Origin of the sequence: Microbispora bryophytorum (assembly GCF_043197435.1) — a bacterium.
Classification (GTDB): domain Bacteria; phylum Actinomycetota; class Actinomycetes; order Streptosporangiales; family Streptosporangiaceae; genus Microbispora; species Microbispora bryophytorum.
This window is the reverse complement of record NZ_JBICTF010000007.1, coordinates 1-226,853: the sequence shown is the minus strand read 5'-3', so window position 1 is coordinate 226,853 and position 226,853 is coordinate 1. Positions and strand designations below refer to the sequence as shown.

Sequence of the window (226,853 nt, the reverse complement as noted above, 5' to 3'; positions counted from 1 at the left end):
GGGACGCCGGCCGGTGCGCGTCTCGATGAGGTCGATGCAGTGGCCGAGGACGGTCGACTCCTGCTCACGGGTCATCGCGATCGGATTCTCGTGGCTGTAGCCGTGCAGGCCGATCTCGTGTCCGGCGGCCACGACCTGCTCGAACTGCTCGGGAAAGGTCTCGATGGAGTGACCCGGCCAGAACCAGGTCGACGGCAGGTCGTACTTCTTCATCAGGGCGTTGAGCCGCGGCACGCCCACCTCGCCCGCGAACAGACCGCGCGAGATGTCGTCCGGGGAGCCCGCACCGCCGTAGGAGCCGAGCCAGCCGCCGACCGCGTCGACGTCGATCCCGAACCCCACGAAGATTTCCTTGGCCACAGTGCGTCCTCTCTTCCTGGTACCGAGGGGCCGGACATGGGCGGCAAGGGTCTGCCGCGTGACTCTGCCCGCGTGGCTCTGCCGTCTGATGACGCCACCCTCGGACAGCGGCGGCGCCGGTGGCGGCCCGCCTGATGAAGCCATGCCCACTGCCCCGGCCGCGTACGAGGTCCGCCCGCCGCCGTTCCCGTACGGCGCCGGACGGCCCTACGGGGTGGCGGGAAAACCACTCGCTCTCCCCTCACGCACTGCGAGAGCATGGCCACGGCGGGTTGGCGTGCGGGGAGGGCTGATGGCTGCGCTCGGGTCGATCGAGGATGCTGAAAACGGTCCATCCGTGCGCAGGTCGGCGGTTCTGCTGGCGCTGCGCTACTACTGCGGCGAGCTGAGGCGCCAATGGCTGGTCGCGGTGCCCGCGCTGACGTTGCCGGCGCTGGGGAACATCTGCCTGTTCTATCTGGCGCCGCTGGCGGTGGCCGGCCTCGTGGGGCACCTGTCCGGCGGCGGGGACGGCACCGTCGACGCGCTGCTGCCGTACGTGCTCGGCTTCGGCGCGATGCTGCTGGCGGGCGAGGTGCTGTGGCGGCTGGGGCTGCACTTCCTGAACCGCGCCGACGCCCGGGGCATCGAGCGGCTCGGCGTGGTGGGCATGGACGACCTGCTGGCCAAGGACACCGCGTTCTTCCACGACAACTTCGCCGGCTCGCTGACCAAGCGGGTGATCGGCTTCTCCTCCAGGTTCGAGGACTTCGCCGACACGCTCACGTTCTCGATCGTGGCCAAGGTGGTGCCCCTGGCCTTCGCCTCGGTGGTGCTGTGGCGATACCACCCGCTGCTGGTCCTCGTCCTCGTGGGCCTCATCATCGTCACCGGGTTTCTCGTCGCCCCGCTCATCCGCCGCCGCCAGGCGCTGGTGGACCGGCGCGAGGCCGCCAGAGTGCTGGTGTCGGGTCACGTCGCCGACGTGCTGGCCAACATGGACACGGTCCGCGCGTTCGCCGCCGAGGAGCGTGAGGCCGCCGAATATCGGGCGAGGATCGCCGAGCAGCGCAGGTTGTCCCTGCTCTCCTGGGATTACGGCAACCTCAAGGTGGACACCGTCGTCGCCCCGCTGTCGGTGCTCACCAGCTCCGTGGGCCTGCTCCTCGCCGTGGCGCTGCGCGGCGGCCTCGGCGTGGAGGCCATCGTGGTGACGTTCACCTACTACACGAACGCGATCGGCATCATGTTCGAGTTCAACCAGATCTACCGGCGCGTGGAGAGCGTGCTCACCGAGGCGGCCCAGTTCACCGAGCTGCTCCTCGTGCCGCCGACGGTGGTGGATCCGGTCGATCCGCAGCCGCTGCGCCCGGCCGACGCGAGCGTCCGCTTCGAGCGGGTGAGGTTCGGGTACGCCGGGGGCACGCCCCTGTTCGACGGCCTGGACCTCGACATCCCCAGCGGCGCCAAGATCGGGCTGGTCGGCCAGTCCGGCGGCGGCAAGAGCACGCTCACCCGGCTGTTGCTGCGGCTCATGGACGTGAACGGCGGCAGGATCCTGATCGGCGGCCAGGACATCGCCCGGCTGCGTCAGGCCGACCTGCGCAGCCTCATCGCCTACGTCCCTCAGGAACCCGCCATGTTCCACCGGTCCGTGCGCGACAACCTCGCGTTCGCCCGGCCGGGCGCGACCGACGCCGAGATCCTCCGGGCCGCGCGGGCGGCGCACGTCACGGAGTTCGTCGAGTCGCTGCCGGACGGGTTCGACACCCTGGTCGGCGAGCGCGGCGTCAAGCTCTCCGGCGGTCAGCGGCAACGCATCGCGCTCGCGCGCGCCATCCTGCGCGACGCCCCCGTCCTGCTGCTGGACGAGGCGACCAGCGCCCTGGACTCGGAGAGCGAGATCCTCGTGCAGGAGGCCCTGTGGCAGTTGATGCAGGACCGTACGGCACTCGTGGTCGCGCACCGCCTGAGCACCGTCGTCCGGATGGATCGGCTTGTCGTGCTCAACCGGGGACACATCGCGGAGCAGGGCACCCACGGCGAACTGCTCCAGGCCGAAGGCCCCTACGCCCGGCTCTGGCACCACCAGTCCGGAGGCTTCCTCATCGAGGACGACGCCCCGGACGCGCTCCACCGCTGACCGGCCCCCGCTGCTCGCACCCCGGGGGCCGGGCCGGTCACGGGAGCGGCACGGTGGTCGACTCCCGGACGGTCGACTCCCGGACCACGAGCCGGCAGGGATGGGCGTGGCGGCCGGGGGAGGGGGAGCCGTTGATGGCGGCCAGGAGCATCTGCGCCGCCGACCGGCCGAGCCCTTCGAGGTCCAGATCGATACTGGTCAGCGGCGGCTGGCAGGCTTCGGTCATGACGTCCCAGTTGTCGAAGCCGATGAGGGCGACGTCCTGGGGGACCCGGCGGCCGGCGGCCCGCAGTGCGTCGCAGACGCCCCGGGCGATCTGGTCGCTGCCGCAGAAGACGGCGTCGAACTCGGTCCGGCCGGCCAGGAGGATGCCGACGGCTTGACGGCCCCACACCTCACTCCATCCGCCGAACAGAGGCGGAGCGACCAGCGACAGCCCGTCCTCGGCGAGCCGCTCCGTGGCCGCGGCCGCGCGTACCCGGGCGGAGTTGTGGTGCTCGGGTCCCGTGATGTGCGCGATCCGGGTGCGCCCGACGGCCAGGAGGTGCTCGACCGCCTTGCGGGCGCCGCCCGCCTCGTCCGGGACCACTGAGCAGTCGCCGGGGTCGGCCGAGCTGATGAAGGCGTAGACCACGGGCACGGGCAGGTTGGCGCCGATGGGCGCCCGCGCCTCGGTGCGCCGGCCGGTCACGATCATGCCGTCGACCCGGCGGCTGAGGAGGGTCTTGACGTAGTACTGCTCGCGGATGGGATCGTCGCGCCCGTCACAGAGGAAGACCGACATCTCCCCGGCGCCCAGCGCGTCCTCCGCGCCCATCAGCACGGGGATGCTGAACCGCCCTATCGTGTCCGTCGTGATCATGCCGACCGTGTAGGTGCGGCCCGAGTGCAGGCTCCGGGCGCCCGCGTTCGCCTCGAAGCTGAGCTGCCGGGCCGCCTCCCGCACGCGCATGCGGGTCTCCTCCCGCAGCGATCCGCGTCCGTTGAGCGCCTTGGAGGCCGTGCCCACCGACACCCCGGCCAGCGCCGCGACGTCGGCGATCGTGGCATGACGCTCCAGCTTTCCCACGTTTCCTCCACTTTCCTAGGGGGTTGCCTGAGCACCACTCTATAGGCCGTACGTGCGACTCCGAAGCCCCTGTAACAACGTGGAAACGGGCTATTGACGGTCTGGAAGCCGGTTGGATACCGTGACGGCAATCGTTTTCCTAGTTTCCTACTGCAAGCGATCACGCCCCTGGCTTCTCGCTTCGCAGTCACCAGGGTGGTCCGCTTTGACGGGCTTCCCGCGTCCCTCGCCGTGAGCGGGAAATCGTTCGGCGGCGTGAAGGACGTCCGCTGCTCCACGAAAGATGAGGCATGACTGAGCAGAAGTTGTCTGGCACCTCTGCCGCTCCCGGCGCCCGGGCGATGCAGGTGTCGGCCCCGTTCGAGCTCCGCGGTTCCGCGGGGCCGGTCGCACCGGGACCCGGGGCGGTCGCCGCGCTGTGGCCGCTGAACCCGGACCAGGCCCGTCTCGACACGGGAGGTCTGCTGGGGAGGTGGCAGCGGCGCAACGCCGAGGACACCCTGCCGCACTGCGTGGACAACCTGCACCACGCCGGCAACATCGGCAACCTCCAAGCCGCCGCGGGCGAGTCGGACGCGGCGTTCGCCGGCATGTGGTTCGCCGACTCCGACGTCCACAAGACGCTGGAGGCCGCGGCCTGGGAGCTGGGCACCTCGTCCGGCGACGATGCGCTGCGGTCGTTCGTGGAGGACACGGTCGCGCTGCTCGCCCGCGCCCAGCAGGCGGACGGCTACCTCAACTCCTACTTCACCCTCGTCGCGCCGGACGATCGGTGGCGCAAGCCGGACTGGAGCCACGAGCTCTACTGCGCGGGCCATCTCTTCCAGGCGGCGGTGGCCGCGGCCCGCACCGGTGTGAGCCCCGCGCTGCTGGCCGTGGCCCGGCGGTTCGCCGACCTGCTGGTGGAGCGGTTCGGCTCGGACGGTGTCGAGGAGGTCTGCGGGCATCCGGAGATCGAGACCGCGCTCGCCGAGCTCTACCGGCTGACCGGCCACCGCCCCTATCTGGACCTGGCGCGCCGGTTCCTCGACCTGCGCGGGCGGGGGCTGCTCGGGCACGGGCGCTTCGGGCCCGCCTACTACCAGGACCACGTGCCCGTGCGGGAGGCCCGCGAGGTCACCGGCCACGCCGTACGCCAGCTCTACCTGCTGGCCGGGATGGTCGACGTGGGCGTGGAAACGGGCGACCACATGCTGCTGGACGCGGCCGAGCGACTGTGGGAGGACGCCGTCCACCGGCGCTCCTACGTGACCGGCGCGCACGGCTCGCGCCACCGCGACGAGGCGTACGGCGACCCGTACGAGCTGCCGCCCGACCGGGCCTACGCCGAGACCTGCGCGGCGATCGCGAGCGTCCAGGCGAACTGGCGGCTGCTGCTGGCCACCGGCCGGGCCCGCTACGCCGACGAGATGGAGCGGGCGCTGTACAACGCGGTCGCCGCCGCCGTGTCGTCCGACGGCAGGCACTTCTTCTACTCCAACCCCCTGCAACTGCGCACGGGACACACCGGCTCGGGTGAGGAGGCGGCGTCGCGCCGGTTGCCCTGGTATTCGTGCGCCTGCTGCCCGCCCAACATCGCCCGGCTGATGGCCTCGCTGCACGGCTACCTGGCCACCGCCCACGACGACGGCCTGCAGATCCACCTGTACGCCGCGGGCAGCGTGAACGCCGAGGTCGCGGGAGGCGCCGTACAGGTGGACATGCGCACCGAATATCCCTGGCAGGGCCGGGTCGAGCTGACCGTGACCTCCGGGACCACGGCCCCCTGGACGCTCGCGCTGCGCGTGCCGGCCTGGTGCGACGCGTACACGGTCCGCATCGACGGCGGCCCGGTGATGGCCCCCGCACGGGACGGCTACATCCGGCTCACCCGGGCCTGGGCGCCGGGCACGACGGTCGTCCTCGACCTGGAGATGCCGGTCAGGCAGGTGACCGCGCATCCGCGCGTGGACGCGGTGCGAGGCTGCGTCGCCCTGGCGCGTGGTCCGCTCGTCTACTGCCTGGAGCAGGCCGACCTGCCGCCCGGCACGCTCCTGGAGGACGTGCGGCTGGACCTCACCGTCCCCGCGGCCGCCGCTCCGGCCACAGCGGATCACCGGGAGGACCTGGCGGACATTCCCGTCGTGATCAATGTGGGCGGGCTGGTGGCCCAGGGCGGCGACTCGCTGTACGCCACCGGGATGAGGCGGGAGCGGCCGGGTGCGCCGCTCGCGCTCACGGCGGTGCCGTACTTCCTGTGGGGCAACCGGAGCGAAGGCCCGATGCGGGTCTGGATCCCGGTCGCCGCCACGGAATGACCTCGCGGGCCGCAGCATGCGGCCCGCGGCGACAGAAGGGACCGCTCGCGGCGCACGCCGCCGAAATCGGGGCGGGCGGTCCCGGCTTCACCTCCTCTCCACCCCCCACCTGAGCACAGAAAGAGCGAGGTAAGTATGCGCAGACCCCGACGCACGACCTTGTTGTCCGCGTTGGCCGGGTCGCTGACGGTGTCCCTGACCGGGGCACTGACCGGGGCACTCGTCCCACTTGCGCCCGCCGAGGCCGCGGGCGCCACCCTGACGGTGAACGTGGCGCAGCCCTTCCGGCCGGTCACGCACGTCGCGGCCGGCGGCCTGTACGGCCTGGCGGAAAACAGCCGCCCGGCCGACTCCGCGCTGCTGCCGCTGAAGGTCAACTCGCTGACGCAGCCCGCCCCGGGCGTGGGGCAGCGGCCCAACGGCCAGCCGCCCGGCGGTGACTCGCTGCTGGTGGCCCCGCAGGCCACCCGGGTGGGGGCCGGGGAGTACGTCCGGATGCCCGACATCTACCCCAACTTCCCCTACCAGTGGGTGAGCTGGACCGACTGGCTGGCCAAGGTGAACACGATGGTCACCGCCCGCCGCAACGCGACCTCGGTGACCAACGTCATCGGCTGGGAGCTGTGGAACGAGCCCGACGGGACGTGGAACACCTCCGCCGCCGGGTCCTTCAACGACGGCTGGACGCGCACCTTCCGGGCCGTACGGGCGCTGGACACCACGACGCCGATCGTCGGCCCGAGCATCTCCTACTACAACCATTCCTGGTTGTCGTCGTTCCTGAGCAGCGCCAAGGCCGCGGGCACGCTGCCCGACGTCATCTGCTGGCACGAGCTGGGCGGCGACCCCAGTGGCATCGCCGCGCACATCGCCGACTACCGCGCGCTGGAGTCCTCGCTCGGCATCAGCCCCCGCCGCATCTCGATCAACGAGTACGCCGCGCCGAGCGAAGTGGACGTCCCGGGCCGGATCGCCAGCTATGTGGCCAAGTTCGAGCGTGCCGGTGTCGAGACGGCACACAGGGCGTTCTGGTACGAATACGGCACCATGAACGGGCTTGTCGTCAACAACAGCCAGCCCACCGGCACCTGGTGGCTGTACAAGTGGTACGGCGACATGGCCGGCCGCATGGTCACCACCACGCCGTCCACCCAAACCGGGCTGGACGGCTTCGCCTCCTACGACGCCACCCGCAAGATCGTCAACGTGGTCCTGGGCAACGAGTCGGGCACCAACACGGTGCGCGTCACCGGCATCGGCGCGCTGGGCTCCTCGGTCCGGGTGACCTTGCAGTCGACCCCCTCGAACGGCCGGTTCACCGCCGTGACCGCGCCCACGACCATCTCCACGAGCACGTACGCGGTGAGCAACGGGCAGATCAGCGTCCCGGTGCCGAACATGTCGGCGACCAGCGCCTACAACCTGGTGATCCAGCCGACCGGCGGGGTGCCGTCCTACCAGCAGCGCTACGAGGCGGAGAACGCGTCGGTCTTCCGCGCCCAGCGGCTGAGCGGCTCCAGCGCGTCCGAGGGCGGCTACGTCGGGCGCATCGACAACAGCAACGGTGATCACAGCACCGACAGCTACGTCGACTTCGTGGTGAACGTGCCCACCGCCCGGGCGTACACCATGACCATCGGCTACGCCAACGCCACCGGGGCCACCGCCACGCAGGGGCTGGCGTACAACGGCGGCGCCTGGACGACGGTCAGCTATCCGCCCACCGCCGCCTGGGGTCAGTTCGGCGCCACGGTCAGCACCACCGTGAACCTGCGGGCGGGCTACAACGTGATCCGCCTGGCCAAGGGGTCCCCCTACTTCGACGGCGGGACCGGCTATGCCGAGCTGGACTACATCCAGCTCACCTGAGCCCCATCCGAGCCCACAGCGCGGGTTCGCACCCTGACCGTGCGGACCCGCGCCGGTGAACGAGACGACAAGCGGCCGGACGCCGGCCGTCGAAAGGAAGAACGATATGGAAAGCCTCGACAGGGGCCGGCGCGCCGCCGGCCTGGCCCTGGTGGTCCTCGCCGTCGCCGGTGGTCTCACCGCGTGCTCCGGCTCGTCCGGGAGCGACGGCACCGACAGCGCCACGGCGGGCGCGAGCCAGGCCGCCGGGGGCGGGACCTACACGATCTGGGACCCCTACCCGCAGTTCGACGACTCCTCCGACTGGGTGAAGCTGCTCACGCAGTGCGGGACGGAGGCCGGGGTGACCGTCAAGCGGACGGGCTACGACACCACCGACCTGACCAACAAGGCGCTGCTGGCCGCCCAGCAGGGCAACTCCCCGGACGTGCTGATCGTGGACAACCCGGTCGTCTCGACGCTGGCCGAGGCCGGCGTGCTGACCTCGACCGACGAGACGAAGATCGACACCACGACCGTCTCGCCGAACCTGCTCGCGGCGGGCCAGCTCGGCGGCAAGACGTACGGCATCCCGATCGGGGCCAACACGCTCGCCCTCTACTACAACAAGGAGGTGCTGAAGAAGGCCGGGGTGGACGCGGACGCGGTGAAGGACTGGGCGTCGCTGACCGCCGCGCTGGAGAAGGTCAAGGCGGCGGGCAAGAAGGGCATCACGTTCTCGGGCATCGGCACCGAGGAGGGCAGCTTCCAGTTCCTGCCCTGGTTCTGGGGCTCGGGCGCGCAGCTCACGAAGCTCGACTCACCCGAGGGCGTCGCGGCGCTGTCGCTGTGGGCCGACTGGGTGAAGAAGGGCTACGCCCCCACCTCGGTCATCAACAACACCCAGACCACGAGCTGGCAGGAGTTCGCGACCGGGGACTTCGCCTTCGGCGAGAACGGCACCTGGCAGCTCGCCAACGCCAAGAAGACCGGCTTCGACTACGGCATCATCCCGATCCCCGCCAAGGACGGCGGCACCGCCCCCGCCCCGACCGGCGGTGAGTTCGTCACCCTTCCCGTGCAGAAGGACACCGCCCGCTACGTCGCCTCCCAGAAGCTGGTGACGTGCCTGGCCAGCACCGGCAACTCCTACACCACCGACACCACGCTGTCGTACATCGCGCCGACCGAGGAGGTGCAGGCCAAGCAGGTCGAGCAGAACGCCGAGCTCAAGGTGTGGGTGGAGGCGGTCAAGGCCGCGAAGGGCCGCACCAGCGACGACCTCGGCACGAAGTACCCGAAGATCTCCGAGCCCATGTGGAAGGCGATGCAGGCCGCGCTGAGCGGGTCGCAGTCGGCGCAGGAGGCGCTGACGGCGGCTCAGGGCACGGCGGAAAGCGCCGTCCAGTAGCGTCCGGGCCCGGGCGTCGGTCGCCGGGCCCGCCTCTGGCCGTCCAGATGAAGGAAAGCATGAAACACGCAACACAGACGCCGGCCCCGCCGACCGCGGCGGGCCGGCGGGAGCGGGCCCCGGGGCCACAGTCCGGAGGCGATCGCGGCGCACCCGTACGGCGATCGGGTCAGTGGGCGGCGTGGGCGTTCCTCGCCCCGGTGGTGGTCTACCTGCTCGCGTTCTACGTCTATCCGCTGTACCGCAACGTCGACCTGAGCCTGCGGAACTACACGGTGCGGTCGTTCGTGCAGGGCGACGCGCCGTTCACCGGGCTGGCCAACTACGGGAAGGCCGTCCGCGACGCCACGTTCGGGCCGGCGCTGTGGCACACGGTGGTGTTCACCGTGGTGTCGCTGGCCTTCCAGTTCACCATCGGGCTCGCCCTGGCCGTGTTCTTCACCCGGAACTTCCGGCTGTCGGCGACCCTGCGCGCGCTGTTCCTGGTGCCGTGGCTGCTGCCGCTGATCGTGTCGTCCTCGACCTGGTCGTGGATGCTCAACAGCGAGTCGGGCGTGGTCAACGCGGTGCTCGCGGCGGTGGGGATCGACCCGGTCAACTGGCTGACGTCCCCGGACTGGTCGCTGTGGTCGGTGACCATCGCCAACATCTGGATCGGCATCCCGTTCAACCTGGTCGTGCTCTACAGCGGGCTGCAGGCGATCCCCTCCCACATCTACGAGGCGGCGGCCCTGGACGGGGCCAGAGCCTGGCAGCGGTTCTGGCGGGTGACCTTCCCGCTGCTGCGGCCGGTCTCGGCGATCACGCTGCTGCTCGGGCTGGTCTACACGCTCAAGGTGTTCGACATCATCTGGATCATGACCAAGGGCGGGCCGAGCGACGCGTCCACGACGCTGGCCACCTGGTCCTACCGGCTGGGCTTCGGCAACATGCTGCCCTCCTTCGGCCCCGGCGCGGCGGTGGGCAACCTCCTGATCGTGATCGCGCTGGTCTTCGGCCTCGTCTACATCCGCGTGCAGCGACGGCAGGGGGCGGCATGACAACCCGGCGTACCTGGTGGCGGACCGGCCTCGGCGTGGTGTTCACCGCGCTCATGCTGTTCCCGGTCTACTGGATGATCAACGTCTCGTTCACCCGCGACCAGGACATGCGCAAGTCGCCGCCGTACTGGTTCCCCGTCCACGGGACGCTGGAGGGGTATCGCGCGGTGCTGGAGCAGCAGGGGCCCTACCTCGCCACCAGCCTCGTGGTGGGGCTGGGCACCGTGGCCCTGACGGTGGTGATCGCGGCGCCCGCGGCGTACTCGCTGGCCAAGCTGCGCCCGCGCGGCGGCGGGGTGCTGAGCTTCGTGCTGCTGATCGCGCAGATGATCCCCGGTGTGATCATGGCGATGGGGTTCTACGCGATCTACCTGAGCACCGGCGTGCTCAACACCGTGCCGGGGCTGATCGTGGCCGACTCCACGCTGGCGGTGCCGTTCGCGGTGCTGATCTTCACCGCGTTCATGTCCGGCATCCCCGAGGAGCTGATGCAGGCGGCCCGGGTGGACGGCGCCGGCCCGCTGCGCACGTTCTGGTCGGTCGTGCTGCCGGTCAGCCGCAACTCGGTCATCACGGTGTCGCTGTTCGCGTTCCTGTGGGCCTGGTCCGACTTCGTCTTCGCCTCCACCCTCGACCAGGGCGGCGGCCGTCAGCCGATCACGCTGGGCATCTACCACTACATCGGCAACAACAACCAGGAGTGGAACGCCATCATGGCCACCGCCGTGGTCGCCTCCATCCCGGCAACCGTCCTGCTCGTCATCGCCCAGCGGTACGTCGCGGCGGGCGTCACCGCCGGCGCGGTGAAGGACTAGCGGTGAAGGACTAGAGGAAGCGTCCCGCATCCCGGAAGAACGCCACCATCCGGGCTCGCCGCTGATGTTAGCGCTAACACTGGGTCTCGGCGGCATCGCCGGGGCCCTGCGGGACGCCACAAGAAAGGTGAACGTCCTGTCGTTCACACAATGTGAAGGAGTAGCACCCATGTCTCGAACGGCATTTCCCCCGGGAGGTGCTTCAGCCCCGCGCCCTGGCCGCAACCGGCTCCGGCGCGTATCCCGCCACGCCGCGGCCCTGGTGGCCGCGCTCACGAGCGCGGCCGCGGGAGCCGCCCTCTCCGCCGTGCCCGCGTCCGCCGCCGCGAACGCGGCGCCGGTCCCGGCGTCCACGCTCGTGGTGAAGGCCGACCAGCCCTTCCGCCCGGTCACGCATGTCGCGACGGGGTCCCTGTACGGCCTCGCGGACGACGCGACGCCCTCCGACGCCCTGGTCAAGGCCATCAAGCCGAACACCTTCGTCCAGATGGCCGTGGGCGGCAAGCAGCAGGCGAAGGGCGACGTGCTCGTGGTCGCCGACAAGGCGGCCCGAGCGGGTGCGAAGGTCGTGAACCGCCTGTCGGACTACTACGCGGGCTGGCCGTACAAGTTCACCTGGGACTCCTGGCCGGGCGTGGTGGAGCAGCAGGTCAAGGCCGTCCAGGCGTCCGGAGCGACGAACATGGTGGCCTGGGAGCTGTGGAACGAGTCGGACAACACCTGGCTCTCGTCCAACGGCACCTACGAGGACTTCTGGACGAAGACCTTCCGCCAGGTGCGATCGCTCGACCCGACCACGCCGATCCAGGGCCCGAGCTTCTCCGACAACATCAACGACATGGAGAACTTCCTGAGGAACGCGGTCGAGACCGACACGGTTCCCGACATCATCTCCTGGCACGAACTGATCAACTCGGGCAAGATCGTGGGTGACCTCGCCAAGGTCAACGCGATCATGAAGGACCTCGGCATCAGCCCCCGGCCGATCTCCATCGAGGAGTACGCGGCGCCCTCCGAGGTCGGCATCCCCGGCTCGCTGGTGGGATACATCGCGAAGTTCGAGCGATACGGCATCCACGACGCCGAGCTCGCGTTCTGGAACGGCTACGGCGCGCTCGGCGACCTGCTGACCGGCACGGGCGGGAAGCCGAACGGCGCCTACTGGCTCTACAAGTGGTACGCCGACATGAGCGGGGACATGGTCACCACCACCCCGCCCAACGCCACCACCGGCCTCGACGGCGCCGCCGCCGTGACCACCGACAAGAAGCAGGTCAGCGTGGTCTTCGGCGGCGCCGGCGGCGCCACCGCCGTCAAGGTCGACGGGCTGGACAAGCTCGACCTGGGCGACACCGTCCACGCCACGCTCGAGTACACCCCGTCGTACGGGCGCACCAACCCCGTCGCCGGCCCGATCACCATCTCCGACACCGTCTACAAGGTGACCGACGGCTCCATCACCGTGCCCGTGGCGATGAGCTCCGCCGACGCCTACCACCTGGTGGTCAGCGGCGCCGGTACGGCGACCGACCTGGAGAACACCTACCAGATCACCAACCTCAACAGCGGGCTCGCGCTCGACACCCACGATGCGGGGACGTCGGCCGGGACCCTCGTGAACCAGGCCACCGTCGCGGGCGGCGCCACGCAGCGATGGAAGCTGGTCTCCACCGGCTCCGGCCTGGTCAAGGTCGTCAACGCGGCCAGTGGCCTGGTGCTCGGGGTGAAGGACGCCTCGTCCGGCAACGGTGCGTCCGCTGTCGTGGAGACCGACACCGGCGGCAACACCCAGCTCTGGCAGGTCGTCCCCGACGGGAAGGGCCACAACCAGCTCGTGAACTACGACACGGGCCTGGTGCTCGCCGTCGACGGCATGAGCAAGGACTCGGGCGCCCAGGTCGTGCAGTGGAGTGACACCACCGTCACGTCCTCCGGCATCGGCGGCACCCGGGTGACCGGCAAGCTCGGGAAGGCCGTCGCGCTGTCCGGAGCCAGCCAGTACGTCAACGTGCCGCGCGGCGCGGTGAGCGGCGTCACGGGCGACTTCACGGTCTCGACGTGGGTCAACCCGGCCAAGAACACGACGTGGTCGCGCGTGTTCGACTTCGGCACCGGCGCGTCGAACTACATGTTCCTGACGCTCACCAATGGCGCCGGGCTCCGGTTCGCCATCACGACCGGCGGCGCCGGCGGGGAGCAGCTGATCAGCTCCACCACGTCGCTCCCGCTCAACACCTGGTCGCTGGTGACGGTGACCGTGTCCGGCACCACCGGCACCCTCTACGTCAACGACAAGGTCGCGGGCACCAACGCCAACCTCACCCTGCACCCCTCCAGCCTTGGGAACACCACCCAGAACTGGATCGGCCGCTCGCAGTACTCGGGGGACCCCTACCTGGCCGCCGCGGTCGACGACTTCAACGTCTACAGCCGCGCGCTGACCGCGTCCGAAGTGTCCGCCCTCGCGACCGGGCAGGCCGGCGCGGGCGACGTCCTGCGCTACACGTTCGACGAGAGCACGGGAACGGCCGTCGCGGACTCCTCGGGCAACGGACGCAACGCGACCCTCGTCGCCAGCCCGGCGCCCGCGACGGGCGACGGCACCGTCCCCGACCACTTCTGGACCCTCGCGCCCTACCTGGCAATCAAGGGCGTCTCGGTGGCCGACGGCGCCACCGTCTCCGGCACGCCGACCTTCACCGTCGATCTCGGCGGTGCGGCGTCCGACGTGTCCTACACCTACATCGAGCTCAACCGCGACGGTGTCTGGCTGACCGACAACACCAAGGCATCCGGCAGCCACAACGACGGGCTTCACCCCAACCTCGTCGTCGACACCACCGCCTACCCGAACGGCACCTACCAGCTCAAGATCGACGCGGTCGGCACGAACGGGCTGACCACCGAGCAGACCGTCTCCTTCGTCATCGGCAACCCGCCGGCCTGGGCCGCCACCACGGTCTACGACACGGATGACCAGGTGTCCTACCACGGATCGGTCTGGCACGCCTCGTGGTGGACGAAGAACCAGACCCCCGGCGATCCGTACGGCCCGTGGCAGGAGTTCGTGACCACGGCGGACGGCACCGCTGTCTGGACCCCGTCACGGATCTTCGACTCCGGCGACCGGGTGGACTACCAGGGCGTCGCCTACCAGGCGCAATGGTGGACCCGCAACCAGAAGCCGGGCGACCCGAACGGTCCCTGGAAGCGCGTCGGATAAAGGCGGCCGATGTCACCGGGCCGGGCGTCCTCCGGGGCGCCCGGCCTTTCGGGCGTCCGGCCCTTCGACCCGAGGTGCGGCTAATCGTTTCGGGATATTTCCTGACCTTTCCCGGCGGTGTGGCCGGAGACGGATCCCAGCTTGTCGGGGTTGCTGACCACGTAGATGTCGCGCACCTGCTCCCCGTCCGCGTCGAGGTCGAGCACCATCACCGCGAGGGGCGCGTCCTCCGCGAAGACGACCACAGAGGGGTCACCGTTGACCTGACGGTGCCGGACGTCCACGCCGCCGCGCGCGTTGGCCACGACCACCCGGGCGACCTTGTCGCGGCCGCGGATCGGACGCGGCCCGCCCACCGCCGACTTGCCTCCGCCGTCGGGCCACAGGACGACGTCCGGCGCGAGCATCTCCATCAGAGCGGGCAGGTCACCGCCGAACGCCGCCTCGACGAAGCGCTCGGTCACCTCCCGGTGCGTACGCCGGTCGACCCGGGCGCGTGGACGCCGCGCCTGGACGTGTTCGCGGGCCCGGTGGGCGATCTGCCGGATCGCGGGCGGGCTGCGGTCCAGCATGGCGGCGATCTCGTTGTGCTGGTAGGCGAACACCTCGTGCAGGACGAACACGGCCCGCTCCAGCGGGGTGAGCGTCTCCAGGATCACCAGCAGGGCGATCGACACCGACTCCGCGCGTACCGCGGGTTCGGCGGCGTCGGGACCGGTGATCAGCGGTTCCGGCAGCCACGGGCCCAGGTAGGTCTCCTTGCGCCTGCGCAGCGCGCTCTGGTGACCGAGGGCCTGGTTGACCGCGACACGCACCAGGTAGGCGCGGGGGTTGTCGACGCCGGCCACATCCCGTGCCGCCCACGCCAGCCAGGTCTCCTGAAGCACGTCCTCGGCGTCGCCGACCGTGCCGAGCATGTTGTAGACGATGGAGAACAACAACTCACGGTGGCCGGCGAACACCTCGGAAGCGTCGGCCGCGGGGGTTTCACGCATCATGGGGCTCCTTGCCGCTAGGGATACCGGATCAGCGCGTCGCGCACAGCACCAGGGCGGGATCGTGCCGGCATCGAAGCTCATCCGTTCCGGAAGGCGGCGATGTGGCCGGCCACCCAGCCGGCGTACGTCCGTGCCGGACGGCCGCTTCCCCGGCCTCCCTGTTCCGGTCCCCCCGCCATCGGGACGGCTGCAGGTCGAACGGATCGTCGATGATCGCCGACGGGACCACCACCCTGCTCACGCCCCGCTCGGCGGCCAAGGCGAGGAGCCGGTCGGCCGAGTCGCCGAAGATGCGTGAGTCCAGGGTGATGAGGATCATGGGTTTCGCCTTCGTGAGGTCAGCGCGGGCCGGTGGGCAGGAAGTGACGGGCGTTGTCGGCGGCCCATTGGGCGAACGTGCGCGGCGGCCGGCCGACGACCTGCTCGACATCGCCGATGAGCCTGGTGGCGAAGTCGCTGGGCGTGCCGTAGACCCGCAGCAGGCTCTCCACCAGGTCCGTCTCGTCGGCTCTCTCGATTTCCGCGAACGCACGGAAGAGGGCAAGCTGCGGACGCCGGTCCGGCACGCTCCACTCGCGGCGCACCTCGTCGGGGGTGAGCTCCTCGAACCGCAGATCGCGGCCGGTCGCCTCGGCGATGATCGCGACCATCCGCCGTGCGGTCAGCACCTCGGGGCCGGTGAGGTGGTAGGACCTGCCGCCGTGACCGTCCTGCGTCAGCACGGCCGCCGCGACGGCGCCGATGTCGTACTCGTCGACCGGCGGGCTCTGCCGATCTCCGTACGGCTCACGCACCCGCCCGGTGGTCCGCAGCGACTCGCCCCAGTCGTTGAGGAAGTTGGCCATGAACTGCGTCGGCCGCAGGAGGGTCCACTCCAGGCCGCTCGCCCTGACGGCCGGCTCCAGCGTGCCCTCCTGCCAGCCGCCCAGCACGGTGGCCTTGGCGACTCCGGCCCGCTCCGCGAGCGCGACGATGTCGCGTCCGTTGGCGAGAGGCCGGTAGCCGACGCCGAAATTGATCAGGTGGACGGCGGTGACGCCGTCGAAGGCTCCCTCCAGGCCGGCGGCGTCGGTGAGGTCACCGCCCACAGCCTCGACGCCGTACGGCAGGACGGCGCGGCCGGGGTCCCGGGTCAGCGCCCGCACCTTCCGGCCGCGTTCGAGAAGATGGTGGACCACCTGCCGGCCGACGGTCCCGGTGGCTCCGGTGACGAGAATGGTCATGCCGAGTGCTCCTTGTCGCCGTGGGTCACGCCGTCCCGCCCGCTGGGCGCGCACGGGAACGGTCACGCCTCCTAAGAGGACCGGCGGGGAGCGAAGTGTGACGTCGCGGGCGGATTTACCACGCGCTCGACCTGGACACGCTGTTCGAGCTCGACCTGAAGTGCCCGCTGGACGGGATGGCGACGCTTATCGGGCTCAACGAGCGCCGGGCGCGGACCACGCCGACGGCACGCTCACCGGCTCCCTTGGCCTCCCGAAGGCTAACGATCTGATCAATCGGCAGGGAGAGGTAACCCGTCTCGGTGGATCACTCGTCCCGTGATCGTCCAGTTTCACATGACCTCCCGGAGATTCACCGATGACCGAGCAGCCTCCCGGCGGCTATCAGCCGGACCCTCGCCAGTTCCCGCAGCAGCCGTACCCGTACCAGGGGCCTGGGGGTCCGCAGCCTCAGCAGTACGGCCCACCTGCCTACGGTCCTCCACCCGGCTACGGCTACCCGCCTCCGCCGCGGCCGCCCAAGAAGTCGAACACAGGGCTGATCGTCCTTGCGGTGATCGGCGGGATCTGCCTGGGTGCTGTTCGCCGGGTGCGGCGTCCTGGTCGCCCTCACCGGCGATAACACGAACTCCCCCACGGTGGCGACCGTACGACAAGACGAGACGGCCCCGGCCGTCGGCGACGACCAGGAGACAGAGCAGCCCGCGGACGAGTCGGAGGACAAGACCGCGGGGAAGGTCGGCACCCCCGTCAGGGACGGCAAGTTCCAGTTCACCGTGAAGAAGGTGTCCCGCGCCGACAGTGTCGGGTCTGGGTTCACCGAGCAGAAGCCCAAGGGCGAGTTCATCCTGATCGTCATCACCGTGGAGAACATCGGCGACGAAGCCCAGTCGTTCGCCGGGTCCGTGCAGAAGCTGATCGACGCCGACGGCCGTGAGTATGAGGCCGACACCGGGGCGGCACTCTGGCTGAAAGACTCCAAGAGCCTGTATGAGCAGATCAATCCAGGCCTGTCGGTGGATGGGACGGTGGTCTTCGACGTGCCGAAGGGATTGAACCCGGTGGCGATCGAGCTGCATGACTCGCTGTTCTCGGGTGGGGTTCGGGTGTCGCTGAAGTGAGCATGTGAATCTGCCCCGTCTGCCGGGCGTCTCGATGTACGGGCGGCTACGTGGCCGCCAACGACTGACCGACGTCGCCGCCAACCGTGGCCAGGACACTGTGAGGCGATGGTAAGCGCCGCGGGGATGAACGGCTCCGTGGGCGGTCGGCAGGTAGGGCTGTCCGACGAAGGCGAGCGGCGTGCCGAAGCGCGACGGGATCGTGATCGCAATCGCAGCTTGCCTCTGCGGCTCACCGGATGCGTGACCAGCCAAGACGGCAGGAGGTCACGCCTAGGGCAGTTCGCGGCGCGCCAGAGCTTCGGAGAAGGGCTCTCCGGTTCTCCGGGCGTACGTCATTCGCGCGCGCACCTCGCTGAGCGAGCGCGGGCGGTAACCAGGGCCCCCGCAGCAACTCTTGTGAAAGCGGACGCCCGCGTGCAGCAGCACCGAGAGCGTCCGCCAGCCTGCCCTGTCGGTACGGCGCGGTGCCGCGAAGGCGGAGCCGACATGGACAAGCGGCTGCGCGCATCGAGGGCAGAGCCGATCGTCGAGGCCCAGGCCTGGAAACGGCTGCTTGTACGAGGCTCGGCAGGGCAAGCAGACGAAGGAGGTCTTCCCATGGGCCATGCGGGCAGATTAGGCCGATCATTCGGCAAAGGCGACAGGATTCGGGCTGCCTCGCAGGAGCCGTCGTGAGGCCGTTCCACGACATCAGTCGGCAGCGGGAGCCGGTCGATTCCTGGCGGCTTCCCGCCAGGAATCGACCGGGTGAGCGGCGGTTCAGCCCCAGAGGGCTGAGTTGCCGAAGTTGGCGGGTTCGGTCTCGCCCGCTGCCCCGGCCGTGTCGGTGGTCGTGATCGTGATGGTGGCGTCGGGCAGGCCCGAGGACTTCGCCGTGATGGTGGTGGTGCCGGCGTAGTAGGAACGGAACTCGATCGCCATCTTCCCGTCGAAGGCCGAGACGTTCGGCGTGAAGGTGTACGACTTGCCGCCGGGCAGGATTCCCGGGCCGCTGGTGACGGTCAGTGTGACGGCGCGGGTGTCGTTGACCCAGGCGCCGGACGAGTTCCGCATCGTCACCACGAGCTGGGTGTCCGTGGCGCCGTCGTCAGTGATCGTCGTCGGGGAGTACTTCCCGGCTTCCAGCGTCATCCGGGTCGCTGTTCCGCTCGTGGATCGTTCGCGGGCCACGGGCGTGGGGTCGGCGACATTGGTGAGGCCTGTCCACCTCGACTTGTTGGCCCGGTACCAGTACCACTGGTCCTTCGGCAGCCGGTAGTAGTCGATCATGCCCATGCGGGCGAAGGCGGCACTCATGATCGTGCCGTGGTCGAAGCCCGCCCAGATGGCCAGTCCGGCGCTTCCGGTCGTGAGCGTGAACCTGGTGCCGTCGGACGGATCCGCGACGTCGCCGTACGTCGGGTTGTATGTACCGGGCCGGTCGGAGGTGTACGACCCGTACTCCGAGACGACGTTCGGCATCCACGTGTTGGTGATCTTCCCGCCGTCGCCGTTGTAACCGGCGACGTCACTGACCGAGAGCTGGTCGAGCGAGCTGCGTTGCACGCCGCCCAGCCCTGCCTTGCGCGTCGGATCGAGCTGGTGGGAGTAGTCGCGCATCCTGCTCACCAGCGCCCTGGCGTTGTTCAGGGTGGATGAGGAGGTGAAGAACACCTCGTTGCCCATCGACCAGTTGATGATCGAGGGATGGTTGCGGTTGACCCGGATCATGTCGCGCAGGCCGTCCAAGGCGCTCTGCTCGAAGGCCGCCTGGTCGGCCGTCTTCTGCGGATAGCCGTCCGCCTGGTAGTCGTTGACGGTGCCGGTCGGCGTGGGCTCCCTGCCGGCGGTCGCGGTCGCCCAGAAGGTGGCCTCCGACCAGAGCATGACGCCGAGCCTGTCTGTGGAGTCCGCGAAGGACGGGTCGTGGGGATAGTGCGAGCCCCGGATGAAGTTCATCCCGGCCTCACGGATGTAGCGGACGTCGCGGTCGAAGCCCGAGTTGGTGACGGCGTTGCTCCAGCCGCCGTGGTCCTGGTTCGCGTCCGCCCCGACGAGCAGCGTCTTGACACCGTTGAGATAGAAGCCGTCCACCTTCCACTGCGTGCTCCGGAAGCCGAACGTGGTGTCGTAGCTGTCGACGATGACACCGTTGTCGACCGCCCCGTCCGGAGTGCGGTCGATCACCAGAGAGGTGGTCACGGTGTAGAGCGCCGGGTTGTTCGGCGCCCAGAGGTCGAGACCCTGCAGCATGGCGGAGGTGTTCGAGAGAGATCCGCTCAGCGCGTCGAGCGTCGTCGTGGCCGCGGCGCCGAGCGTCCGTACGGGCGAGGTGAACGTCGCCAGCACGCCGGCCGATCCCTGCTTGCGCACCTCCTGGCGCGCGTAGACGTCGACCGCGGCGGAACCGTCGTTGCGGACCTCCGTCTGCGCTCTGACGTTGGAGCGGCGGGCGGTGATGTTCGCGCGCAGGTCGGTCTCGCTCGGATACTGCGACAGATCGATGTTCCTGTAGTACGCCGAGTTGCTCGTGTTCCAGGCCGGGTTGGTGAGCGCGGGGGTGGTGACGAAGGTGCCGTACCAGGTGACGTGGACGTTGTCGGTGACGTTCAGGTAGACGTCACGGTAGAGGCCGCCGCTGAACTGGTGGTCGCCCGTGCGAGGGGCGAGGTCCGGTTGCCAGCGGTTGTCCACGCGCACCGCTATCACGTTGTCGCCGGTCCGGATCGCGCTAGTGATGTCGAAGGCGAATCCCGTGTAGCCGCCCCGATGCGTGCCTGTTTTGGTTCCGTTGACCCAGACATCGGTGATCGAGAACGCGCCCTCGAACTCGAGCTCGACGCGCTTGCCGTCCCAGGACGAGGGAACGGTGAAGTGCTTGCGATACCAGCCCGCACCCACGTGAAAGTTCTGCCCGCCGGTGGAGCCGCCCACGTTGTACGGCGCGTCGAAGTCGTGGGGCAACGCCACGGGGACCCATCTCGAGTCGTCGAAGCCGGCGTTCTGGGCGCCCGTCACATCCGAACGGACGAACCTCCACCCCCGGTCGAAGTTGACCTTCTGCCGTGAGCTCGATCCGGTCGGCGGGCTGCTCGACGGCGACGGCGACGGGGTGGGGGAGGCGGACGGCGTCGGGCTCGGAGTCGGGCTCGGAGTCGGGCTGGGCGTGGGGCTGGGTGTCGGGCTGGGGCTGCCTCCGGCGGTGCTCCACCTCTGGTTGGCCTGTCCGCTGCAGGTCCACAGGATGACCGCGGTCCCGTTGGCCGTGCCGTTGCCGTTCACGTCCAGGCACAGACCCGACTGCCCGCCGGTGATCGACCCGTCGGCGTTCTGCCGCCACTTCTGGTTGTTCTGCCCGTTGCACGACCAGATGACCACTGTCGTGCCCGGCGAGGTCCCCCCGCCGTAGGCGTCCACGCACCTCGTGCCGTTGAACGTCCGCAGCTCACCGGCCGAGGTGAACTCGAACGCCTGGTTGGCCTGCCCGTTGCAGTCCCAGATCTGCAGGGCGGTGCCGGGCGCGTCGGCGTTTCCCGCCACATCCAGACACCGGCCCGAGGCGGTGCTGACCAACGAGGACGCGGCCGCCGCCGCCGGCGCCGCCCATGTCATCGCCGCCGCGACCACCGTCACCATCGCGGCGGCCATCGCGGCGATCCCTGTCTTTCCGCGTACGGGTGGGGGGGAGTGCAACGATCCTCCTGGGGTGCAGGCCTGACCGTGGGGGCGGCCGAGCAGCGTCGTCGCCTCGAAGACTGTGAGCGCTAACATCGGAGCTCCGGGGTGAGCCCCCGTCTCGGGCCGCCCACCCGCGTTCCGGAGTGTCACCGAAATCGAGGCAGATCGTTTCCTGATCGGGAAGCTATTCAGCGCATCCGTCTCCGTCAATAGACCCGATCGGTGCACCGGTGTGGGCCCTGCGACCGCCGCCGCGGGGACAGCAGAACCCGCAGTTGGATCCCCAGGTCGCGCTGTGATTCACGGTGCCGATGGCTCCGCCGGAGGCGGAAAACCTCGGACGTAAAAGTGGGAGAGTTTCAGCCGATGGTCGGCTGTCCGAACGCAGGGCGGCCCCGGACCGGTGGCCTGCCTGGCACGTCCCGGTAGGCCATGGCGCGGTAGAGCTGCTCATGCGCCGGGCCGCGCTGGAAAGACTCAGCGGCTCGCCCGGATGGCAGCGGACCGAACCGGTCCAGATCGCCACTCCCCAGCGCTGCTAGCGCTGCTTGAGGCGCTGTGCTTCCTTGCGCACCTCGGCCTGGACCGACCGCTCGTGCTTCAGCCACTCGGGGTCCTCCGCCTTGATGGCCTCGATCTCGGCCGTGGTGAGCGGTCCGGTGATGCCGGCCCTGGCCAGGCCCGAGTTGGAGATGCCCAGCTTCACGGCGACGACCTGCCTGGGATGCGGACCGTTGCGCCGCAGATCGGCCAGCCACGCCGGCGGATCGGCCTGCAGCCTGTTCAGCTCATCCCTGGAGACGACTCCCTCCTGGAACTCGGCGGGAGTGGCCGAGAGGAGCACACCCAGCTTCTTGGCCGCGGTCGCGGGCTTCATCGTCTGGGTGGTCTTGAGCTTGGTCATGATGTCAAGGGTATGGCGGGAAGCCGCCTCCCCGGACATCGGTACCCTGGGCAGGTGACCGACAGGGAGTTTCGGCTGGCTTACGTGCCTGGGGTGACGCCCGCCAAATGGGTCAACGTATGGGCCGAGCGTGTGCCCGACGTGCCACTCGGCCTGGTCTCCGTCGCCGCCGCCGACGTGGTGCGGCTCCTGCACGAGGGCGGCGCCGACGCCGGGTTCGTGCGGTTGCCCGTGGACCGTGCAGGGCTCAGCGTGATCCCTCTCTACGCCGAGACCACCGTGGTCGTGGTGCCGAAGGATCACGCGGTGGCCGCCGCCGACGAGGTGACCGTTGCCGATCTCGCCGACGACGAGGTGTTCCATCCGATGGACGACACCCTTGAGTGGACGGCCCTGCCGGGGCGGCCGGCTTTCACGCGCCCGGACACGACGGCGGAGGCGATCCAGCTCGTGGCGGCGGGGGCCGGGCTGCTGCTGGTCCCGCAGTCGCTGGCGCGCCTGCATCACCGCAAGGATCTGACCTACCGGCCGGTCGTGGAGACGCCGCAGTCGCAGATCGCGCTGGCCTGGCCCGCGGAGGCGACGACCGAACTGGTAGAGGACTTCATCGGCATCGTCCGGGGGCGTACGGCGAACAGTTCGCGGGGCCGCACCCCCGCACCTGCCCAGGAACCCGCGTCTGCCCAGGAAAAGGCGCGGAAGCAGCCGCGCAGTCCCGCTCCGGGCGGGTCGGGCCGGCGGGGCACGCAAACCGGCCGGGGCAGGAAGGGCCGCCGCCCCCGCTGAACCGGTTCCCGGTCAACAGACGTCGTCGAGTGCTTGACCGCGTACGGGGTCATGCCCGCGGCCGGGATGTACGGCGGTTTCGTAAAGGGGGCCACACGGGCGCGCCTATCGGGTACTGTTTCTAAGAAACAGGTTGTGTCGAAGTCCCAGTTTGCGTAACAGCGCCTGTGGAGCTATGACAGCGGGCGTTACCGTACGGAGCCGAGGCTTTCCCAAGGCGGTCGGTCGCAGCAGCCCGGGGATCACACCCGTGGTCCTCGAGATCGTCTTATCAAGGAGAAAGCAACATGGCTCAGGGAACCGTCAAGTGGTTCAACGCCGAAAAGGGCTTCGGCTTCATCGCTCCCGACGACGGCACTCCGGACGTCTTCGTCCACTACTCTGCCATCGACGCCGGCGGCTACCGCTCGCTGGAGGAGAACCAGCGGGTCGAGTACACCGCGGGCCAGGGCGCCAAGGGCCCGCAGGCCGAGCAGGTTCGCCCGCTCTAAGCGACGCTTCGCCGCCGATGCCGGGCACATAGTGGCCCGTCATCCGACGACATCCGGCCCCGGGCTCCTCACGGAGTCCGGGGCTTTGTCATGCGCCGGTGGATCCGCTCGGGCTCACGCCGCGGCCTTGAGCGCCTGAGCGGAGGAGTCGGCCGCCGATGGCCGGCCGGGCCCCGGCAGTGCCATCCGCAGGACGCGTTTCCATACCGACCCCGCCTGCCGGGCCAGCGACCCGGACGTGTACGGAAGGCCGAACCGCTCGCACAGGGCGCGGACCCGGGGTGCGATCTCCGCGTACCGGTTGCTGGGCAGGTCGGGGAACAGGTGGTGCTCGATCTGGTGGCTGAGGTTGCCGCTCATGATGTGGAGGAGGCGTCCGCCGTCGATGTTGCACGAGCCGAGCAGTTGGCGGAGGTACCACTCGCCACGGGTCTCGTTCTCGAGCCGGTCCTCGGTGAAGATGTGCGCGCCCTCGGGAAAGTGACCGCAGAAGATGATTGTGTGCGCCCACACGTTGCGCGCCATGTTCGCGGTCAGGTTGCCGAGCAGGACGGGCAGGAAGGCCGGACCGGCGAGCAGCGGGAACGCGACGTAGTCCTTGACGATCTGGCGGCGTATCTTGGCCGCCACGGCGCGAGCCTGCGCGAGGGCCTCCTTCGGATCCCTTCTCCCCGACGGGATGCGCTCCAGTTCGAGGTCGTAGATGGCTATGCCGTACTCGAAGAAGAGCGCCAGCAGCGCGTTGTAGAACGGCTGGGCGAGATAGATCGGATGCCATGGCTGCTCCGGGCTGATCCGCATCGCCGAATAGCCGATGTCGCGGTCCTTGCCGAGCACGTTCGTCCAGGTGTGGTGGACGAAGTTATGGGAGTGTTTCCACTGGTTGGCGGGGGAGGCCATGTCCCACTCCCAGGTGGTGGAGTGGATCTTCGGGTCCCGCATCCAGTCCCACTGCCCGTGCAGAACGTTGTGGCCGATCTCCATGTTCTCCAGGATCTTCGCGACGGCCAGCGCCGCCGTCCCGGCGGCCCAGGCGGGAGGCAACCAGGAGGCGAACAACAGCGCCCTCCCGGTCAGCTCCAGCTTGCGCTGGGCCGCGATGACACCCCGGATATAGGCCGCGTCCCGCTCGCCGAGGCTCGCGAGCACCTCGTCGCGGATCTTGTCCAGCTCGCGGCCGAACCCCTCGGTGTCGACAGAGGCCGGTTGTTTGGCAGGCATGCGTGTCCCTTTCACAGTTCGATCTCGACTTTGCCGATCGCCACCGACACGCAGGTCTGGATCATGTCTCCTGCGTCTCCGTGCACCTGGCCGGTCCGTACGTCACGTACCCGGCCCGAGCGCAGGCGCGCGACGCATCCGTAGCAGATGCCCATACGGCAGCCGCTCGGCATGAGCACCCCCGCGCTCTCGCCGACGGCCAGCAACGGTGTGCCGCCGTCGGCCTCGGCTTCTCGCCCGCTCCTGGTGAAGCGGACGTGTCCCCCCGAGCCCGCTGCCGCCGCCGGCGCCAGACTGAAGCGCTCGACATGGATCCCGTCCGCGGGCCCGGTCCAGCGCGCCGCGATGTCGTCGAGCATCGCCGGCGGTCCGCACGCCCATAGGGACCGCTCGGCCCAGTCCGGGCAGAGCCGGGCCAGATCCGCGGGCCGCAGCCGTCCTTCGGTGCGGGTGTGCCGCTCGTGCAGCCGCAGCCGGGGGTATCGCGCAGCCAGGCTCCGGAGTCGCCGGCCGAAGATGACGTCGTCGGGTGTTCGCGCCGAGTGGACCAGCACGATGTCCGGTCCGTCCGCACTGTCCAGACGCAGGCCGTCCAGCATCGCCATCACCGGTGTGATGCCGCTCCCGGCGGTCACGAACAGCAGTCGCGGTGGTGGTGGCTCCGGAAGGACGAACGCCCCCTCGGGCCGTCCCAGCGTGAGCACCGCCCCGGGCATGGTGCTCCGTACCAGGTGGCCGGAGACGAGCCCGCCGCGCACGGCCTTCACCGTGACGGTGATGCGACCATCGGACCTGTCCGGGGCCGACGACAGTGAGAAGGTCCGCCAGTGCCGCCGCCCGTCGATGTCGACGCCGATCCGGACCGATTGACCGGGACGGTGCACCGTCCAGCCCCGACCCGGGCGGATCACCAGAGTCGCCGCGTCGCAGGTTTCCGCGTGCACCGCCTCGACCCGGCCGTACAACTCCTCCACCGCCCAGAGCGGATTGATCAACCTGAGGTAGTCCTCGGGAAGCAGCGGTGACGTCAGCCAGTGCGCGGCTCCCGACAGCCGGTGCAGGAGAGCCGCAGGGGACACGGATGCGCGTGTAAGGATCACAGAGCCTTCCCGAGGCGGTCGAGGAGCCAGGCCACGAAAGGGCCGTCCGTGCTGAGACATACCCGCCGCCCGCGTCCGGCACCTGTGGGCCAGGGCCATGAAGGGAGCAGGAAGCGGTTCAGGACCGGTAAGGCTCGGATAGGCGTTCGGGCCCGTTGGCGGCACGGCTGCAGGGGGAGGTTCGCGGAGTCCGCAGAAAGGGCGATGTGGACGCTACGCCGGGGGTTTTGCGGGGATACCCACGTGGACCCGGTCCCATCCTCACGATGAGGAGCAGCGCATGACCATGGACGCTCCCACCGGGCTGCTCTACTTGCTGAGCGTTGGCAAGGAAAAGGAACTGATTCTCCGCGTGCACGGCGCGACGCCCGCAGTCGACAGACTCGTCGACTGGATGGAGCAGGGCACTGTGGTGTCCCTTCAGATCTCCCATGAGGGCGAGCCGGGCACCTTCACCTATGTGGTCAACTTCAGGCACGTGGTGGCAGCCCGCTTCGCTCCCTACGGGTCGACACGGATCAGCAGCTTCTGAGCCGTCGTATAGGGCGCGATGCGGTGCTGTGCTGTTGTGTGGTGGCGTTGCCCGGTGCTGCCCGGTGCTGCCCGGTGCTGCCCGGTGCTGCCCGGTGCTGCGCGGTGCGGCGCTGTAGGGTGCGGCCGCCCTCGTCCTGCGGGCCACCGACTCCTTCGCGGCCCGCCTCCTGCGCGGCGAGGGCTTCCGCCTTCGCCGCGGCTCATGGGCCCTCCGGCTACGCCGGCATCGGGATGATGCGGTCCAGGCCGGTTACATGAAGTAGCCGGGACAGGTACGGGCGGGCCGCGGTCAGGGAAAGGGTGATCCCCATCGCCTTTGCGCGGCGCTGGATGCCGACCAGAACTCCTAGCCCGCAGGCGTCGCATGCCGCCACACCCGACAGATCGATGACGAGCACGCCACTGCTGTAGCGCAGGACGTCCAGCAGATCCTCACGCAGGCCGGGACTGGTGAAGATGTCGATCTCACCGGACAACCGGATGGTCGTCGGGACCGAAGGGCAGGCTCGGCCGGGTGGCGTGGTGTCACGGACGGCGATGGAACGCGCTGGCCGGCGACGAGACGGGGTCTTTCGCGGCAGGCTTGGCAGGTGGGAGTGCGACCGGCGGCGTCGGCACCCGTCCGGCAGGTCCGCCGGCAGCGTGCTGATGTGCCCGCCGTCGTTCTCCCCGTCCACGCCCCGCGTGGCGCCGCCTTCTTTGCGGGTCGCAGTGGTGAGGAGGCTGACGGGGAGCAGGCCGAGCGTGCCCCGACCGGCGCGCATGAGCGCGGTTCCGGCAGGGCCGTTCGCGGCGTATGCCGGGCCGAGGACGGGAGCCGGCCGTGGCCGGACGTCAGAGCCGACGACGGGGGCCGCGTCGGCAGGGGCGCTGGGCGGTGTGGAACAAGTGAGCAGCGTCGGTGTCATGATCGCCTGGCCTGTCTTGGCCCTCGAAAAGGACCGCGTCCTGATATATCGCCGTGGGCGACGCCGACCTGATTGCCAACGCACGAAAAGTCCTCGGTGTTTGAACATTACCTCGTGTCATCTGGAACGGCGCTGTTCCGGAAGCGAGATGCAGGTTCGATGCGTATCCCAGCCAGCGGATCGTGGGCGATGTCGGAGGCGAACTGGCGCTCTTGGTCCAGAATGTCTCGCGTTGGTGGTGCCGACCGGGCGCGTCCCGCTCCACCTTGACCCGTGGCCCTGGGGGAGACGACGAGCGCCCTCCGGCCTTGGTGCGGATCCGCCATCATGTGCTGACCTGCAGCTACGCGTGTACGGAGACGGGTGTGCGGCGCCGCGCGGAATGCGGCTCATCCCGGCGGATAGCGGCGGGGTGTGCGTATCACGCCTCATGTGTGCTAGGTTGAAGGCAGTTGCAGTTGTGGTACCCATAATAAACTTGTGTGCACCTGACGGATGTAGCCTCAGGTGCATTTTTTTGTTTGCCGGTCTTCTCCGGGTGTGGGCCTATCGCGGCAACGCGGAATTCGTGACAGTGCGGATTTCGGCTACGCCTATCAAGAGGAGATTAAAATGGCTTCTGGCACCGTGAAGTGGTTCAACGCGGAAAAGGGCTTCGGCTTCATCGAGCAGGACGGCGGCGGCGCCGACGTCTTCGCGCACTACTCGAACATCATTTCTCAGGGCGGCTACCGCGAGCTGCGTGAGGGCCAGAAGGTGGCCTTCGACGTCACTCAGGGTCAGAAGGGCCCGCAGGCCGAGAACATCGTTCCCGCCTGACGAACAGCGCCACGTTTCAGGGCTCGCACCTTCACAGGTGCGGGCCCTGATTCGTTTTCTGCTGCTGTATCGCTGCTGCGTGAGAATCGGCGGCAGCGGATGTCGGCCACAGTCGCGCGACTCCTCGACACCGGTGATCGACAGCGGGTGAAACGTCATCAGGCCAGGTAGGAGGCATGAAGCCCCGGAGATGCGAGGCCGGCGGCAGAGAGCAACCACGTCGCCAAGCCGCACAGGCTGGACCTGGTCGGCCTCACGCCGCCGGGTCTTCTCGCCGCCGGTGCCGGCTAGTGTTCGGCCGGGCGCTCGCGCGCGTTGTTGATGCGCAGCGCCTCGGCGAGCTGGTCTTCCAAGATGATGATCCGGCAGGCGGCTTCCACAGGAGTGCCCTGATCGACGAGTTCCCGGGCGCGCGCGGCCAGCCGCAGCTGGTAGCGGGAGTAGCGGCGATGGCCGCCGCTGGAGCGTTTCGGCTCGATCAGTTTCGCGGCGCCCAGAGCCCGCAGGAACGCGGGGCTGACACCGAGCATCTCCGCGGCCGTGCCCATGCTGTAGGCGGGGTAGTCCTCGTCGTCGAACCGATCTTCGAACTGATCTTCTGGCCGATCTTCGGCCCTCGGCCCAGGCCTGGAGCCGGCCGTGTCCGCGGTCCTGCCGTGAGTGAGCGCGTCACCCTTGCCAGCCGAGTGAGGTTGATCCATACGTTCCTTCCATCACGCGCACAGGGGGCCCCGGCACCTGTTGTGCCGGGGCCCCAAAGAGTTCAACACCATCTACCGGCTATCTGGCCGGCGTACTGTTTTCCGCGTCCGCCGTACTGAGCGGCGGTGGTGCGGGGATCGCGGATACGTGACCGTAGACCACCTTCCTATCTGTGGAACTGCGGTACCCTAACGGCGAGACTCAGCCGGCAACGGGCGATCCTGATGGCGTCAACACTCCCTTCAACTCTTTCCGGACCCTGTCCGGCTTCACCTGCGGCAGCGCGTCCACGATCAGGGCCCCAACCACTGCACCGGCCCACCACGTCCGACCTTCTGCCATCGACTTCAGACTTCGAACTTCATCTTGTTCAGGGCAGTCCATCGTGGTGCCGGTACTTCTGCTGCCCTGCCGAACCGTTCCTTGCGATGCGAGAAACACTAGCCCCATCGGGCACGAATGTCTACTGCGGCGAACACAGGTTTTCGTGGTCGGGCGCGACAGGCTTCCGGCGGCGCCGTCGACGAGCGGGAACGCCGCCGGCACCCGACCTCGTTCCTGTCCAGGTCCCAATGACCTCCGGAGATCACATTGACCGAGTGCTCGTGTCCGAGGTCCCCGGGCGAACCGCGTCGGCCGATACATAGGGCCAGACGTCGCGACCGGCGCCTCCGCCCGGCGCCTCGGCGGCTATTCCTCGGTCCGGTCCGGCGCGCCGGGTGAAGGCGGTCGTCGCAGGCGGAGGCAGAAACAGGCCCCCTCGCCCTCGCGGGGCTCATACCAGGCGTCGCCGCCGTTGCCCAGGGCGAAGCTTCGGACGATCCACAGCCCCAAGCCCGTCCCCTCTGTCTCGCGGTCAACCTCCCGCGCACGGCTGAAGCGCTCGAACAACCGGGGCACGAAAGCCTCCGGCACACCTGGCCCACGGTCGCACACCCGGAGAAGGATCCATTCCGGCTGCCCGGTCGCGGACACCTCGACGGGCGGACGCCCATAGGCGAACGCGTTCTCCAGGTAGTTGTCCACCATCGCAGAAAACTCCCTGCGATCGACCAGGGCCTCCAGATGAGGGCTGCAGGACACGTGCACCTGCTGCGATCGTGCGTCCAGCTCGCCGAGTCGTTCAAGGAGCACTTCGAGCACGGGGACGCGTTCCACGCGGGCGGACGCGCCTTTCGCTTCGATGGTCGACGCGGTGAGGAGCTTGCGGACGAGCCCTTGGAGCCGGGCCGTCCGATCGGCGATGCGCTCGATGATCTCGGTTCTTCGCTCCTCGGCGAGCGCGATCAGGCGGTCACGTAGCACGTCCACCAGCACGCTGATGGTGGCCAGAGGATTGTGGAGCTCATGGGCTGCGACGGCGACCGCGACGTTCTGGCGTTCCAGGGCCGCCTCCAGCTCTTGTTCGACGTGCCTGCTTCGTGTGACGTCGCGGAGCGCGGCGACGTACAGGGGCTCACCTTCCAGGGTCGTGGCGGTGACCCGCATCTCGACGACCCGTCTGCCTCCGGCGGGCAGCATCAAGTCGATCTCGGTCGCCGCGCCCGCGGCGATGGGGAAGCCGAACGGTGTGCCGATCAGCTCCTCTGCCGAGCGGGCGAAGAGCTCCGCGGCAGCGGGGTTGCAGAGCCTGATGATTCCTTCCTTGTCGACGGCGACGATCCCGTCCGCCGAAGCCGAAACGATGACCTGGCTGATATCGTCCCGGAATTCGACGTCGTTGGGCCGGCCCGACTCGGAGCCTCCTATGGGGTTTCCGCCAGGCGAGGACCCGCCGCCGGCACTCACCCCGACGGACCCTCTGTCACTTCGGACTCGGGCGCTTCCCACGCGCCGCCGGGACCGATCGCCTCAGTGAAGCCGTGGGGGGCGCCTGTCAGGGGCTCACCGATGTGCATTCCGGTGCGGTCGATCCTGAACTGGCGAATGCTGTGGTCATGGGCGGAGCCGCGCGCCTGGAGCACGGCGATGGCGCGCTGGATCTCGACGGGCCCTGTGACATACCGGAGCTGGATCCAGACGTCGGCAAGGGCGGCGACGTCGGAGGTGATCAGCGGCGCGTTTGCCGAATTGAACCGTTCGGCAGGTGTCCCCGTGAAAAGAGTGGTTATCTCGCGCTGTCGGAGAACCGCCGTCAGCGCGATGATGAAATCGAGTAGGGTCCGCGGCGCGGCCACGCGTTCGAGAGCGGACAACGTGTCGATGACGAGTCGGCCAGGCGCGAACTCCTCAATGGCGTTCCTGAGCTGCAGAAAGTGGTCTTCTGGAGACATCACCTCCGCGTAGCCGCACATGACTCGGAGCAGACCCGCTGCCTGCATCGCCTTGAGATCCAGACCCCAGCTCGCGGCGCTGCGGAAGAGTTGCCCGGGGGTCCCGTCGAAGGTGCACAGCAGGCAGCGCTCACCCGCCTCGACGGCGGCGGCCGCGAAACGCAGACTCGCCATTGTCTTGCCCGCGCCGGTGGGCCCGGTGATCAGGACGATCGCGTCCCGGTAGAAGCCGCCGCCGCACATTTCGTCCAACTCGGGAATCCCTGACGAGACGCGGGCGAGTGACGCGTGGTCGGACGGCGTGAGGAACGCGAGGGGGACCACCACGATGCCGTCCCGTGGATCAATCGTGAACAGCCATTCCCCCGTACGGTGCTGGGCGCCGCGGAACTTGACGATCTCAACCGTCCGGGTTCGCCGACCCTGCCGGAGCACGTTGCGCAGGATGATGACATTGTCGAGGACGAAAGGCTCGACCCCGTAGCGGGTCACACCGTCGTACTCTTCGGGACGCTCCGCGGTGAGCACCGAGGTGACTCCGAGCGCGTTGAGGGCGGAGGCGATCCGGAACAGCTCATGGCGGACGATGCCGCTGTCGGTGAACTGGGTGAAGATCGCGTTGAGCGAGTCGAGCGCGACACGGCGAGCCCCGGTCTGGCGGACCGCGTGCTCGATGCGCGCCACCAGGGCGCCGAAGTCGTAGGCGCCGACGGCGGGCGTGTCCTCGCCGATACTCGCCGAGGCTTCGACGAAGGCCCACTTTCCTTCGTCCTCCCACAGCTGTACGGGGAAGCCCAGTGAGGCTGCGTTACGGCGGATGTCGGTGGATGTCTCCTCGAAGGTGACAAACACCCCGGACTCGTTGAAGCGCATGATTCCGCGGGAGAGGAACTCAACGGCGAACAAGGTCTTACCGCTGCCGGTCGTGCCGCTCACCAGTGTGGATCGGCCCGCGGGCAATCCGCCCAGGGTTACGTGCTCGAAGCCGCTGATCCCCGTGGGGATCCGCTCGATGGTGTTGCTGCCAGTCATCGTCACTGCCCTTCCATGGGCGATGCGTCCGCGGCTGGGAGGCCCAGAGCGATGGCGGCGCGGCCGTGATCGGACAGATCCCCGATCACCCGCCGCTGTGGTGGTGGCGTGAGCCTGACCACGGTGGGGGTGGCCAGGATCCGTCCCTCCTCGGCCAGCTCTGGCCGCGCGACGGTGTCGATGACCTCGACCTCGTACATGCCGGAGAGGTGAGCGTCGCACAGGAACCGCAGGTTCACCTCCGCGGCGTGGGACCGCTCCGAGTTCCCAGCCACGTACAGCCTGAATGAGTAAGTGGTCACGTCAGGAACCGTCTCCAACGTTCGCAGGGCTCCGAGCTGGGGCCTTACGGTCTACCGCTCTTCGTACCCCGAAGACGGGCAGGGACGAGCATCGGAAGAGAAGACGGCACGCGTGGCGGATGGAGGTGCCCTCCCCGCCCGCTTTGCGCACGCGTCACGCATCGCCGCCCCCCGCGTGGAGCGACGATGCAGGTCGATCTGTTTGTGCATCACGGCGCACGCGGGGTAGCGTCATGATGAGTTCACAGGGGCAGGCCACAGTTCATAAGGGCAGGCCACAGGGTCTTCGGCCCGCTCTCGCCAGGGGACGCGCCCCCGTCGGCCGGCTCCCAAGCAACCTTTCTGATCAAGCTGTGCCTCATCCGGGAGACGGGCAGAGCGGGCCCCGGCCGACCGGCGTACGGCGGCGAAACCGCTCATGAAGTGAGCAGCCATGAGCCGAGCAGCGGACAGGGCCACGGCGGGCAGGAGCATCCTGTGATCCGAGTTCTCGTGGTCGAGGATCAGCGGGCGCTCGCCGGCGCTCTTGAGATCGCGATCGACGCCCAGCCCGACCTGAAGTGTGTGGGCGCCGTGGGAACGGTCGAGAACGCCGTCTCGCTCACCACGATGCGGAGTCCCGACGTCGTGCTCATGGACATTCATCTTCCGGACGTCGACGGAATCGAGGGGACGAGGCGGATCAAAGCGTCTCACCCGGATGTCCGCGTCCTCATCTTGACGGGCGATGCCAGCCCAGACCTGTTCGCGGCAGCGGCGGCGGCAGGGGCTTCCGGATTTCTCGCCAAGGACAGTAAATTTCCGGACATTCTCAGAGTGATCCGCGCCCCGGTCGGCAAGAACATCCTTATGGTGGAGGGCGAACCGCTCAAAGCGCTCCTCCAGGACCCCAGCGCACCGCCGCACGGTGGGCGCGAGAGCTGGGCGGGGCTCACCGCGCGCGAGCTGGAAGTCCTGAATCTGATGGGCGAAGGGCTCGATCCCCGTGCGATCGCCGGGCGACTCGTCGTGAGCCTTCACACCGCTCGAGGCCATGTCAAGAACGTCATGATGAAGCTGGGCGCGCACAGCCAGCTCGAAGCGGTTGTCGTGGCGACTCGGACGGGGCTTCTGCCAGGACTGCGAAAACCTGGTTGAGCCCGCGATTCGGCCCATCTGGGGGGTGTCAGATGCACCATATGCGGGTGGCGTGGCGTCTGGCGTCTTCCTAGATTGGTGAACATGCGTGCCACCGCGGGTCACCGCGGATCTTCCCCGAACTACCGCCTCGGCGGGGTTGGGCTCAGGAGCGCCCAGTGCCGGTACCCCGGCAGGCGAAAGCGCCGCTTTGCTGCAGAGGGCACGCCGGCATCGCCGTGCAAGGGTGCCATGAGGCCCTCGTCGTCGCCCCCGAGACATTCCCTCGTCGAGCCCCCCGGCCAAGGGCCGAAGGAGTTCCCGGCCGGCTTCGGAATGCACAGGACTCCTCGTGACTCACGGGGATACGGCAGGCACGCGGGCGATACCCACACACCCCGACCGCTCGGTCGCGGGAAGGAAGAATTGACATGGACATGAGGCACGTTGAGGCTCTGTCCGGCTGTATCGACGGTCTCGACATCCCCGCATCTGTCACACACCTTGACGCGGAGGTTTCCAATCCCCTCGGTGAAGACGAGATCGCCCGGACCACCAGGGCCGTGATCTGCACGTTGCAACGGCTCAACAAGGCACTGCAGCAACAGCGGCGGTTCGCCTCCGACACGTCGCACGAGTTGCGTAACCCCCTCGCTGGGCTGCGCGCAGAGCTTGAGGAGGCTCAGTTGCATCCAGACGATGTTCATCTGCACGAGACCCTCCAACGTGCGCTGAGCGCCGTCGACCGGCTCGAGGCGATCATCGGTGATCTGCTTCTGCTGTCCCGTGTCGAGAGCGTTGTGCCGAACGGGCGGGCGCCCGTCGACCTGGCACAGCTGGTCAAGGCGGAAGTCTCCCGCCGGGCGGACCGGATTCCGGTCCAGTTGTGGCTCGTCCCCGGGGTGTACGTCAAGATCGTCGGTATTCAGATCGGCCGGGTACTCACAAATCTGCTGGACAATGCCCAACGGCACGCCGAACGGGTCGTACGGATCGAGGTCGGCCATAACGGGCGCATCGCGGAACTGGCGGTCTCCGACGACGGCGAAGGGATCGCCGAGGCCGACATCGAGCGGATCTTCGAACGATTCACCAGGCTGGACGCAGGCCGCCGCCGCGACCGCAGCGGCACGGGCCTCGGGTTGTCGATCGCCCGTGAAATCGCTCAGGCGCATGACGGGACCCTCCATGCCGGAGACTCTCCCATCGGCGGTGCACGCTTCACGCTGCGGCTTCCCCTCGCCGCCCTTCCGGACCCTGATGGCGTCAAGAGGCCTGACCGACGGCTGTACTGACGTGGGGGCCGGCTTCGGGCAGGGCGCTGGAAGCGAGTAGGGGCCGGGGAAACCTTGTGGTTCCGCCGGTCAGTTGCCGGTACCGCTCGGGGGGTACCGACCTCGGCACAGCGTCGCAGCCAAGCGGAGTTGGCGTAGCTCCATGCCCGCCACCGCTTCCCGGCCGGGCGGTTCCGATGTGGACCGTCTCGCCTCACCCCAAGAGCGGCTCCTCCACCCGAGGGCGGGACGGGGGTCATCACCGTAAGTGATGAGCCGAGCTCGGATCGCCCTGTTCCCCGCACTCACCGCGTCGATCCACCGGGCATACGTTGGAGTTCCTTCAGGTCCATCCTCCGAACCCTCCTGCCCCCCTCGGCGGATCCGCCGAGGAGACCGCGGCCGGCCTGACGGAAAGAAGGAGAGCAGCCATGCCCGACCTGTCGAAGCCACTCGAGTCCCAGCCGGTCGAAGTGCCCACGGCCGGGCCATCCCGCCGGTTCGTCCTTGCGCGTACGCGTGCGAGCGCGATGTGGGTGGCGACCATCACGGCGGCGTTCATCCTGCTCCTGCTGCTGATCTTCGTGCTGCAGAACGGCCAAGTGATCAGGGTTTCCTTCTTCGGCGCCGACGGAGACCTGCCTCTGGGCGTCGCGCTCCTGCTGGCCATGACCGGCGGCATTCTCGCCGTCGCACTCCCCGGAGTCGGGCGGATCATCCAGCTCCGTCGGCTCGCCCGACGCCGGATGGTATCCACGTCGGCCGATGACGCCTCCGAGCACCACAAGCCGCTATACGAGCCGCCTATCAGGCAGACCGTACGGGACGGGCGTCTTCCGGCGAGCCGCGGTCCCAAGGACCGACTTCGAGCCCTCCTCACGCGTCGATGATTCGAACGCCGACTCTGCCCATGACGGCCGTCGTCCGGCGCCGGCGAATCACCGCGTGTGCCGATCCTCAGGGACTCCGCATCGAAGGCGACCTCGACCGCATCAGTCTGCCCGCTCTGACCCTGGCACTGGCCTCGATGTCGAACAGCGCCGACATCCACGTCGACCTCAGCGGCCTGATGTTCATCGATGTCGGTGGCCTGCGTGCCCTCGTCACGGCTGCTGCGCGGCTGGAGGGTGATCACTCACTGATCTTGCGGTCGGCGCCCCCGCAGACGCGACGCCTGCTCGACCTCACCGGCTGGTGCTCCGCGCCCGGTCTCACCCTTGGCGGCTGAGACAGGGACTGCCGGCCGCAGATCGATCCGCCGCCGGAAAAGGGCGGTGCCGGCTTGCCAGGTCCGGCCGGCGGCGGCGCGTGGCTCACTGCGACGCAGGTCACCGACCGGCAGCAACGGTCTGGTGCTCGGTGACGGACCCGCCTTCGTTCTCCCAGCGGAGCATGCACTCCTGGTCCGCCGGGCCGGCGCCCGGTGCGGTGGGAAGGTGCGCGGAGGCGAGGATGTCGGCCGGAGCGAGGCCCGCCGTCTTCCCGGTGACGAGCGTGAGGACGGCCTCGGCGGGCCCGCTTGCGGTGCCCGGCGGGACGACCAGCAGGACGATCGGCTCGGCGCCCGAGAGGATCAAGGTGATCACGTGGGGGTCGATGTAGCGGAACCAGCCGACTTTCACCTGGCGCTTATGCGCCGGGACACGGCGCGGGATGTGGTCCCACGCGTCCCGGTACACGCCGACCCGCAGCGTGGTCCGGCCGACCCGCTGATCGACGGCGGCGATGAGGCCGGGCAGCTCGGCGGTGGCGTCGCGGGAGTAGGGCCACCACGCCCCGTCCACGGTGGCGCGCCGGTCCAGCACGGGATTCAAGGAGAGCCGGACCGCCGAGTCGATCACGGGAACCTCGGGCGCGGCGGCGCTCAGCGGCTTGGGACGAGAAAGAAGCGCTGGCACCATGACTGCCTGGCCTGTCCGGCTCCTTGCAGGGGCCGAAGCGATGGTTCGCCGGGGGCGACGCCGACCTGACTGCCAACGCACGAAATGTCCTCGGCTCCTTCAGCCTACCTCGCCGGCTTCCGGCCTCCTGCCGCGTCCTCTCCAGCCGCCTGCCACCTGCTGATCGCCGGCGAACGGGAGGCGGCAGGATCGCGGTGAGGTGCCCGTCGGGTGCGGGTGGAGGGCGGACTCGGGTGGTGCCTCGGCGGGCCATCTCAGCCGGAGATGAGCCTGACTCGGAATCGACGTTTCCCCCGCACCCTCGGCCGCGTTGACTTGAGGCAGATGAGCCGGCGCACCTCGCGTCGCTGCGACCGCCGTAAGGGGGCGCGATGACCCTGAACGTGGTGTGCATGAAGGTCCGCGCCCACAGCGGGCCGAACGGACAGGAGCGCCGCTGTGAGCACCTCGACATGCTCCCGGACGTCCGGCACGAGGCTCCCGAATGCCGGCCGTGCCTGGCCCTGGGGCTGCCCTGGTCTCACCTGCTGGTGTGCCTGACCTGCGGGTGGGTCGCCTGCTCCGATGATTCGCCCGGCGGTCACGCGCGGGCGCACTACGAGGAGACCGACCATCCGGTGGTTGCCGCACTGGATTCGGAAACACCCCGGCGATGGTGTTACGTGCACGGACGTGCCGCCCTATAGGACGAGAGGGAAGAGGCTCATGATCACCTCCGAACATATCCTGAAACGCCGGGAGGACTACGACGGCACGTCACCGTTCCCCGGGGCCGCAGAGCAGGTTTCGGCCGGCAGAGCGCAGACAGGACTGACCGCGACGATCGTCGTGCTGCCGTTCGTCGCGCTCGGAACCGGGATCTTGCTGGCATGGGGGCACGGAGTCGTGCTCACCGATCTGCTGCTGGCCGGGGCGCTCTACATGGTGACCGGATTCGGGGTGACCGTCGGATTCCACCGGCTGCTCACTCACGGGTCCTTCACCGCCCGCCCGTGGCTTCGGATCGCGCTGGCGGTCGCCGGGTCGATGAGCTTCCAGGGCAACGTCATCGACTGGGTGGCCGTCCATCGACGCCATCACGCCTTCACCGACCGCCCCGGCGATCCGCACTCTCCTTACCGGTACGGCACCAGCCTGTACGGCCAGCTTCGCGGCCTTGCGCACGCCCATCTGGGCTGGCTGTTCACCGACGATCTGACGCCGGCCTCCCGCTACGCGCCCGACCTGCTCGCCGATCCGGCGATGGTGAGAGTGGCGCGTGCCTTCCCCGCACTGTGCGCCTTGTCGCTGGGGCTGCCGTTCCTGGCCGGCTGGGCGATCAGCGGCAGCCTGTACGGCGGGCTGACCGCGTTCCTGTGGGCCGGGCTGGTTCGCATCGCCCTCCTGCAGCACGTCACCTGGAGCGTCAACTCTCTTTGCCACGTGGTCGGCAGCAGGCCTTTCGCCACTCGCCGTCATGACCGCTCGACCAACCTGTGGCCGCTGGCGGTTCTGTCGTTCGGGGAGAGCTGGCACAACGGTCACCACAGTGAACCCACCTGCGCCGTGCACGGCCTGGACCGGCACCAGATCGACCCTGCCGCCGGGCTGATCCGGCTCTTCGAGCGTCTGGGCTGGGCCACCGGCGTGCGCTGGCCCGATCCCGGCCGTGTCGAGCGCCGTCGGCGCACGGGCCTGTCCGAGGGAGCCCGCACATCCGCCGGGCCCTGAGGGCAGCGGCCTATCGGCACGGAATCCCCGGTCAGCGGTGGGCATGGTGATCGTCCTCCAGTCGATTGTCCGGTTCACGTCGCGGCGGCCTCCTGCGCGAGGACGTAAGGTGGGAAAACGCGGGTCCGCGTCGACGCCGCAGGCCGGAGGGGATGGCCCATGGAGCTACGTCAGCTCCGTTACTTCGTGACCCTGGCCGAGGAGCTGCACTTCGGCCGGGCGGCGCTTCGTGAGCACATCGTGCAGTCCGCGCTGAGCCAACAGGTGCAACGTCTCGAACGCGAACTAGGTGTGCGCTTGCTGAATCGCAGCACCCACCACGTCGAACTGACCCCGGCCGGCACCGCCTTCCTCATCGAGGCCCGGCAGATCCTCGACCATACGGGTAGGGCGGCGCACGCGGCCCGGAACGCCGTCGGTTCTCCGCCCACACTCCGGGTGGGCATCGTCGACGCGGGCTACGACTCCATGCCCCGGATCCTGCAAGCCGTACAGCGACGCCATCCGGAGCTGACGATCCACCAGGTCGAGGCGAGCACTCCCGCGCAGTACCGCAAACTGGCCGACGGGCGCCTGGAGATCGGGATCGGTCTCTCCTCCCAGCTCCCCCCCGACATGGCCTCCGAGCTCATCCGGCTCGATCCGCTGGGCGTGCTGGTTCCTGATACCCACCGCTTCGCTGCGCTGGACGGGGTGCCCGTCGCATCCCTGGCCGAGGAACTCCTCCTGCTCGGCGAGGAGGCCCAGACGCCGGAGTCCAACCAGTTCGTCCGCGAACTGTGCCGCTCAGCCGGCTTCGAGCCCACCGTCTACAAGGGAACCGTCGAGAGCAACCACGCAGCTGAAGATCTCGTCTTCCAGCACCGCTGCGTGCTCTGCGTCCCCTCCTCCGCCCGCACATCCAACCGTCCAGGCACCGTCTGGCGGCCACTGACCGAACCAAACCCCCACTACCCTTGGTCGCTCCTGTGGCGCTCAGGCGACCCGTCTCCATACGTCAACGCCGTCATCGACACCGCCCGGCAAGTTGCCCGCCGGCTCGACTGGCTCGCAGCCCCGCGCTCGCTGAGCCCAAATTCACGGGCTGGTGCGGCATGACCTGAGTGTAGTTAGGTAAGCATGAACATCCAGGAGGACAACGTTTCTGCAGGTCCCTTCTGGGAGGCAGCCGTGACGCGGGAACGCCAACTGACCGACGCGTTCGCCGAGTTGACGGACACCCTTGTCGGAGACTTCGACGTCGTCGATTTGTTACACCAGCTCACCGTGCGCTGCGTGCGACTGCTGGACGTCGACGCGGCGGGGCTGCTGCTGGCCGACCGGCAAGGGCGGTTGCGTCCGATGGCTGCTTCCACTGAGCAGGCCCGCATGCTGAAACTCCTCCAGCTCCAGGACGTGGACGGCCCCGGCCTGGACTGTTACCGCACCGGCGAGCCGGTGACCAGTGCCGATCTGATCGCCGGGGGAGGGCGCTGGCCCCGTTTCGCCGCAGCGGCGCAGCTCGCCGGCTTCGTCGCGGTCCAGGCACTGCCGATGCGTCACCGTGACAGGGTCATCGGCGCACTCACCCTGTTACGGACGGCAGCCGGCCGATTGACCACCGATGAGCTGCACATCGGGCAGGCGCTGGCCAATGTCGCCACCATCAGCATCCTGCACCAGCGCGGGCTGGAGCGATATGAGGCAGCCACAGAGCAGCTACAGACCGCGCTCAACAGTCGCACGCTCACCGAGCAGGCCACGGGGATGCTGGCCGAGCGCCATAACAGCGACATGGACGAGGCCTTCGACTCCTTGTGCGTCTACGCGCGCACGAGCGGCCTGCGCCTGTCGGAGGCGGCGCATGCCATCATCCACGGCGAACACGACATCGATCAACCTCCGGCCGACGATCACAGCCGATGACAGGGCTTGCCGGGATCGGCCTCGCCGGCCGGAGCTCCCTTCCCACCGGCAGTTCCCATCGCTCGTGTTCTGGCGGAGCAGTCGAGTGACGTAAGAGCGGGCGCGGCCGACCTACCGGTTCGGGTCGGAGCGGAAGTACGTAGCATCGGGTCTCGTGATCGTATGGATCAACGGAACCCATGGCGCAGGCAAGACGACGGCCGCTCCGCTCGTCCAGCAACTGATTCCGGACTCACGGGTGTTCGACGCCGAGAAGGTAGGCGCGACGCTCATGGACATCACGCCGGGGCTGCCGGCGACGGACAACTTCCAGCACTGGCCGCCGTGGCGGCCACTCGTCGTCGAGACCGCCCGCCTCGTACTCGACTACACCGGCGGCACTCTGGTGATGCCCATGACTGTCCTGGTCGAGCAGTACTGGCGCGAGATCAGCACGGGCCTCACCCGGCATGCCATTCCGGTACGGCACTTCGTCCTCCACGCTGACCAGGACACTCTCCGCAGGCGCATCGAGGGGGACACTCTTCTTGGCCCCTCCCCCTTCCGTCTCAAATACCTTGAGCCCTACGCCGAGGCGGCCCGCACGTGGCTACATGGCGAGGCCGAGGTCATCGACACCACGCACCTGACACCCGCCCAGGTCGCACGGCAGATCGCAGAGGCCGTCAAAGGTTGAGGTTCGCCCCCACGCGGAAACCGTGTGCGATCCGGCTCCCGGAGAACCTGGTGAAGGCCCTCAAGCAGCACAGGGCCGAGCAGGTCCTCAAGGAGCACAGGGCGAGCAGGTCCTCAAGGAGCCCAGGGCCGAGCAGGCCGCGGAGCGCCTGGCGGCCGGATCAGGCTGGAACAACCCGCACGGCCTGGTCCTCACCACGCACATCGGGACCGCCATCGAGCCGGAGAACCTCTAGCCCGACGCCCGTGAGCCGTTGGTCGGTTCGACATCCACCACGATCACCTTTTCAAATCGGTGAACCACGCGATCAAGGGACCGGCTTCTGGTTGGCCTATGTCGCAGCGGGGGCACAGAACCCCGATGCCGGCACCCCGAACGGTCTCGTTTCGAGCATTGACGAAGTGGTGCGGAACCCGGGCCGAGAGGATGCCTGCCTGGCCGCATCGGCCACACTCGGGTGGCTCTGCTGTCAGAGATGACTTCGACTCGGCTCGGGTCTGGGGTGGAGTTGCTTTTTATGACACTACGAGTGCGTTCGCGCCCAGGAGAACTTTGATGTCTCCGGCGAATGCGCCGTTGTTGATGTTCACCGCGTAGTCGGGGAGCTCCACAACATTGATCTTCCGGTTGAGTCGCTCCACTCGCAGGCGGACGGGGGTTTCCCCTGGGTGTACGGTTAAAATCCGCTTGAGTTCGTGGACGAGTTCCTTGTTGATGCGTTCCTCGCGGAGGGCGATCACGATCGGCTCGCGGCCGTCGTCTTGGATGCCGGAGATGTCGAGGAACGTGATGTCGGTGGCGTTGAAAGAGATGGTGGCTTCGTCACCGTCGCCGCGCGAACGGATCCGGCCGGTGACGGAGACGACCAGGTCGGGAGCGAGGTTGGTGCCGTATAGCTGGTAGGTCTGGGGGAAGCAGGGAACCTCGATCGACGCGTCGTGATCCTCAATCTTGAGGATTGCCCAGACGTCGCCCTTTTTGGTGACCTTCTTGTCGACGCCTGAGATGATGCCGGCGATGCGGACGTTTCCTGCCCCGGCCTGTCCATCAAGAACTTGAGCGATGGTCAGATCCCGGTTGCGTTCCAGAATGCGTTCGGCGCCGTGGAGCGGGTGGTCGGAGACGTAGAGACCAAGCATTTCCCGCTCGAAGGCCAGTTTGGTCTTCTTGTCCCACTCGCCGTCCGGGACGGAGATATGGAAGACATTCCCTGCATCGCCGCCCTCGTCGAGCGCACCGAAGAGTGAGTCCTGGCCCAGTGCTTCCTTGCGCTTGACATCGATCACCGCATCGACGGCCTGCTCGTGAATCTGGATCAGCCCATGCCGGGCATGATCAAGTCCGTCGAACGCTCCGGCTTTGATCAAAGATTCGATTGTGCGCTTGTTGCAGACAACCTGAGGAACCTTGGTCAGGAAGTCGTTGAAGTCGGTGTAGGCGCTCTTCTTGCGACGTGCCGAGATGATGCCCTTGATGGCGTTTTCCCCGACGTTCTGGATCGCGCCCAATCCAAAGCGAACGTCTTCCCCGACGGCCGAGAACCGCAGACCGGATTCGTTGACGTCAGGCGGTAGGACCTTGAGCTTCATGCGTCGGCACTCGGCGAGGTAGAGCGCCATGCGGTCTTTGTTGGTACCGACAGAGGTGAGCAGTGCGGCCATGTACTCGGCCGGGTAGTTGGCCTTGAGGTAGGCGGTCCAGTAGGAGACAAGACCGTACCCGGCGGTGTGGGACTTGTTGAAGCCGTAGGAACTGAACGGTTCCAGTACGTCCCAGACAGCCTTCGCTGCTTCCTCTGTGTAGCCCTTGGTGACCATGCCGGAGGAGAAGGTGGCCCACTGCTTGTCCATCTCCTCTTTCTTCTTCTTGCCCATGGCCCGGCGCAGGATGTCGGCGCCACCGAGGGTGTAGCCGGCCAGCTGCTGGGCGATGGCCATGACCTGCTCCTGGTAGACAACCAGGTGGTAGGTGGTGCCGAGGATCGGCTCAAGGGCTTCCTTGAGCGAAGGATGGATCGGGGTGATCTCCTGCTGGCCGGCCTTGCGCAGCGCATAGTTGACGTGGGCGTTCGCCCCCATGGGGCCGGGACGGCCCAAGGCCAGGATGGACGAGATGTCTTCGAATCGGGCCGGGGCGATCAGCTTGGTGAGGTCCCGCATCATCGAGCTGTCGAGCTGGAACACGCCGAGCGTCTCGCCGCGGGCCAGCAGCTCATAGGTCTTCTTGTCATCCAGCGGAAGGCTGAGCATGTCCAGGTCGACGCCGCGGTTGTCCTTCACGTTCTGCACCGCGTCACCGATGACGGTGAGGTTGCGCAGGCCCAGGAAGTCCATCTTCAGGGCGCCCATGGACTCGGAACTGGGTCCGTCGAAGCCGGTGATGCGGGCACCGTCGTCAGGGCGCATGAAGATCGGCATGACGTCGATCAACGGCTGAGAGGAAAGGATGACACCCGCGGCGTGAACGCCGGTGCCCCGGGTCAGCCCTTCAAGGCCGAGCGCGGTGTCGATGACCTGCTTGACGTCTTGGTCTTCTGCGTAGAGCTTCCGCAGTTCGGTCGCCTCGGCGAACCGGGGGTGCTTCTCGTCGAAGATGCCGGTGAGCGGGATTTCCTTACCCATGACGGCCGGCGGGAAGGCCTTGGTGATCTTCTCACCGACGGGGAAGGGGTAGCCGAGGACGCGGGCCGCGTCCTTGACCGCCGCCTTCGACTTGATCGTCATATAGGTGATGATCAGCGAGACGTTGTCCTCGCCGTACTTCTCCGTGACGTAACGGATCATGTCGCCGCGCCGACGCTCGTCGAAGTCGAGGTCGACATCGGGCATGGAGATGCGTTCCGGGTTCAGGAACCGCTCGAACAGCAGTGAATGCTCGATGGGATCGAGTTCGGTGATGCCGGTGACGTAGGCGACCATGGAGCCGGTAGCGGATCCTCGGCCCGGGCCCAGCCAGATGCCGTTCTCCCGCGCGTAGCGGCAGATGTCGGCGACGACGAGGAAGTAGCCGGGGAAACCCATGCCCTCGATGACGCCGAGCTCGTACTCGATCCGCTCCACGACCTCGGCCGGTACGGGAGCGCCGTAACGTCGTTCCGCGCCACGCTGGGCCTCCTTGCGGAGCCAGCTCATCTCGGTCTCCCCCTCGGGGACCGGGAACTTGGCGGCGAGGTCACGATGAGCGAACACCTCGTCGTACGGCTCGACCCGCTCAGCGATCAGCAGGGTGTTCTTGCAGCCCTCGGCCCACATATCGGAGCTGGGGTTGAGAGCCCACATCTCCTCGGCGGTGCGTACGTAGTAGCCGTTGCCGGAGAAGCGGAACCGGCTGGGGTCGCTGAGCAGGGAGTTGGTGCCGACGCAGAGCAACGCGTCATGGGCGGTGGCCTGGTCTTCGGTCACGTAGTGGGAGTCGTTGGTGACCAGGGGCGGGATGCCGAGGGCCTTGCCGATCCGCAGCAGATCCTCGCGCACTCCCGTCTCGATGGGGATCCCGCCGTGGTCCATGATCTCCAGGAAGTAATTGTCCCGCCCGAAGATCTCCTGGTATTTGGCGGCGTGTTCCAGCGCCTTGTCGTACTGCCCGAGCCGGAGCCGGGTCTGTACTGCTCCGGACGGGCAGCCGGTGGTGGCGACGATCCCTTCGTGGTACTCCGCGAACAGCTCGTCGTCCATGCGCGGGTACTTCTTCATGTGGCCTTGAAGGGAGGCCAGCGACGAGATCCTGAACAGGTTCCGCAGGCCCTGCGCGTTGACCGCCCACATGGTCTTGTGAAGGTAGGTGCCGCTGGCCGACACGTCACCGCCAAGACCGGTGCGCTCGTCGGACTTGCGCTGGTGGGGCTCTCCCCAGAACACCGGCTGCTTGTAGTGGCGGGATTCCGGGCTGACGTAACCCTCGATGCCGATGATGGGCTTGACCCCGGCGGCCTTCATCCTCGACTGGAACTCGTAGGCGCCGAACATGTTGCCGTGGTCGCTCATGGCGATCGCGGGCATGCCCAGCGCGGCTGCCCGCTCGGCCAGTTTGCCGATCTTCGCCGCTCCGTCCAGCATGGAGTATTCGGTGTGAACATGCAGGTGAACGAACGAATCAGCCACTGGTGATCTCTGGCCTTTCGTGGTGGGGCGAGCGGAGACTCAACTCTATCGAGAGCCCGAAGTGGCCGTCGTGGCTCAGATGGAAACAGGTGTTCGCCGGTGCGCGAGAGCCCTCCGATCACACGAGAGGTCACTTGTGGTGCGGCTGCCGGCCTGGACAGGTAGGCGCAGGTCGCGGCATCGAGGTCGTCGCCGTCCAGGCGGGCCGCCAGGGCGGAGGCGGGCCGCCGATCACTCCACCGCGATGAAGTACTTCGACGCGGCTTCGAGCGTCAGCCAGTCGCCCACGAAGCCCTTCGGCACGACGAAGCCTTCGCCGGCGCCGAACTCCAGCCGCCCGCCCGCCTGGTCTACCACCGCGACCCGGCCGGTGAGGATGGAGCAGATCTCCGTGTAGGGCCACGGATCCAGCCGCACGCTGCCCGGCTCACCGGTCCAGTAGCCTGCCCGCACCGATGCCGCAGTGGTCTCGAGGCCGGTGAACTCCGCCTCGGTCCACGACGGCGACGATGCGGCGTAGTCGCTCAGCGGTGGCACGTAAGGGGCACGGCCGGCCGCGCCGAGCACCGTTACCGCGGAGATGTCCATCTTGTCCTCCAGATCGAAGTCAGCGGGATGAGAGAGGGCGGGCGCCCAGTGCCAGCAGCGACACCAGCTCGTAGGCGACGTTCGCGGCCGCGAGGCCGGTGATCTCGGCGTGGTCGTAGGACGGTGAGACCTCGACGACGTCGGCGCCCACGATTTCCAGGCCGGCCAGCCCGCGCAGCATTACGAGCAGTTCGCGGGAGCTCAGGCCGCCGATCTCCGGCGTGCCGGTGCCGGGGGCGTGCGCGGGATCCAGCACGTCGATGTCGACCGACACGTAGACGGGCCCGCCGTCGAGGCGCGCGCGGACGTCCTGTGACACCGCCGCGGCGCCCCGCGCCTCGATGTCGTCGCTCGTGAAGACCCGGAAGCCGAGCTTGGCGTCCCGGACCAGGTCGAGCGGGCTGTACAGCGGGCCGCGGATTCCCACGTGCGCGCAGCGCGTCTCGTCGAGCAGTCCTTCCTCGGCGGCGCGGCGGAACGGGGTGCCGTGCGTGTACGGCTCCCCGAAGTAGGTCTCCCACGTGTCCAGATGGGCGTCGAAGTGCAGGACCGCGATGGCCCCGTGCCGCCGCGACAGGGCGCGGAGGACCGGCAGCGTGATCGTGTGGTCGCCGCCCAGCGTCACCACCTTGGTGCCGCGGTCCAGCAGCTCGCTCACCGCCGAGTCGACGGACTCGACCGCCGCCCCGATATCGAAGGGATTGCACACCACGTCGCCCGCGTCCACGACCTGCTGCTCGGCGAACGGCTCCACGCCCAGCGCGGGGTTGAACGGGCGCAGCAGCCGCGACGACTGCCGGATGTGCCCCGGCCCGAAACGCGCGCCGGGGCGGTAGCTGACCCCGCTGTCGAACGGCACGCCGAGAAGCGCGACGTCGGCGTGCGGCACCTGGTCGAGGCGCGGCAGCCGGGCGAAGGTCGCCTCGCCGCCGTAACGCGGTACCACCGACGCGTCGACCGGGCCGATCGGCGCGCGTTCAGGTTGCTTGGGCATCGTCACGGATTTCCTTCGATCGGGCGGGGCTGGGACGGCGGCATCGGATGTCGCATCCCCTATCCGCCCAGCCGGTCGAGTGCGTTGCGAGTGATCTTCTCGGTGAAGAAGTCGCGGGCGACGAGGCCGTTGACCCACTCGGTGGTCCCGGTGTTGACGACCGTGCCCCCGTTGCGGGTGAACACGGCCATCATGCCGGAGCCGTACTGCCAGTCGGGGGCGTCGTCGCCGGTGGCCCGGCCGGTGAGCTCGCGCAGGCCCTGGCTCTCTCCCGGGCCGCCGCTGCCCAGCGGCACCGTGCCCGCCCAGCGGTCCTCCTCCGACGCCACGGCCGGGCACATGGCAAGGATCTCCAGGTTCTCCGGCGCGCCGTCCTCGAAGGTCGGATAGGGCTGCCCGCGCCGGAAGGTGTACTCCACGGAGTCGAGCTCGAATGCGGCGATGCCGATCGGCGCGGCGCCGATGACGTCGCCGTAGTACAGGTCGGTCCCCTCGAACAGCCAGTGGCCGGGACGGTAGACGGTGTACCCGCCGGAGGCGCGCGGCGCCGCGCAGCCGTAGCGAACGTATACGCCGGACGAACCGGTCAGCCCCATCGACTCCGCGGCCGGGCGGCCGATCGGCGGGTAGTCCCAGGCGGTGGTGACCAGGTGCGCGTCGTCGGTGCCCGTCACCGGGTCGGCGGCGGGATCGCGGTAGCAGATCTGCGTGCCGCCGTCGTCGGTGATGCGCACCTGCCAGAAGAAGTTGCCGCCGAATCGCGCGATGTTGCCGCCGCCGTCGACGAACCGGTCCACGGCGTCCCGCATCCGCCACGACCAGTACTCGTCATGGCCGACGACGATCGCGCAGGCGTGCCCGGCGAGCACGCCGGGATCGGCGTCGAGGTCGTGCTGGGTGAGATAGTCCAGCTCATAGCCGGCCTCCTCGGCCCACACCACGAACGGACGCTCATAGGTCGCCCAGAACGCGTCGGCGTGATGGCGGGAGTACCCGTTGTACCTCGCCCACTCGTACGCCTCGTACCGCGGCTCCCAGAAGGGCGGCGGCGTGAACATGTTCGACTCCCGCGGCGCGCCCGGCGGCTTGCGCAGCATGCCCCGTGCGATCGGCCGCCGCGCTGAGACCTCGGGGGCGCCGATGTCGTTGCGCGGATCGTCACCGATGCCGCGGTACTGGTTCGCGCCGCCCCAATCGTTGTACGCCATCATCGTGCTGGTCGAAAGGACCAGCACCAGAGGCCGCTTGGGCCCGTCGGCGTCCGGCTTGACGACGAAGAAGTGCTCACGCTCGAACACCGTGCCGTCGGCGCGGGTGACCCGTACGAGCACGAGGTAGAAGCCGCTCGGCCACGAGGCGTCCACCTCGAAGGTGGCCAGCACCGGCCAATCGCATCCGGTGATGTAGCAGTCCCGCGCGGTCGGGGTGTGCTTCCCGGCGACCTCCTGGAGCAGCAGCATGGAGCGGGGCCGGGCGCCGTCTCGGACGATCTCGACCTCGAAGCTCTCGGCGGTCGTCGAGGCGTGCAGCCGTACCTGGTCTCCCCGGTGGTAGCTGAACCGGTCGGTGTAGCACCACACCTCGGCGTGGGCGGGGTCGTCGTTCGGGAACTCCGACGGCCAGCCGGTGGGCGACCAGGCGTATTCGGGCCGAAGCTGGGTCATCGCACTTACTTCCTGTTCTCGGTCGAGGGATCGCTCGGCGCGGCCTGGCGCAGGACGCGCCGGGCGATCTCCGAGGCGCCCCGCTGGCAGGCGTCGAGCTCTTCCGGTTTCGTTAGGTACATCCGGGTGAGTAATCGGCTGGCCTGCCAGGCCTTTCTTTCGGGGCGCTGCCGGGCCACCCCGCCGTGGATCCGGATGATCGCGATGGTCCCTCCGGTCAGTGTCCACTGGGCGAACTCCGGCTCGACCGGGACGAACTCGCGTTCTTCGACGGCGCTGCGCACCAGGTGGCGGATGCCGCGGTGCACCTCGTCGAGCTTGGCGCGCCACCGCCCGAAGTCGCCGAGCAGCACGTCGTCCGCGTGCAGCCCGAGCAGGTTGTAGGGGCAGCTCAGGATGTGCCGGGCGTCCAGGAACAGGTGGGCCATGAGCCGCTGCGCCGGTGAGCCCTCGGTACGGACCAGTTCCTTCAGGTTGCACGCTGTGGCTTCGATGCTGACGCGCAAGAGGTTGTCGAGGATCTCCTGCTTGGAACCGAAATGGTGGAACAAGGACGGCTGCTGCACGCCCACGGCCGCGGCGATCTCCCGCGTCGTCGTGGCGGCGTACCCCTTCTCGGCGAACAGATTGGCGGCCTCACGGAGGATCCGGTGCCGGGTCTCGCTCTGCTCCTCCGCGCGGGCGGACTCGTTCCTAGCCATTCGCGGCCACCCCCGCGAACGCCTCGGGGTCGAGGAACCGGTCGATGACATTGCGGGTGATCGTCGAGATGTCGTTGCGGTAGCCGTTGTGCGACAGGGCGCCGCACCAGGCCATCGACCCGGCGGAGAAGACGCAGCCGGCCCCCTTGAACAGCAGCACCACGTCGCCGTGGTAGTCCGGCTTGCTCGCGCCGAACAGCGGCGGCACGAGCGAGTGGTCGCGGCTCGAGCCGAGCACCACGTGACCCGGTGCCGGGACGTGCCCGGCGGCGTTGTCCCACTCCTGGCCGATCGCCCCTCCGCCGAGAGCCCCGTAGTCGCCGATCACCTCGGAGTCGACGCCCGCGAACACGAACTCCGCCGCGGGAGTGCGGGACCGGTCGTCACGCACGATCGGATAGGAGCGGTCGAAGCCCATGGTGGCCGACTCGACGCCGACGGCGGCCATCGCGCTCCGCCCGATCGCGCCGAGCCTGCCACCGCGCAGTCCGTCGGTGGAGTTGTACGACTCGGCGCGCTGCGTCTCCTCATCACGTTCCCACAGGTCGACACGGCGGTTCTCCATCACCCACGGTCGCCGCGGGTCGAAGTTGACGTTCATGAAGAAGCCGTTCCCTCCCAGGTAGAGCAGCCGGCCACCGCCCAGCGTGTAGCCGTCGAAGGCGTCGAAGATCCGCGCGGACATGTACTCGGGATGGGTCCCGGTGAGCACCACCGGGTATCGGGCCAGCAGGTCCGCGCCCTCGCGGTGCACATCTTCGTCGGTGACGACGTCGAACTCGTAGCCCTCGTGCTCCAGCCAGTCGACGAGGTAGAGGTCGCAGGTGTAGCCCTCGGCCCGCACATGCCCTGGACGCATGTTCAGGTTCGGCCGCAACCGCGAGACGTAGCACACGTCGGTGCCGTCGAGATGGCAGTCGTAGCTGGACAGGCCGAGCTCCGAGTGCGTGAGCAGGTACTGCTCCTCGGGACCGAGCTCGACCAGCCGGTCCTGCACGGCTTCCTGGATCGGGCTCTCCCACCAGAAGCGGCTGTTGCCGTAGGCGCCGTACGTCGCGGTCGGGGCGACCAGCAGCACGGACGCCCGCCGCGAGGTCGCGGCCGGCCGGACGAAGAACGGCACGAACTCCTCGTCCTGCCCGCTCGACAGCCGCGCGGCGTAGAACCCGCTGGGCGTGCCGGGCGGCACGGTGACGGTGAAGTCCACCGGCCAGCGGCAGTCCTCGATCGCGTCGGCGAGGAAGTGCACGGCGGCGTACTCGTCAGGGGCCTGACGCCAGTCGGTCGTGCCCCGCTGCCAGTGCGTCCCGCGAACCGCGCGCTGGGGCAGGTTGTGCAGGGTGCCGTGCAGCGCGGACGGGCCGGCGTCACGGATGTCCCAGGACGAGATGTCCTCGGCGAAGTCCCACGCGGCGATGAGGTCGCCCGCGTCGCGCAGCACCGCGCGGTCCCCGAGCAGCAGCTCCTCGGCGCGTGCCATGCCGGGCTCCCGGGCCAGCAGCGGGCGCTCCAGGCGTCCGGTGAAGGGGTGCCGGGGGGCCGTCCCGCCGCCGAGCTCCGCGCCGAACACGACGGTCCACGCGCCGCCCGCCCCGGGCCCGGTTCCGCCGGCCGGCCCCGGGGAGGCCGGGTCGAGGGGGGCTTCGGCGGTGGTGCGTTCGGCTGAATCGGCGGCGCCGTAGGCGAGCCGCACGCGACCCGCCCGCCGGTCGACCACCGCGACGAGCACGTGCCAGCGCGACACCGTCAGCGGGGTCTCGCCGCGCACGACCTGCCGCCCGTCGACGTGCACCGCAGGGCGCAGCAGCTCGTCCAGCAGCAGCGTGACCGACGCGCCGCCGGCTTTCTCGCCGGCCTCCCCGGCGGACTTCTCGGCGGCTTTCTCGGCGGCGAGGAGCACCTGCCGCCGCCCGGCGGCGAGCGTGGGCAGCGCCAGGACCGCCGGTGTCAGCACCTCCTGATCGAGGGCGTCGCCGGCCGGCGCGACGCCGTACGACCCGGCCACGGTGGTGCGGGTGTGCCCCGGGAAGACGCCGACGGGCAGGACCGGGGTGTGGCGCAGGCCGACGGCCCCCGCGCGAGGGTCGCCGCTGTGCATGCGCACGATCGTCGCCTCGTAGGAGTCGACCGGCGGCTCGCAGCTCACATGGAACGCTATGGTCTGCCCGGGTAGCACGCTGATCTCGTCGCCGTACCCCACGATCCGCTTGGCGCCCACCGGGCCGGCCGCGGTCATCGCGCGGCCTCGGCGGTGTCCGTGGGGTCGCCTCCCAGCGCCGCCCAGCGCAGCCGGAAGGCGAAGCGCTCGGCGTCGGCCCGGCTGTCGAACACGGCGCCCGGCAGCGGCCGGGCCGGCTCACCGCGCCTTGCGGGCGCTTCGGCGAGGGCCCACGGGCCGTCCGGGTCGTTGACCAGCAGGACCAGCCGGGGGACGTCGGTGCTGGTGCGCAGCAGGCCCAGGAGCAGGGCGAGGTCGTCACCGTGCCAGGCGTGAGGATCGGCCTCGAACTCCGCCACGAGGTCGGTCCTGGCCGGGTCGACCCGTGTGGGCAGCGCGTACCGGCCGGTGCCCACCCGTTCAATGAGTTCCATCGTCGATGCCTTTCAGCGGGAGAAGTACCAGTTCTCGGGGTCGAGGTTGAGCAGCGGGCTCTGGCTCACCCCGCCCAGATCGGATTTGATCACCGAGACCTGGTTGTCGGCGTTGGGGAGCCAGATCACCGGGAGCTGCTGCGCGAGGTAGTCCTCGTACGTCAGGAACGCCTGGCCGCCGGAGGACGTCTGCACCGCCTTGATGTTGGCGTCGTTGACCGGGTCGCTGTAGCTGCCGGCGTTGACCCCCGCTCCGGTGGCGAAGATGGACTCACCGCTCGGGTAGGGCGAGCTCCAGATCCACGACGGCGACCCCCATTGGGCAAGCTGCCACGTGCAGTGGGCGCCGGAGCAGGCGCTCGCGTTGGACACCACCTCGCTCGCGGACGCCTGCCCGAGGTCGAGGACCACCCCGATCCGCGACAGGGCCGACTTGTAGGCCTTCATCTCCTGATCGAGGTACTGCACGCCGTTGATGTACTGGAGGCTGAAGCGCAGCGGGGCGCCGGCGGCGATCCCGGCACCGCACTGCCCGGCACCGGTCCCCGGTTTGGCACATGTGCTCACACCGTCCGGCGTGACCGTCCAGCCGTGGTCGCTCAGCAGCTTCGCGGCGCCGGCGGGGTCGTAGGGGTAGACGCCGCTCTTCACCAGAGGGCTCAGGAAGGCGCTCGCCGGCTGCGCGGGCACGGGCCCGTTGGTCACCGTGCCGGCGTTCTTGAGGAACGTCCGCACGTAGCCGGGCTGGTCGACGAGCTTCTGCAGCGCCTGACGTACGTAGAGCTGCTTGAGGATCGCCCCGTTCTCGGCGTTGTTGAAGTTGAGCACGATGTAGGAGATCGACCAGGACGGCCACGCCCGCACCGTGTACCCGAGCGCCTCCAGGGCCTTCGTCTGGCTGATGTCCGACAGCGGCAGATACCCGTAGGTGAGGTCGCCGGAGCGCAGCACGTTGAACTCGGCGGCGTCGGAGGTGAACGGCTGCATCACGAACTTGTCGATCCGCGGCTTGTTCGTCCCGCCGTACCCGGGGTTCGGCACCAGCTCGGCGTACCCGTCCGGGCGGAACTTCGACAGCTGCCAGGCGCCGTCCACGACCTTCCACAGCGGGTTGGCCGCGTAGCCCGCGAGGTCTCTGGACTGCGCGTCGAGGAACTTGTACACCGCCTTGGCGCCGGCCGTCGTGGTGTCGTGGTCCCCGACCGCGCCGCCCGCCGACGTCTTGTCCCACACGTGCTGCGGCACCGGGTAGATCTGGGAGAGCTGCGTCTGCGAGAACCACGTCTGCGAGTACGCCTTGTCCAGTTTCAGGCGGACGGTGTGGTCGTCAGGGGTGCTGACCTCGGTCACGTTGCGCGGGAAGCTGCCCGGGATGGCCAGCGCCCACGAGTCGATGTTCGCCCGCAGCAGGTTGATCCAGAACACGACGTCCCGGGCCGTGACCGGGGTCCCGTCCGACCAGCTCGCCTTCCGCAGGTGGATGGTGACCTCCTTGTCGCCGGCGGAGTAGACGGGCGGGTCGGCGAAGGAGCGCGCGTCGTCGAGTTCGACGCCGCCCTTGTTCCCGTACGTGTACAGCGGGGGGTACATCAGGCCCTGGAACTGGATGTTGGTCGGGAGGTCGTACGCGAGCGACACCAGCGGGAAGATGTAGTTGACCGGGCCGGACGCCTGGTTCTCCGCGAACGTGACCGTCCCCCCGGTGACCGGCGTCCCGGTCGACTTGGCCGGGGTGGCGGGCGCGGGCCCGCCGGTGCAGCTCGCCAGGGTCCATACGGCCGCGAGGGTGAGGACGATGCCGAGCCAGTGCCTTCGTCGGTGCCGCATGGGGATGTCTCCCTTGATTTCAGGCATGTCAGCGGGGGGTCAGCGGGAAGTGGCAGGCCACGCGCCGCGCGTCCGGCCCGAGCTGGGCCAGCGGCGGCTCGGTGGTGGCACAGATGTCCGCGGCGATGGGACACCGGGTGCGGAACCGGCAGCCGCTCGGCGGGTTGGTCGCGCTGGCGATCTCCCCGTGCAGGACGTTCGCCCGCCTGGTCCGCTCGATCGGCGGATCCGCGACCGGCACGGTGTCGATCAGCGCCTTGGTGTACGGGTGGGCGGGGCTCTCGTACACGGTGGCCGCGGGGCCGACCTCGACCAGCTTGCCCAGGTACATCACGCCGATGACATCGGAGATGTAGCGGACCACCGACAGGTCGTGAGAGATCACCACGTAGCTGATGCCCGCGTCGCGCTGGAGGTCGCGCATCAGGTTCAGGATCTGCGCCTGGATGGACACGTCCAGCGCGGACACCGGCTCGTCGGCCACCACCAGCTCGGGCCGCAGCGCGAGCGCGCGGGCCAGCCCGAGCCGCTGCCGCTGCCCGCCGGAGAACTCGTGCGGATAGCGCCGCGCCGCCGCCCGCGCCATGCCGACCTGGTCCAGCAGTTCCTCCACCCGCGCCTGCCGTGCCGCGCGATCCGCGGACCGCTGGACGCGCATGGGCTCGGCGAGCACCGATCCCGCCCGCATCCGGGGGTCCATCGCCGCCGCCGAGTCCTGGAACATGAACTGGATCCCGCGCAGCTTGCGCTTACGCTCCGCCCCGCGCAGCCCGGCGAGGTCGTCACCGTGGTACAGCACCTGTCCGGACGTCGGCCGCTCCAGACCGGCCAGGATCCGGCCGATCGTGGTCTTTCCACAGCCGGACTCGCCCACCAGCCCGAACGTCTCACCCGCCCGGATGCTCAGGCTGACCCCGGCGACGGCGCTGACCGTTCCCACCTGGCGTTGCAGCACGCCCCGGTTCAGCGGGAACTCCTTGTACAGGTCGACGAGCTCCACCACGACCGGCGCGTCCCGCTCGGAGACCGCCGGCGGGGCCACCGCGGGCCCGGCCGACGCGCCCGGAGCCGCGGCGACGTGCTCGATCGGGACGAAGCAGTGGTAGACGTGACCGGTTCCCTCGACGGACGCCGGTGGATACTCCGCGCGGCATCGATCGGTCACGTGGGCGCAGCGCGGGGCGAACGGGCACGCGATGATCGGCGCGGACAGGTCCGGAGGCTGCCCCGGGATGCTGCGCAACGGCTCCCCGGCGTTCACGGCCCGCTCGGGCAGCGCGTCGAACAGGGCGGTGGTGTACGGATGGCGTTCCTGCCCGTAGAGCTCGTCGGTGGTGGCCGTCTCCACGACCCGCCCGGCGTACATGACCGCGACCCGGTCCGCGTACCCGGCCACGACGCCGAGATCATGGGTGACCAGGATCACGCCCATGTCCAGCTCGCGCCGCAGCCGGTCGATGACCCCGAGGATCTGCTTCTGGATCGTCACGTCCAGTGCCGTCGTCGGCTCGTCGGCGATGAGCAGCTTCGGCTCGCAGGCCAGCGCCATCGCGATCATGACGCGCTGCCGCATGCCGCCGGACAGGTGATGCGGGTAGTCGTGGATCCGCCGCGCCGCCGCCGGCAGGCCGACCTGGTCGAGCACCTCGACCGCCCTGAGGACCGCCTGCTTCTTGGAGACCCGCCGGTGCAGCCGTACCGCCTCGGCGACCTGGTCACCGATGGTCATGGTCGGGTTGAGCGAGGAGAGCGGGTCCTGGAAGACCATGCCGACCTCCGCGCCCCGGACGTGGCGCAGCGCCTTCTCCTCCATCGGGACGAGGTCGCGGCCGTCCAGCAGGATCCGTCCCCCCGCGACCCGCCCGCCATGGGGGAGCAGGCGCATCACCGACAGGGCGGTCAGCGTCTTGCCGCTGCCGGACTCGCCCACGATGCCGAGCACCTCACCGCGGTCGACGTGCAGGTCGACGCCGTTGACGGCGTGCACCGTCACGTCGCCGGAGCGGATGTGGGTGTGCAGGTTCTCGATACGCAGCAACGGGTTCGCCGTCATTCCGCTCAGCCCCTTACCGTCCGCAGCCGGGACTCGAACGAGTCGCGTACGGCGTCGCCGATGAAGTTGAAGGCCACCACCGTGAGCACGATCGCCACACCGGGCGGATAGATCAGCCACCAGTAGCCGGAGTAGCTGTAGTTGACGCCGTCGGAGAGCATCCCGCCCCAGTCGGCGTCCGGGGGCGGCACGCCAAGCCCGAGGTAGCTCATCGCGGCGATCGCGAGGATCGCGTCGGCGATCTGGAAGGTCACGTTCACGGCGATGGTGCCGATCGCGTTCGGCAGCACGTGCTGGAACAGGTTGTAGAGGCCGCCGCCGCCCATGCCGCGTGCGGCCTGCACATACTCCCTGACCTTGAGGGTGAGTGTCTCCCCGCGGATGAGCCGGGCCGGGATCAGCCAGGACACCACCGCGATCACGATGATGAGCACGGGCTTGGACGGCCGGAAGATCGTGGCCATCAGCAGCAGGAAGAACAGCGTCGGGATGGAGAGCAGCACGTCGGTGACGCGCATCATCAGGCCGTCGAGCAGTCCCCCTGCGTACCCGGCGATCGCCCCCCACACGCTGCCGAACAGGGTGGCGATGACGGCCGCGGCCAGGCCGACCTCCAGGGACGTCTGTCCGCCCACCATCAGCCGGCCGAGCTCGTCGTAGCCCACGCTGTCGGTGCCGAGCGGATGCCCTGAGCCCGGCGCCATCGTCACCTGGTCGAGATTCGTGTGCACCTGGTCGGTGTGGTAGACCAGCGGCCCGACGAAGGAGAACACGACGATCAGCACGACCAGCGCGAGGCCGACGACCGCCAGCCTGTTCTGCACGAAGACCTTCAGCGCCGACCGGAACGGCGAGTCGTGCGCGCCTCGCGAGGCGGCCGGAACCTCGGGTGGTGGGGGTGTCTGCGCCTCGATGAGGGTCATCTGTCTCTCCTCGTGCCGTTCATCGCGCTGCGCGGATGCGGGGGTCGACGACCGCGTACAGCAGGTCGGCGAGTAGCGACCCGAGCGCGGTGGCCACGCCGACCACCACGGTGGTGCCGAGCAGGATGGGGTAGTCCTGGGTCTGCGCCGCGTTCCAGAACAGCAGGCCCATGCCGGGATAGTTGAAGACCGATTCGACGACCAGCGCGCCGCTCACCACGACCGGGAGCGTCAGGCCGATCATCGTGATGATCGGCAGCAGCGAGTTGCGGAGCACATGGCGGAGCACCACGATCGTCGTGGAGGCGCCCTTGGCGCGTGCGGTGCGCACGTGGTCCTGGGTGAGCGTCTCGATCGCCGATGAGCGCGTGTACCGGGTGAACAGCGCCACCGTGACCAGCGTCAGGGTGAGCACCGGCAGCACCAGCCCGCCCGGGTGGGCGAGCACGTCACCGAAGCCGCCCTGGGGGGCCTGCGGCGGGAACATCCCGAGGTCGATCGAGAAGAAGATCACCAGCAGGATCGACAGCCAGAACAGCGGCATCGAGTAGAAGACGAACGCGACGCCGGTGACGGTGTAGTCGGTGAGCCGGTTGCGCTGCACAGCCTGGAGCAGGCCGAGCGGCACGGCGATCACGAGGGCGATCAGGTTCGCGGCGCCGACGAGCAGGAGCGTCTTCGGCAGCCGGTCGGCGATCAGGCTCGACACGGTCTGGTTCTGCTTGTAGGAGTAGCCGACGTCCCCGGTGACCAGGTGCGTCAGCCACACCCAGTACTGCGTTACCAGCGGCTTGTCGTAGCCGTTCGCGTGGTCGAACGCCATGATCGCGGCAGGTGTGGCGCGCGGTCCGAGGATCGCGCGCGCCGGGCCGCCCGGCAGCAGCCGGGTGAAGACGAACACCACGATCGTCACGCCGAGGACGACGAGCACGCTCTGCCCGAGGCGCCGGAGGGTGAACCTGGTCATGTCGTCATCCCTGCTCGGTGAAGTACCACTTCTCCGGCGTGAGCGACAGGCCGGCGGACGGCTGCGGGATCGCGCCGCCGAGGTCGCTCTTGATCGCGGAGACCTGGTTGGCTTCGGTGGGCATGAACAGCATCGGCACCTGCTCGGCGGTGTAGGCCTCCCAGTCGGTGAACGCGGCCGGGTCGCTGTCGGTGGTCGTGGCCGCGACCTTCGCGTCCATGGTCTTGTCGCTGTAGCTGCCCCAGTTGCCGACCGCGCCGGTGGAGAAGGCGACCTCGCCGCTCGGGTAGAAGTCGGGCGCGAACTGCCAGCCGGTGCCCCAGTACGCCATCTGCCAGCCGCAGGACGCGTCCGACGGCTTGCACGGCGTGATCACGCCGAAGATGTCGTTGGAGGGGGCCTGGGAGAGGTTGAGCTCGATGCCGGCCTGGCTCAGCGCCGACTTGAACGCGCGCATCTCCTGGTCGACCTCCGGGACGCCGGAGGAGTAGACGAGGTCGAAGCTGAGCTTCTGGCCTGCGGCGATGCCCTCGCCGCAGTGCCCGGCGCCGGTGCCCGGGGAGGTGCAGGTCGTCACGCCGCCGGGGGTGACCGTCCAGCCGTTGGCCGTGAGCAGCTCGGTGGCGTGCTTCGGGTCGTAGGGGTATTGCGGTGTCCTGCCCGCGGCGCCGAGATAGAGCGAGTCCGGCTTCGTGGGCACCGGGCCGTTGTCCGGGGCGCCGTTGCCGTGCAGGATCGCGGAGATGTACTGCGGCTGGTTGATCAGGCTCTGCATGGCCTGGCGGATGTAGAGCTGGGAGAACACCTTCCCGACCTTGGGATTGTTGTAGTTGATGGGGAGAATGTTCATCGACCAGAGGTACCAGGGGTCCACGGTGTATCCCAGGGCGGTGAGGGCCTTCGCCTGGCCCATGCTCGTCTGAGGGATGTAGCCGTAGGTGATCTGTCCGGCGCGCAGCGCGTTGAACTCGGCGGCGGCGGAGGTGAAGGGCTGCTCGACGAACTTGGCCAGGTGGGGCTTGTCGGTGCCCGAGTACGCGGTGTTCGGGACGAACTCGGCGTACCCGTCAGGCCGGAACTCCGACAGCTTCCACGGCCCGTCGACCACCTGCCAGAGCGGGTCGTCGGCGTAGCTCTGCAGTTTGCGCGCCTGGCCGTCGAGGAACTTGTAGACGTCCTTGGCCGAGGCGGCCTTCAGGTCGTGGTCGCCGATGGGCCCGTCGGCCGACGTCTTGTCCCAGGCGTGCTGGGGCATGGGGGTGATCTGGCTGAGCTCGTTGAACGTGAACCAGGTCGGGTTGACCGGGGCGTCCAGGGTCAGGACGATCTCGGTGTCGCTCGGCGTCGCGACCTTCTTCACGTCGTCGGGGAAGAACCCCGGGACGTACTGGCCGTAGTCGGCCGAGTTGGCCCGGAGCATGTTGATCCAGAACGTGACGTCCCTGCTGGTGATCGGCTTGCCGTCCGACCAGTTGCCGGGCTTGAGCGTGATGTCCACGACGGTGTTGCCCGCGCTGTACTTCGGCGGCTCGGCCAGGCTCAGGTCCTCGTTTAAGACGATCTTGTCGCCGTCGCCGAACCAGTAGAGCGGCCGCCACATCAGGTACTGGAACTCGTTGATGTTCGAGGTGTTGAAGTACGCCAGGCTGTCCATCGGAAAGATGTAGTTCGGCGCGGTGCCGGGTGCCTCGGCGAACGTCGCCGTGCCGCCTTCGCGCGGTACGCCGGTCGCCGATCCGGTGGGCCGACCGGGCGAGGCGCCGCCGCCGGTGCAGGCGGCGAGCAGCCAGCTCAGAACGAGCACGGATCCGACCGCCGCCAGACGCCGGCGCGGAGCCGTCCGTAGTGACGGCAAGTTAACGCCCATGGGGACCACCTCATGTCTTGCAGGCAGGGTCGTTCGAAGATCGCGGAGCAGAGTCGACATACCTCCACCCGGGGTCGTGGAGGAGAGGCTAGCCCTATCGCTTGATAGGCACAATAGGCCGGAGAACGTTACTTTTAGAAGCCAAATATATGTATGAGCTGGGACTTTGCCCTCACCAAGCGCGTCAGGCCCGCGTGACGAAAACCTTAATGATCTTGGCTGGGCTGTTCACCTCGGCCCGCGGCCTACGGCGAACCGGCCTGAGATCACGCTCGACCGTCCGGCCTTCTCCGGTGACGGTACGGTGATCAGGCTGGCCGGTCGCCTCGACGACGGTCAGATCGCCGGCACGGCCGTCGCCTGGCTGAGCCATGGCTCGCTCACGCTGCACTTCGTCGGAACCCAGCCCGAGTATCGCCGGCGCGGCATCGGCGCCGCCATGATCCGCACCGTGGGCACCTTCGAGTTGATGCCGTTCTGAGCCAGGCCCGGCTGGGTCACCTCTCCGCTATCCGCATCCTGGGCGCAGGCGACGGCCTTCACAGCATCGTAAATGTGGCCGGTGCGCGCACTGGGTGTCGTAGCGGACGCGCCGGAAAGGCGGCATGGCCCGCACGTCTCCACCGAAAAATTGCGGGTCAGATGGGGATGTGGAGTGGTGGACCTTCCCAAGCGATTCTCAAACACCCGTCCGGCGTTGCGAACCCTGATTTCCCGTGTTCTCACGGGGGCGGCGTCCGCGAGCGCGGGTGTCTGAGGTGAAAAGCGCGCGGTGGCACGATCGCCCTGAGCCACCAGGTGATCGAGGAGTTCTTCGACGCCGGGGACGTTACGCCCCGGCCATCGCTCGCTGGGAACGCATCGTTGGAAGACCCGCACCAGCGCCAGCCATCCTGAACGACGCGGCACAACCTCGGCCGGCGCCGGTCTTCGTGAAATGGCTAATGGGGCTCGATGAGGGATGGGTGACCCACTCGCTGATCGGGCTTACGCAGACCCGGCAGCTCACCGCGCTCGGCAACGGGGTTGTTCCGCTCCAGGCGTTACACAGGCTCAAAACGCTGCGGCGTGGGCTTGGCCGATTTCATCAAGTCTGATCGTCGATGTTGGTATCCGTCCTTATCTGCCCGTGACCGTCACATTCGGCGCTGAGCTGCGTAGGCGCGCATGAACGTCCGTACGCCCTCTGTCATGGTGCGGCGAACGCTCTTTAGGTCAAGATTGATGGGATCGGGCTGGCTGTTGTTGACCAGAAGCGTCGTCAATGCGTTGAGCTGATCCGCCGCGAGACGAGAGTCGGGGGCATTGAGGAGGCCTCTCTCGTGAAAGTGCGCCAGACGCTCTCCGATCGGGTCCTCCAACATGGCGGAAAGGAGCAGAGGACTTTCCAACTCGGGGAGTTGAACGCGCTGCTCTCCCATGAGGGTGAACACGGTGGCGTAATCGGCCGACGCAATCACGTTTTCGCCAAGGTCGATGGCGAATGCCGTCAATGCGCTCTCAAGTTCCTGGGCTGTGCCGATGGGGGGATCATCGGAGAGGTGCTCGGCCAGAGCTTTGCGTAAGGAACGCACAAGCGATTCCGCGGCGTCCTCAACGACACCTTGCAAGAGCCGCCGCTTGTCGCCGTAGTAGTCGTAAACGGTGCGTTTGGAGACCTTTGCCTGCGCCGCCACGGCGTCCATGCTGGTGCGCTCGAAGCCATCGCGCAAAAACAGGTCTCGCGCCGCTGCCAGGATTGCGGCGCGCTTGACGAGGGAGCCCTCGCGCACAGGCTTGTCGATCGCGGTCACAACTCACCCACCCTTCCGGACACCATCCTACACTCGGGAGTTTACCAGCTACACTGCACGGTGTAGTGTGAGTGCATGACTTCCGCTCCACATTCCGAGAGCGCGACTGCGCCTCGGCTCACCGCGGTCACGTTGGTGCTCGTCCTTGGTGTCATCACCACCCTCCTGGACACCACCATCGTGAACATCGCCTTGGACCATCTGCATACCTCCTTTCATGCCTCCATCGCTGATACCCAGTGGGTCGTGACCGCGTACCTGTTGGCCTACGTCGCCGTCATCCCGGTGTCAGGCTGGGCCTCGGAACGCTTTGGCACCCGCAGGGTTTGGATGTTCTCCGTCGCCGCGTTCCTCCTCGGATCGCTGCTCTGCGGGATCGCTCCTTCGCTCGGCTCACTCGTCGGATTCCGCATCTTGCAGGGCATCGGTGGCGGAATGGTCATGCCGGTGACGATCACGATCCTCACCCGTGCGGCCGGCAGAGAGCGCATCGGTCAGGCGATCGCGACGCTCGGATTCATCGGTCAGATTGCACCGATCCTCGGCCCGCTCATCGGCGGCTCGATTATCGACTCGATCGGCTGGCGTTGGCTGTTCTTCGTCAACCTCCCGATCTGCGTAACCGCCCTCGTCCTCGCGCCGCTATTCCTGCCGGTCGGTCATGCAGACTCCACGCATTCACTCGACATCCTGGGGTTCCTACTCCTGACCACAGGAGTGGTCGGCGTCGCCTACGGGGTAAGCCAAGCGGCCGGGATAAAGGGATTCGCTGCCACAGGGTCGTGGCTGCCGCTGGCCGTCGGCGCCGCCTTCATCGGTGCCTATACGGCGTACTCGCTGCGCGCCAAGCGACCTGCTCTCCTCGACGTGCGGGTCTTCGCCCGGCGCAGCTTCGGGCTCAGCAGCGTAATCACCTTCGTTAGCGGCTTCTCCCTGTACGCCATGATGTTCCTGCTGCCGCTCTTCTACCAACAGCTACGAGGCAACTCCGTCTTCGCCACCGGTCTCCTCTTGATTCCACAAGGACTTGGAACGATGTGCTTCATCCTGGTCAACAAGCGGCTCGCCGGGCGCATCGACACCCGACTCGTCATCGCTGGCGGCGTCATCCTGGCCATGATCGGAACCCTGCCGTTCGCCCTCAGCGGCTCGACCGGGGGCGGGGCGCTTCTCTTGGCAGGGCAGTTTCTCCAAGGCTTCGGCAATAGCGCAGTCTCTCTTCCCGTCATGACTCTCGCCTTTACCGGCCTTAGCCACGCCGAAACGCCTCGCGGTAGTGCGGCTTTCAGCGTCGTCCAACGAGTCGGTGCCCCTTTCGGTGTCACCGTCATCGCCGTGATCCTTCAGAGCTACCTGAGCGGCTCGAACGGATCACCGGAAGCGTTAGGAAGCGCCTACAGCACAACGTTCTGGCGGGTGCTCATCCTCAGCGCCATCCCACTGCTGCTTGCCTTCTTCATCAAGACGTCGAGAACAACACCAACGGCATAGGCGGATGGCGAACTTGCATCCCATCAGCTCAGCCGGCGCAGACCTCGACAGCGCAGGACCACGCACAGGCCAGGGCCGTAAACGCTGGGTCACCCGCTGGAAGGCCGCCCTCAACGCCTTCGCCATCACCTTCGAAGGCCGGCTGTCCCCGGCCTCCCGATAGAAGAAATCATCCACGAGTTACACCGTCGACTGACTGGACGGACCCCGATGTGGGTCTGGCGACGTTGCCGTCAACGGTTGCCGTCAGCTCCCGCGCCTCCGGGCCTGGTCACTCGGGCTCGTCGTGCTCTTCCGGGGCTGTGACGAGGCTGCCCATGCCGGGCTCGGTGTGGATCAGGCCGTCTGCCCTGAGTGCTCGCATGACCTTCTGGCCGGTGGCGTTCGCGATGCCGAACTCTTCGATCAGGGCGACGAGTGATGGGATGCGCTCGCCAGGCTTGTACTCGCCGGAGCCGATACGAGCCTTGATGATCTCGTGTACCTGCCGCCACCTGGGCTGATTGGCCTTGAACTCCACCACGCGAGCAACGGTAGGAAGCCATTGCACGCCGTGGCGATGGACAGCACGCTATAGCTTGACCATGAGCACCTACGCCCGCGTGTTGCCTGAGCACCAGGCGACCGCACTGGACAAGCTGGAAAAGGCGCTCGGGGGACTCGCGTAGGACGTTGCCGTCAACCGTAGCCGCCAACAGCCCCTTACGATCACGCTCGCAGGACTGTTTTCGCAGGTGGGGCGCCAGGGACTCGAACCCTGAACCGACGGATTAAAAGCGCCCTTGATCAGTGTCGCGCGGTATTGTACCGCGCCCTTTCGCGCCGTTTCATCCGCGATCCTCCCTGTCGCTCTGCCGGGTAATGACACCGCGTTCCATGCTGTGTCGGGGTCAGGCGAGCAACCAGCGAGCGAACAGGGATCGCTTGACGATCGCCGGGGTACTCGCGCACCCCACGCAGGGTGGTCGCCGCAGTCGGCCACGGCACCCAGCATGACGTTTTGACGAGTTGGTCAAGCGATCGCGGCGATATCACCGTCATCGAAGTAGATCGACTGGTGGAGTCGGCCTCCGAGAGCGGCTGCGTAGCGGGCCAGGATGTCCAGGCCAGAGATCTTGCCCTGCTCGATCTGAGAGACGCGCCCCTTGGTGACCCCCATGCGCTCGGCCACCTGCTGCTGAGTCAGGCCACGGCTGCGGCGGATCTCCGCCAGCCGATGCCCCTGGACCTCGGCCAGAAGCTCCCGCTTACCGGCTTCGACCGCTTCCTCCCCGCCGGCCCGCTCGACATGCTCCGCCCGGATATCCTTCCAGCGAACGTACCCGCTCATCTGCCCTCCTCCTGCTGAGCGCGCTCCTTCAGGTAGACCTCAAACCGGTGCTCGGCCAGCGGAATGGCCTCCTCGTACCAGCTTTTCCATCGCCCGGCCTTGTCACCGGTGACCAGCAGGATGCTGGAGCGCCACGGGTCGAAGGCGAACAGGATGCGTACGGTCCCGGGCCGGAGTTCCTTGAGGTTCTGAATGGACGACCCACTGATCGTATCCACCAGCGGCCGTCCCAGCCCGGGGCCGCCTTCGGCGAGCGCGTCGATTGCCTGCACCACTCTGGTGTGGGTGGCGTCGTCGAGCTGCTCGATCCATTCGCGGACCTCGGTCACGACGTAGACGTCCCATTCCGCTCCGGCCACCTATGAAGTATAGCAATAGGTATACCTAGGGGGTCCATGAGGTCGTGTCCTGTCTTTGCCGTCAGCAGGCCGGGTGGCTCCGGCCATCGTTCTGGCGGCTCCCGGCACCAGCGCGGGCTTGAGCACACCACCTGCGGTGACCGCACGTCCGCTCCCCACCCACGATGCCAGAGTGCGAGCGGGCGGCGAACACGGCACAATCAATCGGCCCCGGACGGCTGGCCGCTGTGGGTATCCGAGGTCCGCCCCGGCCGCGAGCACGACATGACCTGCGCCCGCCGCCACGGCATCATCACCGCCCTTGCCGCCATCCGCACCGACCTGCCGGCCCTGGCCGATCTGGGCTATGAAGGCGCCGCCGACGTCGTCCGCGTCCCGCTCAAGAAGAAGCGCCACCAGCGCCGGCTCAGCGATGACCAGCACACCTACAACAAACTGCTGCGCGGCCTGCGCGGCGTCGGCGAACGCGCGAATACTCTGCTCACGGTCACCTTCAAGGCTCTACGCCGGGTCAGCCTCGATCCCTGGCGCATCGGCAAAATCATCCAGGCAGCGCTCGTCCTGCTTCATCACGAGCATGACTGGACCATGTCGCCATCACACAACGTGATCTTCAGTTACTGAGAACAGCTCATTGACCTGACCGCCTATCAGGAGAACGACCTGGCCTCCCACCAGGAATTCCGGTGACCATACCAGGAATTCTGTTGGCCACCCATCTGGAGAAATCTGGCCACTCAACTAGAGAACGGCGTGTCCGCTAGCACAGGACCTAGTCGACTGGGTCACGCGCATGGCATCCCGCCACACACTATGAGGGGAAGTTCAGCGGGCGTAGGCCACCATTTCAGCCAGACGGGCGCGCTGACGCTGCGCGATCGCCGTGGGCCCTTGCCTTAGGGCGCCTCGCCTGTCCCGGGCGAGCTGCCGCATCGGGACGATACAGCCCACCCCCGGACCCCGTCTTACGCGCAACCGACGGCGCTGAGTGGAGCGTAAAAGGCAGACGACATTTTCCTGATTCTGGTCAAACTCTCTCATGAACCCGCAGAACATTAGGCAAATCTGAAGGAAAGGTATGCCCGGATCGGGCAGAATTGTACTAGAGAGAGCGGGGGAGGATGAAGCTGGTCATGAATGTCGCCGACCGCGAGGACCTCACCCTTCTCGAGCGGGCCCACGAACGTTTCTGCGCCGGCGAACCCGTCGAGAGCGGCGTTCGGCCCTGGGTGCTGACCTCATGGGAGCGCAGCCGGCACTTGGGTGTCGCGTCCTACCATATGCCCCCCGTGTACGACTCCGACGTCGACCTGCACGGCAGGCTCGCGCAGGCGGCCACGCCCGTGCTCGACGAGCTCGAAGCCCGCCTTTCCGGCATCAAGGTGGCCGTGGTCCTCGGTGACGAGCACGCCCGGGTGCTGCAGCGCCGGGTCGGCGAGCCGGCGCTCCTGCGGGGGCTCGACGACAACCAGGTGCTACCCGGCTTCGAATTCTCCGAGCAGGCCATCGGCACGAACGGCCTGGGCACCGCACTGGCCGAACGGCGTCCCGTCCTCGTCTGGGGCCGGGAACACTACCCGGACTCCATGAGCGGGCTGGTGTGCGCGGGCTCGCCCATTCGCGACCCGATCAGTGGCCGCGTCGAGGGCGTGCTCAACCTGGCGTGCCTGGACAAGTTCGCCGACCCGGCGATGCTCGGCGTCGCCGTGAACGCGACCGACCGCATTGAGGAATGCCTGCTCGAACAGATCTCGCAGCGGGAGCAGGCGATGCTGCGCGCGTTCCTGGAGGCCCGGCGCCGGGGCGGCGAAGTGGCCGCCGTCACCGCCCAGCCGATCGACCGGGCCGGCCCGATCCTTTCGCACGACCGGCTACGCCTGCTGGAGAAGGCCACGGAGCTGATCTCCGCCGACCAGGCGATCGTCGCGGTGGTGCCGTTGTCGGGGGGCCGCACCGCCACCCTGGTCAGTCGCGTGATCGAGAATCCCGCCGGAACGCGCGGCATCGCCGTGGAGGCCATCTTGACCGACGGCTCATTCTGGCACGTGACCTCCGGCTCCCGTGGGGATCACGGTGGCGCATCGACGACGCGCCGAGGACCACTCGCCCGAGCGGCCACACCTGTGCCCGTCCACCAGCCCCCCACCGCCGAACCCGCCATCGCCGCTGGTCCGGCAGCCACTGGTCCGGCATCCACTGGTCCGGCCCCGCACGTCCCGGAATCTCCCCTGACAGCTGCTCCTCTCCCGGGCGCCCCTGTTTCCGACACCGCGGCCGATCGGTGGTTGCTCGCCGTGGGCGAGCCCGGTGTCGGGCGGCTCGCCGTCAAGGCGCGCGAACGGCTCAGCCTGATCTGGGAGGCCGGCTCCCGCGTCGGTACCAGCCTGGAGGTCACGCGGACGGCTCAGGAACTGGCCGAGGTCGCCGTGCCCCGCTTCGCCGACTTCGTCGCCGTCGACCTGCCCGACCCCGTGCTACGTGGCGACGAGCCCGGCGTGCTCGACGCCGGGCTGCGCCGCATCGCCCTCGCCACCACCCTGCGGAACTTCGACCTGGCAGACGTCGGCGCGCTCACCCACCCGCCGCCGACCACGCCGCAGGGCCGTTGCCTGGCTGACGGGCGGTCGGTGCTCGAAGCTGAGCTGGATACCACGTTCTGGTGGACGCCGCAGGACCCGGAACGCGGCCGGAGAGTGCGTGAACAGGGCATTCACTCGCTCATGGTGGTGCCGATGCGGGCCCGGGACGTCACGCTCGGCGTGGCGAGCTTCTACCGTTCCCGGCGCATGGGCGCGTTCGAGGAGGATGACCTGGCCCTGGCAGAGGAACTGGTCGGCCGTGCTGCGGTGTGCATCGACAACGCCCGCCGGTTCACCCGGGAGCACATCATGGCGGTGACGCTGCAGCGCAGCCTGCTACCCCGGAGGTTGCCAGAGCAGGACGCGCTGGACGTGGCCTGGCGGTACCTCCCGGCGGAGGCCGGGGTGGGCGGGGACTGGTTCGACGTCATCCCGCTACCCGGCGCCCGCGTCGCCCTCGTTGTAGGCGACGTGGTCGGCCACGGCCTCCACGCCGCCGCCACCATGGGCCGGCTGCGCACCGCGGTCCTCAACTTCTCCGTTCTCGACCTGCCGCCGGACGAGCTTCTGGCCCACCTGGACGACCTGGTTACTCGCATCGACAACGAGGAGAGCACCCGTGACGGCCCGGAGACCCACGAGTGCGAGGCGGTGACCGGGGCGACCTGCCTGTACGCCATCTACGATCCGGTGACCGGGGCGTGCACGATGGCCCGGGCCGGCCATGTGGGCCCCGCGGTGGTCCATCCAGATGGCACCGTCACATATCCGGACGTGCCGGTCTCCCCTCCGCTCGGCTTGGGCGGCCACCCCTTCGAAACCACCGAGCTGCGCCTGCCCGAGAGCTCCCAACTGGTGCTGTACACCGACGGACTGATCGAGGACCGGCACCGGGACCTCCAGGCCGGGCTGGATGAGCTGCAAGGGGCGTTGGAGGGGGCCGCGGGGCGCACCCCGGAGGAGACGTGTCAGGCGGTGATCGACACGACACTGCCGCCACACCCCTCCGACGACATCGCGCTGCTGGTGGCGCGTACCCGGAAGCTTTCGCCATCAAAGGTGGCGCACTGGGATGTGCTACCAGACCCGGCGGCGGTGGCCTCGGTGCGTACCGAGTGCGGGGCGCAATTGCAGGCGTGGGGATTGGAGGACATCGGGTACACCACGGAACTGATCCTCAGCGAGCTGATCACCAACGCGATCAAATACGGGACGCCACCGATCACAGTACGGCTGCTGCACAGCCGCAGTTTGACCTGCGAGGTGTCCGATGGCAGCAGCACCTCGCCACATCTACGCCGAGCGGCCACCACCGACGAAGGCGGCCGCGGCCTGTTCCTGGTCGCCCAGTTCGCCCAACGCTGGGGCACCCGCTACAACCCCCGCGGCAAAGTCATCTGGGCCGAACAACCCCTCCACGACGGCGCCGCTGCCGCCACCATGGACGACACACCTGCCGACACCCTCCTCGCCCAGTTCGACGACCTCACCCTCTAACTTGTCTTTTGACGTGCGCCACGAGCGCGGCGGAAGGTGAGGTTCGACTGGATCCGCGTCGCTCGCCTGTCCAGTGCCAGAACTGCAGATCTCCGGATAGGCAAAACGCCTGCCCGTGAACGGGCCGGCCGCCCTTGCTCACCGGCCGACCGGCTCGGGGAGTTCGCCGCCCAACGTGTCCGGCGCGCTGAAGGTGCCCTGCCGGTTGATCGTGTGCCAGCGCAGTCGTACACCGAGGATGGCCGTGGCCACCGACTGGATCACCACGAGGTACCTAGAGACTGGGACTGACTGTTTCCCGCTCTGGAAGCGAGACACAACAGCGGTTCCTTCTATCGCAAAGGACCAGGTCGTGCCGCATCCGATCGTCCCTCACCGTCATCCGACCTCTTCGGTTGGAAGGCTGCAGTCGTGGGACCAAGGTGGTCCGCCCTGCTGGACGAACGACTTCAGGCCAGGGCGAGGCCTGATGGTCCTGCGGCCCTGTGCCGCCCCGCTGGCGCGGGCGCAGAGGATATGCAGACGATCCTTGACGGCTGGGATGCCAAGTGGGAGGTCCGAGAGGTCTTCTGTTGACCGTCTTTGGGGTCTGGCCTGACGGAGGGCATCTAACGATCTACCGTGTCGCCCGGTCCGTGCCCGCGAGCGAACAACGAGCGACCAAACGAGATCAACTGCTCGCCGCAAGGTCCATCTTGACCGAGAAATCACAGGTCAGATGGGGTGTGGAGTGGTGGGGCGCCAGGGACTCGAACCCTGAACCGACGGATTAAAAGATCGATCTTGCGCCGTTCCGGGTAGTTCAATGCAGGTCAGGACGGGTGTGCGGTCTCTCCTGAACGCTCTCGGACGGCATGGAACTGCAACTGAAACTGCAACTGTGGACCTTGTGATCACGGCGCCCAGGAGCGCAGTGCCGACGGTTTCACAGGGGGTCGAGGACTTACATTGGCCATGGCCACTGACCTGGTATCTAGCCATAGCTCAGGCACCTTCCAGGCTTGATCATTCCGAACATGCTCCGGATCTCGAACGTGGCCTTACGCGACTCTCCCCCGCTTCTACGGGATGCGGTGTCTCACGTGAATGCTCGCCACCTGGCCTAGCGGTGGCTGCTCTGGTCCCGTACGGCATGAGCCATGATCCCCGGTGAGCCAGGGTGAGGAACGAACCCTGGATCTTCGATCGCCCCCGACCACGATGAACCTGGACCACCCCGTGGCGATCGTCGTCCTGCATTGGGACACTGCCTGACCTGACGAGCGGAAGTGCAAGCCTGGATGTGAATCCTGACTCCCGGTGCGATCATGGACTTTTCTGTGGCTACGTCAGCGAAGAGGTACGCGGTGTCGCATCTACGGATCCGCCAGGCAGCACCAGGGAGAGACGCTGCCTTGCTCGCTGAGATGAATCGTCACGTACATGACATCCACGTAGAGCATCGGCCGGACATCTACACGACCCCTTCGCTCGAGGATCTGACAGAGATGTTCGGAGACCGGCTCGATCAGGAGACGGTGCGAATCTTCGTCGCGGAACTCGATGGCGAATGCGTTGGCTATGCATGTGCGTCCCTGCGTCAGCCTGGCCCTACCCTTCTCACACACGCCGACTCGTTTATCGCTTTGGACCAACTGGCCGTGGCCCCGCTGGGGAGGCGTCATGGGGTTGCGACTGCGTTGCTGGAGGCTGTTCGGGATGCGGGACGGGAGGCGGGATGCCGACGCCTCCTTACGGAGGTCTGGGACTTTAACGAGGACGCATTTTCGTTCTACGAGGCGGCCGGGTTCGTGCCGATGAAGCGTTCCCTGGAGCAATCGCTGTAAGCGTCCTTATCGGCGAGTGAGGTCAGCTGCGTCGGTGCTCTACGGCAGGCGGCCCGAGGCGCCAGCGGCCGGGACCGGCCTCCGGAACGCATATCCCGCCGGAGGCCCTTCGATCGCCCCCAAGCACGATGTGCTCCCGGCCACGATGGAGGGTCTGCCCAGTTCATCAAGGGTGGGGCGCCAGGACTCGAACAGTGAACCGACGGATTAAAAGCTGGCCGACGCCCTGGGCACATGGTCTCTGAACTGGGGCCAAGCGTCCAGGGGAGTCCAGCCGCGCCCGGAGGCGTCTGGCGACGTTGCCGTCAACGGTTGCCGTCAGCGCACGCGCCTCCGGGCCTGGTCACTCGGCCTTGTCCCGATCTTCAGGAGCGGTGACGAAGCTGCCCATGCCGGGCTCGGTGTGGATCAGACCGTCTGCCCTGAGTGCCCGCATGACCTTCTGGCCGGTGGCGTTCGCGATGCCGAACTCTTCGATCAGGGCGACGAGTGATGGGATGCGCTCGCCAGGCTTGTACTCGCCGGAGGCGATACGAGTCTTGATGATCTCGTACACCTGCCGCCACCTGGGCTGATTGGCCTTGAACTCCACCACGCGAGCAACGGTAGGAAGCCACTGCACGCCGTGGCGATGGACAGCACGCTATAGCGTGCCATAGTTTTCTTTGCCAGGATGCAGCTCATAGGCCTGTGGGAGGAGAGCGAAGTGAGCAGCGAGAAGGCGGCGAGTGTCCCTGCCCTGACCGTCAGCGGACTGCGGGAGGCGTTCCCCGGCTGGAGCATCTGGCGAAGTTCGGCAGGACGCCTGTGGGCCACGCGCAACGGTCGCCTGACGAACGAGGACTACGACCGCGGCCTGTGCCAGACCATCGACGGCGATGACGTCGGCCAACTGGCCGAGGAGCTTCACCGGCAAGCCGCGCTGTCTGGTGATCTGTCCGACGGGAAAGCGCGGTGCTCTATCCCTCTGGACGCCTCGCGCTAAGCGGCATCGCGTGGACGTGAAACTGCGGGGCTTCCTCCATGACCCGGCGGACGTGAGGGAGGAGTCCCGATTGTCCAGGCTTCTCGCCGCATCTTCGGTGCGCTGTACCGGAGCCGGAGAAGCTGCTCTGGGTCTCTCAGCCTCGAGGGCCATACCGGGTCGTGGACTACCCTGCGACTGCGAGGCCGTGTTCTACGAGGCGATCTCCTGTGGCGGTATCCACCAGATTCACAAGGTGGTGCAGTCGGAACCGCCCAAGCATTGCTACGCGGGCGGCCGGCGGTTTGGCGAGGCTCGTCTCTGGTGGCATTCGGTCCTGCTGGGCAGGCTGTCACCGGGAAGGTCCGCCGGGTTCAGCTTTCTGCGGCCTGGGCCCGTGCTCGGGCCAGTGGGCAGGGAGCGTGTAGCACCACCCCTCTTTCCACCTGAAGGGGGCGTCAACCAAGTCTTCGATCGCGACTCCCGTCAGCAGACAGTCGAGCGCCCATTTGTTGGCCGAGTGGGCGATTACCAGAACGCGCGAGCCGTCCCAGTCGGCCGCCAGTTCGCGAAGGAAGTCACAGGTGGCATGGATGACCTGGCGGTAGCTCTGACCGCCGGGGAAGGGATCGTCGATATGACGCGCGCGCTGGGCCGCGAGTACGGTGACCGGGGAGCCGTTGAGCTCGCCGTAGTTACATTCGCGCAGTCGCGGGTCTTGGCGGATGGGGATCATTGTCTCGGCAAAGGCGATCTGCGCGGTTTCGACCGCCCGGTGCAGATCGGAGACGAAGACAGCGGCCAGGTCTGTGTCGCGACGACGGGCGCCGAGCTCGACTGCGAATCGCCGTCCCTGGTCAGAGAGCCTGCCCGGCAGCCAGCCGGTTGCGATGCCCTTCTCGTTGTCCTCGGTCAGCGAATGGGTCTCGTACACGATCTCGACTGCCATGTCGGCTCCACTCGATGGGTCGTGGCTTAGGCCGCCAGTGGGTAGCGTCCACCTCACATCGGACCGCCATGACCCACTAACCCGGCGAACCTTCCCGGTCGCAACACTAGTGATCGCCTCGTACGCCGTCGTCCCACCGCAAAGCGGCCGACGATCCTGCTCGCGCAGGGAGTGGACACCCGGACCATCATGGAGATCCTCGGCCACAGCACGATTGTGCTGACCATGAGCACCTACGCCCACGTGTTGCCCGAGCACCAGGCGACGGCACTCGCCAAGCTGGAGAAGGCGCTCGGGGGACTCGGGTAGGACGTCGCCGTCAACCGTAGCCGTCAGCAGCCCTTAACGATCATGATTGCAGAGCTGTTTTCGCAGGTGGGGCGCCAGGGACTCGAACCCTGAACCGACGGATTAAAAGTCCGCAGCTCTGCCATTGAGCTAGCACCCCTTGGTCGTGCCCCGCGGACCGGCCCGTGTCGCGCTGTGATCCGTGGAACACTCCCCATGATGCAGGGTACAGAGAGTACCGCGTCTTCGGCGACGCGATTGTCCCTGATCGCGGTGAACAGCGGCGTCAGTGGAAGGCGTCGAGGCCCGTGAGCGCCTTGCCCAGAGTGAGTAGATGCACTTCCTGGGTGCCCTCGTACGTGAGCACGGACTCCAGGTTGTTCATGTGCCTGATGACCGGATACTCCAACGTGACCCCGTTGGCGCCGAGCACCGTACGCGCCTCGCGGGCGACGTCGAGCGCGGCCCGGACGTTGGCCAGCTTGCCGAAGCTGACCTGGGTCGGCTTCAGCTTCCCGGCGTCCTTGAGCCGGCCGAGGTGAAGGGCGGTGAGCCCGGCCTGGCCGAGCGCGACGGCCATCCAGGCCAGCTTCTCCTGGGTGAGCTGGAACGCGCCGATCGGCTTGCCGAACTGCACCCGCGTGGTGGCGTAGTCCACGGCCGCCTCCAGGCAGGCCCGGCCGGCCCCGACCACGCCCCACAAGATGCCGTACCGCGCCTCGGTGAGGCACGACAGCGGGCCCTTCAGCCCTCTGACGCCGGGCAGCACCGCGGAGGCGGGCAGCCGTACGTCGTCGAAGTACAGGGAGGAGGTGACCGAGGCCCTCAGGGACAGCTTCCGGTGGATCTCAGGGGCGGAGAAGCCGGGGGTCGAGGTGGGGACGACGAACCCCCGGATGCCCTCGTCGGTCTGCGCCCACACCACGGCCACGTCGGCGATCGAGCCGTTGGTGATCCACATCTTGGCGCCGTTCAGGATCCAGTCGCCGGACGGGTCCTGCTTGGCGGTGGTGCGCATGCCGGCGGGGTCAGACCCGTGGTCGGGCTCGGTCAGGCCGAAGCACCCGATGGCCTCCCCTGACGCCATCCGGGGCAGCCACTCCTCCTTCTGCTCGTCCGAGCCGTACTTCCAGATGGGGAACATCGCCAGCGACCCCTGCACGGACACGAACGACCGCAGCCCCGAGTCGCCCGCCTCGAGCTCGCGGCAGGCCACGCCGTACGAGACGGCGTCGAGCCCGGCGCAGCCGTACCCCTGGAGGTGCATGCCGAGGAGGCCGAGCGATCCCAGGGCCGGGGCGAGTTCGCGGGCGGGGAACGTGCCCTGCTCGAACCACTCGCCGACATGGGGAAGGACCTTGCCGGAGACGAGTTCCCTTACGGAGTCCCTGACCATGCGGTGCTCAGGGTCGAGCTGGTCGTCGAGCGCGAGGAGGTCGTCCATGGCGTCAGGGTATCCGGGCGCTCTCGGGGTAGGGCCAGGGGGAATCCCGATGTGCGCCCATCCCCCGGAGAGGCACTGTGGAGGTATGAACGAGATGAACACCAACGGTTCGGTCAAGCAGCTCCGCCGCACTCGGAACGGCAGGATCGTCGCCGGGGTGTGCTCGGGCGTCTCCGAGTACACCGGCATCGACGCCAACATCCTGCGCCTCGGGCTCGCCGTCGCGAGCTTCTTCGGCGGCCTCGGCGTCGGCGTCTACGCCGTCGCCTGGCTTCTCCTCCCCGAGGAGGGCAAGAACACCTCCATCGTCCAGGACCTCATCGACAAGAACAAGGACGGCCACGTCTGGCAGGACGCCAAGGCCAAGTGGGACAACGTCCAGCAGGGCTGGAACCAGGGCGGCCGCCCCACCGGCACTCCCTACCCGCCGCAGGCCCCTCAGGCCCCGCAGGCCTCCGGCTACGAGCAGCACCCGTACGGCCGGCCCTCCGACGGCGACTCCCAGAACCAGGGTCCGCAGGCCTGACTCAGGTGGTGGCGGCCCGGACCTTGGCGATGATCTCCCTGCGCGACTCGGTCCAGAGCATGGCGAGCACGGCCGCGGCGCACAGCCCGGCCACTCCCGCCAGTGTCACGACAGCCTCTGGGCCGAGCCGCTGGGCGGCGGCGCCTCCGACGAGGATGCCGACGCCCTGGACGGCCAGCAGGCCCGACTGCACCAGCCCGAACGCCGCGGCCCGCCCCGACGCCGGAACGCACTGGACGAAGGCCGCGTTGGCCGCGAGCTGGTAGGCCGCGCCGACGCCGGACAGCACCCACAGGGCGAGCACACCCTCCAGCGGTGGCCGCATCACGCACAGCACGAGCGGCGCGCAGGTCAGCATGGCCAGCCAGCCCATGCTCCGCAGCCGTCCGGACGGTGTGACGAACCGTCCGAAGAAGAACGCGCCGATAACCATGCCCATCGGCATCGCCGCCATCAGCAGGCCCGTGATCACCGGGACGGGCAGCCTCCCGTCGGCGAGCGCCGCGGCGTACGGAACCGCGAGGCCCTCGGGGATCACATAGAACCCGCACAGCCAGGCGAACAGCACGAGCGTGCGCAGCCGCCGCTCGCCGAACACCAGGCGTGTGCCGGACAGCGTCATCCGCCAGATGGACGGACGCTCGCCGTCCTCCCGCAATGGCGCGGGGCGGTGCCGCACCCCCGCGACGATCACCAGGGCCGATCCGAGGAACGTCGCGCAGTCCAGCGCCAGCGCCCGATAGGGCCCGAGCACCGCGATCGCCGCGCCCCCGGCGGCGAACCCGAGCATCTGCACGGCCTGGTTGGTCACGTTCTGCAGGGCCGACCCCACGACGTACCGATCGCGTTCAAGGACCTCCGGCAGCAGCGCCGCGCGGGCGGCCGAGAACGGCGCGCCGAGCAGCACCACGCAGAAGACCAGCGCGCACAGCACGGGGAACGGTGTGGCGGGCAGGGCCATCGCGGCGAGCATCAGGGCGCGCAGCACGTCGCACCAGAGCATGACCCGCCTGCGCGGGTACCGGTCGGCGAGCCCGGCCAGCAGGGGCCCGCCGAGGATGGGCGGCAGGTAGGTCAGCGCGTAGACGGCGGCCGTCGCCAGCGGCGACGCGGTCCGGCTGTAGACCAGCACCGCGAGCGCCACCTGGGCGAGCTGGTCGCCGAGCAGTGACATGCCCTGTCCGAGCCACAGGGCCCGGAACTCGGGGATCGCGGCGACCTCCCGATAGGTGGTCCGCACCTCTGGGGAACGGCGGTGCCGGCCGGACAGCCTGCCGGGCTTGGTGGCCGCCATCTCACTCCGCAGTGGTCGCTCCGCCGGCCATGTCCGCCGGTGTACGCCGCGGCGACTGGATCTGACAATCCGTGGTCAACATGTCACTTACAGTGCCCGCCGGATGCGAGTTTTGCAACCCGCTGACGGTCCCATTTCGCGGCCCGTGAACGTGTATCGCCGTCCTGACGAGGGGAAACACCGACGAGGGGAAAACGCGGACGAGGGAAACGTCGACGAGGGGAGACGTCGACGAGTGGAGGCGCCAGGAGACACGGCCGTCACCAGCCGAGCTCGTGCAGTCGTTCGTCGTCGATGCCGAAGTGGTGCGCGATCTCGTGGACGACGGTGACGCGGACCTCCTCGACCACGTCGTCCTCGGTCTCGCAGATCTCCAGCGTGGGGTTTCGGTAGATCTCGATGCGATCCGGGAGAACCCCTGCATACCAGTCGCCCCGCTCGGTCAGCGGAATGCCGGTGTAGAGCCCCAGCAGACCGGGCTCGGGCGGGTCGTCCACCACCACGAGCACGACGTTGTCCATGACCTTGGCCAGATCCGGGGGGATCGTGTCGAGCGCCTCGGCCACGAGCTCTTCGAACCTCTTCAGCGGGACGTCGATCACCGTCTCATCGTGTCATCGCGAGGCGGCCGTGCGGTAGCGCCGTACGGCGAGCGGTGCGAACACGGCGATGATCAGCAGCGACCAGCACAGCGCCGCCGTCACCGGGTGCTGGAGAGGCCAGGAGGCGGCGGCCGAGCCGGGGTTGCCGAACAGCTCCCGGGCGGCCGAGACGACGGCGCTCATCGGGTTCCAGTCCGCGATCGCCCGCAGCCACCCGGGCAGGCCCTCCAGTGGCACGAACGCGTTGGCCAGGAAGGTCATCGGGAACAGCCAGCCGAACGTCGCGGCGTCCGCCTGCGCGCCGTTCTTCACGAACAGCCCGATGTACGTGCCCAGCCAGATCATCGCGTACCCGAACAGGGCGAGCAGCGCGAAGCCGGCGAGTGTCCCCAGAGGGGTGCCGTGCGGACGCCATCCCGCGATCAGCAGGCCGCACACGCTCATGGTGGCGAGCGACAGCCAGTCCTTGGACAGGTCCGCCAAGCTCCGCCCGGCCAGTACGGCGGCGCGCGCGATGGGCTGGGCGCGGAAGCGGTCGATGATGCCGCGCGCCATGTCCTCGGCGACCGACGTGGCGGCGGCGACCGCGGACAGTGCCATGACCTGCATGAAGATTCCGGGCATCAGGTAGTTCCGGTAGTCGCCCCCGCCGGGCAGGCGGATCGCGCTGCCGAAGACGTATCCGAACAGGATGGTCATGATGACCGGAGCGACCAGCTCGGCGGCGATCTGGCCGGGCTGGGTGCGCAGCTGGGAGTAGCTGCGGCCCGCGATGACGAACGTGTCGCTCAGGGCCCAGCGCAGCCGTTGCGCCCTCGTCGCGGGGGGTTCCAGGGTGATCATGCGGCCTCCTTCTCCTTGGTGGGCTCTTTGGCGGGCGCGTCCGTGAGCGCCAGGAACACCTCGTCCAGCGTCGGCCGGCGCAGCCCCAGGTCCTCCACGCCGACCCCGGCGGCGCCGAGGGCCGCGGCGACCCTGACCAGAGAGGCGGCGCCGTCCGAGACGGGCACGACGAGTCGCCGCTCGGCGGCGTCGATCTCGGGCTCGCCCGGGAGCACTCCGCGCACGGCCTCGACGCCGGGAGCCAGGTCCGCGGCGTCGCGGAAGGCGATGCTCACCCGGTCGCCCCCCACCTTCGCCTTGAGTGCGGACGGCGACCCGGCCGCGACCACCCGCCCGGCGTCCATGACGGCGATGCGGTCGGCCAGGTGGTCGGCCTCGTCGAGGTACTGCGTGGTGAGCAGCAGGGTCGTTCCCTCGGCGACGAGCGCGCGCAGCTCGTCCCACAGCGCGAGACGGCTGCGGGGGTCGAGGCCGGTGGTCGGCTCGTCCATGAACAGCACCGGCGGGGAGACGATCAGGCTGGCGGCCAGGTCGAGCCTGCGCCGCATGCCGCCGGAATACGTCCGCACCGGACGGTTCGCCGCCTCGGTCAGGCCGAACCGGTCCAGCAGCTCCTCGGCCCTGCGGCGGGCCGTACGGCGGGGCAGGTGGTAGAGCCGGCCGAACAGCTCCAGGTTGCGGCGCCCGGTAAGCAGCTCGTCCAGCGCCGCGTGCTGTCCGGCGAGGCCGATGCGGTAGCGGAGCCGTTCTGCGTCCCCGACCACGTCGCAGCCGGCCACCCGGGCCGAGCCGCTGTCGGGGCGCAGCAGCGTCGTCAGGACGCGCACCATCGTCGTCTTGCCTGCGCCGTTGGGCCCGAGCAGGCCGCACACCGAGCCGCGCGGCACGTCGAGGTCGACGCCCCGCAGCGCCTCGGTCGTGCCGAACCGCTTGCGTACTCCTTCCGCATGGATCACGGCATCTCCTTAACGGGGTTAAATTTAACAACGTTAAGGATGCATTGAACGGCGTTAAGCTGTCAACCGTGGCACTGGAACGGGACACGATCGTCAGGACCGCCATCCGGCTCCTGGACGAGGTGGGGCTGGAGAAGCTGACCCTGCGCAGACTCGCGACCGAGCTGGGCGTGCAGGCCCCCGCCCTCTATTGGCACTTCAAGAACAAGCAGGAACTGCTGGACGAGATGGCCGAGGCGATCTCCGTACAGGAGCCGTTGCGGCCGCTCGCCGAGGGGGAGTCATGGGAGGAGTGGCTGGCGGAGTGGTGCAGGGGCCAGCGCCGCGCGTTCAAGTCGCACCGCGACACCGCGCGCCTCGCCGCCGGCACCCACCCCGGCACGGCCACGCTGCAGACCGTCGAGACCATCCTGGAATCGCTGCTGCGGGCCGGATTCCCCCGTACGGACGCGATGTGGGGTCTCGGCACGCTCGCGAGCTTCCTCGGCGGATTCGTCCTTGAGGAGCAGTCCGACCAGGAGCGGGGAACGAGCGACCCGGCCCTGTTCGAGGAGGCGCTGGAGAGCCTCGCGCCGTACCCGAACGTGCGCGCGGTCATGGCCGAGACCAAAGGCCCGCAGACGGACGCGTCCTTCGAGCACGGTTTAGCGCTGATTTTGTCCGGAATGCGGGCACGTCTGGAGGCCCAGCCCGACGGCTGGTAACCGGAACACCGGGTGCCGGTAACCACAGAGGTCGCATCTTCGGGTAGTCAGGAAGGGATGGAGAACTCGCGGTTGAGGACGTTCGCCCATAGGACGGTCGGCAGTCGGCCCGCCCGTCTGTCCGCTCGCGTGCTCGCGGTCGTGCTGGCGGCGGGGGTCGGCGGATGGCTCGGGATGGCATTCGGCGCCCAGGTGGAGACGCCGGTCGGGCCAGCCGACATCGGGATGTCCCTGGCCCCGTCCTGGAGCGGGGAGACCGTCATCGACGTACGGCCCCTCGGGACGCTCAGCTTCGACAGCCACCACGGCCCGCTGCGGCTCGACATGACGATCGAGGCGGTCCACCCGGAGGTCGCCGAGGAGATACTCAAGAACCCCCGGTGGGCCGACCGGCTGCCGACGACCATCGAGGCCGACGTCATCACCGGGCTGCGGAATCTCGCCCTGCGCGCGGCGCTGTTCGCCGTCGTCGCCGGGTTCCTCACCGGCCTGGTCGCCTTCCGGCGGCTGTCACGGGCGGCCTGGACCGCGGCGGGCTCGCTGGCGATGGTCGTCGTCCTCGGCGGCGTCTCCGCGCTGACGTTCAACCCCCGTTCGATCGCCGAGCCCCGGTACACCGGCCTGCTCACGGGCGTGCCGTCCCTGGTCGGCAGCGCGCAGTCGATCGTGACCAAGTTCTCCGAATATCGCGGTCAGCTCGCCAAGCTGGTGACCAATGTGTCGCAGCTGTACGAGGCGGGGTCCAGCCTGCCGATCTTCGACCCGGATCCGGGCACCATCCGCGTGCTGCACGTCTCCGACCTGCACATCAACCCGCTGGGCTGGAACGTGATCAAGTCGCTGAAGGATCAGTTCAAGGTCGACTTCATCATCGACACCGGCGACATCAGCGACCATGGGACGAAGGCCGAGAACGAGTTCGTCAAGGAGATCGGCTCGCTCGACGTGCCGTACGTCTACGTGCGCGGCAACCACGACTCCCTGACGACCCAGCGAGCGGTCGGGAAGCAGAAGAACGCGGTCGTGCTGGACGGCGCCGCCGCCACGGTCAAGGGGCTGAGCATCTACGGCATCGGCGACCCGAGGTTCACCCCCGACAAATCCGTGCAGGCGGAGGGCGACGAGAGCAAGAGCCTCCTCGACCTCGGCCGGGCCAACGCGGCCAGGCTGACGCCGCGCGAGTGGCCCAGGTCCGCCTCCACCTCGGCCCCGGACAAGATCGCTGCTGACATCGTGGCCGTCCACGACCCGACCGTCGGCCGGGGCCTGTCCGGGTATGCGCCGCTGGTGCTGAGCGGGCACGTCCACGCGCGGTCCACCGAGCTGCTGCCCTCTGGCACCCGCCTGATGATCCAGGGGTCCACCGGAGGCGCCGGCCTGCGCGGCCTGGAACACGACGAGCCGACCCCGCTGACCGCCTCGGTGCTCTACTTCGGCAAGAGCAGCCACCGCCTGGAGGCCTGGGACGACATCACCGTCGGCGGCCTCGGCGAACAGTGGATCCAGTGTGAGCGTCATATCGAGCCGGACCCTGGCCGTACAATTTTTCCCGAGTCGCCGCTGGCGCCGTCGCCGACGGCAACCGGCAGCGGCTCGCCGTCGCCGGTCGCTTTGGCATCAGGGGCAAACGTCCCCTATGCTTCAGAGGTCTCCGACGGAAGGCGTCACGGAACAGGGCGAAAGCCTTGAGCCCCCATCGTCTAGCGGCCTAGGACACCGCCCTTTCAAGGCGGCGGCACGGGTTCGAATCCCGTTGGGGGCACGTGGAGCGCGTCGAGCGCACCGGATGACGGAAGGTCGAAGACCTCCCGGAAGCTGGTAAGCTAGGCAAGCCGAACAACACGGGGAGCGAAAGCCCCTCGGACATAAAGGTCCTGTAGAGCAGTTTGGAGTGCTCGCCACCCTGTCAAGGTGGAGGTCGCGGGTTCAAGTCCCGTCAGGACCGCGTACGGCGGCAGCCGCCGAGGTCAGGTAGCTCAGTTGGTACGAGCGTCCGCCTGAAAAGCGGAAGGTCGGCAGTTCGACCCTGCCCCTGACCACCATCATTGAACAGACCAAACGCCCCGAGCGATTATGCTCCGGGGCGTTTTCGTTGTTCTGACGACAGCGATGACGACAATGCGCCGTCCAACGGTGAGCCATCTGTGAGGTCAAGGCGTGGACGAGTACGTGTGGCCGCACATCGGACCAGAGGCGGCTAAGAAGATCCAGGAGGCCTGGCCTGCCACGTGCCAGGTACTCCCGGTAGGTAAGCGCATCACCGCGACGGTCATCGGCCGGCAACCGTTCGGCATCTTCGTGAGGATCTACGGCGTCCGTGATGCTGTGGGCCTGGCGGAGGTGGTCGGCATGCCTCAGGATTTCGAGCTTCCGCAGCTTGGCGCGCAGGTGGAAGGTCATGTCGCCGACCATGTTGAGCGCAACCACCAGGTGCGGATAACACTCGACGGATGGACGCCTCCATGGAACGACAGCAGCGCCTCAAGGCTGCAGCTGCTCCCCGAGAGACAGGCCCTGTCCGGCGTACTGCCAGTGGGCGATGACGAGGACGGCGTCCTCCTGAGGAGCGGGAGTCGTCAAGAGCGGGAGTCGTCCGGTGGTGATCTATTCGGTGCGCATGTGTTCTTCGCGGGCGGCGCGGAGGGCGCCGCGGGTGGTGGAGTAGCGGCGGCTTTTGGTGGAGAAGTGGCCCGCGGAAGCCGAGCATGTGGGCCCATGGGATGAGCCGGGATCGGCCAGGTCGGGATCGTTGCCCAGGCGCATGCAGGCGGCGATCAGTCGGCGGGCGTGCTCGCGGATGGGCAGGATTTGTGCCGGGCCGTTGCTCAGCCGTGGGCGGGGCCGAGGTCGTGGATCGTCTGGGCGAGTGCTCGGATCAGGTCGGTTTCGGCCTCGGTCTGCCATATCAGGGCGTAGGTCAGGCGTGGCATGTCCGGCATGGGTAGCCACTGCAGGTGCGCCATCGCCCAATATCGGGTGACGTGGGCGGGGAAGTTGTGGACGATCTCGCCGGTGCTGACCAGGTTGATCAGCTCGTCGGGGTTGGTGATGGGTTCGATCCGTTCGATGGTCTGGCCACGCGGGGTGTGGAAGGGGAGGTAGCTGTTCTCCCAGTAGTCCGGCATGTGGGGGGCGGTGGCGTGTCGGAAGCCGCCGAGCGCTTCCAGGGGTACGGAGGACCGGCCGGCCAATTCATGCTCGGCGGAGACGGCGAGGACTCGTGGGTCGGTGAACAGGATCGGGCCCACGGTGAGATCGGGTTCTTCCACGGGTAGCCAGGCGATCAGTACGTCCATGTCGCCGTTGCGGAGCCCGGCGAACGGGTCGATGAAGGGGGTTCGGCGCAACTGCAGTTCCCATTGCGGGTGCCGGTCGCGGAATGCCCGCCAGTAGGGATGGAGGTCGTGGACGTTGAAGGGCAGCATGCCCACCCGCAGCCGCGCGTTGATGCCGCGGGATGCCATCCGGGCGCGTTCGAGGCTTTCGTGTAGGCCCGCGTAAACCGGGAGCAGGTCGTCGCGCAACTGTCGGCCGACCGGGGTCAGGCGGACCTGGCGGCGGTTGGAGCGGTCGAACAACGGGGTCCCGATACGGCGTTCCTGCTGGCTGATCGCCTGGCTGACCCGCGCCTGGGACACGTGGAGCCGGGCGGCCGTCCGGCCGAAGTGCAGCTCCTCGGCCAGGGTCAGAAAGATCTCGATGTCCCTAAGTTCCATGTTGTTCCTAGTTGCGTTATAAGCGCCAAGTTATCGGATCGCTCGCAACCTCACGTTGATGCTGGCACGCCGCCACTCCACAGTGGGAGACGTCCAAGACCGCAAGTGGTGGCCCCGTCGAAGGAGTTGGCCGTGAGCGACGCGCTCGACACGACGGCGATGTATGCGATGCATGACGCGCTGCGCCGGGAAGCCGAGCACCTGGCCAGAGTCACCACCCTGGTCGGCGCCGACCCGGGCGCCGTCCTGCGCACAGCCGCCGGCTGGGAGCTGTTCAAGACCTCCCTGCACATCCACCACACCACCGAGGACGACGTGCTGTGGCCCATGCTGCGCCAGATCCTGGCCGACCGGCCGGCCGACCTGACGCTGCTGGAGGCGATGGAGGCAGAACACGCCGCCATCGGCCAGGTCATCGAGGCGATCGATGAGGTACTGGCCGCGTCCGGGGACGGGTTGGACCGGCTCGGGGATCTCACCGATTCCCTGGTCACCGGCCTCGCCGGACACCTCAGGCACGAGGAGGACCAGGCGCTTCCGCTGATTCAGGCGGCCGTCACCCCCGAGCAGTGGAATCGCTTCGGGCGGATCCACGCCCAGCGGATCGGTCCCGCCGTACCCACAATCCTGCCGTGGCTCCTGGACGGCGCGAGCGCCCAGACCGTCGCCGCAATGCTGGCGCAACTTACCGAACCGGCGCGCCAGGCCTACCAGCACCAGTGGCGACCCGCCTATGTGGCCCTCGACCGCTGGCATCAACGGAAGGAGCGATCATCACCGGCGGCATCGGTCAGGTTTGAAGAAGCACCGGTCGGGCTGCCGCTTCTACCGTCAAGTGACACACGCGCCGGGGTGGCGTCCGGGGCCTGCCTGGGTGCCCGGCCGGCACATGACCACCCCTGCACCGCATAACCATCTTTGTATAGGAGTAAGGCATGAAGGCACACGTGAGCTCGATCCTTCTTGGCGTCCGGGACATGGATCGGGCCAAGCAGTTCTACACCGAGGGGCTCGGCTGGAAGATCCAGAGCGACTTCGGGATCTCGGTGTTCTTCGAATCGGACGGAGCCTCGCCTGTCGGCTTCTATGGCCGTGACGGCCTGGCCGCTCAGGTGGGTACGGACCAGGAAGGCAGCGGCTTCAGTGGATTGGTCCTGACTTATGTCGTCCGCAGCGAGACGCGGGTCGACGAGGTCATGGCGGAGGCCGAGAAGGCCGGCGCCACGGTCCTCAAGCCCGCCGGCGCTCTGCCGTGGGGCGGGTACGGCGGCACCTTCGCCGACCCGGACGGCTACATCTGGAGTCTCGGCTACAGCGCCCAGGCAGAAGATCAGCCCTACGCGGAGTAGCCGCGAACTTTGTCACACAACCGTCCGGGACGGTGGGGCGCGCTGTCGCTGCCGTCCCGGACGGTTGTGACCCCGAGTGCCGGTGAACCGGCAGGACGAGCAGGAGAAGATCATGAAGTTTCGGGCCCACGTTGAGCCACCTGAGCCCATGCGGGGCCTAGAAGTTCCGTCCGAGGTGATAGCAGCGCTCGGCGGGGGCCCGCGGCCGCCCGTGACGATCACAGTCAACGGGCACTCCTGGAAGAGCCGGGTCGCCCTCCTGCGCGGCCGCCGCCTGCTCGGTCTCAGCAATGCCAACCGGCAGGCCGCAGGTGTTGCGATCGGCGACGAGGTTGAGGTCGAATTGGAGCTCGACACCGAGCCGCGCGTCGTCGTCGAGCCAGAGGACTTCGCACAGGCTCTGGACGCCGACCCCGTCACCCGCGCCGCGTACGACGATCTCGCGTACAGCCGCAAACGTGAGCATGTACGCGCCATCGAGAGCGCGAAGAAGCCCGAGACGCGCCGGCGGCGTATCGAGAAGGCCATCACCACCCTGCGGGGCTGACCCCCGAAGGTAAGACTCCGGCGGCAATGCAATCACCGTGCGGAGGCATCACCCTGCCCGACTCTTCCCGAAACAACAGATATAGCCGGCAGCCGGGTCCGGCTCACGGTCGGGCCGACCCGCGACGTGGTCCTGATCGAAGGATCCGCGGTCGTCGCCGACGGGATCACCGACGAGGTCGCCGACGCGTTCGCGGCCAAGACCGGGTTCGACCCCCGCGAGCAGCGCGACTACTCGTACTTCCACATCCTGCCGGAACTGATCCAGGCCTGGCGCGAGGTCGACGAGATCGCAGGACGGGATCTGATGGTCAACGGCAAGTGGCAGACGTAGCGTCGATGGCGGTTTCCATCTCGCGTTTCACCGTGCTGATCTGGTCGTCCACGTCGCGGATCTCTACGGGAGGCATGAACTCCCGGGTGAACGGCGGATCAGAGCCGTACTCGGTGCGCCAGTGCGCCTGGAAGAACGGGGAGCCGATCAGCAGTTCGCCTTGGGCTCGTTGGCCGAGGAACAGCAGGAGCTGTCCGAAGAGGATCGCGGGCCGGTCGCCGACAGCGGTCGGCCGAGCGTCGGGCTGGTTTGCCGATCTTGATGAGCCAGCTGCCCTTCCCCGCGGAGCCGCCGCGAGTGTAGTCCGGGCTCTACAAGTGGGAGCAGATAGCGAACGTCGTGGCCGAGCGCATCGCGACCGGTACCTATCCGTCTCGCACTGTGATCTCTGAGGTGCAGCTACAAGAAGAGTTCGACGTTGCGCGCGTCACGGTCCGCAAGGCGATGGAGCAACTCCGCGCTCAGGGCCTCATCACCACCAAGCCCGGCAAGGGCTCTATCGTCTGCCCGCCCAATGGGGCCGGTGACTAACTCAGGCGTGGGGCGCTCCTGCGGTCAATTCTCGACTGCCCAAGAATCTCGGGGAAAGCGAGATCACGTACCAGTGGCTGGCCGGCCAGTGACATCCTCCCCGAACCCTTGCCGGTGACGTGGACGATGGGGGTCTGGCCGCGGCGGGCCCAGGTGCGTCCCCGCGGTGGTCTAAGGCTTTGGCCGGACTCGTCGAGGAAGCAGATCCACGCTTTCTGCTCGCGGGCGACCCTTTTATATGGGGCCAGGTCTCCTTCACCCACGTGGTGATCGCTTCCTCGTTGCGTTCGGCGGCGCGGCGGATGGGGTGCTGGGGCGACCAGCCGATGCGGTGCAGCAGGTAACAGGTGCCGCGCAGGGTGTAGGAGACGCCGAACAGCTCCTTGATCACGGTGGTGATGCGGGCCAGGGTCCAGCGCTGGTCGTCGCTCCAGCCGTGGGCGGCGGGGCCGGCGTCCAGCGCGGCTTGCAGTTCGCGCAGTTGCTCGTCGGACAGGCGGCAGGTGGATCCGCCGGGGCCTTTGGAGGCCAGTGCCTGCTTGCCCCCTGCCGTCCAGGCGCGGTGCCACTCGCAGGCCGATTTACGGGTGACGCGCAGCCGGTGGGCGACCTGGGGCGGGGTGAGTCCTTGCTCGAACATGTCGGCGGCGGCGAAGCGGATCTGCTCGCGCTTGGCTCGTGCCTGTGCCGACAGTCCGCCTCTGTCGGGGTACCTCATGACCCGGCTGTACGGCCGCAAAGTACCTAGACGGGGACGTAACGTAACGCTAGCCATTCAGGATCAGTAGCATACGAATACCTAATATCGATCAGGGAAACGTGATGACCTGGCGGGCTGTGGTTTTTGACCTGTTTGGCACGCTCGTGCCGCCCTTCCGTAAAGCGGAGCACAGTTCTGCGATCCGCGAATGTGCGCTGACACTCGGCCTGGACTTCGAACTGTGCCATGGCTTGTGGGTCGAGTCCTTCCCATATCGCGTCTCTGGTGACTTCGAGTCCGTTGCAGCGAATTTCGCGTGGATCGGCGAGCGAGCCGGGATCACGCTCGGCCAGGAGAACTGCCGTGCCGCCGCCGAGCAGTACGCCGATTTCACTCAGGCCAGTCTGCAACCGCTCGACGGTGTCGAGCGGACACTGGCTACGCTGAAGGAAGCCGGACTTCGCATGGGTCTACTCACGAACTGCGCCCCAGATGTTCCGGAGGTCTTGCCCCGGACCCCGCTCGGTGCGTACTTCGACACCACAGTGTTCAGTTGTTCGGCCCGTGTTCGCAAGCCTGAGCGCCTCTCCTATGAACTCGTTCTCGAGCAGATCAGGACACAACCGGTTCGAACGCTTTACATCGGTGACGGGAGTGATGAGGAGTTGCGCGGTGCGGCAGAGGCGGGACTGCATCCCGTTCTTGTAACCCCTAGCCTCGCCAACACCTACGATAGTCGCCGTCCCGAGGTCGAAAATTGGACGGGTTCCCGGGTCGCGACGATCCCCGACGTACTGACCTTTCTGGATGCTCGGTAAAGGCGACAGTGTCCGCTGCGCCGGGCGACATCCGCTGCGTTCAGGTCGCTGACCCGTACTGGAGGCGTCCCACGAGGCCATCGTCCGCGTCGTAGCAGCTGGCATCTGCGGCAGCGATCTGTGGGTGTTCAAAGGCGTGGCAGCCCGGCCCGCGATGCAACTCATCGGTCACGAGTTTGTAGGCGAGGTGGTTGCTGCGCTCCGAGGTAGCTGCAGTACGAGTCGGCGATGAAGTGGCGGTTTTGTTCTCCTGGAACTGCGCCGCCACCTTGGGCACACACTGGCGACCGATGAGCACCCTCTGGCCTTGTGTCAGTGGAGCCCAACAGGGACATTGGTCCGTCTGAAAAGCGGAGGGTCGGCAGTTCGACCCTGCCCCTGACCACCTTCATTGAACAGCCCAAACGCCCCGAGCGATTATGCTCCGCCAGTGACAGCAACGCTGACAGCAACGGTCTCGTGGATGCCATGGAGGAATGCGATGTTGCGACGTGTGGAGATCAGCGCCGCTCTGTTGATCGATCCCGTCCATCGGTCCATCGCTCACAACCTGTATTGGAACGACAAGGTTGAGCTGAGCTTGGACTGTTTCATTTGCGAACGCACTCGCCGTACGACCATCCTCCAGCGCGGTGCCGAGCGAGCCGTATGCACCGCGGACGAGGAGCATGGGGAGCACTATTCCGCCGTCCAGATCACGGCGTTCGATCACACTCAGGGACCGCAGTGCCTATCGCTCAGGGTTCTCGTCGATTTCTGGTGGGCACCCTTTCACGATACGAAGCGGGATCAGAGGGCGATGGCGCCGAGCACGATCCCGTGGGTGCGTCTGCATCTGGGCTCCTATTGTCCTGAAGCTGGGCAAGCTGGGCAGAACTCGATCCAGACCAACTTGGTGCGTCCGGCGGGGCTGGTCTGCGAACGCTGTGACCAGACGCTGGCTGTCAGCGCCGAAGCGCCGCGGATTCACGTGCTCAACTGAGCCGCATCTCAGCACGGGCCGGCGATACGAAGGTGCGGACGAGAAGGCCGTGCCTCAGACTCTCGCATCATGGACATCGCGAAGGATGAGTTACACCGCATCGAGTTCGGGCCGCCAAGCGATGATGAGCCAGCCTTTATCGTGGTGCGCGTGTTCTTCGCGGCGGAGAACCGGTTCATCGCAGAAGAGAGTGTAGTCGGGGTCTGTCGGTTTCCGAGGTCGCCTGCAGGGATTTCATGCTCGGCTGCAGTCCTATCCGGGCGGGACGAGACGTGCGCCGGGGAACGAGCTATGCACCGTCGTTGCCATCGCGCAGGGAACGGATCATGCTCTGCAGGATCCGGAACGCGTCGGACTGCTCGGTCTCGGTCATGCCGGCCAGCATTCTGACCTCGACGGACCGGACCGCTATGGTCGCCTTCTCGAGGCTCCGTCGGCCGCGAGGCGTGAGCCGCGTGGGAAGAACCTTCCCGACGGGTGCCTCCGCAGGCCTGGTCACGTAGCCGTCTCGTTCCAGGGCCTGGAGCAGCACGTTCATCGTCTGCCGGGTCACGAACGCGCCCCGTGCGAGCTCGGAGTTCGACAAGCCCGGTCGTTGAGCCAGCAGCTCGAGGCAGGAGTAGTGCGTCACGCTCATCCCGAGCGGCCGCAGCACCTCCTCCATGGCTGCGCGAAGCGCGCTCGACGCCTCTTTCAGCAGGTAACCCAGTGACGTCTCCAGGTCGACGCCGACACCGTTTTGACTCATGTCAGTATTCTGACATAGATTAGCCCATGTCAGAAAACTGACACGAAGAGAAGGAGCATCATCATGCCCGCCACCGGCCCCGACTTCATCTCGCTCCAAGCGCGCGACCTCGACGCATCGCAGGCGTTCTACGAGCAGTACCTCGGCCTCGTCCGCTCGCAGGCCGGACCTCCGCACGCCGTCGTCTTCGAGACGAAGCCGATCGCGTTCGCACTCCGCGACATCGTTCCCGGCACCGATCTCGCATCCGCTGCTCAGCCCGGCATCGGTGCCGCGATCTGGCTCCACGCCACAGACGTCCAGGCCATTCACGATGCTCTCGTCGCCGACGGTCACACCATCGTCTCCGCACCGATCGACGGCCCCTTCGGTCGGACATTCACCTTCGCCGACCCCGACGGCTACCAGATCACTCTCCACGACCGCGCCTGACAGGCCAAACGCCACCGGACGATCACCGGCCCCCAAAGACCGCGGTTGCGCCCGAGGCTCGATAATCCGGGCGACGTTTGTTCACCCGCGGTGATCACCTTCCCGGCTCTTCACACTTGGGGTGGGCGGAGTGTGACGTCGAGCCGGGCGGTCATGGTTCAGCGCGTCGAGAGCCGGATATCGGTCGAGGTCTCTCAAGGATGGGGTTCCTACGCCGCCCATCCGGAAAACCTCGACGTGCCCGACGCTACCGTCGGCGCGGGCTTCGCCTGCGCTGATCTGACCACCTTCTGCCGACTCGACGAACTCGGACTCGATGTCACCGGCCAACGACTCGACCCCGACCGTGCCGTCCTAGCCTGCCGTGTCGTTGAACCTGACCAGTGCGGATGATCGCCGCCTACCGCGAACCTGACCGCAAGCTCGGCAAGGAGTTAATGGATAAGCTGATCGACTCCCTCAGCGCCGGCGTCCCGGCTGCCCTCACCGAGCTCGTCACGCTCGGCCGGACACTGAAGAAGCGGACCGACGACGTGCTCGCCTACTTCGACCGCCCCGGCAACCTCACCAACTACATCGCCAGGTCCCTGTTCGAGACCGGCGGCTTCAGGCCGCGACTACACCCTCGTCTGTGAAGAGCCGGAGAACCTCGTGGATGTTGTCGCGCGTGCGGGGGAGGTCCTCACCCGCGTTGTCGAGCGGGTGCCGTCGTGTCCGCCGGAGGATGTAGCTGGTGGTGGAACGCCGGAAACGATGAGCCGGAGCGGGGCTGGATTGACGTGGCCACGACGGGATGGCCGTTCGGCACCGGCTCCTTGTGCTGGCTGATCGAGGCGTGTGGAGGTACGGACCCTCATTACTGAAGGGGCACGGCCGGCACGTCCGCGGCGCCCTGTGCTCCGAGTAACGCGAGCACCCGCGCTCCCAAACCGGGCCATGCGGGCCGATCCGGTTGCTATCGGTTGATATTTGACAACTGAGGGTAACCACTGGTCGGGGAGGGAGCATGGACGCGGACGAAGGGGATAAGCCCGGCGATCTGGGCCACCTGCTTGTCATCGGGGGCGCCGAGTGCCGCGGTTCCGGCTTGCTTGAGCGGTTCGTGGAGCTGTCTGGCGGTGAGGCGGCCAGGATCGTGCTGGTCACTACGGCCACCGGGGTGCCCGAGGAGGTGCACGCCGACTACGAGCGGGTGTTCCGCAAGCTCGGCGTGGGCACCAGGGAACTTCGGCTGCGCGGGCGCTCCGACGCCGACGGCGAAGCCGCGGCCAAGCTCCTCGACGACGCCACGGGCGTGTTCTTCTCCGGCGGCGACCAGTCGCGGCTGCGCGCCCTGGTCGGCACGCGGGCCAACGAGATCCTGCGCGGCCGGCTGCGCGCAGGCGGCGCGGTCATCGCCGGGACCAGCGCCGGCGCCACCGCCATGGGCCGCACGATGATCCTCGGCGGCGAAGGCCCCGGCGTGTCCGCCGCCACGGTCCGCACCGGCCCCGGGCTCGGCCTGCTCCCGAAGGCGCTCATCATCGACACGCACTTCAGCGAGCGCGCCCGGCTTCCCCGGCTGCTCAGCGCCATGGCGCTCGACCTGGAGTACCTGGGCGTCGGCATCGGCGAGAACACCGGGATCCTGGTCGACGGCACCCGCTTCGAGGTGCTCGGCACCGGCGTGGCCACGGTGGCTGACGGGCGGAACGCCACGGTCATCCACGCCGCCGGGGACGAAGACCCGATCGCCCTGTCCGGCGTCCGGCTGCACCTGCTGCCCGCCGGGTGCGTCTTCGACATCGCGACCCGCGAGGCCACCATCGGGCCCGCGCACGACCGGTACTGACCACCGCCGGCCCGCCCATCCGCCCAACCCTTGGGGAGTGTCACGTGCGTCTCGACGACCTGCGTCACCTGAGCGGACCTAACTCATTCAGCACCCGGCCGGTCACCGTCGCGCGGCTCGAGCTCGAGGAGCTGACCGACCGGAAGACCACCGAGTACCCGGGCTTCGCCGGCCGGCTGACCGCGGCCCTGCCCGGGCTGGCCGAGCACCACTGCGCGGCCGGGCGTCCGGGCGGGTTCCTGGAGGCGATGGCCGGGGGCACCTACTTCGGCCACGTCACCGAGCACGTGGCGCTGGAGCTGTCCAGCCTGGTGGGCCGCGACGTGTACCTGGGCCGGACCATGTGGGCCGGCGCCGACGGCCGCTACGACGTGATGACCGAGTGCCCGCAGGACGAGCCCGCGCAGTCCTCGGTGCCTGCCGAGCTGCTGGAACTGGCCATCACCACGGTCAAGCACATTCTTCTTGAACGTATGCCCGACCTGCCGCTCGAACTGGCCAGGATCGCTCGGGTCGTGGAGCGGGAGCGCCTCGGCGTGAGTACGGCCGCGCTCGCGGGCGCGGCCCGTAGCCGGGGAATACCGGTCCGCCGGGTCGGTCAGCTGAGCATGCTGCGGCTCGGCTACGGGCGCTATCGCCGGCTGGTGTGGGCCGCGCTGACCGAGCAGACGTCGGTGATCGGTGTGGACATCGCGGCCGACAAGATGCTGGCCAAGCAGCTGCTGACGGGCGCGGGCATCCCGGTGCCCGATGGTGTGGTGGCCTGGAGCGCGGCCGACGCCGCCGGGGCGCTGGGCCGGCTCGGCGGGCCGGTCGTGATCAAGCCGCTCCACGGCAACCACGGTGCCAATGTGACCGTCGGCGTGACCACCACCGCGGCCGCGGTCGCCGCATACGCCCAGGCGGCGGCCGACGGCGAGGGCGCGATCGTGGAGAAGTTCGTGCCCGGCACCGACTACCGGGTGCTGGTGGTCGACGGCCAGGTGGTGGCCGCGGCCGAGCTGCGGCCGGCGTCGGTGACCGGGGATGGTGTCTCGGACATCGCCCAACTCGTCGACGTGGTGAATGCCGATCCCCGCCGGGGCGAGGGCCACTCCCGAGAGCTGACCAAGATAAAACTGGACGAGCGCGCGCTCGCGCACCTGGAGACCCAGGGCCTGGGCCCGGCGTCGGTCCCGGCCCGCGGCCGGCTCGTGACCCTGCGCCGGAACGCGAACCTGTCCACCGGCGGAACCAGCCGCGACGTGACCGACCTGGTGCACGAGGACGTGGCCGACGTGTGCCGCCGGGCCGCGGCCGCGGTCGGCCTGGACATCTGTGGCATCGACATGCGGCTGGCCGACATCGCGGCACCGATGCGGTGCGGCGGGGCCGGTCACGGTGAAGCTGAGCTCGGGGCCGTGATCGAGATCAACGCGTGCCCGGGGCTGCGGATGCACCTGTCCCCCGTGGAGGGCGCGCCGCGGGACGTGGCCGGCGCGGTGATCGACAGCCTGTACCCACCCGGCGCTCCATCTCGGGTCCCGGTCGTCGCGGTCACCGGGACCAACGGGAAGACCACGACGGTCCGCATGATCGGCCACATCCTGAGCAAGGCCGGGATGCGGGTGGGGATGTCCACCACGGACGGGGTCTACTCCGGCGGCCGGCTGGTCTACGACGCCGACGCCTCGGGCCCGCGGTCCGCGGACATGGTGCTCGACGACACCAGCATCGATGCCGCGGTGCTGGAGACGGCGCGCGGCGGGATCATCCGCGGTGGGCTCGGCTACGACCAGGCCGACGTGGCCGTGGTCACCAACATCACCGCCGACCACCTGGGCGCGGACGGCGTGGAAGATCTCGGTGAGCTGGTCGAGGTAAAGGCGCTGGTCGCCGAGGAGGTTCGCGAGGGCGGGACCGTGGTGCTGAACGCCGACGACCCGGTGGTCGCCGCGCTCGCCGACCGGCCGCGGGTGCACAGGCACGCGTCCGTGATCAGGTATTTCAGCCTGGTGAACGGCAACCCGGTCATCGAACGGCACCGGCAGGCGGGCGGCCTGGCCTACGAGCTTCGCAACGGCGAGCTGGTCGAGTTCGATACGGACCGGGAGCGGGCGCTGCTCACCGTGGCCGAGCTGCCCGGCGCGTTCGGCGGGCTCGCCCCGCACGTGATCGCGAACGCGCTGGCCGCGGTGGCGGCCTGCCGTGGGCTCGGGGTCAGCGTCAAGGACATCCGGCGCGCGCTGGGCACGTTCACGCCGGGCGAGTCGAACCCGGGGCGCGGCAACGTCTACCTGGCCGGCGGCGGCCCGGTGATCCTGGACTACGGCCACAACGCCGCAGCGCTCGACGCGACCGGCCGCATGATCAACGATGTCTGGGGCGGCGAGCCCGTTGCCGCGATCACGCTGCCCGGCGACCGCCGCGACGACCTGGTGGCTCGCTCGGCCGAGGCCGTCGCCGCGTGGTTCGGCCGGGTCGTCGTCTACGAGGACGCCGACAAGCGCGGCCGCCGGCCCGGTGAGATGACCGGCCTGATCACCGCGGCCATGCGCCGGGCCCGGCCCGGCATTGGCCTCGCCACCGCCGAAGGACCGCAGGCCGCCCTGCGCATCGCGGTCACGATGGCCGCCGGCCACCCGGTCCTGTTCGTCTACGAGAAGCTAGCCATGGCCCGCCAGGCCCTCGAGGCCCTGAACGCCCGCCCCTGGCCCGCCGACGCAGTCCCGCCCGCACCCACCGACGCGGCCCCGCCTGCTCCTTCTATCGAGACGCCGCAATCTCGGATGGCTGGAAGCCCCCTCCGGGGGATGAAGGCCAAGGGGTGATCTGCTTTGTCACGCATTCGGCCTTGGCGCGGAAGTCGGGGTCCGCGATGAAGATCCAGGAGCGGTGCTGCCAGGGGTTGATCGAATCCTGGGCCCGCCGGCGACGCACAGTGGAGGCTGACACGAACGTGGCGATGCCCCGCTCCATGGTGCCCGTCTCACGGGCGACGCGAGCGTTGGAGCGCCGCGCGCCGCGCGCAGGACGCCCTGCGCGTGCAAGCGCAACCGATACTCGGTCTTGTGCCTGTAGGCCATCTTCTTCAGCCGCTTGCGCTCGGCGGCGGTCGGCGCTGTCGGGCGGGCCGGGGCAACGGGCATGAGACGAGGGCCGATCGAGAGGTAGCCGGTAGTCGGACGGTGTCCTGTCCGTTGCTGCGCGGGTGGTCGGGCTTGCCGGGCCTGATCGCGGCTGCTGGCTCAGCTCTCGGCGAGTCGTGCCTTCTTGACCTTGTTGCCGCAAGTGTTCATGGAACACCAACGGCGGTTGGCTCCGCGGCTGGTGTCAAGGAAGAGCCCCGCGCATCCGGGGCCCTCGCAGTTCTTGATGCGGCTGCGGTGGGGGCCCCCGAGGATGTGGATGGCATCTGTGGCCAGGACCCCGAGGGCGTCACCGACAGGCGTCGTCTCGGTCAGGCGCCATCCTGCGAGATCGCCTTTGAGCGCGGCCTTCGCGTGCCCAGCGGCCGCGACCGTGTTGAGAGTGCGGACGTCCTTCGCATCGGGCTGTTCACCTGCGGCGACCGCCGACCCGATGCGGTAGATCGCCTCGCGCAGCTCGACGGCGTCCTTCAGATCGGTCGGCGACACGTCCGTGGCGTCTAGCCCTGTCGCCTGCAGCCACATCTTCAGCCGTGCGGGGTCAGTCAGCCGCTCTCGCGGCGCCATGCCGGCTCGATCGCTGACGGTGGCGGTGAACCGGAACGCCAGGACCTCGTTGTCCATTCGGAACACACGACGTACGTCCTCGGTCATTCCGGCCTCCGCGGCGAGCGACAACACCTCGCGAACCACCTTAGCCGGTTCGACACGACCGTATCCCGCGTGACATCGTGGAACTGCCTCAGGTGGTTCACAGAGAGGGTTCTCATGAGTGACATCGCGGTCATCGGTCTGGGAGCAATGGGGCGGCCCATCGCACGCAACCTCCTGAGGGCCGGGTACGACGTCGTGGTGTGGAACCGCTCCGACAGGCCCGCGGACGAGCTTGTCGCGGCGGGTGCCCGTCGAGCCGCCTCGGTCGCAGAGGCCATGCACTCGCCGGTGGTCTTCTCGGTCCTGGCCGATGACCGGGCCGTCGCCGAGACGTTCATCGACTCCGGTGTTCTCGCTCAGGCCCCGGGCGGGACCGTTCACGTCAACCTCGCGACGGTGAGCGCCGGCCTGGCTCGCCGGGCCGGCGCAGCGCACGCTGAGCATGGTGTCGGGTACGTCGCGGCACCGGTCTTCGGCCGTGTTCCGGTCGCCGAAGCCGGAGCACTCAACATCCTCGCGGCGGGCGAGCAGGGGCTGATCGACCGCGTGCAGCCGCTCTTCGACGTGATCGGCTCGCGGACCTGGCGACTCGGCGATCGTCCGGAGCAGGCCAACATCGTGAAGATCCTGGGGAACTACCTGATCGCCTGTGCGATCCAGTCGCTGGGCGAGGCTGTCAGCCTCGCGGAAGGCGCCGGTGTCGACTCGGGGCAGTTCGTCGAACTGCTGACCTCGACACTCTTCCCGGGAGCCGTCTACGCCGGCTACGGGTCGATGATTGCCGAACGGCGCTACCAGCCGCCCGGATTCACCACAGTCCTGGGCCGCAAGGACCTCCACCTCGCGCTCGACGCAGCGAACGACCACAACATTTCGCTCCCGATCGGTGAACTCCTGCGGACTGTCTTCGATCAGGCCATCGCCGACGGTCGCGGGGCGGACGACTGGGCGGTCATCGCGGAACAGCAGCCGCGGTGACCGCCGTGGGCCGATGACCGTGGCCGCGGCCTGGCGATCGCGCCACGAGGCGGCTCTTCGCGTTCTCTTGGTGCCGTTGACGCTGCTCGCGGGTGGGCTCATCGCCACCCCTGACAGCTGACGTGGCGACACGCACACCGTTTATGTGATCCCATTCCGACGGCTGGGGCGTTGATCTCCAGCGGGGCCAGAACTTCGACGGGAGTGCGGCGGTTTGCTGCATTCCGTTCGGGGCGGCCGCGTTTGAGGCCGCCCCGGGAGAATGCGGGGGACTTACTCCGCTGGCCGCGGTGCCGTGACTGTTGCGCCCACGACCGTCCGGTGCGCTTCTGAGCCGAGGAACAGGGCGATCCCTACGGCGAGGAGCAGCAGGTTGGTTGCCAGGTCGACGATGTTGGTGAGCAGGTCGTGGCGGTCGCTCTGGGCGAAGGTGAGTACAAAACCTCCGACGCCGTAGACGAGGGGCGCCCATCGGCGGCCGCGCGGCAGGTCGGCCCTTCGGGCGATGAGGACCCCCGCCACGAGCGCCACGAGCGTCGACCCGAGACCGCCTATCGGCAGGAGCACGTTGTCCTGGCCGGTCGTGAGCATGACGATCCCGCCGATGCCCAGCAGCACCCAGCCGACCGGCCACAGAGCCAGCGTGATCCGGGACGGCAGGCCAGACCCGGCTTCCTGCAATAGGGCGAGCCCGGCGGTGAGCACGGCGACCGCGAAGCAGGCGATGTCGCCGAGCGTGTTTCCGACGTACCAGGAGGTCGTCTTGTCCGCTGGATCGCCGAGCACGACGGCCCACCCGGCGAGGAAGAACAGGCCCCCGGCGATGCCGGCGGCGCCGAAGACACGGGCGCGGGAGAAGTGGTGCATGTCGGTCCTTTTTACGGCGGCCACGGCGGGCCGGTGGGTGGCGTGACGAAGGGCGGTGTCAGGTGATCGGGTGGGTCGTGAGCAGCAGCGCCGCGACGACCAGGGCGACGACGAGCCGTGCGGCGGAGATGATCACGTCGAGCGGAGGGACCGCGGGGAGTACGAACGCCGGCACGCCGGTCGCCGCCGTCAGCGCCTGGGCGGACACGACCGTGTTGCGGGCCCAGACCACCTCGCGCCACGCTGGCGGAATCGCCGTGAGGGTGAGAAGAGCGAATCCGAGAACCACCGACGCCACCAGGGGGTCCGGCGGCAGCCGATGGACGGATACGGCGATGTCCGAACCGGCGCACATCGCCGCGATGACCAACCCCCACCGTGCGGTAGGCGGGATCAGCGCCTTGCCGGGGCCGGCGTCGCGCATCGCATGGCTCCTTCCGGGTGACGTGGAACATCAGTCTGCGAAGACGGGTGCCGCGCGTGGATGAGTCGGCCTTCCTGAGAGGGGCCGCCGGAGCGGGAGAGATTCCCGGCGGAATCGGGAACACCGCCCTACGGCGGCCGTGATCGTGCGCCTTACCGCGCCACCCCGAGATCGTCATACTGTGCGCATGGAGACGGATCGCGACACTCGCGGCGCATTACGGGTACTCCTCGCCGACGATCACCCGGCGCTGCGGCGTGGACTCGCGCTTCTGCTCGACACCCTTCCTGGCATCGAGGTCGTGGCCCAAGCCGGGGACGGCGAGGCGACGCTGCGGGAGATTGCGCTGTATCGCCCGGATGTGGTCGTCATGGATCTGCACATGCCCGTGATGGACGGTGTGGAGACGACCGCGCGGGTGGTGCGCGACTATCCGGGTACGGCGGTCCTGGTCCTGACGATGGTCAGCGAGGACTCGATGGTGTCCGAGGCGCTCCGGGCGGGCGCCCGCGGCTACCTGCTGAAGACTGCAGAGTCGGATGAGATCGAGCGCGCGATCCGGGCGGTGGCCGCAGGTGATGCGATCTTCTCGCAGGCGGTCGCCGGACGGCTCATCGACCGGCTGTCGGCGCGGGAGCAGCCTCTCCCGCAGTTGTCCCCCCGTGAGCGCGAGGTTCTGGACGAGGTGGCCACAGGAGCGACCAACGGCGCCATCGCGCTGCGGTTGCACCTTTCGCACAAGACGGTCGCCAACCACGTTTCGACGATCTTGATGAAACTCGGCGTCGCCACCCGCGGCCAGGCCATCGTGATCGCCAAGGACGCCGGGCTGGGACGCCGTGGCTGACAGGCGCGCCCGCGCCGGTGTCATCGTGGCGGGAGTCGCGGGCCTCGTCCTGACCGGCGTCGCGATCGTCTTCGCCCACCTGTCCGGCGTCTCCTGGCGGGAGTGGGTGGACACCTACGCGATCACCAACATCGTGTTCGGCGTCGGGTTCGTCCTGCCCGCCTCGGTCATCGGGTGGTACCGGCCGGGGCACCTGGTCGGCACCTTGTTCATGATCAGCGGCCTGGGGCATCTGGTCACCGCGGCCGGCGGCATGCTGCTGACGTACTGGCTCCAGCACGGCTGGCCACTGCCACTGGAGCGCACGCTGGTCACCTTCTACTTCGCGGGCTGGCAGCTGGGCATCGGCTTCCTCGCCAACATCGCGTTGTTGGTCTTTCCTGACGGCCGGCTGCCGTCACGCCGCTGGCTCCCCGTCCTGTGGCTGACGATCGTCGCCGGTCTGTACGAAACCGTCAGCAGCGTCCTGTCGGACGGCACGTTCTTCGACCATCCCGGCGTCACGTCGATTCTCACCGTGGGAATCGTGCAGCCCAACCTCGCCGACGCGGTCTTCGACCTTTTGTTCATCCCCCTGAACATCGCGTGGGTCGCGGCGCTCGTCGTCCGGTACCTGCGCGGCGACGAGCGGACGAAGCGGCAGCTGCTGTGGCTCATCCTCGCGCTGATCGCCATGATCCTGCTCAACACACAGCGCTGGATCACCGGCAACGGACCGATCCTCCTGCTGCTGTCCTTCGTGATGATCCCCCTGGCCGTGGGCGTGGCGATCGTGCGTCACCAGTTGTTCGACATCCGGCTGGTGTTGTCCCGCACGCTGCTGTACGGCCTGACGCTGACCGTGATCGTCGCCTTGTACGCCGGCCTCGTCGCCACGTTCTCCATGCTCGTTCCCCCCACCGTCGAGCGGGGCGCCCAAGCCGGTGCCGCGATCGTGGTGTCGATCGCGTTCACGCCCGTACTGCTGCTGATGCGGCGCCTCACCGATCGCGCCTTCTACGGCGGCCGGTCCGACCCCGCCCGCACCGCGCAGCAGATCGGGCAGACGCTGCATCACGAGGACGATCTCGGTGGTGTGCTCGACCGCACCCGCACCGCCCTGCGCATCCCGTGGATCGAGTTGTCCACGGCGGACGGCGCTCTCCTCGCTCAGGCGGGCACATCGCAGGAGGGCCCGACCGTCGAGGTTCCGCTGCGGTACCGCGGCGACCACGTCGGGACGGTCCGCGTCGAGCTGCGCCGCGGCGAACGGAGCCTGCACACCGCCGACCGCGACACGCTCGGTCTGATCGGCACCCCTCTCGCGGTCGCACTGCACGCGCTCCAGCTGACCGAGCAGGTGCGCCAGGCCCGCGTCGCCACCGTGGAAGCCGCGGGAGCGGAGCGCGTGCGCTTACAGCGCGAGCTTCACGACGGCCTCGGCCCTTCACTGACCAGCGTGGCATTCCGTGCTGATGCGGCGTCCAACCTGCTTCGGTCCGATGTCGAAGCCGCCGGTCGGCTGATCGGCGAGGTGCGCGCCGACCTTCGAACGGTCATCAACGACGTACGGACCATCGTTTACGGCCTGCGCCCCATAGAACTCGATCAACTCGGGCTCGACGGTGCCCTTCGCGAACACGTGGCAGCCGTCCCCAGGCAGGCGGAACGGGAGATCGCCGTCGAGGTCGAGGTGCCCCATCCCATGCCCGCCCTGTCCCCGGCGGTCGAACTCGCGGCATACCGGATCGCGAAGGAGGCACTGACGAACGTGTTACGCCACTCCAGTGCCCGCAACTGCTGCATATCCCTGCGCATCGACGACCACCTGCACATCGACGTGAGCGACGATGGAAGCAAGCCCACCAGGTGGCGCCCCGGCGTCGGGCTTCGATCAATCGCCGAACGCGCGGAAGAACTCGGTGGAACAGCCACAGCGGGACCGGCCGCCAACGGGTGGCGGGTCACCGCTCGCATTCCGATCCACGGCAACAAGGCATAACCGCTCCGGACTCTCTTCGCAGGAGCCGGATACGCGCATGCAAGAGCAGGACGGCCGTCGCCCCAGGCATGACGCGGGCGGGTCCTGCGAACACCGGTCCCGACGGGACGGTGAAGTCCGCGATGATCAGCCCGCATCGGGTTGGAAATCCTTGAATCTGTCCATGTCACCAGCCACAAGGTCGAAGAAGCTGCGATGACGCTCGACGCCCGGCAGCCACGCGGCCGCGAAGCACGCTTCCCATTCTCCCGCCGGGCTGACGACGTGCGGGTTGAGGAAGAAGTCGCCGTCGTCGAACTGTCCGATCAGGATGGAATCGGGGAGGTATTCGGGGCGGTAGAACACGGAATCCTGCTCGTCGCCGTAGACGAAGTAGTCCTCATCTGACGCACTGTCGATCGGGTAGAGGGGATCGGGGTCCGCCAGTTCGGCCAGCCATGGGGCGAGGGCTCGCACCCGCCCGATCTCGTGGACGGGCCGGAAGATGCCCTCCCCCCATCCGTTGGCGACGCGGAGGAAGGCGCGATAACTCGGCGGGAGGCGTATCCCGAGACGTTCCTCCTGCTCGGCGATATCAGCCTCGCTCGTGCCTATCGTCGTGAACCCCGGTGCCTGCCCGAGAAGTTCACGCCATGCGTTGTCGGTGTCACTCATGGCGGTGACCTTAGCGATCACATCTGACATGTCATCTGATGTACGGCAGGTCGGTTCCGTCTGGGCTCGCCGAGCCGTGTTGGCCGGATCCGCCGCGGTCGCGACCGGCGCCCCGCTGGGAACGTCCGAGGCGCAGGCGCATCCCCGAACGGGAGCCAAGCCCAAACCCACGGTGGGGCGGGTGCCTGTCCGCACCGCCCGTAGCACGACCGACCTGCTGTGCTGGTCCGCCGGCGACGACACGTGATCAGGCTCTACGGCCGGAGCACTGGCCGGCAGCGGGGTCCCGAGCTACGGCTGGAGTATCAGGCAGCATTTCCCTCTCGAAGGATTCGCGTCCCGACTCGTCGAAGCGCGCGCAGAGCTCCTGTATTTCGTCCTTGAGAAGCACGACCTGAGAGAAACCGACCAGTTCGCCATCGACCCGGATCGGTGAGACCGTGACCAGGATCGTGGTTCTTCCGTAGGGCCTGGCGACGTAACGTACCGGCTCGACGCGGCCTTCCTCGAAAAGCCGGAGCATGGCGTCGAAACGGGGATTGGTCACCGCTCGGCGATGTCGCTTCCGGACGTCGTTTCCGATGTATTCGGGCTTCCGGTCGAGGTGCTCCGAAGCCCACTTGTTGTAATACATCACCGTTCCGTGGCGGTCGAGGACGGTGACTCCGAATCCAGCCTGATCGATCAGCCGGTCCGCCCACTGGTCCAGGCTCCAGTCCGTGGCGATGCGGCTCTCGGCGACTTCGGCCGGCTCGACCTGAGATGACATCGATACCTCCGAAGAGGGGAGTGATGGATATCCGCCGTTCAAAGTCTGGGCGTTCGGGCCCGAGTTCACAATGAGTCTTTTTGGGAGTGAGCCTTCGGCCCAGCCGGAGGCTCCTCGGGATGGGACTGATGGGAGTAGCGTCTCGGCCATGGCGTACGACCTGACCGATCTCCAGCTGTTCCTGCAGGTGGTGGACCAGGGCAGCATCACCGGGGGTGCGGACCGGTCGCACCTGTCGCTGGCCTCGGCCAGCGCGAGGATCAATGCGATGGAGAAGGCTCTGGGGGCGCCGCTTCTGATCCGGCATCGCCGTGGCGTTGTGCCGTCACCGGCAGGGTGGCTGCTGGTGGCCCATGCCCGTGAGGTCGTTGGGCAGATTGCTCGAATGCGTTCTGAATTGTCCCGATATTCCGACGGCCTGCGGTCCACATTGGTGATCTCGGCGAACACTTCGGCGACCGAAACGCTCGTGTCGTCGGTGATAGTCGACTTCCTGGCCGACAATCCCGACATCGATCTGGAACTGGAGGAGCGGCCGAGCCATGAGATAGTCGCCGCCGTCACCGACGGCCGGGCGGAACTGGGGATCATCGCCGATACCGTGGACTCGGGCCGGCTGGAACGGGCGGTGCTGCGTCCCGACCCGCTGGTCGTCATCACCCGGCCAGGCCATGCTCTGGCCGCGCGTGCTCATGTCGCGTTCAGCGAGTGCCTCGGCCACCCGTTCGTCGGCTACACCGAGGGGAACCCGTTGCAGGAGCATCTGAGCGGGCAGACCCAGCCGCTCGGGCTCCGGCCTCGCTACCGGGCGCATCTGCCGACCACGGAGGCGATCTGCGGCGCGGTAGCGGCCGGCGTCGGCATCGCCGTGGTTCCCGCGCGCGCGGTCGTCCGTTGGCGGCGTACCTACGACCTGCGGATCGTGGACCTGACGAATCCCTGGGCGAAGCGCAACCTGCTGTTGTGCGGCCGGCGCTGGTCCGGGCTCTCCGAAGCCGCGGCGGCGCTCGCCGCCCGCCTCAGAGCGCACGGGGCGCCCGCCGCCACACCGGGTGACGGCGGCGCCGAGGGCGCGTAGACGTCTTGTCAGCGGAGGGGCGGGATGTTGTGGTTGATCCGGAACAGGTTCGCTGGGTCGTACCGCCCCTTGATCTCGCGTAGCCGCGGATATGCCTCCTCCGACCAGGCCAGCGCCGCGGTCCGCGGATCCGCGTCGCCCCCGAACATGAAGTTCAGATACCGGCGGCCGGTCGACCACGGTGCCAGGGCGTCGATCAGCGTCTGCTCGTAGCCGTGCAGAGCCGTGGCGTCGGGCGGGCCGCCCGCCGCCACGAGGAAGACGTTGTAGAGCGTCGCGTCGCGGTTTCCGACCGCGTTCGGCACCGCCGGCGACCGGGCCAGCGCCCCGCCCATGTGACGGATCTCCGCCAGAACCAACGGCGAGGCCGCGTCCGGGCCGGCCAGCCGGAGGAACTCCTCCACCGCCTTGGCCGGCAACTCGCTCAGGAGGGCGCCATGCTCGAACAACGGCAGCGGGTCGATCGGGTCGTTGTGCACCGCCGCGACCGCCGAGTACGGCATCTCGCCGACCGCGTCGATGATCGGCTCGCCCAGTGCCCGGAACGGCGCGACCAGCCGTTCGCCTTCCGCCGGGTCTCCGAGGTACGTGATCCGCAGATGGGCCACCAGCCGGTCGCGCAGCGGTTCCGGCACGAACGGCAACGCGGGGAGGTGCAGCAACCCGACCGAGCCTGACATCTCCTCCGGCACGTCGGCCGTCCACTCCCGGAACAGGTGCAGCACCTTCCCCGACAACTCGCCGGGAAAGAAGATGCCGCCGCCGTAGAAGCCGCGGATCGGGAACAGGTCGAACTCGATCGCCACCACGACCCCGAAGTTGCCCTTCCCGCCGCGCAGCGCCCAGAACAGGTCGGGCTCGGATTCCGCGGTGACGCGTCGCAACCGGCCGTCCGCGGTCACCACTTCCACAGCGGTGACGTGGTCGGCGGCGTACCCGTGTTTGCGGCCGAACGGCCCGAGACCTCCGCCCAGGGTGTAGGAGACGACCGTCACCGTCGGCGACGAGCCGTTCAGACCCGCCAGACCCACCTTGGCTGCCTGCTCGATGAAGTCGCCCCACCGGACGCCCGCCTCGACCCGGGCCGTGCGAGCGCCCGCGTCGATCGCCAGCCCGCTCAGGCGCCGCGTCGTGATCAGGACCGAGCCCGTCGACGGCACGGAACTGCCGTGACCCGCGCCCAGCACCGCGACCGGCAGGTCATGAGCCGCGGCGAACTTCACCGCGGCCTGTACGTCGGCCGCGTTCTCGGCGCCGACCACGACGGACGGCGCATGCACCGTTGTCAGGTTGTAGGTGCGAAGCTCCTCCGCGTAGCCCTCGTCCTCCGGTAGGAGAACGGTGCCGGTCACGTTCGCTCGAAGGTCGCCAATGGACAGTCGCGTACTCACGGGGAAGTGGCCTTTCTGGTTACTTGAAGAAGGTGAGCAGGCGCTGGGTCATCTCGTCGGGATGCTCTTCGTAGATCCAGTGGCCGGAATCGGGGACGACGACGCCGGTGACGTTCTTCGCGTACCGCTTCACCTGGTCCGCTACGGCGGAGCCGAGGCTCGCGGAAGCGCCGATCGCGAGGACGGGCATGGTGAGCTTGTGCTTGCGGTAGACGGCGTTGTCCTTAATGTCCTGCGGCAGTGTGCGGAACCACGCGAAGCTCGCTTCGAGGTGCGCCTTGTCCCGCAGGTAGCCGGCGAAGACCGAAATCTCGTCCGGAGTGACGGCGCCCCGCTTGACCTCGAGGTTCTCGATGAATTTGCCGGTCCACGACGTCTCGCGGCCGGTGATGAGGTCTTCGGGCAGGCCGTTGGTGAGCGCGAAGAAGCCGAAGTGCCACAAGCCGGGACCGTCCGCGGTCAGTGACGGGTAGGAGTAGATGCCGGGGTCGGGGATCGGCGCCTCGCTGAGCACCAGTTTCCGCACGTCCGCCGGATGCGCGGCGGCATACGAGTACGCGACCATGGTGCCGATGTCGTGCCCGACGATGCGGAGATCCTTGTCGCGTCCGAGTCGCACCAGCAGCGCGTGCAGTTCCGCGGCCATCGTCTTCTTGTCGTAGCCGGCCGCCGGGGCGTCGCTGCGTCCGGCGCCGGGCAGGTCGGGGGCGATGACCGTGTAATGCTCGGCCAGCGCCGGCATGATGTGCCGCCACTCGTACCAGGTCTGCGGGTATCCGTGGATCAGGACCAGAGTCGGTCCGTGGCCGCCGATCACGTAGTTGATGGCGAGCGAGCCGGCCTGCACCTTGTGTTCGGAGAATCCAGCGGGCATCTCCTCTTTCACGGAGTGGGCGGTCGTCGGCGAGGCGGCGCTCACCGGACCGGTGACGACGACGGATGTCAGTCCGACCGCCGCGGCCATGGCGAGCAGTCCCAGACTGCGCAGTTTGAACAAGCTGAGGGAAGGTCTCATCGATGGCTCCAGGGGGAAGAGAGGAACGGTCCTACAGGGACTGCCGGCGCAGCCAGGTCAGCGCGGTGTCGGCGACCTCTCGCCAGCCCGCGTCGATGGTCAGCGAGTGACCCCGGTCGGGGAACGCGGTGATGTCGGTGACGGCGTCAGAGTGCCGGTACTGCTTGAGCGTCGCGCGGACGACCGTCTCCGGGACGGTGTGGTCCTTGCCGCCGGTCATCAGCAGCAGCGGGCCGCGTGCCTGGTTGGCGGTGTCGACCTTGGCCGGTGAGTGCGGGTTGAAGTTGGCGGCGGCCGCCTCGAACAGCGGCTTGCCGGGCGCGGGGATCGTCCATCGCTCATACAGCGCGTCCGACTCGGCCTCGGAGATGGCGTTGCCGAACGCGAACCGGAACTGCTCGGCGGTCAGCGAGACCGCACGGTGCTTGTTGGCGGGGTTCTTGAACACCGGCAGCGTGGCGCGCAGCGCGGACAGCGGGAGCGGCAGGACGCCCTTGATCTGCGCGGCGTCGATCGCGACGGCGGCGCGGGCCAGGTCCTGTCCGAGCAGCTTCTGCGCGATCATTCCGCCGAAGGAGTGGCCGACGAGGATCGGCGGGGTGTCCAGGGTGCGGATGATCCCGGCGAAGTGCTCGACGACGTCGTCGATGCCATGGTCGGCGATGCTTTCGGGGTTCTCGCGCGCCTCGGCCACGGTGTCGGGGTCGCCGGGCCAGCCGGGGGCGGACGGCGCGTAGCCCGCGTCGCCGAACATCTCGATCCAGGGGGTCCACGACGTGGCGTGCAGCCACAGGCCGTGAATGAAGATGACGGGGATCGGTGTCGTCATGGTGCCTCCACATGTGTTCTTGTCTTCGAAGCAGGAGAACACCGGCGCCGGAGGCTTCGTAACAGGGAAAGTCCACAGTCCCCCCGCGTCGCATGCCACAGGCGGTGTGATTTTCTGACTTCGTAGCGCATGAGACCTTCCGCTCGTTTTCCGGCGAGAATGTTCATGTCGGAGGTGACAAAGGCGCTCCGCCACGACTGGCACTGGGAGGGTTCGGGCACGTGGACCCTGATGTGGCGGACGAGTCGTTCGTCGGCCGTGCGCGTGAGTCCGACCGGCTTCGGTACTGTGCGGACAAGGTCAGGGCAGGTGACTCCTGGCTGGCCGTCATCGAGGGTGAGGCCGGGATCGGCAAGAGTGCCCTCGTACGCAGGTTCGCCGCGGCGCTGGACGACTTCACCGTCCTCCGGGCGATCGGGGACCCGTCGGAGGCCGACCTGCCGTACGGCGTGATCGGACAGCTGGCCCGGCATGTGGACCGAGCGGTGCTGAAACAGTTCCCCCTGCTGGCCGAGAGCCCGCCCGCGGGGACGAATCCGCACGTGGTCGGCGGTCAGTTGCTGCTCCTGCTGGGCGCGTTGCAGGAGTCCGGGAACCCCGTCGCCGTGATCGTGGACGACGTCCAGTGGGCGGACCGGTTGTCGGTCCAGATGCTGGGCTTCGTTCTGCGCCGTCTCTGGGCGGACCGGGTCCTGACGATTCTGGCCACCCGGCCGGAAGCCGAAGCGGCCGGCGAAATCCTGGAGAGGCTGCTGCGCTCGTCGGAGCGGACGGTGAAGGTCGACCTGGGCGGGCTCGGCCGCGACGAGATCGCGCAGCTGGCGCAGGCCCTGATCGAAGGCCGGTTGGCGCCGGGCCTGGCCGACCGGCTGCACGCCTACACCCGGGGACACCCGCTGTACGTCCGGACCGTGCTGGCGGAGATCCCCGCCGAGGTGCTGCGAGACGGCATGTTGGAGCGCTGGCCCGTCCCGCGATCGCTTCAGGTCGGGATCAGGGCGCAACTGGACCGTCTCCCACAGGAGTCCCGCGACCTCCTGGAGGCGATGGCGGTGCTGGACGCGCAGGTTCCGCTGTCGGCGGCCGGCCGGCTCGCCGGCCTCCCGGACCCGACGCGCGCACTCGGGCCTGCTCTGGCCGCCGGGCTCGCGCTGTGGTGGCCCAAGGAACCTCAGAGCCCCGTCGCCCTGGTGCACGCGCTCCAGCGCGACACGATCTACGACTCGCTCACCCCAGAACGGCGTCGCCTTCTGCACGCCGGCGCGGCTGCGCTCGTGGGCACGGCCGCCAGCTGGGCCCATCGGGTCGCGGCTGCCACGACCACCGACGCCCGGCTCTCCGACGAGCTCGACCGGTCCGGAATGGAAGAGGCGGCGAGCGGGCGCAACGCCGTGGCCGCCACCCGCCTCCTGTGGGCATCGTCTCTGTCGGCCGACCGCGCGGATCGCGAACGACGGCTCCTCACCGCCTGTGCCCAGTCGCTGCTCACCATGCAGCCCGGCTGGGCCGCGAACCTGCGGCAGCAGGTGGAGGACTGCTCGCCGGGGCCGCTGCGCAGCTGCGTCCTGGGGACCCTGGACATGATGGCGGGCCGGTTCGCCACCGCCGAGGCGCACCTCACCCAGGCATGGCAGGAGGCTCTGTCGCTCCCGAAGCCCGGCTGGGTGGCGGTACTGGCCGGCACCTTCCTGACCAACATCATGCTCTGGCGCGGGCGGGGCGCCGAGACGGTGGAGATCGCCCGCCGCACCCTGGCGACAGGCGATCTCGACCCCGCGACGACCGACTTCACCCGCGCGGCCCTGGCGACCGGCCGGCTCTGGCACGAAGGTCCGCGCGCGGCACTGCGGGACCTCGCGCATCTGCCGGTCCAGGGCACCACGGTGGGCAACCACAGTCTCGACACGCTGGCCACGCGCGGCGTCCTGCGTCTGTTCCTGGGCGAGCTCTCCGCGGCGCGCGCCGATCTTCAGATCGTGGCGCAACGCGACCAGCAGGGGGCGGGATCCAAGTTCGGCCCCCTGACGATCTCCCTTCTGTCCGTCGTCCACTACGTCGCCGGTGACTGGGACGAGAGCGAGTCCACCGCGGAGCGGGCCCTGGCCGTCGCGTCGTCCCAGGACCAGCTAGTGGGTGAGGCCCCGGCCGGTTTCGCGGCCGTCTGCGTCAAGGCCGGCCGGGGCGAGTGGGACATCGCGCAGCGGCACCTCGACGACCTGGCGCGGATCGCGCAGTCCCTCGACTCGGCAGGCGAGATCGTCTACTCGGCCCTGGCGGCCGCGACCGTGGCCCAGGCCAGGGGCGACCACACGGCCATGCTGCGCTCGCTCCGGCCGCTGCTCGACGGAACGGCCGAAGACGGCCGGTTCCGCCTGCGGTACAAGCCCTTCTGGCTGTGGCAGCAGTCGCTGCTCGTCGAGGCGCTGACCGGCACCGGACGGGTGGACGCCGCAGCGGTGGCACTGCGTGAACTGCGGGCGGCCTACGACGGCGACGGCTATCTCGGGGTCGTCATCGCCGGACTCGGCGGTCGGCTCGCCGAAGCCCAGGGCCGTCCGCACGACGCCCTCGCGATCTATGAGCGGGCCGTCGCCGCCGACGCGGACGGTGACACCGGGCCCCTTCACCGGGCCATCGTGGAACAGGCCTACGGAAGGCTTCTCCTGGCCACCGGTTCCACGTCGCGCCGGGAGGCGGCAGCGTGGCTCCACAAGGCTCACGGCCGTTTCAGCACGTTGCGCGCCGTGCCGTTCGCCCGGCGGTGCGAGGCCGATCTGTCCGCGAGCGGGCTCACGGCGTTCGAGAAGGATCCCGGCCGGCTGTCGGCGCTGACGGAACGCGAGCTGTCCGTGGCACACCTCATCGCGAGCGGACGGACGAACCAGGCGGCCGCGGCGGAGCTCTACGTCAGCCAGAAGACCGTCGAATACCACCTGTCCCGCATCTACGCCAAGCTCGGCATCTCCTCCCGCCGCCAGCTCGCCGAGGCCCTTCGCTCCGCGTGAGCCTCGCCCGGCCCGACCCTGGGATCGACGACTAGGGGGCGTCCCTAGTGTCCCGGCCGGGCACTGAGTGCTTCCCTCTTCTAGTGGTGCCCGCTCAGGCGCGGGTTGATCGACGCCTCCGTGAGGGCCTTCGGGGGTCATGGACCCACCGCTGAGAAGGAGTGGTCCCCATCGCCGATCCACTCAGCTTCGCGGAGGTGCTGCGCCGCCATCGGCACGCGGCGCGTCTCACGCTGGAACAGCTCGCCGAGGCCTCAGGGGTGAGCGCCCGAAGCCTGTCCAACATGGAGCGGGGACGCAGCAGAGGACCTCAGCACCGGACCGTCACCGCTCTCGCGGACGCGCTCGCTCTCGATGAGAGCGCCCGCAGGCAGCTCGTCGAACTGGCGCGGGACGGCCGCCTGCGGGATCACTGGACCCGCCCGACCGGTCTGTGCGCGCTGCCGCGATCCGTCGGCGACTTCACCGGCCGGGCTCCGGAGCTGGCCTGGACGAACGATCTGGTGCACGCCGACGCCTCGCCGGGGGTGGCCGGCGTCGGACTGATCACCGGCCCTGCCGGTCTGGGGAAGACCACGTTCGCCGTTCGCGCCGCCCATGCCCTGCGACCCGATTTTCCGGACGGGGTGTACTTCCTCGATCTGTTCGGCATGTCCCCGCACCCCGTCGCCGCCGGTGAGGCTCTGGCGCTGCTGCTTCGCGCGCTCGGCGTCGAGGACCGGGATATGCCCGGTGACGTCCCCGATCGCGCCTCCTTGTATCGGTCGCTGCTTGAGGGGAAGCGCGTTCTGGTCGTGCTCGACAACGCCGCCTCCGAGGAGCAGATCCGGCCACTGCTGCCGGGCGGCAGCCACGGCCGGGTCCTGATCACCAGCCGCCGGCTGCTGGCGGGCCTGGAGGGGGTACGCCGGCTCAGCCTGGGACCCCTGCCCCTGGCGGAGGCCACCGAACTGCTGACCGGAATTCTGGGCGACCGCTCCGCATCGGACGGCGAGCGGGCGCTGACGCAGCTCGCGCAGGTGTCCGGCGGCCTGCCTCTCGCGCTGCGGATCATCGGGAACCGGCTGGTCAGCCGTCCCGGCTGGAGCGCCGCCGAGCTCGTCGCCCGGCTGGCGAACGAGGAACGCCGGCTTGAGCAGCTCAGTGCCGGTGACCTCAAGATCGCCAATGCGTTCGGGATGTCGTACGAGCAGCTCGCGGGGTCCGCGCGGCAGCTCTTCCGCCGGCTCGCCCTGGTGCCGGGCCGGGACTTCGACGCCGCTCTGGCCGCGGTCGCCGGCGGGATTTCGGCCGAGGATGCCTGGGACGCCCTCGACGAGCTGGTCGACCTCGGCCTGCTGCAGGACGGCGCGTCGGGCCGGTATCGCTTCCACGACCTGGTCCGGCTGTTCGCCCGCGACAGGCTTCAGGCGGAGGACACCGCGGCCGAGCGCGACGCTCTGATCGAGACGGTGGCGTCGTGGCTGTTGCGGATGGCCACCACCACCGCGGGGCGGTGGTTCGAACCTGCCTACAGGTGCCCCGCCGGGCCCGACGCGGATCTCACCGAACTGTCCTCCCCGGAACAGGCCGACCGCTGGCTGCGGGTGAACGTGGACAACTGGCTGGGCGCGCTGCGCCACGCGGCGAGCAGTGGCCTGCACTCCGCCGTCCTCGACTGTGCCGAGTCGATGAACTGGTTCTCCGACCGGTGGATGCACGCGCCGCACTGGTACGAGGTGTTCACCCTCGGCGCCGAGGCCGCCGCTGTACTGGGGGATCCCGCCCGGCAGGCCAAACAGCTGAACATGCTGGCCTGGGTCCATCTGGTGCCGCGGGACGACCTGGAGACCACACTGCGCTACACCGCGCAGGCGATCGACCTGGCGACCCGCAGTGGCGCCACGGTGCAGATCGCCCTGGCCCACCACCACGCGGGAGGCGCCCTCCGGCGGCTCGGGCGGCTCGATGAGGCCATCGCGGCGGAAACCCAGGCGGCGGGGATCCACAAGGCCAACGGGGACATGGATCGGTACTGCCAGTGTCTCGGCGCCCTCGGCACCTGCCTTCGCGACGCCGGACGCCACACCGAGGCGCTGGAGCAGTACCTCGATCTGCTGGCCCTGCTGAACGACGACCGGTCGGGGGTGACGCCGAGCGTCGCGGTGTTCACCCGGCCGATCGCGCTTGCCCGCGTCGGCGAGTGTCTGGGACTGCTCGGCCGCCGGGCCGAAGCGATCATCACGCTCACCGAGGCGACCGGTCTCATGGAGCAGGTCCAGTTGCCTGTTCTGCAGGCCCGCTCCCTGGAGACACTGGCGGCCCTGCTGGCCGAGGAGGGCCGGACCGGGGAGAGCCGCCATGCCTACGCGCGGGCGGCCGAGGTGTACGAGGACGTCGGCGACACCGCGGAGGGCGACCGCTGCCGCGACCTCGCGGCCGCTTCTTGTTAGCCGCCGAGAGCCGGTTGAGCGCGAACTTCTTCGTGCTGTTGTGCGTGGTCCGGTTCCTTCCGCGCGACTTGGATTGGACGTACAGGACAGGCGTCGAGCCTGTCCGTTCATCCAGGTCAGGAGCGACCATGACGACAACCGAGAACGTCGTGCTCGTGCACGGCGCCTTCGTGGACGGATCCGGCTGGCACGGCGTCTACGACGACCTCGTGAGAGACGGTTTCCGCGTCCGGATCGTGCAGAACCCGACGGTGTCGCTCGACGACGACGTCGCCGCGACCCGCCGGGTCCTGGACGCGCTCGACGGTCCGGCCGTCCTGGTCGGCCACTCCTATGGCGGGGTCGTCATCAGTGAGATCGGCACGCACGCCAATGTGGCGGCGTTGGTGTATGTCGCCGCGTTCGCCCCTGACAAGGGCGAGTCGGCCGGCACGCTCATCGCCGACCCGCAACCCGGGGCGCCGGCGCCGCCGATCCTGCCCGCGCGCGAGGGATTCCTCTGTCTCGACCGTGACAGGTTCCACGCCGCGTTCGCCGCCGACATGTCCGCGCGGTCGGCCGCGTTCATGGCCGACGCGCAGGTCCCCTGGGGTGTGGGAGCCCGCGCCGGGGTGGTCACCGAGCCGGCCTGGCGGCACAGGCCCAGCTGGTATCTCGTCGCCACCGAGGACCGGATGATCCCGCCGCCGGCCCAGCGCGCCATGGCCGAACGCGCCGGATCGTTCGTCGTCGAGGCGATCGGCAGCCATGCCGTCCACGTCTCCCAGCCCGCCGCGGTCGCCCAGCTCATCCGCCAGTCCGCCGTCCGATGACGGCAGTCACGCGCGACGTGCTCGCGCTTCTCCCGGAGGACCTGTCCGGCCGCGCCGGCGACCGTGCCGCTGACCGTGCCGCCGACCGGCCGCTCATCGGCCGCGTCGAGGAACAGCGCGTCCTGGCCGGTCTTGTGGCCGGCGTCCAGGAAGGGCTGAGCGGCGTGCTGGTGCTGGTCGGCGAGCCCGGGACCGGCAAGACCCGACTCCTTGACCAGGCCGCGACGGGATGCCCGGACGTGCGCGTCGCCAGGATCGTCGGTGTGGAGTCCGAGGCACATCTCGGCTTCGCCGCGCTGCACCGCCTGCTGCGCCCGTGGTCGTCTCGTATCGAGAGCCTTCCCACCCCGCAGCGCGACGCGTTGCGCTCGGCGTTCGGCCAGGAGGCCGCGGTCGCGGCCGACCGGTACCTCGTCGGCATGGCGGCTCTCACGCTTCTCGCCGACGCCGCCTCGGTCCAGCCCCTGTTGTGCGTGGTGGAAGACGTGCAATGGCTGGACCGGGAGTCGGCCGAAGCCCTGGCGTTCGTCGCCCGCCGCCTCCATGCCGAAGCCGTGGGGCTCCTGTTCGCCATCCGCCCGCGCTCCGACGGTCTGGCCCTCTTCGACGGGCTGCCCGTCATGACGGTGTCCGGGCTGCCCGTACGCGATGCCCGCAGGCTGCTGTCGACGAGCGCTGCCGGACGTCTCGACGACGCCGTGGCCGCGAAGATCGTCACCGGCACCGGCGGCAACCCGCTGGCGTTGATCGAGCTCGCCCGCACGCTCACCGCCGAGCAGTTGTCGGGCCGCGCCCCCCTGCCCAGCCCCCTCCCGGTCGGCCGGCTCCTCGAAACGCACTTCCTGCAGCAGATCCAGGCCCTCCCCGCGGACACCCGGACGCTGCTCCTCGTCGTCGCCGCCGCGCCGCCCGGAGACCAGTCGCTGCTCTGGCGGGCCGCCGGTCACCTGGGGATCGCCGCGAGCGCGGCGGACACCGCGCTGTCCGCGGGCGTTCTCACCCACCATGGCTCGCTGGACTTCCGGCATCCGTTGATCCGCTCGGCCGTCTACCGGGGCGCCGACGCGGTGGAACGGCGCAGCGTCCACGCCGCCCTCGCCGCCGTGAGCGATCCGGATCGCGACCGGGACCGCCGTGCGTGGCATCGCGCGCACGCCACCATCGGCCTCGACGAAGAGGTCGCGGCGGAGCTCGAAAGAGCCTCGGAGCACGCACGTTCCCGCGGCGGCCACGCGGAGCAGGCCGCCTTCCTGTCCCGCGCGGCGGAGCTCACTCCCGACGTCCGCGACGAGGCCGCACGGCTCGTCGCGGCGGCACAGGCCTACGTCATGGTCGGGGACTCGGCCGCGGCGCGGAAGATGCTCGGACGTGCCGAGCTCGGCCTGGACCGTCCCGTGCTGCGCGCCCGTGCGCGGCAGATAAGGGCGACGGCCGAGCTGTACCTCGGCCAGGTCGCCGCCACCCCCGCGATTCTCCTGGAGGCCGCTGAGTCGATCGCCGACCAGGATCCCCGCCTGTCGCGAAAAATGATGTTCGAAGCGCTCCAGGTGGCCCTGATCACCTACGACCACTCCGTCGGAGTCACCCCGCAGGGCCTCGCTCGCGCGGTGCTGGCCTCACCCGCGATGGAGTCGACGGAATCGACCTTCTCCGACCTGCTGCTCAACGCCTATGCCACACGCATCGCCGTCGGCCACCGGCCCGCCGTGCCGTTGCTGCGCGGCGCGCTGGAGGCCCTGCACACGGACGGAAGCCTCGCCGAGGACGGTCTGCCGCTGGCGGTCGTCAGCATGTTCGCGTCCGAAGACGTGTGGGACGACGAGGGAGGATGGCGGGCGTGGAAGCGGCTCGAAGCTTTCGACCGCGAGAACGGAGCGCTGGGCGCGCTGCGGACCACACTCATGGTCGGGTCCATGTGGGAGCTGCGCGCGGGCCGGTTCTCGGCGGCGGGTGCGCTCCAGGACGAGCTCGCCGATCTGTCCAGCATGATCGGGCAACCGTCCTCCGGAGACATCCAGCGGATCGAGCTCCTGGCATGGAGCGGCAGACAGGCCGAGACACGGGCGCTGGCGGCCGCCGCGCGGGCCGGCTCGACCGCCGGTCTCGTCGACTTCGCCGGGAACAGCCTTGCGGTGCTGGAGCTGAGCCTGGGCCGCTACGCCGAAGCACTGGCCTGCGTCCTTCCGTCGTTTGAAGCCGACAGGCCGGGCACGGGCACCAGATCGTTGCACGAGATCGTCGAGGCGGGAGTACGGAGCGGCGACCACGTGGCCGCGAAGGCGGCCCTCACCCGTCTGGAGGAGCGCGCTCTGGCCGCCGGCACCGCCTGGGGTCTCGGCCTGCTCACCCGCTGCAGGGCGCTGATGGTCGACGACGAGCACGCCGAGCGGCTCTACCAGGAGTCGATCGAGCTGCTCGGCCACACGCGGATCACGACCGAAGTCGCGCGAAGCCACCTCCTGTTCGGCGAATGGCTCCTGCGGCACAAGCGCCGCAGCGACGCGCGCTTCGAGCTCCGAACGGCCTACGAGATGTTCACGGGAATGGGCGCCGCGGCGTTCGCCGAACGAGCCCGAGCCGAACTGTCGGCGACCGGCGAGCACCCCCGCAAGCGAACCGCCCCCGACGCCGATGCCCTGACCCCCCGCGAAAAGCAGATCGCGACCTTCGCCGCTTCCGGAGCCACCAACAGCGAAATCGCCGCCCGCCTGTTCCTCAGCACCTCGACCATCGAATACCACCTCAACAAGATCTTCCGGAAGCTCGACATCACCTCCCGCCGCAAGCTCGCCCCGCTCCTCGAAGGCGCGTCCAGACCCGCCTGAACCCCCCATGGACACACTGGGGTTTTTCCCTGATTCGGCGACCCGCCCCGGCGCGGTTCCATGAGGACGACCGGTCAACACGCCACCTGCTCGGCTTCCTCGACTGAGAGCGGTATTCAACGATGACGAACCGACCCCTCCGCCGGCGCGGTGCGATGATCGCGCTGGCCGCCCTCGCCCTGTTCACACTCGCCGCCCCGGCGTCGGCCGCCGGCCGCCCCGATCACCCCAAACCGACCATCGTTCTCGTGCACGGCGCCTGGGCCGACGCGTCGAGCTGGTCGGACGTGACCGGCCGGCTGCAACGGCTCGGGTACACCGTGCTCGCCGCGCCCAACCCGCTGCGCGGGCTCGGCGCCGACGCCGCCTACCTGTCGGCGTTCCTCGCCCAGCGGACCGGCGGCCCGGTCGTCCTGGTCGGCCACTCCTACGGCGGCGCGGTCGTGACCAACGCGGCCGGCACGGACCCCGACGTGAAGGCGCTCGTCTACGTCGACGCGTTCGCGCCCGACGAGGGCGAGACGGTCCTCGGGCTGCAGGGCGGCGGCGACCCCAGCGCGTTGTTCGACGGCGTGGCCTACCCCGGGGCGTCGGCCGGAGACGTCGACCTCTACATCAAGCCGGCGGTGTTCCCGCAGGCGTTCGCGGGGGATCTGCCGGCCGCCACGGCCGTCCGGCTGGCCGCCGAGCAACGCCCGATCGCGCTGAGCGCGCTGCAGGAGCCGTCCGGGCCGCCCGCCTGGAAGAAGCTGCCGAGTTGGTACCTGATAGGCACGAAGGACGGCATCCTGCCGCCGTCTCTGCAGGCCACCATGGCGAACCGGGCGCACAGCCAGGTCACCAAGGTCGCCGCGTCGCACCTGTCGATGCTGTCCCGGCCGCAGGCCGTGGTGGACGTCATCGTCGCCGCCGCCAAGTCCGTCCGCTGAACCCGCACGCGGCCCCCTGGGGGCGGGGCCGCGTCCCGCAGAAAGGCCCGTCGTGGAGCTGCATCTGACAGGCAAGACCGCCGTGGTCACCGGCGCGAGCAAGGGCATCGGGCTGGCGATCACCCGGGCGCTCGCCGCGGAGGGCGTCAGCGTCACCGCCGGAGCGCGGCACATCAGCGCCGAGCTGTCCGCGCTGGCGGCGGAGGGCCGCGTACGCCCGGTCGCGGTGGACCTCGCCACCCCGGACGGCCCGGCCGAACTGGTCGAGGCCGCCGGCGCGGCCTTCGGCGGCCTGGACATCCTGGTCAACAACGTCGGCGCGGTACGCCCGCGCACCGGCGGCTTCGCGTCCGTCACCGACGCGGACTGGCTCGCCACCCTGACCGTCAACTTCCTGTCCGCGGTGCGCGCCACCCGCGAGGCGCTGCCGCTCATGCTCGGCCGGGGCTCCGGCGCGATCGTGTCCGTCAGCTCGGTCAACGCGTCGCTGCCGGACCCGTTGGTGATCGACTACAGCGCCGCGAAGGCGGCCCTGGCCAGTTTCAGCAAGTCTCTGTCGAAGGAGCTGGGCCCGCACGGGATCCGGGTCAATACCGTCAGCCCCGGGCCGGTCTCCACCGACCTGTGGCTCGGCCCGGACGGCGTCGCCGCCACGCTCGCCCGCCGCGACGGCGGCGAGTCGCAGGCGGTCGCGAAGCAGGCCGCCGCGGACTCGGTCACCGGCCGGTTCACCCGCCCGGACGAGGTCGCCGACCTCGTCGTCCTGCTCGCCGGCGAGCGCGCCGGCAACGTCACCGGCGCGGACTTCGTCATCGACGGCGGCCTGATCGGTACCTTGTGACCTGGGCGGACGGCGGCGGGAGTGCCCATCGCCGGCGTCCGTCACACCCGCACCCCGCACGACTTCATGATGCTCAACCCCGCCCGCTCGACGGCGGCCGGCGCCGCCGTCACCCAGGCCATCGAAGTACGGAAAGGCGAACTTATGACCACCGCAGAACAGCCCGTCGTCGTCCTCGTCCACGGCGCCTTCGCCGAGTCGGCGAGCTGGAACCGCGTCATTCAGCGTCTGCACGACCGCGGGCTGACCGCCGTCGCGGCGGCCAACCCGCTGCGGAGCGTGGAGGGCGACGCCGCCTACGTGCGCGACGTCATCGCCGGCATCGGACGGCCGGTCGTCCTGGTCGGCCACTCCTATGGCGGCATGGTGATCACCCAGGCGGCGGCCGGCGACGACGCCGTGCAGGCCCTCGTGTACGTCGCCGCCTTCGCACCCGAGCCCGGAGAGAGCGCGCTGGCACTGTCCGGAAAGTTCGAGGGCAGCAGCCTGGGCGGTGCGCTGGTCGCCTACCCGGTCTCCTCCGGCGGCAACGAGTTCCGGATCGCCGAGGACACCTTCCACCACCAGTTCTGCGCCGACCTCGACGCCGACGAGGCCGCTCTGATGGCGGCGACCCAGCGCCCGGTCACCGAACAGGCGCTCACCGACGGGCTGTCAGTGAGCGAGCCGGGCTGGCGTACCAAGCCGTCCTGGTTCGTCCACGGCGACCGCGACCTCAGTATTCCGGCCACGGCGCTGAGGTTCATGGCCGAACGCGCCGGATCGCGCGGAACCCGTGAGATCGCGGGCGCCTCCCACGCCGTCGGGGCGTCCCAGCCCGACGCGGTGGCCGCAGCCGTCTTCGACGCCGTCGGCCACGTACAGGGCTGAACGAGCGTGTCGGCCCCGCGCAGCCGGGTGAGTCAGGTCAGCACCCGGATCGGGGCTCCGTCGAGGTAGGCGCCGATGTCTTCCACGGCCTCACGGAAGAACGTCGCGTAGTTCAGCTCGCTGACGTAGCCGAGGTGTGGCGTGGCCAGCACGTTCGGCAGCGTACGGAACTCGTGTCCCGTGGGCAGCGGCTCCTCCTCGAACACGTCGAGACCGGCTCCTGCGATGCGCCCCTCGCGCAGCGCGGACGCCAGGGCGGTCTGGTCGACGATCGCCGCCCGCGAGGTGTTGACCAGGTAGGCGGTGGGTTTCATCAGCGCCAGTTCCCGCGCGCCGACGAGTCCGCGCGTCCGGTCGCCGAGCACGAGATGGATGGAGAAGACGTCGGAGTCGGCGAGCAGGGCGTCCAGGCCGGGGGCCGGCCGCGCGCCGCACTCCTCGGCCCGCTCGCGCGTCAGGTTCTGGCTCCAGGCCAGCACGTCCATGCCGAACGCCCGCCCGATCTCCGCCACCTGCGACCCGATCCGGCCGAGGCCGAGCAGCCCGAGGGTGCGTCCGTGCAGGTCGGTGCCGAGGGTGTGCTGCCAGGGGCCGCCGGCGCGCAGCGCGGTCGCCTCGGGCAGCAGGTGGCGGGCCAGGCCGAGGATCAGGGCCCATGTCAGCTCGACCGTCGAGGTCGAGCCGCCGCCCGTGCCGCACACGGTGACGCCGTGCGCCCGCGCCGCCTCCAGGTCGATGGCGGCGTTGCGCATGCCGGTGGTGACGAGCAGCCGCAGGTGGGGCAGGCGGTCGAACACCTCGGCGGGGAACGGCGTGCGCTCCCGCATGGCGACCACGATCTCGCAGTCGTGGATGGCCGCCACGAGCTCGTCGCTGCTTGTGAAGTGCTCGTGGAAGCTGGTGGCCCGGACCCGGGACCAGTCGGCCAGCCCGAGTGCCACCCTCTGGTAGTCGTCCAGCACGGCGCAGCGGAAATCAGTTGGCATGACGAAATCCTCAGCTCGGGAAGGAACGGTGTCGGTCGGAGTTCATGGGGGGTGATGCCGTCCGCGCGCGAACGGCATGGGCGCGTTCGTGTGGTCACAACTTGGGCCCGGTCAACGCTCCAGCGTACGCATGCCGGCTTCGTCGTGGGTGTCGCCGATGGCCGGGGGAAGGTCGTCGAGCTTCTTGATCTGTTCGGCGGTCAGTTCCACGGCGTCGGCGGCGGAGTTCTCCTCGACGCGTGCCACGCGCTTGGTGCCGGGGATGGGGGCGATGTCGTCGCCCCGGGTCAGCAGCCAGGCCAGGGCGATCTGCGCCGAAGTGGCACCCGCGTCGGCCGCGATGGCCTGGACCTCGTCGGCGATGCGCAGGTTGTGCTGGAAGTTCTCGCCGGTGAAGCGTGGGTTGTTCTTGCGCAGGTCGGTGTCGTCGAAGTGGACGGTGGAACGGATCTGCCCGGTCAGGAAGCCGCGGCCCAGCGGCGAGTAGGGCACGAAGCCGATGTTCAGCTCGCGCAGCAGCGGCAGCACCCGTGCCTCCGGTTCCCGAGTCCACAGGGAATACTCCGACTGGACGGCAGCGATGGGGTGCACAGCGTGGGCACGGCGGATCGTCTCCGGCCCAGCCTCGGACAGGCCGATGTGGCGGACCTTGCCCTCGGTGACCAGTTCGGCCAGCGTCCCGACGGTGTCCTCGATGGGCGTGTTCGGGTCGACCCGGTGCTGGTAGTACAGGTCGATGTAGTCGGTGCCCAGCCGCTTGAGCGAGCCCTCGACGGCGGTGCGGATGTTGGCCGGGCTGCTGTCGAGATGTCCCGGCCCGCCGTGCGCATGGGAGATCATGCCGAACTTCGTCGCCACCACGGCCTGGTCGCGGCGGCCCTTGAGCGCCTTGCCGAGAAGTTCCTCGTTGACGTACGGGCCGTAGACCTCGGCGGTGTCGAGGAAGGTGACACCCAGCTCCAGGGCCCGGTGGATGGTGCGGATCGACTCGGCGTCGTCCGTGCCGGCTCCTGTGTAGGCGTAGGACATCGATACCAAGCCCAGACCGATACGGGAGACGTCCAGGTCCCCCAGCTTGATGTGCTTCATACCAGTTCTCTGTTTCTCTAGCGCGTGGTGGCGCGGCCCGTTCCAGGGAGCGCACCACTGGATGGCGGACGGTCAGGCGACGGGGACCCAGGTGAACCGGCCGTCGGGGCGGCGCTCGGCGCGTCCGAAGACCACGTCGGCGAAGTGATTGCCGTAGCCGATGGTGTCGGGGCGGCTCAGCTCCTCGACCAGGCGGCGGCGCTGCTCGGTGGCTTCGGCGGGGTCGTGATCGAGCACGCAGCCCCATTCGGGGTGGGTGACCTGGATCGGCGCGTGCATCGCGTCGCCGAACGCGATGAGCCGGCGGTCGCCGCCGGTGATGGTGTACGTGGTGTGGCCGAAGGTGTGTCCGGCAGAGTACGAGACCCGCACGCCTGGGAAGATCTCCTCGCCGTCCTCGGCCGTACGGACGCGGGGTGCGAAGGCGGCCAGACGTTCCTCGGTCGCCCCGCCCTCGGCGGCCAGGTCGCGCCGCTCCCACTCGGGTGCCGCGACGAAGTGGGTGGCGTGCGCGAACGGCGGCGCGTCGGTGCCAGGCTCGGCGCTCCAGGCCCAGCCCAGGTGGTCGAGGTGCAGGTGGGTGATGGCGACGGCCTCGATCTGGCGCGGCTCGCGGCCCAGCCGCCGCAGCCCGTCCGGCATCTCACCGCCGTAGATGCTTCCGATGACCGGGTTGGCCGGGTCGTCGGGGTGGGACTCGGGTCCGAACCCGGTGTCGATGAGCAGGGCCCGGTCGCCCCGCTCGACCAGCAGCCCGCCGATGGCCGCGGGCAGGAAGCCGTCGTGGTCGAGATGATCGCGGTTGGCCGCCCAGTCCGCGTCGGTGGCGCCGGTCAGCCAGCCGCGCGGTTTACACAGGCACAGCCCGTCCGGAACATAGGTGATCTTCAGTTCGCCCAGGCGGAGCGAACGAACCCGCGGTGCGCTGGTCAGCCGTGCGCGGTCGAAATCGGTTGTCATGGCCATGTGGTCCTACCTCGTGCGTGAAGAGGTGTCGCCGGGGTGGCGCTACGAGCCAGAAGTTACAACTCGAATAGCTCTAACTGCAACTATTCGAACTGTAGTAGACTCGTGCGGTGGCCACCGAGCGCGAGACCCAAGCCCCGACCGACCGCGAGCTGTGCGGGCTGGTCAAGGTCCTGGCCAATCAGATCGAAGCCAACATCCGGGGCCGGGCGGCCACTCTCGGTCTGACCGCCTCACAGGGCACCGCGCTGTGCGAGCTGACCCGCCCCATGACCCTCCGCGAACTCGCCGAACGGATGGGCTGCGAGCCCTCCAACGCCACCTTCGTCGCCGATCGCCTCGAAGAGCAGGGCTACCTCGAACGGCATCCGCACCCCGACGACCGTCGCGCCAAGCAGCTCGTCCTGACCCCCAAGGGCGCCGAGCTCCGCCGACGCCTCCTCGAGTTGCTCTCCGAAAACTCCCCCCTGGCCCCTCTGGCCCCCGAGGAGCAGGACGTCCTGCAGCAGCTCCTCACCCGCGCCCTCATCCGCTGACCCGCTCCGCCGGGCCGTGAAGGGGTGAGGCGTCAGTGAAGGTCTGCCGCCCCGAACGACCGGCGCAACCCGCATGACAAAGCCCCGGACTCCGTGAGGAGCCCGGGGCTGGATGTCGTCGGATGACGGGCCACTATGTGCCCGGCATCGGCGGTGAAGCGTCGCTTAGAGCGGACGGACCTGCTCGGCCTGCGGGCCCTTGGCGCCCTGGCCCGCGGTGTACTCGACCCGCTGGTTCTCCTCCAGCGAGCGGTAGCCGCCGGCGTCGATGGCCGAGAAGTGGACGAAGACGTCCGGAGTGCCGTCGTCGGGAGCGATGAAGCCGAAGCCCTTTTCGGCGTTGAACCACTTGACGGTTCCCTGAGCCATGTTGCTTTCTCCTTGATAAGACGATCTCGAGGACCACGGGTGCGATCCCCGGGCTGCTGCGACCGACCGCCTTGGGAAAGCCTCGGCTCCGTACGGTAACGCCCGCTGTCATAGCTCCGCAGGCGCTGTTACGCAAACTGGGACTTCGACACAACCTGTTTCTCCGAACACTACACGGCGCGACGTCGTTCCCGCGCCACTGTCTCGCAAAACCCCGCCCGCGCCCCCGAAGAGCCCTGCCCGCCGACCGCACGAGAAGCCGGCCGGCGACTCCTCCCCACGGGCGGTCCTGTGTAGTTGCGGAGTCGGATGAACCAAGGTGAGAGTGCTTACGTGGTGGAGGCATGAGACTACGAATGATCCTGCTCGTGGCGGTGACGGCGCTGACCGCGGCCTGTGGAGGAGTGGAATCGGACACATCGGCGGCCGCGGTCGCCGACGTGCCGGCGGAGCCGGTCGCCTTGTGGGGCGCGGAAGGCGGGTTCGTGACCGCGACCACGAACGTGCTGCGTCCGCCCAGGGTGGTGCTGTACGGCGACGGCCTGGTGATCGTCGATGCGAGCAAGCAGATGACGCTCACCGATGCCGAGGCCGGCGAGGTGGTCGCGCGGATGGAGAAATACCTGACCGGGCAGCCGCCGACCGCGGCGCCGAAGCCGGGCGCACCGTCGGTGACGGACCTGCCCGACACCGTCCTCGGCGTACGAGGCAAGGACGGGAAGTCGCTGGAGGTGCGGGTCCCGGCCCTGGAACAGCTTGCGGACTTCTACCCGAAGCAGCTGGTGGACGCCAAGAAGCTGATGGAGGGCCTGGCGACCCGGGCCGCCGCGGAGGGCGCCGACTATGTCGCCACCCGTGTCCGGATGGTCGCCGAAGGGGCCGAGTCGGCGGAGGGCAAGCCGTCGCCGTGGCCCGAGGGCGTTCCTGAGCCTTCCGGCGTGGTGGACCCGGTCTGGCAGGAGGACGTCGAGGGGGCGGCGGCGAGTGCGCTCACCAAGGCGGTTCCCGCCGGGCAGCAGTCCGACCGGCCGCTCTTCAGGACCGGCTCGGGGACGACCTATGTGCTCTCCTGGCGGTTCCTGCTGCCCCACGAGCAGTCACCGGCCTCCCCGGCGTCATGACTGTAACGGATTAGTCACCTACTGTATATGGTCACCCAAAGTGACTCATTGGCAACATGGAGTCTTCCCCGAAGAGCGGAGGCAGATGTGGCCAGTGAGTTCCAGCGGAAGAAGGTCGGCGGAGTTTTCCGGGCGATGGATGTGGACGGAGACGGCCGGCTGACCGAGGCCGACTTCCAGGCGCTCGCCCGCCGATGGACGGCCGTCGCCGGATCCGTCGACCCGGAGCGACTCGCAGCCGTCATGACCGGCTGGTGGCCGGTGCTCCAGACCGCCTCGGGCCCCGACGGCGACGACGCCGTCACCCTCGACGAGGTGCTCCTCGTCGTGGAAGGACTCGGCGACAGGGCGGACGCCGTCTCCGCCACCGCCGACGCGATGTTCGAGGCCGTCGACCTCGACGGGGACGGCTTCATCTCCCGCTCCGAGTACGGCGTGCTCGTCGAGACGTGGAACGGGACGCCGGCGGCGACCGACGAGATCTTCCCGCGCCTGGACCTGGACGGCGACGGCCACCTCACCCGCGACGAGTTCCGCACCCACTGGACGGAGTTCTGGGCGGGCGACAACCCGAGCGCTCCCGGGAGCTACGTGTTCGGCGCGCTGGTGGAATGACCCAGAGGCGGCGTCACGCGCCAGGCGGGGTGCGCAGGAACGAGCGGATGACCGGGACGAGATCGGCGTGGGCGTCTTCCAGCAGGTAGTGGCCCGCGCCGTGATAAAGGCGAGTCCGGGCGGCGGGAAAGCGCCGCTGCCATTCACCCAGCACGGCGCGGTCGAAGACCGGGTCGCCCAGTCCCCAGGCGATCAGCATGGGCCGGTCGGCGAACTGCGCCAGCGACGTGCCGGTGCCGTGCAGCACCGGCCATGAAGGGTCGTCGGGGCGCAGCGGGATGTCCTGGACGAAGCGCTGGATGGCCACGCGGTGCTCGGGCCGGTCGTAGGGGGCCAGGAACGCCGAGCGCACCGCGGCGGGCATCCGGCGCCGGACGCCCAGCGGCCGCCAGGTGGCGCCGCGCGCGAAGAGGTTGTGGCGCAGGAACAGGCGGGTTCCCAGCCGGGTGTCGCGCAACACCCGGAACGGCAGCCGCAGCAGGGGACGTACGCGTTCGCCGTGCGGGTTGGGGAAGGCCGCGGTGTTGAGCAGGACCAGGCGGGCGACCCGGCCGGGGTGGCGGCAGGCCCAGGTCATGCCGATCGGCCCGCCCCAGTCGTGCAGCACGAGTGTCCACCCGTGCTCGGGGGCGCCTCGGGCGGTGACGAGGTGTTCGATCAAGGCGTCCAGGTCGTCCACGCGGGCGGCCAGGTCGTAGGGGTAACGGTCGGCTCCGGGCTTGTCCGACAGTCCCATGCCGATGTGGTCGGGGGCGACGCAGCGGAACTCCTCACGCAGGGCGAGGATCGGCCGCCGCCACAGGTAACTCCAGGAAGGGTTGCCGTGCAGGAACAGCACCGGCTGTCCCGCCCCTTCGTCCAGGTAGTGCTGGCGCAGGCCGTCACGGCGCGGGTGGGCGAACCACCGGGAGGCGAACGGGTAGTCCGGGAACCCGGTCACCGGGTGTTCCCCGCGGACAGGTGGGCGGTGAGCCGGGCCAGTCCTTCCGCCATGCTCACCCGGGGCCGGTAGCCGAGATCGCGGCGGGCCGCGGAGATGTCGAACCAGTGCGCCGTCGATGCCTGCTCCACCAGGAACAACAGCGGTGGCAGGTGCGGCGTCCACGGGAGCCGGCGAGCCCGCTCCAGCAGCCGGGCCGCCCGCAGGACCGGTCCGAGCGGTGCCCGCCGTGTCACGGGGGGCAACCCGGCGGCGCGCAGCAGCAGGTTGAGCCACTCCCCGAAACCGCAGGGCTCGCCCTGCGTGATGAAGTAGGCCCGGCCCGCCTGTGGTGATCCGGGACATAACCGTTCGAGCGCGAGCAGGTGGGCGTCGGCGGCGTTGTCGATGTAGACGGTGTCGATGCTCTTGTCGGTCGTGCCCGGCAGCCACAGCAGGCGGTGGTGTGCGACCAGCCTGGGCAGGAAGTGCGGATCTCCCGGCCCCCAGATGAGATGCGGACGCAACGCGACCGCCGTGACCCGTCCGGCGGCGGCAGCGGCGAGGACGAGCCGCTCGGCCTCGGCCTTGGTCCGCGGATAGGCGGCGGGAAAACGGCGGGGGTAGGGCACGGACTCGTCCACTCCCTCAAGGTCCCGCCCGTCGTGGACGACGCTCGGTGAGGACGTGTGGACCAGGCGTGCCCCGTGGCGCGCGCAGGCGTCCAGCACGTTCCGCGTCCCCGACACGTTGATCTCCTCGTAGTCCCGGTCCCGACCGTGTACGCCGGCCTTCGCGGCGCAGTGCACGACCGCCTCGCATGCCTCGACGGCGGCCAGCACCGCCGCGCGGTCGCGGACGTCGGCCAGGTGCTGGGTGACCCCGAGAGCCGCCAGCGCGGGGCTGCGGTGACGCTGAAGAGCGTGAACGGTGTCACCGCGGGCGGCCAGCCGCCGGCAGACGGCCTCTCCCAGGAAGCCGCCGCCCCCGGTCACCAGGACTGTCGTCATCGGCCCGCCCGGACGCGTCGCGAGGCCCACCGGGCGAGCTCGTGCCGGCGGATCTTGCTGTTGTGCCGGGCGTCGACCGGGAATCCGGGGTGGAACAGCACCTCCCGAAGCTCCTCGGTGTGCGGATGACGGGCCGCCATATCGAGGATGTCCTCCTTCATTCGGGTGTTGTCCCGGGACCCCGGTTCGCACTCCACGATCAGGACCGCTCGCTGCGCGCCGGCGGGACCGACGCCGACCAGTGCGGTGCGGCGGACCCCCGGCACGGCGGCGAAGACGGGTTCGACCTGGTCGGTGTGCAGGTCGCCGCCGACGGTGCGGACCCGCTCCGACTTGCGTCCGGCGAACCAGAGCCGTCCGTGCCCGTCGAACCGGCCGACGTCGCCCATCCGGTGCCAGACGCGGTCTCCATCGCGGATCCGGGCCAGCGCGGTGGCCCCCGGATCGTCCAGGTAGGGATCGCTGACGGTGGGGGCGGCCACGGTGATCTCCCCGACCGTGCCGGACGGCACGACCAGATCCTCACTCCACCGTTCGATGGGGTCGTCGGTGACGGCGATGACGCGCACCTCGGCGCCCGGAAGCGGAGGACCCAGGCAGGTGCCCGCCCCGGCGGCGGTGGCCGCGGCGTGCTCGGCGAGCAGCCGGCTCTCGATCGCGGCCACCGGCATGCACTCGGTGGCGCCGTACACCGACAGCACCCGCGCTTCGTCACGCAGGCAGCCGCGCAGGCGCTCCATCACCGGCATCGGCAGCGGCGCCCCGGCGGACACCACGTCGCCGAGTGTGTCCAGCACCAGGCCGCGGGCGGCGCAGTGCCGCGCGAGCCGGTCCAGCAGCGCGGGAGGGGCGAACATCCCGGCCACGCGATACCGCTGGATGTCGGCGACCAGAGCGGCCGGGTCGGCCCGCACCGGATGCCGCGGGTCCATGTCCGGGATCACCACGGTCGCCCCGAACGCCGCCGCTCCCAAAGCGAACGGCGCGAACGTCGACAACACCGGCGTGCCCGGTCGCACCGTGCCCAGCGCGCCCAGCAGGTCGAGTTGCGCGGTCAGGTGCCGGTGACGCAGCGGTACGCCCTTGGGCGGGCCGGTGGATCCGGAGGTGTAGGCGATCAGCGCCAGGTCGTCGGGGCCGGCGGGGGGCCACCGTACCGGTCCGCGTGACGTCCATGCCGAGCCGCGCCGCCGCCGCGCGGGGACCGTGATGGAAACGCGGACGTCGGGGGTCCAGCCCAGCAGCCTCCTGGCCAGCTGAACGGCGGGAATCGCGATGAACGCCTCGGGCGCCGCCTGACGCAGACAGCGCCTGATCGCGTCGAGCGGCAGCCCGGGATCGACCAGCACCGGCACCGCGCGGAGCCGTACCAGGGCGACGACCAGCGCGCCCAGCTCCGGGCCCGGCGGCACCAGCAGGCCGGTACGCATGCCCGGGCGGATCCCGGCCTCGGCGAGGGCCGCGACGGCATGGTCCACCGACCGCGACAACTGCCCGTAGGTGGTGGCCGCCGGGGTGCGGCCACCGAGTTGGCAGGCGATGACGTCGGGCTGCTCGCGGAACCAGCGCTCGGCGCGGACGATCAGCTCACTGATCGGCGCGGGCGGCTCGGCGGGGCCGGAGCCGGGAGGGGTCGCCTGTGTGGTCACGGGATCACCACCGCACGACGACGATTCCGGCACTGGCCCCGCTGGCCAGGCCGACCAGGGCGACCAGGTCGCCGCGCCGCACCCGTCCCGAGCCGACCACCCGCGCCAGTTGCACGAGCAGGGTCGACGCCACGAGGTTGCCGTGCTGGGCGATGGTGACGACGACCTTGCCCTGCGGAATGCGCACCTGGTCGCAGAACCACCACAGCGTCGCCAGCGACGCCTGGTGCACGCAGATGGCCGCGAAGTCGTCCCAGGTCAGCCCGAGATCGGCGAGGGGTTTGTGGAAGACGGCGTAGTCGATCTCCTCGAAGCCGCGCGCCAGCCGGGCCGCGTCGACGATGAGCGGCCCGATGGTGGGCCGGTCCGCCCACGGGTCGCTGGTGAGGTTGTCCACGGCGGAGACCGCCGCCGGCCACCCGGCGGAGTACGCGGAGAACCGGTGGGCGAGCACCCCCGGTTCGGCGCCGGCCTCCAGCAGCACCGCGGCGCCGGCGTCGGAGACGGTGTAGGACGCGGCGACGGTGACGTACTCCTCGGCGCTGGACAGGGTCCACGGTGTGCCGGCGGTGGGCAGCTCTCCGCAGCAGATGAGGACCCGCCGATGACGGCCGCCGGAGATCAGCGCGTCGGCCACCTGGATGGCGTTCAGCACGCTGTTGCAGGCGTTGCGTACGTCGAAGACCGGACAGCAGGCCCCGATCTTGGCCGCGACCATGTGCCCGGTGGCCGGCTCGACGGCGTCGGACGACACCCCCGCGTAGATGAGCAGGTCGAGGTCGGCGGCCTGAAGGTCGCACTCCTCCAGGACCCGGCGGGCGGCGTGCGCCGCCAGGTCGGACGGCTTCTCGTGGGGAGGGGCGATGTGCCGGCGCCGGACGCCGCTGTGGTCGTGGATCAGCCCCCGGGGCAGGTCCAGTGCCGGATTGCGGTCGGCGAGCCGGTCTTCCAGCTCGGCCGTGCTCAGTGTGGTCTCGGGCAGGTGGGCGGCCACCCCGGCCAGCCGGGTGTGCAGGGTCAACGCAGGCCTCTCTTCTGTGCCGTGCCGGCGGGCTGCCGGTCGTCGCGCAGCCCGAGACGGATGAGCAGGCTCCGGGCGATGTCGGCGACGGTCCCGCCGCTGCGCATCAGCTCCATGGGCGGGATGTCGATGCCGAACCGGTTCCGGATCGAGGTCAGCAGTTCGGCGGCCATGAGGGAGTCCAGTCCGTACTCGTCCAGCCGCCGGTCGTCGGCGATCCGGTCGGCGGGGACGAGCAGGACGGCGGACAGCAGGCCGGTGATCTGCTCGGAGAGGTACGCGTACGCCTGCTCGTAGGTCGCCCCGGCCAGCAGCGCCTGCAGGTCGGGCGCCTGCTGTTCCGCACCCGGCGGCAGCACCAGGGACAGCCACGGACGCTGCAGGCTGGGCAGGACCTGCCGCAACCGGCCCCAGTCGCAGCGGCCCACCACGGCCACGTCGGCCTGCTCGCCGAGCATGTGCTCCACGGCGTCCAGCGCCTGGCCGGCAGGCATCGGCGGGATCCCGGCCTTGGCCAGCACCTCGCCTTGTGTGCCCCGGGTCAGCACCCCGGTGTCCGCGAGCGCGCCCAGGCAGGCCGCGAGTGCCGGCAGGCCCTGCCGGCGCCGCCGCCGGGCCAGCGCCTCCAGGAACAGGTTCGCGGCGACGTACGACGTCTGACCGATGTTGCCGACGGTGGTGAGGGAGGAGTACATGACGAACAGGTCGAGGGGCCGATCCCGGGTCAGCTCGTCCAGCACCACCGCGCCGGCGACCTTGGGGTGGAGCACGGCCCGGATCCGGTCGTCGCCGAGGTCGGTGAGCGGGCCGTCGTCAAGGTGCATGGCCGCGTGCACGACGCCACGCAGCGGGCGGCCCCCGGCGTCCAGGTCCTGCAGGATCCGCCGCATGGCGTCGCGGTCGGCCACGTCGGCCGCGTACGCGCGGACCTCCACCCCCGAGCTCTGCAGTTCCGCAAGCAGGGCGGGGGCTTCGGGCGACTCGGCGCCCCGGCGGCCGACCAGGGCCAGGTGGCGGGCGCCCCGCCGGGCGAGGCGGCGAGCGGTCGCCGCACCGAACCCGCCCAGGCCGCCGGTGACCAGGTAGGTCCCCTCGGGATCCAGGCGTGGCGCCGTCGGCCGGGGCCGGACGGCGACGGGTTCGTCACGTGGATCGAAGGACACCACGACCTTTCCGATGTGCCGGGAATGGCGCATCATGGCGAAGGCGTCCGCGACGCGTGCGGCCGGATACACCGTGTGCGGCAGCGGCCGGAACTCCCCGGACCGGTAGAGGGGCGCCGCCTGCGCCGTGCTGTCCGCCATCAGCTCGGGCGCCTTCCACATGAGGGTGCCGACGTCCACGCCGTAGAACGCGATGTTGTCGGAGAACGGGCGCAGCAGCAGGGACCCGTTCTGGTAGATGTCCCGCTTGCCGAGCTCGATGAACCGGCCGCCGTGCCGCAGACATTCCACGCCCCGGGTGATGGCCTCCCCGGCCAGCGAGTTGAGCACGATGTCCACGCCCCGGCCCCCGGTCAGTTCCTTGACCTGATCGGCGAAGTGCAGGCTGCGCGAGTCCAGGGCGTGGTCGGCGCCCATGGCGAGCAGCAGGTCGCGTTTGGCGGCGGTGCCGGCGGTCGCGATCACGCGGGCTCCGTGGAACCGGGCGTACTGCAGCGCGGCCAGGCCGACCCCACCGGCGCCACCGTGGACCAGGATCGTCTCACCGGCTTTGATCCGTGCGCAGTGCCCCAGCGAATGGTGCACGGTGGAGAACGCCATCGGCATGGTGGCGGCCTCGGTGAAGGTCATCCCCTCGGGGACGGCGACGGCCGCCCACGCCTTGACCCTGGCGTGACTGGCGAATCCGACGGGTCCCGCGGCCATGACCCGGTCACCGGGCTTCGTCCCGGTGACGGCGGCGCCGACGGCGGTGACGATCCCGGCGCATTCCAGGCCCAGCTCGTGGCCGCCGAAGACCGCTTCGACGGCCTCGGCGGGCAGCAGGTTCACCGCGCGCATGACGTCGCGGTAGTTCAGCCCGATCGCCCGCACCTCGACCACGATCTCGTCAGGATCGGGCTGCGGCATCGGGATCTCCTCCCAGGCCAGCGTGTACGACAGCCCGGGATCGCACACCCTGAGCCGGTAGGCGTCGCCCGAACCGACGGGCAGGTCGCGGGTGTGCTCGCCCGGCTCGATCAGCCGCGGCACGAAACGTCCACGACGGGTGAGCAGGATCTCGTCCTCCTCGCCCGGGTCGAGCAGTTCCGCCGCCAGGCGGCCGGCGTCCTGCGCGGCGTCACCGGTGGGGTGCAGGCAGAGCCTGCGTATCACCGGCCGTGGCTGCTCGTTGCCCAGGGAACGCGTCGTCCCCCAGGTCGCCGCGTCCTCGGGGTGGAGCCGGACGTCGGCGACGTGGGGTTCCGGCAGCGCGGCGCAGGGGCGGGCCACCAGCCACAACGTGGTCGCGACGTGCTCGGGCAGTTGCTCGCAGGCCAGCGCGACGGCCCGCAGCGCCGCGGCCCGCCGGGTGATCCGCTCGACGGCCGCCTCCGGATCCGTGTCGTCCGCTCCGCCCAGGACGATCGCGATGGTGATCGTCTGGGCGGTGGGCGGGACGTGGTCGGTCCAGTGGTCGGGATCGTCGCTGAGCGGCGAGTGGAGCACGTCGCCGCCGCGGGTTCGCAGCAGAGCCCCCAGCTCGGTGGTCAGAGCGTCGGTGCCGTCCTCGCCGGCGAGGATCCACGTGCCGTCGGCGTCCGGCAAGGGGTGCGTGGTGGCCGGAGCCGGAGCGGTGGCGGGAGCGGCGGCCAGCATCACCGAAAAGTCGCCGGATGCGAGTGCGTCGTCGTCGCCGACCTGGACGACCTCCGTGTAGCCGGCCCCCGCCAGCGCCTCCGGCCATTGCTCCCGCGACAGCAGCGGCGAGGCCGGGCGCAGGTGCCGGTCGGTGAAGTCCCAGAACTCCTCCTGCATGCCGACGAACGGCAGCAGGGTCCCCACCCGGTGAGGCTCGGCGATGAGCAGGTGGCCGCCGGGAACCAGAAGGGTGGACAGATGGCGCAGCGCAGCGGGCAGGTCACGGGCCAGGTGCAGGCTGTTCGCCGCGATCACGAGATCGAATCCGCCCGCGGTCAGTCCCTGTTCAACCGGATTCGCGTCCAGGTCGAGGACGGCGTAGTCGACGAAGTCGAAGCCGGCGAAGCGCTGCCGCAGCCGGGTCAGCGCCGTCTCGGCGAGGTCGGTGACCAGGTATCGGGTGCGGTCGGCGGGCAGGACGGGCAGCAGCATGGCGGTGGTGCCGCCCGTCCCCGCACCGGCTTCCAGGACACGCAGCGGCCGGTCGGCCGGCCATCTCCTCACGATCTGCTCGACGAGCGCCCGGGCGATCCGGTTGGTGAACAGGTTGACCGGCCCGACGTCGTGGAACTGCTCCATCAGCTCATGACCGCCGCCGGAATCCAGGACGTCGGAGCCGGCCCGCCGGCCTGCGAGCAGCTCGGGCAGGCACCGGCCGACCCGGACGGACAGGGCGCTCTGCGCGGCGAAGGCGGCTCCCCGGGCGAGGAGGTCCCTGTGTGGATCACGGTGGGGATCACTGTGTAGCTCGCGCGAGTCCGGGCTTGTCGGCTTCAGGCGCTCCAGCAGCCCGTGCTGTTCCAGCAGGGGCAGGGCCGCGCGGAGCATCCGCCGGTGGTGCGCCCCCGGGCACGCTTCGATCAGTTCCTCGATGTCGCTCGGCCGCTCGGCGGTCAGCTCGCCGAGTGCGCCGGCCAGCGTGTGAGCGAAGACCTCTTCGAGCCGTGCCGCGTACCGCGGGTAGTCCAGCTCGTGCCACGCCGAACGCAGCCGGTCGATCCGCTCGGCCGCGCCGGACAGGATCTGCCCGGGGCGGGGGGCCGGCCACGGCTCGGCGGGCGCGCCGGCCCGGGGTGCGGCCCGCAGCGCCACCTCGTAACGGGTGACCGGGGTGATGTGGACGCCGGGCATCCGGCGTAGCCGGCAGCCCTCCACTTCGGCGGCGATCCGGCCGTCGTGGCCGGCGACCACGATGTCCCAGCAGACCTCCTCGGCACTGCTGGAACGTTCCCGCACGTGCACCAGCCCCTGTGCCGGGGGCGTTCCCCACAGGCGGACGGAGCCGATGGCGGCGGGCATGTACCCGCGGCCCGATCGCAGCGACTCCACCAGCCACAGCACGCCGGCCTGCAGCGCGCTGTCCAGCACCACCGGATGCATCTGGTAGCGCCCCTGCCCCTGCTCCGGGCACGAGTAGGCGCCCAGCACCTCTCCCTCGCCCGCCCACAGCTCGGTCAGGACCTGGAACTCCGGCCCCCACACCATGTGCCCTTCGGCGGCCCGCGCGTAGTAGCCGGGCACGTCCACAGGCGTGCGGATGCGAGCGCGCAGCGCGGCCACGTCCAGCGGCGGCGGGATCCGGCGCAGCAGGGGCCGCACCCGGGCCCGGAAGTGCTCGCGGGGCTGCTCCGCCTGCCGGTCGGCGCTGGCCACGGTGACCACCCCGGTCTCGGCGTGGAGCGACGTCTGCGCGTACACCGGAGCGGCGGCGGCCTGTGAGGGCACCACCATGGCCCGGCTGATGTCGACCCTGTCCACCTCCACCGCCTCGGCGGCGTCCGGCATGGTCAGCCGGGCGGCGGCGATGGCCATCTCCACGTATCCGGTGGCCGGCATGACGGCGGCGCCGCCGGCCCGGTGGTCGGCCACCCAGGGCACCCGCACCCGGTCGATCTCCCCCTGCCAGGTGGGGTCCAGCACCGGCATCCGCTGTCCCAGCAGCGGATGCCGGATCGTCGTGTCGATGTTGGTCCGCACCCAGGTGTGCGGGCCGCCGATCCAGTGCCGCTCGCGCTGCCAGGGATAGGCCGGCAGCGACCGCACCGCGCCGGGGCGGGGAAAGTACCGGTCCCAGTCGAGCCGCGCACCGGCTGCGACGAGTTCGGCGACCGCGCGGCGGACGAGCGCCGGGCCCGGCTCGTCGCGGCGCAGGGTGGTCACGACGGCCGTGCGTACCCGCGCCGTGCCGCTGATGCGACGCAGGTACGAGCGCAGCACCGGATGCGGGCCGATCTCCAGCAGCACGTCGAAGCCGTCGCCGAGCACCCGCTCGACCGCCGCCGCGAACCGGACCGGTTCCCGGACGTTCCGCCACCAGTACGCCGCGTCCAGCTCCGAACCCCGGATCAGGTCGCCCGTCACCGTGGACACCAGAGGGATGTGCGCCGGGCAGGGCCGCAGCCCGGCGAGTCCCTCCGCCAGGGGCTGCCGCACCGGATCCATGGCGCCGCTGTGGAAGGCGTAGTCCAGGTCCAGCTCCCGGAAGAAGGTCTCGCGCGCGGAGAGGTCCTCGCACAGTGACTTCAACGATCCGTCCGGTCCGGCGATCGTGACGTCGCGGTCGGAGTTGACCGCCGCGATCTCCAGTTGCGGATAGCCGGCCAGGATCTGCCTGGCCGCGGCCTCGGGCAGCCCGAGCGCGGCCATCCGGCCCTGCCCCCGGGTGGCCGACTGCGCCATGCCGCGCTCGGCGATCACCTGCGCCGCCTGGGCCAGTGACAGGGCGCCGGCGGTGTAGGCGGCGGCCACCTCGCCCACGCTGTGGCCGAGAACCACTCCCGGCCGTACGCCCGCGGCCTTGAGCATCTCGACCAGGCCGACCTGGACGGCGAACAGCAACGGCTGCGCCACTTCGGTCGCCGACAGCCGTGACTGATCGGCGGGCAGGGACAGCTCCTCGAGCACCGACCAGCCGAGCCGAGCGGACAATTCGGCGTCGACCGCTTCCACGGCCGAGCGGAAGGTCTGGTCGGACAGCAGGTCGGCGCCCATCCCGGCCCACTGCGAGCCGTTGCCGGAGAACACGAACGCCACCCGTCCCTGCTCCACCGCCTCCGCCAGCGCCGTGTCCGCCGGGCTCGCCAGCGCCCGAGCCGCCGCGGCGGCGGAATCGGCGAGGACCACGGCGCGGTGCCGGTGGGCGCCACGCCGGCGGGCCGCGGTGTAGGCCACGTCGTAGAAATCCCGTTCGTCGAGGGACGCCAGGTGCGTGGCCGTTCGTTCCACGGCCTGCTGGAGCGCGGTCCGGCTGCGCGCGGACACGACGACGGGCACTGTCCGGGCGGGCGGGGGCGTCATCGCCTGAGGGAGGGGCGGTGCGGCCAACGCCACGTGTGCGTTGGCGCCGCCGAAGCCGAAGGAGTTGACTCCGGCCACGGGCCGCCCGCCTGCCTCGTCCAGCGGTCGCGGCTCGACGGTGACGCTCAGCCCCAGGGCGTCGAAGTCGATGCGAGGGTTGAGCGTGGCGGCGTGCAACGAGGGCGGGATCATCCGGTGCCGGAGCACCAGCAGGGCCTTGAACAGTCCCGGCATGCCGGAGGCGGGCTCCAGGTGCCCCAGGTTGGACTTCACTGAGCCGATGGGCAGGACTCCGCGCGTACGCCGGCTGCCCAGCGCCCGCCCCAGCGCCTGGCATTCGGCCGGATCCCCGGCCTGGGTGCCGGTGCCGTGCGCCTCCACGTAAACGATCTCGTCGGGGCTGATGCCCGCCGTGGCGTACACCTGCCGTAACAGGGCTTCCTGCGCTTCGGCGTTCGGCAACGCCAGCCCCATGGTGTGGCCGTCGTTGTTGGTGGCGGCGCCGACGATGACGCCGTGGACACGGTCGCCGTCGGCGATCGCGTCGGCCAGGCGCTTGAGCACCACCACACCGCCGCCCTCCGCGCGTACGAACCCGTCGGCGTCGGCGGAGAACGCCCGGCACCGGCCGGTCGGCGACAGCATCGACGCCTGGCTGAAACCGATGAAGGGGCCGGGGCTGAGCAGCAGGTTGACGCCGCCGGCCAGTGCCACCCGGCTGGATCCCTCCGCGAGGGACCGCCAGGCCCGCTCCACGGCCGTCAACGCGGAGGAGCACGCCGTGTCGATGCTCATGCTCGGCCCGCGCAGGTCGAAGAAGTGCGACAGCCGGTTGGCCGCGATGGACAGGGTTCCCCCCGACATCGAGTACGGCCCCATGGCCCCCGGCTCCAACGCCTGCATCGTGCCGTAGGCCGGATCGGAGATGCCGATGAACACCCCGGTGTCCGTGCCCGCCAGCACCGCCGGATCGATGCCCGCGTCGTCCAGGGCCTCGACCGCCATCTCCAGGAGCAACCGCTGCTGCGGGTCCATCGAGGCGGCCTCTTTTGGGGAGATGCCGAAGTAGGCGGCGTCGAACGCGGTGACGTCCTCGTCGAGGAAGCCTCCGGCCCGGGTGTAGCTCCTGTCCGGCCTCGGCATGGTGTCGTCGACGAACCGATCGGCGTCGAACCTGCTCGGCGGGATCCGGCCGACCAGATCGGCGCCCTGCCGCAACGCCTGCCAGAGCCCGTCCAGATTCACGATCCCACCAGGCAGTCGGCATCCCACGCCCACCACCGCCGCCGCGTGCTCCGGCCATGCCTGTTCCGCTGTCAGGTCCGCTGTCGGGTCCGCTGTCGGGTCGTCCGCGCTCATGTCGCCCTTCCTGCTCAGGTCCACTACGTCTCGGCATTTCGCCGTCGGCTTGCTGTCCCGGCCGGGGTCCACCTGGCGCGCCCGGCGCAGGGCCGGGCGGTCGGCCACCATGTCATCACAACTCTGGGTAAATGCCTAGATACTTTCTGTATTTGCCCAAGAGGGTGATGTTATGCGAAGTATGGGAAAGCGGTGCCTGGTGCGACGGCAGTGAAAGCGGGCGGCAACCGGAGCGCTCCGTGACCTCCAGCCGCTGATCGGCGGCCCGTGCGTGTCACAGACGGGGACCCTGTCCTGTCTTGTCGGCAGACCGAAACTCTCTGTTGACCAGGAGGTTTGCTGTGGATGCCGAAAATGTGCCCGATCTGACCGGCAAGCTGGCCGTGGTGACGGGCGGCAGCGACGGTCTCGGTCTCGGCTTGGCGATCCGCCTGGCCGGGGCCGGGGCCGAGGTCGTGCTGCCGGTCCGCAATCCCGCCAAGGGAGCCGCCGCCGTCCAGAAGATCCTTGCGGCGGTGCCGGAGGCCGCCGTCTCCACCCGTGAGCTCGACCTGGCCTCGCTGGAATCGATCGCGGCGCTCGCCGCCACCCTTCGACACGAGGCCCGCCCGATCGACATCCTGATCAACAACGCGGGCGTGATGGCCCCCGCCACCCGGCAGACCACCACGGACGGCCTGGAGCTGCAGTTCGGCACCAACCACATCGGCCACGTGGCGCTGGTGGCACGACTCCTGCCGCTGCTGCGCCTCAGAGGGGCGCGAGTCACCACGATGTCCAGCAGCGCCGCCCGCTCCGCCGCGATCGACTGGGACGACCTGCAGAGCGAACGGAAGTATTCGCCGGTCCGCTCGTACGGTCAGTCGAAGCTGGCCAACCTGCTCTTCGGGCTCGAACTGGACCGGCGCAGCAAGGCCGGCGGATGGGGCGTCGTCAGCACCGTCGCACATCCCGGCACGACTCTGACCAATCTCTACGCGTCCGGCCCGAACATGGGGCGCACCCGCTCCGCACCCTACGAGAGGATCATGAAGCTGCTCCTCCGGTGGGGTCTGTTCGTGCAGACGGTCGACGCCGGGCTGCGGCCGGCCCTGTACGCGGCCACCAGCCCACAGGCGCAGGGCGGCCGCTTCTACGGCCCCGACGGCATCGGCCAGTTCACCGGTGGGCCGACGGAGTTGTCCCTCTACAAATCCGTCCGGCCCGAGCGCGACGCGGCCCGGTTGTGGACCGTCTCCGAGCGGCTCGCCCAGGTCGAGTTCCCCGTCTGAGGGAGGGAGCCGGCTTCGGGCGGGCCGGCCGCCACCCGGCGCGCGACGGCGTCAGCCCGCGGCGGACAGTGCGGCGAGTGCGGCGATCTTGGCGGGGTTCATCATCCACAGCACCTGGTCGATGCCGTCGTCGGAGGCGTTGACGGTGAGGACCGCGAACAGCTCGCCGTCGTGGCGCAGCAGAGCGGCCGCCTGCCCGTTCACGTCGGCCCATTCCACCTCGACCCCGGCCCAGAACCGGTCCGCGAACGCTCTGAGGTATTTCGCGACCCGGAACGCGCCGAACACGGGGATGCGCGAGGCTCGTACGGCGCCGCCGCCGTCGGAGTAACTGATGACGTCCGCGGCGAGGAGCTCTTCCAGCGCGGCAAGGTCGCCCGAGCGGGCGGCGGCGACGAAGGCGGTGAGCAGTCTGCGCTGGTGGGCCCGGTTCACCGGTGCCCGGCGCTCGGAGGCGATGTGCCTGCGTGCCCTGCTGACGAGCTGCCGCACCGCGACCTCGCTCGCCTCGATGATCTCGGCGATCTCCCGGTAGGGATAGTCGAACGCTTCCCGCAGCACGTAGGCCGCGCGTTCGGTGGGCGAGAGCTTCTCCAGCAGGAGCAGGACCGCGAAGCTGAGGGCCTCGCCTCGCTCGGCGCCGAGGTGAGGGTCGTTACCGGTGTCGACGGGTTCGGGAAGCCACGGGCCGACGTACGTCTCGCGGCGGACCCGCGCGGACTGGAGGGCGTTGATGGCCAGGCGCGTGGTCACCGTCGCCAGGAACGCCCCCGGGTCGGCCACGATGCCGCGGTCGTATGCCTGCCAGCGCAGCCAGACGTCCTGTAACAGGTCTTCCGCTTCGGTGGAACTGCTCAGGATCCGGTACGCGATTCCGAACAGGCGCGGCCGCACGCTCTCGAACGTGGCAGCCGCCTGGTCGAGGTCCTCGGTCCCGCTGTGCTGGCTCCTCGCGCCGATGTCCCCCATGGTGATGGCCCCGTTCCGCCGGCGATGGACCCGTCCAGCCTTTCACCCGCCCGCCCGGTGCTCCGGCCGGGGACCGCGGTTCGGCGCCGGTGCTGCCGATCCGGCCGCGTCCCACGCCCGTCGGCCCGGGATCTACCGCGGAAGACTCCGAACTGCCGTCGTAGGAGATTGATCTCCAGTGGCATTCCCGTACGCCATCGTTTCTTTCGGTGAATTTAACGGGAGTGTGATTGACGGCTTTTCGCCGCACGGTCGGTCGAGGAGCCGGAGGCGGCGCCCGAGTTTATCGATCCCGGGCGCGGGGACGGTTCGCCTCGTAATCGCCCATAATGGGTGAGCCGAACGGATCCAGGAGGCTGATATGACTGGATACCTGCCGTATCGCGATTCCACTCCCGCTGCCCGCGTCGGCGGCGTACGCGGCTGGCAGGCGGACATTCTCCGCGGCGAGTCGTAGCCGAGTGAATCGAGGTGCTGCGGCTGCGGGCCGCAGTGCCTCGACCCGTTACGGCGCACCTATCGGAGGCGGGGGACCTTCATGCCGCGATTGTTCTACCCTGCCGCCTGGCGCGGCGATGTGGTGGAGGATCTGTTCGGATTCCCGGTTTCCGATCCTTATCGATGGTTGGAAGACAGCGATGACGCGCGCGTGCGGGACTGGGCCGCGGCCCAGGATCGCCTCTTCCTCGCCTGCCGCGAACAATGGCGTGAGAAGGAATTCTGGGCGTCTTCGGTCGACCAGGTGTCCTCCTTCGGCGTGCCGGAGCCGCCGACGGTGCGGGGCTCGCTCATGTTCCTCGCCGAGCAACTCTGCGGGGACGAGCAGCGGCGCCTGATCGTCGTCGACGCCGAGGGCGACAGGCGGGTGCTGGTCGATCCGATGGAGATCGATCCGTCCGGGCACACGGGGCTCTACGCCTGGTGGCCGTCGCGCGAGGGCGGACGTGTGGCCGTCCAGATGGAGGTCGCCGAGCAGCCCGGCAGCGACATCGTGGTGCTCGACGCGCGCACCGGCGAGGTGGTGGACGGGCCGCTGCCGCGCGCCCGCAACACCTCGGTCGCCTGGCTGCCCGGAGGAGACGCGTTCTACTACGTCAGCCGGGTCCCCGGCGAGGAACTGGCCCCGGACGACATGCGGCTGCACCGGCGGGTGCGGTTGCACCGGATCGGCACGCCCTGGCAGGACGACACCGTGGTGTTCGGCGGCGAGGACGCCCCGGACCACTATTACGGGCTCACCGTCGGCGCGGACGGCCGTCGTCTCGCCGTCACCGCCGTGGCCGGGCCCACCGCGCAGAACGACGTGTACGTGGCAGAGCTCGGCGATCCGGAAGCCCCGCGCTTCGTCAAGGTCGTGGACGGGGCGGCCGTCGGCGCCCGCGTCCTGCCGCGCTTCCTCGCGGACGGCGCCCTGCTGCTCGTCACCGACCACCAGGCTCCGTGCGGCCGGGTCTGCGTGGCGGACCGGCACGATGCCGGCCCGGCCGCCTGGCGCACGCTGATCGCCGAAGATCCTCAGGCTCCTCTGGACGAGTGCCTGGTCCTGGACGGCCCGGCGCTTACGCGGCCCCTCCTGCTGGTGGCACGCGCCCGCCACGGCACCTCCGCCCTGACGCTGCACGACCTGGCCGACGGCCGGCTGCTCACCGCGCTGCCCCTTCCCGGCGCGGGCGTCGTGTCCTGCCTGCGCGCGAGCGTCCCGCACGGGCACCAGGCCTGGTTCAGTTACTGCGACGCGACCACCCCTCCCACCGTCTACCGCTACGACGCGGCGCTCGGCACGATGGAGCGGGAAGCCGGCGCCGCCACAGCGGGGCACGCTCCGCGGATCCGCAGCCGCGCCGTCCGCTGTCGCGCCGGTGACGGCACCGAGATCACGCTGTTCCTGTTCACTCCGGACGAGGAGCACCAGGGGCCGCGCCCCACCCTCCTGTACGGCTACGGCAGTTTCGGCATGCCGATGCGCCCCTGGTTCTTCCCCCCGGCGGCCGCGTGGGTCGGCGCCGGCGGCACCTACGCGGTCGCCTGCGTACGCGGAGGCGGCGAGGAGGGGCAGCACTGGCACGACGCCGGCCGCGGGCCGAACAAACACCGCGCGATCAGCGACTTCAACGACGCCGCGGCCTGGCTCGTCGAGACCGGCACGACCACCCGCGACCAACTCGCGATATACGGCCAGTCAGCCGGCGGTCTCCTGGTCGTCGCCGCCGCCGTACGGCGACCGGACCTGTACGCCGCGGTCGTCGCCGAAGGCCCGCTGTGCGACATGGTGCGCTACGAACGATTCGGCCTGGGATGCACGTGGACCGACGAATTCGGCAGCGCCTGCCGGCCCGAACAACTCCGGTGGCTGCTGACGTACTCCCCGTACCACAACGTCACGCCCGGGACCCCCTATCCGGCCTTCCTGTTCACCGGCGCGGTGACCGACCTGCAGACCGGACAGGCCCATGTCACCAAGATGTGCGCGGCACTCCAGCACGCCACCGCCGGTGACCGTCCGATCCTCATGCGCCGGGAACCCGGCACCGCCCACGCCGCCTCGCCCGCGAGCAAGGAACGGGCCCTGACCGCGGACATCCTGGCCTTCGCCGCCGAACACACCGGCCTGGCGTCGAAGACGACGTGCGGTTCCGGGAGCGCGTGACATCACCGGCGCCGGGAGGCCAGAGCCGCGACGAGGAGCCCGCAGAGGACGACGAGGACAAGCAGCGGCGCCCAGGGGAGGGTCCACGCGTGCGCGGTGCCGTCGACGGCGGCGAGCGGGGCGACCGAGCCCGCCGCGTCGGTGAGCAGCGGGACGAGCGTGACCGTTCCCGTCAGTCTCAGCGCGGGAGTCACTCCGCGCACCGGTACGGAGACCTTCCAGGTGTCGCCCGGGAGCAGCGGGGGCGAGTCGTCGATGTGTCCCGCGCGGGCGTCCCAGTGCCCGAACGGTCCGGACAGGGCCACCGCCTGACGAGCGCTGAGAATGCTGTCGCCGTCGTTGCGGACCGTGTAGGTGACGGTGGCCTCGCCCGTTCCGAGAGGATTGGGCGTGCCGGAATAGCGCACCCGCAGGTCCTCCACCGACAGGCTCGGCTTCAGCTCCCCGCCCACGCGCAGGCGGATCCGGATGCCGAGACGCCGTCCGTCGTCCGGCGCGCCGGACGGGGCCGGCGAGGTGACGATGCCGCCCATGTACTCGCCGGGTGCGGCGTCGCCGGGAAGCGCGACCGTGAAGGGCACCTCGGCCGACTCGCCGGGCTGGACCGTCACGTCGGACCGGTCCGGATGGACCCAGGCGCCCACCGCGGCCGGCTTCGTCTCCTGGCCGCGCAGGTCGAGCCGGCCCTGCTCGGTGGTGAACGCGTCCGCGGCGTAGACGCTCAGGTGGAGCGGCGTCGTGCCGTGGTTGGCGACCACGAGACCGTCCTCGATCCGCCCGCCCGGGTCCAGCGTGTAGCTGTAGTTCGGCCGGTCGGACCCGAAGTCGCCGGGCGCCGTCGCGACCGTCCAGGAGACCTCGCCGTCCGCCGCCACGGCGGGGGCAGTCGCCGCTCCGCACAGGCCGAACGCGGCGAGCAGCGCCACGACGACGGCGCGGGTGAGGGAGCCGGCTGCGGCTGCCGTACGGGGTCTCGGCGGGTGCATCTGCATGATCCTCGGGTGGTTTCGGGGGAGAGTGGGGCCGGATCGGCTGATCGCTACGGCCCCACTCGCCCTCGGTCGTCTACTGGAGCCAGTCGGACTCGGGCTTGCCGGGCTCGCCAGGCTTACCGGGTCCGCCGGGCTTACCGGGTCCACCGGGCTCGCCGGGCTTACCGGGTCCACCGGGCTTGCCGGGCCCGCCTTCGTTCGTGTGGATCACGACCTGGTCGACGAGGGAGCCGACCGGCTGAGCGGCGCTCGCCCCGCTGTCCGGGCCGCACCAGTCCTCCTGGCCCAGCTCCACCGCGGCGTTGGGGGCGGCGCAGGTGCCGCTGCGGATGTTCTGGACGACGAGCTTGTCGCCGCGCACCTGGACGCGCACGTACGTGCGGACGTGCTCCTGGTTCTCGACCGAGTTGGCCCAGTGGTTCTTGGGGTTCAGCGGGTCGGGACCGTAGTTCGGGTCCTTGGCCGTGTTGGGAGCGGTGAGGTTGTAGTACTTCGAACCCGACGCGGAGTTGGCCGTCACGTAGATGACGCCGCCCGGGCCCTTGAACACCTCGGTGGCGCCGGGCTGCTCGTCCTTGTTCGCCTTCTGGCCGTTCTTGATCACGTAGCTACGGGAGTAGCTGTGGTCGTGACCCTGAAGGACCAGGTCGACGCCGAGATTCGAGAAGGCCGTCGGGAAGTCCTGGCGGCGCACCTGGTTGTCGCCGTCGTTCGCGTGGCTGGCCGGCGAGTAGATCGAGTGGTGGTAGATCAGCACGGTGTGCTTGGCGTCGCGGCCGTGCTTGTTGACGACGTCGGTGACGTAGTTGATGTGCGCGGCGTCCGACCCGTTGGCGTACGCGTTGCTGTTGAGGTCGATGAACAGGATGTTCTTGTACGTGAACCAGTAGTCGCCGCCCGACCGGGTGGCCGCGTCGCCGTTGTAGTACGGCGTGGAGCGGTCGGTGTTCGGCGTCCAGAAGTGCTGCTCGTACGCCTTGCCGCCGACGTCGTGGTTGCCGATGGTGGCGGCCCACGGGTACTGGCGCAGCTTGTCGGACGCGAGGAACGCGTTCCACTGCGTCTCGTTGTTGGCGCTCTCGATCTGGTCGCCGCCGGACACCAGCAGCTCGGCCTTCGGGTTGGCGGCGAGGGCGACGTTCAGGGTGTCCGCCCACCCGGCGCCGTCCTTCGCCACGTCGCCGGACGAGCCGATCTGCGGGTCGCCGAAGAACAGGAAGTCGAGGTCGTTGCCCTTGAAGTTCTGGGTCGTGAAGGAGTACGTCGGGGACCAGGCGCCCTCGGCGCCGACGCGGTAGGAGTACTCAGTGTTCTGCTTGAGGCCGTCGATCGTGGCGTGCGCGTTGTAGCCGCCGTTGACGGTGTTCGCCGTCACGGTGGCGGGGAAGGTGACGGAGTCCTTCGGGAAGTCGCCGTGCACGAGCTTCTTGGCCGGCGCGACCTGCACCACCTGCGCGGTGCCCGCCGAGGAGTACCACGACAGGACACGCTGCGTCTCGTCGGCGCCCACACCGAGGACGACGCCGGTGAGCGTCGCGCTGTCGGCGTGGGCCGCGGTCGCCAGGCCGCCGCCGAACACGGCGCCGGCGCTGAGGGCCGCCGCGGTGGCGCTCATGGCCACCCGGCGCAGGACGAGCCCGGGGCCCTGAGTCCCCTTGTCGAGCTTCATGGCTTTCCATCCATTTGGGGGTTATTGGAGCGTTCTGCACGCTTTCGGTATTCGGTGTCAGGGAGATGAACGCGAAGCAGGCGGACCGTTGCGCTTGCCGGAAGTGTGAGGTGATCTCAGAGCCCGAGCACTCTCTGCACGAACCACACCAGGCCCATCGCGGAAACACCCGCCGCGATCGCCCCGGTCGTCCACAGCCCCGCGATCGACCGGCGGTGACGCAGCAGGGCGAGCAGCGGGAAGACCGCGACGATGATCGTCAACTGGACGACCTCGATGCCCACGTTGAAGACGAGCAGCGACCACAGGAGCGTCCACGACCAGGCCTGGTCGATCCCCAGCGCCGAGGCGAAGCCGAGTCCGTGCACGAGGCCGAAGCAGAAGACCACCGCGAGCCGCGTCCAGCCCGCGCGGTCCAGGCTCAGGTGACCGTGACCGGCCGTTTCGAGATCCGTGGCGTGCGAGCGACGTCGCCAGATGCGCCACAGATGCCAGCCCGCGACGACCGCGATCGACAGGGCGATGACGGGCTCGACGAACGACGCGGGCACCTCGACGAGGCCGAGGGCGGCGAGGACGAACGTCACCGAGTGGGCCAGCGTGAAGGTCGTCGCCGCCAGCACGATCTCACGCAGGCGGCGCGACCCCGCGATGAGCGCCAGCAGGAACAGGATGTGGTCGAGCCCGCCGAGCAGGTGCTCGGCTCCGAGCCGGAAGAACTCCCAGAACCGCTCGAACCAGGACTGGTGCGTGGAGAACGACCGATGCTGAGCGTCGAGGGCGGTGCTTCCGGTCTTCAGGTCGAGGTCGTAGGTGACGATCGTCTTGCTGTCGCGCACGTACCCCTCGGAGCCGGCGAACAGCGCGCTGCGCACCTCGTGGGCTTCGGCGGCCCCCGGGCACCGGTAGTCGAGGGTCAGCCGCGCGTACGGGACGCCCTCGCGTGGCCCGATCGTGAAGCCGCCGTCCCTGACCGGGGTGCACGCCTTGCCCCCGGCGGTGACGCCGAAGCGTTCGGTGACGTACGCGACGACCGAGTCGGCGTGGGCGTCCAGCGCGGCGGCCTGCTGTGCCGCGTCACCGGCCTCGAACGCCGCGGTGCCCGCTTTGAAGAGCGGGTCGTCCTTCTCGTAGTCGGCCGCGGAGACGACGAGCAGGTCGTACTCCAACTGGAGCTCGGTGCGGACGTGCCCGGCCTGCGGTGAGGCGAGGCTGGCGTAGACCGTCGAGGTGAACCCGTGAGCGAGGGCGGGCAGGGCCCCCAGGAGGGTGGACAGGGCGCTGAACAGGACGGCCACGGCTGCGGCGGCGATGACAGCACGGATACGACGCCGAGCGGCGGGGGACATATGACTCCTTTTGGCTATGGCGTACGAAATCTGCTCGACTGGGATGAACGAGCGGTGTCTCGTACGAGAACCGTCGAGGAACCACGTCCGGCGGCGACGGCCTGGGGCGCCGGAGGCCGCAGATCATGCGGTAGGAAGTAGGCGCACTTCCCGGCGCCTCGAAGGACGATCCCCATGCGCTCTCGGCTTCTGCCTGCCTGCACACTGGCCGGGGCAGTCGCGACCGCCCTGCTGGCCGGCGGATGCGGCTCCGGCGACGACTGGTCCCGGCCGCACGCGAAGCCCACCGCCGTCGGCACCCTCGGCCCGGGATTCTTCCCGGCCGTGTCACCCGCCCCGGAGGCGACGATCACACCCCGGTCCGGCTCCTGGAACGGGGTCCGCCCGCCGGAGGGCTACCGCGTGGTGTTGCTCACCGCGGGGGACGACCCCCAGACGACGACGCTGGTGAGCGCGGTGACGGCGTGGGCCGAGGAGGAGCGCGTCAGCCTCAGGACCCTCACGGCCACGCGGTCCGACCAGTTCGTGCCGACCATCGGCAGGGCGCTCGGCATGAGGCCCGACCTCATCGTCAGCGCCGGCGACGCCCTCGTCGACCCCCTGGCCCTGGTCACCCCCAACCACCTGGACCAGCAGTTCCTAGTGGTCGGCGCGGAGCTGGCCGAGCCCACGGAGAACGTCACCGCCGCCGACTGGACCGGTGCGTCGTTCCGCGGCGAGGGTCTCGGCATGTCCTCGGCGTACGATCCCGGCAGCTTCACCCCCGAGCGCGCCGCCCGTGCGGTCCGGGCGGGTGCCGCGGCCGTGCTCAACGGCATGACCGGCATCGTGCTCTGGCTCGATTAGTGTCCTGAGACCGCCGATCTTTGCCCCATATCCGGCATCGTGCTCGGGCTCGACCACAGAGGATCAAAGGCCAAGGTTATCGACCGGGCAAGTGTTTGAGCAGGTGAGCGGCCCAGTCGGGCCGGCACCCTGGCACTTCATTTTCTGTAGTGTCCCGAGGCCGCCGATCTTTGCCCCGTCGCGTCGCCTAGAAGCGGACCTCGCTTCGGTGTCGCCCCCCCCCGCGGATTCTCGCAAGCTCGGAAAGCCGCGGGGCCCGGAGTCGCCGTCGCTCGTAGCTCCGCTACGAGTTCCTCCTCCGCCTTCGATGCGCCACTCTCACCACTCTGGACACCGCTCCGTCCAGGTAACCGTGGCGGTCACGGCACTTGATGCTGACGACGCGTCGCAGGCGGGGGTGTCCGTGTTGCGGGTTGCGCCAGGCGTTGGCGGGGTTGCCATGCGCTGTGTGTGCCCGGCGGTCAGCTGGTCTGTGTCCTTCCCGTGGCGAGCGACCCGGATGTCTTCGCCGTAGCCGTCAGGACCTTGGTCCTGACCTCACCCTCGCCCCCGCTCCTTTCCTGCGAGCTCGCCCGTCCAGCTCGGTATCCGCGCCCGTAACCCGCAGACCGTTCAACGCGGCTGCGAGAGGAGCACCCCGGACAGCCGACCCCTTCCGGGCCTCAAGCACACGAGAACAACCGGCGACTCAACCTGCTGTTCCAACTATTCGCTTCTGTCGGTTGCTCAGAGTGACGAGCAGATGAAAGAATTCACACAAGAGTTCGAATCGAGCGAGGAGGGCGCAGTGGATCTGTTAGATCTGGATTCCGGCCACCGTCGTCGTTCGAACGATGCCGACAGGGACTGGTGGGATCGGCTGACCGCCGATTCCCCTCTGTGGTCGTCGGAAGGTTCGCTCGCCCGCGAGCACTTTCCGATCGCCGACCCCCAGCCGGCGCAGCACCCGAGCCGCACCAAGGCTGACAGCAGCACCAAGAGCACCGGCAGCAGTGCCAGCAGCACCGACAGCGGGCTCACCGACGGTGAGCACACCGGCGACGACGCGCCCGGTGCCGCGAGCGGCGACAGCGCCGACAGCGCCGACAGCGCTGGTGGTGCCCGTGCCGGTGCCGGGAGCGCCCGTGGTGCGGGCGGTGGCGGGAGTGCTGCCGGTGCCGGTGCCGGTGCCGGTGCCGGGAGCGCCGGTGGTGGTCAGGCCGGTCCCGGTCAGGGCAAGGGCCGGTCGTCGTGGGTGCTCGTGAGTTCGTTGCGTGAGTCGGCGCAGGCGTTGGCGCTGGCGGCGTTGCCGGACGATGCGGACATCTGCGTGGCCGAGGCTGAGGATTTGCTGTTCGCGCGGGATCGGATCACGTGTGCGTTGGCGGATCGGGTGGGGCGGGTGCATCGGGCGGGGCAGGCCAAGCAGCATGGGCATGCCTCCACCCGCAGCTGGTTGCGCACCGCCGCCGGGATGAGCGTGGCGGGGGCGGGCCGTCTGCTGACTTTGGCGGTGGAGCTGGCCCGTCTGCCGAGGGTGCGGGAGAAGTTCGCCGCCGGGGTGTTGTCGGCGGGGGTGGTGGAGGCGATCTGCACGGCCACCGCGCGGTTGAGTGATGAGCACGCGGGGCTGGCTGAGCCGATCCTGCTGGAGTTGGCGGGTAAGGCGGGGCCGGCGGAGGTGGCTAAGGCGGGGCGGTATCTGCGGGCGGTGTTGGACCCTGATGGTGAGGAGCGGGACGAGCGGGCCGATTACGGGCGGCGGTTTCTGCGGGTCCGCCCCACTGCGGGTGGCGGGTTGGAGGGGGAGTTTTATCTGCCGCGTGAGGCGGCGGCGCGGTTGCGGGCGCTGTTGGATGCTTATGCCAAGCCGCGTGCGGAGGACGATGACCGGCCGTTGCGGGTCCGCCAGGTGGATGCGTTCATCGCGTTGATGGAGCAGAAGATCGTCGCTGAGCTCCTGGTCCTGGTCAACGCCGAATCCCTCCCCACCGACCCCGAACCCGACCACCCCGAAGACCCCGCCCCCGGCCCCGACCACCCCGAAACCACCGAAGACGCCCAGGACGCCCAGAGTGCCGAGGACGCGCAGGTCGGCGAGAACGCTGAGGGCCCGCAGGGTGCCGAGGACACCGAGGACGGCCGGAACGCCCAGGGCGCGGACGGCCAGGACGGCCAGGACGGCGAGAGCGGTGAGGGCATCGAGGGTGCGCAGGGTGGCGAGGGTGCTGGCGATGATCAGGACGCTCAGGGCGCCGAGGGCGCGGCCAGTGCCGAGGACGCCTGGGACAGTGAGGACACCGGCCTCTGCGGCGGCACCAGAAGCGCTGACGGGCCTTGCCCTGTGGAAGACGGTGACGTCGAAGACGCCATCCCCACCGACGAGGCCCCCGGCAACCTCGGCGACGATGAGGCCGACAGCCTCGGCGACGCGGACCCCGGCGACGTGGGCATGACCGGTGCTGCCGCACCTGCTCAGGGTGAGGGCCCCTACCGGCCACGTCACCCCGGCACCGCCGAAGCCGAGACAGCAGCCGCTCCGGCAGCCGAAGCCGAGGCGGCAGCCGGTCCGGCAGCCGATGCCGATGCCGGGGCAGCCGCGGACGCCGCTGCCGGGAGCACCGAGCTTGACCTTGCGTCTGCCGAGGACGACGACACCGCACCGCCCAGGGGCGCAGACCGCGACCATGCCGCGGCCCACGCTGAAACAGACCCCGAGCCCGCAGCGGCATGGCCCGCCTACGGCGGAAGCACGCCCCCACACACAGCGCCACCAGACGCGGTGCCACCACATGTGGCGCGTCCCCGCGCGGCGCACTCCCGCGCGGAGGAATGGCCGGATCCTCCTCCCGAGGACGCCGCTGCGCATCACACTCACGCCGGGCACCAGCCTGCGGGGGACTACCGGCATGCGCAGGGCACGCATGACAACCAGAGCGACATGCGCTGTGAGCAGCGCCGCCACGAGCCGGACCGCCGTCGTGAGCCAGGCCGTCCTGAGCCAGGCCGTCCTGAGCCCGGCTTCGATGAGCCAGGCAGTGATGAGCAGGGCTGGGCGCAGCAGGATTCGGCACATGGGCAGAGCGCGTGCGGGTGCGGCGGCGCGGCCCGGTGCTCCTGCACGTCGGGGACAACGGGAACAGCACCGGGCGCAGTGCCGGAAGGAGCGCCGGGCGAGCCGGGGCTGGGGACACCACCGGGCAAGCCACTGGGAGCAGCGCCGGGGAGGCCGCCGGGGAGGCCATCGGGAACAGTGTCAGGGACGCTGCCGGGAACAGCGCCGGGCGAGCCGGGGCCGAGGGCAGCGCTGGGGGCGGGGCCGGGAGCTCTGTTGGGCACCGCGCCGGGGTTGTTGCTGGCGACCGGGCAGATGCTGCCCCTCGCCAGCGTGCATCGCCTGGCCCGCACCTCTGCTCTGGTGCGGTTGGTGATGGATGCCGAGGGGCAGGTGCTGGACATGGGCCGCAAGGTCCGCCTGGCCACCCCCGCCCAGCGGCGGGCCGTTTACGCCCGCTACGCCACCTGCTGGATCGACGGCTGTCCGCTGCCCGCCACCATGTGCCAGATCGACCACGCGGACAACTGGAGCACCGGCGGCCTCACCGACCTGAAACTCCTCGGCCCGGCCTGCCAGTTCCACAACCGCGACCGCTACCAGCACCCCGACCGCTACACCCGCCACAAGACCGGCACCGACCGCTGGGCCTTCACCTACCAGCCGACCCGTCCGGGCAAACCTTGGCGGACGCGGCACCAGGCAGAGCAAGGCCCCCCACAGCGGCAGGATCCGGGCGCGGACTGACGACGGCCACGGCGGTGACGACCGCCGCGCGGCTTCCGTGGGCCGGTCGGGTCAGGGCCGGACGGCCAGCACCCGGAAGCTGATCCCGCGGGTCGTCCGCGTTACCGACTCGATCGCGAAGCCGGCCTGCTCCAGGTAGGGCCGGGGATCGCGGGTGAGGTAGTCGGCTTCGAACCGCACCGACAGCGGTTCGAGCAGCCGCATTCCGGCCCGGATGACCGGGTTGCTCGACGGCCCGTGCTCGGCCAGCACGAACCGCCCGCCCGGCTTGAGCACGCGGTAGGCCTCGCGTGCCGCGGCCAGCGGATCCGGGATTGTGCACATCGTGAACGTGGACAGCACCGTGTCGGCGACGCCGTCGGGAACGTCCAGGCGCTGCACGTCGCCCTGCCGCAAGTCGACCCGCTCGCCGAGGCCGGCCTGCGCCACCCGCCGCCGCGCCAGTTCCAGCATGGGCTCGGACAGCTCGATCCCGACGACCGTGGTGCCGGCGTCGTACAGCGGGAGGTTGAGCCCCGTGCCGACCGCCAGCTCCACCACGTGGCCGCGCGCCTGCTCGACGGCCCACTCCCGGCTGCCCGGAAACAGGCGGCGCTCCCAGGCCAGCATCTGGCTGTCATACCGGTCCGCCAGCCGGTCGAAAACCCGGCGTACGTCGGCATTCGTGATAGCCCGCATCGAACGCCCCTTCGGAACGGAAGACTCCGCACATGGTGTCACGTGACGAGGCTCCGGGCCATGGTCACCAGGTGCCAGGCTCCGACGAGGTCAGTAGGCGACGGTGAAACGGGTCTGGTGGTGGCGCGGCCGTTCGGCCTCGTCCAGCAATGCCACCGCGAGGTCCTCCATCGAGATCCGGGACTCGCCCTCGGCGTCTACCACCAGCTCGTCGCCGCCCACTCGATAGCGGCCGGTCCGCTCGCCGGGGACGAGCAGGTCGGCCGGGCTTAGGTAGGCCCAGTCCACGATGGTGTTGGCCCGGCAGGCCGCCAGCTGCTCGACGCACGCCGTCGCGATCGGCTGCAGGAAGGACGGGTAGCCCGCCCGGTCCATCAGGCGGCCGCCGTCCTCGACGGTCAGGCTGCCCGCGCCGCCGACGAGAAGCAGGCGTGTGCCGGTCTTGGCGCACGCGGCGAGCAGTGTGGTGGCGACCGTGACCAGCTGGCTCTCGTCGCCGGGCGCCGGACAGGTCGCGGTGATCACCAGGTCCTGTCCGGCGGACAGCGCGATGACGTCGTTCACGTCGGTCGCGTCGCCGACCCGGGCACGTGCTTCGCCGGGCAGTCCGGCGAGCCGCACCGGATTGCGGGCCACGCCGGTCACCTCGTGTCCGCGGGACACGGCCTCGGCGACGACGCGCCTGCCCACGTTCCCGGTCGCCCCGAACACTGCGATGCGCATGCTGCTACTTCCTCTCGATTTGGGGGGTGCCGCGGGCGGTACCCTTGCCGTGTGCCGGATCATGTGGACCGTGTCCTGCAGCAGTGGGCCGACGCCCGCCCTGACCTGGACGTGACTCCGATGGCGGTCTTCGGCCGGTTGTCGAGGCTGACGCAGCTCGTCAACAACGAGCTGCGCCGCACGTTCGCCGAACACGACCTGGACCCCTCGTCGTTCGACGTCCTGGCCACCCTCCGCCGCGGCGGCCGGCAGGCCCCGGCCGAGCTCATGCGCTCCGCGATGATCACCTCTGGGGCGGTCACCCAGCGCCTCGACCGGCTGGAGGCGCGGGGCCTGGTGACGCGGACGCCCAGCGACGTCGACGGCCGTGGTGTCCACGTCGATCTGACCGACGCCGGTCGCGAGCTCATCGACCGGGCGCTTCCCGACCACGTGGACACCGAACGGCGCCTGCTCGCCGGGCTCACCCCCGACCAGCGGGAGATCCTGGCCGAGACCCTCAGGCAACTGCTGATGTCGCTGGACGACCAGCCGGACCCTAGACCCGCTTGACGCCCGACACCACCAGCGACGTCAGGACCACGAGCCCCGCCGCGACCCACAGCACACCGGTCACCGCGACCGCCCCGACGATGAGGCTGGCGAACAGCGCTCCCAGCGCGATCGCCAGGTTGAACATGCAGGTGTTGAGCCCGGTGGCGGCCTCGATGCCCTGCGGCGCCGCCTTGATGATCCAGGTCTGCACGCTCACCGGCAGGCCGCCGAACGCGAAACCCCACGCGATCAACAGGATCGACCCGGTGACCGCGTTGCCGCCGAGGAACGGGAACGCAGCAAGGATGATCGCGAGCGCGACGCTCACCACGACGATCGTGCCGCGGACGTTGCGGCCCGCCCACGAGCCGGCGATGAGGTTGCCGGCCATCCCCGCCACGCCGTACGCCAGCAGCAGCGGGCCGATGAAGGCCGCGCCGACCCCGGAGACGTCCTGCAGGATCGGGCTGACGAAGGTGAAGGCGCCGTAGTGCCCGGACACCAGCAGGAAGGTGGCGACGACACCGACCCGGACGGCGGGCGTGCGCAGCTGCTCGCCCAGCGTGCGCAGCCGGACGGGCTCGGTCGCCGGCATCTTCGGCAGCAGCACGGACAGCGCGATCACCAGCAGGAGCGCGACCGCGGCGACGGCGCCGAACGCGATGCGCCAGCCGGTGAGCTCGCCGACGAGCGTGCCGGCGGGGACGCCGAGGACGTTGGCGGCCATGGCGCCGAAGAAGATCAACGAGGTGGCCCTGGCGACGTGCGTCTCGGGGACCAGCCGGACGCCGAGACCCGCGGCGAGCGACCAGAACCCGCCGATGCTGACGCCCACGAACAGCCGGGCCACCATCAGCACGGCGTACGAAGGGGTCAGCGCGGACACGACGTTGGCCACCAGGGCCAGCAGGATCAGGCCGAGCAGGACCACCCGCCGGTCCAGCCCGCGGATCGCCACGGGGAGCAGCGGCGCGGTGACGGCGGCGACCAGGCCGGACACGGTCACCATCAGGCCGACCTCGCCGTCGGAGACGTGCAGGCCGTCGCCGATGGCCGTGAGCAGGCCCATGGGCAGGTTCTCGACGGTCACCACCAGGAAGGTCCCCAGCGCGACGGCGATCACCGCGATCCAGTTCTTCAGGGGGACGCGATCTGGCCTGTCGGTTCCGGCGGAGACGGACTCGATGACTGTCATCTGGTTCCTCCTGTGCGCGTGGGCCCGGTCCGGGCAGGCGAGATCGAGCGTCGTGCGTCGGTTGGGTCGAGCTGTCGTGCCGATCGGCCCCGGCGGCCGTGGATCAGTGGCAGGCGAGTTCGCTTAGCACTAAGGGACATTACCTTAGTGCTAAGAGATTGGCCAGACGGGTGGCCGTCCGGGTTCGAGGTGCGCGGGCCGATGGCGGCGCCCGGTGCCCGGGAGCCGCGCCGGCGAATGATCCGGGGAAAGCGCTTGCCTGTGGTGCATTCTCACCACCGCCGTTTCTCGCGCATGCTCGTCGGGGCACTCCGAAACGGAGGCTAGTTCCGCGTTTCCCGCCGGGTCAACGAGAACCGGACGCTACTCGGGACGGGCCGTTTCTCGATAGGGGTCGTAAGGGGTTGCCGGCCGTCTCTTCCGCGTCCCGCCCAGGGCCACCCGAAAAGTCCAAAGGTGTCACGGATCGTCCTGACATGCTGTGGGGCCGCTAGGGGTTGTGGGAGAAGCCCGCCACCGCGAATTCTGAATGAGCCGCGCAGGCCGAAGTATTCGCGCCGTTGCGAATTCCATCTTAAAAGGCCGCACTGTCGCAGGCTGCTCAATGCCATTTCGTGGCCGATTGCAATTCGTTTCCGACCGAGGCCGCTCAGGCCGGTTCGAAAGGCGGGTCAACATGCAGGGACTGATTCAGGTGGCAGGGGTCATCGACCAGGCCGAGGCGGATCTGATCCGCGAGGAGGGCGCTGACTGGCTGGGCTTCGCCCTGCGGTTGCCGGCGAAGAACGAGGACCTGTCCGAGGCGGACGCCGCGGCGATCGTCAAGGAGATCCAGCCGGAGCACAGGGGCGTCGTGATCACCTACCTGACCGACGCCGAGGAGATCAAGACCTTCTGCGAGGAGCTGGGCGTCACCGCGATCCAGCTGCACGGCGACGTGACGGGCGAGGAGCTGCGGAAGCTGCGGCGGATCGCCCCCGACCTGTACGTGCTCAAGAGCCTCGTGGTCAAGCAGGACAACCTCGACGAGCTGACCACGATCGTGGACGAGGCGGCCGAGTGGGTCGACATGTTCATCACCGACACCTTCAACCCGGCCACCGGTGCCAAGGGCGCCACCGGACTGCTGCACGACTGGTCGATCAGCGCGGAGCTGGTCCGGATCTCGCCCAAGCCGCTGATGCTCGCCGGTGGGCTGAACCCGGACAACGTCGCCGCCGCCATCACCGAGGTCCGGCCGGCCGCGGTCGACGCGCACACAGGCCTTGAGGACCCGGTGACCCGCCGCAAGGACCGGACGAAGGTGCGCAAGTTCGTCCAGGAGGCCCGAAGGGCCTTCGCCGAGCTGGAGCGGGGTGCGAAGGCATGACCATCACGGCGACGCCGCCGGCCGGCATCACGAACGAGACCACGAACGGCACCGTGCATCTGCTGCCGCAGACCCGGCAGCTGCGGGCGCTGCACACGATCATCCGCGATCGGAACTGCGACCTGGAGCGCTTCGTCACCACGTCGGGCCGGATCATCCGCCAGCTCGTCGAAACGGCCCTGGACCTCCTGCCCTTCGAGCCGTCCGGCGTGCAGACCCCGGTGGGGCAGACCTACCACGGCCTGCGGCCGGCCAAGCCGATCTGCGGGGTGCCCGTCGTGCGCGCCGGAGAGAGCATGGAGCACGAGCTGCGGGCGATGTCGCCGGGAGTGCGGATCGGCAAGATCCTCATCCAGCGGGACAAGGTCACGAAACTGCCACGGCTGTACTACTCCGCGCTGCCCGCGGACATCGACCGGCACAGCGTGCTGCTGCTGGACCCGATGCTGGCCACCGGCGGGACCGCGCTGGCCGCCATCGAGGTGCTGCTCGCCCACGGGGTCGCGGAGGACGACATCGTCTTCGTCACCCTGCTGTCGGCGCCGGAGGGCATCGACGCGGTCCACGCGCGTCACCCGAACCTGCGGATCGTGACCTCGGCAATCGAGGAACGGCTGAACGAGAACGCCTACATGATCCCCGGCATCGGCGACTTCGGCGACCGCTACTTCGGCACGGACGTCCCGCGTTGACGCCTCCCCTCCCTGCGGGGAGGGGACTCCAACCGTCGCCGGCCAGATCTTTCTTTCCTGTTCCACCGGCGACAGCCCCGGGACGACAGGCTTCACGTCCCGTCGGCCCGGCGGGCCCGACCGGCCTGCGGCTCAGCCCAGGCCGGTCACCCCGCGGGTGAGCGCGGGAAACGGATGACGGCGTCCGAGGGCCGTGGCTTCCCAGTAACCCTTGTCCGTCCATCGCAGGGGGAGGAAATGATCACCACTCCAGTCTCTGAAGCGAGGCGGGAATCACCCGAGGACACCTGTCTTCCCGATCTGCTCGACGCCCAGGCCCGGTCGCGCCCCGACGACACGGCGGTCGTCTGCGGAGAGCGGCGGCTGACCTTCCGCGAGCTCGCGGAGGGCGGCGCGGCCCTCGGCGGGCATCTGCGGGAGCTCGGCGTGGACCTCGACGAATGTGTGGGGCTCTTCGTGGAGCCGTCGATCGACCTCATGGTCGGCGTGTGGGGAATCCTGCGGGCCGGCGGCGCCTACCTGCCGCTGTCCCCCGAATACCCGGAAGAGCGCCTCCGCTACATGATCGAGGACGCCGGCGTGCGCGTCGTCGTCACCCAGGACGAGCTCGTGGACAGGCTGACCGGGCTGGCGCCCGCCGGGACGCGGATCGTCACCCTGAAGGACGCGGAAGGGTTCGCGGGGTCGCCCGGAGGCGACCGCCACTCCGATCGCCACCCGGGCCTGCGCCCCGGCAACCTCGCGTACGTCATCTACACCTCCGGCAGCACCGGCAAGCCGAAGGGAGTGATGATCGAGCACCGCAGCATCGTCAGCCAGATGCGGTGGCTGCACGCCGGCTACGGGATCGACCAGGACAAGGTCATCGTGCAGAAGACGCCGATGAGCTTCGACGCGGCGCAGTGGGAGATCCTCGCGCCGGTCTGCGGCTCAGTGGTCGTCGTGGGCCCGCCCGGGGTCTACCGGGACGCCGAGCGGCTGATCGACGTCATCAGGACCCACGGGGTCACCACGCTGCAGTGCGTTCCGACGCTGCTGACGGCGCTGCTGGACACCGAGGAACTGCAGAGCTGCGCCTCGCTCACGCAGGTCTTCACCGGCGGCGAGGTCCTGTCCAAGGTGCTGGCGACGAGCTTCTTCGACAGCATGCCCGGGTGCGCGCTGATCAACCTGTACGGCCCCACCGAGTGCACGATCAACTCGTCGGCGTACACCGTGGACCCGGCGACCGTCGACGAGGGCCCGAACGCGATCTCGATCGGGGCGCCGGTCGACCACACCGACTACCACATCCTCGACCTGGCCGGGACGCCGGCGGCCGTCGGCGAGATCGGCGAGCTGTTCATCGGAGGCGTCCAGGTCGCCCGCGGCTACCTGCACAGGCCCGAGCTGACCGCCGAGCGGTTCGTCGGCAGTCCGCTCGGCGAGGGCAGGCTGTTCAAGACCGGCGACCTCGCGTACTGGAACGCCGACGGCACCGTCCAGTTCGTGGGCCGCGCGGACAACCAGGTCAAGCTGCGGGGGTTCCGGGTCGAGCTGGACGAGATCAAGCTGGCCATCGAGACCCACGAGTGGGTCAAGCACGCGGCGGTCATCGTCAAGGACGACCCGCGCACAGGGTTCCAGAACCTGATCGCCTGCGTGGAGCTGAATCCCAAGGAAGCGGCGCTGATGGACCAGGGCAACCACGGCGCCCACCACCAGTCCAAGACGAGCCGGCTCCAGGTCAGGGCGCAGCTGTCCAACGCCGGGGTCCGCGACGCCGCGGAGCTCGACGGCAGGCCGGTGATCGACCTGCCCGGCACGCAGGCGACCGCGCGGCAGCGCGGGCTGGCGTTCGCCCGCAAGACCTACCGGTTCTACGAGGGCGGGGAGGTCGGCCGGGGCGACATCCTGAAGCTGCTGGCCAGGAAGGCCGAGGGCGCGCACTCCCGCGGTCTCGACGCCGTCGGCCTGGAGGATCTCGGCGAGATCCTGCGCTACCTCGGTCCGCACCTCAGCGAGGAACGCCTGCTGCCGAAGTACGCCTACGCCTCGCCGGGGGCGCTGTACGCGACGCAGCTCTACCTGGAGATCGACGGGATCGGCGACCTCCGGCCGGGTTTCTACTACCACCACCCCGTGCATCACCGGCTCGTGCTGGTCGGGCCGGCCGCCGGGGGAGCGGAGCCTCGGGTGAGGCTGCACTTCGTCGGCAAGAAGCGGGCGATCGAACCGGTCTACAAGAACAACATCCGCGAGGTCCTGGAGATCGAGACCGGTCACATGGTCGGCCTTTTCGAGGAGGTGCTGCCCGACTACGGCCTGGACATCAGGCCGGTGGAGTACGCACCGGCCACGAAGGACCACCTGGACTGCGCCGCCGAGGACTACTACCTCGGCACCTTCGAGCTGATCCCGTACGCGGGGCCGCGCCAGGACGAGGTCGACCTCTACGTCCAGTCGCATCCCGGAAAGATCGCCGACCTGCGGGCCGGCCAGTACGCCTACGAGAACGGGCGGCTGCGGCTGATCTCCGACGAGCTCATCCTCAAGAAACATGTCATCGCGATCAACCAGCAGGTCTACGACCGGTCGAGCCTCGGGATCTCGGTGGTCAGCAGGAACACCGAGGACTGGCTGCACTACATCGACCTGGGCCGCACGCTGCAGCACCTGTCGATGAACGACGTCAACATCGGGTTCATGTCGTCCGGATACAGCTCCAAGTCCGGCGACGACCTGCCCTCGGCCCGCCGGATCGACGGCATCCTCCGCTCCAACGGCCGGCCCACCGGCCCGTCCTACTTCTTCATCGGCGGCCGCGTGAGCGACGAGCAGCGGCTGAGCGAGGGGATGAAGGAGGACTCGGTCCACATGAAGGGACCGGCGGAGATGATCAGGGACGACCTGATCAACTTCCTGCCGGACTACATGATCCCGAACAAGGTCGTCGTGCTGGACCGGCTCCCGTTCACGGCGAACGGGAAGATCGACGTCAGAGGACTGGCCGAGTCCGACGCGACGAACGTGGACAACGCCGACCGGCCGTACATCGCGCCGCGGACGACGACCGAGCGCCGGATCGCCGAGCTGTGGAAGAAGGCGATGAAGCGGGAGACCGTCTCGGTGGAGGACGACTTCTTCGCCTCCGGCGGCAACTCGCTCATCGCCGTCGGGCTGATCAACAAGATCAACCGGGAGTTCTGCGCCTCGCTGCCCCTCCAGGTGCTGTTCGAGTGCCCCACGATCGACAAGCTCGCCCGGCGGGTGGACGGAACCGAGTCCGAGGCGTGCTCCCGGCTCGTGCCGCTGCAGCGGGAGGGCGCGGGCCGGCCCGTCTACTGCTGGCCTGGCCTCGGCGGCTACACGATGAACCTGCGCACGCTGGCCGCGAGAATGGGCACCACCCAGCCCTTCTACGGGGTCCAGGCGTACGGGATCAACCCCGAGGAGGTGCCGTACGCGACCATCGGCGAGATGGCGGCCGAGGACGTCAAGGCGATCCGGCGGCTGCAGCCGTCCGGCCCCTACACGCTGTGGGGATACTCGTTCGGCGCGCGCGTCGCGTTCGAAGCCGCCTACCAGCTGGAGCGGGCCGGTGAGCGGGTGGAGCACCTCTTCCTGATCGCACCGGGCTCGCCGAAGGTCCATCAGGAGGGCACGTCCGAGCACGAGCGCGAGGCCGGTTTCGGCAACAGGGCGTACGTGACGATCCTCTTCTCGGTCTTCGCCGGCACGATCACGGGGCCGCTGCTCGAACGGTGCCTGGCCGAGGCCGTGGACGAGGAGAGTTTCGCCGCCTTCATCCACCGCAACTTCCCCGACCTGGACATCGACCTCGTACGCCGGATCATGCGGGTGGTGGGCGAGACCTTCGAGTTCAGCTACACCTTCCGCGAGCTGGCCCGGCGGCGGATCCAGGCGCCGATCACCATCTTCAAGGCCAGGGGCGACGACTACTCGTTCCTGGAGAACAGCGGCGGCTACTCGGCGACGGCCCCCGTCGTCGCCGACCTGGAAGCCGATCACTACGGCCTGCTCAGGGAACCGGAGATCGACGAGCTGGTCGCAGCCATCAGGGATCGTCTCGGGACGCACAGTAAGGAGATCATCATGCCGCACGTCAGCATCAAGCACTTCCCGGTCCCCCTCACCGAGCAGCAGCACTCCGACCTGGTCGCCGCGGTGACCAAGGCGATGACGAGCGCCTTCGGCTGCGAGGAGGGCTCGGTGTCGATCATCCTGGAGCCGGTCGCGAAGGAGCAGTGGGACGAGAAGGTCTACATCCCGGAGATCCTCAACCAGAAGCACAAGCTGAACAAGCTGCCGAACTACGGCCCGGCTGCGAACTGAGGGGCGACGATGACCCGGGAGCATGGGCGCGTCCCGCTGGTTTACAGCGAGGAGGTCGCGGACGCACTCGCCGAGGGGCGGCCGGTGGTGGCACTGGAGTCGAACGTCATCACCCACGGCCTGCCCTATCCGGACAACGCCGCGACCGCGCGGAAGGTCGAGGACGCGGTCCGGGCGGGCGGCGCGATCCCGGCCACGATCTGCGTCGAGGGCGGTCAGATCAAGGTCGGGATGACGGACGAGGACGTCGAGCGGTTCGCCTCGACGTCCGGCATCCCCAAGGTCAGCAGCCGGGACCTGCCGGTGGTCCTGGCCCAGGGCGGGCTCGGCGCGCTGACGGTGGCCAGCTCGGTGGTGGCGGCCGAGCTGGCCGGAATCCCGTTCTTCTCGTCGGCCGGCATCGGCGGCGTCCACCGGGGCGCGGAGAAGACGATGGACGTCTCCTCCGACCTGATCCAGTTCACCCGGTCGAAGGTGGCCGTCGTCTGCGCCGGGGCCAAGAGCATCCTCGACCTGAACCTGACGATGGAGTATCTGGAGACCCACTGCGTGCCGGTGGTGTCGTACCGGTCGGACGACTTCCCCGCGTTCTACTGCGTCTCCAGCGGCATCCGCAGCCCGCAGCGGCTGGACGACGAGCAGGTGATCGCGCGGGCGGTGGACAACCACTGGGCGCTCGGCAACAACAGCTCGTTCCTGATCACCACGCCGGTGCGGGAGGAGGACGCGATCGACGCGTCCGAGGTGGACGCGGCCATCACCGGCGCGATGGCCGCCGCCGAGCGGGACGGCGTTCGCGGCAACGCGATCACCAAGTATCTGATGCGCGCCGTGGACGCGGCCACCGAGGGCCGCTCGTCCAGGGCGAACATGTCCGTGCTCGTCAGCACGGCGGAGGTCGGGGGGCGTCTGGCCGCCGCCTACGCGCGGTATGTCAGGGAGACCGCCTGATCCGAGCGCTGCACCGCCCCGGAGCCCGTCCGCTCCGGGGCGGTTCGGCGTTCCGAGGGAGCCTTATCCCGAAATCCCGAAAAATCAAGGGATAGCGCCGGCGCGGTTCGCGCGATACAAACAAGCCACCGTGTGAGAGCGCTCTCTCGGCCGGGTACGCAGCGGAAAGGACGAACCGTATGACGATCCAGGCTCCTGGCTCTGGGAGTCCCCCGAGGCGGCGCTCCGGCCGCCGGTTGATCGGCCGGGCGTTCACGTTCGGTCTCGTGCTGACGACCGCCGTCCTGACGGCGGGAACGACGGCCGCCACCGCCGCACCGCCCCCCGCCCACGGGAACCCTGGAAATCCCGGAAACCCCGGAAACCCCGACCTCGGGCCCGGCGTCACCGTCTTCGACCCGAGCATGCCGGTCGACCAGATCCAGGCCACTCTCGACGCGGCGCACACGGCGCAGGTCGACAACGAGATGGGCGCCGAGCGGCACGCCTACCTCTTCAAGCCCGGCACGTACGGCACCGCCGAGCACCCGCTGCAGATCAAGGTCGGCTACTACACCGAGATCGCCGGTCTCGGCGCCTCGCCCACCGACGTCGTCATCAACGGCAAGGTCGAGGTCTACAACCGCTGCCTGGAGAACGACGGCACCGGCAACTGCCTGGCGCTCGTCAACTTCTGGCGCACGCTGTCGAACCTGTCGATCGACATCGACGCCGCGGGCCAGGACGGCTGCCGCCAGACGGCGAACTTCTGGGCCGTCTCCCAGGCGGTCTCCATGCGCCGCCTCAACGTCACCGGCGGCACCCTGTCGCTGATGGACTACTGCACCGCCGGCCCGCAGTACGCGAGCGGGGGCTTCATCGCCGACTCCCGCCTGCCGTCCGTCACCAACGGTTCGCAGCAGCAGTGGCTGACCCGCAACACCGAGGTCGCCGGGTGGTCCAACGCCGTGTGGAACCAGGTCTTCTCGGGCGTCGTCGGCGCGCCGGACGAGTCCGGGTTCCCGAACCCGCCCTACACCACGGTGGAGAACACCCCCGTCAGCCGGGAGAAGCCCTACCTGTACGCCGACGCGCAGGGCAGGCTCAACGTCCGCGTGCCCGCCGCGAGGAAGAACACGCGCGGCGTCTCGTGGGCGGACGGCATGACGCCGGGCCGCACGGTGCCGCTGTCGGACTTCTACGTCGCGAAGCCGTCCGACTCGGTGCAGGCCATAAACAGCCAGCTCGCGCGGGGCAGGAATCTGCTGCTCACGCCCGGCGTGTACGACATCGCGCGGAGCATCGAGGTCAAGCGGCCGGACACGGTGGTGCTCGGTCTCGGGCACGCCACGCTCACCGCCGTAGGCGGCACGATCCCGCTCGACGTCGCCGACGTCCCCGGCGTGGTCGTCGCGGGAGTCAGCGTGGACGCGGGTCTCCAGACGTCCCCCGTCCTGCTGCGGGTGGGCAAGGAGCACGGCGAGCACGGCGAGCACGGTCACCGGACCCCGGCGGACAACCCGACGACCCTGTCCGACGTGTACTTCCGGGTCGGCGGCCCGCACGTCGGCAAGACCGAGACCGCTCTCGAGGTCAACAGCGACAACGTGCTCATCGACCACACCTGGGTGTGGCGCGCCGACCACGGCGTCGAGGGCTTCACCGACACGCAGCGCTGGAACACCAACGTCGGCCGTTACGGCGTCATCGTCAACGGCGACCACGTGACGGCGACCGGCCTGTTCGTCGAGCACTTCCAGCGCTACAACACGGTCTGGAACGGCGAGGACGGCACGACGATCCTCTACCAGAACGAGCTGCCGTACGACCCGCCGACGCAGGCCGACTGGATGAACGGATCCGTGGAGGGCTACGCCGGCTACAAGGTCGGCGACCGCGTGAACAGGCACAACCTCTACGGCGCGGGCGTCTACGTCTTCAACCGGAACAACCCGCAGATCCACACCGAGAACGGCTTCGAGGTGCCGCAGGCCCCGGGCGTGCGGCTGCACCACATCATGACGGTCAACCTCGACGCCGGGACGATCGACCACGTCGTCAACGGCGTCGGCGACGCGGCCGACACGACCAAGGTCGGCGCGCCGCAGTTCGTCACGGACTACCCGGCCGAGTAGTCACCCGCGTGCGCCGGGATCCCCGGATTCCGGCGCACGGCGGCGGTCGCCGCCGCGACGGCGGGCACCAGGATGACCGCCGCCGCGACGTTGACCGCGTGGAAGCCGCCGGCGGCGAGGATCGGCCCGGCCAGCGCGGCCGCGGCGGCGCCCGCGTAGTTCATGCCGGCGTCGGTGGCGCCCTGCAGCGGCACCCGGACATGGTCGGCGGCGGTGCCCGCGAGCAGCGCGGACGCGGAGATCACCGACGCCGACCAGCCCAGGCCGAGGACGGTCAGCGCGAGCGCGGTGAGGGCGCTGCCCTCCGCGGCGGAGGCGGCCACGAACCCGAGCGCGACGGCCGTCGCGAGCATCAGCATCCCGGCGCACGCCATGCGGACCGCGCCGAGCCGGTCGGTCAGCCAGCCGAAGACCGGGCTGAGGGCGTACATGCCGAGCACGTGCACGCTGATCACCACGCCCACCAGCTGCAGTGACATGCCGTGGTGCTGCATGTGCAGCGGCGTCATCACCATAACCATGACCATCATCGCGTGCGCCACCGCGACGAGCACGACCGCGAACCGCGCCGCCGGGTCGGCCGCCGCCCAGCGCAGCGCCGCCACCGCTCCCACCGCCTGGCCTGTGTCCACATCGCCGGTAACCGGCGCGGACGACCGTGCGCCGGGCCGGAGGAACACCGCCACCACCACGCCCGCCAGGGCGAAGGACACGACCGACAGCACGTAGGGACCGGTGAGGCCGGGCAGCCCGAGCCACCGGCCGAACCGGTCGGCCACCTCGCTGAGGTTGGGCCCGGCCACGGACCCGATCGTGGTGGCCCAGATGACGATGGACATCGCCCTGGCCCGGGCGCCGGGAGCCGCGCCGTCCGCGGCGGCGTACCGGGACTGCAGGTTCACCGCCTGCCCGACGCCGAACAAGGCAAGCCCGGCCAGCAGCACGACGAGCTGTGCGACGACGGCGGCCCCGACGATCAACGCCCCGCCGAGCACGGCGATCGCGTACCCGAGGGCGAGTGAACGGCGCCGTCCGTGCCGGGCCGCGACGCCGGCCAGCGGCACCGCGGCGACCGCCGCGCCGAGCACGCTCGCGGCCTGTCCGAGCCCCGCGAGGGACGTGCCGCCGAAGCGCTCCAGGAGCAGCCCGCCCACCGCGATGCCGGAGGCGACCGCGACGCCGCCGAGCAGGTTGCCGACGACGAGGGCGCCGACGATCCCACCGCGCTTCACACTCCGCTCGGACAGCACAGCCGCAACCACCTTCGCGTCACGCCCGGTCCGGAGTGATCCGGAAAACGACACCTGATGATATGTCCGGCGTCAGGTGCTGCGTCTCCCTATTTGAAGCCGGGGCGTGCGGCCCTGATACAAGGGAGATACGGGCGCGCGGAGGGGGTCCTATGCCTGGTGACCGGTGGCAGTTCTGGGTGGACCGCGGCGGGACGTTCACCGACGTCGTCGCCCGGCGCCCGGACGGGCGGCTGGTGACGCGCAAGCTCCTGTCGGAGAACCCGGCCCGCTACCCCGACGCGGCGGTGGCGGGCATCCGCTCCCTGCTGGAGGTCCCCGCGGGCGAGCCGATCCCGGTCGAGCGGATCGAGTCGGTGCGGATGGGCACCACGGTCGCCACCAACGCCCTGCTGGAGCGCCGGGGCGAGCGCACGGCGCTGGTGATCACCAAGGGGTTCGGCGACGCGCTGCGCATCGGCTACCAGAACCGCCCGCGCATCTTCGACCGGCGGATCGTGCTGCCGGAGATGCTGTACGAGCGTGTGGCCGAGGTGGACGAGCGGATCACCGCCGACGGCACGGTGCTCCGGCCGCCCGACCTCGAAGGGCTCGCGCCGCGGCTGCGGCGGCTGCGCGAGGACGGCGTCCGGGCGGTCGCGGTGGTCTGCCTGCACAGCCACCTGCACCCGGCGCACGAACGGGCGATCGGGAGCCTGGCCAGGCGCACGGGCTTCACGCAGGTGTCCTGCTCCAGCGAGGTCAGCCCGCTGATGAAGCTGGTGCCGCGCGCGGACACCACCGTGGCCGACGCCTACCTCTCTCCCGTCCTGCGCCGGTACGTCGAGGCGGTGGCCGGGCAACTGCCCGGCGTACGGCTGATGTTCATGCAGTCGAACGGCGGGCTGGCGGAGGCCGGGCGCTTCCGCGGCAAGGACGCGGTCCTGTCCGGCCCGGCCGGCGGCATCGTCGGCATGGCGCGCATGTCCCGGCTGGCCGGTCTCGACAAGGTGATCGGCTTCGACATGGGCGGCACCTCGACCGACGTGTCCCACTACGCGGGCGCGTACGAGCGGGTGGTCCAGACGCAGGTGGCGGGCGTACGGCTGTCCGCGCCGATGATCGCCGTCCACACGGTGGCGGCGGGCGGCGGGTCCGTCCTGCGTTTCGACGGCGGGCGATACCGGGTCGGCCCGGACTCCGCGGGCGCCGACCCCGGCCCGGCCTGTTACCGCAACGGCGGCCCGCTGTGCCTCACGGACGCCAACGTGATGCTCGGCCGCATCCAGCCCGGCCACTTTCCCGAGGTCTTCGGCCCGGACGGCGACCTGCCGCTGGCCGTGGACGAGGTGCGGCGGCGGTTCGCGGAGACGGCCGCGGACATCCGCGGGCGCACCGGCGACCAGCGCGGTCCCGAGCAGGTCGCCGAGGGCTACCTGCGGGTCGCGGTCGAGAACATCGCGAACGCGATCAAGCAGATCTCCGTGCGGAAGGGCCGTGACGTCACCGAATACGCCCTCACCACGTTCGGCGGGGCCGGCGGGCAGCACGCCTGCGCGGTGGCCGACGCGCTCGGCGTCCGCACCGTGCTGGTGCCGCCGATGGCGGGCGTGCTGTCCGCGCTGGGCATCGGGCTGGCCGACACGACCGTGCTGCGGGAGCAGTCGGTCGAGGCCCGGCTGGAGCCCGCCACGACGCGGCGCCTGACCGGCCTCGCCGACTCCCTGGAGGCGGCGGCCCGCCGCGCCCTGCTGGACGAGGGGGTGCAGGACGAGGGGGTAGCGGACAGGCGGATCCGGGTGACCCGGCGGGTGCGGCTGCGTTACGACGGCACCGACACGTCGCTGCAGGTGGACCTGGCCGCGACGGACGCGATGGTGACGGCGTTCGAGACCGCCCACCTGCGGACGTACTCCTTCCTCATGGACCGGCCGCTGGTCGCGGAGGCGGTCTCCGTTGAGGCGGTGGGCCTGACCGAGCAGCCCGACCTTTCCGGCCTCGCCTCCGGATCCGCTGGCGAGGCGCGGACGGCGATCACCGTGCCGATGTACACCGTGCCGATGTACACCGTGCGGATGTACACCGGCGGCGCGTGGCGCGAGGTGCCGCTCTACCGGCGGGAACGGCTGCGCCCCGGCGACACGCTCGGCGGCCCGGCGATCGTGGCAGAGGCCGACGCGACCACCGTCGTCGACGACGGCTGGCGGGCCGGGGTGACCGCGTACGGGCACCTGCTCCTGGAACGGGTGCGGGAACGTCCCCGGGCCGCCGGCGTGACCACCGAGGCCGATCCCGTGCTGCTGGAGGTCTTCAACAACCTCTTCATGTCCGTCGCCGAACAGATGGGCGCCCGGCTGGAGGCCACCGCGCAGTCGGTGAACATCCGGGAGCGGCTCGACTTCTCCTGCGCGCTGTTCGACTCCGGCGGCGACCTCGTCGCCAACGCGCCGCACATCCCGGTGCACCTCGGGTCGATGGGCGCGAGCGTCAAGGAGGTGATCCGCCGCCGGGGCGACGGGATGCGGCCCGGCGACGTGTACGCGATCAACGACCCCTACCACGGCGGCACCCACCTGCCGGACATCACGGTCGTCACGCCCGTCTTCGACGGCGCGGGCCGGGAGATCCTGTTCTTCGTGGCCTCGCGCGGACACCACGCGGAGATCGGCGGGCTGACGCCCGGCTCGATGCCCGCGGGGAGCCGGAGCGTACGGGAGGAGGGCGTGCTGTTCGACTGCCGGCTGCTGGCGGACCGTGACGGCCTGCGCGAGAAGGAGACGCTGCGGCTGCTCACCGAGGGGCCGTACCCGTCCAGGGACCCCGCGACGAACCTGGCCGACCTGCGCGCGCAGATCGCCGCGAACGTCAAGGGCGTCGAGGAGGCCGGCGCGATGATCGGTCACTTCGGCCTCGACGTCGTGCGGGCCTACATGCGGCACGTGCAGGACAACGCCGAGAGCGCGGTCCGCGCGGTGATCGACGCCCTCGGAGAGGGCCGCTACCGCTACGAGATGGACTCCGGCGCCGTGATCTCGGTGGGCGTCTCGGCGGACCGCACCCGCCGCACCGCGACGATCGACTTCACCGGCACCTCGCCCCAGCTCGGCACCAACCTCAACGCGCCGTCCGCCGTGGTCACCGCCGCCGTGCTGTACGTCTTCCGCACCCTGGTGGCCGACGAGATCCCGCTCAACGACGGCTGCCTGCGGCCCCTGCGCATCGTCGTGCCGGAGGGGTCGATGCTGGCCCCGGCGTACCCCGCGGCCGTGGTCGCCGGCAACGTCGAGACCTCGCAGGCGATCACCGGGGCGATCTACGCGGCGCTGGGCGTGCAGGCCGAGGGGTCGGGGACGATGAACAACGTCAGCTTCGGCGACGAACGGCGGCAGTACTACGAGACCGTCGCCTCGGGGTCCGGCGCGGGAGACGGCTTCGACGGGGCGGCGGCGGTGCAGACCCACATGACGAACTCCCGGCTGACCGACCCCGAGGTGCTGGAATGGCGGTTCCCCGTGCTGCTTGAGGAGTTCGCCGTCCGGCGCGGCAGCGGAGGAGCCGGACGGTGGCGCGGCGGGGACGGGGCCGTGCGCCGCATCCGGTTCCGTGCGCCGATGACGGTCAGCGTGCTGTCCGGCCACCGCCGGGTGCCGCCGTACGGCATGGCCGGCGGCGCCCCCGGCGCGCTGGGCGTCAACCGGGTGCGGCGCGCGGACGGAAACGTCGTCCACCTGGCGGGATGCGACTCGGTCGAGGTCGAGCCGGGCGACGTGCTGGAGATCGAGACGCCCGGCGGCGGGGGCTACGGGCCCCCGGAGGGCGGCCACTCCTGACGCGCTCCCTCGATGTGGGCTCCGCCCTCCTCGGCCTTCGCGGCGAGGAGGGCGGGCTTCCAGCGCATTCGCCGTTACCACACCGGGCGGCTTTTTCTGGCGATGAGCCGCGGGGTTCGCGCCTGACGCGGCAGGCGCTTGCTCAGGAGTCTTTCATCCGGCCCGCACGGCCGGGTGCAAGGCGGTTCCATGACCGCTCCAAGAATCGCCGGCCACAGCGTCAGCCGACCGTGCCGTTCAGGCGGAACACGGTGGGAGAGGGGTGGCCCGACCGCCGAGGGTCGAATGAAAAGCGTCCGCAATTGCGCGGGTGAGACAGAAGCCGATACCAACTCGGCGAGCGCCCTGACAGCGTGCGGTCCGAGTTCTATCCTTGACGGCGTCACTGACAAGATTCTCGCGATTGCGGGAGAAGAAGTGCCCAAGACCACGCGTACGCCGCTAAGGGAGAAAGCGCGAAGCGAGGGCGCGCGAGTGGACGGGCTTCGTGATCCGGATGTCGAGACCTTCGTCGGCGCGATGGGGACGCGCATGCGCGCGGACGCCGAGACGGTCGGAGTCGGCCTCCGGACCCTGGAGATCCAGGTAAGACTGCACCTGCCCCGGTTGAGCAGGCCGGCCGTCGCCGGCTGGTCTCCGGACAAGGTGTACGAGGAGATACGGCTGCAGGCCGTCGTCCGGGCGGCCCAGGTGCGCCAGTCCGCGGAGGACGCCGCCCACCAAGCCCACGCATCCGTCCTCCTCAACGTGAACAAGGCGCACCGGGATCTGAGCCTGTCGTTCGGCGACGGCTACCGCACCCGCCTGCGCTTCGCCGAGGTCAGGCCGAGCGTCGGCCATCTGGTCCAGTCGAGGCTGCACTACCTGCACAGTGAGAGGGCCGACACCGTCCTCCAGTTCGGGCTCTTCCTGCCGGGCGCGACGATGCCGATCACGTACGCCGCCTTCTCCCGATGCGACCGTCAGTACGTCATGGACGCGCTCACCGGGCACGCGCTCGATGTGAATCCCGACCGGATAATGGTCCTGACAAGAATGCACGGGCTGGCGGGAATTCCGGCGAATCTCATGAGCCTGACGATCGCCCGTGCGGTCCGGGAGATCAGGGCGGTAAACGCCGGGGACTATGTCATCACGGCATACAATCCCATGCTCGGTTTCGGCGGCACCTCGTTTCTCGCGTCGGGATTCAGGCCGATCGCCCTGTCACCCGTGGCGTACCGCTACGACGACAAAGGCCTTTTTCAGACCCGCCGGATAGCGGGGGCGTCGGTGCCGCAACTCCTGGACACGCCGGACAACGTGCTCATGGTCCTCGGGGCCACCTCGGCCGCGAAGCGGAGCGTCGCCGGGATCGAGAGCCTGATCAGGGTGCCGCGCCGCACCCACTCGGGCGGCGGCCACGTGCGGCCCGTCCCGGCCGACTTCACCTCGCCGCAGTGGACCGAGCGCCTGCTCGGCTACCGCCGCATGCTGGAGTCCTGCTGGTCGGACCGCACGGTCCATCCGCGCTATCAGGAGCCGCCGGTCGCCGCGGGCGACCCCCGGGGCCAGTGCGGGGTCACCTCCGTCTGGCTCGCCCGCAGGCTCCGCGCCGACCTGCTGCTCGAACCCGTCTACTGCTACGGGCGGCTGCGGGTGGGCCGCAACTCCGGCCGCGACGACGCCGAGGACGTGAGCCACCACTGCTGGGTCGAGATCGGCCCGGCCGACGATCCGCGGCGGTTCGTCATCGACCTGACCGGCGACCAGTCGGACGCCGTACGCGAGCCGATCATCCTGGGCGAGCACCGGGCGCTGGCGGACCGGGGGCTGCGATACGAGACCGCGGCCAGCCTGCGCCTCGACGAACTGCCGAAGGACCGGGTGTGGCCGCGCTTCCTCGCGCTCGACGACCGCCTGCGCGACCTGGAAGAGCCCCGGAGGCAGCAATGAACGCAGCCATGAGCACGGGCATGAGCACGGGTATGACCGGAGTCCGGCCCTCGGTGCTGCTGCTGTCGTCCGACAGCAGGCGGCGGTACGCGGAGGACGTCCTGAGGGCGCTGGCCCTGCCCAGAGGGGCGATCATCCAGTTCCGGTACGAGACCGACTACGTGGCGGGCGCCCTGCAACAGGCGATCGCGAACGGCTCCGCCGTCGGCAGGCGGTGCCTCGTGGCCTTCCTCGCGGACCGGGAGTCGCCCGAGACCGAGCCGTTCGTCGTGCCCGTGCGCTTCGCGACGGTGGTGGCGACCGCCTGCGTGGCCGACATGGCCGTGTTCCGGCTCAGGGTGGACGACTACGCGAACCTGGAGGACTTCCCGCTGGCCGAGGCGGACATCAGGGCCAGGGGCGGCTGGTTCGTGGACAGACTCGCGGAGGCCAACGGCGGGCGGTGGTATCCGGCCACCACCCGCTTCCCCGACCTCCACCTGCACGAGCGGCCGGGTGACGACCCCGTCGCGTGGCTCGGGGTGGCCCGCCGGCTCGCCCGGCATCCCACCTACAGGTCTTCCTACTTCGTCCGCACCGAGGAACCGCTGCTGGGCGGGGACAGGACGGGCGGGCTCGACGACGAGGGCCGGCTGCACCTGAGCGACGGCGACTCGGTGAGGATGCGGGTCAGCTTCTACTCCGACGGCTACACGCCCACCGCGAAGCGGCTCGTCTGCACGACCGACGGCACCTTCCTCAAGATCGCGTCCGACGACTCCTACGACGTGGCGTCGCGATACGACACCGTGGAGTTCTGGCTGCGGCCCGAGATGCTGGGCTTCGACGCGCTCGCGCGGGTCGGGATCACGCTGGCGGCCGACACCCGGGCGGACCCGCTGCCGGGAGGCGACTCACTGACGACGAGCGCCGGGTTTCCCGTGGTCGTGCGCCGCTCGCGGTCGCGCCTGTTCACGCGGGTGTCGGCCGGCGCGGCCGGAGCCGTCCTCGTCGCCCTGCCCGCCGTGCTCGGGCCGGGAGCCGACCTGCCCGTGAGGGTGCTGTGCGCCGTCTGCGGGGCGACCCTGCTCGCCGTCGCGAACATCGTCATCTCCCACGCCAGGTGACACCCCGCCGGAGAACAGGTGCGGGCGCCGCGCGAACTCCCGGCACAGCTCGTCGAACAACGGCAGCAGTGCCGGGCAGCTCAGGCGTATCTTCCGCCTGGCCGTGATCTCGGTGTGCTTGTACGCCGCCCAGGTCGGCCGCAGCGGGTGATGGCCGGCCAGCAGCACGTTGACGTGGGGGAGCAGCTTGTCCAGGGCGTAGACGAATCTGCTCTCCGCGTCGCGTTGCGCCTTGTAGCCGTACAGGTCCTCCACCAGCCAGGGGAACGTCCCGCCGAAGTCACGGGTGATGATCTCCCGTGCCTCCTCCTCGCGTACGGCCTTCTTCTCCCGTTCCGCCGGGTCGGCGTAGACCGAGACGTCCCCCGCGTGGACCTCCGGCAGGTCGTGGACCAGCGCGTACCTGGCGATCCTGCCCGGGTTCAGGGCCGGGTCGATCAGCGGGGCGAGGCAGACCGCGACCAGGCCCAGGGCGAAGGAGTGCTCCGCGTCGTTCTCGCGCCGGGTGACGTCCTGCGGCACCACCGAGGACCGTTCGATCGCGCAGGGCGGGAAGACCAGTTCGCGCATGAGGGTCAGCAAAGTGTCCGCGCCGACCGGGGAGCCGGTGTTTTCCGCGTCGTCCCTCGCCATCGGGCCGCCCTCGCATTTCGCCCGTACGCGGCCACGGCGTTTCGCGCACGGCCTGATTCCCAGCGTAGCCGACCATTCATCGGCGCCGTGAGAAGTGTTTCCGGTGTGAATGGCGGCGACAGCCGAATACCTGTTCGGTAATCGGCATTTCCGCATTTCAGGCCGCATAGTCCCTGAGTGTTATCGAGGTGGCCGCCTTGGTGCTCAGCTTGTCGAGCACGCGCATCAGCGGCCCGGCCGTGAGCACCCGGTAGGTCAGATTTCGCCGCCGGATCGCGCCCGGAGTCACCGGGGCGAGGAAGGAGCCCGCGTTGCCCGCGACCCGCTGGCACGCCTTGGCGAACCCTCTGATCAGTCGCTCGTACTCGGCGAACGCGACGCGGTGGTCGCCCCGGGCGGCGGCGAGCTCGCCCGCCAGCACGTACGCGGCCACGACGGCCATGCCGGCCCCCATGCCGCCGCAGGTGGCGCCGTAGCCGGCGTCGCCGAGCAGCGCGATCCGCCCGCTCGTGTAGTGGTCCATGCGGACGATGCTGATCGAGTCGAAGTAGAAGTCGGACGCGTCCGGGACGGCCTCGATCAGCCGGGGGACCTCCCAGCCCGCGCCCGCGTAGGCATCCATGACGATCCTCTTCTGCCGAGCCACGTCGCGATGGTCGAACTCCAGCCCCGGGGCGTGGAAGACGCACATCACCCCGGCGGTCGCCCCGTCCCTGGCGCCCGAGACCCCCACGCCGCGGCCGGGCTCGTTGTAGAGCACCGTGTCGCGGCCGAGCCCCAGGTGGTCGGGGGCGCTCCGCGCTCGAAGGTCACCTCCACGCCGTCCGGGGTCTCGGTCATGGACGCGATGGAGTCGCCGAAGACGTACTCCACGTCGTCCCTGGTCCGGTCGTACAGCACCCGGGCGAGGTCGCCGCGCAGGATCTCCACGTCGCCGCCGGCGAACTCCACGGGCAGTCCGACGACCTGGTCGCCGCGCGCGTCGACCACCCGCCACGGGCCGGGGTCGGTGCGCAGGCGGCGGATCTCGTCCAGGACGCCCATCCGCCGCAGCACACTCATGTGCACCGCCCCCCGGAAGTCGACCGCCTGGCCGCCCTCGCGCAGGGCGGGGGCCCGCTCGACCACGGTGGGGGCGAAGCCGTGCCGGCGCAGCCAGTAGGCGAGGGCGGGGCCGGCGATGCTCGCGCCGGAGATCAGAACCGATCGGGTCGTCATGTCGCGCTCCTGTGATCCGAGGCCGCGCTGGTGCGCGGCCATGGGAGGAGCGTCACCCCCGGCGCTGACGGGCCGCCCACCGGCGGCTGACCGGACCTTACGACCCCTGACCTGATCACATGTTGATCATGTGTCCGGCCAGGCCGTGGATCGCCTCCTTCACCGCCTCGCCCAGGGTCGGGTGGGCGTGGACGTTGCGCGCCACCTCGTGCACGGTGAGGTCCCACTGCTGGGCCAGGGTCAGCTCGGGCAGCAACTCGGTCACCTCGGGCCCGATGAGGTGGGCGCCGAGGATCTCGCCGTGCTTCGCGTCGCTGAGGACCTTGACGAACCCGTTCGGGTCGCCCAGGCCGTGCGCCTTGCCGTTGGCCGTGAAGGGGAACTTGACCACCTTCACGTCGAAGCCCTGCTCACGCGCCTGGGCCTCGGTGTAGCCGAAGCTCGCGATCTGCGGCTGGCAGTAGGTGGCCCGGGGGATCATCACGTAGTCGAGCTCCATCGTCTCCGCGTCCGCGATCGTCTCGGCGGCGATGATGCCCATCGACTCGGCGGCGTGCGCCAGCATGAGCTTCGCGGTGACGTCCCCGATGGCGAAGATGTGCGGCACGTTCGTGCGGCAGCGGCCGTCCACGGCGATCGCGCCGCGCTCGGTCAGCCGTACGCCGGTGCGCTCTAGGCCGTATCCCTCGACACGCGGCTGGAAGCCGATGGCCTGCAGCACCTTGCCGGCCTCCAGCACGGAGGTCTCGCCGTTCCTGGAGACCGTGACCCGCACCTTGTCGCCGCTGTCGTCGATCGACTCGACCCGGGTGGAGGTCAGCACCTCGATGCCGAGCCGCCGGTAGCGCCGCGCCAGCTCCGCCGAGACCTCCTGGTCCTCCAGCGGGACCATCCGGTCGAGGAACTCGACGATCGTGACCTTCACGCCGTAGTTGTGCAGGACGTACGCGAACTCGACGCCGATCGCCCCGGCGCCGGCGATGATCACGCTGTCCGGCAGCGCCTCGCTGAGGATCTGCTCCTCGTACGTCACCACGCGCTCGGACAGGGACGTCCCCGGCAGCAGGCGGGTCGTCGCCCCGGCGGCGATGATGCAGTGGTCGAACGTCACCGTGCGCACCGAGCCGTCGGCGCCGCGCACCTCCACGGAGTTCGGGCCGGTGAAGGTGCCGCGGCCGTCGTACTCCGTGATGCCGTTCTTCTTCATGAGGTAGTGGACGCCCTTGACGCGCCCGTCCGCCACCTGGCGGCTGCGGCGGAAGGCCGCGCCGTAGTCGAGCGTGATGGGGCCGTCCGCCTGGATGCCGAACGTCTTGGTCTCGTTCGTCAGGATGTGGGCGAGTTCGGCGTTGCGCAGCAGCGCCTTGGAGGGGATGCAGCCGACGTTGAGGCAGACACCGCCCCAGTAACGCTCCTCGACGACCGCTGTGCTGAGCCCGAGCTGGGCCGAACGGACCGCGGCGGTGTAGCCGCCGGGCCCGGCGCCGAGGACCACGACATCGTAATGATCGGTCATGGACGGACCCTACGCCGTCGCGCGCATCCGTCTCCGGGGAGGGGGTGCGGAGGATGGACCGGACCGCGGCGGGTAGGGGCTGCCTACGTCGTCAGAGGGAGGAGTGACGGATCATGACCGAGTTCGAACGGTCCCGCAGGATGCCCGCGCCGGCCGACCAGGTGTTCCGCCAGGCGTGCGACGTCGGCAAACTCGATCTCTGGATGCCCCGGGAGCTGCACGTACACGCGGAGGAGCCGCCCGCGGTCACCGTCCACGAGGACGAGACGGGACAGGACGAACGCGCGCTGCTGCGGGCCGAGCAGGACCAGCTGCGGATGGAGTGGGGCACGCGCGATGTGGACCGGTACGCCGGATGGCTGCAGGTCGCCGGCATCGACGACGACAGCAGCGACGTGACGGTCCACCTGTCCTTCTTCGACGAGCGGCACGCGCCCCCGGCCGAGGCGGTGGAGCAGGCGCTGAACGACAGCCTCGAACGGCTGGCCGAGCAGGTGCGTCAGGCGGCCTGACCGGCTGCCCGCGCTACTCGGCTACTTGGCTACTCGGCTACTCGGCCCGCCCGTCGGGGTCCGGGCCGGCGGATGGGGCGGTCGGCAGGGGCGGTGCGGTCGGCAGGGGCGGGGCGAACGCGGAGGCCCGTGCGCCCGCCAGGCCGAGCACCTGACGTATCCACGCCTCCAGGCCCGTCGGGTCCGGCGGGGTCAGCCGGTCCTGCCCGCCGTGCCCGCCCTGCTCTCCGCGCCCCCGCCCGGGAGCCGCCGCGGTCACGCCGTCACCGCAGAAGGGCGGGGGCCAGCAGCCGCAGGTGCTCGATCTGCGTGCCGACGGAGTCGGCCAGAGGCTGGACGCACACGTGGTCGGCCCCGGCGTCGTGGTGGGCGCGTACCCGCTCGGCGATCGTCTCCGGCTCGCCCCAGACCACGATCGCGTCGATGAGCCGGTCGCTGCCGCCGCCCGCGAGGTCGTCGTCGGAGAAGCCGAGTTCGCGCAGGTTGTTGGTGTAGTTGGGCAGGGAGAGGTACAGGGCGGCGTACTCGCGGGCGATCTCCCGTGCGCGGTCCGCGTCCGCCTCGACCACGACGGCCTGCTCGGGGGCGAGGACCGGGTCCGGTCCGAGGATCTCGCGGGCCTTCGCGGTGTGCTCGGGCGGCACGAAGTAGGTGTGGGCGCCCTGGGTGCGCCGCGCGGCGAGTTCGAGCATCCGGCGCCGGAGCGCCGCGAGCATCCGGGGCGGCGTCTGCGCCTGCGGCAGCTCGATCGACGCCTGGTCCATCGCGTCGAGATAGTCCCGCATGTAGGCGAGCGGTGCGGAGTAGTCGTGGCCGCGAGGGACGACCAGGGGCTTGTGGCTGACGCCGAGGCCGAGCACGAACCGCTGGTCCCACGCCTCGGCGAGGGTCGCGGCGCCGTTGGCGGCGGCGACGGGGTCGCGGCCGTAGGCGTTGGCGATGCCCGTGGCCACGTGCAGCCGCCTGGTGGCCGACAGCAGCAGCGCGGCGTGCGTGAACGCCTCGCGTCCGGTCGGGGTCTCACCGATCCACAGCGCCGGGTATCCGAGCTCCTCGATCTCCGCCGCGGCCTTCCTGGCCTCTGCCGCCGGGGTCGCCGCAAGAGAGGACAGCCACACTCCGGTACGGCCGAGGCCACGCCTCAGCTGGGACGGTTCCGCGGTGGGCGGTTGCGTGCGCTCGGCCATCCGGACGCTCCTTGTCTGTCACGGTCTGTCACGGTCTGTCACGCGAGATCGGGCGGTAGGGGCGGTCCGCCAGGGAGGCCGCCCCGCGGGGCCGGACGGCCGCGTCGGCGGGCGTCACAGCATCAGCATCGCATCGCACGCGCCGGTGACCTCGGCACCTCCCCGCGATCGCTTCACGTGTCGGGGCGCACCGCCGTGCCCGTACGGCTTACCCCGATTTCCCGAATTCAGCGGTTCATCCGCATCGATCGCTGATTCACCCCGAGGGCGGCGAGAGATCCATGAGGCGCAACCCACGAAACCGCAAAGGCCTGTCCTGGATCTTCCCGTCCGGGCGGCGGGGCCGCCGTCGCCGCGTGTCTCCTGGGAGCCGACTCGCTCACTTCCCAGGAGGCCGAACATGAGGAAACTGCTGTATGCCGGCGCGGTCGCGATCAGCCTGCTGGCCGCCGGATGCGGCGGTGCCGGCGACGACGCCAGCCGCGTCGCCAACGACCAGCTCAACGAGTCGCAGACGCCCGAGCCCTCCGAGTACCCCTCGGGGACGACGCCGTCCGCCACCGGATCCGCGTCGCCGACATCTCCCGTCCAGGCGTCCCCCACGGGGCCCGCGCGCATCGACGCGGCGCCCACCTCGCTCGGCAGCGTGCTGGTCGGCGTGGAGGGCCGCACGGTGTATCTGTTCACCAAGGACAAGGGCGGCGCGTCCGCCTGCACCCAGGCGTGCGCCGCCGCGTGGCCGCCCGTGCTGACCGTCGGCGCGCCCCAGGCGGGTACGGGCGTGCGCCCGAACCTGCTCGGGACGCTCCATCGGGAGGACGGCACCACGCAGGTGACCTACAACAAGCACCCGCTCTACTACTACATCAAGGACCAGAAGGCGGGCGACGTGCTCGGCCAGGACCTGAAGGACTTCGGCGCCGAGTGGTACGCCGTCACTCCCGAGGGCAAGAAGGCCAAGCGCTAGTCCGGAGCACGGCCATGCTGCGCGGCAGCCGGGCGAGCAGAGCCGACAACTGCTCGCGCTCGTCCGGCGTTCCGTTTCCGATCCGCCTTCCCCGCAGGAGGGCGGATTTCTCATGTCCTCTCCAGCTCTGCCGGCCAACCCTTCCGGCAACCCTGGGGATCACCTGGCTACCACTGCTCGGAGCCCACTAGGCTTAGGGGCACTCCGCCCTGTGTCCGCGGCCGCTTCATCATTGAAAGTGGGCTCGCGATGGCATCGGACGCGCCGTCTGTTCTCGAGAACATCCTTACCGGCATGGCCGACCTCGCCGGGGTCGACGGCGCCGCGTTGATGCTGCTCGACGGCCAGGATCGCCTCCGTGCGATCGGGGCGACCGACGACGACGGCGTACTGCTGGAGTCCGCCCAGGAGTCCGTGGGTGACGGGCCCGCCATCGAGAGCGCCGCCAGCGGCGGCCTCGTCGCGATTCCCGATCTGCACGCCGCGAGGCCCGTGGGGTTCCCGAACGTGGCCGTCCACGCCCCGCCGGTCCGGGCCGTCCTCTCCGTACCGCTCATCGAGGATCGCGAACTCATCGGCGTCCTCGACTTCTACGCCCGTGACGGGCGCGTCTGGGACCGAACGGAGGCGGAGGCCGGAGCACGCCTCGGCGAGCTGATGGTCATCGTTCTTCAGGTCCTGGCAGAGATCAGGACTGATCGGGCCCCCTCCGGGCAGTTGTGATGGCCGAATCGGCACCTCTCCCCCAGGCCACGGCGGTGCGAGGTGAGGTTCACGAGAGGATACGGAATGACCCATATCGATCCTGAGGCTCTTGTCGCCAGCCTGCGACGTCTGCAGAAGGACAGGGCGGCGACCGGGATCGTGCACCACCTTGAGCGCATCGTCCAAGTGGTCGACCGGCTTTTCGGATACTCCGGCGCCGGTCTGATGTTCGCCGAGGAGGACCGCACGCTTCGCTACCTCTTCGCCACCGACGAGCGTGGCCGCAGCCTCGAGCGCGCTCAGGCGGTGACGGGCCAGGGCCCGTGTGTGGCGGCGTACGCGGGCGACACCGCGGTGACGACGGCCGACGTGCGGGCCGACCGGCGGTGGCCGGCCCTGCGTGAGCTGCTGCACCCCGAGGTGCGCGGGGTGGCGGGAGTGCCGATCCGGCTCGGCGGCGTGCCCGTGGGCACTCTCAACGTCTACCAGGACGCGCCGCACGAGTGGCAGGAGAGCGACGCCCAGGCCCTCCACGCGTACGCCCACGTGATCGAGCAGGTCCTCGTGGCGTCGATGGAGGCGGACGAGAAGGCGGTGCTCGCCGACCAGCTCCAGTACGCCCTGGACTACCGGGTCGTGATCGAGCGGGCCATCGGTTATCTCATGGGCAAGCACGATCTGACGGCCTCGCAGGCGTTCACCGGGCTGCGCAAGCAGGCCAGGGACAGCAGACGGAAGGTGTCCGAGCTCGCGGCGGAACTACTGGGCGAGCAGGGCCAGAGGAATGTTGCGAATCCAGACCACGTCGTCTGAGGCCGGCATCCGGATGGCAGTGAACGGCGACCTCGACGTGTCGGGGGTGCCGGAGTTCCATGCCTGCCTGCGACAGGTGCTGGGGACCTACCCGCCCGGAAACGTCGAGGTCGGCCTCGCCGGGGTCGGCTTCCTCGACTGCGCGGGCGCGCGGAGCCTCCTGTGGGCCGACGCGCGCGTGCGGGAGTGGGGCGGCGGCGTGACCTTCGTCCGCCCCGCCCCGCAGGTGCTGCGGCTGCTGCGGCTGCTGGGCTTCGACTCCGCGCTGTCCATCCGTACGGCGTCGCGCGTGCCGCTGCCCCAGCCCACGGCCGAGGCCCGCCCCCGGCCCAACTGACCGGACGTACGCGCGGCGGGGCGAGAGGTGGACCGAGGTGGACCGAGGTGGGCCGTGACCGGGCGATAGTCTTTGCCGTGATGTATCGACTCGTGTTCACGCAGGTCCTGAGCCGCCTCGACGCGGAGGCCGTCCACCACCTCACGATCAGGCTGCTCCGCCTGCTCGGGATGTTCCCGTTCCTCGTGCGGCTGCTGCATCGGCTGCTCGCGCCGCGGGCGGAGTCGCTGCGCGTCCAGGCGTTCGGCGTCCACTTCGCCTCGCCGTTCGGGCTCGCCGCCGGGTTCGACAAGGACGCCGGATGCGCCGAGCCGCTGGCGGCGCTCGGATTCGGGTACGTCGAGGTCGGCACGATCACCGCGCACGCCCAGCCCGGCAACCCCCGGCCGCGGCTGTTCCGCCTGATCGAGAGCCGGGCGATCATCAACCGGATGGGCTTCAACAACGCCGGGGCGGCGGCCGCCGCCAAGCGGCTGCGCAGGGTGCGCCACATCCCGGCCGTGGTCGGCGTCAACATCGGCAAGACCAAGGTCGTGCCCGAGTCCGAGGCCGTGCGCGACTACGTGGACAGCGCCCGCAGGCTCGCGCCGCTCGCCGACTACCTCGTGGTCAACGTGAGCTCGCCCAACACTCCGGGCCTGCGCGATCTGCAGGCGGTGGACCGCCTGCGGCCGCTGCTGTCGGCGGTGAAGGAGGCGGCCGGGCGCACCCCGCTGCTCGTGAAGATCGCGCCGGACCTGGCGGACGAGGACGTGGACGCCGTGGCCGAGCTCGCCGCCGAGCTCGGGCTGGCGGGCGTCATCGCGACCAACACCACGATCAGCCGCGAGGGCGTCGCGAGCACCGAGGCGGGAGGCCTGTCCGGACAGCCGCTGAAGGCCCGCTCGCTGGAGGTGCTGCGCCGGCTGCGTCAGAAGGCCGGCGACCGGCTCACGCTCGTCTCCGTCGGCGGCGTGGAGGACGTCGACGACGTCTGGGAGCGGCTGCTGGCCGGCGCCACCCTCGTGCAGGGATACACCGGCCTGATCTACGAAGGCCCCTTCTGGCCGTCCCGGATCAACCGCCAGCTCGCCCGCCGGCTGCGGCGGCACGGCTACGGTTCGGTCCGCGAGATCGTCGGCCGCACCGCATGAATCCCCTTCTCCCGAGAATGGAGAGCGCCATGAGCGTCAAGACCTACACCGTGCAGGGCATGACCTGCGGCCACTGCGTGAGCTCGGTCAAGGAGGAGGTCGGCGAGATCGCCGGCGTCACCGGCGTCGAGGTGGACCTCGACAGCGGCCGCCTCGACGTCTCCGGCGACGTCGCGGACGACGCCGTGCGCAAGGCCGTCGAGGAGGCCGGCTACACCCTCGTCTGAACGTCGGCCGGGCCCTTGTCATGATCGATAAGGTGTCCGGCATGGGCGTTCTGGTCGACTACTTCACCGCCGATTCCGAGCAATCCGCCCGGCGTGCCCTCTCCGCCGGGCCGGGGGCGGCCGACCTGCCGTACGTCGACTGCAAGGGATGGCTCGACGAGCTCGACACGCTGGTCGCCGAGCTCAGCGAACGCGACCTCAGCGAGTTCGGCGGCACCGAGACGATCGTGGGGGACGACGAGGGACCGGCCATGGAACGCATGGCGTCCGACACCGTCGAGGCGCTCGCCGCCGTGGACGACGCGCGGCTGCGCGAGTACGCCGAGGAGGAACTGCTCGACGAGTTCGAGGTCGAGCGCGTCACGGAGCTGCGCGACCTTGCCCGCACCGCCGTACGGCTCAACCAGGGGATGTATCGCTGGTTGTGCCCCTGAGCGCCCCGAACAGCTCCTCGCGGAGGGCGGGCGGCAGCCTGCGGCCCATGTCCAGCGGGCTCACCACCGCATGGTCGTCGTTGCGCTCCACGGCCTTGCCGGCGAGGAACTCCAGGCTGAAGCGGGCCTCCTCCCGGTGCTTGTCGTCCGGCCAGGTCTCCACGAGCGGCAGCACCGCCCGCACCCGCGCGGTCACGTGGTCGAGGAGCGCGTAGCCGGGCGGCCCGGGCCAGCGCTGCGCGTGCAGGTCGATGTGCTTGAAGGCGACGTAGTCCAGCTCGGCGGCGGTGAAGTCGTTTCCGGTGAACGCGTTGCGCTCCCTGCCCAGCGCCGCCTGGTCACCCGTGGGGCGCCCCCAGAAGTTGATCTCGCGGAGCCGCCCGGAGAACACGCAGCCGACGAACTCGGCCTCCGTCGTGGCCGTCTGCCCCCTCAGCCGGGACCGGTCGAACACGCACCTCTCGAACCTGACGTTGCCGAAGAACGTGAGCGGCGCGAAGCGCGTACGCCGGAACACGCAGTCGCGGAAGACCGACTGCGGCCGCTTGTCGCCCCTCCACGTCCGCCGGTGACCGGCGCCCATCGACAGGGTGTCGAAGGCGGCGCCGGAGAAGTCGCATCCCTCGAACTCGGAGGCATGAGAGCGGAAGTCGGCGAACCGCATCCCGGAGAAGTCGACGTTCACCAGCCGTGCCCGCTCGAAGATCACGCTCGACACTCCGGGCGGCAGTTCGAACCGCTGGTCGCGCAGCTCACCGCGGCCGATCCAGTCTTGCCGCCACTCCTCCGGGCTCGGCCGCAGGCTGAACCGCTTGGACCTGCTCACGCGGCCCGCCCGCCGAGGCCTTGGCCGGGGGAGAGGCGAATCACGATCATGCGCTCCGAAAGTACGAGATCATGCATGGGCGGAGTCTCGCAGCCCGCCCCGACAAAGCTAAGCGAGCGACCCCTCATGAGCGCCATCTACGACCAGGCCGACGGCGAGCGGATCGCCGTGGCCGACAGCGGTGATTCCGTGAGCATCATCAACCGCTCCGGGAGGATCGTCGTCGCGAAGAAGGACGTGCGCAGGCTCGCCGAGCGGGTCCTCGCCGCGGCGGGCCGGATGGCCGTCGTCCTGTTCCCGCCGGCCCTGCGGAAGGACACGCTGTCGGTCTCCGGCCCGTCCGGACGGTGGAAGGTCCGCGTCTCGCCGAAGAACGGCGCACGCGTCCTCGTCGAGGTCGATCCGCAGGGTCTCGGGCCGGCCGAGGCCTACGAGCTCGCCGCCGCGGTCGCGGTGGCCGGGCGCCACATCGGCGACGCGGAACAGGCAGACCTGCGCCTGACCGCGAGGATCCGCGACGTGATCGACACCTACCAGGGCCTCGACCCGGAGAAGCTCGCGGCCGCCATCGTCGCCGAGGTCCTCGACGGAGCCTGACACCCCGCCCAGGGAAAACCGGCGACGCGGGGAAAAGCCGTTGCCTCGCGGGACGGAGCCCGCGGAGGATGTCGGCCATGGGAGACGGGCACGTGCGCGGGCTTGAGCTGTCGCGGCGGTTCTACCTGGAGGCGGTGGCGCCGCTGCTGGCGCGGCGTTTCGGCGGTCTCACGCACACGGCGGCCCTTCTCGGCCCGGGCTCGGAGGTGCTCGGGTACGACACCGAGCGGTCCACCGACCACGACTGGGGCCCACGGCTGCAGCTGTTCCTGAGCCCCGAGGACGTAGCCGCCGACGGCGAGGCCGTGGACGCGATGCTCGCGGGGAGCCTGCCGCCGTGGTTCCTCGGCTATCCCACGAACTTCGGCCCGGCCGGGGGGAACGGCACCCGGCACATGGAGCCGGCGGACGGGCCGGGCCGGCACGGGGTGGTGCGGCACGGGGTTGTGCGGCACGGGGTGGTGGTGGCCGAGCCGACCGCATGGCTCACCGGGCACCTCGGCTTCGACCCGACCGCGGGCGTCGGCCTGTCCGACTGGCTGGCGACGCCCACCCAGACGCTCGCGGAGATCACGGCGGGGGAGGTCTTCCACGACGGCCTGGGCGTGCTCCTGCCGGTCCGGCGGCGCCTCGCCTGGTATCCCGGCGACGTCTGGCGCTACGTCCTGGCCTGCCAATGGCGGCGGATATGCCAGGAGGAGGCGTTCGTGGGCCGCGCCGGCGAAGCCGGTGACGAACTGGGCTCGGCCGTCACCTGCGCCCGCCTGGTGCGGGACCTCATCCGGCTCGCCCTGCTCATGCACCGCCGCTACCCGCCGTACGGCAAGTGGCTGGGCAGCGCCTTCGCCGCTCTGCCGTGCGGCCCGGCCCTGGCGCCCGTGCTCAGGGCGGCCCTGTCGGCCACCGGCTGGCAGGAGCGCGAGCGCCACCTCGCCACCGCCTACGAGGCTCTCGCGGCGCTGCACAACGACCTCGGCCTCACCGCGCCCGTCGATCCGCGCACCCGGTCCTACCACAGCCGCCCCTTCCGGGTGCTGCACGCCGAGCGCTTCACCGAGGCGCTGCTGGAGAGCATCGCCGATCCGGAGGTGCGGCGGCTGCCCCTGACCGGCGCGGTGGACCAGTACGTCGACAGCACCGACGCGCTGTACGAGCGTTCCCGCGTGCGGCGCGTCGCCGGGGCGGTGCGGGGTTAGCGGTGCGGGGTTAGCGGTTCGGGGTCAGAGGCTGGGCCGGGTGGAGTCGGCCGAAAGGCTGAGCTCGTGCAGGTGGCGCATCACGTCGTGCACGGCGACGGCGCCCGGGCGGTGGCGACGCCACCCGGTGCCGCCCCGCTGCCAGGGCCGCGGCCCGGACAGCGGGCGGTAGTCCACGCCGAACGCGTCCAGCCGGGCGAGGTGGGCGTCGAGGCGGCGGAAGAAGTCCTCGGGGCCGGCCGGCCCGCCGGTCCACGCGATCTCGGCCGCCGCGCAGCCCCGGGGCCAGGCGCGGTAGTCGAGCGTTCGGCCGTCCGGGATGCGCTCGCTCCACAGCTGGAACTGGACGCCGGCCACCCGGGCACGCTCCTGCTCCGGCCACTCGGACGGCGCGGGCGCGAAGGCCGCCACGTCGGCCACGGTGATCGCGTCTCCGAGGCCGGCCGGTTCCTCGGGCGAGGCCGCCTCGGCGTAGTCGAAGTACATCGGGAAGACCGGCGTCGCCACCACGTCGTGTCCCGCCGCCGCGGCCCGGCGGGCGACGTGCTCGCCGCGCCAGGGCATCACGATCGTGTCCGGCCTCAGCCTGCCGCTGACGAACGCCTCGTCCCACACCACCGTACGGCTGCCGCGTTCGGCCAGCGCGTCGGCGAGCCGCCGCAGGAACCACGCGTGCAGGTCACCCGTGCTCTCCAGGCCCAGCGAGGCCTGGTACGCCGAGATCTCGGCCGACGCCGCCCAGTCGTCGAGCACGCACTCGTCGCCGCCGATGTGGAAGTAGGGCACGTCGCCCAGGGCGTCGGCGATCTCGGCGAACACGGTGGTCAGGAAGTCGACGGTCGCCGGGAGCGGGGACAGGATCGCCGGCGAGATGCCCCACCGGTCCAGCACCTCGTAGCGCTCCTGCGGCCGGGACGCCAGCGCGGGATAGGCGGCCAGCACGGCGCAGGCGTGCCCCGGCACGTCGATCTCCGGCACGACGGCGACCGCCCGGGCCCGGGCGTATGCCGCGATCTCCGTCAGGTCGGCGAGCGTGTAGTAGCCGCCGTGGGGGACGCCGTCGAAGGCGAGTTCCTCCCCCTTGCGACTGGTGATCGTCCGCGGGCGGTGCGAGCCCACCTCGTGCAGCAGCGGGAACGCCCTGCTCTCCACCCGCCAGCCCTGGTCGTCGGCCAGGTGGAGATGCAGCCGGTTCAGCTTGTGCAGCGCCATCAGGTCGATCATCCGCAGCACCTCCCGCTTCGGCAGGAAGTTGCGGGCCACGTCGACGTGCGCGCCGCGCCAGGAGAACCCGGGCGCGTCCTCCACCCGCCCGCAGGGGAGCGTCCAGGACGTCCCGGGCGCGAGGGCCGACCGGAACGCCTCGGCCGGCAGGAGCTGCCGCAGCGTCTGCCCGGCGTAGAAGGCGCCCGCCCGGTCCCCGGCCGTGATGTCCACGCCGTCGCCCGCGATCGTCATCGCGTACGCCTCCGGCCCGAGCCGGGGATCCTCCTCCACCCGCACGGCCGCCACGGCGGCGTCGCCATGACTGAGGTCGAGCCCCTTGAGGTCGAGCACGGGAAGCGCGAGCCGTACGGCGTCGGCGAGCGGGGCCGGGCCCGACACGGCGGACCCGGGGGCGATCTCGGCCGACCCCGAGCCCGTCGCGGCGTGCCTCGGTGCGGGGAGGAGATGCTTCATGTCGCCGATGATGCCAAACCCCACCAAAGCCTCCTGAGAACCCGCTGCGAGCCGCCGAGAGCCGCTCAGGACCCCTGAGGCGCGGTCAGCGGGCCGAGGTGAGGTAGTTCTCCAGGCCCTTCGCCAGCGACCGCGCCATCTTCGCCCGGAACGCGGAGTCCTTGAACCTGGCGGCGTCCTTGGCGTTGCGCATGTTGCCGCACTCGATGAAGATCTTCGGCACCGTCGACAGGTTGAGCCCGCCGAGGTCGCTGCGGTAGTTCAGCGCCTGCTTGCCGATGTAGTTCGAGTACGGGAGGCCGGTGCCGCTGTGGAAGGCGTCCCGCACGTTCGCGCCGAGCCGCGCCGAGTCCTTCACGACCGGATCGACCGGCCCGCCGATCTTCTTCGGCATGATGATGTGGAACCCGCGGAGGTTGGCCGCCGCGCCGTCGCCGTGGACGGAGATCGCCGCGTCCGCCTTGGCCTTGTTTCCGACGGCGGCCCGCTGGTTGATGCAGGGCCCCCACTCGGTGCTGCGCGTCCGGGTGAGTTTGACCGTGGCCCCTTCGGCTTTCAGGAGCTTCGCGAGCCTGTTGGACACGTCCCAGGTGAAGGCCGCCTCGGTGTAGCCGTCGTTCGTCGACGTGCCGGTCGTGTCGCAGGCCTTCTTCTGGTTGGAGATGCCGACCAGCTGGTTGATCTCCTTGGTGTGGCGGAAGTTGCCGCCGTTGTGGCCCGGGTCGATCACCACGACCTTCCCGGCCAGCGGCAGGGCCTCCGTCTCGGAGGCGGCCGCCGTACGCGTGGTCGGGACGGCCGTCTCCGAGGGGGCCGTGCCCGCGGCCCCGTCCTGGGTCGCGGCCGGCCGGCCGAGCCGGGTCGCGGAGCCGGAGGCCGCGGCCTTCGAATCGGAGACCTCAGCGCCGCCGCAGGCGACGGCTCCGACCCCGCACAGGGCCAGGGCTGCGGCGGCGAGTGGTCGTCTGATCACGATCGAAATCCCTTCCCGGGGGTGTGGTCTCCCCAACCTAACCGGAACGGACTCGTGATCAGACCGTTATGCCGGAAACCTGCCCACCCACGCCGGCTCGGGGACCTCCTGCTGATGCAGGAGAGCGGCCAGCTCACGGGCGTCCTCGGCGTCGAGGCCCAGCACCACGCGGGGCCGTCCCCAGGGGTGGTCGATCGAGTGGGCGACGTAGCTCGCCACCGACTCGGCGACGTCCTCGCTGCCCAGCCCCCGGCTCTCCCTCCAGTGAGCCCAGGCCCGCTCCAGCTCGCCGGCGGCCCGCTGAGCGCAGGAGACCAACTCAGGATCACGCATGAATCCCCCCGATTCCCGGTCGCCGGCCCGCGGGCAGCCCTTCCGCGACCCGCCGGGGGCCGGCGCCACGGCTGAAGTCAACACCGGCCGCGAGGGGACACGTCGGTGATTGACCTAGCCTTGGCCGGCGCTTGGAGCGGGCCCGGTGCTGCGCCGTACGACGAGCTGCGGGCTGACCTGCCGCAGCCGGGCGGTCTTGCCCGGCTCGGTGATGCGGTCGCTCAGCAGCGCCGCCGCCGAGCGGCCCATAGCCCGCCGGGGCTGGTCCACGCTGGTCAGCGAGATGTGGGTGACGGCCGCGAGGTGGGTGTTGTCATATCCGACGACGGACAGGTCCTCGGGCACCCGCAGCCCCAGCTCGCTCGCCGCGGTCAGCGCCCCCATGGCCACGATGTCGTTCGCCGCGAAGATCGCCGTCGGCCGGGGGTCGCGCTTCAGCAGCGCCAGCGCCGCGCGCCGGCCGCCCTCCTCGCTGAAGTCGCCGTGCTCGACCATGATGTACGGTGCCAGCGCGTGGCGGCGCATGGCCACCAGGTAGCCCTCGCATCGGCAGCGGGCGGCCGACGACGGAGCGCCCTCGATGTGGGCGATGCGCCGGTGGCCCAGCTCCACGAGGTGGTCCACGGCGAAGCGGGCGCCGAGCTGGTCGTCGTCGACGACGATGTCCACGCCCTCGAGTTCGACGTCGCGCTCGCCGACCACCACGGTGGGCGTGTAGGCCGAGGCCTCGGCCAGCGTGTCGCTGGACGGCGCGACCCCGAGCAGGACCAGGCCGTCCACCCGCAGTTCGAGGAACGCCTCGACAGCCTCGTCCTCGAACGCCGGGTCCCAGCGGCCGCTGCCGATCAGCAGTCGCAGCCCGTCGCCGTGCAGGCTCTCCTGCAGGCCGTCGAGGAACTCGGCGTAGAAGGGGTTGTGCAGGTCGGCCACGAGCGCGCCCACCAGGTGGGTGCGCCCCTCGACCAGGCTTCGGGCGACCGCGTTCGGGCGGTAGCCGAGCTCGCGGGCGGCCTGGAGGACCGCCTCTCTGCGGTGCTCGCTCACGTGTGGAGAGCCTCGCAGCACGAGAGACACCAGCGACTTGGAGACTCCTGCCCGCTCGGCCACGTTGCGGATCGTCGGGCGTGGCCGCGGGCTGAACCCATCGGACAGTCCGCCGGTGGGGATCGCGACCCCGACGTCTTTCCGGGCAGTGGTCTGCATGGACGGTCCTGACATGGTTCTCCCCACGATGCGTGGACGTGCACCTGACACACCAAACGATCGAGTTGCCCTGAGGGTACGGGTTGATCGCGGTTAGACAGGATCCTTCCTCTAATCGGGCGTTGGGAAGGTTAGCCGCAGCACGGGTAGGACGGCGGAGCCGGGAGGGGGTTCCAGGGGGAACCCTTGATCTGGCCGATCCCCCTCTCCGGGGGCCGATTCGCTAGGGTGCGGGGTGTGAGTGCCACACGCCAGGCGGAAGACGGGGCACGTCCGGCGCGCCGCAGGCTCAGCGTGGACCGGCGGCGTGAAGAGCTCATCGCCGCCGCGCTCGAACTGTTCGGCAGGCACGACGCCGAAGACGTCTCGATCGACGACGTGGCGGCCTCCGCGGGCGCGTCGAGGGCGCTCGTGTACCACTACTTCGGCGGTAAGCAGGAGCTCTACGTGGCGGCTCTGCGCAGCGCGGCCGCCGAGCTGCGGGCGCGGTTACAGCCGCAGGGCGAGGGCGGGCCGCTGGAGCAGCTCAGTTCGGGCCTGACGCGTTACTTCGACTTCGTCGAGGAGCACGCGGCCGGCTACGCGGCGTTGCTGAGGGGAGGGCCGGCCAACCGCGCCGGAGAGATCGGCGAGATCGTCGACGAGGTGCGGCAGCGCATGCTGCGCATGGTCGTCCATCAGATGGGGGTCGACGCGCCCGGTCCGGCGTTGCGCGTCACGCTGAGGTCGTGGATCGCCTCGGTGGAGACGGCCGGCCTCGACTGGCTGGAGCACCGCGACATGGAGCGGGCCGAGCTGGAGCGCCTCCTGGTGGACCAGATGGTCGCGCTCCTGCGCGCGGCGAGCGGGCACGATCCCGGCATGCGGGTGCTGCTGGAGACCCTGCTGCCCATGCACGCGATACCTGAGAACGCGGCACCTATGAACGCGGCACCTGCGAACTGTGAGGCCGTTCCCTGAACCCCTCACCGCGCGTACGCGTGGGAGAGCGGGGGAACCACCGGGGGTGAACGGACCGTGTACGCGGGGAGGCGCCGGGCGGGCGGCGCCGACCCCAGATCCCCTCCCATGACCCGTAGTGGTCACGGGAGTGTGGTGGACGCGCTCACATCCCCGACGCGAGCGCGCCGTCGTTCCCCCGTGGCGTGACGGCCACGTCCTACTCGGACCGCTGCTGCGGAATCCCCGCGAGCAGTGCCCGGACCTCGGTCTCCCGATACCGCCGGTGACCGCCGAGGGTGCGGATGGACGTCAACTTGCCCGCCTTCGCCCACCGGGTGACGGTCTTGGGGTCGACGCGGAACATCGTGGCGACCTCCGCCGGGGTGAGCAGTGGCTCGGCCTCGGGTGTACGAGCTGACATTTGTGCGGCCTCTCCTCCGTGTGGACCGCCGGCAGCGATCCTGCGACTTGTCTGGCGCAAGTGCCCCTTCCCGCCAATCCCTGACCCGTCGCGTCGGCCGGAGCGGCGTCGTCCGCCTCGCCCGCGAGAACTTCTCGCAGGCGCGGACCTTCCGCGGGCCCGGAGTCGTCGCCGGCAGCACTGTGTCGGCTCCTCCTCCGCCTTGCGATGCACCACACTGGACACCGCTGCGTTCGGGCAAATCTTGTCGGTCGCGGCACTGTCACGGATGTCCTTCAATGATCCAAAAACGTGCGGTTTCTAAGACCATTTACGGCATCACCCGATGTGACCATACAGCCACGTAGTGCGATTGGCGAGCCCTCTGGGCACAACGTCTCGACCACGGGTTGATGTCACGCTCGGTGATTCTAGCGACACGTTTCGTGGTATCGCAGTGAAAACGGCAAACTACTCAGGTCGTAGATGTGAGATCGACTATGCCATGACCAGAATCGGCAGGTCAGAACACGTTGATGACTATCAGTTTGCCGATTCCAAAGCCCGGATCGACCTCCAGCGGAGGATCACCCGCTGATACATCGCGAAGGCAAGTTCTTCCTGACCGTTGTCCAAACCCGCGAGGGCGGTCGCCACCTCGGCGACGGACTGGTCGCCCTGAAGGGTCCGGTCGTCCATCAGGTGGACGAGGCCGCCGTAGTCGAGCTCCACCAGCGAGTGGGGATGGAACTCCTCCAGCCAGCGGCCCACCTCCTCGACCTCGGTGAGGGCCGCCACCTGCCCGACGTGCCTGCGGATCACCACCAGCGCCCGGGCCACCCGGCGCCGGGCCTGCGCCATCGAGGTGACGTACAGCATGTTCCTGGGCGGCGCGGCGGTGGTCTGCGCGCCCGCCTCGGCCGGCTGCTCCGAGCCCAGCACGAGCCAGCGCTCGGCCGAGTCGAACGGCACGAACCACGCGATCGGCACATGCCACGTGCTCGCGCGGATGTGCGTACGCAGGGACTGCTCTCCCCGCTTGAACCGGTCGAAGTCGTCGGCGGTCTGCTCCGCGATGGCCTGGGGCACGAAGCGGGAGGCGAGCTTGACCGGGACGCTTCCCCGGAACGACGCGAACGCCAGCCACGACCGCAGCCTGCTCTGCCAGGGGCAGACGTACAGCGTCTCCTCCACCCGGCGCAGATACGCGTTGGGGCTCTCCCGCTCGGGCGCCGGGAGCGGCGGGACCGGCAGCAGGCGGCGGACCGCCTCGCCGTGTTCGACCTCCAGCGCACCCGCCCGGCGAGGCCGGTCGCGCGACTCGGCGTACCGGGCCCACCGAGCCTGATCCCGCGGGGCGAAAGCGGTCAGCGGCTCGTACACACGGAGATAGGCGGCGTAGGGGAGCACACCAGAATCGTGCCACGTGGCCGAGCGTCTGTGCAGCACCGTCTCGGGCTTTCATGATCGTTTTGTTGGGGGTGTCGGATAAGCTGAAGGCCGATCGCCGCAACGAGGCGGCGTACACGATCAGGAGTCACTACCGTGACCGACGTTTTCGGGCTGTCCCACAAGGATCCCAGCTCCGGCGGCGACGCGAACCCCGCCCAGCCGGTGCGACACGAACAGGTCGTCTTCTGCTCCGACGAGCGCAGCGGCCTGTACGCGATCATCGCGATTTACAGCACCGCCCTCGGACCGGGGCTCGGCGGCACCCGGTTCTATCCCTACGAGAGCGAGCAGGCCGCGCTCGCCGACGTGCTCAACCTCTCCCGGGCCATGGCGTACAAGAACGCGCTGGCCGGCCTCGACCTCGGCGGCGCCAAGGCCGTCATCATCGGCGACCCCTCGGCCGACAAGAGCGAGGCCCTGCTGCGGGCCTACGGCAGGTTCGTCCAGTCGCTCGGCGGCCGCTACTACACGGCCTGCGACGTGGGCACCTACAGCGAGGACATGGACGTCGTGGCGCGGGAGTGTTCCTACGTCACCGGCCGCACCCAGGCGCACGGCGGCGCCGGTGACTCCTCCATTCTCACCGCCTTCGGCGTGTTCCAGGGCATGCGGGCCGCCGCCGACCACGCGTACGGCGCGTCCTCCCTGCGCGGCAGGCGAGTCGGCGTCGAGGGGGTCGGCAAGGTCGGCCACCGCCTGGTCGACCACCTGATCGAGGACGGGGCCGAGGTCGTGGTCTGCGACGTCGACGAGCAGGCCGTCGCGCGAGTGCGGCAGCGCCACCCCGCCGTCGAGACCGTGTCCGACGCCGCCGCGCTCGCGGCCTCCGACATCGACGTGTACGCGCCCTGCGCCCTCGGCGGCGCGCTGGACGACGAGACCGTCCCCCGGCTCAAGGCGAAGATCGTCTGTGGCGGGGCCAACAACCAGCTCGCCCATCCCGGTGTCGAGAAGCAACTCGCCGAGCGGGGTGTGCTGTACGCCCCGGACTACGTGGTGAACTCCGGGGGAGTGATCCAGGTGGCCGACGAGATCGAGGGCTTCGACATGGGCCGGGCCCGCGCCCGGGCGGCGAAGATCTTCGACACGACCTTGAGAATCTTCCGCTCGGCCGAGGAGGAAGGCGTCCCTCCCGCCGTCGCAGCGGATAGGCTGGCAGAGCGGAGAATGTCAGAAATCGGTCGGCTAAGGGGTATTTGGCTCCGGCGCTGACCGCCGCCGCTCGTACGACGTACCGAGCGGCGCACAAACCAGGTACGGTAATAGGCGAACGAGAGACTGACGCCTGAAGTCAGGTGGCGTCGGTGCGCGGTGCGTTAGTGACGAGGGGTCGGGCACGGCCCCGCATGAGGGGGTCGAGCCAATGGGGCGCGGCCGAGCCAAGGCCAAGCAGGTCAAGGTCGCCCGTCAGCTGAAGTACAACAGCGGCGGTACGGATCTTGAGCGCCTGCGCGCGGAGCTCGGAGTCGTGGACGCCGACGATTCCGGCCACAGTGACGAGCATGACCCTTACGACGAGTTGGCTGATCGCTACGCCGATTACGCGGCCGTCGACGACGACGACGGCGACGATGATCGCCGTGGGCGGCGTTGACCCGGTTCTGATCGCCAGTTGAGTGACCCGGCGGGGACCTTCCCGCCGGGTTCTCTCACTGTCCGCGAGTCGCTCTCCCGTCAGCCCCCCACCCCAGCTACGGGGACGGGTGCGGGGCGAGATTCTGGTGACGCGTTCCGGTGACGCGGTGTTGTGATGCCAGGGCGTTGCGGTCGGCCCCATATGTGGCCGGACACGGTCACGGCCGGTCGGTGTGATCGGCGTATCTCCTCGGCGCATCTCCTCAGTGCCGAGTCGCCGCCGGGCCGTCGTGCTCGGCTTCGCGGCGGCGAACACGGGAGAGTCCGTCGTGGCCGCCCGGGCCGGCTGTCACCGGCCGGACGGCCCGGATGTCACTGACGGAAACGGGCCCGTCCCTCGCCCGCGACGACCTCACCCAGCACCCAGGCGGGCAGACCCCGGCCGGTCAGCAGAGCGAGCGCCTTGTCGGCCTCCGCCGCCGGGACGATCGCGCACATGCCCACGCCGAGGTTGAACGTCTTGTCCATCTCCTCCTGGGGCACGCCGCCGCGCCCGGCCAGCACGTCGAAGATCGCGGGCGGGGTCCAGGAGTTCCGGTCGAGAAGGGCGTCCACCGTGCCGGGCAGTGACCTGGACAGGTTCGCCGCCAGCCCGCCGCCGGTGATGTGGGACAGGGCGTGCACCTCGGTCTCCCGGATGAGCGCCAGGCAGTCGAGCGAATAGATGCGGGTGGGCTCCAGCAGCTCCTCACCGAGCGTGCGGCCCAGCTCGGGCAGGTCCTGCTCCAGGCCCAGCCCGGCGGTCCTGATCACGTGCCTGACCAGCGAGTAGCCGTTGGAGTGGACGCCGCTGGAGGCCAGCCCGAGCACGACGTCACCCGGCACGACCCGGTCGGGCCCGAGCATCTCGTCCGCCTCGACGACCCCGGTGCCGGCGCCGGCCAGGTCGTACTCGTCGGGGCCCATCGCGCCGGGGTGCTCGGCGGTCTCCCCGCCGACCAGCGCGCAGCCCGCGAGCCGGCATCCCTCGGCCACGCCGCCCACGATGTCGGCGATCCGCTCGGGGACGACCTTGCCGCACGCGATGTAGTCGGTCATGAACAGCGGCTCGGCCCCGCAGACCACGAGGTCGTCCACGACCATGCCGACGAGGTCGATGCCGATCGTGTCGTGCTTGCCGAGCCGCTGGGCCAGCATGACCTTGGTGCCCACGCCGTCGGTGGACGTGGCCAGCAGCGGCCTGCGGTAGCGCAGGAACGCCGAGGCGTCGAAGAGGCCGGCGAAGCCGCTGGCGTCGTCCACGACCTCGGGACGCCGCGAGCGCGCCACCCGCGACTTCATCAGCTCGACCGCGCGGTCGCCGGCCTCGATGTCGACGCCGGCGGCGGCGTAGCTGGTCATCGCTGAGCCTCCAGCACGAACTTGCCCACCCGGTCGTCCTCGATCGGGATGGGGTACTCACCGGTGAAGCACGCGCGGCAGAGCCGGTCGGCCGGCAGCGTCGTCGCCCGGGTGAGCCCCTCCAGGGAGATGTACCCGAGGGAGTCGGCGCCCAGCGAGGAGCGGATCTCCTCGACCGACAGCGACCCGGCGATCAGCTCCGCGCGGGTGGCGAAGTCGATGCCGTAGAAGCACGGCCAGGAGACCGGGGGCGAGGAGATCCGCACGTGGACCTCGCTGGCCCCGGCCTCGCGCAGCATCTTCACGATGGCCCGCTGGGTGTTGCCGCGGACGATCGAGTCGTCCACGACCACCAGGCGCTTGCCCTCGATGACCTCGCGCAGCGGGTTGAGCTTGAGGCGGATGCCGAGCTGGCGGATGGTCTGCGACGGCTGGATGAACGTCCGGCCGACGTAGGAGTTCTTCACCAGGCCCTGGCCGTACGGGATGCCGCTCTGCTCGGCGTAGCCGATGGCGGCGGGGGTGCCGGACTCGGGCGTGGGGATCACGAGGTCGGCGTTCACCGGGTGTTCGCGGGCCAGCACGCGGCCGACCTCGACCCGGGTGGACTGCACGCCGCGCCCGGCGATGGTGGTGTCGGGGCGGGCGAGGTAGACGTACTCGAACAGGCAGCCCTTGGGCTCGGCCGACGCGAAGCGCCGCGAGCGGACCCCGCGCTCGTCGATGGTCAGCAGTTCGCCGGGCTCGATCTCGCGGATGAACGACGCGCCGACGATGTCGAGGGCGGCGGTCTCGGACGCGACCACCCAGCCGCGCTCCAACCGGCCCAGCACGAGCGGGCGGATGCCCTGCGGGTCGCGGGCGGCGAACAGCGTCGTCTCGTTCATCCAGACGAGCGAGTAGGCGCCCTTGACCTCCGGGAGCAGCTCGGCCGCCACATCCTCGACCGGGCGCGAGGAGTCCTGCGCCAGGAGAGCGGTGAGGACCTCGGTGTCGGTCGTCGCCCGGGTGGAGCCCGGCGGGAGCCGTTCGGCGAGGTAGGCGGTGTTGATCAGGTTGCCGTTGTGAACGAGCGCCAGCCCCTTGCCATCGCTGGAGTTCAGCGTGGGCTGCGCGTTCTCCCAGACGCTCGATCCGGTAGTCGAGTAACGGCAGTGTCCGATGGACAGATGTCCCCGAAGGGTGCCCAGGATCGACTCGTCGAAGACCTGGGCCACCAGGCCCATGTCCTTGTAGACGAGGATGCGGTTGCCTTCGCTGACCGCGATGCCCGCAGACTCCTGCCCGCGGTGCTGCAGCGCGTAGAGGCCGTAGTAGGTGAGTTTGGACACGTCCTCCCCGGGGGCCCATACACCGAAGACGCCACAGGCGTCCTTCGGAGCACGGTCCTGGGGGTCGAGGTCATGGCCCAGCCGGCCGTCGCCCTTCAACACGTAGTCGAGTCTATTTGGGCGTTGGCGCTGCTCAAACCCGGGCATGCCCGTCCGGCGCCGTAAGCATCACCCGCCCTTTGCCGTGTCGGCCCTGCTCACACGCGGATTTCGGGGCAGCCTGGGCTTTCGGGCAGGCCCTGAGAATCGGATATGGCCCACAAGCCGGTACGGGGAGGGATGATCGTGGCGACACCCGACGACCCCGGGCGCCCGCGGGAGCCGTACGGGCCGGGGACCCCGGAGGAACGGGAGCCGTCGGCGGAAGGACCCGCAGGCCCGCCCTCCGGCCAGCCGTCCTACGGAGGCCCGCCCTCGCCCTACGGACAGCCGCCCCCCTACGGCCAGCCTCCTTACGGACAGCCTCCTTACGGGCAGCCGTCCTATGGGGGGCCGCTGCCACCGCCGCCGGGGCCCGGCGGACCTCCCGGTGGCCCCTGGGGGCCGCAGCCGGGTGGCGGGCTCGGGACGGCCGCGCTGGTGCTCGGGATCTGCTCGATCGTCCTGCTGCTGGTCTGCGGCGTCGGCACGCTCGTGGCGATCGTCGGGCTCGTCCTCGGCATCGTGGCGATCGCCAGGAACTCCAACCGGGGCCGGGCGGTCGGAGGGGTGGTGCTGAGCACGCTGACCCTGCTGATCGGCCTGATCGTGGGTGTGGCGCTCTACAACTGGTTCACGACCAGTAACGTCGGCGAGTGCTTCGACCGCCGGGTCTACCCCACCCAGGAGGATGCGCAGCGCTGCGTGCAGGACAAGATCTCCGAGTTCCAGTGACCCTTGGCCGGGTTCACCAGAGGGGGAGCAGCGCGGACAGGTCGGCCCGGGCGCCGCTGGCCGCGATCTTCCCGGCGGCGGTGGCGTCGGCCCACGACAGCCGGCCGGTGGCCAGTTCGAGCCAGGTGCGGGGGTCGGTCTCGATGACGTTGGGCGGGGTGCCCCGCGTGTGCCGGGGCCCCTCCACGCACTGCACCGCCGCGTGCGGGGGGACCCGCACCTCCACCGACCGTCCCGGCGCCCGCGCGGCCAGGTCCTCCAGCAGGTGCCGTACGGCGGCGCGGGCGGCGGTTCTCACCGGTGTGAGCCTGGCCTCGTAGGCGTCGAGCACGGCCAGCACGCACGCGTTGCCGGCTGCGCTCTCGGGACCGTCGAACGGTGGCCGCCCGAGATCGGCGAGCTGGGCGTCGAGCGCCTCTCTGATCTTCCCTGGGTCGAGTCTGCGTGCCGGCACCGGCTCATTGTCCCCGATCCCGCGCCGGAGCCGGAGTCGATCGTTTCGCGCTCTGGCGGGCGCCCGCACTCCGGAGTCAGGCGACCGGCTCGGCCACGGCGGGTTCGCTGGGCTCGGCCGAGGCGGAGGCGGAGGCGGCCTGGGTGCGGCGCAGGGAGTAGACGCTGACCGGAACGCCGACCAGCACGATCGCGGCCGCGATCAGCAGCGTGAACCGGTACGCCTCCAGGAACGCGTGCAGCGGAGCGCCGCCGATCGCGCTCTGCCGGGCGCTGAGGATCGCGCCGAGGATCGTGATGCCGAGCAGGCCGAAGACCTCGCGGGAGACGTTGAGCACGCCCGAGGCCACGCCCGCCCTCGCGGGGGGCATCGCGTTCAGCACCACGTTGGTCAGCGGGACGAGCAGGCCGGCGCCCGCGCCGTACAGCAGGAACCAGGGGAGCAGGTCGCCGTAGTGCGAGCCCTCACCCGCGCTCGACAGCCCGCCGATGGCCACCGCCATCAGGCCGAGACCGACGGCGACCGTGCCCGCGCTGCCGAAACGCTCGGCGATCCGCGGCGAGACGCTCGCGAGCACCGCCATGAGCAGCGCCATGGGCACGAAGCCCGCGCCCGCCGCCGTGGGGGAGAACCCGAGCGCGCTCTGCAGGTAGAGCGCGGTGAAGAAGTAAATGCCGAACACGCCGAACGACCACAGGCCCATCGACAGCAGGCCGCCGCTGAAGACCCGCTCGCGGAACAGGCTGAGGTCGATCATCGGCTGCGCCGTACGGGACTCGACGACCAGGAACGTGACGGCGGCCACGGCGAAGACCGCGAACGCCCCGAGGATCGGGGCCGAGGTCCACCCACGCGACTCGCCCTCGATGAGCGCGTAGGTGAGGGCGAACAGCGCCACGGCGGAGGCGGCCAGGCCCGGCAGGTCGAGGGTCGCACGCCCGGACGAGGCCCGCTCGACCTTGATCGAACGCAGGCCGATCACGGCCGCGACCACGCCGATCGGCAGGTTGATCAGGAAGATCCAGCCCCAGTCGGCGTTCTCGCTGAGAAACCCGCCGGTGAGCGGGCCGATCGCGAGGGCCAGGGCGCCGACCGCGCTCCAGATGCCGACGGCCGTCGCCCGCTCGCGCGGATTGGGGAAGATCCGCGGCAGCAGGGCCAGCGTCGACGGCGTCACCATCGCTGCGCCGAGCCCCTGCACCGCCCGTGCCGCGATCAGCGTCTCCTGGCTCCCGGAGAGGCCCGCCGCGACCGACGCGAGCGTGAAGACCGCCAGGCCGCCGAAGAAGGCCGTCCTGGGGCCGAAGACGTCCGCCAGGCGTCCGCCGGCGAGCAGCAGGCCCGCGAACACCAGGATGTACGCGCTCACGATCCACTCCAGGCCGGAGATCGTCAGCGCCAGGTCCCGCTGGATCGTCGGCAGGGCCACGTTGACCACGTTGTTGTCCAAATAGGTCATGAAGGTCGCGAGGGACACCGCGACGAGCGCCCACCACCGTCCGGACATGTGTCCTCCTCTTGTACGAGGTACATGTACGGCGTACATGTACGGTGCATAGGAGACCTTGTACGGCGTATAGTTGTCAAGTGCCGAGGAGGTAGGGAGGCTGCGGACCATGGCGAACGCGGAGCGGCTGAGCCGCCTGAGTCTGGTCGAGAAGGCCGTCGAGCTGGCCGACGCCGAGAGCCTGGAGTCGGTCACGGTGCGACGGCTTGCCCAGGAGCTCGGGGTGACCCCGATGGCTCTCTACTGGCACGTCAAGAGCAAGGACCAGTTGCTCGTGTGCGTCGCCGACCACCTGCTGGCCGAGGTCACCGCCGAGTTCGATCCGGTCGCGCCGTGGAACGCACGGCTGCGGGTGATGGTGGAGGCGCTGATCGGGGTGATGCGGCGGCACCGGTACATGCCGGGGCTGGTCGCGATGGTCGAGAAGCAGGAGCTCCCGAGCTTCAGCCGCGCGACCGACACCGCGCTCGACCTGCTCTCCCAGGCGGGTTTCACGCTGCGCGAGGGCTACGCCGTCTCCACCTATCTGCTGCACGGCGCGATGGCCCTGGTCGACAACGAGCCCGGCTGCCCCGGCGCGTTCACCGCCGCGGAGGCGACCGAGTTGCGCCGGCAGAAGCGGCTGGCCCTGGAACGGCTCCCCGCCGACGAGTTCCCCCGCATCGTCGAGTACGCCAAGACGATGGAGGATGAGCCCGACCTCGACGCCTACTACGCGTTCGGCCTGGATCTCCTGATGTCCGGCGTCGAGGCCACGGCCGCGAAGAGGAAGTAGAGCCCGGCGAGCAGGATCAGTGACGAGCGCGCCCCCGCCGGCGGCCGAATCGACCGGCAACCCATTGGAACGTTCTTGACCGCCCGGGCTTACCGATAGCGGAGATGCGCATACGTGATGTGCGGCATGACAACCTACGTATCCCTTGAAGCGTGAATCACGTGCGTAACTTCGGTATTCCGCGCACTCTGTGTGCCTGAGACAAGGGAAGTCCCGTGGCTATCAAGTTGCCGGGCGGACGCACCATCGGCCTGATGACGGCTGGTGCTCTGGCTGGATCGGTCCTGGTTCTGGGTGGCGCGGCCACCGCTTCGTCGGCGAGTGACGCCGCCTTCTACGCGTGTGTGAACAAGAGCACGCGGTATATGCGCCTGGTCAACGCCACGACGAGGTGTAAGGCGACCGAGACGAAGGTGTCGTGGAACAAGACCGGTCCGCAGGGTCCGGTGGGTATCGGCGGCACCGGCGCGAAGGGTGACACCGGGGAGCAGGGCCCGCGCGGTCTGCGCGGTCCTCAGGGTCTGCGGGGTCCGCAGGGCCTGCGCGGCCCGGCCGGTCCGCAGGGCCTCAAGGGCGAGCCCGGCGCCCCGGGCAAGGACGGCGCCCCCGGCAAGGACGGCGCCCCGGGCAAGGACGGCAAGGACGGCGACCGCGGCCCCGCCGGTCCGCAGGGCGAGCGCGGCCCCGCGGGTCCCCAGGGCGCGAAGGGCGACCGCGGTCTCACCGGCCCCGAGGGCGACCGCGGCCCCGCCGGCCCGGCGGGCGCGAAGGGCGACCGTGGCCTCAACGGCGACGACGGCAAGAGCGCCTGCGACATCTGGAAGGGGCACGCCTGCAGTTCCAAGGACGAGGCCGACTTCCTCAAGTGGCTCAAGGGCCAGGGCGGCAGCGGAGGCGACGCGCTCGCCCTGAGCACGCGGACGTCGAGCCAGACCATCTCCGGAAACAGCGCGACCGCCTCCTGCGCGGCCGACGAGCGGGTCACCGGCGGCGGCTTCAAGACCAGCTCGAGCAGGACCGTCACGGGCAGCTACATGAGCGGCAACGGCTGGACCGTCGAGCTGACGGGCAACGGCGGCGGGAACGGCAGCAACGGCCTCGTCTACGCCGTCTGCGCGAAGATCTCGTAAGCCTGATCTCGTAAGTTCGCCGGAGCCTGGTGGAGTCCGGGAGCGTGGTGGAGTCCGTGGGGGCTCCACCAGACGCGCCCTCCCCTGCTTGCCGTACGCGATGAGGCGTTGGCGTGCGGCACGGCGAAGGCCCTTCCGGAGGGGTTACCGGAAGGGCCTTCGTTCCGGCGGTTCTCGGTCAGGATCGACCCTCCGAATGCGGACCTTGCTGACCTTGGTGCCCGGGCCACTTCACGTGCTTTCGGCCTCGGCGGGCAGGGGGGAGGGGCGGTAGCGGCCGGAGAGGCGGGCGAGCTTGAGACTGAGATGCAGGCTCAGCCGCTCCTCGCCGTCCCTGAGGTCGGTCTCCGCCAGCTCCTCGACCCGGCGGAGGCGATAGTAGAGCGACGTACGGTGCAGGCGCAGGCGGCGGGAGACGGCCTGGGCGTTGCCGGCGAGGTCGAGGTAGATCTCCAGGGTCTCCAGCAGCGGCTGGTGCTGGGCCTCGTCCAGCAGCCGTGCCAGCCCCGGATGGAGGTTGCCGTGCGGCACTCCGGACAGCATGCGATAGGCGCCGAGGCGGCTCCACTCCGCCGAGCGCCCGAACTCCGGCACCTTCGCGATGACCTCGGCGGCGTGCAGCGCCTCCTCGTAGGACTCGGCCGTGCGGGAGAGCGAGGGGCGCGGCGAGCCGATCCCGACCAGGACCGGCGTCCCGAGGGCCGCGTGCATCTCCTCGGGAAAGGCGCGGGTGCCCGCGGTGAGCAGCACGGCGTGGTCGTAGCGCACCAGGTGCAGGGGATGGTGCCTGGCCAGGCGCCGCCGCAGGGCCAGCAGCCCGCGCTCCATCGTCAACCGCAGGGTCTCGTCGGACCCGCCGCCGACCGGCCTGGCGACCGCCACGGTCACGGGCGCGCCGTCAGGGAACGCGCCCGCCTCGATCAGGGTCCTGTCGGCGTCGGGCTCGCGGAGCAGCAGTCCGGTGACGGCCTCCAGCTCGCGGCGCGAGGCGAGCTCGGAGGCCAGACTCTCGTGGAAGAGGGTCAGGGCGAGGGTGGGCGCGGCCTCCGCCGCGGCCGCGATCTCCGGCTCGGTCATGGCCGGAGCCGTGTCGATGAACCACAGGAAGCCGAGCGGCAGGCCGTCGTGCCGTACGGGGACGCAGATCCGCGGCAGCAGCCCCAGCTCCGGGGCGCCGGGCGTGCGCAGCGGCTCGGTCGCCTCGTGGATGCCCGCGGCGCGCAGGAAGTCGCGCACGTCGGGGGTGGTGTGGCGGCGCAGGATCGAGTGGCGGCGGACGTCGTCCATCGGCCCGTCCTGCTCGCTGTAGGCGACGACGCGCTGGCGGCCGTCCTCAAGCAGGAGGGGTCTTTCGAGACGAAGGGCGAGGTCGTCCACGATGCGCTGCAAATCCACCACTCGCCCTCCACCTGGACGCTTCGACACCTGTAGGAGACGGGCCCGTCAGTCTTCCCTACAAGTGACCGATGATCTCCCTCAATAGTCTCTATAGCGTCATAATTCGTGAAACTCTCAAAAACGCTGTTCCCGGGCGTGGTGGCGGCCATCGCGCTCGTCCCGCTCGCGCTGACGGCGGCTCCCGCCTCCGCGGCCCCCGGCGGAGACCCCGATCTGCCCTGGCGTCGTGACCACTGGCCCCAGGTCCAGCCCTGGCAGCGCGACCAGCCGGACGAGGCGCAGGCCCTGCGTGGCCGCGCGTCGCGGGTCGTCGCGCCGATCGACCCGCAGAACTGGAAGAACCCCGACCACATGACGTGGACGGACTACAAGAAGATCCCGGGCACCGACTGGGCGAACCCCGCCGTGAAGGGCTCGGCGCGCACCTTCAAGGGCGCGCTCGTGCTGGTGGACTACCCCAACCAGCCGTTCGTGGTCACCCAGCCGCAGAACTCGACCGTCTTCGGCAACCCCAGCTCCCAGGCCCACGACATCCCCCGTGACCAGGTCGCCAAGTTCTACCAGGACTTCCTCAACACCCCCGGCCAGCTCAACCAGGGCCACACCCTGCACGAGTACTGGATGGAGGACTCCGGCGGCCGGTACGGCGTCGACCTCACCGCGTTCGGCCCCTACACCATGCCGGGCAAGTCGCACGAGTACGCGATGGAGTACCAGCGCGACGCCTGCCCGGCGGGGGACAACTGCAACAGGAACCTGCGCACGGACGGCAAGGCCGCCTGGCTCGCCGACGTCGGCCAGGACGTCGCCTCCCAGTTCGACTTCGTCTTCTACCTGAGCGCCGGCCAGGACGAGTCGTCGACCTGGCAGGAGTTCGGCATGATGAAGTTCCCCACCAAGGAGGACGTCACCGACGACTTCGGGCCGCCGGACCCGAACCTGCCCAACTGGTCCAAGACCCGCTATGTGGACTGGACGTCCTGGGCCGCCGGCTCGACGTTCTGGCCCAACGCGAACATCGGCGTCGACTCCGTCCAGGCCGAGAGCTCCGGCCAGGGGGTCTTCGCCCACGAGTTCAGCCACATCCTTGGCGTCCTGGACAACTACAACAACCCGTACGGCAACCCGCCGGTCCGGTCCTACACCGGCATCTGGGAGATGCTCAGCCGCGGCAGCTTCAACGGTCCCGGCGGCCCGCACAGCCGCTGGCTGATCCCACCCACGGCGGGCGCGTCGATGGGCGCTCAGCACATGCTGCGCAACAAGATCAAGCTGAACATGGTGGACGAGCAGAACGTCCTGCGCCTGTCGCGTGAGGCGCTGCGCGACTCCGGCATGGTCGTCGCCAAGGTGACCGCGCGCGAGATCCAGCCGGGCAAGAACGGCCTGACGGGCGTCAACGTCTCCTTCGACACCGGAGACAAGTCCACCGGGTCGTGCAACCAGCGGACCGACCCGCTCTGCGACGGCGGCGGCTACGACAACTACACCGTGGAGGTCGTCGACCGGATCGGCAGCGACTCCTTCACTCCCGACTCCGGCGTGCTCCTGGCCAAGACCAAGGACCAGGACCGGGCGCCGTTCGAGTGGGTGATCGACGCCAACCCGCAGGACATCGACATGACCGACTACGTGCTGCCCGACGGCACCGAGGTCCCGATCACGATCGGCGACTACCGGCAGCTCGCCGACGCCCTCTTCCACGCGGGCACCGACTCGGGCAGCGAGTACGAGTACGTGGACCAGGCCAACCGCCTGCACTTCTACGTCACCGACGTGGAGCGCGACGCCAAGGGGATCCTGTCGTACACGGTGGCGATCAAGTCCCTCGACGGCGCGGGCCCGCAGAAGCGGGGCGTGAAGCTGCTCCCGGGCGCGGGCGTCCCCGCCGCGCAGAAGGGCGTGTCGATGTGCAGCTTCCCGCTGTCCAACACCGGCAAGGCCGCCTCCGTTCAGGGGCAGCACCCCGAGGACGTCAGGACGTACCTTAACGGTGACGTCTACCGGCTGAAGGCCGAGGCCGAAGGGAACGGCTGGACCACGATCACGCCCAACGCCCTCGCGGCCGTCGACTTCGGCGGCAAGAAGACCGTCACCGTCTTCGCCCAGCAGTCCGCGGGCGGCAGCCGGCACGCCACGGTGAAGCTCACGGCCACCTCCGAGAGCGACCCGACCAAGACGATGACCGCCACCTGCCACGTCAACGCCGTCTGACGTCCCGCACGAGGAAGGCCCTTCCGGACGACCCGTCCGGAAGGGCCCGCACTCGATCGGAATCAGCCGAAGACGCGCGGAAGCGCGGAGGTGTGCACCTCGCGAAGCTCCTCCACCGGGACGTCGAGGACGCCCTCGACCGTGAGCGCGGAGCCGCCGGTGAGGCCGAGCCCGGAGCAGGGCACCTCGTGGCGGACGCACAGGTCGGCGAAGGCGTCGAACGCCTCGGGCCGCACGCACACCAGCGCCCGCGCGGCCGACTCGCTGAACAACTCGACGAAGGCGTCCTCGCCCGGCAGGGTCACCGTGCAGCCGACGCCCTGAGCCAGGCACGACTCCGCCAGGGCGACCGCGAGGCCGCCGTCGGACAGGTCGTGGGAGCCCTCCAGCAGCCCGCGGGCCGCCGCCTCGGTCAGCACCGCGGCCAGGCCGCGCTCGGCCTCCAGGTCCGCCTGCGGCGGCAGGCCGCCCAGGTGGCCGTGGACGACGTGCGCCCACTCCGAGCCGCCGAACTCCTCGCGGGTCTCGCCCAGCAGGAGGACCCGCAGGCCCGCGGCCGTGAAGCCGGACCTGACCCGCTGCGCCACGTCGTCGATCACGCCGAGCACGCCGATCACCGGCGTCGGGTTGATCGCGGTCGAGCCCGTCTGGTTGTAGAACGACACGTTGCCGCCGGTCACCGGCACCCCCAGGGTCCGGCAGGCGTCGGCGAGCCCGCGTACGGCCTCGGAGAACTGCCACATGACCTCGGGGTCCTCGGGCGAGCCGAAGTTGAGGCAGTTGGTGACGGCGAGCGGCGTCGCGCCGGTCACCGCCACGTTGCGGTACGCCTCCGCCAGCGCGAGCTGGGCCCCCGTGTACGGGTCGAGCTTCGCGTAGCGGCCGTTGCCGTCGGTGGCGAGCGCGATGCCCCGGGTGGTCTCCTGCGCGCCCGGCATGACCTCGGAGATGCGCAGCATGCCGGCGTCGGCGGGCTGGGCCAGGACCGTGTTGCCCCGGACATACCGGTCGTACTGGGAGGTCACCCACTCCTTGGACCCGAGGTTGGGCGAGCCGAGCAGGGTGAGCAGGGTCTCCCGCAGGTCCTCGGGCCTCGGCAGGCGCTCGGGACCGTCGACGTTGAGCGCGGCCTGCCCGGCGGGCTCGTGGAACGGGCGCTCGTAGACCGGGCCCTCGTCGGCGGCCGTGCCCGGCGGGATGTCGACGATGACCTCGCCGTCCCACGTCATGACGAGCCTGCCGGTGTCGGTGACCTCGCCGATCACGGTCGCCGGCACGTCCCACTTGTCGCAGATGGCCATGAAGGCGGGGATGTCGTCGGGGGTGACGACCGCCATCATGCGCTCCTGCGACTCGCTCATGAGGATCTCCTCGGGCCGCAGCGTGGGATCGCGCAGCGGGACGAGGTTGAGGTTCACCTCCATGCCGCCGGTGCCCTTGGCGGCCAGCTCGGTCGTGGCGCAGGACACCCCGGCCGCGCCGAGGTCCTGGATGCCGACGACCACGTCCGCCTGGTAGAGCTCCAGGCAGCACTCGATCAGCAGCTTCTCCATGAACGGGTCGCCGACCTGCACGGCGGGCCGCTTGGCCTGCGACTCGTCCTCGAAGGTGGCCGAGGCCAGCACCGAGGCGCCGCCGATGCCGTCCGCGCCGGTCCTGGCGCCGAAGAGCACGACCTTGTTGCCGGGGCCGGGCGCGGTGGCGAGCTTGATCTGGTCCTTGCGCAACAGGCCGACGCACAGGGCGTTGACCAGCGGGTTGCCGATGTAGCAGGGGTCGAAGACGACCTCCCCGCCGATGTTGGGCAGGCCGAGGCAGTTGCCGTAGTGGCTGATGCCCTCGACCACCCCGGGCAGCACCCGGCGCGTGTCGGGCTGGTCGGCCCCGCCGAAGCGCAGCGCGTCCATGACCGCGACCGGCCGGGCGCCCATCGACATGATGTCGCGCACGATGCCGCCGACGCCGGTCGCGGCGCCCTGGTGCGGCTCGACGTACGACGGGTGGTTGTGCGACTCGATCTTGAAGGTGGCGGCCCAGCCGTCGCCGATGTCGACCACGCCGGCGTTCTCACCCATGCCGACGAGCAGGGCCTCCGACTCGGGCGCCTTGGTCCCGAACTGCCGCAGGTGCACCTTCGACGACTTGTAGGAGCAGTGCTCGCTCCACATGACCGAGTAGATCGCCAGCTCGGAGCCGGTCGGGCGGCGGCCGAGGATGTCGCGTACGCGCTGGTACTCGTCGTCCTTCATGCCCAGCTCGGCGTACGGCTGGCGCTCGTCCGGCGTCTCCAGCGCACGGCTCACACTGTCGGTGTTCATAGGTCGCTCACCGCTCCCCATCACGCGTTCACCAGCCGCTTCAAGATAGAGGTGAAGAAGTGCCGGCCGTCCACGCTCGGCGCGCCGGTCAGGTCCTCGACCGCGTGCTCGGGGTGGGGCATGAGGCCGACGACGTTCCCGGCCTCGTTGGTGATCCCGGCGATGTCGTTGAGCGAGCCGTTGGGGTTGCCGCCCGCGTAGCGGAAGACCACCCGGCCCTCGCTCTCCAGCGCCGCGAGTGTTTCCGCGTCGGCCACGTAACGGCCCTCGCCGTGCTTGATCGGCAGCACGATCTCCTGGCCGTCCGCGAAGTCCGCCGTCCACGCCGTACGCGTGCTCTCCACGCGGATGCGCTGGTCGCGGCAGATGTAGTGGAGGCCCTCGTTGCGGGTCAGCGCGCCCGGCAGCAGGTGCGCCTCGCAGAGGATCTGGAAGCCGTTGCAGGTGCCGAGCACGGGCAGCCCGGACCGGGCGGCCGGGATCAGCTCGGTCATGAGAGGGGAGAACCGGGAGATCGCCCCGCAGCGAAGATAGTCGCCGTAGGAGAACCCACCGGGAAGGAAGACGGCGTCGACTCCCTTGAGGTCGTGGTCGGCGTGCCACAGGGGCACCGCCTCCGCTCCGGCCAGCCGTACGGCTCGCGCGGCGTCCTGGTCGTCGAGTGTTCCGGGGAAGGTGACGACGCCCACCCGGGCAGCGCTCATGACAGTTTTCCCTCCAAGGGTCCCCGCCAAGCCGTACGCCACCGTCATCTGGCCGGACGGCGGTCTGTGGCGGTACACCACAGGGTATCGGAGCCGCCAAACCGGATCCCCTGCGGAGGCTCACATCCGATCACACGTCACGCCGGGCTCCCCGAGCCCGGCGTGGTGCGGAGCCGGGGTGCTCAGACCCCGGCGAGATGACGGTCGAGAGTGAGGTGACGGGCGATGGAGTCCTCGTCCCAGTCGAGTTCCTTGCTCAGGCGCACGGTCGTGCCGCGCCCGGGCGTGATGTCGAACGACAGATCGTCCACGACGGCGCGCATTATCAAAATGCCCCGGCCGTTCTCGGTCTCCGCCGGCGGGTACTGGCGGGGAATCATGTGCAGCCCCTCGCCTTCGTCGGCGACGCGCAGCTCGCAGCGGCCGTTGCCTATGGTCGCCATGACCTCGTAGCGGTTGGCTGGGCCACCGTGGCGCACCGCGTTGGCGCACGCCTCGGAGGTCGCCAGGAGTATGTCGGACACGCACTCTTCGGTCACCCCGAGAGACCGCAGCGCGTCGCCCACCACTCGACGGACCATCGGGATGCCGATGGCATCCCGTGGCATCGCCAGTGAAAACTCAATATCCACCGGACCCCTCCCCGGTGTCGAAGGTCACCAAGGTAGGCTTCCCCGATGAATCAGGGCTAACCGCAAAATCACGTCCGCGTTATTCAGGACGCACGGGATAGGTGGGTTCGAGACGGACCGATGCCTGATTAGGGGTAGACAAGCCGCGGAAACAGTGGTGTGAAATGCGCCACTTCACCCCTCGACGCGGATCGTGAAGTCCTCGATGACCGTGTTCGCGAGCAGGGTTTCGGCCATCTTTCGGACATCCGAAAGTGCGGCCTCGTCGGCCGGGCCGTCCAACTCCAGCTCGAACCGCTTGCCCTGCCGCACCCCGGAGACCCCGGAGAAGCCGAGTCGCGGCAGCGCCCGGGCGATCGCCTGGCCCTGCGGGTCGAGGATCTCCGGCTTGAGCATGACGTCGACGATGACGCGCGCCACGATGTTCCTCCAATTCGAATGAGGGCCCGCCGATTCGGGGAGGTCCGCCCGTTCGGGGGTCCGTTTGGGCCAAGCCTAGTGCCGCCTCGCCGGCTCGTCCCCGACGGGCCGGGATGCCGCGCCGGGCGGGTGTCCCGCCGCTCCCGGGACGCGGCGCCCGGGTGTGGCGTCTCACAGTCCGGGAATCGGAAGAGGTATGGACGGGCGGGCGGGGCCTTGCGCCAAGGGGCGTGACTTCTGCCACGATGTCCACATATGCGCCCGGTCGCCCACCCCAGCGGCCGTACGCCCGACGACCCGGCCGTCCTGCGGGGGTGACCCCACCCGCGGGGGCCCGACACGCACAGGAGTGGCACGTGACAGCCGACGCCCCTCGTGGTGTAGACGCACCCCCGGAACTCGTCCAACTGCTCACCCCGGAAGGGGAGCGGGTCGAGCATCCCGACTACGACATCGAGCTGACCGCCGAGGAGGTCCGCTCCCTCTACCGTGACCTGGTCCTCGTCCGCCGCGTCGACCTGGAGGCCGTCGCGCTCCAGCGACAGGGAGAGCTCGGCATCTGGGCGTCCCTGCTCGGGCAGGAGGCGGCCCAGATCGGCTCAGGCCGGGCGCTCACGGACGCCGACATGGCCTTCCCCACCTACCGCGAGCACGGCGTGGCCTGGTGCCGCGACGTCGACCCGGTCAAGCTGCTCGGCCTGTTCCGCGGCGTGAGCAACGGCGGGTGGGACCCGGCGGAGCACAACTTCCACCTCTACACGATCGTCATCGGCTCCCAGGCCCTGCACGCGGTCGGCTACGCCATGGGCATCCAGCGCGACGGCGCCGAGGCGGCCACCATCGTCTACTTCGGCGACGGCGCGACCTCCCAGGGCGACGTGAACGAGGCCTTCATCTGGGCCTCGGTGTTCAACGCCCCCATCGTGTTCTTCTGCCAGAACAACCAGTGGGCCATCTCCGAGCCGCTGGAGAAGCAGTCGAAGATCCCGCTCTACAAGAGGGCGTCCGGCTTCGGCTTCCCCGGGATCCGCGTGGACGGCAACGACGTGTTCGCCTGCCTCGCCGCGACCCGCCGCGCGCTGCAGAACGCCCGCGACGGGCAGGGGCCGACGCTGATCGAGGCGTTCACCTACCGGATGGGCGCGCACACCACCTCCGACGACCCCACCCGCTACCGGCTCGCCCACGAGCTGGAGGCGTGGAAGCTGAAGGACCCCATCGAGCGGGTCAAGGCGTACCTGTTCAAGAACCAGCTCGCCGACCAGGAGTTCTTCGAGAAGATCGACGCCGAGGCCGACGCGCTCGGCAAGGACGTGCGAAGCCGGTGCCTGGCGCTGCCCGACCCACCACCCCGGGCTATCTTTGATCACGTGTACGCCGGAGCCCATGCACTCCTCGACGAGGAACGCGAGCAGTACCTGACCTACCTGGCGGGGTTCGAACGATGACCACACTCACTCTCGCCAAGGCATTGAACGAGGGCCTCCGCCGCTCGATGGAGGACGACCCCAAGGTCCTCGTGATGGGAGAGGACGTCGGCAAGCTCGGCGGCGTCTTCCGCGTCACCGACGGCCTCCAGAAAGACTTCGGCGAGGACCGCGTGATCGACACGCCGCTCGCCGAGTCGGGCATCATCGGGACGGCGATCGGCCTGGCCCTGCGCGGCTACCGGCCGGTCTGCGAGATCCAGTTCGACGGGTTCGTGTTCCCGGCCGCCGACCAGATCATCACCCAGCTGGCCAAGATGCCGCTGCGGTCGCTCGGCACGCTCAAGCTGCCGGTCGTCGTACGCATCCCCTTTGGCGGCGGCATCGGGGCGGTCGAGCACCACTCGGAGTCGCCCGAGGCGTACTTCACCCACACGGCGGGCCTGCGGGTGGTGGCGTGCTCCAACCCGGTGGACGCCTACACGATGATCCAGGACGCCGTCCGCTGCGACGACCCGATCATCTTCTTCGAGCCCAAGCGCCGTTACTGGGACAAGGCCGACATCGACCTCGCCGCCCCCGGCCTGGCGCTCGACCGCGCCCGCACCGTACGGCAGGGCCGCGACATCACGCTGATCGCGTACGGGCCGATGGTGAAGACCTGCCTGGAGGCCGCCGCGGCGGCGGAGGAGGACGGGCGGGACATCGAGGTCATCGACCTGCGCTCGCTCAACCCTCTCGACGTGGACGTCCTGACCGAGTCCGTGACGCGGACCGGGCGGTGCGTCGTCGCCCACGAGGCCCCCGTCTTCACCGGCTTCGGGGCCGAGCTGGCGGCGCGGATCACCGAGCGCTGCTTCTACAGTCTGGAGGCGCCCGTGCTGCGGGTCGGCGGGTTCTCCACGCCCTACCCGCCGTCGCGGCTGGAGGACCACTACCTGCCCGACCTGGACCGCGTGCTCGACGCCGTGGACCGCTCGTTCGCGTACTGAGGGGGAGGGACTTCTCATGCTCCGTGAGTTCAGACTCCCCGACGTGGGCGAGGGGCTGACCGAGGCCGAGATCGTCAGGTGGCACGTGGCCCCGGGCGACTCGGTGAAGATCAACCAGACGATCGTGGAGATCGAGACGGCCAAGGCCGTCGTCGAGCTGCCGTGCCCCTACGAGGGCACCGTCTCCGCCCTGATGGCCGGCGAGGGTCAGACCGTCGACGTCGGCGCCCCGATCATCGCGGTCGAGGACGGCGCGGGCGGTGACGGCGCGGGTGGTGGTGGCGCCGTCGCGGGCCGGGAGGCGCTGGCGGACGACATGGTGCCGGACGCGCGCAACGGCGCTCCGGCGAAGGAGCAGCGCCAGCCGGTGCTGGTCGGCTACGGCGTCAAGACGAGCGCCACCCGCCGCCGTCCCCGCAAGCCGGCCGCTTCTGCTGGTGTCGACGCAGGTGTTCGTGCCGCGGAAGATGTTCCTGCGACGCAGGACAACGGCTCCGCCGTGTCCACACGGGCGCGCGCCCTGGCCAAGCCGCCGGTCCGCAAGCTCGCCAAGGACCTGGGCGTCGACCTGACGACCCTCACCGGCACCGGCCCCCAGGGATCGATCACCCGGGCCGACGTGGAGACCGCGGTCGCGGCGCCCGCGCCCGTTCCGGCCGCCGCGCGCCGGGAGTCCGGGGCGCGGGAGGAGCGCATCCCGGTCAAGGGGGTCAGGAAGGCGACCGCGCAGGCGATGGTGACCAGCGCGTTCTCGGCCCCGCACGTGACCGAGTGGCTGCAGGTCGACGTGACCGAGACGATGGAGGCGGTCCGGCGGCTGCGTACGCTGCCCGAATTCGCCGAGGTCAAGGTCTCCCCGCTGCTTCTCGTGGCGAAGGCCCTGATCACCGCGGTGAAACGGCACCCGATGGCCAACGCCACGTGGACCGGCGAGGAGATCGTGGTCAAGCACTACGTGAACCTCGGCATCGCCGCCGCCACCGATCGCGGCTTGATCGTGCCGAACGTCAAGGACGCCGACGTGATGTCGCTGCCCGAGCTCGCCAGAGCACTGGGCGAGCTCACCGAGCGGGCGCGGGCCGGCAAGTGCCAGCCCGCCGAGCTGAGCGGCGGCACGATCACGATCACCAACGTGGGTGTCTTCGGCGTCGATGCCGGCACGCCGATCCTCAACCCCGGGGAGGTGGCGATCCTCGCCGTGGGCCAGATCAGGGACATGCCCTGGGTGGTGGACGGACAGCTCGCGGTCCGCAAGGTCACCACCCTGGCGTTGTCGTTCGACCACCGCGTGGTCGACGGCGAGCTGGGGTCGTACGTCCTGCGTGACGTCGGCGCCATGCTGGAAGACCCTCTCCGCATGCTCGCCTGGAGCTGAGCGGGGACCGCTCAAGTCGGATGCGAGATCCGAACCAGTGAGGCGCAAGCTCGGCTTTCTACCGTTCGCGTGTGATCCTCATACTGAGCGACCGGGAGGACACCACCGTGCGCCGTGTCCTCCCGGAGGTCGATCCGGACGGCGCGCCGGCGCCGGTGGAGAAGCGCGCCGGGCCGCTGGTCAGAGACGCCGCCGCCTGGGCGGCGGCATGACCGCCGTGCCGGTGACGGCGTTCGCCGCGGTCCTCACGGTCGACCGCGTGCGCCTGCGCGTCGCCGAGGCGCTCATGCTGCTGCTCCGGCGCAGACGGGCCTCCATCGAGTGGCACTGGCTGTGAGGACCTGACTGAGCGCGGGCGACGGCCGGACGCCGGGCATCGGCGGGCGGGCCGGCCGTCGCCGCGTCCCGGGTCCGGGGAGGACCCGGGGACCTCCCGTCAGGCGGCGTCGAGAGCTTCGGTGATCTTGCGGGCCATGTCGGCCATGGTGGGGCCGGGCTCGCCCTTCTGGGCCCGGGCGGCCGCTTCGACGGCGACGAGGACGGTGCTGCGGAAGTTGTCGGCCTCGGTCGGCGCCTGCCGCTTGAGCAGGTGCACGGACGCCGTCAGGGCCGGCAGCACACGGTCGGCGAGTTCGGCGACGGACTTGCCGCTCAGGTCCATACCCGTCGACTTGTCGGCGAGCACGTGCCCGACGAGGCCGGTCGCGGAGGCCAGGGCGATGGAGCCCTGGGTGGCGACCTTGTGGGGCGAGCCGGTGGCGCCGGCGGCGGCCAGCAGCGAGACGGCGCCGTAGGCGGCGGTCCGCAGGGTGATCTTGTCCTGGTCGGTGAGGGTGACGGACATGGTCGCGTGGTCCTTTACATCTGATGTACGGATGGGGGAAGGGGCCCGCCGATGCCCGGGAAAGGGCTCGGGGCGGGCATGAGGGGGCTGAGGGGCTGAGGGGGGCTGAGGGCGGGTCTGCCGGGACGCGGGCCCGGTGTCAGTCGTCGATCGCCTGGTAGAGCGTGGTCCAGAAGTCGTGGACGAGCTGCATCGAGTCCGGGGTGGACGCGCCGACCTGGGTGAGCAGGAGTCCGGTGAGCTGGTTGGCCGGGTCGGCGTAGGCCGCGGTGCCGCTTCCGCCGTCCCAGCCGAACTGGCCGACGGGGGCGTAGTCGCCGCGGTAGGTGCGCACCGCCATCCCGAAGCCCCAGCCGCCGTGCTGTCCTTGGCCGTGCGAAATGTGGACGTTGTCGATGGCCATGGCGGTGCGGGCGGCGTTCTGCTCGGGCGTGAGACGGTTGGTGGTCATCAGCTCGACGGCGGGCCGGGACAGGATGCGCTTCCCCTGGTGCGTCCCGCCGTTGAGCAGCATGCGGAAGTAGGCGTGGTAGTCGTCGACGGTGGAGACCAGCCCGCCGCCCCCACCTTGGAACGCCGGAGGCTCGCTCCACCGTCCGCCCTTGGCCTCGTCCCATACGAGGAACTCGCCGGTCCGCGGGTCGGGGGCGTAGAGGGCCGGCAGCCGGTCGATCTTTTCGGCGGGCACGTGGAAACCGGTGTCGGTCATCCCCAGCGGATCGAAGATGCGCTCGCGCAGGAACTCCTCGAACGACTGGCCGGTGACCCTGGACACCAGCACGCCGAGCAGGTCGCTGCTGATGTGGTACTGCCAGCGCTGTCCGGGCTGGTACATCAGCGGGAGCTCGCCGAGGCGGCGCATCCACTCGTCCTGCTCGGGCATCGGCACCGGCAGGTTGGGCGTGAGCCCCTGCTCGAAGACCGCGTTCATGATCGGGGTGCCCAGCGAGGTCATGTCCATGCCGAGTCCGAAGGTGGAGGTCAGCACGTCCCGCACGGTGATCGGTCGCCGCGCCGGCACGGTGTCGTCCAGCGGACCGTCGATCCGCTTCAGCACCCGGCGGCCGGCCAGTTCCGGCAGCCACGGATCCACCGGGTCGTCCAATCGCAGCCTGCACTCGTCCAGCAGGACCATCGCCGCCGCGACCGAGACCGGCTTGGAGGTCGAGGCCATCCGGAAGATCGTGTCCCGGCGCATCGGCGCGCCACCGTCATGACGCATCGTCCCGATCGCTTCCACATGTGTCCGGCCGCTCCGGCTGACCAGGGCGACAAGCCCGGGAATCCGCCCCGAGTCGACATATCGCGTCAAGACCTCGCGCACCCTGCGCAGCCCGGTCGCGGAGAAGCCGCTGTCGCCGATTTCCATCCTGAATCTCCTCATACACATGGTCGATCTGCCATCGAGGCTCCCTCTGCGCTGCCGCCGGCACCCGCAAGTGTTCGGGAATCTCTGAACGTCTGCGACGCTACATTGCATTCACTATTTGGTCAATCATTAAGAGGGTTGGTACCTCCCGTTGTGCTGTGCTGTCTGAGTGTCTATTGCAATGACTCTGGGGCTGAACGCAATGAGCGGTCAGGCATGCATTGCAATGGCCTCCGAGTGAATGCATACTGTGCGGCACGCGGGCGCCGAGCTCCGCGCACGTCGGCAGACAGGAGACGAGCACCGATGCCCGGAGGCAGACTCACCGACGAGGACCGTCAGCACATCGCCGCGGGGCTGGCCGAGGGGCTCGGATACGCAGAGATCGGCCGGCGTCTGGGGCGGCCCGCCTCGACGATCATGCGAGAGGTCACCCGCAACGGCGGACCCGACGATTACGGGGCGGAGCGGGCGCACGAGGCCACGCGGCACCGCGCGCGACGGCACAAGCGGGCTCGGCCACCGGCGCCGCCGATCTCCGACGGCGGCCATGGGCGTGACCCCCAGGCGGTGCAGAACTTCACGGAGTCCTTCATCGCCCTTCTCGTGCAGCAGGGGCTGCCCCGGATGGAGGCCAGGGTGCTGGCCTGCCTGTACGTCACGGACTCCGGCACTCTCACCGCCGCCGACCTGGTCCAGCGGCTTCACGTCAGCCCTGCCTCGATCTCGCACGCCGTCGCCTTCCTCGAACAGCAGGGGATGCTCAGGCGGGAACGGGTTCCCGGGGCGCGGCGCGAACGCTATGTCATCGACGACGAGATCTGGCTCCGGTCGATCCTCGCGTCCCTGCGGATGAACGAGGCCCTGGCGGCCGCATCCCAGCGCGGAGCCGACATCCTCGGGGCCGCGACCCCGGCGGGCGCCCGCTTCGAGTCCTCCGCCGAACTTCTGTCCCTCGTGAGCGCGGCGTTCCGGCAGGTCGTGGAGCAGTGGCAGGGCCGGAGTGCTCGCCGGTCGGTCCACCCGCCCGGTGATTGACGCGGGCTCCGGCTGATGGCCGGCGCCTGAACACCCACCGCGCCTACGCCTCCGTCATCGATGATGAGAGGATGGGCGCCGCGAAGAACGCGGCCGCCCGGCCGCGTGCGTCTCATCCCAGGGGGAGTGCATGTTCCGCCACGTCGTGCTGCTGCAGTGGACCGAGGACGCCACCGAGGAGCAGCGGGCCGAGGTGGCAAGGCGGCTGAGCGGGCTGCCGGATGCCATCCCCGAGGTGCGCTCCTACCGGATCGGTCACGACGCGGGCGTCAACGAGGACAACTACTCCTTCGCCGTGGTCGCCGATTTCGACTCCCCCGAGGACTACGTCGTCTACCGTGACCACCCGGTCCACCTGGCGGTGGTCGACGAGTGCATCGCGCCGATCCTCGCCGCCCGCGCGGCGGTGCAGTACGTCCTCTAGGGTCCCGCAGGCGTGCCTCCGGCGGCGTCCGGGGTCACCCCTGCACGTGCAGTGATTCGACCGCTTCGACCAGAGGGGCGAGCCGGGGGTTCCGGGCTGCCTGGTCAAGGGCTTCCCGCAGGGCGGCGTCGTTCGTGGGCCGGGCCTCGGCGAGCAGCGCCAGGCCCGCGGGGCTGACGTCGGTGTAGATCCCGCGGCGGTCGGTGGGGCACAGGTAGCGGGTGAGCAGTCCCCGCTCTTCGAGCCGGGTCACCAGGCGCGTCGTCGCGCTCTGGCTGAGCACCACGGCGTCGGCGACCTGCTTCATCTGCAGGTGTCCGCCGGGGCCGTCGTGCTGCCGGCTGAGCGTCTCCAGCAAGGAGTACTCCCGCACGCTAAGGCCGTGCTCGCTCTGCAGGGCGCGCTCGATGCGCGCCTCGATCTTCTCGTGCAACAGGGAGAGGGCGCACCAGCCCTGTGCGAGAGCGGTGAGGGCAGGATCCGTGGCCGTCATCGGCTCTCCCTCCGTTCGCGTGTGATTCAGTCGAGGATACTCCACTCCTGCAATTGCCCGCGCTTGCAAGTATTAAGCGCCTGCAACTATTGTCGGCGCGTGTTACTCGCTCGTGCAATCGCTGGGGGACGTTCATGCCGCTCGCACTCGTAGCCCTCGCCATCGGGGCCTTCGGGATCGGGACCACCGAATTCGTGATCACTGGGTTGCTCCCGCAGGTGGCGTCCGACCTCGGCGTCTCCATCCCGACCGTCGGTCTGCTCGTCACCGGGTACGCCCTGGGCGTGGTGGTCGGCGCCCCGCCGATGACCGTGCTGGGGACGGTCATGTCCCGCAAGCGCGTGCTGATGCTGCTGATGGCGCTGTTCGTCGCCGGCAACCTGCTCTCGGCCCTCGCGCCGGGCTTCGGGGTGATGCTGGCCGGCCGGGTGATCGCCTCGCTCGCGCACGGCGCGTTCTTCGGCATCGGCTCCGTGGTCGCGGCCGAACTGGTCGCCCCGCACCGGAGGGCCGGCGCGATCGCCCTGATGTTCACCGGTCTGACCGTGGCCAACGTCGTCGGCGTGCCCCTGGGCACCCTGGTCGGCCAGGTCGCCGGCTGGCGGACGACCTTCGCCATCGTCGCCGGGCTCGGCGTCGTCGGCCTGATCGGCATCGTCGTGCTCGTACCCGAGATGCCGCGGCCCGAGGGCGTGCGCCTGCGTCACGAAGTGGCCGCACTCCGCGACGTCCAGGTGTTGCTCGCGATGGGCATGACCGTGCTCGGGTTCGGCGGCGTCTTCGCGGCCATCACGTACATCGCACCGATGATGGTCCGGGTCACGGGCTACCCCGAAGGGGCGGTGACCTGGCTGCTGGTCCTCTTCGGTCTCGGCATGGTGGCCGGCAATCTCATCGGGGGAAGGTTCGCCGACCGCGCGCTGATGCCGATGCTGTACGTCTCGCTGGGCGCCCTCGCGGTCGTCCTCGCCGCCTTCACGCTGACCGCGCACAGCAAGATCCTCGCCCCGGTGACCGTGGCCTTGGTGGGGGCGCTCGGCTTCGCCACCGTGCCGCCGCTGCAGAAGCGCGTGCTCGATCTCGCCCACGGCGCGCCGACGCTGGCCTCGGCGGTCAACATCGGCGCCTTCAACCTCGGCAACGCCCTGAGCTCCTGGCTCGGCGGCCTCGTCATCGCGGCGGGCCTGGGCTACACCTCGCCCAACTGGGTGGGCGCCCTCCTCGCCGCTTCCGCGCTCGTGCTCGCCGTCCTCTCGGCCGCCCTCGAACGCCGCTCCGCCGCGCCCGCGCCCGCCTAACCTCCCCGCGTGATCTTGTAGTTTGTCGCACGTAAGCCTTCGACCTCGGGCGATACCGTCTGTGATCATGCAGTGATCCCCGCTGCACGCCCGCGACCTGCTCGTACATCATTCGTGATCTTGCAATTGAAAGGTCACGCAGATGGAACTCGCAGGTGGTGCGTGGTGCTGACGGAAACTCTGCATGATCACCGACGGTACTTGCCCAGGCGGGAGCGGGTCGCTGCGACAAACTCCAAGATCACGGCCGGGGTTAGAAGGAGTTTTCGGGCAGCTCCATGATGTCCTGGCCGGTGGCGGCGAGTACGCGGCGCTCGGCGGCCAGGCGGGGCAGCACGGTCTGGGCGAAGAACGAGGCCGCCGCGACCTTGCCCGTGTAGAACGCCTTGTCCTCCTCCGAGGCGGAAAGGGCGTTCAGCGCGATCTCGGCTTGGCGCAGCAGCAGCCAGCCCAGCACCAGGTCGCCCAGAGCCATGAGGAACCGGGTGGTGTTGAGGCCGACCTTGTAGACCTCCTGCGGCGTCTCCATGGAGGCGATCGCCCAGCCGGCCATCGTGTCGGCCATGGCCTTGACCTCACCGGCCGCCTCGTCGAGCAGGCCGCGCTCGACCTTCAGCCGCCCGTTGCCCGCCTCGGAGCCGGCGAACGTCCTGATCTCGCCGAGCAGCGACCCCAGGGCGGCGCCCTGGTTCCTCAGGACCTTGCGGAAGAACAGGTCCTGGCCCTGGATCGCGGTCGTGCCCTCGTACAGCGAGTCGATCTTCGAGTCGCGGATGTACTGCTCGATCGGGTAGTCCTGCAGGAAGCCCGAGCCGCCGAGCGTCTGCAGCGAACGGGCCAGCAGCTCGTACGACCGCTCGGAGCCGACGCCCTTGACCAGCGGGAGCAGCAGGTCGTTGAGCGCCTCGGCGGCCTGGTCGCGGCGGCCCTCGAACTCCGCGATCTGGATCTGGTCCTGGATCGTCGCCGTGTAGATGACCAGCGCCCGCATCGCCTCGGTGTACGACTTCTGCAGCATGAGCTCGCGGCGCACGTCGGGGTGGTGGGTGATCGCCACGCGCGGGGCGGTCTTGTCGCCCGAGCGGGTGAGGTCGGCGCCCTGGAGGCGGTTCTTCGCGTAGTCCAGCGCGTTGAGATAGCCGGTGGACAGCGTGGCGATGGCCTTGGCGCCCACCATCATGCGGGCGTGCTCGATCACCATGAACATCTGCCGGATCCCGTCGTGCGCGTCACCGACGAGGTAACCGATGGCGGGGTGCTTCTCGCCGAGGGTGAGCTCGCAGGTCGTGGAGACCTTCAGGCCCATCTTCTTCTCGACGTTGGTGACGTACACGCCGTTGCGCTCGCCCAGCTCGCCGGTCTCCACGTCCACCAGGTACTTCGGCACGAGGAACATCGACAGGCCCTTGGTGCCGGGCTTGGCCCCCTCGGGCCGGGCGAGCACGAGGTGGAAGATGTTCTCGGCCATGTCGTGCTCGGCGCTGGTGATGAAGCGCTTGACGCCCTCGATGTGCCAGGTGCCGTCGGGCTGCTGGATCGCCTTGGTCCGGCCGGCGCCGACGTCGGAGCCGGCGTCGGGCTCGGTCAGCACCATGGTCGCGCCCCAGCGCCGCTCGACGGCCATCTCGGCGAACCGCTTCTGCTCCGGGGTGCCGAGCTCGAACAGCAGGTGGGCGAAGGCCGGGCCGCAGGCGAACATCCACACGGCGGGGTTGGCGCCGAGCACCATCTCGGCCATGGCCCACACCAGGCTGCGCGGGGCGAGTGTGCCGCCGAGCTCCGGCTGCAGCTCCAGGCGCCACCACTCGGCGTCCACCCAGGCCTGGTAGGAGCGCTTGAAGCTCTCCGGCATGGTCACGCTGTGGGTGGCGGGGTCGAAGACGGGCGGGTGGCGGTCGGCGTCCTCGAACGAGTCGGCGATGGGACCGGTGGCGAGCCGGTTCACCTCTTCCAGCACGCTTCGCGCGGTGTCCTCGTCCACCTCGGCGAACGGGCCGGTGCCGAGGATCTCCTTGCGCCCGAACACCTCGAAGAGGTTGAACTCCAGGTCGCGGAGGTTGCTCTTGTAGTGACCCATCTGTGTGCGCTCCTAGAACCGAACCCGGGGGTAACGTACTGGTCGGTAACTCTAAACGTATGCTACCCGCGAGTAACCGGCAGTATCCATGGTCTGCGCCACAGATCGCGCGGTTTGGTGACGCACAACAGGTATGGTCCCGTTGTGAGAAGGCCGCGATCCGCGGTCTTCCCGGACGAGGTGCCCGCCGTACCCGGACCAGCGAAGACGGTGGGCGGAAGGACATGGACCAAGCCCTGCAGATCGTCGGCGCCGTGCTCATCCTCGGCGCGTTCCTGCTCTCCCAGATGAACGTCCTGGACAACCGCTCGAAGGTCTATCTCACGCTCAACCTCGTCGGCTCCGCGGTGCTCGCGTGGCTCGCGTACGCGGACGACGACTGGGGATTCCTGCTGCTGGAGGGGGTCTGGGCCGTCGTGTCCGCGGTGGGCCTCGTCCAGTCCCTGCGGCCGCGGCGGACCGCGACATAACCGGCTTGACACATTTTCCGGTGTCGCGCTTGGCTGGGCGCATGATTGAGATCAGCACGATGACGATCGACTGCGCCCAGCCGTACGAGCTGGCCCAGTGGTGGAGCGAGGCCCTGGGCTGGCCGCTCGTCGACTCCGAGCCGGAGGACGACGAGGTCGTGCTGGACCGCCCGGGCGGCCCGCCGCACCTGCTTTTCATCCGGGTGCCCGACGGCAAGACGGTCAAGAACCGTCTGCACTTCGACGTCGTCCCCTCGGGTGACGGCACCCGTGACCAGGAGGTGGAGCGGCTGCTCGCCCTCGGGGCCACGTCGTACGAGGACCACCGGACGCCGGACGGCGCCGGCTGGGTCACCCTCCTCGACCCCGAGGGCAACGAGTTCTGCGTCTGCCGCAGCGCGGCGGAGCGAGCGGCCTAGCCAGGGTCAGACGCCCTTGGCCCGGCCGCGCATCGACAACGTGAGCACGGCGGTGATCAGCAGCACGAGCGCGCCGCCCCACAGCGCGTCCCAGGCCGAGCCGAAGAGGCCCTCGTGGTCGATCACGAGCTGCACCGGGTACATGAGGGCCGCCGCACCGAGGCCCGGGTAGAGCGAGAAGCGCCAGGGGTGGCGCAGCGCCCAGAGACGGGCCTGCCGGGTCACCCGGTCGCCGGTGTCGGGCTTGGAGATCGCGCCGATCGCCGCGACGAGGGCGAACACGGTGATCCCCGCGCACAGGGCCCAGGTCAGGTCGGCCGGGCCGGGCAGGATGACGCCCAGCAGGAAGCTCGTGGCCGCGACCGCCCCACCGGACGTCGCCGCAGCCCGCCAGGGCGCGCCGCGCAGGGCCGCGCCGGCCAAGGACATCTCGTCCATACGGGTCAGTTCGTTCATGACTACAGCGTGCCTTTTCGGGTGTTTCCCCGGTATCGGGGAAGTCCCTGAGCCGCCCCTGACACCCCCCGGTTAGGCTCCCCGGTATGGATCTGCACTACCGTACGGCCCGGCGCGAGGACGTCCCCGTCCTCGTGGCGATGATCAACGAGGACCCGATCACCGCCGCCCGTTCGTCCTCCGGGGAGCCGGACTACGACGCCGCCTTCGAGGCGGTGGACGCCGACCCGCGCAACGAGTTGATCGTCGTGGAGTCGGACGGCGACGTGGTGGGGACCATGCAGCTCACCTACATTCCCGGGCTGTCGCGGCGGGGCGGCGAGCGCGCGCAGATCGAGGCGGTCAGGGTCGCCGTGCCGCACCGCAACCGGGGGATCGGCCGGGAGATGATGCGGTGGGCGGTCGAGCGGGCCCGGGAGCGCGGCTGCGCGCTGGTGCAGCTCACCTCCGACAAGGCCCGCACCGAGGCCCACCGCTTCTACGGCTCGCTCGGCTTCACCGCCTCACACGAGGGGTTCAAGCTCGCTCTGTGACAGCGGGGCGACGTCGACGAAGTTGTCGTGGTAGACCGCTCCCCGGCCCATGTCGGCGTCCCTCTCGTCCACCAGCGCGTTGGGGTTGGCGCCGTCCGACAGCTTCGGCCAGTGGCCCTTCGGCGCCGCCACCACCCCCTGCGCCACCCGGTCGCTGACCTCCACGTACGCCCTGAACTCGCCGTTGCCGTTGAAGACCCGGGCGGCCTGCCCGTCCACGAGGCCCCGGGACGCGGCGTCGGCCGGGTTGACCAGCACCCGCGGGCCCTTCGACCGCTTGCGCAGCTCCGGGTTGTTGGCGAACTGCGTGTTCAGGAACGTGTGCGCGGCCGGTGTGATCATCACGAGCGGGTGCGGCCGGTCGGCGGGAGCCGTACGGGCGGTGAGTGAGGGGACGTAACCCGCGACCCGCGGCAGCCCGTCGCCCTCGGCCTTCGCGGAGGCGAACTCCAGCCGCCCGCTCGGCGTCGGGAAGCCCTCGGTGAACGGCACGAACGGGTCGGCCACCGGAAGCCGGGCCCACCCCTGCTTGCGGCACTCCTCCAGCGGGATCCCCGCCTGGGCGAGCGTCTGCCCGGCCAGTTCGAGGTCGCTGTTGTAGAGGGACGGCTCGGTCAGGCCCATCAGCCGGGCGAGCCGGCGGAAGGTCTCGGTCGTGGACAGGCACTCGCCCGGCGGCTCGACGGCGGGCTCGTTCCACACCATGTACATGTGCCCGTAGCCGTGGTGCACGTCCAGGTGCTCGATCTGCATGGTCGCGGGCAGCACATAATCGGCGTAGTCGGCGGTGTCGGTCGGGAACTGCTCCATCACCACCGTGAACAGGTCCTCCCGCTCCAGCGCCGCCCTGATCCGGTTCTGGTCCGAGGTCGAGCCGAGCGGGTTGGCCGCGTAGACCCACAGGCACTTGACCGACTCGTCCAGTCCGTCGGCCAGCCGCGTCATCGTGAGCGTACGCACGGGGTGGGGGAGCAGGTCGTCGCGCGGGTCGGGGCCCGTGGGGGCGTATCCCGAGGTGGAGTAGGCCACGCCGCCGCCCGGGTGGCGCCAGTCGCCGGTGACGCCCGGGATGCAGGCGATCACCCGCATCGCGGCCCCGCCGCCCGCGTGCCGCTGGATGCCCATCGTGGCCCGGATGCCGGTCGGCCGCGTGTGCGCGAGCCGTACGCCGAGGGCGCGGATCCGCTCCTCGGGCAGGCCGGTGATCTCCGCCACCAGCGCCGGAGGGTGCCTGCGGATCTCGGCCTCGAACTCGTCCCAGCCGGTCGTGTGCTCCTCGATGTACGCGCGGTCCTCCGTGCCCTCCTCCAGCACGACGTGCAGCAGGCCGAGGGCGAGCGCCGCGTCGGTGCCCGGCCGGATCGGCAGGTGCTCGTCCGCCTGGTCGGCCGTACGCGTGCGGATGGGGTCGATCGCCACGACGTACGCCCCGGCGGCGCGGGCGTCCTGGACGAACTTCCACATGTGGTGGCCGCTGGTCAGCGTGTTGGTCCCCCACAGCAGGATGAGCCGCGACAACGCGAACGTCTCCGGGTCCATGCCGCCGGGAGTCCCGTTGACATACCGCAGCCCGTCGTTGCCGGCCCGCGCGCAGATGTTGAGGTCGTGCCGGGACGCGCCGAGGGTGTTCCAGAACCGCCGACCGGCCTGACCCGACTCGCCCTGGACGTAGCCGAGCGTCCCGGTGCCCTGGTAGGGCCAGATCGACTCGCCGCCGTGCTCCTCGACGATCGACGTCAGCTTGGCGGCGATCTCCGACAGCGCCTGGTCCAGGCTGATCCGCTCGAACCGGCCGGAGCCCTTCGGCCCCACCCTCTTCAAGGGGTGGAGAACGCGGTCGGCCGACCGCACCTGCTCCAGGTAGCGGTTGACCTTCACGCACAGGGCCCCGCGCGTGTAGGGATGGTCGTGGTTGCCGCGCAACCCGACGGCCTCGCCGTCGCGTACGGTGACCACCCAGGAACAGGTGTCGGGGCAGTCGAGCGGGCAGGCACCGAGGACGGGTAGCGACGTGCTCATGGCATCGACGGTAGCGCGCCGCTCCCCGCCGTCCCACGGGCGGTCTCTACCGGATTTCCCGCACGTACGCGACGTTCGCGGCGTCCTCGGGGTCCGTGCTGGGCGTTTCCGAGAACCAGGCGTCCAGAATCTCCGTCAGAACCTGCGGGGAGGTGAGGCGGAGGCTGAGCGCGAGCGCGTTGGCGTCGTTCCACTTGCGGGCGCCCGCGGCGGTGGCGGCGTCGGTGCACAGCGCCGCCCGCACTCCCGCTACCTTGTTTGCCGCTATGGATGCGCCGGTGCCGGTCCAGCAACAGACCACGGCCTGGTCCGCGCGGCCCTCCGCGACGTCCCTCGCCGCGGCGGAGCAGCACCAGGCCCAATCGGCACGGTCGCCGGGGGCCAGTGCTCCATAGAGTGTGACTGAATGGCCGCGCCGTTCCACCTCGGTCACAAGCATCGACGCGATCCCGTCGAGGCTGTCCGAGGCCAGGGATATACGCATGCCGTCAATTGTGGACGTCAATTGTGGACACCGAGTGCGAAGATCGCACAGAATCGCTGGTGGTGAGAGGCATCAAGGAGCAGGACCTAACGCTGGACACTCCTGGCCAAGGAGCTGTCCTCGTCGTCGAGCCTCTGCTGCCGCAGCGGATCCGCCGTCCTTCCGACGCGCTGCGGTTCCTGCTCACGCTGCTGGCCCTCGTCGCCGTCACCCTGATGGCCCTGGCCCTGCAGCGCACGCTGAACGGCCTGGAGACCGACGTCCAGGCGGGCACCGGCCGCGCCCCCGAGGTGCTGTCGGCCGCCGCCGGGCTGCTGGGCGGCGTCGCCGTGCTGATCGTCCCGGTCGCGTTCGCCGTCGAGCGGGTCTTCCACCGCGACGGCATGCGCGTCACCCAGGGGCTGATCGCCGCGATCCTCGCCCTGCTGGTGTCGTACGCGCTGGACGAGTGGCTGGTCGAGGCAGGCCCCGCCGACCTGGTGCAGCTGCTCACCGGCGGCAGGGACGTTGAGCCGCTCAACACCGTCCTCACCCCCGCCATCGCGTACGCCACGGCCGTGCGGATGAGCCGGCGCCCGCACTGGCGGGCACTCATGTGGGTCGCGCTGGCCCTCGACGTGTTCGCGCTGTTCACCGCCACCAAGGTCACCGCGCTCGGCGTGATCATGACGTACGTCGTCGGCCTCGCCGTCGGGTTCGGCACGCTCTACGGCATCGGCAGCGCGAACACCCGGCCGCCCGGCAGCGCCGTGCTGGCGGCACTGCGCAGGCTCGGTTTCACGCCGGTCGGCGCCAGGCGGGTGGAGGACGACAGCTCGGGCAGCCGCCGCTATCTGGTCGGCCTCGCCGACGAGCGGCGGATCGACGTGACCGTGCTCGATCGCGACCGGCAGGTGGCGGGCGTCGTCTACCGGCTGTGGCGGCGTTTCCTGCTCAACAACGAGACCCGGCGCAGGGCCATCCGCTCGCTGCGGGCCGAGCTGGAGCGCGAGGCACTGATGGCGTACGCCGCGCAGGCCGCCGGGGTGCGGCTGCCGCGTCTGCTCGGCACGAGCGAGGTCGGCACCGAGGCCGCGCTGCTCGCCTACGAGCACGTGGACACCCGGCCGGTGAGCGACCTCCTCGACGAGGACTTCGACGACGAGCTGCTGGAGCGGATGTGGGAGCAGGTCCGGCTGCTGCACGCGCAGCGCCTGGCCCACCGTCATCTCACCGGCGAGAGCATCCACGTCGACGCCCATCGGAACGTCTACCTCGTGGACGCCCGAAGCGGCGAGATCGCGGCAGGCGACCTGCTGCTGCGGCTCGACATCGCCCAGCTCCTCGCCTACCTCGGCACCCGCGTGGGAGCCGAGCGCTCCGTCGGGTCGGCGGCGAAGGTCCTGGGGGAGAACACGCTGGCCGGGGCGATGCCGCTGCTCCAGCGGATCGCGCTGAGCCGGGACACCCGGACGGCCGCGCGGCGGGACAGGAAGCTCCTACCCGCCATCCGCGAGCAGATCACCGCGCTGAAGCCGCAGGTCGAGGTCGAGGAGGTGCGGCTCGAACGGTTCCGTCCCCGGACGCTGGTGACGATCCTCGTCAGCACGCTCGGCGCCTACCTGCTGCTCACTCAGCTCAGCCGGGTCAACCTGATCAGTGTGATCACCACGGCGAACTGGGCGTGGAGCGGCGTCGCGCTGGTCGCCGGCGCCTTCAGCTACGTCGCGGCGGCGATCATGCTGCGTGGGTTCGTGCCCGAGCCGCTGCCACTCGGCCGCACGGTCCTGGCCCAGCTCGCCGCGTCGTTCGTGAAGCTCGTCGCGCCCGCCGCGGTCGGCGGCGTCGCCCTCAACACCCGCTACCTGCAGAAACGAGGCGTCCCGCCGGCGGCGGCGGTGACCAGTGTGGGGGCTTCGCAGCTCATCGGCCTGGCCATGCACATCATGCTGCTGCTGCTATTCGGCTACCTCACCGGAACGCAGGCCGCTCCGTCCCTCACCCCGTCTCGGGGCCTGCTCGTCGTGTTACTCGGCATCGCGGTGCTCTTCCTGATCGTGCTGGCCGTGGGGCCGCTGCGCCGCTTGCTGACCACCCGCCTGCGTGCCATGTTCTCCGGGGTGATCCCGCGGCTGCTCGACGTCGTGCAGTCACCCAAGAAGATGGTCGAGGCCGTGGGCGGAACGCTGCTGCTCACTCTTAGTTTCGTGATCTGCCTTGAGGCGTGCGTCCAGGCGTTCGGCGGCAAGGCCAGCTACACGGCCGTCGCCGTGGTGTTCCTGGCCGGCAACGCCATCGGCTCGGCCGCTCCGACCCCTGGCGGCCTCGGCGCGGTGGAGTACGCCCTGTCGCTCGGCCTCCAGGTCGCCGGGGTGCCGGGTCCCATCGCCACCTCGGCCGTGCTGCTGTTCCGGCTGATGACGTTCTGGCTTCCCGTCCTGCCCGGCTGGGCCTCCTTCGCCTACCTCCAGCGGCAGAACGCCCTCTGAGCCGCGTGGTGGGACCGGCCTGCGGTGGGGACCGGGTGCCTGTGCGCCGGAGCACAGGCACAGGAGCCACACGCCGCGACGCCGGCGCACCGGCCGGTGCGCCGGGGCGTGTGGGCACTCATTCCGCGCTGGAAGCGGCCCAGAGATTGATCCCGCACTCGACCGCGTCCTTGTCGATCGCATTCAGCTCGTCCTGGGTGAAGTCGAGCCGGTTGATCGCGTCGAGGCTGTCGTCGAGTTGCTCGACGCTGCTCGCGCCGATCAGGACCGATGTCACCCGCGGATCGCGAAGCGCCCAGGCCAGGGCCATCTGCGCCAGCGACTGCCCGCGTTGCCCGGCGATCTCGTCGAGCCGCCGGACATGGCGCAGGCTCTCCTCCCTCAGCAGGGACGGATCGAGCGACTTGCCCTGGGCCGCCCGCGAGTCCTTCGGAATGCCGGCCAGATAGCGATTGGTCAGCATGCCCTGTGCCAGCGGGGAGAACGCGATACAGCCGGCGCCCTCCTCCTCCAGCACGTCGAGCAGCCCGCTTTCGATCCACCGGTTGAGCATCGAGTAGGAGGGCTGGTGGATGAGCAGCGGCGTGCCCATGTCCCGCAGGATCGCCGCGGCCTGCCGGGTCCGCTCCGGGGAGTAGGACGAGATGCCCGCGTAGAGCGCCTTGCCCGCGCGGACCGCGTGGGCGAGCGCCCCCATGGTCTCCTCCAGGGGCGTCTCCGGATCGAAGCGGTGGCTGTAGAAGATGTCCACGTGGTCGAGGCCCATCCGCTTCAGCGACTGGTCAAGGCTGGCGAGCAGATACTTGCGCGATCCCCAGTTGCCGTACGGACCGGGCCACATGTCGTACCCCGCCTTGGTGGAGATCACCAGCTCGTCACGGTACCTGGCGAAGTCCTGCTGGTAGAGGTGCCCGAAGTTGATCTCCGCGGACCCGTACGGCGGGCCGTAGTTGTTGGCGAGGTCGAAGTGGGTGACCCCGCGGTCGAAGGCTCGGCGGAGGATGGCCCGCTGCGTTTCGATCGGCTTGTCGTCGCCGAAGTTGTGCCACAGCCCGAGGGACACCGCGGGCAGCCTCAGCCCGCTCCGTCCGGTCCGGTTGTACGGCATGCGCCCGTATCGGCCCTCGGCAGCCACGTAGCTCACTCGGTCACTCCAACTCGGTCGAGGATCCAGGAGAGCGCGAACGCCTCCTCACGCCAGGCGTCGTAACGGCCGCTGCGGCCTCCGTGTCCTGCGCCCATCTCGGTCTTCAACAGGAACGGGCCGCCCTGCGCGACGGCGCGGAGCCGGGCCATCCACTTGGCCGGCTCGTGGTAGAGCACCCGCGTGTCGTTGAGGCTGGTGGTCGCCAGGATCGGCGGGTATGGCCGGCCGTCGACGTTCTCGTAGGGCGAGTAGGTCTTCATGTACGCGTAGACCTCGGGGTCGTGCAGCGGGTCGCCCCACTCGTCCCACTCGGTCACCGTGAGCGGCAGCGACGGGTCGAGGATCGTGTTCAGCGCGTCCACGAACGGGACCTCGGCGACGATCCCCGCGAACTCCTCCGGCGCCAGGTTGGCGACCGCGCCCACGAGCAGACCACCGGCCGAACCGCCCCTGGCGATGATCTCGCCGGACCATCCCCCGGCCTTCAGGTGCCGCGCGGACGCCACGAAGTCGGTGAAGCTGTTCTTCTTCCTGGTCAGCTTGCCGTCCTCGTACCACCGGCGGCCCATCTCGCCGCCCCCGCGCACGTGGGCGATCGCGAACACGAACCCGCGGTCCAGCAGCGAGAGCCGGGCCACCGAGAAGTAGGGGTCGATGGACGACTCGTAGCTGCCGTAGCCGTAAAGCAGGGTGGGAGCGGGCCGGTTCGTGTCCTTCCGGACCACGATCGAGATCGGGACCCTGGTGCCGTCCGGGGCGGTGGCCCACTCGCGGAACTGCTCGTAGTCGGCCGGGTCGTAACCGCCGAGGACCGCCCTCTGTTTGAGCAGGATCAGCTCGCGCGAGCGCAGGTCGTAGTCGTACACCGACGGCGGAGTGACCATGGACGTGTAGCTGAGACGCAGCCGGCCGGTCTCGAACTCCGCGTTGCCGGTCGGCGCGACGTCGTACAGCGGCTCGGGGAAGGAGATCTCGTACGGCTCGCCGCCGTCGCCCGGCAGGATCCGGACACCCGTGAGACCGTCACGGCGGAAGTGGACGCTGATGTAGTCCTTGAACGCGTCCACGTCGAGCAGGCGCGTGTCGTCCCGGTGCGCGATCAGCGGAGTCCAGCTCCCCGGATCGTCGATGGGGGCGGTGGCGAGCTCGAAGTTCACCGCGCCGTCGTTGTGGAGGATGAGGAAGCGGTCGCCCGCGTGCTCCAGCCCGTACTCCACGCCGCTCTGCCGGGGCCGCACGACTGCGAACTCGCCTTCAGGGGTGCCCGCGTCGAGAACCCGGACCTCGCTGGTGATCTTGCTACCCGAGGTCAGCACCAGATAGCGCTGGCTGCGAGTCAACCCGATGCCGACCCAGAAGCGCTCGTCGTCCTCCTGGTGAACGACGACGTCATCGGTCGAGCCGAGCGTGTGCCGGTGAATCCGGTACGGACGCCACGCCTCGTCCACCGTCGTGTAGAAGAACGTGGAGCCGTCGGCCGACCAGGCGCCGCCGTAGAAGACCCCCGGAATCTCGTCCGGGAGCAGTTCGCCCGTCTCCAGGTCCTTGAACCGGAGAGTGAAGCGCTCGTCTCCGGAGAAGTCGGTCGAGTAGGCGAGCCTCGTGCCGTCGGGGCTGATCGAGCTGGTGCCCATGGAGAAGAAGGGGCTGTCGCCGGCGAGCTGGTTGCCGTCCAGAATCACCTGCTCGCCCGGGAGAGACGTGCCCGGCTCCAGTTGCGGCGGGCTGTCGCCGTCGGCGGCCACGCGGCACTGGATGCCGTACTGCTTGCCCTCTTCGGTCCGCGAGTAGTACCACCAGGCGCCCTTGCGGGTGGGCACCGACAGGTCGGTCTCCAGCGTCCTGCCCTTGATCTCCTTGAAGATGCTCTCCTGGAGGTCCTGCAGGTGACCGGTCATCTCCTGGGTGTAGGCGTTCTCCGCCTCCAGGTACGCGATCGTGTCGGGGTCGTCCTTCTTGAGCAGCCACGCATACTCGTCGACCACGGTGTCACCGTGATGCGCGCGCTCCAGGGGAACCTTCTTCGCCACAGGCGGCATGTCGCTCACCCGCCAAAGTCTATGTTCGCCATGGTCCCGCCCAGCCTCCTCACCGAGGCCTGTGGATAACCGGGCTGGGGGACAAGGGAGCCGTGGCCGGCGACTCGCGAGCCCACCTGCCCCGGGCGCGAGGTGGCGGAATACATCCGGGGCTCCAGGCGTTCGTTTCGAGTCGGGTCATGGCGGTGCCGGACCCTGGTAATCTTCTGGTGTCGGCGCGGTTCGGCGCACTTCTCTTCGATCACTTCGGTGGTTGTCTTGCGTGTGCGGGCTTGTTGCCGGTGGCTTCTCGTGCTTTTCGATCTTTCTGGTTCGGTGGTTTTGCGTCGGGCTGGGGGTTCGGGTAAGTTAGAGGGGTTGCCCCGGAAACGGGGTGGTCGAATTCCTGTCGGTTGGCGGGTTTCGGGTCAAATTAGGTCCCGGTGGGGCGGATTTGACACGGAAGAGCCGGTCGGGAAGAATTAAGACCAGCAGGGCAAAAGAAAAACAAAAAAACAAAACGGTGAAACGCCCCGGAGTGCGGGACCTGTTAAAGGGTTTCGGGTGATGGTGGTCGCGTCCGTTTCTTGAGAACTCAACAGTGTGCTAAAAG

198 protein-coding genes, 5 tRNA genes, 2 pseudogenes and 1 riboswitch (1 of these 206 running past the window's edge) are annotated in these 226,853 nt (G+C 69.7%); of the genes and pseudogenes, 104 read left to right on the top strand and 101 right to left on the bottom strand.

The features are described from left to right. Window positions 1-360, bottom strand: the 5' portion of a protein-coding gene (locus ACGFIB_RS25200; protein ID WP_393375403.1) for a polysaccharide deacetylase family protein. The gene continues 519 nt to the left of window position 1, outside the view; 360 of the gene's 879 nt are visible here — the first part of the coding sequence; its start codon is at window positions 358-360; its stop codon lies beyond the left edge, outside the window. Between the two features lie 292 nt (window positions 361-652). On the opposite strand from ACGFIB_RS25200, the gene ACGFIB_RS25195 reads away from it, so the two are divergent. After that, complete coding sequence (locus ACGFIB_RS25195) at window positions 653-2,482, top strand: ABC transporter ATP-binding protein (RefSeq protein ID WP_393375401.1); 1,830 nt, start codon at window positions 653-655, stop codon at window positions 2,480-2,482. 37 nt (window positions 2,483-2,519) lie between these two features. On the opposite strand, the gene ACGFIB_RS25190 is transcribed toward ACGFIB_RS25195, so the two are convergent. Beyond that, a complete protein-coding gene (locus ACGFIB_RS25190; protein WP_208762429.1) occupies window positions 2,520-3,551 on the bottom strand; it encodes a LacI family DNA-binding transcriptional regulator in 1,032 nt (343 codons plus the stop codon). Window positions 3,552-3,841: 290 nt separating this feature from the next. Here ACGFIB_RS25190 and ACGFIB_RS25185 point away from each other — a divergent pair, with 290 nt between their 5' ends. The 6 genes from ACGFIB_RS25185 (at window position 3,842) to ACGFIB_RS25160 (ending at window position 14,185) form a co-directional block, all read left to right on the top strand. Then, window positions 3,842-5,848 carry a glycoside hydrolase family 127 protein gene (locus ACGFIB_RS25185; RefSeq protein WP_393375398.1) on the top strand — a complete coding sequence of 669 codons (2,007 nt, stop codon included), beginning with the start codon at window positions 3,842-3,844 and terminating at the stop codon, window positions 5,846-5,848. A gap of 135 nt (window positions 5,849-5,983) precedes the next feature. Beyond that, window positions 5,984-7,717, top strand: a complete 1,734-nt coding sequence (locus tag ACGFIB_RS25180) for a hypothetical protein (protein ID WP_393375396.1) — start codon at window positions 5,984-5,986, stop codon at window positions 7,715-7,717. Between the two features lie 106 nt (window positions 7,718-7,823). Beyond that, window positions 7,824-9,107 carry a sugar ABC transporter substrate-binding protein gene (locus ACGFIB_RS25175; RefSeq protein WP_357262444.1) on the top strand — a complete coding sequence of 428 codons (1,284 nt, stop codon included), beginning with the start codon at window positions 7,824-7,826 and terminating at the stop codon, window positions 9,105-9,107. 59 nt (window positions 9,108-9,166) lie between these two features. Next, window positions 9,167-10,147, top strand: a complete 981-nt coding sequence (locus ACGFIB_RS25170) for a carbohydrate ABC transporter permease (RefSeq protein ID WP_357245433.1) — start codon at window positions 9,167-9,169, stop codon at window positions 10,145-10,147. Then, complete coding sequence (locus ACGFIB_RS25165; protein ID WP_142574514.1) at window positions 10,144-10,962, top strand: carbohydrate ABC transporter permease; 819 nt, start codon at window positions 10,144-10,146, stop codon at window positions 10,960-10,962. Before ACGFIB_RS25170 ends, ACGFIB_RS25165 begins: the two co-directional genes overlap by 4 nt. 169 nt (window positions 10,963-11,131) lie before the next feature. Next, window positions 11,132-14,185 carry a LamG-like jellyroll fold domain-containing protein gene (locus ACGFIB_RS25160; RefSeq protein ID WP_393375391.1) on the top strand — a complete coding sequence of 1,018 codons (3,054 nt, stop codon included), beginning with the start codon at window positions 11,132-11,134 and terminating at the stop codon, window positions 14,183-14,185. 80 nt (window positions 14,186-14,265) lie between these two features. On the opposite strand, the gene sigJ is transcribed toward ACGFIB_RS25160, so the two are convergent. From sigJ to ACGFIB_RS25145, 3 genes are read right to left on the bottom strand one after another with little or no spacing between them, the layout of a single operon-like run. Next, on the bottom strand, window positions 14,266-15,183 hold the full coding sequence (gene sigJ / locus ACGFIB_RS25155; RefSeq protein ID WP_223854004.1) for an RNA polymerase sigma factor SigJ: 918 nt from the start codon (window positions 15,181-15,183) through the stop codon (window positions 14,266-14,268). Window positions 15,184-15,211: 28 nt separating this feature from the next. Further along, on the bottom strand, window positions 15,212-15,502 hold the full coding sequence (locus ACGFIB_RS25150; protein WP_142574516.1) for a hypothetical protein: 291 nt from the start codon (window positions 15,500-15,502) through the stop codon (window positions 15,212-15,214). A gap of 19 nt (window positions 15,503-15,521) precedes the next feature. Next, window positions 15,522-16,406 carry an NmrA family NAD(P)-binding protein gene (locus tag ACGFIB_RS25145; RefSeq protein ID WP_393375387.1) on the bottom strand — a complete coding sequence of 295 codons (885 nt, stop codon included), beginning with the start codon at window positions 16,404-16,406 and terminating at the stop codon, window positions 15,522-15,524. A gap of 575 nt (window positions 16,407-16,981) precedes the next feature. Here ACGFIB_RS25145 and ACGFIB_RS25140 point away from each other — a divergent pair. Beyond that, window positions 16,982-17,527, top strand: coding sequence for a DUF4352 domain-containing protein (locus tag ACGFIB_RS25140; protein WP_393375384.1), 546 nt, complete (start codon window positions 16,982-16,984; stop codon window positions 17,525-17,527). A 762-nt stretch (window positions 17,528-18,289) separates the two neighbouring features. Here the strand turns inward: ACGFIB_RS25140 and ACGFIB_RS25135 are convergent. Both ACGFIB_RS25135 and ACGFIB_RS25130 read right to left on the bottom strand, forming a co-directional pair. Continuing rightward, window positions 18,290-21,280 (bottom strand): lectin, encoded by a 2,991-nt coding sequence (locus tag ACGFIB_RS25135; RefSeq protein ID WP_393375381.1) that lies wholly within the window; start codon window positions 21,278-21,280, stop codon window positions 18,290-18,292. Window positions 21,281-21,725: 445 nt separating this feature from the next. Next, a complete protein-coding gene (locus tag ACGFIB_RS25130; protein ID WP_189105057.1) occupies window positions 21,726-22,091 on the bottom strand; it encodes a DUF5997 family protein in 366 nt (121 codons plus the stop codon). Window positions 22,092-22,145: 54 nt separating this feature from the next. Here ACGFIB_RS25130 and ACGFIB_RS25125 point away from each other — a divergent pair, with 54 nt between their 5' ends. Next, the gene (locus tag ACGFIB_RS25125; RefSeq protein ID WP_393375378.1) at window positions 22,146-22,877 is read left to right on the top strand and encodes a LysR family substrate-binding domain-containing protein; all 732 of its coding nucleotides are present in this window, start codon (window positions 22,146-22,148) and stop codon (window positions 22,875-22,877) included. Window positions 22,878-23,164: 287 nt separating this feature from the next. Beyond that, window positions 23,165-23,368, top strand: coding sequence for a cold-shock protein (locus tag ACGFIB_RS25120; RefSeq protein WP_139577431.1), 204 nt, complete (start codon window positions 23,165-23,167; stop codon window positions 23,366-23,368). A gap of 114 nt (window positions 23,369-23,482) precedes the next feature. Here ACGFIB_RS25120 and ACGFIB_RS25115 read toward each other — a convergent pair whose 3' ends face one another. Both ACGFIB_RS25115 and ACGFIB_RS25110 read right to left on the bottom strand, forming a co-directional pair. Next, window positions 23,483-24,589, bottom strand: coding sequence for a fatty acid desaturase family protein (locus tag ACGFIB_RS25115; RefSeq protein WP_393375375.1), 1,107 nt, complete (start codon window positions 24,587-24,589; stop codon window positions 23,483-23,485). Between the two features lie 11 nt (window positions 24,590-24,600). Further along, on the bottom strand, window positions 24,601-25,668 hold the full coding sequence (locus ACGFIB_RS25110) for a ferredoxin reductase (RefSeq protein WP_393375372.1): 1,068 nt from the start codon (window positions 25,666-25,668) through the stop codon (window positions 24,601-24,603). Between the two features lie 301 nt (window positions 25,669-25,969). Here ACGFIB_RS25110 and ACGFIB_RS25105 point away from each other — a divergent pair, with 301 nt between their 5' ends. Further along, on the top strand, window positions 25,970-26,221 hold the full coding sequence (locus ACGFIB_RS25105) for a hypothetical protein (RefSeq protein ID WP_142574525.1): 252 nt from the start codon (window positions 25,970-25,972) through the stop codon (window positions 26,219-26,221). A gap of 217 nt (window positions 26,222-26,438) precedes the next feature. Here ACGFIB_RS25105 and ACGFIB_RS25100 read toward each other — a convergent pair whose 3' ends face one another. Continuing rightward, window positions 26,439-26,699: an STAS domain-containing protein gene (locus ACGFIB_RS25100; RefSeq protein ID WP_393375369.1), complete on the bottom strand. Its 261-nt coding sequence runs from the start codon at window positions 26,697-26,699 to the stop codon at window positions 26,439-26,441. Window positions 26,700-27,743: 1,044 nt separating this feature from the next. Here ACGFIB_RS25100 and ACGFIB_RS25095 point away from each other — a divergent pair. Then, on the top strand, window positions 27,744-27,950 hold the full coding sequence (locus ACGFIB_RS25095; RefSeq protein ID WP_142574528.1) for a cold-shock protein: 207 nt from the start codon (window positions 27,744-27,746) through the stop codon (window positions 27,948-27,950). A gap of 287 nt (window positions 27,951-28,237) precedes the next feature. Here the strand turns inward: ACGFIB_RS25095 and ACGFIB_RS25090 are convergent, their stop codons facing one another. From ACGFIB_RS25090 to ACGFIB_RS25075, 4 genes are all read right to left on the bottom strand, one after another. Beyond that, the gene (locus tag ACGFIB_RS25090; protein ID WP_393375637.1) at window positions 28,238-28,498 is read right to left on the bottom strand and encodes a helix-turn-helix domain-containing protein; all 261 of its coding nucleotides are present in this window, start codon (window positions 28,496-28,498) and stop codon (window positions 28,238-28,240) included. A gap of 844 nt (window positions 28,499-29,342) precedes the next feature. Continuing rightward, window positions 29,343-30,440: a sensor histidine kinase gene (locus ACGFIB_RS25085; RefSeq protein ID WP_393375366.1), complete on the bottom strand. Its 1,098-nt coding sequence runs from the start codon at window positions 30,438-30,440 to the stop codon at window positions 29,343-29,345. After that, window positions 30,437-31,957 carry a circadian clock protein KaiC gene (gene kaiC / locus ACGFIB_RS25080; protein WP_393375364.1) on the bottom strand — a complete coding sequence of 507 codons (1,521 nt, stop codon included), beginning with the start codon at window positions 31,955-31,957 and terminating at the stop codon, window positions 30,437-30,439. Before kaiC ends, ACGFIB_RS25085 begins: the two co-directional genes overlap by 4 nt. A gap of 2 nt (window positions 31,958-31,959) precedes the next feature. Beyond that, a complete protein-coding gene (locus ACGFIB_RS25075; RefSeq protein ID WP_357245452.1) occupies window positions 31,960-32,259 on the bottom strand; it encodes a circadian clock KaiB family protein in 300 nt (99 codons plus the stop codon). 477 nt (window positions 32,260-32,736) lie between these two features. Here ACGFIB_RS25075 and ACGFIB_RS25070 point away from each other — a divergent pair, with 477 nt between their 5' ends. The 4 genes from ACGFIB_RS25070 to ACGFIB_RS25055 all read left to right on the top strand — a co-directional run bounded on the left by ACGFIB_RS25070 (window position 32,737) and on the right by ACGFIB_RS25055 (window position 35,877). Then, window positions 32,737-33,396: a response regulator transcription factor gene (locus ACGFIB_RS25070; protein ID WP_357245455.1), complete on the top strand. Its 660-nt coding sequence runs from the start codon at window positions 32,737-32,739 to the stop codon at window positions 33,394-33,396. A 410-nt stretch (window positions 33,397-33,806) separates the two neighbouring features. Beyond that, window positions 33,807-34,670: a sensor histidine kinase gene (locus ACGFIB_RS25065; RefSeq protein WP_357245458.1), complete on the top strand. Its 864-nt coding sequence runs from the start codon at window positions 33,807-33,809 to the stop codon at window positions 34,668-34,670. A gap of 410 nt (window positions 34,671-35,080) precedes the next feature. Then, complete coding sequence (locus ACGFIB_RS25060) at window positions 35,081-35,539, top strand: lipopolysaccharide assembly protein LapA domain-containing protein (RefSeq protein ID WP_393375359.1); 459 nt, start codon at window positions 35,081-35,083, stop codon at window positions 35,537-35,539. 20 nt (window positions 35,540-35,559) lie between these two features. After that, window positions 35,560-35,877, top strand: a complete 318-nt coding sequence (locus ACGFIB_RS25055; RefSeq protein WP_357245464.1) for an STAS domain-containing protein — start codon at window positions 35,560-35,562, stop codon at window positions 35,875-35,877. A gap of 100 nt (window positions 35,878-35,977) precedes the next feature. On the opposite strand, the gene ACGFIB_RS25050 is transcribed toward ACGFIB_RS25055, so the two are convergent. Continuing rightward, window positions 35,978-36,550: a DUF5994 family protein gene (locus ACGFIB_RS25050; protein ID WP_393375355.1), complete on the bottom strand. Its 573-nt coding sequence runs from the start codon at window positions 36,548-36,550 to the stop codon at window positions 35,978-35,980. 371 nt (window positions 36,551-36,921) lie between these two features. Here ACGFIB_RS25050 and ACGFIB_RS25045 point away from each other — a divergent pair, with 371 nt between their 5' ends. The 5 genes from ACGFIB_RS25045 to ACGFIB_RS25025 all read left to right on the top strand — a co-directional run bounded on the left by ACGFIB_RS25045 (window position 36,922) and on the right by ACGFIB_RS25025 (window position 40,841). After that, complete coding sequence (locus ACGFIB_RS25045) at window positions 36,922-37,236, top strand: UBP-type zinc finger domain-containing protein (RefSeq protein WP_357245469.1); 315 nt, start codon at window positions 36,922-36,924, stop codon at window positions 37,234-37,236. 19 nt (window positions 37,237-37,255) lie between these two features. Next, window positions 37,256-38,260: an acyl-CoA desaturase gene (locus ACGFIB_RS25040; RefSeq protein WP_357245472.1), complete on the top strand. Its 1,005-nt coding sequence runs from the start codon at window positions 37,256-37,258 to the stop codon at window positions 38,258-38,260. Window positions 38,261-38,419: 159 nt separating this feature from the next. Further along, window positions 38,420-39,358 carry a LysR family transcriptional regulator gene (locus ACGFIB_RS25035; RefSeq protein WP_393375351.1) on the top strand — a complete coding sequence of 313 codons (939 nt, stop codon included), beginning with the start codon at window positions 38,420-38,422 and terminating at the stop codon, window positions 39,356-39,358. Between the two features lie 21 nt (window positions 39,359-39,379). Next, complete coding sequence (locus tag ACGFIB_RS25030; RefSeq protein ID WP_393375349.1) at window positions 39,380-40,165, top strand: GAF and ANTAR domain-containing protein; 786 nt, start codon at window positions 39,380-39,382, stop codon at window positions 40,163-40,165. 154 nt (window positions 40,166-40,319) lie between these two features. Next, complete coding sequence (locus ACGFIB_RS25025) at window positions 40,320-40,841, top strand: ATP-binding protein (RefSeq protein ID WP_393375346.1); 522 nt, start codon at window positions 40,320-40,322, stop codon at window positions 40,839-40,841. A gap of 278 nt (window positions 40,842-41,119) precedes the next feature. Here the strand turns inward: ACGFIB_RS25025 and ACGFIB_RS25020 are convergent, their stop codons facing one another. From ACGFIB_RS25020 to ACGFIB_RS24960, 13 genes are all read right to left on the bottom strand, one after another. After that, window positions 41,120-41,314, bottom strand: coding sequence for a DUF6300 family protein (locus ACGFIB_RS25020; protein WP_357262536.1), 195 nt, complete (start codon window positions 41,312-41,314; stop codon window positions 41,120-41,122). Between the two features lie 42 nt (window positions 41,315-41,356). Next, window positions 41,357-44,941, bottom strand: a complete 3,585-nt coding sequence (gene dnaE / locus ACGFIB_RS25015) for a DNA polymerase III subunit alpha (protein ID WP_357262492.1) — start codon at window positions 44,939-44,941, stop codon at window positions 41,357-41,359. A gap of 231 nt (window positions 44,942-45,172) precedes the next feature. Beyond that, the gene (locus tag ACGFIB_RS25010; protein ID WP_357262495.1) at window positions 45,173-45,529 is read right to left on the bottom strand and encodes a cupin domain-containing protein; all 357 of its coding nucleotides are present in this window, start codon (window positions 45,527-45,529) and stop codon (window positions 45,173-45,175) included. Window positions 45,530-45,548: 19 nt separating this feature from the next. Then, window positions 45,549-46,523, bottom strand: coding sequence for an agmatinase (gene speB, locus ACGFIB_RS25005; protein ID WP_142574543.1), 975 nt, complete (start codon window positions 46,521-46,523; stop codon window positions 45,549-45,551). A gap of 59 nt (window positions 46,524-46,582) precedes the next feature. Continuing rightward, window positions 46,583-48,187, bottom strand: coding sequence for a N,N-dimethylformamidase beta subunit family domain-containing protein (locus tag ACGFIB_RS25000; protein ID WP_357245483.1), 1,605 nt, complete (start codon window positions 48,185-48,187; stop codon window positions 46,583-46,585). Window positions 48,188-48,192: 5 nt separating this feature from the next. Then, window positions 48,193-48,888 carry a TetR/AcrR family transcriptional regulator gene (locus ACGFIB_RS24995; protein ID WP_357245486.1) on the bottom strand — a complete coding sequence of 232 codons (696 nt, stop codon included), beginning with the start codon at window positions 48,886-48,888 and terminating at the stop codon, window positions 48,193-48,195. Beyond that, complete coding sequence (locus tag ACGFIB_RS24990) at window positions 48,881-51,124, bottom strand: N,N-dimethylformamidase beta subunit family domain-containing protein (protein WP_393375342.1); 2,244 nt, start codon at window positions 51,122-51,124, stop codon at window positions 48,881-48,883. The genes ACGFIB_RS24995 and ACGFIB_RS24990 overlap by 8 nt, the downstream gene beginning before the upstream one ends. After that, window positions 51,121-51,480: a hypothetical protein gene (locus ACGFIB_RS24985; RefSeq protein WP_393375339.1), complete on the bottom strand. Its 360-nt coding sequence runs from the start codon at window positions 51,478-51,480 to the stop codon at window positions 51,121-51,123. Before ACGFIB_RS24985 ends, ACGFIB_RS24990 begins: the two co-directional genes overlap by 4 nt. Window positions 51,481-51,492: 12 nt before the next feature. Further along, window positions 51,493-53,307 (bottom strand): peptide ABC transporter substrate-binding protein, encoded by a 1,815-nt coding sequence (locus ACGFIB_RS24980; RefSeq protein ID WP_393375336.1) that lies wholly within the window; start codon window positions 53,305-53,307, stop codon window positions 51,493-51,495. Window positions 53,308-53,335: 28 nt separating this feature from the next. After that, window positions 53,336-55,360, bottom strand: a complete 2,025-nt coding sequence (locus ACGFIB_RS24975) for an ABC transporter ATP-binding protein (RefSeq protein WP_393375333.1) — start codon at window positions 55,358-55,360, stop codon at window positions 53,336-53,338. A 5-nt stretch (window positions 55,361-55,365) separates the two neighbouring features. Continuing rightward, window positions 55,366-56,283, bottom strand: coding sequence for an ABC transporter permease (locus ACGFIB_RS24970; RefSeq protein WP_357245500.1), 918 nt, complete (start codon window positions 56,281-56,283; stop codon window positions 55,366-55,368). Between the two features lie 19 nt (window positions 56,284-56,302). After that, complete coding sequence (locus ACGFIB_RS24965) at window positions 56,303-57,250, bottom strand: ABC transporter permease (protein ID WP_357245502.1); 948 nt, start codon at window positions 57,248-57,250, stop codon at window positions 56,303-56,305. A 4-nt stretch (window positions 57,251-57,254) separates the two neighbouring features. Next, window positions 57,255-59,117: a peptide ABC transporter substrate-binding protein gene (locus tag ACGFIB_RS24960; RefSeq protein ID WP_393375327.1), complete on the bottom strand. Its 1,863-nt coding sequence runs from the start codon at window positions 59,115-59,117 to the stop codon at window positions 57,255-57,257. Between the two features lie 304 nt (window positions 59,118-59,421). Between ACGFIB_RS24960 and ACGFIB_RS24955 the strand changes: the two genes are divergently transcribed. Then, window positions 59,422-59,598, top strand: a complete 177-nt coding sequence (locus ACGFIB_RS24955; protein WP_393375324.1) for a GNAT family N-acetyltransferase — start codon at window positions 59,422-59,424, stop codon at window positions 59,596-59,598. Window positions 59,599-60,253: 655 nt separating this feature from the next. On the opposite strand, the gene ACGFIB_RS24950 is transcribed toward ACGFIB_RS24955, so the two are convergent. Beyond that, a complete protein-coding gene (locus tag ACGFIB_RS24950; RefSeq protein ID WP_393375321.1) occupies window positions 60,254-60,910 on the bottom strand; it encodes a TetR/AcrR family transcriptional regulator in 657 nt (218 codons plus the stop codon). A gap of 75 nt (window positions 60,911-60,985) precedes the next feature. Between ACGFIB_RS24950 and ACGFIB_RS24945 the strand changes: the two genes are divergently transcribed. Then, a complete protein-coding gene (locus ACGFIB_RS24945; RefSeq protein ID WP_393375318.1) occupies window positions 60,986-62,401 on the top strand; it encodes an MDR family MFS transporter in 1,416 nt (471 codons plus the stop codon). A gap of 271 nt (window positions 62,402-62,672) precedes the next feature. Here the strand turns inward: ACGFIB_RS24945 and ACGFIB_RS24940 are convergent, their stop codons facing one another. The 3 genes from ACGFIB_RS24940 to ACGFIB_RS24930 all read right to left on the bottom strand — a co-directional run bounded on the left by ACGFIB_RS24940 (window position 62,673) and on the right by ACGFIB_RS24930 (window position 64,090). Continuing rightward, window positions 62,673-62,924, bottom strand: coding sequence for a GntR family transcriptional regulator (locus tag ACGFIB_RS24940; protein ID WP_393375315.1), 252 nt, complete (start codon window positions 62,922-62,924; stop codon window positions 62,673-62,675). A gap of 489 nt (window positions 62,925-63,413) precedes the next feature. Further along, window positions 63,414-63,731 (bottom strand): helix-turn-helix domain-containing protein, encoded by a 318-nt coding sequence (locus ACGFIB_RS24935; RefSeq protein WP_393375312.1) that lies wholly within the window; start codon window positions 63,729-63,731, stop codon window positions 63,414-63,416. Further along, window positions 63,728-64,090: a type II toxin-antitoxin system RelE/ParE family toxin gene (locus ACGFIB_RS24930; RefSeq protein ID WP_393375309.1), complete on the bottom strand. Its 363-nt coding sequence runs from the start codon at window positions 64,088-64,090 to the stop codon at window positions 63,728-63,730. Before ACGFIB_RS24930 ends, ACGFIB_RS24935 begins: the two co-directional genes overlap by 4 nt. Window positions 64,091-64,126: 36 nt before the next feature. Between ACGFIB_RS24930 and ACGFIB_RS24925 the strand changes: the two genes are divergently transcribed. Beyond that, entirely contained in the window at window positions 64,127-64,714 is a 588-nt protein-coding gene (locus ACGFIB_RS24925; protein ID WP_393375306.1) for a transposase family protein, read from the top strand. A 509-nt stretch (window positions 64,715-65,223) separates the two neighbouring features. Beyond that, window positions 65,224-68,166: a SpoIIE family protein phosphatase gene (locus tag ACGFIB_RS24920; protein ID WP_393375303.1), complete on the top strand. Its 2,943-nt coding sequence runs from the start codon at window positions 65,224-65,226 to the stop codon at window positions 68,164-68,166. Window positions 68,167-68,304: 138 nt separating this feature from the next. On the opposite strand, the gene ACGFIB_RS24915 is transcribed toward ACGFIB_RS24920, so the two are convergent. Beyond that, on the bottom strand, window positions 68,305-68,433 hold the full coding sequence (locus tag ACGFIB_RS24915; protein ID WP_357027974.1) for a hypothetical protein: 129 nt from the start codon (window positions 68,431-68,433) through the stop codon (window positions 68,305-68,307). 1,127 nt (window positions 68,434-69,560) lie between these two features. Here ACGFIB_RS24915 and ACGFIB_RS24910 point away from each other — a divergent pair. Next, window positions 69,561-69,992, top strand: coding sequence for a GNAT family N-acetyltransferase (locus tag ACGFIB_RS24910; RefSeq protein ID WP_357245524.1), 432 nt, complete (start codon window positions 69,561-69,563; stop codon window positions 69,990-69,992). Between the two features lie 343 nt (window positions 69,993-70,335). Here ACGFIB_RS24910 and ACGFIB_RS24905 read toward each other — a convergent pair whose 3' ends face one another. Further along, the gene (locus ACGFIB_RS24905; protein WP_256862548.1) at window positions 70,336-70,587 is read right to left on the bottom strand and encodes a GntR family transcriptional regulator; all 252 of its coding nucleotides are present in this window, start codon (window positions 70,585-70,587) and stop codon (window positions 70,336-70,338) included. A gap of 111 nt (window positions 70,588-70,698) precedes the next feature. Here ACGFIB_RS24905 and ACGFIB_RS24900 point away from each other — a divergent pair, with 111 nt between their 5' ends. Beyond that, window positions 70,699-70,977, top strand: a complete 279-nt coding sequence (locus ACGFIB_RS24900) for a hypothetical protein (protein WP_393375299.1) — start codon at window positions 70,699-70,701, stop codon at window positions 70,975-70,977. 331 nt (window positions 70,978-71,308) lie between these two features. Here ACGFIB_RS24900 and ACGFIB_RS24895 read toward each other — a convergent pair whose 3' ends face one another. Further along, a complete protein-coding gene (locus tag ACGFIB_RS24895; protein ID WP_393375296.1) occupies window positions 71,309-71,905 on the bottom strand; it encodes a histidine phosphatase family protein in 597 nt (198 codons plus the stop codon). 171 nt (window positions 71,906-72,076) lie between these two features. Between ACGFIB_RS24895 and ACGFIB_RS24890 the strand changes: the two genes are divergently transcribed. After that, a complete protein-coding gene (locus ACGFIB_RS24890) occupies window positions 72,077-72,214 on the top strand; it encodes a hypothetical protein (RefSeq protein ID WP_393375293.1) in 138 nt (45 codons plus the stop codon). 67 nt (window positions 72,215-72,281) lie between these two features. Here ACGFIB_RS24890 and ACGFIB_RS24885 read toward each other — a convergent pair. Continuing rightward, window positions 72,282-72,353 (bottom strand) — tRNA-Lys (locus ACGFIB_RS24885). Window positions 72,354-72,479: 126 nt separating this feature from the next. Then, window positions 72,480-73,637, bottom strand: a complete 1,158-nt coding sequence (locus ACGFIB_RS24880) for an acyl-CoA dehydrogenase family protein (protein ID WP_393375290.1) — start codon at window positions 73,635-73,637, stop codon at window positions 72,480-72,482. Window positions 73,638-73,722: 85 nt separating this feature from the next. On the opposite strand from ACGFIB_RS24880, the gene ACGFIB_RS24875 reads away from it, so the two are divergent. Next, window positions 73,723-74,163 carry a PspC domain-containing protein gene (locus tag ACGFIB_RS24875; RefSeq protein ID WP_142574546.1) on the top strand — a complete coding sequence of 147 codons (441 nt, stop codon included), beginning with the start codon at window positions 73,723-73,725 and terminating at the stop codon, window positions 74,161-74,163. 1 nt (window position 74,164) lies between these two features. Here ACGFIB_RS24875 and ACGFIB_RS24870 read toward each other — a convergent pair whose 3' ends face one another. From ACGFIB_RS24870 to ACGFIB_RS24855, 4 genes are all read right to left on the bottom strand, one after another. After that, on the bottom strand, window positions 74,165-75,457 hold the full coding sequence (locus ACGFIB_RS24870; protein ID WP_357265768.1) for an MFS transporter: 1,293 nt from the start codon (window positions 75,455-75,457) through the stop codon (window positions 74,165-74,167). Between the two features lie 260 nt (window positions 75,458-75,717). Then, on the bottom strand, window positions 75,718-76,059 hold the full coding sequence (locus ACGFIB_RS24865; RefSeq protein WP_142574548.1) for a metallopeptidase family protein: 342 nt from the start codon (window positions 76,057-76,059) through the stop codon (window positions 75,718-75,720). A gap of 12 nt (window positions 76,060-76,071) precedes the next feature. Then, the gene (locus ACGFIB_RS24860; RefSeq protein WP_142574549.1) at window positions 76,072-76,902 is read right to left on the bottom strand and encodes an ABC transporter permease; all 831 of its coding nucleotides are present in this window, start codon (window positions 76,900-76,902) and stop codon (window positions 76,072-76,074) included. After that, window positions 76,899-77,858 carry an ATP-binding cassette domain-containing protein gene (locus ACGFIB_RS24855; RefSeq protein WP_393375284.1) on the bottom strand — a complete coding sequence of 320 codons (960 nt, stop codon included), beginning with the start codon at window positions 77,856-77,858 and terminating at the stop codon, window positions 76,899-76,901. The genes ACGFIB_RS24860 and ACGFIB_RS24855 overlap by 4 nt, the downstream gene beginning before the upstream one ends. 68 nt (window positions 77,859-77,926) lie before the next feature. On the opposite strand from ACGFIB_RS24855, the gene ACGFIB_RS24850 reads away from it, so the two are divergent. From ACGFIB_RS24850 to ACGFIB_RS24825, 6 genes are all read left to right on the top strand, one after another. Continuing rightward, window positions 77,927-78,562: a TetR/AcrR family transcriptional regulator C-terminal domain-containing protein gene (locus ACGFIB_RS24850; protein ID WP_357245549.1), complete on the top strand. Its 636-nt coding sequence runs from the start codon at window positions 77,927-77,929 to the stop codon at window positions 78,560-78,562. A 72-nt stretch (window positions 78,563-78,634) separates the two neighbouring features. Then, entirely contained in the window at window positions 78,635-80,251 is a 1,617-nt protein-coding gene (locus ACGFIB_RS24845; RefSeq protein WP_393375280.1) for a metallophosphoesterase family protein, read from the top strand. Beyond that, window positions 80,252-80,324, top strand: a tRNA-Glu gene (locus tag ACGFIB_RS24840). It begins immediately after the preceding gene. Window positions 80,325-80,432: 108 nt separating this feature from the next. Beyond that, window positions 80,433-80,507: transfer RNA gene (locus ACGFIB_RS24835), tRNA-Asp, on the top strand. Between the two features lie 20 nt (window positions 80,508-80,527). After that, window positions 80,528-80,604, top strand: a tRNA-Phe gene (locus ACGFIB_RS24830). A 115-nt stretch (window positions 80,605-80,719) separates the two neighbouring features. Beyond that, complete coding sequence (locus tag ACGFIB_RS24825; protein ID WP_393375644.1) at window positions 80,720-81,286, top strand: hypothetical protein; 567 nt, start codon at window positions 80,720-80,722, stop codon at window positions 81,284-81,286. Here ACGFIB_RS24825 and ACGFIB_RS24820 read toward each other — a convergent pair. Further along, entirely contained in the window at window positions 81,167-81,466 is a 300-nt protein-coding gene (locus tag ACGFIB_RS24820; protein WP_393375277.1) for a replication initiator, read from the bottom strand. The genes ACGFIB_RS24825 and ACGFIB_RS24820 overlap by 120 nt on opposite strands. Next, window positions 81,388-82,278 carry a LysR family transcriptional regulator gene (locus tag ACGFIB_RS24815; RefSeq protein ID WP_393375274.1) on the bottom strand — a complete coding sequence of 297 codons (891 nt, stop codon included), beginning with the start codon at window positions 82,276-82,278 and terminating at the stop codon, window positions 81,388-81,390. Before ACGFIB_RS24815 ends, ACGFIB_RS24820 begins: the two co-directional genes overlap by 79 nt. Window positions 82,279-82,410: 132 nt before the next feature. Between ACGFIB_RS24815 and ACGFIB_RS24810 the strand changes: the two genes are divergently transcribed. The 5 genes from ACGFIB_RS24810 (at window position 82,411) to ACGFIB_RS24790 (ending at window position 85,038) form a co-directional block, all read left to right on the top strand. Then, on the top strand, window positions 82,411-83,190 hold the full coding sequence (locus tag ACGFIB_RS24810; protein WP_393375271.1) for a hemerythrin domain-containing protein: 780 nt from the start codon (window positions 82,411-82,413) through the stop codon (window positions 83,188-83,190). A gap of 23 nt (window positions 83,191-83,213) precedes the next feature. Beyond that, the gene (locus ACGFIB_RS24805; protein ID WP_393375268.1) at window positions 83,214-83,627 is read left to right on the top strand and encodes a VOC family protein; all 414 of its coding nucleotides are present in this window, start codon (window positions 83,214-83,216) and stop codon (window positions 83,625-83,627) included. A gap of 112 nt (window positions 83,628-83,739) precedes the next feature. Beyond that, window positions 83,740-84,174, top strand: coding sequence for a YdeI/OmpD-associated family protein (locus ACGFIB_RS24800; RefSeq protein WP_393375634.1), 435 nt, complete (start codon window positions 83,740-83,742; stop codon window positions 84,172-84,174). A gap of 126 nt (window positions 84,175-84,300) precedes the next feature. Continuing rightward, window positions 84,301-84,507 carry a hypothetical protein gene (locus ACGFIB_RS24795; protein WP_393375266.1) on the top strand — a complete coding sequence of 69 codons (207 nt, stop codon included), beginning with the start codon at window positions 84,301-84,303 and terminating at the stop codon, window positions 84,505-84,507. 327 nt (window positions 84,508-84,834) lie between these two features. Continuing rightward, entirely contained in the window at window positions 84,835-85,038 is a 204-nt protein-coding gene (locus ACGFIB_RS24790; RefSeq protein WP_393375632.1) for a GntR family transcriptional regulator, read from the top strand. A gap of 1 nt (window position 85,039) precedes the next feature. On the opposite strand, the gene ACGFIB_RS24785 is transcribed toward ACGFIB_RS24790, so the two are convergent. Further along, the gene (locus ACGFIB_RS24785; RefSeq protein WP_393375263.1) at window positions 85,040-85,756 is read right to left on the bottom strand and encodes a helix-turn-helix domain-containing protein; all 717 of its coding nucleotides are present in this window, start codon (window positions 85,754-85,756) and stop codon (window positions 85,040-85,042) included. A gap of 104 nt (window positions 85,757-85,860) precedes the next feature. Between ACGFIB_RS24785 and ACGFIB_RS24780 the strand changes: the two genes are divergently transcribed. The 4 genes from ACGFIB_RS24780 to ACGFIB_RS24765 all read left to right on the top strand — a co-directional run bounded on the left by ACGFIB_RS24780 (window position 85,861) and on the right by ACGFIB_RS24765 (window position 87,538). Then, window positions 85,861-86,556, top strand: coding sequence for an HAD family hydrolase (locus ACGFIB_RS24780; RefSeq protein ID WP_393375261.1), 696 nt, complete (start codon window positions 85,861-85,863; stop codon window positions 86,554-86,556). A 58-nt stretch (window positions 86,557-86,614) separates the two neighbouring features. Next, complete coding sequence (locus tag ACGFIB_RS24775; RefSeq protein ID WP_393375629.1) at window positions 86,615-86,788, top strand: alcohol dehydrogenase catalytic domain-containing protein; 174 nt, start codon at window positions 86,615-86,617, stop codon at window positions 86,786-86,788. An 83-nt stretch (window positions 86,789-86,871) separates the two neighbouring features. Then, window positions 86,872-86,941: transfer RNA gene (locus ACGFIB_RS24770), tRNA-Phe, on the top strand. A gap of 45 nt (window positions 86,942-86,986) precedes the next feature. Continuing rightward, window positions 86,987-87,538, top strand: a complete 552-nt coding sequence (locus ACGFIB_RS24765; RefSeq protein WP_393375258.1) for a hypothetical protein — start codon at window positions 86,987-86,989, stop codon at window positions 87,536-87,538. A 289-nt stretch (window positions 87,539-87,827) separates the two neighbouring features. Here ACGFIB_RS24765 and ACGFIB_RS24760 read toward each other — a convergent pair whose 3' ends face one another. Further along, window positions 87,828-88,286 carry a MarR family winged helix-turn-helix transcriptional regulator gene (locus tag ACGFIB_RS24760; RefSeq protein WP_393375255.1) on the bottom strand — a complete coding sequence of 153 codons (459 nt, stop codon included), beginning with the start codon at window positions 88,284-88,286 and terminating at the stop codon, window positions 87,828-87,830. A gap of 63 nt (window positions 88,287-88,349) precedes the next feature. On the opposite strand from ACGFIB_RS24760, the gene ACGFIB_RS24755 reads away from it, so the two are divergent. The 5 genes and pseudogenes from ACGFIB_RS24755 (at window position 88,350) to cphA (ending at window position 93,359) form a co-directional block, all read left to right on the top strand. Continuing rightward, entirely contained in the window at window positions 88,350-88,718 is a 369-nt protein-coding gene (locus ACGFIB_RS24755) for a VOC family protein (protein WP_030510433.1), read from the top strand. Window positions 88,719-88,955: 237 nt separating this feature from the next. Continuing rightward, a pseudogene (locus ACGFIB_RS24750) lies at window positions 88,956-89,108 on the top strand (ISL3 family transposase); the annotation flags it as partial. Then, a pseudogene (locus tag ACGFIB_RS24745) lies at window positions 89,105-89,353 on the top strand (ISL3 family transposase); the annotation flags it as partial. The pseudogenes ACGFIB_RS24750 and ACGFIB_RS24745, both read left to right, overlap by 4 nt. A 371-nt stretch (window positions 89,354-89,724) precedes the next feature. Continuing rightward, entirely contained in the window at window positions 89,725-90,549 is an 825-nt protein-coding gene (locus tag ACGFIB_RS24740; RefSeq protein ID WP_393375252.1) for a cyanophycinase, read from the top strand. Between the two features lie 44 nt (window positions 90,550-90,593). Then, a complete protein-coding gene (cphA, locus tag ACGFIB_RS24735; RefSeq protein WP_393375249.1) occupies window positions 90,594-93,359 on the top strand; it encodes a cyanophycin synthetase in 2,766 nt (921 codons plus the stop codon). Window positions 93,360-93,776: 417 nt separating this feature from the next. On the opposite strand, the gene ACGFIB_RS24730 is transcribed toward cphA, so the two are convergent. Then, window positions 93,777-94,331: a CGNR zinc finger domain-containing protein gene (locus ACGFIB_RS24730; RefSeq protein ID WP_393375247.1), complete on the bottom strand. Its 555-nt coding sequence runs from the start codon at window positions 94,329-94,331 to the stop codon at window positions 93,777-93,779. Between ACGFIB_RS24730 and ACGFIB_RS24725 the strand changes: the two genes are divergently transcribed. Beyond that, a complete protein-coding gene (locus ACGFIB_RS24725) occupies window positions 94,254-95,309 on the top strand; it encodes an NAD(P)-dependent oxidoreductase (RefSeq protein ID WP_393375627.1) in 1,056 nt (351 codons plus the stop codon). The genes ACGFIB_RS24730 and ACGFIB_RS24725 overlap by 78 nt on opposite strands. A 273-nt stretch (window positions 95,310-95,582) precedes the next feature. Here ACGFIB_RS24725 and ACGFIB_RS24720 read toward each other — a convergent pair whose 3' ends face one another. Together ACGFIB_RS24720 and ACGFIB_RS24715 are read right to left on the bottom strand one after the other, a co-directional pair. Then, on the bottom strand, window positions 95,583-96,176 hold the full coding sequence (locus tag ACGFIB_RS24720; protein WP_393375245.1) for a hypothetical protein: 594 nt from the start codon (window positions 96,174-96,176) through the stop codon (window positions 95,583-95,585). Window positions 96,177-96,234: 58 nt separating this feature from the next. Beyond that, a complete protein-coding gene (locus ACGFIB_RS24715) occupies window positions 96,235-96,600 on the bottom strand; it encodes a hypothetical protein (RefSeq protein WP_393375242.1) in 366 nt (121 codons plus the stop codon). A gap of 187 nt (window positions 96,601-96,787) precedes the next feature. Here ACGFIB_RS24715 and ACGFIB_RS24710 point away from each other — a divergent pair, with 187 nt between their 5' ends. Beyond that, window positions 96,788-97,447 carry a response regulator transcription factor gene (locus ACGFIB_RS24710; protein WP_393375624.1) on the top strand — a complete coding sequence of 220 codons (660 nt, stop codon included), beginning with the start codon at window positions 96,788-96,790 and terminating at the stop codon, window positions 97,445-97,447. Next, the gene (locus ACGFIB_RS24705) at window positions 97,440-99,428 is read left to right on the top strand and encodes a sensor histidine kinase (RefSeq protein WP_393375239.1); all 1,989 of its coding nucleotides are present in this window, start codon (window positions 97,440-97,442) and stop codon (window positions 99,426-99,428) included. Before ACGFIB_RS24710 ends, ACGFIB_RS24705 begins: the two co-directional genes overlap by 8 nt. 126 nt (window positions 99,429-99,554) lie before the next feature. Here ACGFIB_RS24705 and ACGFIB_RS24700 read toward each other — a convergent pair whose 3' ends face one another. After that, window positions 99,555-100,082: an SMI1/KNR4 family protein gene (locus tag ACGFIB_RS24700; RefSeq protein WP_393375237.1), complete on the bottom strand. Its 528-nt coding sequence runs from the start codon at window positions 100,080-100,082 to the stop codon at window positions 99,555-99,557. 247 nt (window positions 100,083-100,329) lie between these two features. Further along, window positions 100,330-100,851, bottom strand: a complete 522-nt coding sequence (locus ACGFIB_RS24695) for a PAS domain-containing protein (RefSeq protein ID WP_393375235.1) — start codon at window positions 100,849-100,851, stop codon at window positions 100,330-100,332. A 148-nt stretch (window positions 100,852-100,999) separates the two neighbouring features. Here ACGFIB_RS24695 and ACGFIB_RS24690 point away from each other — a divergent pair, with 148 nt between their 5' ends. Continuing rightward, the gene (locus ACGFIB_RS24690) at window positions 101,000-101,929 is read left to right on the top strand and encodes a LysR family transcriptional regulator (RefSeq protein WP_357248865.1); all 930 of its coding nucleotides are present in this window, start codon (window positions 101,000-101,002) and stop codon (window positions 101,927-101,929) included. 8 nt (window positions 101,930-101,937) lie between these two features. Here ACGFIB_RS24690 and ACGFIB_RS24685 read toward each other — a convergent pair whose 3' ends face one another. From ACGFIB_RS24685 to ACGFIB_RS24675, 3 genes are read right to left on the bottom strand one after another with little or no spacing between them, the layout of a single operon-like run. Beyond that, window positions 101,938-103,281 carry an FAD-binding oxidoreductase gene (locus tag ACGFIB_RS24685; protein ID WP_393375232.1) on the bottom strand — a complete coding sequence of 448 codons (1,344 nt, stop codon included), beginning with the start codon at window positions 103,279-103,281 and terminating at the stop codon, window positions 101,938-101,940. A gap of 58 nt (window positions 103,282-103,339) precedes the next feature. Next, entirely contained in the window at window positions 103,340-104,335 is a 996-nt protein-coding gene (locus ACGFIB_RS24680; protein ID WP_393375229.1) for an alpha/beta fold hydrolase, read from the bottom strand. A gap of 31 nt (window positions 104,336-104,366) precedes the next feature. Beyond that, the gene (locus ACGFIB_RS24675) at window positions 104,367-105,164 is read right to left on the bottom strand and encodes an alpha/beta hydrolase (RefSeq protein ID WP_142574562.1); all 798 of its coding nucleotides are present in this window, start codon (window positions 105,162-105,164) and stop codon (window positions 104,367-104,369) included. A gap of 221 nt (window positions 105,165-105,385) precedes the next feature. On the opposite strand from ACGFIB_RS24675, the gene ACGFIB_RS24670 reads away from it, so the two are divergent. The 7 genes from ACGFIB_RS24670 to ACGFIB_RS24640 all read left to right on the top strand — a co-directional run bounded on the left by ACGFIB_RS24670 (window position 105,386) and on the right by ACGFIB_RS24640 (window position 116,878). Further along, window positions 105,386-108,169 carry an ATP-binding protein gene (locus tag ACGFIB_RS24670; RefSeq protein WP_357248856.1) on the top strand — a complete coding sequence of 928 codons (2,784 nt, stop codon included), beginning with the start codon at window positions 105,386-105,388 and terminating at the stop codon, window positions 108,167-108,169. 161 nt (window positions 108,170-108,330) lie between these two features. Beyond that, window positions 108,331-110,601 (top strand): ATP-binding protein, encoded by a 2,271-nt coding sequence (locus ACGFIB_RS24665; protein ID WP_393375226.1) that lies wholly within the window; start codon window positions 108,331-108,333, stop codon window positions 110,599-110,601. 128 nt (window positions 110,602-110,729) lie between these two features. After that, complete coding sequence (locus tag ACGFIB_RS24660; protein WP_393375223.1) at window positions 110,730-111,413, top strand: alpha/beta fold hydrolase; 684 nt, start codon at window positions 110,730-110,732, stop codon at window positions 111,411-111,413. After that, complete coding sequence (locus tag ACGFIB_RS24655; RefSeq protein WP_393375221.1) at window positions 111,410-114,238, top strand: LuxR C-terminal-related transcriptional regulator; 2,829 nt, start codon at window positions 111,410-111,412, stop codon at window positions 114,236-114,238. The genes ACGFIB_RS24660 and ACGFIB_RS24655 overlap by 4 nt, the downstream gene beginning before the upstream one ends. A gap of 122 nt (window positions 114,239-114,360) precedes the next feature. Continuing rightward, window positions 114,361-115,167 (top strand): alpha/beta fold hydrolase, encoded by an 807-nt coding sequence (locus ACGFIB_RS24650; RefSeq protein ID WP_393375218.1) that lies wholly within the window; start codon window positions 114,361-114,363, stop codon window positions 115,165-115,167. Window positions 115,168-115,219: 52 nt separating this feature from the next. After that, window positions 115,220-116,008 (top strand): oxidoreductase, encoded by a 789-nt coding sequence (locus ACGFIB_RS24645; protein WP_142574567.1) that lies wholly within the window; start codon window positions 115,220-115,222, stop codon window positions 116,006-116,008. 21 nt (window positions 116,009-116,029) lie between these two features. After that, complete coding sequence (locus tag ACGFIB_RS24640) at window positions 116,030-116,878, top strand: alpha/beta fold hydrolase (protein WP_393375216.1); 849 nt, start codon at window positions 116,030-116,032, stop codon at window positions 116,876-116,878. A gap of 32 nt (window positions 116,879-116,910) precedes the next feature. Here ACGFIB_RS24640 and ACGFIB_RS24635 read toward each other — a convergent pair whose 3' ends face one another. The 3 genes from ACGFIB_RS24635 to ACGFIB_RS24625 all read right to left on the bottom strand — a co-directional run bounded on the left by ACGFIB_RS24635 (window position 116,911) and on the right by ACGFIB_RS24625 (window position 119,919). Next, on the bottom strand, window positions 116,911-117,864 hold the full coding sequence (locus ACGFIB_RS24635) for a D-2-hydroxyacid dehydrogenase family protein (RefSeq protein ID WP_393375213.1): 954 nt from the start codon (window positions 117,862-117,864) through the stop codon (window positions 116,911-116,913). A gap of 111 nt (window positions 117,865-117,975) precedes the next feature. Further along, window positions 117,976-118,953, bottom strand: a complete 978-nt coding sequence (locus ACGFIB_RS24630) for an aldo/keto reductase (protein WP_142574569.1) — start codon at window positions 118,951-118,953, stop codon at window positions 117,976-117,978. A gap of 72 nt (window positions 118,954-119,025) precedes the next feature. Next, complete coding sequence (locus ACGFIB_RS24625) at window positions 119,026-119,919, bottom strand: MBL fold metallo-hydrolase (RefSeq protein WP_393375210.1); 894 nt, start codon at window positions 119,917-119,919, stop codon at window positions 119,026-119,028. A gap of 110 nt (window positions 119,920-120,029) precedes the next feature. On the opposite strand from ACGFIB_RS24625, the gene ACGFIB_RS24620 reads away from it, so the two are divergent. Beyond that, entirely contained in the window at window positions 120,030-120,455 is a 426-nt protein-coding gene (locus ACGFIB_RS24620) for a MarR family winged helix-turn-helix transcriptional regulator (RefSeq protein ID WP_357265818.1), read from the top strand. Between the two features lie 165 nt (window positions 120,456-120,620). On the opposite strand, the gene ACGFIB_RS24615 is transcribed toward ACGFIB_RS24620, so the two are convergent. Beyond that, window positions 120,621-120,824: a cold-shock protein gene (locus ACGFIB_RS24615; RefSeq protein WP_142574572.1), complete on the bottom strand. Its 204-nt coding sequence runs from the start codon at window positions 120,822-120,824 to the stop codon at window positions 120,621-120,623. Between the two features lie 344 nt (window positions 120,825-121,168). Here ACGFIB_RS24615 and ACGFIB_RS24610 point away from each other — a divergent pair, with 344 nt between their 5' ends. Together ACGFIB_RS24610 and ACGFIB_RS24605 are read left to right on the top strand one after the other, a co-directional pair. Beyond that, window positions 121,169-121,945: a hypothetical protein gene (locus ACGFIB_RS24610; protein ID WP_142574573.1), complete on the top strand. Its 777-nt coding sequence runs from the start codon at window positions 121,169-121,171 to the stop codon at window positions 121,943-121,945. Between the two features lie 87 nt (window positions 121,946-122,032). Beyond that, complete coding sequence (locus ACGFIB_RS24605; protein WP_189105058.1) at window positions 122,033-122,560, top strand: EF-hand domain-containing protein; 528 nt, start codon at window positions 122,033-122,035, stop codon at window positions 122,558-122,560. 13 nt (window positions 122,561-122,573) lie between these two features. On the opposite strand, the gene ACGFIB_RS24600 is transcribed toward ACGFIB_RS24605, so the two are convergent. From ACGFIB_RS24600 to ACGFIB_RS24580, 5 genes are read right to left on the bottom strand one after another with little or no spacing between them, the layout of a single operon-like run. Further along, window positions 122,574-123,500, bottom strand: coding sequence for an alpha/beta fold hydrolase (locus ACGFIB_RS24600; RefSeq protein ID WP_393375206.1), 927 nt, complete (start codon window positions 123,498-123,500; stop codon window positions 122,574-122,576). Beyond that, window positions 123,497-124,489, bottom strand: coding sequence for an NAD-dependent epimerase/dehydratase family protein (locus ACGFIB_RS24595; RefSeq protein ID WP_393375203.1), 993 nt, complete (start codon window positions 124,487-124,489; stop codon window positions 123,497-123,499). The genes ACGFIB_RS24600 and ACGFIB_RS24595 overlap by 4 nt, the downstream gene beginning before the upstream one ends. Then, window positions 124,486-126,138 (bottom strand): fatty acid CoA ligase family protein, encoded by a 1,653-nt coding sequence (locus tag ACGFIB_RS24590; RefSeq protein WP_393375200.1) that lies wholly within the window; start codon window positions 126,136-126,138, stop codon window positions 124,486-124,488. The genes ACGFIB_RS24595 and ACGFIB_RS24590 overlap by 4 nt, the downstream gene beginning before the upstream one ends. A 4-nt stretch (window positions 126,139-126,142) precedes the next feature. Further along, window positions 126,143-127,159, bottom strand: a complete 1,017-nt coding sequence (locus tag ACGFIB_RS24585) for a 3-oxoacyl-ACP synthase III family protein (protein WP_208762415.1) — start codon at window positions 127,157-127,159, stop codon at window positions 126,143-126,145. Beyond that, entirely contained in the window at window positions 127,156-134,769 is a 7,614-nt protein-coding gene (locus tag ACGFIB_RS24580) for an SDR family NAD(P)-dependent oxidoreductase (RefSeq protein ID WP_393375197.1), read from the bottom strand. Before ACGFIB_RS24580 ends, ACGFIB_RS24585 begins: the two co-directional genes overlap by 4 nt. Window positions 134,770-134,999: 230 nt before the next feature. Here ACGFIB_RS24580 and ACGFIB_RS24575 point away from each other — a divergent pair, with 230 nt between their 5' ends. Next, a complete protein-coding gene (locus tag ACGFIB_RS24575; RefSeq protein WP_208762417.1) occupies window positions 135,000-135,929 on the top strand; it encodes an SDR family oxidoreductase in 930 nt (309 codons plus the stop codon). Between the two features lie 51 nt (window positions 135,930-135,980). Here ACGFIB_RS24575 and ACGFIB_RS24570 read toward each other — a convergent pair whose 3' ends face one another. After that, window positions 135,981-136,898 (bottom strand): RNA polymerase sigma-70 factor, encoded by a 918-nt coding sequence (locus ACGFIB_RS24570; protein ID WP_357248813.1) that lies wholly within the window; start codon window positions 136,896-136,898, stop codon window positions 135,981-135,983. Between the two features lie 538 nt (window positions 136,899-137,436). Between ACGFIB_RS24570 and ACGFIB_RS24565 the strand changes: the two genes are divergently transcribed. Beyond that, window positions 137,437-139,545, top strand: coding sequence for a prolyl oligopeptidase family serine peptidase (locus ACGFIB_RS24565; RefSeq protein WP_393375193.1), 2,109 nt, complete (start codon window positions 137,437-137,439; stop codon window positions 139,543-139,545). 2 nt (window positions 139,546-139,547) lie between these two features. On the opposite strand, the gene ACGFIB_RS24560 is transcribed toward ACGFIB_RS24565, so the two are convergent. The 3 genes from ACGFIB_RS24560 to ACGFIB_RS24550 form a co-directional block, all read right to left on the bottom strand. Continuing rightward, window positions 139,548-140,531, bottom strand: coding sequence for a WxL protein peptidoglycan domain-containing protein (locus tag ACGFIB_RS24560; RefSeq protein WP_393375191.1), 984 nt, complete (start codon window positions 140,529-140,531; stop codon window positions 139,548-139,550). 79 nt (window positions 140,532-140,610) lie between these two features. Next, window positions 140,611-142,206, bottom strand: coding sequence for a fibronectin type III domain-containing protein (locus ACGFIB_RS24555; protein ID WP_393375188.1), 1,596 nt, complete (start codon window positions 142,204-142,206; stop codon window positions 140,611-140,613). Between the two features lie 116 nt (window positions 142,207-142,322). Continuing rightward, entirely contained in the window at window positions 142,323-143,555 is a 1,233-nt protein-coding gene (locus tag ACGFIB_RS24550) for a HupE/UreJ family protein (protein WP_393375185.1), read from the bottom strand. A 174-nt stretch (window positions 143,556-143,729) separates the two neighbouring features. Here ACGFIB_RS24550 and ACGFIB_RS24545 point away from each other — a divergent pair, with 174 nt between their 5' ends. Continuing rightward, entirely contained in the window at window positions 143,730-144,401 is a 672-nt protein-coding gene (locus ACGFIB_RS24545) for a type 1 periplasmic-binding domain-containing protein (RefSeq protein WP_189105059.1), read from the top strand. Window positions 144,402-145,143: 742 nt separating this feature from the next. Next, a complete protein-coding gene (locus tag ACGFIB_RS24540; protein WP_393375182.1) occupies window positions 145,144-148,182 on the top strand; it encodes a DUF222 domain-containing protein in 3,039 nt (1,012 codons plus the stop codon). A 51-nt stretch (window positions 148,183-148,233) separates the two neighbouring features. On the opposite strand, the gene ACGFIB_RS24535 is transcribed toward ACGFIB_RS24540, so the two are convergent. Beyond that, on the bottom strand, window positions 148,234-148,860 hold the full coding sequence (locus tag ACGFIB_RS24535; RefSeq protein ID WP_142574582.1) for a class I SAM-dependent methyltransferase: 627 nt from the start codon (window positions 148,858-148,860) through the stop codon (window positions 148,234-148,236). A 90-nt stretch (window positions 148,861-148,950) separates the two neighbouring features. Continuing rightward, on the bottom strand, window positions 148,951-149,583 hold the full coding sequence (locus ACGFIB_RS24530) for an NAD(P)-dependent oxidoreductase (protein WP_357265750.1): 633 nt from the start codon (window positions 149,581-149,583) through the stop codon (window positions 148,951-148,953). 51 nt (window positions 149,584-149,634) lie between these two features. Here ACGFIB_RS24530 and ACGFIB_RS24525 point away from each other — a divergent pair, with 51 nt between their 5' ends. Continuing rightward, window positions 149,635-150,135, top strand: coding sequence for a MarR family winged helix-turn-helix transcriptional regulator (locus ACGFIB_RS24525; RefSeq protein ID WP_357265748.1), 501 nt, complete (start codon window positions 149,635-149,637; stop codon window positions 150,133-150,135). Here the strand turns inward: ACGFIB_RS24525 and ACGFIB_RS24520 are convergent. After that, window positions 150,122-151,312, bottom strand: a complete 1,191-nt coding sequence (locus ACGFIB_RS24520; RefSeq protein WP_357248784.1) for an MFS transporter — start codon at window positions 151,310-151,312, stop codon at window positions 150,122-150,124. The two genes, ACGFIB_RS24525 and ACGFIB_RS24520, sit on opposite strands and share 14 nt — an antisense overlap. Before the next feature lie 676 nt (window positions 151,313-151,988). Between ACGFIB_RS24520 and ACGFIB_RS24515 the strand changes: the two genes are divergently transcribed. The 5 genes from ACGFIB_RS24515 to ACGFIB_RS24495 all read left to right on the top strand — a co-directional run bounded on the left by ACGFIB_RS24515 (window position 151,989) and on the right by ACGFIB_RS24495 (window position 160,773). Beyond that, window positions 151,989-152,681, top strand: a complete 693-nt coding sequence (locus ACGFIB_RS24515; protein ID WP_142574586.1) for a phosphoribosylanthranilate isomerase — start codon at window positions 151,989-151,991, stop codon at window positions 152,679-152,681. Next, window positions 152,678-153,373, top strand: coding sequence for a uracil phosphoribosyltransferase (gene upp, locus ACGFIB_RS24510; protein WP_393375178.1), 696 nt, complete (start codon window positions 152,678-152,680; stop codon window positions 153,371-153,373). The genes ACGFIB_RS24515 and upp overlap by 4 nt, the downstream gene beginning before the upstream one ends. A gap of 237 nt (window positions 153,374-153,610) precedes the next feature. Next, a complete protein-coding gene (locus ACGFIB_RS24505; RefSeq protein ID WP_393375176.1) occupies window positions 153,611-157,708 on the top strand; it encodes an amino acid adenylation domain-containing protein in 4,098 nt (1,365 codons plus the stop codon). Between the two features lie 9 nt (window positions 157,709-157,717). Beyond that, the gene (locus ACGFIB_RS24500) at window positions 157,718-158,659 is read left to right on the top strand and encodes a pseudouridine-5'-phosphate glycosidase (protein WP_142574588.1); all 942 of its coding nucleotides are present in this window, start codon (window positions 157,718-157,720) and stop codon (window positions 158,657-158,659) included. Window positions 158,660-158,838: 179 nt separating this feature from the next. Continuing rightward, window positions 158,839-160,773 (top strand): adenylyl cyclase, encoded by a 1,935-nt coding sequence (locus ACGFIB_RS24495; protein WP_393375174.1) that lies wholly within the window; start codon window positions 158,839-158,841, stop codon window positions 160,771-160,773. Here the strand turns inward: ACGFIB_RS24495 and ACGFIB_RS24490 are convergent. Then, window positions 160,758-162,023 (bottom strand): MFS transporter, encoded by a 1,266-nt coding sequence (locus ACGFIB_RS24490; RefSeq protein WP_393375172.1) that lies wholly within the window; start codon window positions 162,021-162,023, stop codon window positions 160,758-160,760. The two genes, ACGFIB_RS24495 and ACGFIB_RS24490, sit on opposite strands and share 16 nt — an antisense overlap. 152 nt (window positions 162,024-162,175) lie before the next feature. On the opposite strand from ACGFIB_RS24490, the gene ACGFIB_RS24485 reads away from it, so the two are divergent. Both ACGFIB_RS24485 and ACGFIB_RS24480 read left to right on the top strand, forming a co-directional pair. Next, a complete protein-coding gene (locus ACGFIB_RS24485) occupies window positions 162,176-165,832 on the top strand; it encodes a hydantoinase B/oxoprolinase family protein (RefSeq protein WP_393375170.1) in 3,657 nt (1,218 codons plus the stop codon). 474 nt (window positions 165,833-166,306) lie between these two features. Continuing rightward, entirely contained in the window at window positions 166,307-167,767 is a 1,461-nt protein-coding gene (locus tag ACGFIB_RS24480) for a hypothetical protein (protein ID WP_393375167.1), read from the top strand. Between the two features lie 893 nt (window positions 167,768-168,660). Here ACGFIB_RS24480 and ACGFIB_RS24475 read toward each other — a convergent pair. From ACGFIB_RS24475 to lpdA, 4 genes are all read right to left on the bottom strand, one after another. Then, a complete protein-coding gene (locus ACGFIB_RS24475) occupies window positions 168,661-169,506 on the bottom strand; it encodes an HD domain-containing protein (protein ID WP_393375165.1) in 846 nt (281 codons plus the stop codon). A 157-nt stretch (window positions 169,507-169,663) separates the two neighbouring features. After that, window positions 169,664-170,239, bottom strand: a complete 576-nt coding sequence (locus tag ACGFIB_RS24470; protein ID WP_393375163.1) for a Rossmann-fold NAD(P)-binding domain-containing protein — start codon at window positions 170,237-170,239, stop codon at window positions 169,664-169,666. Next, window positions 170,197-170,724, bottom strand: coding sequence for an FAD-dependent monooxygenase (locus ACGFIB_RS24465; RefSeq protein ID WP_393375161.1), 528 nt, complete (start codon window positions 170,722-170,724; stop codon window positions 170,197-170,199). The genes ACGFIB_RS24470 and ACGFIB_RS24465 overlap by 43 nt, the downstream gene beginning before the upstream one ends. A 115-nt stretch (window positions 170,725-170,839) precedes the next feature. After that, window positions 170,840-172,240: a dihydrolipoyl dehydrogenase gene (gene lpdA, locus ACGFIB_RS24460; RefSeq protein WP_393375159.1), complete on the bottom strand. Its 1,401-nt coding sequence runs from the start codon at window positions 172,238-172,240 to the stop codon at window positions 170,840-170,842. Between the two features lie 113 nt (window positions 172,241-172,353). Between lpdA and ACGFIB_RS24455 the strand changes: the two genes are divergently transcribed. Then, window positions 172,354-172,752, top strand: a complete 399-nt coding sequence (locus ACGFIB_RS24455) for an SRPBCC family protein (protein ID WP_142574595.1) — start codon at window positions 172,354-172,356, stop codon at window positions 172,750-172,752. 37 nt (window positions 172,753-172,789) lie between these two features. Here the strand turns inward: ACGFIB_RS24455 and ACGFIB_RS24450 are convergent, their stop codons facing one another. Next, on the bottom strand, window positions 172,790-173,011 hold the full coding sequence (locus ACGFIB_RS24450; protein ID WP_393375157.1) for a hypothetical protein: 222 nt from the start codon (window positions 173,009-173,011) through the stop codon (window positions 172,790-172,792). A gap of 4 nt (window positions 173,012-173,015) precedes the next feature. Further along, window positions 173,016-173,939 (bottom strand): TIGR03620 family F420-dependent LLM class oxidoreductase, encoded by a 924-nt coding sequence (locus ACGFIB_RS24445; RefSeq protein ID WP_357248745.1) that lies wholly within the window; start codon window positions 173,937-173,939, stop codon window positions 173,016-173,018. Between the two features lie 400 nt (window positions 173,940-174,339). On the opposite strand from ACGFIB_RS24445, the gene ACGFIB_RS24440 reads away from it, so the two are divergent. The 7 genes from ACGFIB_RS24440 to ACGFIB_RS24410 all read left to right on the top strand — a co-directional run bounded on the left by ACGFIB_RS24440 (window position 174,340) and on the right by ACGFIB_RS24410 (window position 178,555). Next, window positions 174,340-174,906, top strand: a complete 567-nt coding sequence (locus ACGFIB_RS24440) for a COG4315 family predicted lipoprotein (protein ID WP_142574598.1) — start codon at window positions 174,340-174,342, stop codon at window positions 174,904-174,906. A gap of 249 nt (window positions 174,907-175,155) precedes the next feature. Next, on the top strand, window positions 175,156-175,629 hold the full coding sequence (locus ACGFIB_RS24435; protein WP_142574599.1) for a GAF domain-containing protein: 474 nt from the start codon (window positions 175,156-175,158) through the stop codon (window positions 175,627-175,629). A 66-nt stretch (window positions 175,630-175,695) separates the two neighbouring features. Further along, on the top strand, window positions 175,696-176,424 hold the full coding sequence (locus tag ACGFIB_RS24430; RefSeq protein ID WP_142574600.1) for a GAF and ANTAR domain-containing protein: 729 nt from the start codon (window positions 175,696-175,698) through the stop codon (window positions 176,422-176,424). A 13-nt stretch (window positions 176,425-176,437) separates the two neighbouring features. Further along, entirely contained in the window at window positions 176,438-176,761 is a 324-nt protein-coding gene (locus ACGFIB_RS24425) for an STAS domain-containing protein (protein WP_357248741.1), read from the top strand. Window positions 176,762-176,841: 80 nt separating this feature from the next. Next, window positions 176,842-177,894, top strand: a complete 1,053-nt coding sequence (locus ACGFIB_RS24420) for a quinone-dependent dihydroorotate dehydrogenase (protein ID WP_357248739.1) — start codon at window positions 176,842-176,844, stop codon at window positions 177,892-177,894. 29 nt (window positions 177,895-177,923) lie between these two features. Next, the gene (locus ACGFIB_RS24415) at window positions 177,924-178,121 is read left to right on the top strand and encodes a heavy-metal-associated domain-containing protein (RefSeq protein WP_142574603.1); all 198 of its coding nucleotides are present in this window, start codon (window positions 177,924-177,926) and stop codon (window positions 178,119-178,121) included. Between the two features lie 41 nt (window positions 178,122-178,162). Next, window positions 178,163-178,555, top strand: coding sequence for a hypothetical protein (locus ACGFIB_RS24410; protein WP_357248736.1), 393 nt, complete (start codon window positions 178,163-178,165; stop codon window positions 178,553-178,555). Here the strand turns inward: ACGFIB_RS24410 and ACGFIB_RS24405 are convergent. After that, on the bottom strand, window positions 178,521-179,381 hold the full coding sequence (locus ACGFIB_RS24405) for a pentapeptide repeat-containing protein (RefSeq protein WP_393375151.1): 861 nt from the start codon (window positions 179,379-179,381) through the stop codon (window positions 178,521-178,523). The two genes, ACGFIB_RS24410 and ACGFIB_RS24405, sit on opposite strands and share 35 nt — an antisense overlap. Window positions 179,382-179,507: 126 nt before the next feature. Between ACGFIB_RS24405 and ACGFIB_RS24400 the strand changes: the two genes are divergently transcribed. Next, window positions 179,508-179,978, top strand: a complete 471-nt coding sequence (locus ACGFIB_RS24400) for a hypothetical protein (RefSeq protein ID WP_142622043.1) — start codon at window positions 179,508-179,510, stop codon at window positions 179,976-179,978. A gap of 77 nt (window positions 179,979-180,055) precedes the next feature. Beyond that, window positions 180,056-181,174, top strand: a complete 1,119-nt coding sequence (locus ACGFIB_RS24395) for a DUF4037 domain-containing protein (protein WP_393375148.1) — start codon at window positions 180,056-180,058, stop codon at window positions 181,172-181,174. A gap of 24 nt (window positions 181,175-181,198) precedes the next feature. On the opposite strand, the gene ACGFIB_RS24390 is transcribed toward ACGFIB_RS24395, so the two are convergent. The 4 genes from ACGFIB_RS24390 to ACGFIB_RS24375 all read right to left on the bottom strand — a co-directional run bounded on the left by ACGFIB_RS24390 (window position 181,199) and on the right by ACGFIB_RS24375 (window position 185,378). Beyond that, complete coding sequence (locus tag ACGFIB_RS24390; protein WP_393375145.1) at window positions 181,199-182,854, bottom strand: beta-N-acetylhexosaminidase; 1,656 nt, start codon at window positions 182,852-182,854, stop codon at window positions 181,199-181,201. 85 nt (window positions 182,855-182,939) lie between these two features. After that, a complete protein-coding gene (locus ACGFIB_RS24385) occupies window positions 182,940-183,827 on the bottom strand; it encodes an N-acetylmuramoyl-L-alanine amidase (RefSeq protein ID WP_357248722.1) in 888 nt (295 codons plus the stop codon). A gap of 66 nt (window positions 183,828-183,893) precedes the next feature. Next, a complete protein-coding gene (locus ACGFIB_RS24380; RefSeq protein ID WP_142574607.1) occupies window positions 183,894-184,160 on the bottom strand; it encodes a hypothetical protein in 267 nt (88 codons plus the stop codon). Between the two features lie 114 nt (window positions 184,161-184,274). After that, window positions 184,275-185,378 (bottom strand): LacI family DNA-binding transcriptional regulator, encoded by a 1,104-nt coding sequence (locus ACGFIB_RS24375; protein WP_357248719.1) that lies wholly within the window; start codon window positions 185,376-185,378, stop codon window positions 184,275-184,277. A 222-nt stretch (window positions 185,379-185,600) separates the two neighbouring features. Between ACGFIB_RS24375 and ACGFIB_RS24370 the strand changes: the two genes are divergently transcribed. Further along, on the top strand, window positions 185,601-186,323 hold the full coding sequence (locus ACGFIB_RS24370; RefSeq protein WP_393375141.1) for a TetR/AcrR family transcriptional regulator: 723 nt from the start codon (window positions 185,601-185,603) through the stop codon (window positions 186,321-186,323). A gap of 199 nt (window positions 186,324-186,522) precedes the next feature. Here ACGFIB_RS24370 and bldC read toward each other — a convergent pair whose 3' ends face one another. Both bldC and ACGFIB_RS24360 read right to left on the bottom strand, forming a co-directional pair. Continuing rightward, window positions 186,523-186,726 carry a developmental transcriptional regulator BldC gene (bldC, locus tag ACGFIB_RS24365; protein ID WP_013133571.1) on the bottom strand — a complete coding sequence of 68 codons (204 nt, stop codon included), beginning with the start codon at window positions 186,724-186,726 and terminating at the stop codon, window positions 186,523-186,525. Window positions 186,727-187,248: 522 nt separating this feature from the next. Beyond that, window positions 187,249-188,115 carry a hypothetical protein gene (locus ACGFIB_RS24360; protein ID WP_142574609.1) on the bottom strand — a complete coding sequence of 289 codons (867 nt, stop codon included), beginning with the start codon at window positions 188,113-188,115 and terminating at the stop codon, window positions 187,249-187,251. Window positions 188,116-188,250: 135 nt separating this feature from the next. On the opposite strand from ACGFIB_RS24360, the gene ACGFIB_RS24355 reads away from it, so the two are divergent. Both ACGFIB_RS24355 and ACGFIB_RS24350 read left to right on the top strand, forming a co-directional pair. Continuing rightward, window positions 188,251-189,369, top strand: coding sequence for a Leu/Phe/Val dehydrogenase (locus ACGFIB_RS24355; protein WP_357265709.1), 1,119 nt, complete (start codon window positions 188,251-188,253; stop codon window positions 189,367-189,369). Window positions 189,370-189,520: 151 nt separating this feature from the next. Next, complete coding sequence (locus tag ACGFIB_RS24350) at window positions 189,521-189,751, top strand: DUF3073 domain-containing protein (protein ID WP_079315184.1); 231 nt, start codon at window positions 189,521-189,523, stop codon at window positions 189,749-189,751. Between the two features lie 353 nt (window positions 189,752-190,104). On the opposite strand, the gene purM is transcribed toward ACGFIB_RS24350, so the two are convergent. Both purM and purF read right to left on the bottom strand, forming a co-directional pair. Then, on the bottom strand, window positions 190,105-191,133 hold the full coding sequence (gene purM, locus ACGFIB_RS24345) for a phosphoribosylformylglycinamidine cyclo-ligase (RefSeq protein ID WP_142574611.1): 1,029 nt from the start codon (window positions 191,131-191,133) through the stop codon (window positions 190,105-190,107). Then, window positions 191,130-192,566 carry an amidophosphoribosyltransferase gene (gene purF, locus ACGFIB_RS24340; protein WP_191054079.1) on the bottom strand — a complete coding sequence of 479 codons (1,437 nt, stop codon included), beginning with the start codon at window positions 192,564-192,566 and terminating at the stop codon, window positions 191,130-191,132. Before purF ends, purM begins: the two co-directional genes overlap by 4 nt. A 183-nt stretch (window positions 192,567-192,749) precedes the next feature. Between purF and ACGFIB_RS24335 the strand changes: the two genes are divergently transcribed. Continuing rightward, entirely contained in the window at window positions 192,750-193,337 is a 588-nt protein-coding gene (locus ACGFIB_RS24335; RefSeq protein ID WP_393375138.1) for a DUF4190 domain-containing protein, read from the top strand. Window positions 193,338-193,350: 13 nt separating this feature from the next. Here ACGFIB_RS24335 and ACGFIB_RS24330 read toward each other — a convergent pair whose 3' ends face one another. Then, on the bottom strand, window positions 193,351-193,791 hold the full coding sequence (locus ACGFIB_RS24330; RefSeq protein ID WP_393375136.1) for a sterol carrier family protein: 441 nt from the start codon (window positions 193,789-193,791) through the stop codon (window positions 193,351-193,353). Window positions 193,792-193,867: 76 nt separating this feature from the next. Next, on the bottom strand, window positions 193,868-195,298 hold the full coding sequence (locus tag ACGFIB_RS24325; RefSeq protein WP_393375133.1) for an MFS transporter: 1,431 nt from the start codon (window positions 195,296-195,298) through the stop codon (window positions 193,868-193,870). Window positions 195,299-195,407: 109 nt separating this feature from the next. Between ACGFIB_RS24325 and ACGFIB_RS24320 the strand changes: the two genes are divergently transcribed. Together ACGFIB_RS24320 and ACGFIB_RS24315 are read left to right on the top strand one after the other, a co-directional pair. Beyond that, window positions 195,408-196,073: a TetR family transcriptional regulator gene (locus ACGFIB_RS24320; RefSeq protein WP_393375130.1), complete on the top strand. Its 666-nt coding sequence runs from the start codon at window positions 195,408-195,410 to the stop codon at window positions 196,071-196,073. Window positions 196,074-196,288: 215 nt separating this feature from the next. Further along, on the top strand, window positions 196,289-197,203 hold the full coding sequence (locus tag ACGFIB_RS24315; protein ID WP_357248705.1) for a collagen-like domain-containing protein: 915 nt from the start codon (window positions 196,289-196,291) through the stop codon (window positions 197,201-197,203). Between the two features lie 231 nt (window positions 197,204-197,434). On the opposite strand, the gene ACGFIB_RS24310 is transcribed toward ACGFIB_RS24315, so the two are convergent. Further along, window positions 197,435-198,601, bottom strand: a complete 1,167-nt coding sequence (locus ACGFIB_RS24310) for a PucR family transcriptional regulator (RefSeq protein ID WP_393375128.1) — start codon at window positions 198,599-198,601, stop codon at window positions 197,435-197,437. Window positions 198,602-198,706: 105 nt separating this feature from the next. Here ACGFIB_RS24310 and ACGFIB_RS24305 point away from each other — a divergent pair, with 105 nt between their 5' ends. Further along, a complete protein-coding gene (locus ACGFIB_RS24305; protein ID WP_393375125.1) occupies window positions 198,707-200,815 on the top strand; it encodes a M6 family metalloprotease domain-containing protein in 2,109 nt (702 codons plus the stop codon). 62 nt (window positions 200,816-200,877) lie between these two features. Here ACGFIB_RS24305 and purL read toward each other — a convergent pair whose 3' ends face one another. The 4 genes from purL to purS all read right to left on the bottom strand — a co-directional run bounded on the left by purL (window position 200,878) and on the right by purS (window position 204,889). Further along, entirely contained in the window at window positions 200,878-203,154 is a 2,277-nt protein-coding gene (purL, locus tag ACGFIB_RS24300; RefSeq protein ID WP_393375621.1) for a phosphoribosylformylglycinamidine synthase subunit PurL, read from the bottom strand. Next, on the bottom strand, window positions 203,154-203,837 hold the full coding sequence (gene purQ / locus ACGFIB_RS24295; RefSeq protein ID WP_142574619.1) for a phosphoribosylformylglycinamidine synthase subunit PurQ: 684 nt from the start codon (window positions 203,835-203,837) through the stop codon (window positions 203,154-203,156). Before purQ ends, purL begins: the two co-directional genes overlap by 1 nt. 182 nt (window positions 203,838-204,019) lie before the next feature. Next, window positions 204,020-204,418: an ATP-binding protein gene (locus ACGFIB_RS24290; RefSeq protein WP_229689915.1), complete on the bottom strand. Its 399-nt coding sequence runs from the start codon at window positions 204,416-204,418 to the stop codon at window positions 204,020-204,022. A 225-nt stretch (window positions 204,419-204,643) separates the two neighbouring features. Next, a complete protein-coding gene (purS, locus tag ACGFIB_RS24285; RefSeq protein WP_142561095.1) occupies window positions 204,644-204,889 on the bottom strand; it encodes a phosphoribosylformylglycinamidine synthase subunit PurS in 246 nt (81 codons plus the stop codon). A gap of 356 nt (window positions 204,890-205,245) precedes the next feature. Between purS and pdhA the strand changes: the two genes are divergently transcribed. From pdhA to ACGFIB_RS24260, 5 genes are all read left to right on the top strand, one after another. After that, a complete protein-coding gene (gene pdhA, locus ACGFIB_RS24280) occupies window positions 205,246-206,337 on the top strand; it encodes a pyruvate dehydrogenase (acetyl-transferring) E1 component subunit alpha (protein ID WP_229689916.1) in 1,092 nt (363 codons plus the stop codon). Next, window positions 206,334-207,308 carry an alpha-ketoacid dehydrogenase subunit beta gene (locus ACGFIB_RS24275; RefSeq protein ID WP_142574623.1) on the top strand — a complete coding sequence of 325 codons (975 nt, stop codon included), beginning with the start codon at window positions 206,334-206,336 and terminating at the stop codon, window positions 207,306-207,308. The genes pdhA and ACGFIB_RS24275 overlap by 4 nt, the downstream gene beginning before the upstream one ends. A gap of 16 nt (window positions 207,309-207,324) precedes the next feature. Next, the gene (locus ACGFIB_RS24270) at window positions 207,325-208,683 is read left to right on the top strand and encodes a dihydrolipoamide acetyltransferase family protein (protein WP_357265695.1); all 1,359 of its coding nucleotides are present in this window, start codon (window positions 207,325-207,327) and stop codon (window positions 208,681-208,683) included. A gap of 71 nt (window positions 208,684-208,754) precedes the next feature. After that, window positions 208,755-208,895 carry a hypothetical protein gene (locus tag ACGFIB_RS24265; RefSeq protein WP_357265693.1) on the top strand — a complete coding sequence of 47 codons (141 nt, stop codon included), beginning with the start codon at window positions 208,755-208,757 and terminating at the stop codon, window positions 208,893-208,895. Continuing rightward, window positions 208,892-209,020: a hypothetical protein gene (locus ACGFIB_RS24260; RefSeq protein ID WP_357248689.1), complete on the top strand. Its 129-nt coding sequence runs from the start codon at window positions 208,892-208,894 to the stop codon at window positions 209,018-209,020. The genes ACGFIB_RS24265 and ACGFIB_RS24260 overlap by 4 nt, the downstream gene beginning before the upstream one ends. Window positions 209,021-209,119: 99 nt before the next feature. Here the strand turns inward: ACGFIB_RS24260 and ACGFIB_RS24255 are convergent, their stop codons facing one another. Both ACGFIB_RS24255 and ACGFIB_RS24250 read right to left on the bottom strand, forming a co-directional pair. Continuing rightward, a complete protein-coding gene (locus ACGFIB_RS24255; RefSeq protein WP_357265691.1) occupies window positions 209,120-209,527 on the bottom strand; it encodes a hypothetical protein in 408 nt (135 codons plus the stop codon). Between the two features lie 139 nt (window positions 209,528-209,666). Continuing rightward, the gene (locus ACGFIB_RS24250) at window positions 209,667-210,896 is read right to left on the bottom strand and encodes a serine hydrolase domain-containing protein (RefSeq protein ID WP_357265689.1); all 1,230 of its coding nucleotides are present in this window, start codon (window positions 210,894-210,896) and stop codon (window positions 209,667-209,669) included. Window positions 210,897-211,202: 306 nt separating this feature from the next. Here ACGFIB_RS24250 and ACGFIB_RS24245 point away from each other — a divergent pair, with 306 nt between their 5' ends. After that, complete coding sequence (locus ACGFIB_RS24245; protein WP_393375120.1) at window positions 211,203-211,934, top strand: GbsR/MarR family transcriptional regulator; 732 nt, start codon at window positions 211,203-211,205, stop codon at window positions 211,932-211,934. A gap of 130 nt (window positions 211,935-212,064) precedes the next feature. Next, window positions 212,065-212,358, top strand: a complete 294-nt coding sequence (locus ACGFIB_RS24240; RefSeq protein ID WP_076438757.1) for a Dabb family protein — start codon at window positions 212,065-212,067, stop codon at window positions 212,356-212,358. Window positions 212,359-212,392: 34 nt separating this feature from the next. Here the strand turns inward: ACGFIB_RS24240 and ACGFIB_RS24235 are convergent, their stop codons facing one another. Continuing rightward, the gene (locus ACGFIB_RS24235; protein ID WP_357248677.1) at window positions 212,393-212,851 is read right to left on the bottom strand and encodes a MarR family winged helix-turn-helix transcriptional regulator; all 459 of its coding nucleotides are present in this window, start codon (window positions 212,849-212,851) and stop codon (window positions 212,393-212,395) included. A gap of 134 nt (window positions 212,852-212,985) precedes the next feature. Between ACGFIB_RS24235 and ACGFIB_RS24230 the strand changes: the two genes are divergently transcribed. Further along, window positions 212,986-214,149 carry an MFS transporter gene (locus ACGFIB_RS24230; protein ID WP_393375117.1) on the top strand — a complete coding sequence of 388 codons (1,164 nt, stop codon included), beginning with the start codon at window positions 212,986-212,988 and terminating at the stop codon, window positions 214,147-214,149. Window positions 214,150-214,402: 253 nt separating this feature from the next. On the opposite strand, the gene ACGFIB_RS24225 is transcribed toward ACGFIB_RS24230, so the two are convergent. Continuing rightward, complete coding sequence (locus tag ACGFIB_RS24225; protein ID WP_393375114.1) at window positions 214,403-216,226, bottom strand: acyl-CoA dehydrogenase; 1,824 nt, start codon at window positions 216,224-216,226, stop codon at window positions 214,403-214,405. Window positions 216,227-216,373: 147 nt separating this feature from the next. Next, window positions 216,374-216,445: riboswitch (guanidine-III (ykkC-III) riboswitch) on the top strand. 5 nt (window positions 216,446-216,450) lie between these two features. On the opposite strand from ACGFIB_RS24225, the gene ACGFIB_RS24220 reads away from it, so the two are divergent. Together ACGFIB_RS24220 and ACGFIB_RS24215 are read left to right on the top strand one after the other, a co-directional pair. Then, window positions 216,451-216,696, top strand: coding sequence for a CBU_0592 family membrane protein (locus tag ACGFIB_RS24220; RefSeq protein ID WP_142574633.1), 246 nt, complete (start codon window positions 216,451-216,453; stop codon window positions 216,694-216,696). A 41-nt stretch (window positions 216,697-216,737) separates the two neighbouring features. Continuing rightward, window positions 216,738-217,115, top strand: a complete 378-nt coding sequence (locus ACGFIB_RS24215; protein ID WP_142574634.1) for a VOC family protein — start codon at window positions 216,738-216,740, stop codon at window positions 217,113-217,115. A gap of 6 nt (window positions 217,116-217,121) precedes the next feature. Here the strand turns inward: ACGFIB_RS24215 and ACGFIB_RS24210 are convergent, their stop codons facing one another. Beyond that, complete coding sequence (locus tag ACGFIB_RS24210; RefSeq protein WP_357265687.1) at window positions 217,122-217,571, bottom strand: hypothetical protein; 450 nt, start codon at window positions 217,569-217,571, stop codon at window positions 217,122-217,124. Between the two features lie 86 nt (window positions 217,572-217,657). Between ACGFIB_RS24210 and ACGFIB_RS24205 the strand changes: the two genes are divergently transcribed. Beyond that, window positions 217,658-218,104, top strand: coding sequence for a GNAT family N-acetyltransferase (locus ACGFIB_RS24205; protein ID WP_191054098.1), 447 nt, complete (start codon window positions 217,658-217,660; stop codon window positions 218,102-218,104). Here ACGFIB_RS24205 and ACGFIB_RS24200 read toward each other — a convergent pair. Together ACGFIB_RS24200 and ACGFIB_RS24195 are read right to left on the bottom strand one after the other, a co-directional pair. Then, window positions 218,075-220,123 carry a molybdopterin-containing oxidoreductase family protein gene (locus tag ACGFIB_RS24200; protein ID WP_393375110.1) on the bottom strand — a complete coding sequence of 683 codons (2,049 nt, stop codon included), beginning with the start codon at window positions 220,121-220,123 and terminating at the stop codon, window positions 218,075-218,077. The two genes, ACGFIB_RS24205 and ACGFIB_RS24200, sit on opposite strands and share 30 nt — an antisense overlap. A 46-nt stretch (window positions 220,124-220,169) precedes the next feature. After that, window positions 220,170-220,607 carry an RpiB/LacA/LacB family sugar-phosphate isomerase gene (locus ACGFIB_RS24195; RefSeq protein ID WP_142574638.1) on the bottom strand — a complete coding sequence of 146 codons (438 nt, stop codon included), beginning with the start codon at window positions 220,605-220,607 and terminating at the stop codon, window positions 220,170-220,172. A 62-nt stretch (window positions 220,608-220,669) separates the two neighbouring features. Between ACGFIB_RS24195 and ACGFIB_RS24190 the strand changes: the two genes are divergently transcribed. Next, window positions 220,670-223,075 carry a lysylphosphatidylglycerol synthase transmembrane domain-containing protein gene (locus ACGFIB_RS24190; RefSeq protein WP_229689917.1) on the top strand — a complete coding sequence of 802 codons (2,406 nt, stop codon included), beginning with the start codon at window positions 220,670-220,672 and terminating at the stop codon, window positions 223,073-223,075. A gap of 118 nt (window positions 223,076-223,193) precedes the next feature. Here ACGFIB_RS24190 and mgrA read toward each other — a convergent pair whose 3' ends face one another. Both mgrA and ACGFIB_RS24180 read right to left on the bottom strand, forming a co-directional pair. Beyond that, a complete protein-coding gene (gene mgrA, locus ACGFIB_RS24185) occupies window positions 223,194-224,219 on the bottom strand; it encodes an L-glyceraldehyde 3-phosphate reductase (protein ID WP_393375106.1) in 1,026 nt (341 codons plus the stop codon). Next, window positions 224,216-226,261: a S9 family peptidase gene (locus tag ACGFIB_RS24180; protein ID WP_142574660.1), complete on the bottom strand. Its 2,046-nt coding sequence runs from the start codon at window positions 226,259-226,261 to the stop codon at window positions 224,216-224,218. The genes mgrA and ACGFIB_RS24180 overlap by 4 nt, the downstream gene beginning before the upstream one ends. Between the last annotated feature and the right edge of the window lie 592 nt (window positions 226,262-226,853).

Bases quoted from the DNA above. Each gene is read 5' to 3' on its own strand.
- ACGFIB_RS25195 (WP_393375401.1), top strand. From the start codon at position 653: ATGGCTGCGCTCGGGTCGATCGAGGATGCTGAAAACGGTCCATCCGTG.
- ACGFIB_RS25185 (WP_393375398.1), top strand. From the start codon at position 3,842: ATGACTGAGCAGAAGTTGTCTGGCACCTCTGCCGCTCCCGGCGCCCGG.
- ACGFIB_RS25180 (WP_393375396.1), top strand. From the start codon at position 5,984: ATGCGCAGACCCCGACGCACGACCTTGTTGTCCGCGTTGGCCGGGTCG.
- ACGFIB_RS25175 (WP_357262444.1), top strand. From the start codon at position 7,824: ATGGAAAGCCTCGACAGGGGCCGGCGCGCCGCCGGCCTGGCCCTGGTG.
- ACGFIB_RS25170 (WP_357245433.1), top strand. From the start codon at position 9,167: ATGAAACACGCAACACAGACGCCGGCCCCGCCGACCGCGGCGGGCCGG.
- ACGFIB_RS25165 (WP_142574514.1), top strand. From the start codon at position 10,144: ATGACAACCCGGCGTACCTGGTGGCGGACCGGCCTCGGCGTGGTGTTC.
- ACGFIB_RS25160 (WP_393375391.1), top strand. From the start codon at position 11,132: ATGTCTCGAACGGCATTTCCCCCGGGAGGTGCTTCAGCCCCGCGCCCT.
- sigJ (WP_223854004.1), bottom strand. From the start codon at position 15,183: ATGATGCGTGAAACCCCCGCGGCCGACGCTTCCGAGGTGTTCGCCGGC.
- ACGFIB_RS25150 (WP_142574516.1), bottom strand. From the start codon at position 15,502: ATGATCCTCATCACCCTGGACTCACGCATCTTCGGCGACTCGGCCGAC.
- ACGFIB_RS25145 (WP_393375387.1), bottom strand. From the start codon at position 16,406: ATGACCATTCTCGTCACCGGAGCCACCGGGACCGTCGGCCGGCAGGTG.
- ACGFIB_RS25135 (WP_393375381.1), bottom strand. From the start codon at position 21,280: ATGTTAGCGCTCACAGTCTTCGAGGCGACGACGCTGCTCGGCCGCCCC.
- ACGFIB_RS25130 (WP_189105057.1), bottom strand. From the start codon at position 22,091: ATGACCAAGCTCAAGACCACCCAGACGATGAAGCCCGCGACCGCGGCC.
- ACGFIB_RS25120 (WP_139577431.1), top strand. From the start codon at position 23,165: ATGGCTCAGGGAACCGTCAAGTGGTTCAACGCCGAAAAGGGCTTCGGC.
- ACGFIB_RS25115 (WP_393375375.1), bottom strand. From the start codon at position 24,589: ATGCCTGCCAAACAACCGGCCTCTGTCGACACCGAGGGGTTCGGCCGC.
- ACGFIB_RS25105 (WP_142574525.1), top strand. From the start codon at position 25,970: ATGACCATGGACGCTCCCACCGGGCTGCTCTACTTGCTGAGCGTTGGC.
- ACGFIB_RS25095 (WP_142574528.1), top strand. From the start codon at position 27,744: ATGGCTTCTGGCACCGTGAAGTGGTTCAACGCGGAAAAGGGCTTCGGC.
- ACGFIB_RS25090 (WP_393375637.1), bottom strand. From the start codon at position 28,498: ATGGGCACGGCCGCGGAGATGCTCGGTGTCAGCCCCGCGTTCCTGCGG.
- kaiC (WP_393375364.1), bottom strand. From the start codon at position 31,957: ATGACTGGCAGCAACACCATCGAGCGGATCCCCACGGGGATCAGCGGC.
- ACGFIB_RS25065 (WP_357245458.1), top strand. From the start codon at position 33,807: ATGGACATGAGGCACGTTGAGGCTCTGTCCGGCTGTATCGACGGTCTC.
- ACGFIB_RS25060 (WP_393375359.1), top strand. From the start codon at position 35,081: ATGCCCGACCTGTCGAAGCCACTCGAGTCCCAGCCGGTCGAAGTGCCC.
- ACGFIB_RS25055 (WP_357245464.1), top strand. From the start codon at position 35,560: ATGACGGCCGTCGTCCGGCGCCGGCGAATCACCGCGTGTGCCGATCCT.
- ACGFIB_RS25050 (WP_393375355.1), bottom strand. From the start codon at position 36,550: ATGGTGCCAGCGCTTCTTTCTCGTCCCAAGCCGCTGAGCGCCGCCGCG.
- ACGFIB_RS25045 (WP_357245469.1), top strand. From the start codon at position 36,922: ATGACCCTGAACGTGGTGTGCATGAAGGTCCGCGCCCACAGCGGGCCG.
- ACGFIB_RS25040 (WP_357245472.1), top strand. From the start codon at position 37,256: ATGATCACCTCCGAACATATCCTGAAACGCCGGGAGGACTACGACGGC.
- ACGFIB_RS25035 (WP_393375351.1), top strand. From the start codon at position 38,420: ATGGAGCTACGTCAGCTCCGTTACTTCGTGACCCTGGCCGAGGAGCTG.
- ACGFIB_RS25030 (WP_393375349.1), top strand. From the start codon at position 39,380: ATGAACATCCAGGAGGACAACGTTTCTGCAGGTCCCTTCTGGGAGGCA.
- ACGFIB_RS25010 (WP_357262495.1), bottom strand. From the start codon at position 45,529: ATGGACATCTCCGCGGTAACGGTGCTCGGCGCGGCCGGCCGTGCCCCT.
- speB (WP_142574543.1), bottom strand. From the start codon at position 46,523: ATGCCCAAGCAACCTGAACGCGCGCCGATCGGCCCGGTCGACGCGTCG.
- ACGFIB_RS25000 (WP_357245483.1), bottom strand. From the start codon at position 48,187: ATGACCCAGCTTCGGCCCGAATACGCCTGGTCGCCCACCGGCTGGCCG.
- ACGFIB_RS24995 (WP_357245486.1), bottom strand. From the start codon at position 48,888: ATGGCTAGGAACGAGTCCGCCCGCGCGGAGGAGCAGAGCGAGACCCGG.
- ACGFIB_RS24990 (WP_393375342.1), bottom strand. From the start codon at position 51,124: ATGACCGCGGCCGGCCCGGTGGGCGCCAAGCGGATCGTGGGGTACGGC.
- ACGFIB_RS24985 (WP_393375339.1), bottom strand. From the start codon at position 51,480: ATGGAACTCATTGAACGGGTGGGCACCGGCCGGTACGCGCTGCCCACA.
- ACGFIB_RS24980 (WP_393375336.1), bottom strand. From the start codon at position 53,307: ATGCGGCACCGACGAAGGCACTGGCTCGGCATCGTCCTCACCCTCGCG.
- ACGFIB_RS24975 (WP_393375333.1), bottom strand. From the start codon at position 55,360: ATGACGGCGAACCCGTTGCTGCGTATCGAGAACCTGCACACCCACATC.
- ACGFIB_RS24970 (WP_357245500.1), bottom strand. From the start codon at position 56,283: ATGACCCTCATCGAGGCGCAGACACCCCCACCACCCGAGGTTCCGGCC.
- ACGFIB_RS24965 (WP_357245502.1), bottom strand. From the start codon at position 57,250: ATGACCAGGTTCACCCTCCGGCGCCTCGGGCAGAGCGTGCTCGTCGTC.
- ACGFIB_RS24960 (WP_393375327.1), bottom strand. From the start codon at position 59,117: ATGGGCGTTAACTTGCCGTCACTACGGACGGCTCCGCGCCGGCGTCTG.
- ACGFIB_RS24945 (WP_393375318.1), top strand. From the start codon at position 60,986: ATGACTTCCGCTCCACATTCCGAGAGCGCGACTGCGCCTCGGCTCACC.
- ACGFIB_RS24935 (WP_393375312.1), bottom strand. From the start codon at position 63,731: ATGAGCGGGTACGTTCGCTGGAAGGATATCCGGGCGGAGCATGTCGAG.
- ACGFIB_RS24925 (WP_393375306.1), top strand. From the start codon at position 64,127: ATGAGGTCGTGTCCTGTCTTTGCCGTCAGCAGGCCGGGTGGCTCCGGC.
- ACGFIB_RS24920 (WP_393375303.1), top strand. From the start codon at position 65,224: ATGAATGTCGCCGACCGCGAGGACCTCACCCTTCTCGAGCGGGCCCAC.
- ACGFIB_RS24895 (WP_393375296.1), bottom strand. From the start codon at position 71,905: ATGGCAGTCGAGATCGTGTACGAGACCCATTCGCTGACCGAGGACAAC.
- ACGFIB_RS24880 (WP_393375290.1), bottom strand. From the start codon at position 73,637: ATGGACGACCTCCTCGCGCTCGACGACCAGCTCGACCCTGAGCACCGC.
- ACGFIB_RS24875 (WP_142574546.1), top strand. From the start codon at position 73,723: ATGAACGAGATGAACACCAACGGTTCGGTCAAGCAGCTCCGCCGCACT.
- ACGFIB_RS24870 (WP_357265768.1), bottom strand. From the start codon at position 75,457: ATGGCGGCCACCAAGCCCGGCAGGCTGTCCGGCCGGCACCGCCGTTCC.
- ACGFIB_RS24860 (WP_142574549.1), bottom strand. From the start codon at position 76,902: ATGATCACCCTGGAACCCCCCGCGACGAGGGCGCAACGGCTGCGCTGG.
- ACGFIB_RS24820 (WP_393375277.1), bottom strand. From the start codon at position 81,466: ATGGCAGACCGAGGCCGAAACCGACCTGATCCGAGCACTCGCCCAGAC.
- ACGFIB_RS24815 (WP_393375274.1), bottom strand. From the start codon at position 82,278: ATGGAACTTAGGGACATCGAGATCTTTCTGACCCTGGCCGAGGAGCTG.
- ACGFIB_RS24805 (WP_393375268.1), top strand. From the start codon at position 83,214: ATGAAGGCACACGTGAGCTCGATCCTTCTTGGCGTCCGGGACATGGAT.
- ACGFIB_RS24800 (WP_393375634.1), top strand. From the start codon at position 83,740: ATGAAGTTTCGGGCCCACGTTGAGCCACCTGAGCCCATGCGGGGCCTA.
- ACGFIB_RS24785 (WP_393375263.1), bottom strand. From the start codon at position 85,756: ATGAGGTACCCCGACAGAGGCGGACTGTCGGCACAGGCACGAGCCAAG.
- ACGFIB_RS24780 (WP_393375261.1), top strand. From the start codon at position 85,861: ATGACCTGGCGGGCTGTGGTTTTTGACCTGTTTGGCACGCTCGTGCCG.
- ACGFIB_RS24760 (WP_393375255.1), bottom strand. From the start codon at position 88,286: ATGAGTCAAAACGGTGTCGGCGTCGACCTGGAGACGTCACTGGGTTAC.
- ACGFIB_RS24755 (WP_030510433.1), top strand. From the start codon at position 88,350: ATGCCCGCCACCGGCCCCGACTTCATCTCGCTCCAAGCGCGCGACCTC.
- ACGFIB_RS24740 (WP_393375252.1), top strand. From the start codon at position 89,725: ATGGACGCGGACGAAGGGGATAAGCCCGGCGATCTGGGCCACCTGCTT.
- ACGFIB_RS24730 (WP_393375247.1), bottom strand. From the start codon at position 94,331: ATGACCGAGGACGTACGTCGTGTGTTCCGAATGGACAACGAGGTCCTG.
- ACGFIB_RS24720 (WP_393375245.1), bottom strand. From the start codon at position 96,176: ATGCACCACTTCTCCCGCGCCCGTGTCTTCGGCGCCGCCGGCATCGCC.
- ACGFIB_RS24715 (WP_393375242.1), bottom strand. From the start codon at position 96,600: ATGCGCGACGCCGGCCCCGGCAAGGCGCTGATCCCGCCTACCGCACGG.
- ACGFIB_RS24710 (WP_393375624.1), top strand. From the start codon at position 96,788: ATGGAGACGGATCGCGACACTCGCGGCGCATTACGGGTACTCCTCGCC.
- ACGFIB_RS24700 (WP_393375237.1), bottom strand. From the start codon at position 100,082: ATGAGTGACACCGACAACGCATGGCGTGAACTTCTCGGGCAGGCACCG.
- ACGFIB_RS24695 (WP_393375235.1), bottom strand. From the start codon at position 100,851: ATGTCATCTCAGGTCGAGCCGGCCGAAGTCGCCGAGAGCCGCATCGCC.
- ACGFIB_RS24690 (WP_357248865.1), top strand. From the start codon at position 101,000: ATGGCGTACGACCTGACCGATCTCCAGCTGTTCCTGCAGGTGGTGGAC.
- ACGFIB_RS24680 (WP_393375229.1), bottom strand. From the start codon at position 104,335: ATGAGACCTTCCCTCAGCTTGTTCAAACTGCGCAGTCTGGGACTGCTC.
- ACGFIB_RS24675 (WP_142574562.1), bottom strand. From the start codon at position 105,164: ATGACGACACCGATCCCCGTCATCTTCATTCACGGCCTGTGGCTGCAC.
- ACGFIB_RS24660 (WP_393375223.1), top strand. From the start codon at position 110,730: ATGACGACAACCGAGAACGTCGTGCTCGTGCACGGCGCCTTCGTGGAC.
- ACGFIB_RS24655 (WP_393375221.1), top strand. From the start codon at position 111,410: ATGACGGCAGTCACGCGCGACGTGCTCGCGCTTCTCCCGGAGGACCTG.
- ACGFIB_RS24650 (WP_393375218.1), top strand. From the start codon at position 114,361: ATGACGAACCGACCCCTCCGCCGGCGCGGTGCGATGATCGCGCTGGCC.
- ACGFIB_RS24635 (WP_393375213.1), bottom strand. From the start codon at position 117,864: ATGCCAACTGATTTCCGCTGCGCCGTGCTGGACGACTACCAGAGGGTG.
- ACGFIB_RS24630 (WP_142574569.1), bottom strand. From the start codon at position 118,953: ATGAAGCACATCAAGCTGGGGGACCTGGACGTCTCCCGTATCGGTCTG.
- ACGFIB_RS24625 (WP_393375210.1), bottom strand. From the start codon at position 119,919: ATGGCCATGACAACCGATTTCGACCGCGCACGGCTGACCAGCGCACCG.
- ACGFIB_RS24615 (WP_142574572.1), bottom strand. From the start codon at position 120,824: ATGGCTCAGGGAACCGTCAAGTGGTTCAACGCCGAAAAGGGCTTCGGC.
- ACGFIB_RS24610 (WP_142574573.1), top strand. From the start codon at position 121,169: ATGAGACTACGAATGATCCTGCTCGTGGCGGTGACGGCGCTGACCGCG.
- ACGFIB_RS24595 (WP_393375203.1), bottom strand. From the start codon at position 124,489: ATGACGACAGTCCTGGTGACCGGGGGCGGCGGCTTCCTGGGAGAGGCC.
- ACGFIB_RS24580 (WP_393375197.1), bottom strand. From the start codon at position 134,769: ATGGTGGCCGACCGCCCGGCCCTGCGCCGGGCGCGCCAGGTGGACCCC.
- ACGFIB_RS24570 (WP_357248813.1), bottom strand. From the start codon at position 136,898: ATGGGGGACATCGGCGCGAGGAGCCAGCACAGCGGGACCGAGGACCTC.
- ACGFIB_RS24565 (WP_393375193.1), top strand. From the start codon at position 137,437: ATGCCGCGATTGTTCTACCCTGCCGCCTGGCGCGGCGATGTGGTGGAG.
- ACGFIB_RS24560 (WP_393375191.1), bottom strand. From the start codon at position 140,531: ATGCACCCGCCGAGACCCCGTACGGCAGCCGCAGCCGGCTCCCTCACC.
- ACGFIB_RS24555 (WP_393375188.1), bottom strand. From the start codon at position 142,206: ATGAAGCTCGACAAGGGGACTCAGGGCCCCGGGCTCGTCCTGCGCCGG.
- ACGFIB_RS24550 (WP_393375185.1), bottom strand. From the start codon at position 143,555: ATGTCCCCCGCCGCTCGGCGTCGTATCCGTGCTGTCATCGCCGCCGCA.
- ACGFIB_RS24545 (WP_189105059.1), top strand. From the start codon at position 143,730: ATGCGCTCTCGGCTTCTGCCTGCCTGCACACTGGCCGGGGCAGTCGCG.
- ACGFIB_RS24540 (WP_393375182.1), top strand. From the start codon at position 145,144: ATGAAAGAATTCACACAAGAGTTCGAATCGAGCGAGGAGGGCGCAGTG.
- ACGFIB_RS24535 (WP_142574582.1), bottom strand. From the start codon at position 148,860: ATGCGGGCTATCACGAATGCCGACGTACGCCGGGTTTTCGACCGGCTG.
- ACGFIB_RS24530 (WP_357265750.1), bottom strand. From the start codon at position 149,583: ATGCGCATCGCAGTGTTCGGGGCGACCGGGAACGTGGGCAGGCGCGTC.
- ACGFIB_RS24520 (WP_357248784.1), bottom strand. From the start codon at position 151,312: ATGACAGTCATCGAGTCCGTCTCCGCCGGAACCGACAGGCCAGATCGC.
- ACGFIB_RS24515 (WP_142574586.1), top strand. From the start codon at position 151,989: ATGCAGGGACTGATTCAGGTGGCAGGGGTCATCGACCAGGCCGAGGCG.
- upp (WP_393375178.1), top strand. From the start codon at position 152,678: ATGACCATCACGGCGACGCCGCCGGCCGGCATCACGAACGAGACCACG.
- ACGFIB_RS24505 (WP_393375176.1), top strand. From the start codon at position 153,611: ATGATCACCACTCCAGTCTCTGAAGCGAGGCGGGAATCACCCGAGGAC.
- ACGFIB_RS24500 (WP_142574588.1), top strand. From the start codon at position 157,718: ATGACCCGGGAGCATGGGCGCGTCCCGCTGGTTTACAGCGAGGAGGTC.
- ACGFIB_RS24495 (WP_393375174.1), top strand. From the start codon at position 158,839: ATGACGATCCAGGCTCCTGGCTCTGGGAGTCCCCCGAGGCGGCGCTCC.
- ACGFIB_RS24485 (WP_393375170.1), top strand. From the start codon at position 162,176: ATGCCTGGTGACCGGTGGCAGTTCTGGGTGGACCGCGGCGGGACGTTC.
- ACGFIB_RS24475 (WP_393375165.1), bottom strand. From the start codon at position 169,506: ATGGCGAGGGACGACGCGGAAAACACCGGCTCCCCGGTCGGCGCGGAC.
- ACGFIB_RS24465 (WP_393375161.1), bottom strand. From the start codon at position 170,724: ATGACGACCCGATCGGTTCTGATCTCCGGCGCGAGCATCGCCGGCCCC.
- lpdA (WP_393375159.1), bottom strand. From the start codon at position 172,240: ATGACCGATCATTACGATGTCGTGGTCCTCGGCGCCGGGCCCGGCGGC.
- ACGFIB_RS24455 (WP_142574595.1), top strand. From the start codon at position 172,354: ATGACCGAGTTCGAACGGTCCCGCAGGATGCCCGCGCCGGCCGACCAG.
- ACGFIB_RS24445 (WP_357248745.1), bottom strand. From the start codon at position 173,939: ATGGCCGAGCGCACGCAACCGCCCACCGCGGAACCGTCCCAGCTGAGG.
- ACGFIB_RS24440 (WP_142574598.1), top strand. From the start codon at position 174,340: ATGAGGAAACTGCTGTATGCCGGCGCGGTCGCGATCAGCCTGCTGGCC.
- ACGFIB_RS24435 (WP_142574599.1), top strand. From the start codon at position 175,156: ATGGCATCGGACGCGCCGTCTGTTCTCGAGAACATCCTTACCGGCATG.
- ACGFIB_RS24430 (WP_142574600.1), top strand. From the start codon at position 175,696: ATGACCCATATCGATCCTGAGGCTCTTGTCGCCAGCCTGCGACGTCTG.
- ACGFIB_RS24425 (WP_357248741.1), top strand. From the start codon at position 176,438: ATGGCAGTGAACGGCGACCTCGACGTGTCGGGGGTGCCGGAGTTCCAT.
- ACGFIB_RS24420 (WP_357248739.1), top strand. From the start codon at position 176,842: ATGTATCGACTCGTGTTCACGCAGGTCCTGAGCCGCCTCGACGCGGAG.
- ACGFIB_RS24415 (WP_142574603.1), top strand. From the start codon at position 177,924: ATGAGCGTCAAGACCTACACCGTGCAGGGCATGACCTGCGGCCACTGC.
- ACGFIB_RS24410 (WP_357248736.1), top strand. From the start codon at position 178,163: ATGGGCGTTCTGGTCGACTACTTCACCGCCGATTCCGAGCAATCCGCC.
- ACGFIB_RS24400 (WP_142622043.1), top strand. From the start codon at position 179,508: ATGAGCGCCATCTACGACCAGGCCGACGGCGAGCGGATCGCCGTGGCC.
- ACGFIB_RS24395 (WP_393375148.1), top strand. From the start codon at position 180,056: ATGGGAGACGGGCACGTGCGCGGGCTTGAGCTGTCGCGGCGGTTCTAC.
- ACGFIB_RS24390 (WP_393375145.1), bottom strand. From the start codon at position 182,854: ATGAAGCATCTCCTCCCCGCACCGAGGCACGCCGCGACGGGCTCGGGG.
- ACGFIB_RS24380 (WP_142574607.1), bottom strand. From the start codon at position 184,160: ATGCGTGATCCTGAGTTGGTCTCCTGCGCTCAGCGGGCCGCCGGCGAG.
- ACGFIB_RS24375 (WP_357248719.1), bottom strand. From the start codon at position 185,378: ATGTCAGGACCGTCCATGCAGACCACTGCCCGGAAAGACGTCGGGGTC.
- bldC (WP_013133571.1), bottom strand. From the start codon at position 186,726: ATGTCAGCTCGTACACCCGAGGCCGAGCCACTGCTCACCCCGGCGGAG.
- ACGFIB_RS24350 (WP_079315184.1), top strand. From the start codon at position 189,521: ATGGGGCGCGGCCGAGCCAAGGCCAAGCAGGTCAAGGTCGCCCGTCAG.
- purM (WP_142574611.1), bottom strand. From the start codon at position 191,133: ATGACCAGCTACGCCGCCGCCGGCGTCGACATCGAGGCCGGCGACCGC.
- ACGFIB_RS24325 (WP_393375133.1), bottom strand. From the start codon at position 195,298: ATGTCCGGACGGTGGTGGGCGCTCGTCGCGGTGTCCCTCGCGACCTTC.
- ACGFIB_RS24320 (WP_393375130.1), top strand. From the start codon at position 195,408: ATGGCGAACGCGGAGCGGCTGAGCCGCCTGAGTCTGGTCGAGAAGGCC.
- purL (WP_393375621.1), bottom strand. From the start codon at position 203,154: ATGGGGAGCGGTGAGCGACCTATGAACACCGACAGTGTGAGCCGTGCG.
- purQ (WP_142574619.1), bottom strand. From the start codon at position 203,837: ATGAGCGCTGCCCGGGTGGGCGTCGTCACCTTCCCCGGAACACTCGAC.
- ACGFIB_RS24290 (WP_229689915.1), bottom strand. From the start codon at position 204,418: ATGGTCCGTCGAGTGGTGGGCGACGCGCTGCGGTCTCTCGGGGTGACC.
- ACGFIB_RS24275 (WP_142574623.1), top strand. From the start codon at position 206,334: ATGACCACACTCACTCTCGCCAAGGCATTGAACGAGGGCCTCCGCCGC.
- ACGFIB_RS24270 (WP_357265695.1), top strand. From the start codon at position 207,325: ATGCTCCGTGAGTTCAGACTCCCCGACGTGGGCGAGGGGCTGACCGAG.
- ACGFIB_RS24260 (WP_357248689.1), top strand. From the start codon at position 208,892: ATGACCGCCGTGCCGGTGACGGCGTTCGCCGCGGTCCTCACGGTCGAC.
- ACGFIB_RS24255 (WP_357265691.1), bottom strand. From the start codon at position 209,527: ATGTCCGTCACCCTCACCGACCAGGACAAGATCACCCTGCGGACCGCC.
- ACGFIB_RS24250 (WP_357265689.1), bottom strand. From the start codon at position 210,896: ATGGAAATCGGCGACAGCGGCTTCTCCGCGACCGGGCTGCGCAGGGTG.
- ACGFIB_RS24245 (WP_393375120.1), top strand. From the start codon at position 211,203: ATGCCCGGAGGCAGACTCACCGACGAGGACCGTCAGCACATCGCCGCG.
- ACGFIB_RS24240 (WP_076438757.1), top strand. From the start codon at position 212,065: ATGTTCCGCCACGTCGTGCTGCTGCAGTGGACCGAGGACGCCACCGAG.
- ACGFIB_RS24235 (WP_357248677.1), bottom strand. From the start codon at position 212,851: ATGACGGCCACGGATCCTGCCCTCACCGCTCTCGCACAGGGCTGGTGC.
- ACGFIB_RS24230 (WP_393375117.1), top strand. From the start codon at position 212,986: ATGCCGCTCGCACTCGTAGCCCTCGCCATCGGGGCCTTCGGGATCGGG.
- ACGFIB_RS24225 (WP_393375114.1), bottom strand. From the start codon at position 216,226: ATGGGTCACTACAAGAGCAACCTCCGCGACCTGGAGTTCAACCTCTTC.
- ACGFIB_RS24220 (WP_142574633.1), top strand. From the start codon at position 216,451: ATGGACCAAGCCCTGCAGATCGTCGGCGCCGTGCTCATCCTCGGCGCG.
- ACGFIB_RS24215 (WP_142574634.1), top strand. From the start codon at position 216,738: ATGATTGAGATCAGCACGATGACGATCGACTGCGCCCAGCCGTACGAG.
- ACGFIB_RS24210 (WP_357265687.1), bottom strand. From the start codon at position 217,571: ATGAACGAACTGACCCGTATGGACGAGATGTCCTTGGCCGGCGCGGCC.
- ACGFIB_RS24205 (WP_191054098.1), top strand. From the start codon at position 217,658: ATGGATCTGCACTACCGTACGGCCCGGCGCGAGGACGTCCCCGTCCTC.
- ACGFIB_RS24200 (WP_393375110.1), bottom strand. From the start codon at position 220,123: ATGAGCACGTCGCTACCCGTCCTCGGTGCCTGCCCGCTCGACTGCCCC.
- ACGFIB_RS24195 (WP_142574638.1), bottom strand. From the start codon at position 220,607: ATGCGTATATCCCTGGCCTCGGACAGCCTCGACGGGATCGCGTCGATG.
- ACGFIB_RS24180 (WP_142574660.1), bottom strand. From the start codon at position 226,261: ATGCCGCCTGTGGCGAAGAAGGTTCCCCTGGAGCGCGCGCATCACGGT.